General features: G+C 51.5%; 183 protein-coding genes, 2 tRNA genes and 1 riboswitch (2 of these 186 only partly in view). Of the genes, 132 read left to right on the top strand and 53 right to left on the bottom strand.

Annotated elements, in window-relative coordinates; genetic code table 11:
• On the bottom strand, positions 1–235 hold the start of the coding sequence (gene rdgC, locus TERTU_RS11290) for a recombination-associated protein RdgC (protein ID WP_015818472.1). It extends 695 nt beyond the left edge of the window; only the first 235 of its 930 coding nucleotides appear in the window; it begins with the start codon at positions 233–235; the stop codon falls past the left edge of the window.
• A complete protein-coding gene (locus TERTU_RS11285; RefSeq protein ID WP_015818127.1) occupies positions 235–861 on the bottom strand; it encodes a BamJ family beta-barrel-assembly machinery protein in 627 nt (208 codons plus the stop codon). Before TERTU_RS11285 ends, rdgC begins: the two co-directional genes overlap by 1 nt.
• A gap of 226 nt (positions 862–1,087) precedes the next feature.
• Between TERTU_RS11285 and TERTU_RS11280 the strand changes: the two genes are divergently transcribed.
• From TERTU_RS11280 to TERTU_RS11245, 8 genes are all read left to right on the top strand, one after another.
• Complete coding sequence (locus TERTU_RS11280) at positions 1,088–1,513, top strand: MAPEG family protein (protein ID WP_015817781.1); 426 nt, start codon at positions 1,088–1,090, stop codon at positions 1,511–1,513.
• Between the two features lie 172 nt (positions 1,514–1,685).
• The gene (locus TERTU_RS11275; protein WP_015820447.1) at positions 1,686–2,159 is read left to right on the top strand and encodes a DUF4234 domain-containing protein; all 474 of its coding nucleotides are present in this window, start codon (positions 1,686–1,688) and stop codon (positions 2,157–2,159) included.
• 141 nt (positions 2,160–2,300) lie between these two features.
• Positions 2,301–2,999 carry an RDD family protein gene (locus TERTU_RS11270; RefSeq protein ID WP_015818726.1) on the top strand — a complete coding sequence of 233 codons (699 nt, stop codon included), beginning with the start codon at positions 2,301–2,303 and terminating at the stop codon, positions 2,997–2,999.
• A complete protein-coding gene (locus tag TERTU_RS11265) occupies positions 2,996–3,940 on the top strand; it encodes a stage II sporulation protein M (RefSeq protein ID WP_015818008.1) in 945 nt (314 codons plus the stop codon). Before TERTU_RS11270 ends, TERTU_RS11265 begins: the two co-directional genes overlap by 4 nt.
• Before the next feature lie 2 nt (positions 3,941–3,942).
• Positions 3,943–5,535, top strand: coding sequence for a DUF4129 domain-containing protein (locus tag TERTU_RS11260; RefSeq protein ID WP_015819868.1), 1,593 nt, complete (start codon positions 3,943–3,945; stop codon positions 5,533–5,535).
• Entirely contained in the window at positions 5,528–6,877 is a 1,350-nt protein-coding gene (locus TERTU_RS11255) for a DUF4350 domain-containing protein (protein ID WP_015819163.1), read from the top strand. The genes TERTU_RS11260 and TERTU_RS11255 overlap by 8 nt, the downstream gene beginning before the upstream one ends.
• Complete coding sequence (locus TERTU_RS11250; RefSeq protein WP_015817223.1) at positions 6,874–7,857, top strand: AAA family ATPase; 984 nt, start codon at positions 6,874–6,876, stop codon at positions 7,855–7,857. The genes TERTU_RS11255 and TERTU_RS11250 overlap by 4 nt, the downstream gene beginning before the upstream one ends.
• Before the next feature lie 35 nt (positions 7,858–7,892).
• Positions 7,893–9,221, top strand: coding sequence for a DUF58 domain-containing protein (locus tag TERTU_RS11245; protein WP_041590211.1), 1,329 nt, complete (start codon positions 7,893–7,895; stop codon positions 9,219–9,221).
• Positions 9,222–9,322: 101 nt separating this feature from the next.
• Here TERTU_RS11245 and TERTU_RS11240 read toward each other — a convergent pair whose 3' ends face one another.
• The 5 genes from TERTU_RS11240 to gltA form a co-directional block, all read right to left on the bottom strand.
• Positions 9,323–11,137, bottom strand: a complete 1,815-nt coding sequence (locus TERTU_RS11240; protein WP_015817301.1) for a DEAD/DEAH box helicase — start codon at positions 11,135–11,137, stop codon at positions 9,323–9,325.
• Positions 11,138–11,401: 264 nt separating this feature from the next.
• Entirely contained in the window at positions 11,402–12,334 is a 933-nt protein-coding gene (locus tag TERTU_RS11235) for a DUF4340 domain-containing protein (RefSeq protein ID WP_015818969.1), read from the bottom strand.
• Positions 12,335–12,345: 11 nt separating this feature from the next.
• Positions 12,346–15,282, bottom strand: coding sequence for a Gldg family protein (locus TERTU_RS11230; protein ID WP_015819172.1), 2,937 nt, complete (start codon positions 15,280–15,282; stop codon positions 12,346–12,348).
• Complete coding sequence (locus tag TERTU_RS11225) at positions 15,272–16,219, bottom strand: ABC transporter ATP-binding protein (RefSeq protein WP_015819914.1); 948 nt, start codon at positions 16,217–16,219, stop codon at positions 15,272–15,274. Before TERTU_RS11225 ends, TERTU_RS11230 begins: the two co-directional genes overlap by 11 nt.
• A 227-nt stretch (positions 16,220–16,446) precedes the next feature.
• Positions 16,447–17,760 (bottom strand): citrate synthase, encoded by a 1,314-nt coding sequence (gene gltA, locus TERTU_RS11220; protein WP_015820504.1) that lies wholly within the window; start codon positions 17,758–17,760, stop codon positions 16,447–16,449.
• Positions 17,761–18,570: 810 nt separating this feature from the next.
• Here gltA and sdhC point away from each other — a divergent pair.
• From sdhC to TERTU_RS11135, 17 genes are all read left to right on the top strand, one after another.
• Positions 18,571–18,945: a succinate dehydrogenase, cytochrome b556 subunit gene (gene sdhC, locus TERTU_RS11215; RefSeq protein ID WP_015818673.1), complete on the top strand. Its 375-nt coding sequence runs from the start codon at positions 18,571–18,573 to the stop codon at positions 18,943–18,945.
• On the top strand, positions 18,939–19,310 hold the full coding sequence (gene sdhD, locus TERTU_RS11210) for a succinate dehydrogenase, hydrophobic membrane anchor protein (protein WP_015818241.1): 372 nt from the start codon (positions 18,939–18,941) through the stop codon (positions 19,308–19,310). The genes sdhC and sdhD overlap by 7 nt, the downstream gene beginning before the upstream one ends.
• Positions 19,310–21,082, top strand: a complete 1,773-nt coding sequence (gene sdhA / locus TERTU_RS11205) for a succinate dehydrogenase flavoprotein subunit (RefSeq protein ID WP_015819918.1) — start codon at positions 19,310–19,312, stop codon at positions 21,080–21,082. Before sdhD ends, sdhA begins: the two co-directional genes overlap by 1 nt.
• Positions 21,083–21,100: 18 nt before the next feature.
• Complete coding sequence (locus tag TERTU_RS11200; RefSeq protein ID WP_015819783.1) at positions 21,101–21,805, top strand: succinate dehydrogenase iron-sulfur subunit; 705 nt, start codon at positions 21,101–21,103, stop codon at positions 21,803–21,805.
• Positions 21,806–21,975: 170 nt separating this feature from the next.
• Positions 21,976–24,813 (top strand): 2-oxoglutarate dehydrogenase E1 component, encoded by a 2,838-nt coding sequence (locus TERTU_RS11195; RefSeq protein ID WP_015816901.1) that lies wholly within the window; start codon positions 21,976–21,978, stop codon positions 24,811–24,813.
• A 48-nt stretch (positions 24,814–24,861) separates the two neighbouring features.
• A complete protein-coding gene (gene odhB, locus TERTU_RS11190) occupies positions 24,862–26,100 on the top strand; it encodes a 2-oxoglutarate dehydrogenase complex dihydrolipoyllysine-residue succinyltransferase (RefSeq protein WP_015819291.1) in 1,239 nt (412 codons plus the stop codon).
• Between the two features lie 102 nt (positions 26,101–26,202).
• On the top strand, positions 26,203–27,654 hold the full coding sequence (gene lpdA, locus TERTU_RS11185; protein WP_015818710.1) for a dihydrolipoyl dehydrogenase: 1,452 nt from the start codon (positions 26,203–26,205) through the stop codon (positions 27,652–27,654).
• 175 nt (positions 27,655–27,829) lie between these two features.
• Positions 27,830–28,999: an ADP-forming succinate--CoA ligase subunit beta gene (gene sucC, locus TERTU_RS11180; RefSeq protein WP_015819599.1), complete on the top strand. Its 1,170-nt coding sequence runs from the start codon at positions 27,830–27,832 to the stop codon at positions 28,997–28,999.
• On the top strand, positions 28,999–29,871 hold the full coding sequence (sucD, locus tag TERTU_RS11175) for a succinate--CoA ligase subunit alpha (protein WP_015819000.1): 873 nt from the start codon (positions 28,999–29,001) through the stop codon (positions 29,869–29,871). Before sucC ends, sucD begins: the two co-directional genes overlap by 1 nt.
• A gap of 163 nt (positions 29,872–30,034) precedes the next feature.
• The gene (locus tag TERTU_RS11170) at positions 30,035–30,352 is read left to right on the top strand and encodes a DUF4156 domain-containing protein (RefSeq protein ID WP_041590210.1); all 318 of its coding nucleotides are present in this window, start codon (positions 30,035–30,037) and stop codon (positions 30,350–30,352) included.
• A 93-nt stretch (positions 30,353–30,445) separates the two neighbouring features.
• On the top strand, positions 30,446–32,344 hold the full coding sequence (gene htpG, locus TERTU_RS11165) for a molecular chaperone HtpG (protein ID WP_015820601.1): 1,899 nt from the start codon (positions 30,446–30,448) through the stop codon (positions 32,342–32,344).
• A gap of 169 nt (positions 32,345–32,513) precedes the next feature.
• A complete protein-coding gene (locus tag TERTU_RS11160; RefSeq protein ID WP_015818314.1) occupies positions 32,514–33,536 on the top strand; it encodes an NAD(P)H-dependent glycerol-3-phosphate dehydrogenase in 1,023 nt (340 codons plus the stop codon).
• Positions 33,533–33,907 carry a DUF4389 domain-containing protein gene (locus TERTU_RS11155; protein WP_015817756.1) on the top strand — a complete coding sequence of 125 codons (375 nt, stop codon included), beginning with the start codon at positions 33,533–33,535 and terminating at the stop codon, positions 33,905–33,907. Before TERTU_RS11160 ends, TERTU_RS11155 begins: the two co-directional genes overlap by 4 nt.
• The gene (sixA, locus tag TERTU_RS11150; protein WP_015818029.1) at positions 33,908–34,369 is read left to right on the top strand and encodes a phosphohistidine phosphatase SixA; all 462 of its coding nucleotides are present in this window, start codon (positions 33,908–33,910) and stop codon (positions 34,367–34,369) included.
• A complete protein-coding gene (locus TERTU_RS11145; protein ID WP_015818091.1) occupies positions 34,369–35,268 on the top strand; it encodes an alpha/beta fold hydrolase in 900 nt (299 codons plus the stop codon). Before sixA ends, TERTU_RS11145 begins: the two co-directional genes overlap by 1 nt.
• Entirely contained in the window at positions 35,265–36,125 is an 861-nt protein-coding gene (locus TERTU_RS11140; RefSeq protein WP_015817061.1) for a DUF4892 domain-containing protein, read from the top strand. The genes TERTU_RS11145 and TERTU_RS11140 overlap by 4 nt, the downstream gene beginning before the upstream one ends.
• Positions 36,126–36,214: 89 nt before the next feature.
• Positions 36,215–36,574 (top strand): hypothetical protein, encoded by a 360-nt coding sequence (locus tag TERTU_RS11135; protein WP_015817795.1) that lies wholly within the window; start codon positions 36,215–36,217, stop codon positions 36,572–36,574.
• Positions 36,575–36,593: 19 nt separating this feature from the next.
• On the opposite strand, the gene folE is transcribed toward TERTU_RS11135, so the two are convergent.
• Positions 36,594–37,148 carry a GTP cyclohydrolase I FolE gene (folE, locus tag TERTU_RS11130; RefSeq protein ID WP_015818252.1) on the bottom strand — a complete coding sequence of 185 codons (555 nt, stop codon included), beginning with the start codon at positions 37,146–37,148 and terminating at the stop codon, positions 36,594–36,596.
• Positions 37,149–37,340: 192 nt separating this feature from the next.
• On the opposite strand from folE, the gene prmB reads away from it, so the two are divergent.
• The 4 genes from prmB (at position 37,341) to TERTU_RS11110 (ending at position 41,913) form a co-directional block, all read left to right on the top strand.
• Positions 37,341–38,258 carry a 50S ribosomal protein L3 N(5)-glutamine methyltransferase gene (gene prmB, locus TERTU_RS11125; RefSeq protein WP_015817888.1) on the top strand — a complete coding sequence of 306 codons (918 nt, stop codon included), beginning with the start codon at positions 37,341–37,343 and terminating at the stop codon, positions 38,256–38,258.
• Between the two features lie 24 nt (positions 38,259–38,282).
• Positions 38,283–39,371: a chorismate synthase gene (gene aroC, locus TERTU_RS11120; protein WP_015820515.1), complete on the top strand. Its 1,089-nt coding sequence runs from the start codon at positions 38,283–38,285 to the stop codon at positions 39,369–39,371.
• Positions 39,372–39,529: 158 nt separating this feature from the next.
• Positions 39,530–40,690, top strand: coding sequence for an MFS transporter (locus TERTU_RS11115; protein ID WP_015819794.1), 1,161 nt, complete (start codon positions 39,530–39,532; stop codon positions 40,688–40,690).
• A 239-nt stretch (positions 40,691–40,929) separates the two neighbouring features.
• Entirely contained in the window at positions 40,930–41,913 is a 984-nt protein-coding gene (locus tag TERTU_RS11110) for a hypothetical protein (RefSeq protein WP_015820164.1), read from the top strand.
• A gap of 127 nt (positions 41,914–42,040) precedes the next feature.
• On the opposite strand, the gene TERTU_RS11105 is transcribed toward TERTU_RS11110, so the two are convergent.
• Both TERTU_RS11105 and TERTU_RS11100 read right to left on the bottom strand, forming a co-directional pair.
• Positions 42,041–42,817 (bottom strand): TIGR04219 family outer membrane beta-barrel protein, encoded by a 777-nt coding sequence (locus TERTU_RS11105; protein ID WP_015820757.1) that lies wholly within the window; start codon positions 42,815–42,817, stop codon positions 42,041–42,043.
• Between the two features lie 96 nt (positions 42,818–42,913).
• On the bottom strand, positions 42,914–43,801 hold the full coding sequence (locus TERTU_RS11100) for a LysR family transcriptional regulator (RefSeq protein WP_015816909.1): 888 nt from the start codon (positions 43,799–43,801) through the stop codon (positions 42,914–42,916).
• Positions 43,802–43,940: 139 nt separating this feature from the next.
• On the opposite strand from TERTU_RS11100, the gene leuC reads away from it, so the two are divergent.
• From leuC to TERTU_RS11040, 12 genes are all read left to right on the top strand, one after another.
• Positions 43,941–45,365 (top strand): 3-isopropylmalate dehydratase large subunit, encoded by a 1,425-nt coding sequence (gene leuC / locus TERTU_RS11095; RefSeq protein WP_015817359.1) that lies wholly within the window; start codon positions 43,941–43,943, stop codon positions 45,363–45,365.
• Positions 45,366–45,375: 10 nt separating this feature from the next.
• The gene (leuD, locus tag TERTU_RS11090; RefSeq protein WP_015817945.1) at positions 45,376–46,023 is read left to right on the top strand and encodes a 3-isopropylmalate dehydratase small subunit; all 648 of its coding nucleotides are present in this window, start codon (positions 45,376–45,378) and stop codon (positions 46,021–46,023) included.
• Between the two features lie 53 nt (positions 46,024–46,076).
• Entirely contained in the window at positions 46,077–47,150 is a 1,074-nt protein-coding gene (leuB, locus tag TERTU_RS11085; protein WP_015818168.1) for a 3-isopropylmalate dehydrogenase, read from the top strand.
• A 27-nt stretch (positions 47,151–47,177) separates the two neighbouring features.
• Entirely contained in the window at positions 47,178–48,284 is a 1,107-nt protein-coding gene (asd, locus tag TERTU_RS11080; protein ID WP_015818862.1) for an aspartate-semialdehyde dehydrogenase, read from the top strand.
• Positions 48,285–48,627: 343 nt separating this feature from the next.
• Complete coding sequence (locus TERTU_RS11075) at positions 48,628–52,104, top strand: FimV/HubP family polar landmark protein (RefSeq protein WP_015820957.1); 3,477 nt, start codon at positions 48,628–48,630, stop codon at positions 52,102–52,104.
• 68 nt (positions 52,105–52,172) lie between these two features.
• Complete coding sequence (gene truA, locus TERTU_RS11070) at positions 52,173–53,033, top strand: tRNA pseudouridine(38-40) synthase TruA (protein WP_015819057.1); 861 nt, start codon at positions 52,173–52,175, stop codon at positions 53,031–53,033.
• 93 nt (positions 53,034–53,126) lie between these two features.
• A complete protein-coding gene (locus TERTU_RS11065) occupies positions 53,127–53,753 on the top strand; it encodes a phosphoribosylanthranilate isomerase (RefSeq protein ID WP_015820480.1) in 627 nt (208 codons plus the stop codon).
• Positions 53,746–54,960, top strand: a complete 1,215-nt coding sequence (gene trpB, locus TERTU_RS11060) for a tryptophan synthase subunit beta (RefSeq protein WP_015819964.1) — start codon at positions 53,746–53,748, stop codon at positions 54,958–54,960. The genes TERTU_RS11065 and trpB overlap by 8 nt, the downstream gene beginning before the upstream one ends.
• A 16-nt stretch (positions 54,961–54,976) precedes the next feature.
• Entirely contained in the window at positions 54,977–55,792 is an 816-nt protein-coding gene (trpA, locus tag TERTU_RS11055; protein ID WP_015817683.1) for a tryptophan synthase subunit alpha, read from the top strand.
• 41 nt (positions 55,793–55,833) lie between these two features.
• Entirely contained in the window at positions 55,834–56,703 is an 870-nt protein-coding gene (accD, locus tag TERTU_RS11050) for an acetyl-CoA carboxylase, carboxyltransferase subunit beta (protein ID WP_015817218.1), read from the top strand.
• 48 nt (positions 56,704–56,751) lie between these two features.
• The gene (locus TERTU_RS11045) at positions 56,752–58,062 is read left to right on the top strand and encodes a bifunctional folylpolyglutamate synthase/dihydrofolate synthase (RefSeq protein ID WP_015818619.1); all 1,311 of its coding nucleotides are present in this window, start codon (positions 56,752–56,754) and stop codon (positions 58,060–58,062) included.
• 9 nt (positions 58,063–58,071) lie between these two features.
• Entirely contained in the window at positions 58,072–58,596 is a 525-nt protein-coding gene (locus TERTU_RS11040) for an SPOR domain-containing protein (protein ID WP_015816928.1), read from the top strand.
• A gap of 76 nt (positions 58,597–58,672) precedes the next feature.
• On the opposite strand, the gene TERTU_RS11035 is transcribed toward TERTU_RS11040, so the two are convergent.
• Both TERTU_RS11035 and TERTU_RS11030 read right to left on the bottom strand, forming a co-directional pair.
• Entirely contained in the window at positions 58,673–59,683 is a 1,011-nt protein-coding gene (locus tag TERTU_RS11035) for a sulfite exporter TauE/SafE family protein (protein WP_015818696.1), read from the bottom strand.
• Positions 59,684–59,716: 33 nt separating this feature from the next.
• Positions 59,717–61,375 (bottom strand): response regulator, encoded by a 1,659-nt coding sequence (locus tag TERTU_RS11030; protein WP_015820262.1) that lies wholly within the window; start codon positions 61,373–61,375, stop codon positions 59,717–59,719.
• Positions 61,376–61,591: 216 nt separating this feature from the next.
• On the opposite strand from TERTU_RS11030, the gene TERTU_RS11025 reads away from it, so the two are divergent.
• The 9 genes from TERTU_RS11025 (at position 61,592) to TERTU_RS10985 (ending at position 73,001) form a co-directional block, all read left to right on the top strand.
• Positions 61,592–62,089, top strand: a complete 498-nt coding sequence (locus TERTU_RS11025; RefSeq protein ID WP_015817456.1) for a CvpA family protein — start codon at positions 61,592–61,594, stop codon at positions 62,087–62,089.
• 21 nt (positions 62,090–62,110) lie between these two features.
• Positions 62,111–63,631, top strand: coding sequence for an amidophosphoribosyltransferase (gene purF / locus TERTU_RS11020; RefSeq protein ID WP_015817993.1), 1,521 nt, complete (start codon positions 62,111–62,113; stop codon positions 63,629–63,631).
• A 104-nt stretch (positions 63,632–63,735) separates the two neighbouring features.
• A complete protein-coding gene (locus TERTU_RS11015; protein ID WP_015819756.1) occupies positions 63,736–64,944 on the top strand; it encodes an O-succinylhomoserine sulfhydrylase in 1,209 nt (402 codons plus the stop codon).
• A 15-nt stretch (positions 64,945–64,959) separates the two neighbouring features.
• Entirely contained in the window at positions 64,960–65,937 is a 978-nt protein-coding gene (locus tag TERTU_RS11010; RefSeq protein ID WP_041590209.1) for a hypothetical protein, read from the top strand.
• A gap of 57 nt (positions 65,938–65,994) precedes the next feature.
• Entirely contained in the window at positions 65,995–66,927 is a 933-nt protein-coding gene (locus TERTU_RS11005; protein WP_041590208.1) for an AAA family ATPase, read from the top strand.
• A 13-nt stretch (positions 66,928–66,940) separates the two neighbouring features.
• Positions 66,941–67,918, top strand: coding sequence for a DUF58 domain-containing protein (locus TERTU_RS11000; RefSeq protein ID WP_015817667.1), 978 nt, complete (start codon positions 66,941–66,943; stop codon positions 67,916–67,918).
• 24 nt (positions 67,919–67,942) lie between these two features.
• Positions 67,943–70,033 carry a transglutaminase TgpA family protein gene (locus TERTU_RS10995; protein ID WP_015817361.1) on the top strand — a complete coding sequence of 697 codons (2,091 nt, stop codon included), beginning with the start codon at positions 67,943–67,945 and terminating at the stop codon, positions 70,031–70,033.
• Positions 70,034–70,270: 237 nt separating this feature from the next.
• Complete coding sequence (locus TERTU_RS10990) at positions 70,271–71,557, top strand: ammonium transporter (protein ID WP_015817516.1); 1,287 nt, start codon at positions 70,271–70,273, stop codon at positions 71,555–71,557.
• 196 nt (positions 71,558–71,753) lie between these two features.
• The gene (locus TERTU_RS10985; RefSeq protein WP_015818015.1) at positions 71,754–73,001 is read left to right on the top strand and encodes an MFS transporter; all 1,248 of its coding nucleotides are present in this window, start codon (positions 71,754–71,756) and stop codon (positions 72,999–73,001) included.
• A gap of 73 nt (positions 73,002–73,074) precedes the next feature.
• Here TERTU_RS10985 and TERTU_RS10980 read toward each other — a convergent pair whose 3' ends face one another.
• From TERTU_RS10980 to TERTU_RS10955, 6 genes are all read right to left on the bottom strand, one after another.
• On the bottom strand, positions 73,075–73,851 hold the full coding sequence (locus TERTU_RS10980) for a TrmH family RNA methyltransferase (protein ID WP_015819403.1): 777 nt from the start codon (positions 73,849–73,851) through the stop codon (positions 73,075–73,077).
• Between the two features lie 104 nt (positions 73,852–73,955).
• A complete protein-coding gene (locus tag TERTU_RS10975; protein WP_015816920.1) occupies positions 73,956–74,723 on the bottom strand; it encodes a pyridoxine 5'-phosphate synthase in 768 nt (255 codons plus the stop codon).
• Positions 74,724–74,726: 3 nt separating this feature from the next.
• Positions 74,727–75,329, bottom strand: a complete 603-nt coding sequence (locus TERTU_RS10970) for a peptidylprolyl isomerase (protein WP_015818702.1) — start codon at positions 75,327–75,329, stop codon at positions 74,727–74,729.
• Between the two features lie 33 nt (positions 75,330–75,362).
• Positions 75,363–76,064 carry a TIGR04211 family SH3 domain-containing protein gene (locus tag TERTU_RS10965; RefSeq protein ID WP_041590207.1) on the bottom strand — a complete coding sequence of 234 codons (702 nt, stop codon included), beginning with the start codon at positions 76,062–76,064 and terminating at the stop codon, positions 75,363–75,365.
• A gap of 22 nt (positions 76,065–76,086) precedes the next feature.
• Positions 76,087–76,386, bottom strand: a complete 300-nt coding sequence (locus tag TERTU_RS10960) for a YciI family protein (RefSeq protein WP_015817569.1) — start codon at positions 76,384–76,386, stop codon at positions 76,087–76,089.
• A 48-nt stretch (positions 76,387–76,434) separates the two neighbouring features.
• Complete coding sequence (locus TERTU_RS10955) at positions 76,435–77,163, bottom strand: VC0807 family protein (RefSeq protein WP_015820662.1); 729 nt, start codon at positions 77,161–77,163, stop codon at positions 76,435–76,437.
• 136 nt (positions 77,164–77,299) lie between these two features.
• Here TERTU_RS10955 and TERTU_RS10950 point away from each other — a divergent pair, with 136 nt between their 5' ends.
• The 5 genes from TERTU_RS10950 to rluB all read left to right on the top strand — a co-directional run bounded on the left by TERTU_RS10950 (position 77,300) and on the right by rluB (position 82,013).
• Positions 77,300–78,127: a PHP domain-containing protein gene (locus tag TERTU_RS10950; RefSeq protein WP_015820088.1), complete on the top strand. Its 828-nt coding sequence runs from the start codon at positions 77,300–77,302 to the stop codon at positions 78,125–78,127.
• Positions 78,128–78,165: 38 nt separating this feature from the next.
• A complete protein-coding gene (locus tag TERTU_RS10945; protein ID WP_037988023.1) occupies positions 78,166–78,786 on the top strand; it encodes an L-threonylcarbamoyladenylate synthase in 621 nt (206 codons plus the stop codon).
• Positions 78,787–78,944: 158 nt separating this feature from the next.
• Positions 78,945–79,823 (top strand): segregation and condensation protein A, encoded by an 879-nt coding sequence (locus TERTU_RS10940; protein WP_015820022.1) that lies wholly within the window; start codon positions 78,945–78,947, stop codon positions 79,821–79,823.
• Positions 79,824–79,828: 5 nt separating this feature from the next.
• The gene (gene scpB / locus TERTU_RS10935) at positions 79,829–81,145 is read left to right on the top strand and encodes an SMC-Scp complex subunit ScpB (RefSeq protein WP_015817547.1); all 1,317 of its coding nucleotides are present in this window, start codon (positions 79,829–79,831) and stop codon (positions 81,143–81,145) included.
• A gap of 10 nt (positions 81,146–81,155) precedes the next feature.
• Positions 81,156–82,013 carry a 23S rRNA pseudouridine(2605) synthase RluB gene (gene rluB, locus TERTU_RS10930; protein WP_015818281.1) on the top strand — a complete coding sequence of 286 codons (858 nt, stop codon included), beginning with the start codon at positions 81,156–81,158 and terminating at the stop codon, positions 82,011–82,013.
• Between the two features lie 27 nt (positions 82,014–82,040).
• Here rluB and TERTU_RS10925 read toward each other — a convergent pair whose 3' ends face one another.
• Positions 82,041–82,574, bottom strand: coding sequence for a DUF2062 domain-containing protein (locus tag TERTU_RS10925; protein ID WP_015820804.1), 534 nt, complete (start codon positions 82,572–82,574; stop codon positions 82,041–82,043).
• Positions 82,575–82,784: 210 nt separating this feature from the next.
• Here TERTU_RS10925 and TERTU_RS10920 point away from each other — a divergent pair, with 210 nt between their 5' ends.
• The 7 genes from TERTU_RS10920 to murB all read left to right on the top strand — a co-directional run bounded on the left by TERTU_RS10920 (position 82,785) and on the right by murB (position 89,681).
• Positions 82,785–85,187 (top strand): DNA internalization-related competence protein ComEC/Rec2, encoded by a 2,403-nt coding sequence (locus tag TERTU_RS10920; protein ID WP_228378138.1) that lies wholly within the window; start codon positions 82,785–82,787, stop codon positions 85,185–85,187.
• A 115-nt stretch (positions 85,188–85,302) separates the two neighbouring features.
• Entirely contained in the window at positions 85,303–85,929 is a 627-nt protein-coding gene (locus tag TERTU_RS10915; protein WP_015819071.1) for a MotA/TolQ/ExbB proton channel family protein, read from the top strand.
• Between the two features lie 2 nt (positions 85,930–85,931).
• Positions 85,932–86,372: an ExbD/TolR family protein gene (locus TERTU_RS10910; protein ID WP_015819514.1), complete on the top strand. Its 441-nt coding sequence runs from the start codon at positions 85,932–85,934 to the stop codon at positions 86,370–86,372.
• Positions 86,359–87,387, top strand: coding sequence for a tetraacyldisaccharide 4'-kinase (gene lpxK / locus TERTU_RS10905; protein WP_015818167.1), 1,029 nt, complete (start codon positions 86,359–86,361; stop codon positions 87,385–87,387). The genes TERTU_RS10910 and lpxK overlap by 14 nt, the downstream gene beginning before the upstream one ends.
• Before the next feature lie 18 nt (positions 87,388–87,405).
• The gene (kdsB, locus tag TERTU_RS10900) at positions 87,406–88,182 is read left to right on the top strand and encodes a 3-deoxy-manno-octulosonate cytidylyltransferase (protein WP_015819759.1); all 777 of its coding nucleotides are present in this window, start codon (positions 87,406–87,408) and stop codon (positions 88,180–88,182) included.
• Positions 88,183–88,662 (top strand): low molecular weight protein-tyrosine-phosphatase, encoded by a 480-nt coding sequence (locus tag TERTU_RS10895; RefSeq protein WP_015817082.1) that lies wholly within the window; start codon positions 88,183–88,185, stop codon positions 88,660–88,662.
• Positions 88,659–89,681: a UDP-N-acetylmuramate dehydrogenase gene (gene murB / locus TERTU_RS10890; RefSeq protein ID WP_015819429.1), complete on the top strand. Its 1,023-nt coding sequence runs from the start codon at positions 88,659–88,661 to the stop codon at positions 89,679–89,681. The genes TERTU_RS10895 and murB overlap by 4 nt, the downstream gene beginning before the upstream one ends.
• A gap of 92 nt (positions 89,682–89,773) precedes the next feature.
• Here the strand turns inward: murB and TERTU_RS10885 are convergent, their stop codons facing one another.
• From TERTU_RS10885 to TERTU_RS10875, 3 genes are read right to left on the bottom strand one after another with little or no spacing between them, the layout of a single operon-like run.
• Positions 89,774–90,994 (bottom strand): EAL and HDOD domain-containing protein, encoded by a 1,221-nt coding sequence (locus TERTU_RS10885; RefSeq protein WP_015818011.1) that lies wholly within the window; start codon positions 90,992–90,994, stop codon positions 89,774–89,776.
• Between the two features lie 39 nt (positions 90,995–91,033).
• Positions 91,034–91,615, bottom strand: coding sequence for a hypothetical protein (locus TERTU_RS10880; RefSeq protein WP_015818473.1), 582 nt, complete (start codon positions 91,613–91,615; stop codon positions 91,034–91,036).
• 55 nt (positions 91,616–91,670) lie between these two features.
• On the bottom strand, positions 91,671–93,671 hold the full coding sequence (locus tag TERTU_RS10875; protein WP_015818697.1) for a transglycosylase SLT domain-containing protein: 2,001 nt from the start codon (positions 93,669–93,671) through the stop codon (positions 91,671–91,673).
• A gap of 145 nt (positions 93,672–93,816) precedes the next feature.
• Between TERTU_RS10875 and TERTU_RS10870 the strand changes: the two genes are divergently transcribed.
• Positions 93,817–95,742 (top strand): ATP-binding cassette domain-containing protein, encoded by a 1,926-nt coding sequence (locus TERTU_RS10870; protein WP_015817007.1) that lies wholly within the window; start codon positions 93,817–93,819, stop codon positions 95,740–95,742.
• A 41-nt stretch (positions 95,743–95,783) separates the two neighbouring features.
• Here the strand turns inward: TERTU_RS10870 and TERTU_RS10865 are convergent, their stop codons facing one another.
• Complete coding sequence (locus TERTU_RS10865; protein ID WP_015817764.1) at positions 95,784–96,212, bottom strand: universal stress protein; 429 nt, start codon at positions 96,210–96,212, stop codon at positions 95,784–95,786.
• A gap of 144 nt (positions 96,213–96,356) precedes the next feature.
• Between TERTU_RS10865 and TERTU_RS10860 the strand changes: the two genes are divergently transcribed.
• Positions 96,357–96,869 carry a hypothetical protein gene (locus tag TERTU_RS10860; protein ID WP_015820317.1) on the top strand — a complete coding sequence of 171 codons (513 nt, stop codon included), beginning with the start codon at positions 96,357–96,359 and terminating at the stop codon, positions 96,867–96,869.
• A gap of 290 nt (positions 96,870–97,159) precedes the next feature.
• On the opposite strand, the gene TERTU_RS10855 is transcribed toward TERTU_RS10860, so the two are convergent.
• Positions 97,160–97,849, bottom strand: a complete 690-nt coding sequence (locus TERTU_RS10855; RefSeq protein ID WP_015816911.1) for a hypothetical protein — start codon at positions 97,847–97,849, stop codon at positions 97,160–97,162.
• Positions 97,850–98,242: 393 nt separating this feature from the next.
• Between TERTU_RS10855 and topA the strand changes: the two genes are divergently transcribed.
• The 7 genes from topA (at position 98,243) to TERTU_RS10825 (ending at position 105,736) form a co-directional block, all read left to right on the top strand.
• A complete protein-coding gene (topA, locus tag TERTU_RS10850; protein WP_015817498.1) occupies positions 98,243–100,933 on the top strand; it encodes a type I DNA topoisomerase in 2,691 nt (896 codons plus the stop codon).
• Between the two features lie 3 nt (positions 100,934–100,936).
• Entirely contained in the window at positions 100,937–101,446 is a 510-nt protein-coding gene (locus TERTU_RS10845) for a DUF6586 family protein (RefSeq protein ID WP_228378324.1), read from the top strand.
• A 116-nt stretch (positions 101,447–101,562) separates the two neighbouring features.
• A complete protein-coding gene (locus TERTU_RS10840) occupies positions 101,563–101,817 on the top strand; it encodes a hypothetical protein (RefSeq protein WP_015817081.1) in 255 nt (84 codons plus the stop codon).
• 118 nt (positions 101,818–101,935) lie between these two features.
• The gene (locus tag TERTU_RS22355; RefSeq protein WP_015820596.1) at positions 101,936–102,061 is read left to right on the top strand and encodes a hypothetical protein; all 126 of its coding nucleotides are present in this window, start codon (positions 101,936–101,938) and stop codon (positions 102,059–102,061) included.
• Between the two features lie 188 nt (positions 102,062–102,249).
• The gene (locus tag TERTU_RS10835; RefSeq protein ID WP_015820109.1) at positions 102,250–103,614 is read left to right on the top strand and encodes a sodium:proton antiporter; all 1,365 of its coding nucleotides are present in this window, start codon (positions 102,250–102,252) and stop codon (positions 103,612–103,614) included.
• On the top strand, positions 103,580–104,560 hold the full coding sequence (locus TERTU_RS10830; protein ID WP_041590203.1) for a 1-aminocyclopropane-1-carboxylate deaminase/D-cysteine desulfhydrase: 981 nt from the start codon (positions 103,580–103,582) through the stop codon (positions 104,558–104,560). The genes TERTU_RS10835 and TERTU_RS10830 overlap by 35 nt, the downstream gene beginning before the upstream one ends.
• Positions 104,561–104,572: 12 nt before the next feature.
• On the top strand, positions 104,573–105,736 hold the full coding sequence (locus tag TERTU_RS10825) for a cyclic nucleotide-binding domain-containing protein (protein ID WP_015820667.1): 1,164 nt from the start codon (positions 104,573–104,575) through the stop codon (positions 105,734–105,736).
• Here TERTU_RS10825 and TERTU_RS10820 read toward each other — a convergent pair.
• Entirely contained in the window at positions 105,715–106,620 is a 906-nt protein-coding gene (locus TERTU_RS10820) for a DUF1853 family protein (RefSeq protein WP_015818930.1), read from the bottom strand. The two genes, TERTU_RS10825 and TERTU_RS10820, sit on opposite strands and share 22 nt — an antisense overlap.
• A 45-nt stretch (positions 106,621–106,665) precedes the next feature.
• Here TERTU_RS10820 and TERTU_RS10815 point away from each other — a divergent pair, with 45 nt between their 5' ends.
• From TERTU_RS10815 to csrA, 8 genes are all read left to right on the top strand, one after another.
• Positions 106,666–107,547 carry an NAD(+) kinase gene (locus TERTU_RS10815; protein WP_015820120.1) on the top strand — a complete coding sequence of 294 codons (882 nt, stop codon included), beginning with the start codon at positions 106,666–106,668 and terminating at the stop codon, positions 107,545–107,547.
• A 2-nt stretch (positions 107,548–107,549) separates the two neighbouring features.
• Positions 107,550–108,539 (top strand): metallophosphoesterase, encoded by a 990-nt coding sequence (locus tag TERTU_RS10810; protein ID WP_015819409.1) that lies wholly within the window; start codon positions 107,550–107,552, stop codon positions 108,537–108,539.
• Complete coding sequence (locus TERTU_RS10805) at positions 108,540–109,409, top strand: rhomboid family intramembrane serine protease (protein WP_015818966.1); 870 nt, start codon at positions 108,540–108,542, stop codon at positions 109,407–109,409. It begins immediately after the preceding gene.
• The gene (locus TERTU_RS10800) at positions 109,406–109,666 is read left to right on the top strand and encodes a YeaC family protein (protein WP_015819486.1); all 261 of its coding nucleotides are present in this window, start codon (positions 109,406–109,408) and stop codon (positions 109,664–109,666) included. Before TERTU_RS10805 ends, TERTU_RS10800 begins: the two co-directional genes overlap by 4 nt.
• 2 nt (positions 109,667–109,668) lie before the next feature.
• Positions 109,669–112,338, top strand: coding sequence for an aminopeptidase N (pepN, locus tag TERTU_RS10795; RefSeq protein WP_015818923.1), 2,670 nt, complete (start codon positions 109,669–109,671; stop codon positions 112,336–112,338).
• 135 nt (positions 112,339–112,473) lie between these two features.
• Positions 112,474–113,007, top strand: a complete 534-nt coding sequence (locus TERTU_RS10790) for a cytochrome b (RefSeq protein ID WP_015818800.1) — start codon at positions 112,474–112,476, stop codon at positions 113,005–113,007.
• 113 nt (positions 113,008–113,120) lie between these two features.
• Positions 113,121–113,714, top strand: coding sequence for a YceI family protein (locus tag TERTU_RS10785; protein ID WP_015818263.1), 594 nt, complete (start codon positions 113,121–113,123; stop codon positions 113,712–113,714).
• 208 nt (positions 113,715–113,922) lie between these two features.
• Positions 113,923–114,117 (top strand): carbon storage regulator CsrA, encoded by a 195-nt coding sequence (gene csrA, locus TERTU_RS10775; protein WP_015819590.1) that lies wholly within the window; start codon positions 113,923–113,925, stop codon positions 114,115–114,117.
• 143 nt (positions 114,118–114,260) lie between these two features.
• Here csrA and TERTU_RS10770 read toward each other — a convergent pair whose 3' ends face one another.
• Genes TERTU_RS10770 through TERTU_RS10745 form a run of 6 tightly spaced genes read right to left on the bottom strand, consistent with a single transcriptional unit; the run spans position 114,261 to position 121,545 of the window.
• Positions 114,261–116,012 carry a BatD family protein gene (locus TERTU_RS10770; protein ID WP_041590202.1) on the bottom strand — a complete coding sequence of 584 codons (1,752 nt, stop codon included), beginning with the start codon at positions 116,010–116,012 and terminating at the stop codon, positions 114,261–114,263.
• 10 nt (positions 116,013–116,022) lie between these two features.
• On the bottom strand, positions 116,023–117,990 hold the full coding sequence (locus tag TERTU_RS10765) for a VWA domain-containing protein (protein ID WP_015818423.1): 1,968 nt from the start codon (positions 117,988–117,990) through the stop codon (positions 116,023–116,025).
• Positions 117,987–119,030, bottom strand: a complete 1,044-nt coding sequence (locus tag TERTU_RS10760; protein WP_015820609.1) for a vWA domain-containing protein — start codon at positions 119,028–119,030, stop codon at positions 117,987–117,989. Before TERTU_RS10760 ends, TERTU_RS10765 begins: the two co-directional genes overlap by 4 nt.
• Positions 119,017–119,601 (bottom strand): DUF4381 domain-containing protein, encoded by a 585-nt coding sequence (locus TERTU_RS10755; protein WP_012779319.1) that lies wholly within the window; start codon positions 119,599–119,601, stop codon positions 119,017–119,019. The genes TERTU_RS10760 and TERTU_RS10755 overlap by 14 nt, the downstream gene beginning before the upstream one ends.
• Positions 119,598–120,560 (bottom strand): DUF58 domain-containing protein, encoded by a 963-nt coding sequence (locus tag TERTU_RS10750; protein ID WP_015820128.1) that lies wholly within the window; start codon positions 120,558–120,560, stop codon positions 119,598–119,600. The genes TERTU_RS10755 and TERTU_RS10750 overlap by 4 nt, the downstream gene beginning before the upstream one ends.
• Before the next feature lie 19 nt (positions 120,561–120,579).
• Positions 120,580–121,545, bottom strand: a complete 966-nt coding sequence (locus TERTU_RS10745) for an AAA family ATPase (RefSeq protein WP_015820663.1) — start codon at positions 121,543–121,545, stop codon at positions 120,580–120,582.
• A 322-nt stretch (positions 121,546–121,867) separates the two neighbouring features.
• Between TERTU_RS10745 and TERTU_RS10740 the strand changes: the two genes are divergently transcribed.
• The 3 genes from TERTU_RS10740 to TERTU_RS10730 all read left to right on the top strand — a co-directional run bounded on the left by TERTU_RS10740 (position 121,868) and on the right by TERTU_RS10730 (position 128,033).
• Entirely contained in the window at positions 121,868–126,691 is a 4,824-nt protein-coding gene (locus TERTU_RS10740) for an NAD-glutamate dehydrogenase (RefSeq protein WP_015818944.1), read from the top strand.
• Positions 126,688–126,921, top strand: coding sequence for a DUF2835 domain-containing protein (locus TERTU_RS10735; RefSeq protein WP_018014650.1), 234 nt, complete (start codon positions 126,688–126,690; stop codon positions 126,919–126,921). The genes TERTU_RS10740 and TERTU_RS10735 overlap by 4 nt, the downstream gene beginning before the upstream one ends.
• A 92-nt stretch (positions 126,922–127,013) precedes the next feature.
• Complete coding sequence (locus TERTU_RS10730) at positions 127,014–128,033, top strand: quinone-dependent dihydroorotate dehydrogenase (RefSeq protein WP_015820123.1); 1,020 nt, start codon at positions 127,014–127,016, stop codon at positions 128,031–128,033.
• 169 nt (positions 128,034–128,202) lie between these two features.
• Here the strand turns inward: TERTU_RS10730 and rmf are convergent, their stop codons facing one another.
• Positions 128,203–128,409, bottom strand: a complete 207-nt coding sequence (gene rmf, locus TERTU_RS10725; RefSeq protein WP_015820668.1) for a ribosome modulation factor — start codon at positions 128,407–128,409, stop codon at positions 128,203–128,205.
• Positions 128,410–128,652: 243 nt separating this feature from the next.
• Between rmf and rlmKL the strand changes: the two genes are divergently transcribed.
• From rlmKL to TERTU_RS10695, 6 genes are all read left to right on the top strand, one after another.
• A complete protein-coding gene (gene rlmKL, locus TERTU_RS10720; RefSeq protein WP_015818607.1) occupies positions 128,653–130,863 on the top strand; it encodes a bifunctional 23S rRNA (guanine(2069)-N(7))-methyltransferase RlmK/23S rRNA (guanine(2445)-N(2))-methyltransferase RlmL in 2,211 nt (736 codons plus the stop codon).
• On the top strand, positions 130,860–132,875 hold the full coding sequence (gene uvrB, locus TERTU_RS10715; protein WP_015817573.1) for an excinuclease ABC subunit UvrB: 2,016 nt from the start codon (positions 130,860–130,862) through the stop codon (positions 132,873–132,875). Before rlmKL ends, uvrB begins: the two co-directional genes overlap by 4 nt.
• On the top strand, positions 132,872–133,288 hold the full coding sequence (locus TERTU_RS10710) for a gamma-glutamylcyclotransferase family protein (protein ID WP_015818199.1): 417 nt from the start codon (positions 132,872–132,874) through the stop codon (positions 133,286–133,288). Before uvrB ends, TERTU_RS10710 begins: the two co-directional genes overlap by 4 nt.
• A gap of 34 nt (positions 133,289–133,322) precedes the next feature.
• Positions 133,323–133,453, top strand: a riboswitch (cobalamin riboswitch).
• 159 nt (positions 133,454–133,612) lie between these two features.
• Positions 133,613–134,215 carry a cob(I)yrinic acid a,c-diamide adenosyltransferase gene (gene cobO / locus TERTU_RS10705; RefSeq protein ID WP_015818820.1) on the top strand — a complete coding sequence of 201 codons (603 nt, stop codon included), beginning with the start codon at positions 133,613–133,615 and terminating at the stop codon, positions 134,213–134,215.
• On the top strand, positions 134,215–135,249 hold the full coding sequence (locus TERTU_RS10700; protein ID WP_015818434.1) for a FecCD family ABC transporter permease: 1,035 nt from the start codon (positions 134,215–134,217) through the stop codon (positions 135,247–135,249). The genes cobO and TERTU_RS10700 overlap by 1 nt, the downstream gene beginning before the upstream one ends.
• A gap of 24 nt (positions 135,250–135,273) precedes the next feature.
• Entirely contained in the window at positions 135,274–136,080 is an 807-nt protein-coding gene (locus tag TERTU_RS10695) for a heme ABC transporter ATP-binding protein (RefSeq protein ID WP_015819330.1), read from the top strand.
• On the opposite strand, the gene TERTU_RS10690 is transcribed toward TERTU_RS10695, so the two are convergent.
• From TERTU_RS10690 to TERTU_RS10665, 6 genes are all read right to left on the bottom strand, one after another.
• The gene (locus tag TERTU_RS10690) at positions 136,077–136,757 is read right to left on the bottom strand and encodes a phosphatase PAP2 family protein (protein WP_015817704.1); all 681 of its coding nucleotides are present in this window, start codon (positions 136,755–136,757) and stop codon (positions 136,077–136,079) included. The genes TERTU_RS10695 and TERTU_RS10690 overlap by 4 nt on opposite strands.
• Complete coding sequence (locus tag TERTU_RS10685; protein WP_015818662.1) at positions 136,750–139,149, bottom strand: glycosyltransferase family 39 protein; 2,400 nt, start codon at positions 139,147–139,149, stop codon at positions 136,750–136,752. The genes TERTU_RS10690 and TERTU_RS10685 overlap by 8 nt, the downstream gene beginning before the upstream one ends.
• A 3-nt stretch (positions 139,150–139,152) precedes the next feature.
• Complete coding sequence (locus TERTU_RS10680; RefSeq protein ID WP_015820198.1) at positions 139,153–140,766, bottom strand: ArnT family glycosyltransferase; 1,614 nt, start codon at positions 140,764–140,766, stop codon at positions 139,153–139,155.
• Positions 140,767–140,774: 8 nt separating this feature from the next.
• On the bottom strand, positions 140,775–141,812 hold the full coding sequence (locus TERTU_RS10675) for a glycosyltransferase family 2 protein (RefSeq protein ID WP_015819885.1): 1,038 nt from the start codon (positions 141,810–141,812) through the stop codon (positions 140,775–140,777).
• Between the two features lie 18 nt (positions 141,813–141,830).
• Entirely contained in the window at positions 141,831–142,736 is a 906-nt protein-coding gene (locus tag TERTU_RS10670; protein ID WP_015817138.1) for a lysylphosphatidylglycerol synthase transmembrane domain-containing protein, read from the bottom strand.
• A 127-nt stretch (positions 142,737–142,863) separates the two neighbouring features.
• The gene (locus tag TERTU_RS10665; protein ID WP_015816827.1) at positions 142,864–143,637 is read right to left on the bottom strand and encodes a PP2C family protein-serine/threonine phosphatase; all 774 of its coding nucleotides are present in this window, start codon (positions 143,635–143,637) and stop codon (positions 142,864–142,866) included.
• Positions 143,638–144,376: 739 nt separating this feature from the next.
• Between TERTU_RS10665 and TERTU_RS10660 the strand changes: the two genes are divergently transcribed.
• The 9 genes from TERTU_RS10660 (at position 144,377) to TERTU_RS10620 (ending at position 151,814) form a co-directional block, all read left to right on the top strand.
• Positions 144,377–145,279, top strand: coding sequence for an FHA domain-containing protein (locus TERTU_RS10660; RefSeq protein ID WP_015817591.1), 903 nt, complete (start codon positions 144,377–144,379; stop codon positions 145,277–145,279).
• 81 nt (positions 145,280–145,360) lie between these two features.
• Entirely contained in the window at positions 145,361–146,752 is a 1,392-nt protein-coding gene (locus TERTU_RS10655; RefSeq protein ID WP_015818210.1) for a DUF5610 domain-containing protein, read from the top strand.
• A 158-nt stretch (positions 146,753–146,910) separates the two neighbouring features.
• Positions 146,911–147,153, top strand: coding sequence for a glutaredoxin family protein (locus TERTU_RS10650; protein WP_228378137.1), 243 nt, complete (start codon positions 146,911–146,913; stop codon positions 147,151–147,153).
• Positions 147,154–147,179: 26 nt separating this feature from the next.
• Positions 147,180–147,803 (top strand): alpha-ketoglutarate-dependent dioxygenase AlkB family protein, encoded by a 624-nt coding sequence (locus TERTU_RS10645; protein ID WP_015820692.1) that lies wholly within the window; start codon positions 147,180–147,182, stop codon positions 147,801–147,803.
• A 245-nt stretch (positions 147,804–148,048) separates the two neighbouring features.
• Entirely contained in the window at positions 148,049–148,702 is a 654-nt protein-coding gene (locus TERTU_RS10640) for a response regulator (protein ID WP_015819160.1), read from the top strand.
• A complete protein-coding gene (gene uvrC / locus TERTU_RS10635; RefSeq protein ID WP_015817364.1) occupies positions 148,702–150,561 on the top strand; it encodes an excinuclease ABC subunit UvrC in 1,860 nt (619 codons plus the stop codon). Before TERTU_RS10640 ends, uvrC begins: the two co-directional genes overlap by 1 nt.
• A gap of 87 nt (positions 150,562–150,648) precedes the next feature.
• Positions 150,649–151,206, top strand: a complete 558-nt coding sequence (gene pgsA / locus TERTU_RS10630) for a CDP-diacylglycerol--glycerol-3-phosphate 3-phosphatidyltransferase (protein WP_015820064.1) — start codon at positions 150,649–150,651, stop codon at positions 151,204–151,206.
• Between the two features lie 216 nt (positions 151,207–151,422).
• Positions 151,423–151,496, top strand: a tRNA-Cys gene (locus tag TERTU_RS10625).
• A 230-nt stretch (positions 151,497–151,726) separates the two neighbouring features.
• A tRNA-Leu gene (locus tag TERTU_RS10620) sits at positions 151,727–151,814 on the top strand.
• A 953-nt stretch (positions 151,815–152,767) separates the two neighbouring features.
• Here the strand turns inward: TERTU_RS10620 and TERTU_RS10615 are convergent.
• The 4 genes from TERTU_RS10615 to TERTU_RS10605 form a co-directional block, all read right to left on the bottom strand.
• A complete protein-coding gene (locus TERTU_RS10615) occupies positions 152,768–153,361 on the bottom strand; it encodes a putative adenosine monophosphate-protein transferase Fic (RefSeq protein WP_015819797.1) in 594 nt (197 codons plus the stop codon).
• A gap of 5 nt (positions 153,362–153,366) precedes the next feature.
• Positions 153,367–153,537 carry a YhfG family protein gene (locus tag TERTU_RS22470; RefSeq protein WP_086012132.1) on the bottom strand — a complete coding sequence of 57 codons (171 nt, stop codon included), beginning with the start codon at positions 153,535–153,537 and terminating at the stop codon, positions 153,367–153,369.
• 351 nt (positions 153,538–153,888) lie between these two features.
• Positions 153,889–154,203 (bottom strand): type II toxin-antitoxin system RelE/ParE family toxin, encoded by a 315-nt coding sequence (locus TERTU_RS10610; protein WP_015819119.1) that lies wholly within the window; start codon positions 154,201–154,203, stop codon positions 153,889–153,891.
• Complete coding sequence (locus tag TERTU_RS10605; RefSeq protein WP_015820318.1) at positions 154,196–154,447, bottom strand: type II toxin-antitoxin system ParD family antitoxin; 252 nt, start codon at positions 154,445–154,447, stop codon at positions 154,196–154,198. Before TERTU_RS10605 ends, TERTU_RS10610 begins: the two co-directional genes overlap by 8 nt.
• A gap of 254 nt (positions 154,448–154,701) precedes the next feature.
• On the opposite strand from TERTU_RS10605, the gene TERTU_RS22205 reads away from it, so the two are divergent.
• On the top strand, positions 154,702–155,136 hold the full coding sequence (locus tag TERTU_RS22205) for a DUF6088 family protein (RefSeq protein ID WP_015818940.1): 435 nt from the start codon (positions 154,702–154,704) through the stop codon (positions 155,134–155,136).
• Positions 155,137–155,327: 191 nt separating this feature from the next.
• Here the strand turns inward: TERTU_RS22205 and TERTU_RS22010 are convergent, their stop codons facing one another.
• Positions 155,328–155,504: a hypothetical protein gene (locus TERTU_RS22010; RefSeq protein WP_187148794.1), complete on the bottom strand. Its 177-nt coding sequence runs from the start codon at positions 155,502–155,504 to the stop codon at positions 155,328–155,330.
• A 403-nt stretch (positions 155,505–155,907) separates the two neighbouring features.
• A complete protein-coding gene (locus TERTU_RS10590) occupies positions 155,908–156,174 on the bottom strand; it encodes a hypothetical protein (RefSeq protein WP_041590201.1) in 267 nt (88 codons plus the stop codon).
• 495 nt (positions 156,175–156,669) lie between these two features.
• On the opposite strand from TERTU_RS10590, the gene mads1 reads away from it, so the two are divergent.
• From mads1 to TERTU_RS21785, 27 genes are all read left to right on the top strand, one after another.
• Positions 156,670–156,852: a methylation-associated defense system helix-turn-helix domain-containing protein MAD1 gene (gene mads1 / locus TERTU_RS10580; RefSeq protein WP_015818229.1), complete on the top strand. Its 183-nt coding sequence runs from the start codon at positions 156,670–156,672 to the stop codon at positions 156,850–156,852.
• Positions 156,849–157,760, top strand: coding sequence for a restriction endonuclease (locus tag TERTU_RS10575; protein ID WP_015817615.1), 912 nt, complete (start codon positions 156,849–156,851; stop codon positions 157,758–157,760). Before mads1 ends, TERTU_RS10575 begins: the two co-directional genes overlap by 4 nt.
• 11 nt (positions 157,761–157,771) lie before the next feature.
• On the top strand, positions 157,772–160,837 hold the full coding sequence (locus TERTU_RS10570) for a type I restriction endonuclease subunit R (protein ID WP_015818980.1): 3,066 nt from the start codon (positions 157,772–157,774) through the stop codon (positions 160,835–160,837).
• Positions 160,830–162,098 carry a restriction endonuclease subunit S gene (locus TERTU_RS10565; RefSeq protein ID WP_041590199.1) on the top strand — a complete coding sequence of 423 codons (1,269 nt, stop codon included), beginning with the start codon at positions 160,830–160,832 and terminating at the stop codon, positions 162,096–162,098. The genes TERTU_RS10570 and TERTU_RS10565 overlap by 8 nt, the downstream gene beginning before the upstream one ends.
• Complete coding sequence (locus tag TERTU_RS10560) at positions 162,098–163,231, top strand: AAA family ATPase (protein ID WP_015820153.1); 1,134 nt, start codon at positions 162,098–162,100, stop codon at positions 163,229–163,231. Before TERTU_RS10565 ends, TERTU_RS10560 begins: the two co-directional genes overlap by 1 nt.
• A 14-nt stretch (positions 163,232–163,245) precedes the next feature.
• Positions 163,246–164,853, top strand: coding sequence for a type I restriction-modification system subunit M (locus TERTU_RS10555; RefSeq protein WP_015819495.1), 1,608 nt, complete (start codon positions 163,246–163,248; stop codon positions 164,851–164,853).
• Positions 164,854–164,872: 19 nt separating this feature from the next.
• Positions 164,873–165,196 (top strand): hypothetical protein, encoded by a 324-nt coding sequence (locus tag TERTU_RS10550; protein WP_015817647.1) that lies wholly within the window; start codon positions 164,873–164,875, stop codon positions 165,194–165,196.
• Positions 165,189–165,788 carry a hypothetical protein gene (locus TERTU_RS10545; protein WP_228378136.1) on the top strand — a complete coding sequence of 200 codons (600 nt, stop codon included), beginning with the start codon at positions 165,189–165,191 and terminating at the stop codon, positions 165,786–165,788. The genes TERTU_RS10550 and TERTU_RS10545 overlap by 8 nt, the downstream gene beginning before the upstream one ends.
• Positions 165,785–166,891, top strand: coding sequence for a hypothetical protein (locus tag TERTU_RS10540; RefSeq protein WP_015819828.1), 1,107 nt, complete (start codon positions 165,785–165,787; stop codon positions 166,889–166,891). Before TERTU_RS10545 ends, TERTU_RS10540 begins: the two co-directional genes overlap by 4 nt.
• Before the next feature lie 95 nt (positions 166,892–166,986).
• On the top strand, positions 166,987–167,376 hold the full coding sequence (locus TERTU_RS10535; RefSeq protein WP_015820956.1) for a 3'-5' exonuclease family protein: 390 nt from the start codon (positions 166,987–166,989) through the stop codon (positions 167,374–167,376).
• Between the two features lie 2,760 nt (positions 167,377–170,136).
• A complete protein-coding gene (locus TERTU_RS10525) occupies positions 170,137–173,997 on the top strand; it encodes an AMP-binding protein (protein ID WP_015818306.1) in 3,861 nt (1,286 codons plus the stop codon).
• Positions 173,998–174,099: 102 nt separating this feature from the next.
• Positions 174,100–179,787, top strand: coding sequence for a type I polyketide synthase (locus tag TERTU_RS10520; RefSeq protein ID WP_015818738.1), 5,688 nt, complete (start codon positions 174,100–174,102; stop codon positions 179,785–179,787).
• Between the two features lie 2 nt (positions 179,788–179,789).
• Positions 179,790–185,480 carry a type I polyketide synthase gene (locus tag TERTU_RS10515; RefSeq protein ID WP_015816869.1) on the top strand — a complete coding sequence of 1,897 codons (5,691 nt, stop codon included), beginning with the start codon at positions 179,790–179,792 and terminating at the stop codon, positions 185,478–185,480.
• Positions 185,481–185,483: 3 nt separating this feature from the next.
• A complete protein-coding gene (locus TERTU_RS10510; RefSeq protein WP_015820955.1) occupies positions 185,484–190,373 on the top strand; it encodes a type I polyketide synthase in 4,890 nt (1,629 codons plus the stop codon).
• Positions 190,374–190,404: 31 nt separating this feature from the next.
• Entirely contained in the window at positions 190,405–196,011 is a 5,607-nt protein-coding gene (locus tag TERTU_RS10505) for a type I polyketide synthase (protein ID WP_015817539.1), read from the top strand.
• Positions 196,012–196,040: 29 nt separating this feature from the next.
• The gene (locus TERTU_RS10500; protein WP_015817075.1) at positions 196,041–199,118 is read left to right on the top strand and encodes a type I polyketide synthase; all 3,078 of its coding nucleotides are present in this window, start codon (positions 196,041–196,043) and stop codon (positions 199,116–199,118) included.
• A gap of 72 nt (positions 199,119–199,190) precedes the next feature.
• Positions 199,191–200,207 carry a 3-oxoacyl-ACP synthase III family protein gene (locus TERTU_RS10495; RefSeq protein ID WP_015818781.1) on the top strand — a complete coding sequence of 339 codons (1,017 nt, stop codon included), beginning with the start codon at positions 199,191–199,193 and terminating at the stop codon, positions 200,205–200,207.
• A gap of 50 nt (positions 200,208–200,257) precedes the next feature.
• Complete coding sequence (locus TERTU_RS10490) at positions 200,258–202,174, top strand: HAD-IIIC family phosphatase (RefSeq protein WP_015818332.1); 1,917 nt, start codon at positions 200,258–200,260, stop codon at positions 202,172–202,174.
• Positions 202,161–202,391, top strand: a complete 231-nt coding sequence (locus TERTU_RS10485; RefSeq protein ID WP_015819568.1) for an acyl carrier protein — start codon at positions 202,161–202,163, stop codon at positions 202,389–202,391. Before TERTU_RS10490 ends, TERTU_RS10485 begins: the two co-directional genes overlap by 14 nt.
• Before the next feature lie 4 nt (positions 202,392–202,395).
• Positions 202,396–203,154 (top strand): 2-oxo acid dehydrogenase subunit E2, encoded by a 759-nt coding sequence (locus tag TERTU_RS10480; protein WP_015818873.1) that lies wholly within the window; start codon positions 202,396–202,398, stop codon positions 203,152–203,154.
• Positions 203,155–203,257: 103 nt separating this feature from the next.
• On the top strand, positions 203,258–204,466 hold the full coding sequence (locus TERTU_RS10475; protein ID WP_015820581.1) for an FAD-dependent oxidoreductase: 1,209 nt from the start codon (positions 203,258–203,260) through the stop codon (positions 204,464–204,466).
• A 23-nt stretch (positions 204,467–204,489) separates the two neighbouring features.
• Positions 204,490–205,572, top strand: coding sequence for an alpha/beta fold hydrolase (locus TERTU_RS10470; protein ID WP_015817893.1), 1,083 nt, complete (start codon positions 204,490–204,492; stop codon positions 205,570–205,572).
• A 3-nt stretch (positions 205,573–205,575) separates the two neighbouring features.
• Positions 205,576–206,364 (top strand): thioesterase II family protein, encoded by a 789-nt coding sequence (locus TERTU_RS10465; protein WP_015819654.1) that lies wholly within the window; start codon positions 205,576–205,578, stop codon positions 206,362–206,364.
• Positions 206,365–206,482: 118 nt separating this feature from the next.
• Entirely contained in the window at positions 206,483–206,920 is a 438-nt protein-coding gene (locus tag TERTU_RS10460; RefSeq protein ID WP_015818251.1) for an SRPBCC domain-containing protein, read from the top strand.
• A gap of 1 nt (position 206,921) precedes the next feature.
• Entirely contained in the window at positions 206,922–207,350 is a 429-nt protein-coding gene (locus TERTU_RS10455; RefSeq protein WP_015818972.1) for a hypothetical protein, read from the top strand.
• Positions 207,325–207,594 (top strand): ABC transporter substrate-binding protein, encoded by a 270-nt coding sequence (locus tag TERTU_RS10450; RefSeq protein WP_228378135.1) that lies wholly within the window; start codon positions 207,325–207,327, stop codon positions 207,592–207,594. The genes TERTU_RS10455 and TERTU_RS10450 overlap by 26 nt, the downstream gene beginning before the upstream one ends.
• 369 nt (positions 207,595–207,963) lie before the next feature.
• Positions 207,964–208,155 carry a hypothetical protein gene (locus TERTU_RS21785; RefSeq protein ID WP_015820121.1) on the top strand — a complete coding sequence of 64 codons (192 nt, stop codon included), beginning with the start codon at positions 207,964–207,966 and terminating at the stop codon, positions 208,153–208,155.
• Between the two features lie 8 nt (positions 208,156–208,163).
• On the opposite strand, the gene TERTU_RS10445 is transcribed toward TERTU_RS21785, so the two are convergent.
• The 6 genes from TERTU_RS10445 to TERTU_RS10415 form a co-directional block, all read right to left on the bottom strand.
• Entirely contained in the window at positions 208,164–208,460 is a 297-nt protein-coding gene (locus TERTU_RS10445) for a type II toxin-antitoxin system RelE/ParE family toxin (protein ID WP_015820558.1), read from the bottom strand.
• Positions 208,457–208,732 carry a type II toxin-antitoxin system Phd/YefM family antitoxin gene (locus TERTU_RS10440; protein WP_015817090.1) on the bottom strand — a complete coding sequence of 92 codons (276 nt, stop codon included), beginning with the start codon at positions 208,730–208,732 and terminating at the stop codon, positions 208,457–208,459. Before TERTU_RS10440 ends, TERTU_RS10445 begins: the two co-directional genes overlap by 4 nt.
• 749 nt (positions 208,733–209,481) lie before the next feature.
• On the bottom strand, positions 209,482–210,822 hold the full coding sequence (astB, locus tag TERTU_RS10430) for an N-succinylarginine dihydrolase (RefSeq protein ID WP_015818390.1): 1,341 nt from the start codon (positions 210,820–210,822) through the stop codon (positions 209,482–209,484).
• 15 nt (positions 210,823–210,837) lie between these two features.
• Positions 210,838–212,280, bottom strand: a complete 1,443-nt coding sequence (gene astD / locus TERTU_RS10425; protein ID WP_015820919.1) for a succinylglutamate-semialdehyde dehydrogenase — start codon at positions 212,278–212,280, stop codon at positions 210,838–210,840.
• A complete protein-coding gene (locus TERTU_RS10420) occupies positions 212,280–213,296 on the bottom strand; it encodes an arginine N-succinyltransferase (RefSeq protein ID WP_015819887.1) in 1,017 nt (338 codons plus the stop codon). Before TERTU_RS10420 ends, astD begins: the two co-directional genes overlap by 1 nt.
• The gene (locus TERTU_RS10415; RefSeq protein ID WP_015819279.1) at positions 213,296–214,477 is read right to left on the bottom strand and encodes a hydrolase; all 1,182 of its coding nucleotides are present in this window, start codon (positions 214,475–214,477) and stop codon (positions 213,296–213,298) included. The genes TERTU_RS10420 and TERTU_RS10415 overlap by 1 nt, the downstream gene beginning before the upstream one ends.
• Positions 214,478–214,645: 168 nt before the next feature.
• Here TERTU_RS10415 and TERTU_RS10410 point away from each other — a divergent pair, with 168 nt between their 5' ends.
• Positions 214,646–216,019, top strand: a complete 1,374-nt coding sequence (locus TERTU_RS10410) for an aminotransferase (RefSeq protein WP_041590195.1) — start codon at positions 214,646–214,648, stop codon at positions 216,017–216,019.
• Between the two features lie 69 nt (positions 216,020–216,088).
• Here the strand turns inward: TERTU_RS10410 and TERTU_RS10405 are convergent, their stop codons facing one another.
• A complete protein-coding gene (locus TERTU_RS10405; protein ID WP_015819256.1) occupies positions 216,089–217,669 on the bottom strand; it encodes a tetratricopeptide repeat-containing sulfotransferase family protein in 1,581 nt (526 codons plus the stop codon).
• Between the two features lie 80 nt (positions 217,670–217,749).
• Here TERTU_RS10405 and TERTU_RS10400 point away from each other — a divergent pair, with 80 nt between their 5' ends.
• Positions 217,750–218,229, top strand: coding sequence for an Lrp/AsnC family transcriptional regulator (locus tag TERTU_RS10400; RefSeq protein ID WP_015817926.1), 480 nt, complete (start codon positions 217,750–217,752; stop codon positions 218,227–218,229).
• Positions 218,230–218,358: 129 nt separating this feature from the next.
• On the opposite strand, the gene TERTU_RS10395 is transcribed toward TERTU_RS10400, so the two are convergent.
• On the bottom strand, positions 218,359–220,848 hold the full coding sequence (locus TERTU_RS10395; RefSeq protein WP_015817290.1) for a TonB-dependent receptor: 2,490 nt from the start codon (positions 220,846–220,848) through the stop codon (positions 218,359–218,361).
• Positions 220,849–221,154: 306 nt separating this feature from the next.
• Between TERTU_RS10395 and nhaC the strand changes: the two genes are divergently transcribed.
• The 4 genes from nhaC (at position 221,155) to TERTU_RS10375 (ending at position 226,400) form a co-directional block, all read left to right on the top strand.
• Positions 221,155–222,624, top strand: coding sequence for a Na+/H+ antiporter NhaC (gene nhaC, locus TERTU_RS10390; protein WP_015820707.1), 1,470 nt, complete (start codon positions 221,155–221,157; stop codon positions 222,622–222,624).
• Between the two features lie 70 nt (positions 222,625–222,694).
• Positions 222,695–223,072, top strand: a complete 378-nt coding sequence (locus tag TERTU_RS10385) for a nuclear transport factor 2 family protein (protein ID WP_015820276.1) — start codon at positions 222,695–222,697, stop codon at positions 223,070–223,072.
• Between the two features lie 802 nt (positions 223,073–223,874).
• Positions 223,875–224,792: a sulfotransferase family protein gene (locus tag TERTU_RS10380; protein WP_015820556.1), complete on the top strand. Its 918-nt coding sequence runs from the start codon at positions 223,875–223,877 to the stop codon at positions 224,790–224,792.
• 690 nt (positions 224,793–225,482) lie between these two features.
• On the top strand, positions 225,483–226,400 hold the full coding sequence (locus tag TERTU_RS10375; RefSeq protein ID WP_015816799.1) for a hypothetical protein: 918 nt from the start codon (positions 225,483–225,485) through the stop codon (positions 226,398–226,400).
• A 147-nt stretch (positions 226,401–226,547) separates the two neighbouring features.
• Here the strand turns inward: TERTU_RS10375 and TERTU_RS10370 are convergent, their stop codons facing one another.
• Complete coding sequence (locus tag TERTU_RS10370) at positions 226,548–227,864, bottom strand: DUF2254 domain-containing protein (RefSeq protein WP_015820730.1); 1,317 nt, start codon at positions 227,862–227,864, stop codon at positions 226,548–226,550.
• Between the two features lie 1,701 nt (positions 227,865–229,565).
• Here TERTU_RS10370 and TERTU_RS10365 point away from each other — a divergent pair.
• Positions 229,566–230,686 carry the 5' end (the start) of an efflux RND transporter permease subunit gene (locus TERTU_RS10365; RefSeq protein WP_015817881.1) on the top strand. 1,468 nt of this gene lie beyond the right edge of the window, so 1,121 of the gene's 2,589 nt are visible here — the first part of the coding sequence; it begins with the start codon at positions 229,566–229,568; its stop codon lies off the right edge, out of view.

Below are 230,686 nucleotides of genomic sequence, written 5' to 3'. Positions count from 1 at the left end.
CCACGGCAGCGGGAAGAATTTTTTCTTGCCGCTTGGCGCACACCATAATATTGCCATTGGTGGCGTGTACCAGTGATGTGCCATGGCGACCTAGCGGGGGTACCCAGCCGTAGCGTACCGGATCGAGCTTGCCGCAGGGTTGGAACGCAAAGTTCTCCAGGGTTTCGGCAAGCGCTTCCGGGGAGGATTCAAAAGCGCGTGTTAAGCGATACACGCGCAGGTTTTTAAACCACATTAGCCAGTGATCTCCAGCAGTTCCACTTCAAATACCAGTGCTGCGTAAGGCCCGATTGCGCCACCGGCACCACGCTCGCCATACGCCAATTGATAGGGTACATACAATCGCCACTTAGAGCCGACGGGCATCATTTGCAGCGCTTCGGTCCAACCGGCTATCACACCATTTACCGGAAATTCGGCGGGCTGGCCACGGTTTACTGAACTATCGAACACAGTGCCGTCAACAAGGGTGCCGTGGTAGTGCGTTTTCACTTTGGAAGTGAGGGTTGGCTTGTCACCGTCGCCGACTGAGAGAATTTCGTACTGCAGGCCGGATTCGGTCACTACAATGCCTTCTTTTTTAGCGTTTTCCGCCAGGAAAGCTTCGCCTTCAGCCGCGAACTTTTTCGCTTTCTCGGCTTCTTCTGCTTGGATTCTGTTTTGCAAGGCTTGGAACGCCTTGTTGATCTCTTCGCCAGGTATTGCCAGTGCAGCACCTTTCAGCGAATCTACCAGCCCTTGTGCCACGGCTTCGGGAACAATACCACTGAACGCGTTGCTCGCAATTTGATCGCCAACCTGACGGCCGATGCCGTAGCTGGCGATTTCTTCGTTGCTGGTGAGGGTGGGTTTGTCGGTCATAACGCCTCCGTTTTAGGCAAAACGCGTAGTCTAACAGCTTGAGCCGGTTTATTTGGCGAATTCCCATCTATGTGGTTCATGGTTGGGGTCATCCAAAGTGACCGTGCTAACGTAAATAAACGAATATAGCGTGTACACTAAGATTTTCTCTACAGAAGAAGGTCAAACTTTCACGCTGGAATAACAACGCTGGAATAAAAACGCGCAAATAAGCCCGGAGAGCCATATGTCAACATCCCTTTACGCCAGTCTAGCCGCCGTGAGCCTGTGGTTCATTATTGTTACGGTCGTTGTTCAATCGGTGGTGGCAGCCACAGTGAAGGCGCGTCAGCCGGGCGCGGTTCCCGGGAAAATGCCGGAGAACCTCAGTCACGACTCCTTCGTGTTTCGCGCTCAGCGGACTTTCATGAATTCCTTGGAAAATACACCGCTTATGCTTGCGACTGGTCTTCTGGCGCTGGTGTTACAGATAGATGGCATGTGGACGGGCGTGCTCCTCGCGGTTTATGCGGTAGCGAGAATTTTGCACATGGCGCTTTATTACGGCATCGCTACAGAGCGTAACCCCAGCCCGCGCAGTTACTTCTTTCTGATTGGGTTGTTGGCAAATATCGTGTTGCTCGGCGTGATAGGTGTGGAGGTATTAAATTAGGCCCCAAGAGCCCTGCGAAATTAATAGGTATCAATTTTTCTGATGGTGAATAATACCGCGTTAATGTTCGCGCGGTTTTCATTCATCTGAAAACTCGACCTTTAAGTTGCCAGCCGTTTTAATAACAGGGTAGGATTGCGCTTACGTTACGATGACAACACGGAGCTCAATCATGACGGAAACAGCAAACCCTTACAGTGCGCCTCAATCGGAAGTTAACGCACCCTCAGCAGGAAAGCTGAGTGCGATATTTCCGCGCTTTACCGCTTGGGCGGTTTTTGGTCTTGGCGTAATTACACTGGGAATTTACAGCTTTTATTGGCTGTTTTCTCGAACTCGCCAGATTAACCCGGTTATTGAAAATCCCATAAGCCCGCTATTTATGGGGGCGACACTGGGGTTATACTTTATTGGCTTCGCCTCTAACATTCCGCTCGGCAATCCAACCGTTACTATGGTGCTCAGCCTCCTGAGTCTTGCTGGGTCGATAATGTTTGTTATTTGGGCCTTTCGCTTGCGAAGTCGCATTCATCAGGTTGCCAATATTTCTGCAAGCGACCCAAGCCGTATTGGCCCGATTCTTACCTTTTTCTTCAGCGTTATCTACCTTCAATACAAAATCAATCAGTACATTGATGCGGAGTAAATGCCTGATCAATTGTTGCGATGCAAATATTGGGTGTAACTGCGGTTGCGTCGTTGGGAGATACCTTTTCCAAACAACATTGGGCGTTTAGCCAAGGCCCCAGCAACTGGGTATGAGTTGAGACGTTATTGAGATAACCGCATGATTCAGGAAAAACTCGATACGGGTTATCTTGTTGAAACGCCTGAAGCCATTGAGCTTAGCGCCCGGCTGGCCGGGCCTGTGCCCCGCGTGTTGGCTTACGCGATGGATTTTGCTATTCGTACAATCGTACTGTTGGTGATTGGCTTAGCCTTCGCGTTTTTAGGTAACACCGGTTTAGCGGTTATTCTGCTCATTTCTTTTTTTATCGAGTGGTTATATCCGGTCGTTTTTGAAGTACTCCGCAACGGCCAAACACCTGGCAAGAAGGCGCTGGGCTTGGCGGTGGTCAACGATGATTTAACTCCAGTAACCTGGAGCACATCGCTGGTAAGAAACCTCTTGCGCGCCGCCGATTTTCTGCCGGTGGGCTACGCGTTTGGACTAGTTTGCATGATCTCAAACAGCCGGTTCCAACGTTTGGGTGATCTCGCAGCAGGCTCATTGGTCATCTATCGACAAGCCGCAGATAAGCGCGCAGCTGACCTGCCCGACGTCCCCTCGCAAACCCCACCTCTAATACTCGATTTAGAAGACCAGGTAGCGTTTACCGGCTTTGCCCAGCGGCATAAACAATTGAGCGAAAGCCGCAAGGAAGAGCTGGCGACAATCCTGCAACCTTTAACGCAAAAATCCGGTGGCGCGGCGGTGCGCTATGTTCAGGGTGTGGGCGCCTGGCTATTGGGGCGAAGACAGTGAAACAGGAACTCTTCGAAGTGCAACATGCCCCTTTGTGGGAAAAACTTGAATCGGAGCTGGCCGAAAAAAAACCGCGTGATACACAGTTTCCGCAGAATTTTCGTACAGTTTGTCACCACCTGGCGCTGGCTAAACATCGCCGATACAGCCCGCAGCTGGTCGACCGCTTGAACGCTTTGGTTATTGATGCGCATCACCGCTTTTATCAAAAGAATCGGCGTTTTCGCTACCAGTGGTTAGATTTTATTGTATTCGAGTTTCCTCTCGCCATTCGTCGGAATGCCCGTTTTGTGCTGCTGGCGCTGGCGTTGTTTACTCTGCCATTGCTGGTGATGGGTGTGGGTTGCTACAGCAATAGCGAGCTGATTTACAGTGTGGCGCCAGCCGAGCAGGTGCAAAGCTTTGAGTCAATGTACGATCCAGATGCAGAAAAAATCGGGCGTGAGCGCGACAGCGAAACCGATTTGGCGATGTTTGGGTTTTATATCAAAAACAATATCGGAGTGAGCTTCCGGACCTTTGCAGGCGGCATTTTATTTGGTGTGGGCTCGATATTTTTCCTGGTTTTTAACGGTTTATCTATTGGCTCGGTTGCAGGCCATTTGACGCAAATGGGTTACACCTCCACGTTTTATCCTTTTGTCGTCGGGCACGGCGCTTTTGAGCTAACCGCCATAGTGTTTAGCGGTGCTGCGGGCATGAAACTCGGCTATGCCCTGATCGCCCCAGGGCGGTTATCGCGCCTGGATGCCCTGCGAGTGGCGGGTAGAGAGGCCGTGATTATTGTGTACGGTTCAACTTTAATGCTCATTATTGCCGCATTCCTCGAGGCTTTTTGGTCATCGTCTGCCGCTTTACCGGTTGCCGTAAAATATAGTGTGGGCGGGTGTCTCTGGGCGTTGGTGGCAATCTATTTTTTATTCGCTGGGCGGGCACGCTGAGCATGGATCTGAGTAAACTTTGTGTACAAGCGCGACTGCGCTCCCCCTGGGAAGCGATAGACCTGGGCTTGGCAATGGCCCGGGTCTGGTGGGGGCCGTTGTTTTTAAGCTGGCTTATACCCAGCTTGTTTATTTTTATTCCCTGTTGGTTGTTGTGGGGCGAAACCATTTGGGCCGCAGTCCTGCCTGTTTGGCTGCTGCAACCACTATTTGATCGCGGCCCATTGTTTATCGCCAGTCGGCGCATTTTCGGCGAACCTGTCGGCGTTGCAGATTTTTTGCGGCAACTTAAAGCAGTATACAAAACAGATGCTTTTTTCAGTGTAGTGGTGCGGCGTTTTAGCCCGACGCGATCCTTCGATTTGCCGCTAACCGTACTCGAACAGCTTACAGGCCAACAGCGCTCAATGAGACAAGCGGCTTTACACCGGGTTTACGCAAGTGCTGCGAGCTCGTTAACCTTTGTGGCATTTTGTGTTCAGTGTCTGCTGATACTCGCGGTCGGCGTGTTGGTGAGCATGTTTATCCCGACAGAAGCGGCAGTGGACTCTTGGTCAGCGGTGTGGGAACCCAGCGTATTCGTATCCTACCTTGAGGCTTTGATCATCTACATCGTGATGGCCGTCATGGCGCCGCTCTACGCGACAGCGGGTTTTGCTCTGTACATTAACCGCCGGATTGAACTTGAAGCCTGGGATATCGAAATTCGCTTTCGCCATTTGGTTATGCGTGCGGCTCAAACTATTAAGCCCCTAGTGATTGTTACGGCGTTAACCTTGTGTTGTGGCAGCTTTCTATCTTTTATGTTACCGAGCGAAGCGCGGGCTTCTGAAGAAATTTCTGCCCCTGTAGACACAGGCACGGGCGTCGCAGAGTTCGACGATACGTCAAGTGACGGTGCCGCGATGGAGCCGGAGTCTGCGCCGAAACGACGGGTATTGGAGATACTGGAGGGGGATGATTTTAACCGCACAGAAACCGTTAAAGGTTGGCGCTTCAAGGAGTTGGATGATGATAAGGAAACCCAGCAAATTCCTGAATGGTTCGTGAGTTTTTTTAAATTCCTGGAACATCACGCGGGGTTTTTTAAGACTTTGGGTAAGGTGATCGCCTCGCCATTCGTGTTGCTCAAATATCTTGTAATCGCAGCACTTGTCATCCTCGCGATCTATGTTATTTATCGCTATCGCGCGCCGCTAAAACAGTGGGCATTTGCGGGTGCCGCCGAGAGCCCGATTCAAGATACGCCGAAAGTCATGTTTGGTTTGGATGTAACGCGGGAAAGTTTGCCGGATGACGTGCCCGCGCATGCGTGGCATCTCTGGGAATGTAAATCCTATCGGGCGTCTGTCAGTTTGCTGTACCGCGCTTTACTCGCGGAGCTGATTCATCGTCACGGATTTGAGTTCAGCGAAAGTGCCACCGAAGGCGAGTGTGTGTTTCTCGTGCGAGAGCGTGCGAATTCAAAGTTATCGCGTTACACCGTTCAGCTCACCTCGGTTTGGCAGGCGCTGGCATATGGTCATTTACAACCTGAGCCGCAGCAGGTACGCGCCTTGTGTGATCAGTGGGCCGAGGTATTTGCCGATGAGTAATCGCATCTATTACGCGATAATTGTTGTTGCTGCGGCCGTCGCCATTACATTGTTCGCGCTATCCATTGAGCGCTACGAGGAGGAGAAAAACTACGGCTGGAGCCAGCTGGCTTTGCAAAACCCCTATCTGGCAGCCGTGCGGTTGGCGGAGAAGGCGGGAATGGTCGTAGACACCTTTGATAGCTACTTAACACCTAAAGAAATGGAGAGCTTCGGCACGCTGTTTATTCCCGACAGCGGCCATTTGATTTCGTCGCGGCGTGCGGATGAGTTGGTCGATTGGGTGGATGCCGGTGGGCATCTTATCGTAGGGGCGCAAAACCCGTCGGCGTCTAACGTAGACTGGGTGCTGAATTACTTTGGAATTTCTGCGTCTTATGGCGAGTCGGATGACGGCACGAGTTTCGAATCCGAAAAGATCGGTTCAGAAAGTGCAGCGAGCGGCGATGACTCCGGCCCGGACAGCCAGGTTGAAGCGGACGAGCGCCCGTTCAGTGAACGCCTTGAAAAACACAATCAACAGATTCGATCCGGCGATCGTGAGTCGCGCACGAAAAGCCTGTCCGTACGCGAACGAATTCTAGAATTCGAGCGTAATGTCCCGCAAAACCGGATGACATCATTGGAGTTTACGGGGGTTGATGGCGAGCTTCGCGTGTATTTTCCATCCCAGGTGGTCGTGGACCATCCCGCTATTAGCGACCCATCGTTTTCGGAAGTCGCCGAATATGAAGTGATTTATGCGGGAGGGGACCAGTTTGGGACTCGTTTTATCCAGGTCGATATCGGCGCTGGGCTTGTAACGGTTCTCGCCAACCCCAGCATCTTTGGCTCCAACTACATTGGCTATTTTGATAACGCCTTTCTATGGGAAACCCTGGCTTTTAACGGGGAGCGGTTAGGGATATTACACGGCTCGAAAATGCCGTCGCTAGGGCAGCTTATGTGGACGTTTATGCCCGAGACCGTAGTGTCGTTTCTTGTTTTGTTAATGCTGTGGCTTTGGCGACAGCTTCCCCGGTTTGGAGCGACCCATAGGCTGCACTACCAGACCCGTCGTTCCATTCTCGAGCATATTACCGCTGCCGCGCAATACCGCTGGCGCGGTGGTTGGCAGACTGAGTTACTGGAACCGCTGCAGTTGGAAATTCAAAAACGCGCTGAACGTCAAATCCCGACATACAGCAGGGCCGAACCAAACGAAAAGCTGCGCATCCTGGCTGCGGCCGCATCGATTTCGCCAGAGTCTTTGGCCGCTGCATTGCAGGCTGGCAACGGGCTCAGTGAAGAAAAATTTCTGCAAACAGTGAAAGTGCTCCAGCGAATTAAGGATTCCATATGAGTGATCAACCTATAGAAACCGTAGACGTCGCTGCGGGGGCAGCAAAACTTGAACAATTACGTGACCGGATAAACAGCCAACTTATTGGCCAGCAGCTCGTTGTGGATCAGGTGTTGATTGCCTTGCTATCTAACGGCCATGTGCTTCTCGAGGGTGTGCCGGGTCTGGGCAAAACGCTGTTGGTGAGAATCCTGGCCGAGTGTTTTGACGGCGAGTTTAAGCGTATTCAATTTACGCCAGATCTGATGCCTGCCGACGTTACCGGCCACGTGCTCTTCGATATGAATGAAAGTCGGTTCCGGGTGCGCAAAGGGCCGGTGTTTACCAACCTATTGCTCGCCGACGAAATTAACCGCGCGCCGGCAAAAACCCAGGCGGCGTTGTTGGAAGTAATGCAAGAGCGTCAGGTCACTTTGGAAGGTACGGCCAAGCCGTTGCCCCGGCCGTTTATGGTGCTCGCGACACAAAACCCGGTGGAGCAGGAGGGCACCTATCCCTTGCCGGAAGCGGAGTTGGATCGCTTTCTCATCAAGGTGCTTATGGATTACCCCTCGCTCGAGGACGAGATTCGACTTACCCACGAAATGACTACCGGCAGCGTTGCGGATGAGGATGCGTTTGGCGAACAGCCTGCGTTGATAAACAGCGATGAGATTTTTGCGTTGCAGAAACTGGTCTCGACTATTGTGGTTGACGATCAGGTAACGGAATACGCGGTGCGACTGGTGCGCGCAACCCGTTCGAACACATCTTTGTTGCGCGGTGCAGGTACCCGGGCCTGTTTAGCGTTAATCCGCTGCGCTCGCGCTAATGCACTGCTGCGCGGTGCGAGCTTCGTGTTGCCCGATGATGTGAAAACTCTGGCCTATCCGGTATTACGTCATCGTGTGGCGCTGTCGGCGGAAATGGAAATTGATGGGTTCAGCGTTGACCAGGTACTCCAAAAGATTATTGATGCGGTAGAAGCTCCACGCTTATGAGGCCTAGCCGCTATCTATTGCTGTATGTACTGGCAATGTTGTTTGCCGGTTTGGTGTTGTTCGGCTTGCGCCTGATTCAGCCCGAAGCGATTGCGCAAGACAGCCTGCGTGCAGGAGGCTTCACTCTGTTGGGCACAACCGTTCAGCTATGGTTTATTGCTGCCGCTTATTTAATTGGTGCTGCGGTTTTCGATTTATTTCGCCATCGCCGATTCAAACACGTGGAAGTGGAGCGCGTATTGCCTCATAGCCTGGCTCTTGGAGTTCCGGCCTTTGTGCAATGGCGCGTGCACAATCACTACGTTTTTCCTCTCCATATCGAGTTAATGGATTATGTTCCGCCCCTGCTAAGTGCAGAGGATTTACCGGTTAGACTGGTGCTTAAACCAGGTGCGGAGCGCACTTTGCAATACCCGTTGATTCCGGAGCAGCGGGGTGAAGCGCGTTTTGGCCGTTCCGCAATCCGCGTGCTTACCCGCTGGAAGCTGTGGCAGCGCATCCAATTCCATGGCCGGCCAGACACAGTAAAGGTGTACCCCAACTTTGCACCTATTGCCAGCGCAGCAGCCATTGGGCTGGAGCAACAGATCGCACATTTGGGCATCCATATGCAGCAAAGGCGGGGCGAGGGCAGTGATTTCCGGCAGTTGCGGGAGTTTCGCGAAGGCGATGCTATGCGGCAAATCGACTGGAAGGCGACTGCTCGATATCGCAAGCCTGTATCGCGCGAATATCAAGACGAGCGTGATCAGGACATTGTATTTTTGCTGGATTGTGGGCGCCGTTTGCGCAATAAAGATGATCGTCTTAGTCATTTTGATCATGCGCTGAATGCGCTCTTACTGACCAGCTATGTGGCCTTGCGCCAGGGTGACGCGGTTGGCCTGATGAGCTTTGCGGGCGCAGATCGTTGGTTGAGCCCGCTGAAAGGCCCGGCGCGAATAAACTTGATTCTCAACCAGTTATTCGATTTACACAGCAGCACACATACCAGTGATTATCTGCGTGCGGCTGAGCAGTTTATGAGCAAAAATCAGAAACGTTCGCTGGTGGTTTTAATCTCCAATGTACGCGAAGAAGACCTGGAGGACCTCACCCGTGCGTGTCGTTTGATGGCTCGCAAACACTTGGTGATGGTGGCTAATTTACGCGATAGTTTTTTGGATAAGTACCAGCGCTATCCAGTAGCGACATTCGACGATGCGCTCACCTATTGCGGCTTGACTGAATTTAGCCAGCGGCGTCGAGAAGTCTTGGTCAGGCTGCAGGGTATGGGCGTGATTGTCACGGATTCGCTGCCGCACACGCTACATATGGATCTGGTTACCGAGTATTTGCGGTTGAAACGCAGTGGTCGCTTTTAAATGCTATGGATATTTAATGCTTTGGGTGTTGAATGGTTGTAGCAAAAACGGGGCTTGCGCCCCGTTTTGTGTCTTTACCTAGATACACTCGTCTGTGCGTATCAGCTTCTGTCTTTGCCTTTAAAATCGCGTTTTTTTCCAGCGGGCTTACGCGGTTTATTGGTGCGTGGTTTGTTATTGCGCGGCGGTTGCTTTTGCTGATTGGCTTCGGCCAGCTTTGCGCCGTTCTCATCCAGTCGCTTAAGGTTGATCGGACGCTGCATAACGCGGGTTTTTTTCAGCATTTGAAATAATTCATCCGGCATACCTGCAGGCAGGTCAACGGTGCTGAAATCGTCGAAAATCTTAATCTGCCCGATGTAGCAGCTATCAATGTCAGCTTCGTTGGCGATCGCGCCGACAATTTCCCGTGGCGAAACATTGTGGTTGCGGCCCACATCCAAACGAAAACGTTCCATGACGATTTCGGGGTAGTCGCGCAGCGACTGAGCGTTACCCAGGTTCGGCAGTTCGCCTTTTTTGGAACGCTCTGGCGTAAATTCACGTTCGCGCTTTTCTCGTTCCGGACGTTCTGAAGGCTCTTTGCCTTTGGGCGGCAGTAATGGGCGATCTTTCTGCAAGAGATACGCGAGTGCTGCGGCCACGTCCTCGGGGCTGATTTCCTGCTCGTGACACATCTCGGCAATGATTCGCTGGAAAAAGCTCTTGTTTTCCATATTGATGGAATCAGTTACTGCCGCTTTAAATTCCTGGGTACGACGGTGAATCAGGTCCTGCCGCGATGGCAACTGCATCTCGGTGATTTTTTGTCGCGTTGTTTTTTCGATGGAGCGCAACATGCGTCGTTCGCGCGGCGCAACAAATAATATTGCCTTGCCGGTACGACCGCCGCGACCCGTGCGGCCTATGCGGTGTACGTAGGCCTCGTCGTCGTAGGGGATATCGAAATTGAGAACGTGGCTGATACGCTCCACATCGAGGCCGCGAGCGGCGACGTCGGTAGCGATGATCATGTCCAGCTTGCCGCCCTTGAGCTGCTCAATAGTGCGCTCACGCAGCGCCTGATTCATATCGCCGTTGAGGGGCGCGGCAGAAAATCCACGGGCGTTCAGACGCTCGGCCAAATCTACCGTTGAATTTTTGGTGCGCACAAAAATAATCATGCCCTCGAAGTCTTCTACTTCGAGAATGCGCGTGAGTGCTTCGAGTTTGTTGGTGCCGCTCACCAGCCAGTAAAACTGCTCAATATTTTCGTTGGTGGTAACCGATGTTTCAATTTTTACTTCGACGGGGTTTTTAAGGTAGGTATCGGCAACCCGGCGAATGGGTGGCGGCATAGTGGCAGAAAACAGTGCGATCTGATGATTGCCCGGCGTTTTCTTGAGAATTGCCTCTACGTCTTCGTTAAAACCCATACGCAGCATTTCGTCTGCTTCGTCCAGTACAACAGTGTGGAGTTCGCTGAGATCGAGACTGCGACGATCCAGGTGATCTAACAATCGACCTGGTGTGCCGACAATTACCTGGACACCGCGTTGCAAGCCGCGCAATTGGGTGCGCATGTCCTGGCCACCGTATATCGGCAGGACGTGAAAATTAGGAATATTGGCCGCATAGGACTGGAAAGCTTCGGAAACCTGAATGGCCAGTTCGCGGGTTGGGCAGAGTACCAATGCTTGCGGATTTTTACTTCCGCTCTTAATTTTTGCCAGAATCGGCAGCGCAAACGCGGCGGTTTTACCGGTTCCGGTTTGTGCCATGCCGATAACATCTCGCCCTTCAATAAGTGCCGGGATGGTCGCTGCTTGAATAGGCGAAGGTCGCTCGTAACCGAGTTTTCGCACTGTATCTAACAGGCTGCTGGGGAGATTTAGGTCGGCGAAGCCAAGGCTTTCCGCCTGAGTGTCTTGTGTCATGATTTACCTTGAGAGTGTGATGGTGGCACTCAACTAGCTTAGCAGCTTAAATGCGGCATCACTGGATTTACAGCTGGGCCGCCCACCGGGGATGGTGGGTGGAAAAGGGCGCGGATAATAACAGACCTTTATAAGCAGAGATAGGGAAAAGAGTAAAAAATGCACAATATTTTCCCAGCGCATACATATCCGCGGTTTGGGTTATAACGACGAAGCCCCTCGGAGCGGGGGCTTCTAGCAGGCGCCGCGCACGCGCTCAATTGGCTATTGCGGCGGCTCCGCGTCAGACGTATTTAGCATAAATTTTTTCGCCTCGATCTCCACGATAGGTTTGGCCTGGTAGCTCGCAATCTCGTAGAGCGCGCTGCTGCCGAAACGTTTTACGTAGTACTTTTCATTTGCCGTGTAGAAGGCGTAGTCGGCATCGCCTTTGTCGCTGCTCAGATGTGCGGTGAGCGCTGGGTTTTGCACGATTATCGGCTCCACTTCTTGCGCGGGCACAAGGGCACTGACCACCAGCGAATTGAAACGTTTTACCCAAGTGTTGATGAGCGTGGGATCTGTCGAATCTGTCGCACTACCGGCAAGTTTCCACGATGTCTCATCGCCATTGGTATCTCGAGAAACCGCGATATCGCCTGCGTTTACGGAAAGGATGTCGCCTTCGAACTCCAGGACAGTTTTGTCCATCCAGCTTTCGGGGTTGGCAGGTATATCATGCTGTGCGAGTTCTACCTGATATATGTCATCGCTGCCGTTGGCGCGCACGTGGATGCGGCGGTAGCTAGGGCTGGTGCCCATAAAAAGGGAGTCTATAACTCTATCTCCGGTTTGGAAGGTCAGCGTTTTTTGCGCGCTTCCTTCTGCCACCTCGAACCGTTCGGCCGCTGCGGCAGAGGAAGCGACAGGCCAGCGGACTTCAATGTCGCTCAACTTCTGCAACAGCTCGGCGACCTTGTTCTGGTCGGCTGGCTGATTGCCATAGTTGGTTATTTGCCAACGGTCACCTTCCTTTCTCAAGGTAACTTGCCCACCGTCACTGTCGTCGATGCGCAAGGTATCCACGGTGTTCAGATTCACACTGATAAGCGGCTGCGCAGCCACTTGAGTTGTGCCTGGTTTGTTGGTCTGCAACGCCAGAATCACCAGCAGCTGGGCGACCAGCAATCCGGCGAGGACTTTAATCGCTTTGTTCATAGGGCTGCTCCTCACTGTTCTTGTGTTGATAACGAGGGGATAGTCGCCAGCAATTTTTGGTAGCGGGCGCTGCGCAGTTGTTTGCGCCAGAGCACGGCGAGATAAACCAGGATAAGGCCGAATATGGCGAGCACGTAATTGACCATTTCCCAGGTTTCTCGAGCGCCGTCTTCCATTGGCGGCAATGTTCGATTGAAATGACCGCGGGAGCGAATGCTCAGCAAACCCTCATCGTCGAGACTCCAGTCCGCGATGTTCACCATCATCTGTAGCGGGTTGACGTAGCTGGTACCGGTCATAGAGCCGAGCATGCGCAACACCGTTTCTTCGGCAAAACTATTAGAGCTAATGACCACCAGACGTGCCGACTCTGGCGAATGTTCGATGACACTGCCGATCACTTCCGTCTGCTTTTGATCTTTACTGGGTACAGATTCGTCGCCCTCCGGCGAAACTGGCTCTTTGAGCAGAGGTGATTCCTTGTCTGCGTAGTAGGAGTCGAAGCGACCGGTGATCGCAGCGGCCACCAGTTGCGCACCAGCAGCAGTGCCGGAGGCAAAGCCCTGGGTTCCATCCGGGTTGGCTTTGGGGCTGATGTCCATACTGCTGCTCAACCAGCTTCCCGGTGACGTTTCCACAAGTTTGAGTACTTCGCGCTTGGTATTTTTACTGTCGCTCAACGCGATGGGGGACGCCCAGGGTACCGTTAGCTGCACCAGGCCGCTGGTCACCGGGCTGTCCTGATTGAGCCCCTGTTCACGCACTTCGGCAAAAAAGGGATAGTCCACCAGCATCATTTCCTGCACGGTAAACATGCCTACCTGGCGAGGTACGGGTACCGGGAAGGCGGAGCTTTGCGGGTCCAGCACCAAGCTCTTCTGAATATCGACCCCTTGAAAGGACAGCCAGTCAGCCAGGCCGGAATTATAGTCGGCAGCATTGATACTGCTTTGGTTGAAGTTGGCTTTGAAGGGGGAGGTCGCCATTACCACCGTACCGCCCTTCATCAGGTATTGGTCCAGCGCAAATACACTTTTTTCGTCGAGGTTTTCTGGTGCCATCACCATCAGCAAATCGATATCCTCCGGTACCTTACCAGTGCTGAGGTCAGTCGTTTTCGTGGTGGCATTTTCGTTGAGGAATTGTTGCAACGAAGTAAATGTGGCCGGAGCGGGTTGCCCCATTTGCGCGGCGTAGGGGTTGGCCTGCGGTGCGACAAAGCCGATTGTCTTGGTGAACCCGCTGGCGAAACGTTTCAGGCCCGCATCCAGTGCCCGGTCGAAGGCGTCGGCGGTGAAATCCTCTGGGAGGGATAATTGAATGGCGAGATCATCTTCGCCCTTGAGGACAAGATAGTAGTAGAAGGTATTGTCATCGAACAGGCTGGACGCCATCGGCAGGAAACCGTAATTTTGCTCGATATCCTGCGCGACCTGGCCACCATTCGCGGTGGGGTCAATAAATTCAAACGTAAACTTGCCGCGGGATTCAGCTACGCGTTTGGCGAGTTCTTCACGGATAACGGTATTAAAATCTGCGAGAGCGTGTGGGAGCTGTGAGTCCGGTGAAATGTAGGCACTCAGCTTCACTGGTGTATTGATGCTGTCGAACAGGTTCCCGCCAGCCTGGTAGGCATAAAGCACTTTTTTAATGGCGTTGGTAATATCGTACTCAGGGTTGCGCAGGCGAACATCGATATCCGATTCGGAACGTGCTTTTACTTCGATCATGTCGTTGAAGCTCAGCACTTTATATTCGTCACCATACTCAATGAGAATATTAAAGTAGGAGTTAACCACAGCGGACTCATAGCGGTCTGCCACTCGGAATGGCACTGGCTTAATGCCGTATTTGCTGCCCGCTTCCTCTTCAATTTTGGGGTCGCTGGCAGGGTCGACAATTTCGACACGCACATTGCCGTGGCTTTCAGCAGCGTATTCCTGTAGCAGGTTTTTCACTTCGGGTACAAGGGGGGCCAGCAGCGGGTGGGTTTTTTCGCTGAAATACCCGCGAATAACCAGGGGTTCCTGTAGTTGTTGCAGGTATCCACGGGTGGCGTCGCTGATCGAATAAATCTGGCCTTGTGTGGTATCAATTCGCAGCATGGTCAACGGCGCCAGTACGAAATTGAAGGCGATAATATTGGCGAGAGCAAGGCCTGTAGCAAGTCGCCAGCGATTATGCGCGCTGCGCTCTGCATCATCTGCCCAGCGATTTTTCTCCAGGCTGTAGCGGTTGAGCAGCAGGAAAAATAGTGTGATGCTGATGTAGTAATAAAAATCCCGAATATCCAGCACACCACGTGTGATGGACTCAAAGCGAGATCCGGTACCTAGCATGTGAAGTAGAGACGCACCCGTACTGCCCAGGAGATTGGTAAATACACCGGAGCCAAGTAAATAAAAAATACCGCAGAGGAGCACGCTGATAATAAGACTGACGATTTGATTGTCGCTGCGGGCGGATACAAAGAGCCCGATGGCGATATAAGCGCAGCCCAGTAGCATGGTCGCGACATAACCGCTGATCACCGGACCCCAGTCCAAATTACCGATAAAACTCACGGTGATTGGAATGGGTAGCGTGAGCAACAGTGCGATTGCAAGTAGCGTTTTGCAGGCGGTGAATTTTCCCAACACAAATTGCCAGGTCGATACCGGCAGAGTGACCACATGTTCAAGGGTTCCACTACGGCGCTCTTCGCTCCACATCCGCATGGTAAGAGCAGCGCTGAGAAAAATTAACAGTATTGGCATCCATTCGAACATGGGGCGCACGTCTGATATGTTGCGCGCGAAAAAGGATTCCACCCAAAAGAAAACAAATAAGGTTGCGGCAATAAATACCGCGATAAATAAATAACCAATAGGCGATGCAAAAAAGAGCTTTAGCTCTTTGTTGGCAATATTCAGTGTGGTTTTGTATGAGGATGCTTTATCAGGCCGCATGGGTTTTATCCCCCTGATGGCGTTTTTGTTGATGAATGCCCCGGAATACTGTTTCCAGGTCGCGGAGTAGCGGATTTATCGCGTAAATTTTTTCGCCGGACTGAATGAGTTGTTCTGCGAGCCAGCTTGCGAACAGTCTATCGTCCAGCGTTTCTGGTAAAGGAATGCGATATTCGTCAGCCGTTATCTGCTGCGCAGTAAGCGCTCCGTATTTCTCACCGAGTATTGCGTTGAGTTTGTCGCCACTGATTGAGCTGCTTAACGCCAGGGTATCGCTTCGTCGCAAGCTGGCGAGTGTCTGATCGATTGCTAGTTGGCCGTTGTCGAGTATCAGCACGCGATCACACAGGGCGTCGACTTCCTGCATGATATGCGTGGAGATTATGACTGTGGCGTGCGTAGCCAGGCTGCGAACCAGGTTGCGCATTTGTTGTGTTTGATGGGGGTCCAATCCGTTGGTGGGTTCGTCGAGAATTAGAATTTTAGGATTGTGAATCAGGGCCTGGGCCACACCGACTCGCTGTTTGAAACCACGTGAAAGCGTGCTAATCGGATGCATAGCCTTTTCTGCCAGCTCAGTTTTTCGTACGGCTCCTGCGACAGCGTCTTGCTGCTTGTCGGCGGGTATATTTCGCACCTGCGCGCAGTAAAACAAGTAATCGAGAACATTGAGTTCGGGGTAAACAGGTAGGTTTTCCGGCAAATAGCCTATGTATTGCTGAATTTCTTTGGCGTGTTGGTTAATCGACAAGTTGTTAATTTCAATGGAGCCTTCGCTTGGCTCGAGAAATCCTGTGATCATTTTCATGATGGTGGTTTTGCCGGCGCCATTGTGGCCCAGTAAACCGACAATCTCGCCACTATTTATTGCAAAGGTTACCTTGTCGACGGCCGCGAAGTCTCCATACCGTCGACTCAGATTTTTAACGTGAATCATTGCTGACTCCCATCTGGTGTACAGTGTTATTGTAGGTTTTGTCTGCTCCCTAGGGGCGGGGAGACGACTGTAAGAGTGGTATTTGAAGGGATAGTTCCAGTGAAATGATGCAATATGGTGCGCGATATGTGGTCGCTGAAATGAGGGCTATTTTTATTGCTCTGTACCCATATTGAAGGCAAAAAAAAGCCGCTCTTAAAGAGCGGCTTTTGGGCGATAGGTGCTAATTAAAAAATGGAAGGGTTGGCATCTTTACGTGAATCTCGCTCTGGAAACTCGCGAATGGGCGCGCCAGTGTAAAGCTGACGCGGACGACCGATTTTGTAGCCATCGGTTATCATCTCATGCCAATGGGCGATCCAACCGACGGTGCGGCCGGTAGCAAAGATTACGGTGAACATATCCTTCGGAATTCCAATCGCCTTCATGATAATGCCGGAGTAGAAATCCACATTGGGATAGAGTTTCTTCTGAATAAAGTATTCATCTTCGAGCGCAATTTGTTCGAGTCGCTTGGCGATTCTCAGCAGTGGATCATCTTCCAGGCCCAGTTCGCTCAATACTTCGTCGCATACTTTTTTCATAACTTTCGAGCGAGGGTCGAAGTTTTTATAGACCCGGTGACCGAAGCCCATCAAGCGGAAAGGATCGTCTTTGTCTTTCGCGCGAGCGACAAACTTATCGATGTTTTTCTCATCGCCTATTTCTTCTAGCATGTTCAGCACCGCTTCGTTGGCACCGCCGTGAGCAGGCCCCCAAAGGGTAGCAATACCTGCAGCGATACAGGCGAACGGGTTAGCACCGGAAGAACCTGCGAGACGCACTGTGGAGGTAGAAGCATTTTGCTCGTGATCCGCGTGAAGCAGGAATATTTTGTCCATTGCATTGGCCAGTACCGGGCTTACATCTGGATCATTGCAAGGGGTACCGAACATCATGTGCAGGAAGTTTTCCGAATAACTCAGGCTGTTATTCGGGTACATGAACGGCTGACCTTGTGAATGCTTGTAGCACATGGCGGCCAGCGTAGGTACTTTGGCGATCAGGCGATGCGCCGAAATAATGCGATGGCGGGCGTTACTGATATCAAGCGAGTCGTGATAGAAAGCTGACAGCGCTCCCACAATACCGCACATCATTGCCATTGGGTGTGAATCGTAGTGGAATCCCCGGAAGAAGCGGGAAATCGACTCATGCACCATAGTGTGATTGGTAATGATTCCGACGAACTCCTCGTACTCACTCTGCGATGGTAATTCTCCGTGCAACAGGAGGTAGCAGGTTTCCAGGTAGTCGGATTTGTCTGCGAGCACTTCGATAGGATAACCGCGGTGGAGTAACACACCTTTTTCGCCATCGATGTAAGTTATTTTTGATTCGCATGACGCGGTGGAAACGAAGCCTGGATCGTAAGTGAAGTAGCCTTTGCCGGTGAGAGCGCGAACGTCAATTACATCTGGGCCGAGGGTGCCGGCGTAGACCGGCAGTTCAATTGAACCCTCTAGGCCATCAACCGTAAGCTTTGCCTTCTGATCAGTCATTGGTGGACTCCTATGTATCGTGCAGACTGCCCCTAGGGGAATCCGAGAAGCAATCGTGAACTTGTTGTGCGAATCCCAGTTGGGGCACAAAGCTGCAAAAAGGGGAGGGCACTATAAGAAGCACCGTCCGCAATTGTCAATGGGGCCGATTCTGCACGAATCGGACAAAAAGGTAACTACGCTAATTCTGTTAAGGGGTATAAACAGAAATGATCAGCGCTATTGGTAATAAAAATAATTGAGCCAGCGCGTCACTCGTGGCTCGATTATAGTGAATTTTGAACAGAAAGGCGCTGTTATGCTCTGAGCATAATCAAAAAAACCTGCTTTAATTACCGTTGCATGGATGCTTTTTTAAGCAATTTGGGTCAGGTTTTAACCATTATGGTCCATTTTGGTGTGTTGCGCGTACATCTGTTCAGATTGAGTGCATTGCTGTCGAGGGTGGGCGTGAGATATTGGTGCTAAGTGCTTATAAGCATTTGTAATTTTACTGTCTCATAACTATAATTCGGCGCGGTTTCTAAGCGCGCTCGCGCTAAATAAACCGGCGCCTGATACGTTATTTTGCCTTCCCTAACATATTCAGTGATGATTTCTGTCAAGTGCGCTCAGCTTGGTGTTGAGTTAACGCGTTCTTGCAGGTTTAAATTTTCGCATTGAAAGGTTTTAGCTGAATTGTGCGTGGGTTTTTTATCGCTAAAAGGCATTTTGCGCTCGATAACAGGAATAATCCCCGCGCTCTGAAAATCGCATCACTGGCTCTGCTGGTGTTACCCATGAAATTGGATAGTAAGGTGTGAGACTACCGTGAAAACCAATCGCCCCGTTAATCTGGATATTTCCACTATCAAGCTGCCGGTAACGGCTTATGTGTCAATTCTGCATCGGGTATCTGGTGTGGTTTTGCTTGCTGGTGTGCTTGTGTTGCTCTACATGCTCGACATGAGCCTTACGTCTGAAGAAAGTTTTGATGAGCTGAAAGAACTGCTCGCGTCGCCCCTGGCAAAAATAGTGTTGTGGGGCGTGTTGTCGGCGCTCGCTTATCACTTTGTTGCCGGTGTGCGCCATTTGATTATGGACGCTGGTGTGGGCGAAAGCCTTGAGGGTGGCAAGCGCGGCGCGAAGGTCGCCCTGGTGCTCGCTATTGTATTGATTATCGCAGCAGGAGTTTGGGTATGGTAACTGCCATTACAAGTTGGGGCCGCAGTGGTCTTTCCGATTGGTTGATTCAGCGTTTTAGCGCGTTGGTGCTAGCAACTTATACCCTGGTGGTTTTGGGTTTTCTTATTTTGCACCCTCAATTGACGTATGCGGAGTGGTCAGGGTTTTACTCCCAGTTGTGGATGCGTGTTTTTAGCTTGCTGGTGCTGGTCAGCACAGTAGCTCATGGATGGATTGGTCTGTGGGGCGTGCTGACTGACTATGTAACCTCTCGCATGATCGGTTCGTCTGCCTTGATGTTGCGCATGATTGCGCTTCTTATATATGCGCTCATTAGTGTCACGTTTTTGGTGTGGGGCGTGGAAATCTTGTGGGGGTTTAAATAATGGCTAATATTCGCACAATCACTTTTGACGGTATTGTTGTAGGTGGTGGTGGCGCCGGTATGCGCGCTGCGCTGCAAATGGCGCAATCCGGCTTTAAAACCGCAGTGGTTACTAAAGTTTTTCCTACGCGTTCTCACACCGTGTCTGCGCAGGGTGGAATTACCTGTGCGATTGCGAGCTCGGATCCGAATGATGACTGGCGCTGGCACATGTACGACACTGTGAAAGGTTCTGATTATATTGGTGATCAGGATGCTATTGAGTACATGTGTTCTGTGGGGCCAGAAGCGGTGTTTGAATTGGAACACATGGGCCTTCCATTCTCGCGTACCGAAAATGGACGTATTTATCAGCGTCCATTTGGTGGTCAATCTAAAGACTTCGGTCGCGGTGGGCAGGCTGCGCGAACCTGTGCAGCCGCTGACCGGACCGGTCACGCGTTGTTGCATGCGCTTTACCAGGGCAATATAAAGAACAACACTGTATTTCTTAACGAATGGTTTGCGGTCGATCTTGTTAAAAATCAGGACGGCGCTGTCTGCGGCGTTATCGCGATAAACATGGAAGACGGTGAAGTTGTTTACATCAAGTCGAAAGCAACCGTGCTTGCGACTGGTGGTGCCGGTCGTATTTTCGCCTCCACAACCAATGCGCACATTAATACCGGTGACGGCATTGGTATGGCATTGCGCGCGGGTTTCCCCGTGCAGGATATGGAAATGTGGCAGTTCCACCCAACGGGTATTCACGGTGCGGGTGTGCTGGTTACTGAGGGTTGTCGCGGAGAAGGCGGTTACCTGATTAACAAAGATGGCGAACGTTTTATGGAGCGTTACGCGCCCAACGCTAAAGATCTGGCTGGCCGGGACGTTGTTGCCCGTTCAATGGTGCTAGAAATCCTCGAGGGACGTGGCTGCGGGCCGAATGGTGATCATGTGTTTTTGAAGCTGGATCACCTTGGTGCAGATACACTTAACCAGCGCTTGCCGGGTATTCTCGAGCTTTCGCGCACTTTCGCGCATGTCGACCCAATCAAAGATCCAATTCCTGTTGTACCTACCTGTCACTATATGATGGGTGGTATTCCAACCAATATTCATGGCCAGGCGCTGACTCAGAACGCGCAGGGGCAGGACGAAATTGTCGATGGCTTCTTTGCCTGTGGTGAAGCGGCATGTGTGTCTGTACACGGCGCCAACCGACTCGGTGGTAACTCATTACTGGATCTGGTGGTGTTCGGTCGGGCATCTGGTTTGTTTATTGAGAAGTCGTTGCGTGAGGGTATTGAGCTGCGCGATCCATCCGAGAGTGACCTCGATGCTGCTATGGCGCGTTTAAATAAAGTGAACGATTCCAGCAGTGGTGAGTCTGCATCTGCATTGCGTACTGAATTGCAGGGAATTATGCAGAATCATTTCGGTGTATTCCGCAAGGGTGAGTTTATGCAGGAGGGCATTAAAAAATTGGCCGACCTGCGCGGGCGAGTAGAAAATATTACGCTGACGGACAAGAGCAAAGCATTTAATACTGCGCGTATTGAAGCACTTGAAGTTCAAAACCTGTTTGAAGTGGCTGAGGCTACTGCGATCGCTGCAGAAGTTCGCAAAGAGTCGCGCGGTGCTCACGCCCGTGAAGACTTCCAAGAGCGTGACGATGCGAACTGGTTGTGTCATTCCATGTACTTCCCTGGTGAGAAGCGTGTTGGTAAGCGCGATGTTAATTTTGCGCCAAAAACCATGGAAGCCTTCGAACCCAAAGTTCGAACCTACTAATACTGGGTGGATGAGAAGATGCTGAAAGTAGAAGTTTATCGTTACAATCCGGAAACTGACAAAGAACCTTACATGCAGACCTACGAGGTCGATACCGAAGGTAAGGATTTGATGGTGCTGGATGTGTTGGAGTTGCTCAAGGCTCAGGATGCTAGCCTGTCTTATCGTCGGTCATGCCGCGAGGGTGTGTGTGGTTCAGACGGGATGAACATCTCCGGTAAAAACGGTTTGGCCTGCGTAACGCCATTGTCTGAGTGTACAAAAAACAACAAGCTGATATTGCGGCCATTGCCCGGGCTGCCGGTTATTCGTGACCTGGTAATCGATATGAGCCAGTTTTACGCCCAGTTCCGCAAAGTAGATCCTTTTCTGCAAAACGATCAGCCAGCACCGGCGATCGAGCGTTTGCAGAGCCAGGAAGACCGTGAAAAACTGGATGGCCTTTACGAGTGTATTTTGTGCGCATGCTGTTCGACCAGTTGTCCATCATTCTGGTGGAACCCGGATAAATTTATCGGCCCCGCAGGGTTGCTGCAGGCATACCGCTTTTTAGCTGACAGTCGTGATACGGCCACTAATGAACGGCTGGCCAATCTTGATGATCCATTCAGCGTATTTCGCTGTCATGGCATTCAAAATTGTGTAGATGTTTGTCCGAAAGGTCTGAACCCTACACGTGCTATTGGCCATATTCGTAGTATGCTGTTGCACCGAGCGACATAAAGTCGTAAAACTCTGTGGAAAGTCCGCCTTCACGAGAGGCGATCGCATACCGGAGCACGTGTTAAAACGACTCCGGTTTCGCGCATAAAGCGCAGGCTTTTCTATACTCAGGATAAATTTGAAAGTCAAAAGAGGGTGCCGACCAGGCCCCGAGACGTGGTGAGCAAACAATGCAAGATAGTTTAATGGAGTTGCTTTGGAAAACTTCGCACATTTCTGGGGGCAACGCTGCCTATGTCGAAGAAGTGTATGAAGAGTATCTCCAGGATCCGGGTTCAGTACCCGAGCAATGGCGGGATTACTTTGATCAACTGCCTAAGGTCAATGGTGGCACCGGCGTTGACGTTCGCCACTCAGAAATTGTCGAATATTTTGAGCTGTTAGGTCGCAATCGCGCTCGCCCTATGGTGGCACCAGGCTCCGGTGCGGCTGATATTGCTCATGAAAGAAAGCAGGTTGAAGTTGTTCAGTTGGTGAATGCATATCGTTTGAGCGGCCACCAAAAAGCGGATCTCGATCCACTGCGTTTGCGCGAACGCAAAAGCCCCCAAGACCTCGATCTGAGTTTTCACAACCTGAACGTGGCGGATCTTGACTCTGTATTCCAGACTGGCGATTTGTCGTTCGGTTACAAAGAGGGCACCCTTAACCAGATTATCGGTGACCTTGAGCAAACCTATTGCGGCAAAATTGGTTCCGAGGTGATGCACATCACCAACTATGAAGAGCGTCGCTGGTTGTTACAGCGTCTCGAGAGCTCTCGTGCGCGCCCAGACTTAGGTCCCAAAGCGAAGCAATACTTGCTGAAAAGACTCACAGCCGCAGAAGGGCTGGAACGTCATCTGGATAGTAAGTACCCTGGCACCAAGCGTTTTGGCCTGGAAGGTGGCGAAAGTCTGATCCCAACGCTTGATACATTAATCAAGCGGTGCGGCACTTATGGCGCAAAAGAGATGGTCATCGGTATGGCCCATCGTGGCCGCTTGAACACACTTGTTAACGTGTTGGGCAAAAATCCATCTGATTTGTTTGATGAATTTGAAGGTAAGAAGCTGGTTGATACGTCGGGTGACGTAAAATACCACCAAGGCTTCTCCTCAAATGTCATGACACCTGGCGGCGAAATGCACTTGGCCCTTGCGTTCAACCCGTCTCATCTGGAAATCGTATCTCCCGTCGTACAGGGTTCTGTTCGTGCGCGGCAGGATCGTCGCGATGATCAGCGCGGTAATATGGTCGTTCCAGTGGTTATTCATGGCGATGCGGCTTTTGCTGGTCAGGGTGTCGTAATGGAAACCTTCCAGATGTCGCAGACCCGAGCGTATCGCACAGGCGGTACAGTTCATCTGGTCATCAATAACCAGGTTGGTTTCACTACCAGTCGCCAGGACGACTCTCGCTCTACAACCTACGCGACAGACGTGGCAAAAATGATCGAGGCGCCGATTTTCCATGTAAATGCGGATGACCCGGAAGCCGTTGTTTTCGTTACTAACTTGGCTGCTGATTACCGCAACGAGTTCCGCAAAGACGTGGTTATCGATCTGGTGTGCTACCGCCGTCGTGGTCACAATGAGACCGACGAGCCGTCAGCCACGCAGCCATTGATGTACAAAGCAATTCGTTCTCATAAAACTACGCGCACTCTCTACGCCGAGCAGTTGGTTAACGATGGGGTGATTACTCAGGATGAAGCCGAAGGCTATCTGAATGACTACCGCGCAAAACTGGATCGCGGGGAAGACGTAGCTGAGGGCTTGGTTAGTGAGCCGGATTCGTCTCTATTTGTTAATTGGTCGCCTTATATCGGACATGACTGGCAAACGCCTTACGAGAGTGGTTATCCGATAAAAGACCTGCAAGCGCTAGCAGAGCAGATAAGCAGTATTCCGGATGGCGTTCAGGTACAGCGTCAAGTCGCAAAAATTTATGACGACCGCCGCAAGATGGCGGGTGGCGCCTTGCCTATCAATTGGGGTATGGCAGAAACTCTCGCCTACGCAACCCTGCTCAAGCAAGGGTATCGTGTTCGGATTACTGGTCAGGACGTTGGTCGTGGTACCTTCTCGCATCGTCATGCGGTGGTGCACAATCAAAAGGACGGCAGTTGTTATTTGCCATTGGAGCACGTAGACGAGAACCAGGGGCCGCTGGATATTTACGACTCATACTTGTCTGAGGAAGCTGTTTTAGCGTTCGAGTATGGTTACGCAACTACCACACCCGGCGGGTTGACGATCTGGGAGGCACAGTTCGGCGATTTCGCCAACGGTGCGCAGGTGGTTATCGATCAGTTCATCACCAGTGGTGAGCACAAATGGCAGCGCCTGTGCGGGCTGACCATGCTGTTGCCACACGGTTACGAGGGGCAGGGGCCAGAACATTCGTCGGCGCGCCTCGAACGTTTTATGCAGCTGTGTGCAGAGCACAATATTCAGGTGTGCATTCCCACCACCCCTGCTCAGGTGTATCACATGCTGCGCCGCCAGGCGATTCGCTATATGCGTCGCCCTCTGGTGGTGATGAGCCCCAAATGGATTTTGCGACACAAACTCGCGACCTCGACGCTGGAAGAATTGGCGGACGGCCGCTTCGAAACCGTTATCGGTGATTGTGAAGCGGAAGCCAGCGAGGTTAAACGCGTCATCCTGTGCAGTGGTAAAGTGTACTACCACCTTTATGAAGCGCGTGAAGAACGCGAACAAAAAGATGTTGCACTGATCCGCATTGAACAGCTCTATCCATTCCCTGAGGAAGATTTGCGTATGACCTTGAAGCCATACGCGCACGTGACCGATGTTATTTGGTGTCAGGAAGAGCCGATGAATCAGGGAGCTTGGTTCTCCAGCCATCACCGCATGCGTCGTGTGGTGGAACGTGTAAATGAAGACGCGTACTTGCGGTATGTTGGGCGAGCATCATCGTCGGCCCCTGCTGCAGGCTACATGTCTACGCACCTGGATGAATTGAACAAATTTATTAATGCAGCACTGGACACCAGTGTTTGAGTTTAGTTAACAGTTTCTTAGCGAAAAAGCGATAAGGACACACCCGTAATGAGTAACGAAATAAAAGTCCCTACGTTTCCTGAATCTGTTCAGGAAGGCACTATTGCCACATGGCACAAACAACCAGGCGAAGCATTTGCTCGCGATGAAATTATTGTCGACATCGAAACTGACAAGGTTGTTCAGGAAGTTCCTGCTCCTGCCGCGGGTGTGATGAAGGAAATATTGAAGGGGGAAGGCGACACCGTCACCAGTAACGAAGTTATTGCTCTGTTTAACGAAGGCGAAGCTGCGGCGGATTCCAGTGAACCCGCGTCGCCCAGCGCTGAACCTGCAAGTGCTGGTGGCAGCGATAGTGGCGACAACTCCGACATTTTAGCTGCCCCCGCCGCGAAAAAGCTCGCTCAGGAGAAAGGAATCGACCTTGCCAAAGTTAAAGGTACTGGCAAGGGAGGTCGCATCACAAAAGAAGATGTCGCAGCACATAAAGACGAACCTGCAGCGGCGCCTGCGCCAGCGGCTAAACCAGCACCTGCTGCGGCAAAATCGTCAGCGCCGGCAGTTGCAGTAGAAGGTAGTGGGGAAAGGATCGAAAAACGTGTACCTATGACGCGCTTGCGTGCACGAATTGCAGAGCGTCTACTGGACGCGACGCAAACTACGGCCATGCTGACCACGTTTAACGAAGTGAACATGGAACCGATCATGAAATTGCGTTCGCAATATAAGGATATGTTCGAAAAGGTTCACAATGGAACCCGTCTGGGCTTTATGGGCTTTTTTGTTAAAGCCGCGGTTGAAGCCTTGCGCAGAATCCCAGCTGTTAACGCATCGATCGACGGTAACGACATCGTATATCACGGTTATCAAGATATAGGTGTTGCGGTTTCTACGCCTAAAGGTTTAGTTGTTCCCGTGTTGCGAAACACCGAAAACATGAGCCTGGCAGCTATCGAAAACGGTATTCGTGACTTTGGCCTGCGTGCGCGCGATGGCAAAATCGGTATCGAGGAAATGCAGGGTGGAACCTTCACCATCACCAACGGCGGTGTATTTGGTTCGTTGCTGTCTACGCCTATCCTCAATCCTCCACAGGCTGCAATTTTGGGTATGCACAAAATCCAGGAGCGCCCGATGGCAGTAAATGGCGAAGTTAAAATTTTGCCGATGATGTACCTCGCGCTCTCTTATGATCACCGCCTTATCGACGGTAAAGAAGCCGTATCCTTCCTGGTCGCCATTAAGGAAATGATCGAAGATCCAGCGCGCATCCTGCTGGAAATCTAACGGGTAAGTTTCCGTTCTTTTGGGGGCTATTGCATGCAATCAGCCCCTTAGCTTGCAGATTACAATTATTTAATCATCGACATTATTTTTGGGGTTAATCCTATGTCCAACAAATATGACGTTATCGTTATTGGTTCAGGTCCTGCTGGTTATGTGGCAGCGATCCGCGCCGCTCAGCTCGGTTTAAAAACAGCTTGTATTGAAAAATGGAAAGACAAGCAGGGTAACGGCGTTAATGGTGGAACCTGTTTGAATGTAGGTTGTATTCCTTCAAAGGCACTGCTGGATAGCTCGCACAAATATCACGAGGCGAAATCTGCCTACGCAGCACATGGTATAGGCGTAAATGACGTCTCTATTGACGTGCCGTCGATGATTGCGCGCAAAGAAAAAATTGTTAAGCAGATGTCTACCGGCATCACCGGTTTGTTTAAAGCCAACAAAGTGACCCCTCTGTTTGGTACAGGCAAACTGCTGGCGAACAGAAAAGTTCAGTTTGTGAGCAAAGACGGTAATGAAGAAATTTTGGAAGCAGAGAACGTGATTCTTGCTTCTGGTTCTCTGCCAGTAAATATTCCGGTTGCACCCGTTGATGGTGATGTCATTGTCGATTCTACCGGTGCACTGGAGTTTACTGAAGTGCCAGAGCGCCTCGGCGTTATCGGGGCCGGTGTTATCGGTTTGGAATTGGGCAGTGTTTGGAAGCGTTTGGGTTCCAATGTGATTTTGCTTGAGGCGATGGAATCATTCCTCGCAATGATGGATCAGCAAGTTGCTAAAGAAGCGCAAAAAATTTACAAGAAGCAGGGCTTGGATATCCGTCTCGGATGCCGCGTTACTGGTTCTGAAGTTGTTGAAAAAGATGGCAAGAAAGAAGTGATTGTCACCTATTCGGACAAAGACGGCAATGAAGCCACTGAAACTTTCGATAAGTTGATTGTGTGTGTTGGTCGTCGTCCTTTCACCGATGGCTTGCTCTCAGACGACAGCGGTGTGAAGTTGGACGAGCGTGGTTCAATCTATGTAAACGACCTGTGTTCGACCAGCGCGCCCGGCGTATGGGCAATTGGCGACGTTGTTCGCGGTCCAATGTTGGCGCATAAAGGTTCTGAAGAAGGTGTGATGGTCGCTGAGCGCATTGCCGGTCAAAAAACGGTTATGAATTACGACATTATTCCTAACGTCATTTACACACACCCGGAAATAGCCTCTGTTGGTCGTACTGAAGAGCAGATTAAAGCCGATGGTGAAGAGTACAACGTTGGTGTATTTCCATTCCTGGCGATTGGACGTGCGGTAGCCGCAGACGAGTCTGACGGTATCGTGAAAATGATCGCCGACGCAAAAACCGACCGCGTATTGGGTTGCCATATTGTTGGCCCAAGCGCTCCAGATTTGGTGCAACAAGTTGCTATCGCTATGGAATTCGGTTCCAGCGCAGAGGACATTGGCATGACGATATTTGGTCATCCAACATTCTCCGAAGCTGTGAAAGAAGCGGCTCTGGCGGTGAACGGTCACGCCATTCACATGCCGAATCGTAAAAAGAAATAGGCAGTTAGCAACATTACAAAGAGAAAGAAGGGTGATGAACAGTCTGGCGAACGCCAGATTGTTCGCTACGCTCTCATTGGGAACGGTGGAGATTTCCACTGCAAAATAACGTTATAAACCTTTCCAAGCTCCGTTGGTCAACGCCAATGTAGCGCGGATGTAACAGGATAAGACAATGAACTTACATGAGTATCAGGGTAAGCAGTTGTTTGCCGAATACGGTTTGCCCGTATCCAAGGGCGTCGCTGCGGAAACTCCTGCCGAAGCTGCAAGTGCAGCAGGTATTCTCGGTGGAGACACCTGGGTGGTAAAAGCTCAGGTACATGCGGGTGGTCGCGGTAAAGCTGGCGGTGTGAAGCTGGTAAAATCCAAGGCTGAAATCGAAGAGTTTGCCAAGCAATGGCTAGGCAAGAACCTCGTCACCTATCAAACCGACGAAAATGGCCAGCCTGTTAGTCGTATCCTGGTAGAAACCTGTACTGATATCGATCAGGAGTTGTACCTGGGCGCCGTGGTTGACCGTTCGACTCGTCGTATCGTTTTCATGGCTTCCACAGAAGGCGGCGTAGAAATCGAGAAAGTTGCTGAAGAGACCCCTGAAAAAATTCTGAAAGCGATTATTGATCCGCTGGCAGGTGCACAGCCCTACCAAGCTCGTGATCTCGCATTCAAACTCGGCTTGGAAGGCAAACAGATCAAGCAATTTACCCAGATATTCCTCGGCCTGGCCAAGATGTTTAAAGAGAAAGATTTGGCTCTGCTGGAGATCAATCCTCTGGTTATTACCAAAGAAGGTGATCTGCACTGTCTGGATGCCAAAATTAACATCGACGGCAATGCACTTTATCGCCAACCTGCGCTGAAAGAGATGCACGATCCTTCGCAAGAAGACGAGCGCGAAGCGCATGCGGCCAAGTGGGAGCTCAACTATGTCGCCCTTGATGGCAATATCGGCTGTATGGTCAATGGTGCCGGTCTTGCGATGGGTACCATGGATATCGTTAAGTTACACGGCGGTCAGCCCGCAAACTTCCTTGACGTTGGTGGTGGTGCGACCAAAGAGCGCGTAGTCGAAGCATTTAAAATTATTCTGTCAGACGAAAGCGTATCCGCTGTTCTGATCAATATCTTCGGCGGTATCGTGCGTTGTGATCTAATTGCTGAGGGTGTCATCGGCGCTGTCGAAGAAGTTGGAGTGAAGATTCCTGTCGTTTGCCGCCTTGAAGGTAACAATGCGGAACTTGGCGCTAAAGTTCTTGCTGACAGCGGCCTGAATATTATTGCTGCGACCAGCCTTACTGACGCAGCAGAGCAGGTGGTTAAAGCGGCGAAGGGGGATGCGTAATGAGCGTACTGATTAACAAAGAAACTAAAGTATTGTGTCAGGGTTTCACTGGTTCGCAAGGCACCTTCCATTCAGAGCAGGCGATTGCATACGGCACGAAAATGGTTGGTGGCGTTACTCCTGGTAAGGGTGGCCAAACGCACTTGGGCTTGCCTGTGTTCAATACCATGGCGGAAGCTGTAGCAGAGACAGGTGCCGATGCCTCTGTCATCTATGTGCCAGCACCTTTCTGTAAGGATTCTATCCTGGAAGCAGCGCACAGCGGCGTGAAACTGGTTGTGTGTATTACTGAAGGCATTCCCACAATGGATATGCTGGACTGTAAAGTGAAGTGTGATGAGTTAGGCGTTCGCCTGATTGGTCCTAACTGCCCAGGCGTGATCACGCCCGGTGAGTGTAAAATCGGAATTATGCCAGGTCACATTCATTTGCCCGGCAAGGTGGGTATTGTGTCTCGTTCTGGCACCCTGACTTACGAAGCGGTTAAGCAAACAACCGATTACGGTTTTGGTCAGTCCACTTGTGTCGGTATTGGCGGAGACCCGATTCCTGGTTCTAACTTCATCGATATCCTGGAAATGTTCCAAAACGACCCGCAAACCGAAGCGATTGTAATGATCGGTGAGATTGGCGGAACCGCGGAAGAAGAAGCTGCCGCCTACATTAAAGCGAATGTTACCAAGCCTGTGGTTTCGTACATCGCGGGTGTAACTGCGCCTCCTGGAAAGCGCATGGGGCACGCTGGTGCGATTATTTCCGGTGGTAAAGGTACTGCAGACGAGAAATTTGCGGCGCTGGAAGACGCTGGTGTGAAGACTGTTCGCAGCCTGGCGAACATCGGTGATGCGTTGAAAGAGGTTACCGGCTGGTAACTTTTACTCACGCGTCAGGTCATAGAAAAGGTCGACTTTCAGTCGGCCTTTTTTTTGATTCATACGCCAGCTCTGTGGACGCAGATTGTTCGTTTGGTTGTTAATGACTGGAAATTTACGGATATTAGGTTGGTTGAAAAGCGAGATTATCTTGGGAGGAATTATGCAAAGAACGTTGATGTTGTCGATTGTGGTAGTTGCAATTGCTGGCGGCTGTACTTGGGTTAAACCCATTGAGCAGGCTGAACATGTACAGGTACTTCAAACTGTGTCTGCCCCAGAGTCGTGTCAGCGCCTGGGAAGCACGAGCGTAAGTGTTAAAGATAAAGTGGGTTTTGTGAAGCGCGGTGAAGACAAAGTAGCTCGTGAGCTTGAAACCCTGGCAAGAAATGAGGCCGCCAAAATGGGCGGGAATGCGGTTATGGCAAAATCCGATTCCGCTACTGGGGCGCAGGAGTTTTTTATATATCGGTGTCCCTAAGCGAACTGTTTCCCCATTCGGCAGCCTTGAATTCGCTATCGGCAACTCCATATAGGATTCCATCGTATAAACCGGTAGAGGATAGACACTACAATGACCGTTGAAGCAAGCACAGAAACTCGTGGATTTGAGACAGAAGCCAAGCAGCTTCTGCACTTGATGATTCACTCGTTGTACTCAAACAAGGAAATATTTCTGCGGGAGCTCGTCTCCAACGCCTCGGATGCAGCCGATAAACTGCGTTTCGAAGCCTTGAACAATGGTGCTTTGTACGAAAACGATAGCGAGTTACGGATTCGCATTAGTTTCGACAAAGAGGCCAATACCGTAACCATAAGTGACAACGGTATCGGTATGACGCGTGATGAAGTGATTGAGAACTTGGGTACCATTGCTAAATCCGGTACCGCGCAATTTTTATCCAACCTTACTGGGGACCAAAAGAAAGACTCCCATTTGATAGGCCAGTTTGGGGTTGGCTTCTACTCCGCATTCATTGTTGCCGATAAAGTCGTAGTTCAGACTCGCAAAGCGGGTGCGTCTGCAGCTGACGCCGTGCAGTGGGAAAGCGAAGGGGAAGCAGAGTACAACGTTTCTACCATTGAAAAAACTGACCGTGGTACGACGATAATTCTGCATTTGAAAAAGGGTCAGGAGGAGTTCGCGGACGGTTGGCGATTGCGCTCGATTATCAAAAAATACTCTGACCACATCTCTCTGCCGATTGTTATGCAAAAGGAACAGCACGGTGAAGACGCAGACGACCAAGCGCCAGAAGATGAGACAATTAATACCGCAACAGCGCTATGGACTCGTCCAAGAAGTGAAATTACCGACGACGAATACAAAGAATTCTACAAGCACATTTCTCATGACTTCGCCGAGCCTCTAAAGTGGAGTCACAATCGAGTTGAGGGTAAGCTGGATTACACTAGCCTGCTGTATATTCCGTCCAATGCGCCTTACGATCTGTACAATCGCGATACTCCGCGCGGCCTCAAACTTTACGTTCAGCGCACTTTTATTATGGACGAGGCAGAACAATTTCTGCCGCTGTATATGCGCTTTATTAAAGGCGTCGTTGACTCCAATGACCTGTCTCTGAACGTCTCTCGTGAGATCCTGCAGAAAGACCCAAACATCGACAGCATGCGCTCTGCATTGACTAAACGTGTTCTCGATATGTTGGACAAAATACGTAAAAATGACGCCGATAAGTACGCGGAATTTTGGAAAAATTTCGGCCAGGTAATGAAAGAGGGGCCAGCCGAGGATTACGCAAATAAAGACAAAATTGCAAGCCTGCTCCTGTTTGCTACTACGCACAATGATACGGATGTACAGGATCAGTCTCTTGACGACTACATCGCTAGGATGAAAGAAGGTCAGGACAAAATTTATTATGTCGTTGCAGAGAATTTTAATACGGCTAAACACAGTCCTCACCTGGAAGTTTTCCGCAAGAAAGGTATCGAAGTGCTGTTGTTGTCTGATCGCGTAGACGATTGGCTGATGGGCCATTTAATGGAGTATGACGGTAAGCAGCTCCAGGATGTCGGCAAAGGCGCACTTGACCTTGGCAACCTTGATAGCGAAGAAGAGAAAAAAGAACAGGAGCAGGTGGAAGAGCAGTTCAAAGATTTTGTTGAGCGCTTGAAGACCGTATTAACCGATGAGGTTGAGGAAGTACGTGTTACCCATCGCCTTACTGAATCGCCGGCGTGTCTGGTAGTTGGTGAACATGATATGGGCGCTCAAATGCGCCGCATGCTCGAGGCCGCAGGTCAGCAGGTGCCATCGTCGAAGCCGGTTATCGAAATTAATCCCGAGCATCCACTGGTACAGAAAATGGATAAGGAAGCCGATGAAGATCGCTTTGCCGATTTTGCCCATGTTCTGTTCGATCAAGCCAGCCTGGCCGAGGGTGGAAGTTTGAATGACCCTGCGGAGTATGTTCGACGCATGAACAAGCTGCTGATGGACATCGCATAGTCACAGCAGTCCGCTATTATTCAGGTGTGCCTCTATCGCGCCTGAATAATAGCCAAATTTAGTGCATGTAGAGCTTGCCGGGGTGCTTCTCTTAGCTTAGCGAGAGTGCTATGGACCAGTGCCAGACTTCAGTAAACCCGACATGCCGTTGTAAATCACAGGAATTACAATGACCAACTCTCTGAGGGTAGCCGTTTTGGGCGGAGGCAGTTTCGGTACCGCAATTGCCAATATCATCGCCGCAAATGGGCACCACACCTACTTATGGATGAGGGATGAGGATCGAGCAGAAAAGTGCCAATTCGAGCGCGAAAATCCGGAGTACTTGCCGGGCTACAAGCTTAACGACAATTTGGAGATAACGTCCGATTTAGTCGCATCTGTCGCTGATGCCGATGTCGTGACGCTCTCTGTGCCTAGCCAGTCTTTCCGCGAAGTCGCTCGTCGAGTCGCGCCGCATATTCCAGAAAATGCCATAGTACTGAGTACAACCAAAGGAATAGAGGGTGAAAGCTTCCTGTTGATGAGCCAGATTCTCGAGCAGGAGCTGGGGAATGTACGCATTGGCGTTCTGAGCGGTCCCAATTTCGCTAAAGAAATCATCCAGAACCAGTTCACAGGGAGCGTGATCGCCAGTGAGCACGATTCTGTTATCCAATGTATACAGCAGGTTTTCGCGTCTAAGACGTTTCGAATTTATGCTAATACCGATCGTTATGGCGTTGAGCTGGGTGGTGCACTCAAAAATATTTATGCAATAGTGACCGGAATGGCTGCGGCCCTTGGTTGTGGCAGCAACACCCAAGCAATGCTGTTGACCCGCAGTTTGGCAGAGATGACCCGGTTGGCAACTGCGCTGGGAGCCAACGGCATGACATTCCTAGGTCTCGCTGGTGTTGGCGATTTAATCCTGACCTGTACGTCGGATTTAAGCCGCAACTACCGAGTAGGTTATGCTATTGGCAAAGGTGAATCGCTGGCGCAGGTGTTAGACAATATCGGGCAGGTGGCGGAAGGGGTTAACACCGTTAAAATTGTTAAGGACAAGGCGGATGAAATGGGCATATACATGCCGTTGGTTACCGGCTTGCATGAAGTGTTGTTCGAGGGCAAGGACATATTGGAGGTGGTTACCGGCCTGATGACCGGAGCCATGGCGAGTGATGTGGATATGCAAGGGGGCGTGCAATGAACGAGGATATCAAGTCAAATTTAACATCCAGCAAGCACTGGCTGCGGCTGGTGTTTATGGTGCTGTTCGCGGTGTTTTTCCAGGTCGCACTGGCAGTTCTGTGGGTTCTGGTTTGTGTGCAGTTTTTGTTTGCCCTGGTGACAGGGAGCGATAATCCCAAGCTTCGTTATTTCGCAGCATCGTTAGCCATTTATATTCATGGGACGATCAACTTTCTGACATACAACAGCGAAGAGAAGCCGTTTCCCTTTGCTGATTGGCCCGAAACGCCTTCAGCTTCTGCGGAACAAACAGTTGCAGAGCATGCACCGGAAGCAGCTACAGCACCGGTAACTTCGGAGGGCGACGGCGCTGCCGAGGAACGCGCCTAAATGGACGCCTTCATCCTGCGCCATGGAGCCGCTGAATTGTCTGCCAGGACAGACTTTGAACGTGCACTGAATTCTCGAGGTCGGGCTCAGGTTGCGCAGGCGGTTCAGGAGCGATCGGCCGAGCTGGCTGGCGTAAAGTGTATGTTTGTCAGTCCGCTATTGCGCGCTCAGCAGACTGCCGAGATTGTGTTAGAACAACTCGGCAAGCGACCGGCGCAAACCTGCGACTGGCTAGTGCCAGAGGCGCGTTTGGATCGCGCACTTACTGAGCTGAGTAATCTCTCTGAAGAGTCCTCTATTCTGTTGATTTCACATTTGCCGTTGGTGGCTGAACTCACTGAAGCGCTTTGCGGTAAACCACGTGGCTTCGCACAATTCGATACCGCCTCTCTCGCGGCACTCTCTGGTGATATTCTCGCCGCTGGTTGCGCGGAATTGCGGTGGATCAGGCATGTGAACTGATGAATCATTTTCGCGGCGAGGAAGTGGTCTTCAAGTTGCCTGGTATCACCTTGCGTGGTGAGCGTTGGGGGGACCCGGATGGTCTGCCAGTCATTGCGCTGCACGGGTGGCTCGACAACGCCGGGTCATTCGATTTTCTGGCGCCGGAGCTCAAATCAATTAACCTGGTCGCCCTCGACTTGGCGGGGCATGGCAAGAGTGATCACAGGCCTTTGGTTGCTGCGTACAACGTCTGGCTCGACGTCGCTGAAGTACTGGCTGTCGCTGAGCAGTTAGGCTGGACAACCTTTGGCTTACTTGGGCACTCCCGAGGGGCGATGATTTCGACGATTCTCGCCGGTTCGTTTCCAGAAAAGGTGACGCATCTTGCGCTTATTGAAGCTATAGTCCCACAACCCATTCCTCCTGAAGAAGCCCCGGCCCAATTGGCCTCCTCAATTAATATAACCCGCACCCTTGCGCGCAAGCCGCTACGGGAACACCCGAACTATGAGTCGGCAGTCGTAGCGCGTACTCACGGCATGACTGAGCTGACACTCGAGGATGCGCGAGCACTTGCCCGGCGAGGTGTGGTAAAGCGCGGAAATGGTTATAGCTGGGCTAACGACTACAAGGTCATGGCGCCTTCCGAGGTCAAGTTTACTCGCGAACAAGTGGAAGCCTTTATTTCCTGTCTGTCACTTGAGGTACTTATATTTGCTGGTAAGCAGGGAATTATAAATAGTTTTCATCAACTCGATGAGTGGCTCGAGAAGTACCCCAACCTTAGGCGAATAGAGCTGGAAGGGGATCACCACCTTCACATGTCAACGAACTATAGGGCTGTCGCGACCTACTGCAATACCTACTTTAAAACTGACCCTAAAGATCTTTTAAAACAAAAAGCCGGCAGGCAATGAAATTATTACTACTTATTTTTATAGGGTGTTTTTCCATATTTGCCCGCGCAGAGCCCGTGTTCCAATTTGAGGGTCTGTTTAGCGGTAGTCGGCAGATGTACGCGGGAACCTCAAATGAACCGCGCTACAGGTTCATTCTCTCTGCACCAAAGAAAATTGACGGACGGTGGCAATTTGATCGAGAAGAGCAGGTTAGCGCAGCGGTTGCGTCGAGGACCTATGAACTTGCGCAGAGTATACGTCTGCGGGATGCCGTCGCTGCTCTGGATGATTACGTTCGGTCGTTAAATGCTCGGCTGCTATTTCTGTGCGATGGCCTGGATTGCGGAAGCAGTAATGTCTGGGCAAATGAAGTATTTGAAGTAAAGCAATTGTATGGCCTCGACCAGACGCAGGCCTATCGCGCATGGGAGCTGAAAGTGGAGCGGGGGGCTGCCTTCCTGGTAGCTTATTTGGCTCAGCGGGGCAACGGTCGCCTCTATGCGCAGGTCGAGCTGCTTACAATCGCTGGGGTTGACAGGCTGCACCTGCATGCGAGTAGGGCCTCCATACTTAACACCCTTAACGCCGCCGGATATTACGCGTTGGCAGACGTGCCGGAGGATATATCTGCGCTTGCCGATGCACTAATTTCCCGCCCCACACTAACCGTTTACCTGGTTGGGCATGCCTACGGGCGGGAACCTTTGCTGGTATTGGTGTCGCGGTCGCAACAGCTTGCAAGACAATTGAAGGAGAAGCTCGAGGCACAGGGCGTGCGTGCGACCCAGCTTATAGCCGAAGGCGTCGGGCCACTGGCCCCCCGTGAGGGCGGGGGCAGAGTGGCGCATGATCGAGTCGAGGTTGTTTTGCGCTAGCTGTCTGTAAATTGTACAGTTTTGGCTACACTCATACGGTAGGGTGTGAGAGATACAGTGAGCTCGCATCCATCGTAAGAGGATTCCGCATGAACAATCGCCTTGCTCCGCCCCACTTTTCGGTCCGTTACAGTGCTCGGGTAATGACGCCAGACCGCCGCATAACTGATGCCCGTGTTACGGGCATCGCCAAGCAGGGGTTTATTGTTGCTTATAATCAGGCACTTCCCGTTGGTTCACTGGCGAATATTGAAGTGAACGCGCCTTACAGGGGTGGCAAATGCCGCCTACGGGCTAAAACGCAAGTGGTTTACTGCCGTTTGTTGTCGGGTGATCGCGGTGCTGAGCTTGAACTTGCGATGATCTTCATCTCAGCTGGCGACATGCACACTTATAACAACATATTGCAATCTTTTGCTGAAGCCGGTGAGCGAAACGCCACCGGCTGACTCCCGCAATTTGCGCGCTTTAATTGTTCAGCAGTGCTAGAAACTCACTGCGCGTACTTAGATTCGCTCGAAAACTACCAAGCATGGCAGACGTTTTCATTACTGAGTTCTGCTTTTCAACACCGCGCATCATCATACAAAGGTGTTTGGCCTCGATAATAACTCCCACACCTGCGGCGCCAGTTACCTCGGCAATGGTGCTGGCCACTTGGTGCGTTAGTTGCTCCTGGATTTGTAAACGACGTGCGTACATATCAATAATTCTTGCGACTTTAGATAACCCCAGCACTTTGCCAGTCGGGATATACCCCACATGCGCCTTGCCTATAAACGGCAACATATGATGCTCGCACAGGGAGAAGAGCTCGATATCGCGCACAACCACCATATCGTTTGAATCGGAAGGGAACAGGGCATCGTTTACAACTTCCTGTACTGACTGCTTATAGCCGCTAGTGAGGTACTCGAATGCCGTGGCTGCGCGTGCAGGTGTTCCCTGGAGGCCGGGTCTTTGAAGGTCTTCTCCTGTAGAGCTTATTAAGTTGGCGTACAGCTCAGCCGGTGTCGGTTTCATGCTATTTCCTCAAACTACACTCGGCCCTGTGGCCGAAAAAAAAGCGGTATATTACAGCAAGGTTACCGTTAATACCGCAACAGGTTGAACGATAAGTTTACGAGCCGAGCGTTTCTTCGGGCCTAAAAATCGCTGTGATCTAACGGCGCATTCAGGCTAAAATACTCGGCTTTTGTATCTGCGCGCCATTACATGTTGGAAGAACTTAATTCAGAGCTCATTACCGTAAAAGACTGGATCCGTTGGGGATCGAGTCGGTTTGTACGTGCCAAACTGTATTTTGGTCACGGCACTGACAACGCCTGGGACGAGTGTGCTGTTCTCGTACTTTGGGCGCTGGCCCAACCTTGGGAGCGGTTGGAACTTATATACGACACTCGTCTGACGGTAGATGAGAAGAAGCGTGTCTTCCATGCAATTGGCCGTCGAATCAAAGAAAAAGTGCCTGCGGCCTATATCACGGGTGAAGCGATTTTTGGCGGACTGCGTTTCGAGGTCAACGAGAACGTCCTTGTGCCGCGCTCGCCGATAGCCGAATTGCTGCTAAACGGCATGCACCCCTGGTTTCAGGAAGACCCGGCCAGCGTGCTTGATTTGTGCACTGGCAGTGGCTGCATCGGGATTTTGGCGGCCTCTGTTTTTCAGGGAAGTGAAGTCGATATTTCGGATATATCGGCATCTGCGCTGGCAGTGGCGGCGCGTAATATCCGCAACCACGAACTCGTCGATCGGGTTACCGCCATTGAGTCCGATCTTTTTAATGCCCCACATTTTATCGGTCGTAAATACGACTTGATCCTGTCGAATCCACCTTATGTGGACGCCCATGATCTGTCCTCCATGCCAGCGGAATATCATGCTGAGCCCGTTTTGGGTTTGGCCGCAGGTAACGACGGCCTCTCTCTCGCGCGACGCATTTTACGCGATGCCAGTAAACACCTTACGCGCAATGGCTTGCTGGTGGTTGAGGTGGGCAACAGCTGGGCGGCATTAGAAGAGGCCTATCCAGAAGTGCCATTCGTCTGGTTGGAGTTTGAGCACGGAGGCCACGGTGTGTTTATGCTTAGCGCCGAACAACTTCACGAGTTTGCTGAGTTTTTTCAACAATAACTAAATATGAGCCTTGGTTGAAATATGTCTGGGAATACCTTCGGTAAGCTGTTTACCGTTACCACGTTTGGTGAGAGCCACGGTTTGGCATTAGGTTGCATTGTAGACGGTTGCCCACCGGGGATCGCGTTGGATGAAGCGCTGATCCAGGAGGACCTCGACCGCCGCAAGCCAGGCCAATCTCGCTACACAACCCAGCGGCGCGAAGCAGATAAAGTTAAAGTGCTTTCGGGTGTGTTTGAAGGTAAGTCTACAGGTACGCCAATTGGCATGCTCATCGAAAACACAGATCAGCGCTCAAAGGATTACGGCAATATCAAAGATCAGTTTCGGCCGGCACACGCGGATTACACTTACTTTAAAAAGTATGGAATTCGGGACTATCGAGGGGGAGGCAGGTCTTCAGCGCGGGAAACGGCTATGCGTGTCGCGGCTGGAGCGGTTGCGAAACAGGTGCTGAAAACCCTCTGGGGAATCGAAATTAAGGGGTATTTGTCCCAGCTGGGTCCGATTGCGATTGAGAAAGTCGACTGGGAGCAGATTCACCAAAATCCGTTTTTTTGCCCTGATGCGGATAAGGTTCCCGAGATGGAAGCCTATATGCAGGCGCTCAATAAAGAGGGGAATTCTGTTGGGGCAAAAATTACTGTAATTGCCAGCAGGATGATACCGGGCCTTGGCGAGCCAATATTCGATCGATTGGACGCCGATTTGGCGCACGCCCTGATGGGCATAAATGCGGTGAAGGGCGTAGAAATCGGTGCTGGATTCGACGCTGTTGCTCAAAAGGGTACGGAGCATCGGGACGAAATCACCACGGAGGGCTTTTTGTCTAATCATGCCGGCGGCGTCCTCGGGGGGATTTCTACCGGGCAGGATCTTATTGCCCATATCGCCCTAAAACCAACCTCCAGCCTGCACCTGCCGGGGCGAAGTGTCGATATTCACGGCAACCCGATAGAAGTGGTGACTAAAGGGCGGCATGACCCATGTGTAGGTATTCGCGCCACCCCGATCGCCGAAGCAATGATGGCGCTGGTGGTGCTGGACCACGCGTTGAGACATCGTGGTCAGAATGGCCATGTCGAAACAGAATTTACGATTCCAGGCTGAGGTGGGCTGAGGCCCTTCTTGGCTTGTCAAAAAGCCAGATCGGGACGGAGCTAACTGTTGCTGCCTTATTTGTGTGGAGCAGTACAACCCGCACTCTTCATCCATTGTAGATAAGCTACGCGGCTACAAACAACTCTGCTGTCAACGGACAAAGCTTCATGCCTTATTGGCGACTATCTTCGGTTTATTTCTTTTATTTCGCCGTCGTTGGCGCCATTTCGCCGTTTTGGGGGCTCTATCTGGAGAGTCTTGAGTTCTCACCTGCGGATATTGGACTGCTAAGTGCGATACCCATGGTTACCAAGATAGCGGCCCCCAATATTTGGGGGTTTCTCGCTGATTACAGTGGTCGGCGTTTATTAGTTGCACAGTTGGGCGCCATTGGAGCCTGCGTTTTTTTTGTGGGCGTGTTTTTTACCCGTGATCTTTTCTGGCTTGCGCTCTACTTGACCGTTTTCAGTTTTTTTTGGAACGCGATACTGGCGCAGTTCGAGGTGATAACCCTTGGGCATTTGCGCGGCCATACCGAGCAGTACAGTCGAATCCGAGTATGGGGCTCTATCGGGTTTATGGTGGCCGTGGTTGGCTTGGGAGTAATGTTCGATTATGTGTCTATCGCCCACTTACCGAGCGTGATTTTTGTCTGCTTAATTGGTATTTATTTGTCCAGCCTAGCGTTGCCGGCGGAGCCAGAGCGTCTTTCCGAGTACTCACAAAAGGACTTCTTCAACGTGCTGCGAGCCCCCGTAATATGGTGGTTTTTTGCTGTTGTTACACTATTACATATCAGTCACGGGGTCTATTATACCTTCTACAGCATATATCTCTCGTCACTTGAATACTCCCGAAGTTTTATCGGGGTCATGTGGGCAATTGGGGTGGTGGCAGAGATAGTTTTATTTATCAAAATGCCATTTTTGATGAGGGTATTTTCATTTCAGCAGTTGCTTTTATTTACCCTCGCCATAACCGGGTTGCGCTGGTTATTGATTGGTTGGTTGGCCGACAATCTCGTTGTTTTGTTATTGGCCCAGCTCATTCATGCATTCTCTTTTGGCGCGGCGCATGCATTAGCAATAGAATTTGTGCGCCAGCATTTTGGTAAGGTTGCGCAAGGGCAGGGGCAGGCGCTGTACAGTGCCATCTGCTTTGGTGGAGGCAACGCGTTAGGCGCTTATTTTAGTGGAATCTTTTGGCAGTCCTCCCCGCAACAGGCGTTCTTGCTGTCGTTCGTTTCAACTTTATTGGGGCTGGCGATTGCAGTCTACATAGGTTACCGTGGCAAACTTGATGGTGGTTGGGGGGCTTCAAAAGCTTAGTGCTAAAGTGTTATCAAAAAATATTGATGCGTCTCACAAAGTATGAAGATGTTACCGGTTTCGCTTGTTGAAAAGTGCGAAATCTCTACAATAATACGTGCCAACTGGATCGGGAATTAGGTGCCAATCGGAATGGCTCGCACGAAAAAACGGGTTGCGATAATTTATTGGGGGGCCAGCGAGGTGTTGGCTTTAGATTTAGGACCATGCGGGCATCTTGTGTGCCGCATTATGCAAACATGACTATGAAAAACATCACGATTTATGTATCTGTACTCGGGATGCTGCTCTTTATTTCCAAAGCAATCGCTGTAGAGGCAAATAGCTGCCCAGCGGTCGATTGCGATTGTACTAGTTTGCCGAGGGAAGCATGGCAGGATTACTGCTACACCTATGAGTTGAAGCTCAAACAAAGCTGTACTGCAAATAATAATGTCCCCACAGACTACTGCTCGCTTCATGGGCCCGCCGCAACGCCGCTACCTCTTGCTTTGTCGACGGAGTCGCCAGCAAAGCTTCCGGCGAGTGAAATGGATGCAAGCGTAAGTCGTGTAAAAAACACGTTCAGAGGAATGGACAGTGATATTTCTACATTACGCAATAAGGTGTCGAGCCTTTGGTTTGCCGATGCTATTGCCTTGCTCAAAAAGATCGATGCTGATTTAGATACAGTCTACGGTTTGGAGCGCCAAGTGAGTGCGCAATGGATTGCGACAGGTCAAGCCAGTTCTGCGGAGTCTCACTGGGCAGATTTTGCCAAGTCCTCGGAGGGCTTTGCTGAAGGTTGGCGCGAGTATGGCGATCAACTTTGGGAAATGTATTTGGCTGAAAGCAGCCCACAGGCAAAAGCCGCATATCGGGTGATTGCCTTTCGGGTGATGCGTTTGTCAGGCAAAAGTTACGAAATGGCAGCGGATGGCTTTGGTCGCACGGGTAAATACAAAAGATCGGCAAAACTATGGACTGAGGCTGCTGCGGGCTCTAAATTGGTTATGGCTCGCAAAGAGTCGTCCGGGGCAAAGAAATCCCATGTGGGCTTTTACCGGCTGCAGGCAAGTTCGCGCATGAACAGGGCGACCTATTATTGGGCCCTGGACAACAACGAGGATGGCGTTGTTGAAGCTCTCGCGCAGGCGCAAGCCTTGAGCGGTCAGGCTGAGATGCAAACCTTACTGGCCGATCAGGAAGAAGATCCAACCATTTCAAACCAGCAGGCGAATTAAGTAGCAGGTCGATCAAGTACTAAGCTCATCAAGAACTAAAAAGCACTGCAACCATTGCGTGAAACACACATTCAAAAAGCCCCTTTTACGTTAAGGGGCTTTTTTGTGCGTGATATACAAATACAGATTAGAAGTGAATGGCCAGGTTAAGGTAAGGGCCATCGTAAGTCAGGTTGGCTGTTGCATCTTCAAAGTCTTGTAAGTCGAGCTTGAATTGGCGGTATCCCAATTCTGCGCCGACATCCAGAACAGACTCCAAGCGGTAGCCAATGTGGAAGTCGGCATCGCTAACGGTACTGTCGTCATAGCCAATGTAATTAGCTTTTGCTGCCACATACAGCCCGGTCAGAGGCAGGTCGAACCTTGCCATCGCGTATAGCAGTGGCAGGCCGCCGGAGAGCTCGATCGTTTCGGAACGGTTGTAAGCTGGCTGACGTACAATCGCTTCGCCGTCGAGCACCTTGCCTGTTACTCCGATATCCAGGCTCACCCAGTTATCCAGAATTTCGTAGTAAAGAGTGACATCTGTCATGGTGAAATCGAGCGTTGTCGCAGTGGCGGCCTCGCCGGAGAAAGTTTGGTTGTCCCAGGTGAACTCGCGGCTGACAGTTGCGGCGCCCTCGTGCTTTAAGGCCGTTTGAGAAAGTCGGATGTTCGGTAGCACAGGTACCGGATGCTCCAATGCCAAATAAAAATAATTATTGTTTTCGCTGTCCAGGCCCAGCTCTTCGGTGGTGATAGGGTCGCTGTCGGTGCCGATTGCACCATCGATGTCTGCTTGCCAGACGCCTGCACCTGCGTAAATCCCCAGTAGGGTGTCAGCATGTGCGGTGATGGGTGCTGCCAAAAGTACAGCGATGGCAACCTGTGTTTTTACGGTTTTTAACGGTGTTTTCGTCGACATAAGAAGCCTTTGGTAAATGAATGAAGCACGGGCGCGATGGGCTCGCTCTGCGTCCCGCCAGTGCATGCTTTATAGCAAATTCTTTTAGTGTTTATGTTAAATAGCACCAGTCTTTTGCGTTGTATCGCAGAGTAGGCGATAGAAGGCGCGTGCAGCGTTGCTAAGGGAGCGTTTTTTATGGTTGATAACCCCTAGGTTTCGATGCAGAGATACTTCGCGAACCGGCAAAGCGTGCAGATTTCCGTCGATCATGGAGCGAGGAAGCAGACTCCAGCCCAGGCCGACAGATACCATAACTTTCACTGTCTCCAGGTAGTTGGTGGTCATGCTGAGTGTGAGTTCGAGTTCCTGCTGAGCGAAATACTCCTTCACTATCCGGCCGGTATATGTCGTCAAGTCGGGCAAAATTGCGTCCACGCGGCTCAGCTGCTGCAAATTTACCGTTTCGTGTGCGGCCAGCTCATGGGTTTTTGCGATAACGAAATCCAGCGGATCGGGCCAAATAATGCGGCTTTCCAACTGTGCGACCGGTTCCGGTGCCAGAGTGACAACGGCAATTTCGCACTCACCGCGCAATACCTTTTCGTGGGCTCTCTCCGAATCCAAAAACTCGAACTGAAGGTTGACTTCTGGGTGGGATAAAACAAATTGCCGCAGTAGGGGCGGTAGATGATGCAGGCCGATATGATGGCTGGTTGCTACCCGCAGGACACCGGAAATCTCACCGGTCAGCTCGCGAATATTGCGTTCAGTGTCAGCCACAGCCTGCAAAATTGTTTCGGCCTGCGGCAATAATAATTTTCCGGCTTCGGTCAGGCGAACCTCGCGCCCGATGCGATCGAATAGCGTGTGGTTCAGGTGAGCTTCGAGTGCAGCGATGCGTTTGCTCACCGCTGGCTGGGTGAGGTGGAGACGGGAGGCGGCTAGCGAGAAGGACTGGCACTGGGCGACCGCGATAAACGATTTTAGTGAATCCGTATCCATGAGAAGCATCTCTGCCAAGAAAGATTCATCTATTCTAGTTTGGAATCCAAACGATGAAAATAATGAATTTGAGTTATCGCAACAGCTTATTTAAAATTTGCAGCCTGTTTAACTGCTAATGACGAAAGGGGCAGCGCTCATGGCGGGACGCACACTCTATGACAAATTGTGGGATGACCATGTGGTCAGCCAGCGCGATGATGGATCATCGCTGATTTATATTGATAGGCACATCGTTCACGAAGTAACGTCGCCGCAGGCCTTCGAAGGTTTGCGCATCGCTGGCCGTAAACCTTGGAGAACGGACAGCGTTATCGCAACGCCAGACCACAACGTGCCAACTACATTTAACGAGCGCGCGTCGGGTGTCGATGGTATCGCTGACCCGATTTCCAAAATCCAGGTCAAAACTCTGGATGACAACTGCGACGAGCTGGGTATTGTCGAATTTAAAATTAACGACAATCGCCAGGGTATCGTCCATGTGGTTGGTCCTGAAACCGGCGGCTGCTTGCCGGGTATGACCATTGTGTGTGGCGATTCTCACACCTCGACCAACGGTGCCTTGGGCGCACTGTCATTTGGCATCGGTACCAGCGAGGTCGAGCATGTGCTTGCAACTCAATGTCTGGTTGCGAAGAAGATGAAGAACATGTTGATCAAAGTCGATGGCCAGCTCGGCCAGGGCGTAACGGCGAAAGACGTGGTTCTCGCGATCATCGCAAAAATTGGTACCGCAGGTGGCACTGGCTTTGCGATTGAATTTGGTGGTGATGTGTTTCGCGCCATGTCGATGGAAGGGCGCTTAACGGTGTGTAATATGGCCATTGAAGCTGGTGCCAGAGCGGGCATGGTCGCCGTGGATGAGATCACCCTCGACTATGTTAAAGGGCGCGCATTCGCCCCGAAAGGCGATCATTGGGCGATGGCCGAAGCCCGTTGGCGCGAGCTGCACAGCGATGCCGATGCGGTATTTGATGAGGTCGTAGAGCTGGATGGCGCTCAGATAAAGCCGCAGGTCAGCTGGGGTACATCACCGGAAATGGTACTGCCTGTCGACGGAGTTATTCCCGATCCCGCACAAGAAAGTGACGGCGTAAAAGCCGCGGGTGTCGCGCGTGCACTGGAATACATGGGGTTAACCCCAGGCCAGAAGATTACGGATATAGCGGTGGATCGCGTGTTTATCGGTTCCTGCACCAACTCCCGTATCGAAGACATCCGCGCCGCGGCGAAAGTTGTGGCAGGCAAAACCAAAGCCGCCTCAGTGAAGGAGGCGATTGTGGTTCCGGGCTCTGGCGCAGTAAAAGCCGAGGCAGAAGCCGAAGGGCTGGATAAAATATTCACTGCTGCAAACATCGAGTGGCGTGAGCCCGGTTGTTCCATGTGTCTGGCGATGAACGCTGATCGGTTGGGTGAAGGGGAGCACTGCGCGTCTACCTCCAATCGAAACTTTGAAGGTCGGCAGGGGTACGGCGGTCGTACCCACCTGGTGAGCCCGGCCATGGCTGCCGCCGCGGCTATTAGCGGTCACTTCGTTGATATTCGCGATTGGCAATCTTGAGGGTAGAACTATGCGAGCTTTTACAACACACACCGGCCTTGTTGCGCCAATGGACCGGGCCAATGTGGATACGGATTTAATTATTCCGAAACAGTTTCTAAAATCGATTAAACGCACAGGCTTTGGCCCCAATGCGTTCGATGAATTGCGTTATCTCGACAAGGGTGAGCCGGGGCAGGACAACAGCTCGCGTCCGCTCAACCCGGAATTCCCTTTGAATCATGCCCGCTACCAGGGCGCGAGCGTTTTATTGGCGCGTAAGAACTTCGGTTGTGGTTCCAGTCGGGAGCACGCACCATGGGCGCTCGAAGAGTTCGGTTTTCGCGCGATAATAGCACCCAGCTTTGCAGATATTTTTTACAACAACTGTTTTAAGAACGGGTTGCTGCCTATTGTTCTCGACGAAGCCGTTGTCGACAGTCTGTTTGCGGCAATGTACAGCGAAGAAGGCTTTCAGATCGAGATAGACTTGCAAGCGCAAACCGTAACATCGGCGGGCCAGACTTATACGTTCGACGTGGATGAATTCCGCAAACATTGTTTGCTGAACGGCTTTGATGACATCAGTCTCACGCTTTTGGATGCAGAAAAAATCCAAACTTACGAAGCGCAACGGCGTCAAAGTCAGCCGTGGTTGTTTAATGCTGTGCATCAATAGTCCGCTTGGCGCACACGTTAAAATTGCAGTTCTCTAACAACGAGGGAAGATCTTTGAGTAAGAAAATAGTTTTGTTGCCGGGTGACGGCATTGGTCCGGAGATTGTTGCCGAGGCCGTTAAGGTGCTGGAAGTCGTCGATAAAAAGCACAAGCTGGGGTTGAAGTTTGAGGAAGAACTCATCGGTGGCAGTGCGATTGATGTTCATGGCGTGCCACTGGCCAGCTCTACCTTGGAGAAGTGTCAGGCGGCTGATGCCGTGTTGATGGGCTCGGTGGGTGGGCCCAAGTGGGACACTCTGGACTCCAGTATTCGGCCTGAAAAAGGTCTGCTGAAAATACGCTATGAGATGGGATTGTTTGGCAATTTACGCCCGGCGATTCTATACCCTCAGCTCGCGGATGCTTCGTCGTTAAAGCCCGAACTGGTTGCGGGCCTCGATATCCTCATTGTTCGCGAGCTGACCGGCGGCATTTATTTTGGCGAGCCGCGAGGCATTCGCCTGCTGGATAACGGCGAACGGCAAGGGTACAACACCTATGTTTACGCTGAGCACGAAATCGAGCGTATCGGGCGGATGGCGTTCGAGATGGCGATGAAGCGCAACAAAAAAGTCTGTTCGGTTGATAAGGCCAATGTATTGGAGGCAACTGTACTGTGGCGCGAGGTGGTCCAAAGCCTGTCACGCGAGTACCCCGAGGTTGAGCTTTCGCACATGTATGTCGATAACGCAGCCATGCAGTTGGTGCGTCAGCCGAAGCAGTTTGATGTGATTGTAACCGGCAATATGTTCGGCGATATCTTGTCGGATACAGCAGCAATGTTGACCGGCTCTATTGGCATGTTGCCCTCAGCCTCACTCAATAAAGACAAGCGCGGGCTTTATGAGCCAGTGCATGGCTCCGCGCCCGACATTGCAGGGCAGGGCATTGCCAATCCGTTGGCGACCATATTGTCTGCGGCAATGATGTTGCGTTATTCATTGGATCAGGGAGAAGCTGCCGACGCCATCGAAGCGGCGGTGGGCAAAGTACTGGATGACGGCTATCGAAGCGCAGATATCTTTTCTGAGGGTTGCACCAAGGTGTCTACCAAAGAAATGGGCGATGCGGTCGTCGCAGCAATTTAGTAAACGTATTAACCGAGAGAATTCACGATGAAAGTAGGTTTTGTTGGCTGGCGCGGAATGGTGGGTTCCGTGCTTATGGGGCGGATGCTGGAAGAAAACGATTTTGCTGGTATCGAGCCTGTATTTTTCACCACCTCTAATGTCGGTGGCACCGCGCCTGATGTGGGCGTCGAAGCCCCTGCGTTGAAGGACGCTTACAGCATTGACGAACTTAAACAGCTGGATGCCATTATCTCTTGTCAAGGCGGTGACTACACCGGCGAAGTATTTGGCAAGCTGCGCGCGGCAGGTTGGCAGGGCTATTGGATCGACGCAGCCTCGTCTTTACGGATGGATAAAGATGCGCTGATCGTTCTCGATCCTGTCAACGACAACGTTATCCGCGACGGTCTGGCAAAAGGCATCAAGAATTATATTGGCGGCAATTGTACGGTCAGTCTGATGTTGATGGGGCTGGGCGGCCTGTTCCGCGAAAATCTGGTGGAGTGGACTTCCGCCATGACCTATCAGGCAGCAAGCGGTGCCGGCGCACAAAACATGCGTGAGCTTATCACTCAGATGGGGCAGATACGCGATAGTGTGGCCACCGAGCTGGCCGATCCTGCGTCCGCGATCCTGGATATTGACCGCAAAGTTGTTGAGGCGATGCGCAGCGATTTAACCGTTGACCGTTTCGGCGCGCCGCTGGCAGGCTCTCTGCTGCCCTACATCGACAAGCAGTTGGAGAACTTCCAGAGCAAAGAAGAGTGGAAGGGCGGAGTTGAAACGAACAAAATTCTTGGCACCTCCGACAGTCCGATTCCCATCGACGGGATTTGTGTGCGTATTGGAGCAATGCGCTGTCACAGTCAGGCGTTGACTATCAAGCTGAAAAAAGATGTTCCTCTCGCTGACGTGGAGTCGTTGATCGCCAATGCGAACTCCTGGGTAAAAGTGATCCCTAATGATCGGGATGCGACGCTTGAGGAACTGACGCCTACCAAAGTAACCGGCACCCTCTCTGTTCCGGTCGGCCGATTGCGCAAAATGGCCATGGGGCCCGAGTATCTTTCCGCGTTTACTGTTGGCGATCAGCTGCTTTGGGGGGCTGCAGAGCCGTTGCGTCGAATGCTACGTATTTTGCGCGAAAGTTAAGCGATAAAGGGCGGCACACATGCCGCCCTTTTTGGTTGCCGTTCTACCTCAGAGAGCATTTCTCACTCCTTTTGCCATCCGGTTCTCACTAATCCAAGAGTATTGATTAAAATATGCTCTGAAATTCTGTGATATTTCTTTCAACTCTCCTCATAACGGCCGATTTACAGAGCCTATAAGTTGAAAAAAACCTATTTATAATGAATACTTACGACCAATACTGAAAGATTATTCGAGGTTTTCTACCTCGGCGTTGAGCAAGGTTTGGTCTGGCGTAGTGATTCCCGCAGGTTTTAATTAGTCAATTCGCGCCATTCTAAATAAGCAAAAAAGGATTAACCTTATGGGTCGTCGAATTCTGTTGGTTTTGTTAGGCGCGTTTGCGGGCTCGATTTCGCAGTTGGGCTACGCGCTTGGGTTGGGCGAAATCACGCTCAAGTCCGCGCTCAATCAACCGCTGAATGCTGAAATTCAATTGCTGGAAGTTCGGGATCTCACCGAAAGCGAGATTCTCATTGGGCTGGCTTCAGCAGCAGACTTCGAGCGGGTTGGCGTCGACCGACCCTATTTTCTTACCGACCTGAAATTTAAGGTGGACCTGAAAAGCGCAAGTGGCCCTGTCATTCATGTAACCTCGCGTAAGCTGGTTCGCGAACCTTACTTGAACTTTGTTCTGCAGGCGCAGTGGCCGAGCGGTCGATTGTTGCGCGAGTATACGGTGCTGATGGATCTGCCGTTGTTTAGCGATACTCCAGCACGCCCTGTCGCACCGGCGAAAACGTCCCCAGCGAAACCAGTCCCTGCCCAACAAACCAGTGGCTCTTCGAACTACAATCCTCGCTCCAGCTACGATCAGGCGCCTGGCCGCAGCCAGACTGGTGCGGGCGACGCGCAACAGGTAGCGGCGACTTATCAGGAAGGTGACTCCTACAAAGTGCAAGCTAACCACTTTATGGGAAATAGCCAAGCAGGTGAGACCGGATCGCAGCGTCAGTATTCAGCAAACCATGCTGGCAATGCAGCAAGCGAATCCCCAGGCCTTTACAACAACAACATTAATCTGCTCAAGAAGGGGCAGATTCTGCGCATTCCCTCCCGCGAGCAAATTGTTGACTACAAACAGTCCCAAGCCGTGCGCGAAGTGGCCGCACAGAATGCGCGCTGGTCAGGCGCACCCTCCGATGCCCTGGCGGGTACCGGTTCGGAGCAGCTGGACGCGAGTCGTAACTATCAATCTCAGTCACAAGGTACTGCCAGTACAGGCGGTCGAGTGAAGTTGTCCTCGCCAGAAGAATTCAGTGCGGCGAACGAAGGGCGTGGCTCTGGTGCTGGAGAGAGCAGCCAGGAAGCGCTGGAAAACGAGCTTGCCATAACCCTGGAACAGCTGGATAAAACAGAGCGTGAAAACTCAGATTTACGTTCACGCATTGCCTCCCTCGAGGATCAGATAACAACCATGGAGCGCATGGTTGAGCTAACCAACGACGAGTTGCGTGCACTGCAGCTTTCAGCAGCGAAAACTCGCGATGAGCAGAACGCCGCAGAAACTGCAGCAAATGACGACCAACTCGTTGGCGAGGGCGAAGAGGTTTTGGCGGACTCGGGCGAGTCGGCGGTTGAAGAAGATACTGTTGATGCTGCTGATGTGGCAGAAGTGCCGGTCAGCGCTGAGAATGAGGTTGTAGAACCCGAACCCACTCCAACCCCAGTGCCTACGCCGACAGTGTCGCCGACTAAAGTGGTTATTCCAGCAGCGCCGCAGAAAACGTTGTTGGATCACGTGATGGACAACATCCTCTACATCGCGCTGGGTCTTCTGGTCGTTATTGGTGGCGTAGTTGCGTTCCTGAAGTTCCGCAACAAGGAAGAGGAAAACGATTCCTTCGACGACGATTTTATCGAACAGCCCCTTTTTGCTGAAGCGCCTGAAGAGCCTGAGTCCACTGAAGACGAATTCGAATCTCTTGCAATGGACGATCTCTCAGAGAGTGAGGATGAGTTAGAGCGAGAAGACGAATTACGAGAGCCGGAAGAAGAGCTTTCCGAACCCGAGACTGAAGATGTTGTAGGTGAAGCGGATATCTATATCGCCTACGGAAAATATGACCAAGCGGAGGAGATGCTGAGCAAGGCGATTGCGCGCGAACCGTCAAATCCTCTTATTCGAGCAAAACTGCTGGAAGTTTATGCGGCTGAGCAAGATGCGGATCGATTTGACCCCCAATACACCGCGCTAATCGCCTTGGGTGATGCGGATGCTATCGAGCGGGCTGCTCAGTTACGTGAAACAATTCGTGGTGCATCGCCTTTTGATGCCAGCCTGTACTCCGCGGACTCCATAGCCATAGCCCAGGAGCCAGCTAACGAGTTATCTTCCTATGAGAATGACTTCTCGGATCTTTCCCTGGATTTGGATACTGACGAAGAACCATTATCACTGGATCTCCCGGAAGAGAGCATAGAAGACGACATCGATTCCGAAGAATTTACCCTGAACATCGCACCGGAACTCAACAGCGATGAAGATCTGGATGAAGACGAGTTTGAACTGTCACTGGATTTAAGCGACGGTGAAGACCTTGAAGCTGAAGGCTTGAGCGCTGAAAGTGATGTTGCGGAGAACGATCTGCTTGCGTTGGATGAGGACGCGTTTGATCTCTCTCTGGGGGACGAAGACGATGCCTCGGAGGAGGCAGAGCACGAAACCTTAGACTTTGGTGAAATCTCACTGGATGATGATGAAGAACCTGCTTCATTGGAATCGCTTGAAGATGAGTTCGAGCTGGAACTCGATCTTGGCGATGAGCTTGCTACTGACGATGATGATTTCAATGTTGAATTGGCAGAGGAGCCCGTCGAAGAAGAGGACGAAGATGTTCTTGCGCTAAATGTGCCTGACGAGTTTTCTATGGAGGCCGAAGGCGAAGCCGGTGATGATTTCGACCTGGATCTAGAGGAATTGGACAGCGTCCTGGATGTTGATGACGTCGCGGAAGGGGACACCGGTCAATTTGATCTGAGTGAGCTGGATGCCTTGTCAGTGGAGGATGAGCTTGATGACGTTGCCGCAAACGAAGACGCGTCAGCCTCCGAACCGGAGACAGATGATGATTTCGAGTCCGTACTTGCCCTTGACGATGAGCCTAAACAGACAGAAGCTCGCGATAGTGACAACGATGATCTCGACCTTGATCTGTCCGCGTTAGATGAGGAGCTTGATGCGCTCACATCGGACCTGAGCGTCGAGAGTGCAGATATAGACGATCTCGAATCGTTGGGCGGTGACGACTTTGACGAGTCTGACGACTCTGCAGTCGCAGCGGAAATGGAAGAGCCAATCACCGATTTTGATGATCTTGATGCAGATATCGGGATGAATCTGGGTGATGCAGCGGACGAGTTAGAGGCAGAGCTGGAATTGGGGCTCGATGAAGACGACGCTCTCCAGCCCGCAGAGTTGCCGCCTGAGCTGGAAGCCGAACTGGAATTTGATGTCGAGGACACTTCCGAGGTAGAGCCAGAGTTTGTGGAATCTGTTGAGCCCGCAGATGAAACCGATGAAAGTTTGTTCGATGCTGCGCTTGCCGATGTTCCCAGCTCATCCAATATGGATTTCGAGATTCCTGAAATTGACCCTGAAGGTGATGACGATCTCGGTTTCCTGAGTGATAGTGATGAAACTGCGACTAAGCTGGACTTGGCCCGCGCATATATCGATATGGGTGACGCTGAAGGGGCGAAAGATATTCTCGACGAAATTATGAAAGAAGGTACCGACCAACAGAAGCAAGAAGCTGAGGCGCTTTTGTCTAAAGTCTAGCTTCTGACGGACTTGGTTAACTAAAGCCCTGTTCTACTACAGGGCTTTTTTGTTTGTGGTATGAGTGTGTGAATCAAAAGCTATATAAACCTAACGGAGAAGTGCTTCCCGGTATGCTGGTGCCTGAGGGAATGCAGCGCGTTGCTCTGGGCGTTGAGTATCTGGGCGCCTCTTTTCGAGGGTTTCAAAAACAAGCGTCTACCCCGGACACGGTGCAAGCAAGGTTGGAGCGCGCGATAAGCGCGGTTGCGGCAGAAGAGGTGACCCTTGTGTGTGCCGGACGCACGGACGCTGGCGTGAGCGCATCGGGGCAGGTAATACACTTTGATACCTTGTCGAGTCGACCCCTCAAAGCGTGGCTCCAAGGTGTAAATACGCACCTGCCAGACGCTGTTCGGGTGACCTGGGCAATGCCTGTCAGTTTTCACTTTCATGCGCGCTTCAGCGCACTCTCCCGTACCTACCACTATTGGATACAAACGGAACCTGTGCGATCGGCGCTTTTTAGTCAGCAGCTGACCTGGACCGGGCACTCGTTGGATGTTGAGCGAATGCAGCTGGCCGCTGAAAGTCTCTTGGGTGAGCACGACTTCTCATCGTTTCGCGCTGCGCAGTGTCAGGCGCACAGTCCGGTTCGTGAGATTCAGGCAGTCTCTTTTGAACGCTACGGTAATCTGATTCTGTTTAGAGTGCGCGCAAACGCATTTTTACACCACATGGTTCGAAACCTTATTGGTAGTTTGATGTTAGTCGGCAGGGGACTGCAGTCACCCAGCTGGATTGAACAATTGTTAGCGGCGCGAGATAGAACGCTTGCAGCCCCCACCGCTGCGCCTTGGGGGTTGTCGCTGGTGGCGGTGGAATACCCCGCAGCATTTAAAATTCCAGCTGCGATGGACCGTGCGATGTTCAGTCAGTTCTGCGGTTAATGGTGTTAAACCGCAGACAATTACCACGAGCGGCCGCCAAATTAATCGTCGTTTCTGTTAACATTCGGCGTTTTTCCTGATTCGAGAATTCGAGTGCGCGTAAAAATTTGTGGCATTACCCAAGAGGACGATGCGAGAGTCGCTGCAGACGCTGGCGCAGATGCCATTGGCCTGGTGTTCTACGAACCGAGCCCGCGACATCTCTGCAGCCTTAAATTGGCGCGAAACATCGCGTTAAGTGTGGGTCCTTTTGTCTCGGTGGTTGGATTGTTTGTTAACCCGGAAAAGCAGTACCTGGAGCAAATTCTTAAATCCGTTCCGCTGCACCTCTTGCAGTTTCATGGTGAAGAAACCCCTGAATTCTGTGAGAGTTTTGAACGCCCTTATATGAAAGTGGTGCGAATGCAGCAAAATATTGATTTAGCGACTGAAATAAACCGTTACGCTGGCGCTAGCGGAATTTTGTTGGATACATATAAGAAGGGTGTTCCAGGCGGTACCGGCGAGAGTTTTAACTGGGAGCGGGTTCCTCATAACTCGGCGAAGCCGCTCGTATTGGCAGGCGGGCTCTCGCCATCCAATGTCGCTCAAGCGGTAAAAATTGCCCAGCCAAGTGCGGTCGATGTTAGTGGCGGTGTTGAGGCTGCGCCAGGCATAAAAGATAAACATAAAGTTCGCGCATTTATAACCAGCGCGAAATCGGAGTTGATAAGTGACTGAGAAGAAAATTGATTTCTCCGCGTTTCCCGACGAGCGCGGCCATTTCGGAATCTACGGTGGTCGGTTTGTCTCGGAAACCCTGATGCATGCGTTGGATGAGTTGCAAGAAATTTACGATCGTGTAAAAGACGACCCGGATTTCCAGGCCGAATTTGATCGCGATCTCGCGCACTATGTCGGCCGTCCCTCACCGTTGTATCACGCCGAGCGCCTGTCGCAGCAGATGGGCGGTGCGCAAATCTATCTCAAGCGCGAGGATCTTAATCACACCGGTGCGCACAAGGTCAATAACACCATTGGGCAAGCGCTCCTAGCAAAATTTACCGGTAAAAAGCGTGTAATTGCCGAAACCGGAGCTGGTCAACACGGTGTTGCTACAGCGACCGTTGCTGCACGCCTTGGGCTTGAGTGCGTTGTGTTTATGGGCGCTGAGGATGTTAAGCGTCAGGCGCTTAACGTATACCGTATGAAGCTTCTCGGTGCGACTGTCGTTCCAGTCACATCCGGATCGAAGACACTCAAAGATGCAATGAATGAGGCAATGCGGGATTGGGTTACCAATGTCGATGATACTTTCTACATCATTGGTACCGTCGCAGGCCCACATCCGTACCCGCAACTGGTTCGCGATTTTCAGTGTGTGATCGGGCGTGAAGCTCGGCGTCAGAGTCTGGAGATGACCGGCAAGCTGCCCGACGCGCTGGTGGCGTGTGTCGGTGGGGGCTCTAATGCTATTGGCTTGTTTCATCCGATGCTGGAAGACGAGAGCGTTGCCATGTACGGCGTCGAGGCTGGTGGTTACGGTGTCGAAACGGGCAAGCATGCGGCACCATTGAATGACGGCATTCCAGGTGTTTTACACGGCAATCGCACGTATCTTATGGAAGATGAGAATGGTCAAATTATTGAGACCCACTCGGTGTCCGCTGGTTTGGATTACCCGGGCGTAGGCCCAGAACATTCGTGGTTAAAAGACGTGGGCAGGGTTAACTATGTTGCCATCAACGACGATGAGGCCATGGATGCGTTCCGCAAATTGACACGTGTGGAAGGCATTATGCCCGCACTGGAATCGAGCCACGCAGTAGCATATGCGATGAAACTTGCACCCCAGATGGCGCAGGACCAGGTGATCGTGGTCAATCTATCCGGGCGCGGTGACAAAGATATTTTGACCGTTGCGCAAATCGACGGCATTGAAGTTTAGTGAGAGGCCAGTAAACGTGAATAGAATTTCAAAACGTCTGGCCGATATAAAAGCCAGCGGCAAAAAAGCCCTAGTAACCTACATCGTTCATGGCGATCCACGCACGGATGTAACGCTCCCCGCGTTGCATGCCTTGGTGGAGGCAGGTACCGATGTTATCGAACTGGGTGTGCCGTTTTCCGACCCGATGGCCGAAGGGCCAGTGATTCAACGCGGCCACGAGCGCGCCTTGGGTAATGGCGCGAGCTTGAGCAGCGCTATGGCGCTGGTCGCCGAATTTAGGAAGACCGATTCCGAAACGCCGGTGGTGCTCATGGGATATGCGAATCCTGTTGAGCGAATGGGTTATAAGACGCTTGCCGCGGTAGCAGCCGAGAGTGGCGTAGACGGCTTACTTACCGTTGATTTGCCGCCAGAAGAAGCAAAAGATCTGGATGCTGAACTGAAGGCACATGGCTTGCACAGTATCTTTCTGATCGCACCGACAACGGTAGATCAACGCATTGCTGATGTCACTCAGCTGGCAGCAGGGTTTGTTTACTATGTGTCCCTGAAGGGCGTAACGGGCGCAGGCCATTTAGATATTGGCTCGGTGGAGTCCAAGCTGGCCGATATTCGTAAACACACTGCGCTGCCAGTGCTGGTTGGCTTTGGCATTAAGGACAAGGCCTCTGCGCAAGCGGTGGGCGCGGTCTCTGATGGTGTAGTGGTTGGTAGTGTTCTTGTAAATGCCATGGGTGATAAGGCACAAGCCGGCATTGATGAAATTTGCGAGACGTTAAAACAATTAATTGAGCCCATCCGCGCAGGTTTGGACGAGCTTGCCCAATAGAATTGTGCGGCGCGCGTGGCGAACAACCGAAGAGAGATAATATGAGTTGGTTAGAAAAAATTGTTCCCAGTAGTATTCGTTCCAGTGGTCAGGCGGCCCGAGGTGCGAGCAAGGTCCCTGAAGGTTTGTGGAAAAAGTGCAGTAAATGTACTGCTGTACTTTACCGCCCTGAGCTGGAGAAAAATCTGGATGTTTGCCCCAAGTGCGAACACCACATGCGAATTGGTGCGCGCCGCCGACTGGATATTTTCCTGGACCCTGAAGGGCGTGAAGAAATAGCCGCAGATGTGTTACCTATCGATCGTCTGAAATTCAAAGACGTTAAAAAATACAAAGACCGCCTAACTACTGCTCAGAAAACAACCGGCGAAAAAGATGCGCTGGTTGCCATGCAAGGTACTTTGAAAGGCTTGCCTGTTGTTGCCAGTGCATTCGAATTCGCATTTCACGGCGGTTCAATGGGCTATGCGGTGGGTGAGCGTTTTACCCGAGCGGCCCAGGTTGCGCTAGAGAATAATATCCCGTACGTGTGTTTTTCCGCGACGGGCGGAGCACGTATGCAAGAGGCGCTGATCTCGCTCATGCAAATGGCAAAAACCAGTGCGGTCATCGAGCGCATGAAAATGCAGGGTACACCTTTTGTGTCGGTAATGACGGACCCAGTTTACGGTGGTGTATCGGCGAGCTTGGCGTTGCTTGGCGATATCAATGCTGCAGAGCCTGGAGTTCGCGCAGGCTTTGCCGGTCCGGCAATCATTGAGCAAACCATTCGCCAGAAATTACCGAAAGGTTTCCAGCGCAGCGAGTTTTTGCTGGAACACGGCGCTATCGATATGATTATACCTCGGGCACAAATGCGTGACCGTTTGGCCTCCATACTTGCCAAGTTAACCAATCAGCCCGCAGTTTAACTGCGGGCGTTTACTCATCTACAAGAGAAACACGCGAGTTTTTCCCCTTTGCCGCAACACAATACTTTGAATGAATGGCTCGCGTGGCTTGAAACACTTCATCCCACAGAGATCGAACTCGGGCTTTCCCGAATTTCCACCGTTGCTCGTACCCTGGGTTTTGCGCCTGTAATGCAGTCGCGGGATGATTCGGCTCCGGTCGCTTGTAAATTGATTACCGTTGCTGGTACCAATGGTAAGGGCAGCTTTGTGACCAGTTGCGAAGCCTTATTTGCCCACGCTGGTAAAACCACCGGGGCTTACACGTCACCTCACATTCTTGCCTACAATGAGCGAATCCGTATCAATGGTGCTCCGGTAAGTGATGCCACAATTATTCACGCGTTCGAACGAATTGACTTGGCGCGGGGCGATCTCACCTTAACCTATTTCGAATTCAGTACTTTGGCGGCGGCGCTGATTTTTCGTGATGCTGGTGTGGATTACTGGCTGCTGGAAGTTGGCCTTGGTGGTAGGCTCGATGCGGTCAATTGCTTTTTCCCAGATGTTGCGGTAATCACTTCCATTGATCTGGACCATCAGAACTGGCTGGGCGATACCCGTGAAGCTATAGCAGTGGAGAAGGCCGGTATAATCCGCCCTGGTATTCCCGTCGTTTGCGCGGAACCGAACCCTCCGAAAAATCTAACCCAGATTTTACCGCAAGAAACTTTCTATATTGACGTTGCATTCCATGTTTTGCAGGAAGCAGGGCGTGTCCGCTTTTTCTGGACAGATGCAGAAACGACGAATAGCACGTCCCAGGTGGAATGCGCACTGCCATTATCTAGCGTGGCTGCTGCGTTACAAGTTCTTAGTCTCGAAGGTTATGCGGTCCCCGGTGCTGCGTTGGACCAAACGATCTCAGGCTTAGCACTGGCGGGTCGTTTCCAGCGAAAGTTTCTCGCGGACGGTACCGAGGTTGTGCTCGACGTTGCTCACAATCCGGCGGCTACTCAATTGCTGGCCAAGAATCTGGCCGCGAATTATGAGGCGCAAAAATTCGACGCACTGGTGGCAATGATGGCCGACAAGGATATTGCGGCGGCGTTGCAGCCGATGCTGCAATGGGTTGATCACTGGTACCTGCTCGCACTTGCGGATATACCCCGAGCCGCAACCCCCGAGCAATTTCGCGCGCAGCTGCTGGAGTTGGGCGTTGCCCCGGAAAACATCTATGCTCTAGAGCATACCAGCGATTTTTTTTCGACCAGCGACGATAGTGGCGTGAAAACGAGTGCGCAAGCTTCGACGGCCAAGCGATTACTGGTATTTGGCTCCTTTTACACCGTAGCGAACGTGTTAAACGAAATCCAATAGAGGCAAGCTGTGGACGACGGGTTAAAACAACGGATTATCGGTGCATTTGTATTGGTGGCGATAGCCGTTGTGCTTGTGCCGCTGATATTCGACCGTGAACGTATTGAGCCAGTAAATAAGCAAACCCAAATTCCGGTGATGCCGAGCATCGAGCCGGTGGTGATTGCTGAGCCTGCGCCACCGGTGATCGAACCGGACGAGGAAGCCCCCGAGCCCGCGGCAATGTATATTCCCGACGATAAAAAAGATATCGCGAGTGCTGAGCCAGAACCTGTGCTCGACGCGCGCAACGTGCCGAACAGTTGGGTAATTCAGGTCGCCAGTTATCGGATCGACGGCCATGCGGAGCAGATGCAGCAAAAACTTATCGACGACGGCTATAGTGCTTACGTGCGCAAAGTGAAAACCGATCGGGGTACGCTGCAGCGTCTCTATATCGGTCCTAACCTGGACAAAGCAAAACTAAATGAGATCAAGGCCGAGGTCGAAAAAAAATATGGGTTGTCGACCATCCTGTTGAAGTTTAAGCCTTGAATTGTTGCGCTTTTCTTATATTTCTAGACTGATTTTATGATCGGTACTCACCTTTAAATTTTCTTCTCAATTGCAGCTATTCTGGTTTTGCCGGGTGCTGACTACGGTGATCCTTACGGTTACTTATCCGGTGAAGTGTGGTTAGCAGTAATCCAATAACAAGCGCGAACGCAAAGTAGCGCCACCATTTTGTTGGCTCCAGAGGAACCAGAGCCAATGTCGAAATCACTTCTGCGAATACGATGGAACACACAAATAGAAGCAGATTTCGCGGTTTTATGCGGCGGCAAAACTCCGCTCCAATAGGTGCTCCCAGAAGCACAACAGGGGCGGCAATCAGCCACAGGGGCGTGAGTTCCGCGGGCAGTGTTTGAAACACAGTGCCTTGCAGGAGAACGCCGACCAGTGACACGCTGGCCATAACAATAACAGAGCATTGAGTCGCGAGCTTTAAATCCAGGCGGAAGTAGAGCGCGAGCAAGCAGAAAGCGATTAAGTCTGCGCCGGAACCCAACAGACCTGCCAGTACACCGCCGAGAAATCCAGCTTTTAGGGTCAGCTGTATATCCAGCCGAGAGAGCGGCGGTATATCCACATAATGTGTTTTTCTATCCCGGTACACCCACAAATAAATTGCCAAAAACCCCAGCACAAAAAGGGTAAACATCACACGCAAATCTGTTGCGGCAATGTATGGCTCGATGATAGCGAGCGATAAGGCGATTCCTGCGAATGCTGGCGGGAGGAAAATACCGATAAAATTCCACGGGAGATTTCGTACTCGCAGCAAAATGTATAGCGAGGCGGACGTCATGCCGACGCTTTGAATTGCGAGTGAAAAAGATTTGGCCACCGAGGGGTCCGCGTGGAGTATTTTTGTGAGGGCCGGAAAAGCAACGGCGCCGCCACCGAGAAATGTGGCTCCGGCAACAAAAGAGCCCAACGCCATAATCGGCGCGATTAACCACTGCGGCGATTGCCATGCAGACGCAACAAACCTCCCGAAGAACAGGAAGTAACAGGTTAGTACTAGGGCAAGGCTCAACGCGAAGAGCGCAGCTTGAGACAGTTTTGAGGTGAGTCGCACAGGGTATCTCTATGGGCAGGGCGCGGTGTTCGGCTAGCTTTCGCCGTCGGCTTGCGACAACTTCTGGTAGTGACGCTTCAGATAGTCGTAACGGTCGTAATAACTGGAATTAACGTCGATATTGCCAATGCGCTGAAAGCTGCTGGTAATCACTGTCGCATCTTCGTCACTCAAGTCTCCGCCGCGGGATTTACTGACGATAGCCTGAATAAGGTTGAGGTTTAGACCAATGTGGTTTGGGAGTTCCCGCAGCACATCACGGAAGGCAATTACCGCTCCGACGTAGTCCTGCGCCTGATAATGCAAGATTCCCTGCTTGTTTAACTTGGTGGCGTACTGGATACCTTCTTGGGTCACCGGCTCCCGTAGTAGTTTGTCAATGCGAACCGCGATTGCAGGGTCTTTGTTTATACGGGCCAGTTCCTGTAGCAGCATCTCGCCTGCATCGTATTGCCCTTGTGCCATAAACGCGCGCGCACAATCGATACACAGTTCCACTGGCGTATTTTGTATGGCGCTGAACTTCATTTTGTGGAGGATGTCTAGAGCTTCGCTGGTGGTTGAGTCGGCACGCTCCGGTTGGTTTTGGCTGCGATAAATTTCCGATTCGACCAGCCTGCCGCGCATGGCAACAACCGGTTGGGTGCCATATTTTTTCTCTACTGCCTTTAGGGTTTCAAGTGCTTCGCTCGAAAATTTGTCTTGTGTTTCCGGTTGCGCGCGCGTCACATTGGTAAGGCTTTGCGCAAGGTACAAATAGTCTTCCGGGAGCTCGCGACAGCTGTTACGGCTGTGTTTTACTGCGTAGCGGTAGGCGTGAACTGCGGCGAGGTCGTCCCCGACACGCAGACTGATACGACCCATTTCGCGCTGTCGCTCGGTGGAGCGGGGCGATATAGCCACAGCATCCGTTAACACCTGCTGTGCCTGTTGGTACCGGTTTTGTTGTTCGTAGAGTTCGGCCAACAAATCGTGCGCCTCTACACAGCGGGCATTCTCGTCGATCAGCGCCTGCAAATGCTGTTCAGCCGTGGCGTAATCGAGTAGCCCGGTATGAGCGCGCGCGATGCCGAGTCGGCACCAGATGGGTTGGCGCCCTGCTGGGAAGTATTGGTAAACCTCGAGAGCCTGCTGAAAGCGTCGCTGAGAAATCAGTAACTCACCGAGCATTTTGCGAGCGTCGTTGCTGTAGCGGCTCTTACTGGTAATAACCTGCGTACATGCCTTAATTGCCAGGAGTGGATTCTGCTTGTCCAGCGCGCGTTTGGCATTTAGCAGGGCTTCGTTTTTTAACAGCGCTGCATCAAGGCGAGGGCGCAAACCATCGCGGCTGACCGGCTTAGCGAGATAATCGTCGGGCTGGTATTCCAAAGCGTGCAGTACGTATTGGCTGCCGCTTTCTGCGGTGACCATGACATAGAGCGCTGTGTTTTTCAGAAGCTTGTGAAACCGTAACTCTTCGAGTAATTGCTGGCCGTTTTTACCTGCGCCAAGGTTGTAATCGGCGAGAACGAGGTCATATTGGTGGCGGTGACATATGTCGATGGCTTCTTCAGCGTTGCCCGCTGTGTCAACGTCATTCGCACCGAAGTCGATGAGGATGCGTTTGAGTGATGTGCGGATGTCTGGCACATCATCTACGACCAGGCAGCGTTTTTGGCTGTAGGTTTTGATGATTTCGATCTGCTTCATGCCTGGCTGGCAGTGTCCTGGATTTTTGACGATTAGGGGTTGACCCGAACTGCGAGCTACAGCCTCGGTGCACATTGTTTATTGTAGAACATTACCATAGCGGGAAGGAGCGTGGGCTATAAAAACCTGTAATCTTATATCACTCGCACTTGGGGAAACTGGGCGCGCTCTGCTAGAATTGCGCCTTGTTTTTAGCACCTCGAGCAAGCATACCGAATGAACTGGGCAGACTGGGTTATTCTCGCAATACTGGTAGTGTCCAGTCTCATAAGTCTCAAACGCGGCTTTGTAAAAGAAGCCTTATCGATGGCAAATTGGGTCTTGGCGTTCTTCGTCGCCATGACATTCCGCGATCAGCTATCCTCTCTATTAATCGACCATATACAAACCCCTTCAGTGCGAGATATGGCTGCGTTTGCAGCGCTTTTCGCAGCAACGTTAATTGTAGGGGCGATGGTTAATTACCTGATTGGCGAGTTGGTGCGTATGACCGGGTTGTCGGGTACGGACAGACTGTTTGGCATGATGTTCGGGCTGGTGCGGGGCTTTGTTGTAGTGATGGCTATTATTCTGATTGTGCCCGGCATTTTGCCGATAGATCAGGATCCATGGTGGAAGGAATCGAAATTGATTCCTTCACTGATGCAATTTGAAGACTGGTGTCGGGCTGCCGCGAAAGAAATTTCTGCGGCGGCATCGAGCTTACTTAACTGAGGCGTACTTTAAGGTTTAACTATGTGCGGTATTGTTGGAATTGTCGGTAAATCCGATGTAAATCTGGCTCTTTACGATGCATTGACCATGCTCCAACACCGCGGCCAGGACGCCGCAGGTATCATGACTTGCCACGCGGGAAAGTTTGCGCAACAAAAAGCGGTAGGTCTGGTGAAGGACGTGTTTCGTACGCGTCATATGCAACGGTTAATCGGCAACATGGGGATAGGGCACGTGCGCTACCCCACCGCGGGCAGTACCGGCCCGGCGTTGGCGCAGCCATTCTATGTGAACTCCCCCTACGGGATTGCACTGGCTCACAACGGGAATCTGACCAATACAGAACAACTTTCCGAAGATCTGTTTAAGGGGGATTTACGTCATGTGAATACCGATTCGGATTCGGAAGTGTTGCTGAACGTGTTCGCCCATGAGCTTCAGTTGCAGGGCAAGATGCGCCCGGAAGCAGAGGACGTGTTTAAAGCGGTGAGCGGTGTACACTACCGCGCGCGCGGCGGTTACGCCGTGGTGGGCATGATCGCCAATTACGGTGTGTTTGCGTTTCGCGACCCCAACGGCATTCGCCCGCTGGTCTACGGCTACCGAGATACCGACCAGGGTCGTGCCTACATGATCGCCAGCGAGAGCGTCGCTCTGGACGTGCTCGGCTTTAAACTGGTACGCGATGTCGCCCCCGGCGAGTGCGTTTATATTGATGTGAATGGTGTTCTCACCACCCACCAGTGCGCTTTGAATCCGCGTTGCGCCCCCTGCATTTTCGAGCATGTGTACTTTGCGCGCCCAGACTCGATTATGGATGGCGTTTCCGTGTACAAGGCGCGCTTGCGTCAAGGCGAACGCCTGGCAGAGAAGATTCTGCGCGAACGCCCCGACCACGATATCGATGTGGTTATTCCGATCCCCGATAGTAGTCGAGTCGCTGGGCAAGCCGTCGCTCAGACGCTGGGTGTCAAATTCCGCGAAGGTCTGGTTAAAAACCGATACATCGGTCGTACCTTCATTATGCCGGGGCAGCAGTTGCGAAAAAAATCGGTGCGGCAGAAACTCAACGTGATCGATCTGGAGTTTCGCGACAAGAACGTGTTACTTGTGGATGACTCCATAGTGCGAGGCACCACATGCGAACAAATTATTCAGATGGCCCGGGACGCCGGTGCAGCAAAAGTGTACTTCGCGTCTGCGGCTCCCCCAGTTAAATACCCCAATGTCTACGGTATCGACATGCCGAGTGCAAAAGAGTTGATCGCCCACGGTCGTACGGAACAGGAAGTGCGCGAAGCCATCGGCGCAGACTGGCTTATTTATCAGGATCTCGACGACCTTGTTGCTGCTTCCGCAGAGGGCAACCCGGAAATCAATCAGTTTGATTGTTCCGTCTTTACCGGAGAATACGTTACCGGCGATGTGGACGAGACCTATTTCGGCCGTCTTGACGCTGCACGCAACGATAAAGTTAAGGCCGCGCGCGACCGTCAGTTACAAACCAGCGACAGCGCAATGGTAGGTATTCACAACGACTAGTTAGACGTCGCCCTGACGTCGACACCTCTACACTGCGCGGGCGCGTTCACGCTCGCGTAAATCAACCCGCATCCCAATGGATTCCCAGATCTTCGGAGTCAACAATGACCGATCACCACAGCGATAGTTTCGATTTTCTTGCCGGCGCAGAACTGGACACCCTGGCCGTGCGCGCTGGGCAGGTGAGGGGGCCGGAAGGTGAGCACAGCGAACCTATCTACACGACCTCCAGTTTTGTATTCGCCTCCGCCGGCCAGGCCGCCGCGCGATTTCGTGGAGACGACCCAGGCAATGTGTATTCCCGTTATACCAACCCTACAGTACGTACTTTTGAAGACCGCATTGCGGCGCTGGAAGGCGGCGAGGCAGGTGTTGCAACTGCGTCTGGCATGGCGGCCATCTTGAGCACCTGCATGGCATTGTTGTCTGCGGGGGACCACGTGGTTTGTTCGCGGAGCGTGTTTGGCACCACAACGGTACTGTTTACCAAATATCTGCAGAAATTCGGCGTGCAGGTGGATCTCGTTGGGTTGACGGATTTGGCGGCCTGGGAGCAATCCCTCAAACCCAACACGCGTCTGTTATTCCTGGAAACACCGTCCAACCCCATTTGCGATGTTGCCGATGTGCGCAAACTGGCCGATCTTGCCCACAGTAACGGTTGCCTGCTGGTAGTCGATAACTGCTTTTGTACGCCTGCACTGCAGAAACCCCTGGCGCTAGGTGCCGACATAGTCGTGCACTCGGCAACCAAGTTCCTTGATGGACAAGGGCGTTGCATGGGAGGCGCGGTCGTCGGACGGGCAGACCAGATGGCTGAAGTTACCGCATTTCTGCGCACATGTGGCCCGACGATGAGCCCATTCAATGCATGGGTGTTCGTGAAAGGGCTCGAAACGCTGCGCCTGCGTATGGAAGCTCATTCGGCGAGCGCGTTGGCGTTAGCACAGTGGTTGGACGAACACCCCAAAGTAGGCAAAGTTAACTATGCGGGCTTACCAGAGCATCCGGGGCACTCGTTGGCTGTACAGCAGCAGTCCGCATTTGGCGGAGTGCTGTCATTCGAAGTGCTGCCTAATACTCGGGAAGCCGCCTGGACGGTTGTGGATGCGGCGCGCATCATGTCTTTGACTGCCAATCTAGGCGATGCTAAAACCACCATCGTTCACCCAGCAACCACAACTCATGGCCGCTTGAGCGATGAGGAGAGGTCTGCAGCGGGCATTTCCGAGGGCCTAATTCGGGTTGCCGTCGGTCTGGAAAGTATTAACGACTTGAAAAAAGATCTCGACCGCGGTCTCTCCTTGCTGTAGCGCTGAACGCGTTTCATGGTGCGGTACCGACTACTCCTGCCCCATCTGGGTCAGCCTCGGGAAAAACGCCGGCTGGGCTATTTCGTTCTCGCTCTGCTGGCGGTTTTTAATTCGTGGTTACTCTTTGTTTATCATCTCCCTGGCCACACCTTGTTCTGGTACACGCTTCAGGATGCCGGTCACGGGCTCATCTTTCTAACGCTCTCACTGGCACTGTGCGTTTGTCTCCACCTCTTGTTTTCAATTCCTCCCACACGAGTCGTACCCTGGGTGTTCGGTCTCTGCCTGGCTTTCGGCGGCGGCGCTGAATTGGTTCAGGCCCTGGTCGGGCGAAGCCCCAGTTGGGGCGACTTCTGGCTCGATGTGCTCGGTACCTCTGCGGGGCTTTCGCTCTATCTGAGCAGCCTTTCGAACGGGCCCTTACGGTGGATTTGCCTGCTGCTGGCGTTTGCGTTGATGTGGATCGATTTATCGACGCCGTTACGGGTGCACTGGGCGGAAAACCAGCGTCAGAAGCAGTTTCCAGTGCTGGCTGATTTTGATAACCGTTGGCTCAACGGATTCGTACGCGCAGCAGACACCGCGCGCTGGCAGGCAGTGCCCCCACCGGTAGCATGGCGAGGGCATGACTCCAATGTTGCCCGGCTGGATCAATTCCCCGGTGACTGGCCCGGTTTGCACTTGTTCGAAGTGGAGCCCGACTGGTCGAACTACACGGTTTTCAGTTTTGATGTGTTCAACCCGTCGCAAACTGTCGCGCGAGTCACTGTGCGCATCAGCGATATTGCCCACAATCACATGTACCCTGACCGATTTAATCGAATGTACAAGTTCAAACCGGGCGCTCAGCACGTAGAAATTTCGTTGGACAAAGTCCGCAGTGCGCCGCGCACCCGCGAAATGGATTTGACCAGGATGAAGGCGGTGATTATTTATACGTATCGTCTAAACGAAGAGCGCACGCTCTATTTCGATAATATTCAACTTCGCTAGCTCCCCGGCCACAACATAGGCTCATAACCTCCAGTCAGCCTGCTAGACTTTGTTTATATGAAAAAAAATTTAGATAACTTGTTACACACTGTCGACAGTGTACTGCTCGGTAAACACCACCAAGTCAAACTTGCTGTCGCCTGCCTTCTGGCCCGCGGCCACCTTTTGATTGAGGATCTCCCAGGCATGGGGAAAACGACCCTGGCGCAATGCCTGGCTCGGGTATTGGGGTTGGACTACCAGCGCGTACAATTTACCTCCGATTTATTGCCTGCAGATATTCTTGGCGCGGCTATATTCGATCGCCAAAACAGCAATTTTCGTTTTTTGCCCGGGCCGGTGTTTACCCAGGTGCTTCTGGCAGATGAAGTGAACCGCTCTACGCCGAAGACCCAGAGTGCGCTGCTCGAAGCAATGGAAGAACAACAGGTCACCGTAGAGGGGGAAACCCGGCCACTGCCAACCCCGTTTTTCGTTATCGCGACACAAAATCCGCAAACTCAAGCGGGTACTTATCCGCTTCCTGAGTCGCAACTTGATCGGTTTCTTATGCGTGTTTCGCTGGGCTACCCGTCACGCGCCGCCGAGCAGCAACTGCTGAAAGGTGCTGATCCACGAGGTCGCTTGCAGGAAATCGAACCGGTAATGGATATGGAAGAGTTGCAGGGGTTACAAGCGCAGGTTGAAAGCATTAAGGCTACTGACCAGCTGTTGGATTATTTGCAGCGCCTGGTGGATTTCACGCGCCACGATGCTAGTTTTACTTACGGCATCTCACCCCGCGGCGCAATGGCCTGGTTGCGTGCGGCAAAGGCCTGGGCGCTAATCGACCAACGGGATTTTCTGCTGCCTGACGATATTCAAGCGGTGATGACACCCGTGGTGGGGCACCGGGTTCGCGGGTTGCCTTCCGGCTCCGCCGAACGTTCGGTTCGCAGTGGAGACGCGCTGGTCGAGCATTTGTTGAACAGTGTCGATGTGCTTGCCTGAGGCCATCCGTTAAATGTTTCGTGGCTGGATCGCAGATTTGCAGCAACACTATGAGGCGCGCTTTTTTCGTTTCATCGACAAGCGCGTGCAGTCGCAGAAGTTACACCGCCTGACCCGGGACAAACTGTATATATTCCCCTCTAAGCGCGGTCTCGCGTTCATCGGGCTCATTTTGCTGCTCTGGTTGATCGGTACAAACTACCAGAACAACCTCATTTTGGCGCTGGCGTTTCTACTGTCCAGCATCATGATCGTCACTATCCTGCAAACCCACGCGAATCTTAACGCCCTCGAATTGGAATTTGCCGGTGTCGCGCCGGTACATGCGGGTGAACTCGCTGAATTCACGTTTACTTTGCGCTCAACGCGATCGCGCTATGTGGAAAACATCGAAATTTGTTGGCAGGACGAAGATGAGGCGGTAGTGGGAGTCGATGTCGCGCCTGAAGAATCCGTGACGGTGACGGTGCCGTCGAGCACCTATGTTCGGGGTTGGCACAGTCCAGCGCGTATGAGAGTCCAAACCTTCTATCCGTTGGGGATTCTCCGCTGCTGGACCTGGTTGAACTGGGACGTACAGGTGCTGGTGTACCCCGCGCCAATTGAAATGAGTTATCGCTCGGCGGTGATAGGGGACAATGAGGGCGACGGCCAGCATCCGCTGCGTGGTGGGCAGGATTATCACGGTCTACGTCCTTACGTGCCTGGCGATGGTCTCAGGCGTGTTTCCTGGAAGCATCTGGCTCAGGAGAAGGGGCTGTTTGTCAAAGATTTCAGTCAAAGCGTGACCCAGGAACGGTGGCTGGATATTGCAGCGATGCCGGTCAGTGATCTGGAATCCCAATTGGCCGGGTTGTGCTATTGGGCGCTCAGATTCGCTGCAGATGACGACTATTACGGGCTGCGACTGGGTAATCAGGTGCTGGCGCCGGACAAGGGCGTTGAGCATACCCGCAGAGTACTCAACCATCTTGCGGTGTATGGCCTGTGAGGACCGAATTCTTATGAGGTCCGCATGAACGCTGCCCCATCAAGTGCCCAGGCAGGTGCGGGCGAAACCGGTATCCGGGCGGGTAGTTTCGCCCGTGAACATGTTTCGCGACAAACGTTGTGGTGGATGTTCGTCGCCCAGGGCGCGGCGATATTACCGCTGTTTCTGTATCTTCCCAAATGGCTCGTTGTGTACTGGTTGTGCGCGGTGGTGATTCGCTTGCAGGTACACCGCGGGGTATGGCCATTTCCTGGCTCATCGTCAAAGGCTGTGTTCGGTGTTGGTGGGATGATCGGCCTCGTTTTGAGCTTTTCCAGTATCGGGGTGGAGCCAATGATCGGGCTTCTGGTACTGGCGTTTGTGTTAAAACTGGTGGAAGTTCGAACTCGTTCGAGCGTGCTACTTGTGCTTTATATCGGTTTCGTCACGGCAGCAACCCAACTGTTATTGGCGCAGGGTTTTTTTCAAAGTGTCTATACCTTACTTTGCTGTGTGCTATTGATTGCCGCACTGCAATCGCTGCACCGGCAGCGGGAGGTGAGCTTCCTCGAACAACTTCGCGCTGCCTTCAACCTGTTATTGCAGAGTCTTCCTGTGATGCTGGTGCTGTTTTTGGTTATGCCCAGGCTGGGCCAGCTGTGGGCGGTCCCCACATTGAGCGGCACCGGTACTACCGGATTTAGTGAAAGTATGTCGCCGGGAGAGCTCAGCGGCCTGGTTAGCAGTCACGATATTGTATTTCGCGCTTCGTTCGAATCCGGCCGAATGCCGGCGCCGGTCGACAGGTATTGGCGGGGCCTGGTGCTTGATAAGTTCGATGGCTCCACCTGGTCTCGTCGTGGAGCACCCTGGCAACGCGTTACCCAAGGCGCGACTAAAGCCAGCAGGCCCCACCCGGAAAGTGAGATCAGGCTCGCTGACGGCAGCGAGTTCAATGGCAGCCGTTTGGCGGAGGTCGATACCTACAATTACTCAATACTGTTGGAGCCTCACCAGTACTCATGGCTGTTTGGCTTAATGGTACCTGTTTGGGCTGACGCGAGTAACACTGAAGTTTTGTTTTCAGAAAACTATAATATTATCAGCAATTTACCAATATTTTCTCGTGTGAAATATCAAGTAAGATCACTGCCAGTTTATACGGTGAATGCAAGTGGATTGACACCGTTTGAGCAGCGAATGAACCTGCTGCTGCCGGTTAAGGTGAATCCGCGAGCGCGTGAACTGGCCCAGCAGTGGCGAGATGCCGGGTTAGGCCCCGAGGCGATGATTGAGCAGGCGCTGGCGTTCTATCGGGCGAATCTTACCTATACGTTGCGTCCGCCCGTTCTCGACGATAACACCGTCGACCGCTTCCTGTTCGATTCACAGCGGGGCTTTTGCGAGCACTTTGCGTCGAGCTTTGTTTTTCTGATGCGTGCAGCGGGTATACCAGCGCGGGTTGTTGTGGGTTACCAGGGAGGTGAGTACCGCGCCGAAGGAGACTATCTAGTGGTGCGTCAGTCGGATGCTCACGCGTGGGCGGAGGTTTGGCTGGCCGGGAAGGGATGGCGGCGGGTAGACCCGACGGCGGCGGTCGCCCCCGAACGCATTGAAAGTTCTTTACTCGACGCACTCAGCTCTGATGAGTCATCGCTGGTTGGCGGGGCATTGCTGCGGTTGCGGGGGATGGCGATGGTGGCATTGCTGCAGGCCAAGATGGAAGAGTGGGATTACCTGTGGCAGATGCGGGTAATGGGCTACGATTCTGCCAATCAAGCTGGATTTTTATCGCGTTTACTCGGCGGTACTGACCCATGGCGGGTGGGGTTGTTTTTTAGCGGCACCATCGGAGGTTTGCTGGCTTTGTACTATTTGTTGAGCATATGGGTGTTCAAACGTGTGAGGCGGGCGCCGCATGATCAACTCATCGTTCGCGCCTTGGAGAAGATGGCGCGCAGCGGGTGCGAGCGACTCACCGGCGAAACTTTAACGCAGTATTCACACCGGGTCGCGATGCAATTGCCGTCACTCAGCGAACCCTGGCAAAAAGTGGCAACCATCTATTGCGCTATCGCTTACAGAGGTCAGACGGTCAGGCTCGACGAGCTGCGCCGCGCGGTTAAAGCCCTGTAGCGATTGTTGTGTATCAAACCCCTCGGTTTGGTTCCTGGTAATCTCGCGATTTAGTTTGGTGCAATATTAAAATAAAAAGAGACCTGTGGTATCTTTGCGCCCCTCCGTGGTGCATGCACTGTGGGGCAGTAAGAGATTGATAACAACAAAAACTCGGGATTTCCCGCCCGGTGCAATCTCGCTCAATAAAACTGGTGCCGTTCCTCTGCACACATAATTAAAATTCTGGAGCGATAAATGAAGACTTCACTGCGCGCGCTCGCGCTTATGGCAACGCCCAGCGTCGCCTTCGCGGACGAATTAAACGGCGGCAACACCGCTTGGATACTCACCTCGACCGCTCTGGTTTTATTTATGACCTTGCCGGGTCTGTCGCTGTTTTACGGTGGCTTGGTGCGCACCAAAAATGTACTGTCGGTTTTGATGCAGTGTTTCGCTATTGCGTGCCTCGCCTCTTTGCTTTGGTTTATTCTGGGTTATACCCTGTCGTTCGGAGAAGGTAATCTGCTGATTGGTGACCTGAGCAACCTACTATTCAGCGCCATGGGTAAAGATAACCTGGCGGGAGACATTCCGGAGTCACTGTTCGCGATGTTTCAGATGACGTTTGTCATCATCACGCCCGCGCTCATTGTGGGCGCTTTTGCCGAGCGAATGAAATTCTCTTCGGTCCTTATATTCAGCGCGTTTTGGATTTTGGCGGTGTACGCGCCTGTTTGTCACTGGGTATGGGGTGGCGGCTGGCTCGCGCAAATGGGATTGCTGGATTTCGCTGGCGGCACTGTGGTTCACGTCACCGCTGGGGTCGCTGCGCTGGTGTGCGCCCTGGTAATAGGCAATCGCCGTGGCTTCCCTGAAACTGCCATGCCGCCTCACAACATGACCATGACCGTTACCGGCGCCGGAATGCTTTGGGTCGGCTGGTTCGGGTTTAATGCGGGAAGTGCACTTGCGGCTAATGGTGACGCTGCCATGGCGATGATGGTTACGCATATTTCTGCTGCCGCAGGGTCTTTGGCCTGGATGACCATGGAGTGGTCTAAATTCGGCAAGCCGAGTGTATTGGGTATTGTCACCGGTATGGTTGCTGGTTTGGGTACAATCACCCCTGCGTCCGGCTATGTTGGCCCTGGAGGAGCGTTGGTTATTGGCTTGAGCGCTGGTGTTATCTGCTTTTACGCAACTCAATTTATTAAGCGTAAACTAGTGATAGACGATTCACTGGATGTTTTCCCTGTGCATGGCGTGGGCGGTATTCTTGGGACTTTGGCCGCAGGTATATTCTGTTCGCCAGCGCTGGGTGTTTTTTCTGGTTTCGGTTTTGGCGGCGAAAATGCGACAATCGGCGCTCAGTTGGGCGTGCAGGCTATAGGTGTACTGGCAACGGGTGCTTACACTGCGGTGGTGACATTCGTGCTGCTGAAACTTACTGGCTTTATTACCGGTGGTATCCGGGTCGATAAAGATGCTGAGACTCAGGGGCTGGATTTGGTACTTCACGAAGAGACTGGCTACAAGTACTGATAACTCAGGCATCGTATCCGATTTATCCTCCTTGGGCAGAGCAAGGCAAGCGAACGCGCAGAGTGTTTCCCAAAGATGCTCAACCTGCTTGAACAGTCCCTGGCTTGAGCCGGTGTGCAGGTAGGATGGGTACAGTAAGGTATAAAGTAAGAGCCACTTGATACAAGTGGCTCTTTTTTTTGGAGGTTTTATTTCGTTGTCTATATCCCGCGAACTTTTTACCGCGCTGCGCTTGTTTCTCACTGCGCATGGCGCGACGGCCTTTGCTTTGGGCGTGCACCAGGTTTTACTTGCGTGGTTGTCCATCGGCGTAGTTGGTTTAACGTCCAGCGAAGTAGGCTGGGTACAAGCTGCAGGACTGTTGCCAAATATCGCACTCATGCTGGTTGCCGGGGTCTGGGCAGACAGGGGTCGCCCAGCCTTAATTATGGCCGCAGCGCAAACCGGTTTGCTGCTTGCTTACGGTTGGCTGGCAGCCCTGGTTTGGCTGGATTCGCTCAGTTTCGCTGGGCTTGTGGTCTATGCCGTCGGCGTGGGGTGTGCCAACGCGTTTCTGCAGCCGGTACGAGAAAAAATAATTGGCGAGCTGTCCCGCCACAGCCTCCAGGTAAAAATCACTCGCGCCAGCATCGTTCAGTTCACATTACAAAGCCTGGGTGTGTTGTTCGCGTCATTGTCTGAGCAGGTGAGCCTGCTAATGGTTTGCGTCGCTCAATTGGGTTTTACTGCGCTCGCGCTGGTCAGTTTGCTGCAATTGCATCGCTCCCCGGCATTTGCGGGCATTGCCTTTGGCGGTATCGATAGCCATAACCCAATGGCCGACTTTCGTCTTGGTTTGCAGGCGGCCTTCAAAGATAAAGGCGTACGGCAATTGTTACTGTTGGTCGCGTTTAATGGCTTCATGCACATGGGCTTGTTTCTAGTGGCGATACCCGTAATGGCGCGCGACAGTTACGGGTTTAACGCTGTGCAGTATGGGTTTTTACAGCTGAGTTTTGTAGTTGGGATGCTGGTGGCCTATTTCACGCTACTGCGGCAACCTGTATTGCAGTATCCCGGCCGCGGGGCGCTATTTAGTCTTCTCTACACTGCCATCGCGGGCTATGGTCTGTCGCGCGAACCTACTTACGCGGGCTTGTACGTGTTAATTATTTTCTGGGGCTGGATTGCGGGTTATTCGTCGACGCATTGCAGGGTAACTTTGCAGTCTATGGCCAAGCCTGAGCAGAAAGGGCGTTTTATGTCGCTATACCAGGTAGCGCTTTTCGGTATGGCCCCTCTCGGCGCGCTGGTTACCGGCTATGCAATCACTGTGGTGCCACTGGCGAAGCTGTTTATTATTATGAGTGCCGCCAGTGTGGCAGTCAGTATATTGTTAATGCTCGGTGGTGCCTTGTGGAAACTGGAACAACCGGCGCCGAGCGAAACATCCAAACCCGGTTAGCCCCATTGATACAAGGGGCAGACCTGTTTTACCTGGCCCAAAATTTTCTGGCCCAACATTTTCTGGTGATGGGTTATTGTCTCAGCAGGGAGCGAAACGCAATTAAGCTTGCGGTGACTGCGACGTTCAGAGATTCCACGCCATTGCGCATTGGAATTTTCAGTTGTTCGTCGCACAGGCGCGACACGTCGGGGCTGATGCCGTCTGTTTCATTGCCCAGCACATAAATTCTTGTACCCGCAGACGATTCGTTTTCGAGGCTGGTTTTCGCATCTAGCGCTAACCCCACAACGCAGGCACCTTTCGTTTTGAAGGCTTGCAGGCAGCTCATGAGGGTGTCGCAACGAATTACCGGCGCTTTAAATAAAGTGCCGGCGCTGGCTTTAATGACCAGAGCGTCAAGCTTTGCGCAGCCTTTGCGAGGCAGAATAAGCGCAGTTGCCGGTGAGGCACATACAGAACGAATAATCATGCCGAGGTTTTGTGGGTTGGTAACGCTGTCCAACGCGATAAAGGTATGCTCCCCGGGAGTGAAGTCCGCGAGATAATCCTCGTGTTCGGTGAAACCCGCAAGTACAAGGTCCATTGCTATACCCTGGTCTTGCTTGCTGTTCTTCGAAATGTGCGACAGCTGGCGTTTATCGTGGTAGAGCACTTCAGCTCCGCGCGCTTTTGCCAGCGCAATAATTTCGTCGAGAATCGGTGCCGGTTTGTTGGATTCTGATAAATGGAGTCGGTAAACCTGGACGTGCTTGTCCTGAAGTGCTTCCAGGCAGGGCTTGCGGCCGTAGATGGTCAGCAGACGATTGAAAAACTTTTTTCGGGCGAGGTATTCGGGGGAGTCTTGCATCTGAGTGGCTGAGTTAGAGGTGTTTCCTGCAAAGTTTTGGGGCTGGCTGGCAATGAGTTAAGAGCAAAATATGATCTTCCGCCAACGCAGCCAGAGGAGTCAGGTCACGTGCGACACACCGCTAGGTATGCAGCGATCGTGTTATCAAAACCCATTAATAAAGCGTCTACCGTCAGCGCGTGACCGATAGACACTTCGAGTAGGCCTGGTAGCTGGTTGTACAACTGCATGTTGTCCAGATTGAGATCGTGGCCAGCGTTCACGCCCATACCGAGTTCCGTTGCTCGTATTGCCGCTTTACTGTGGGCTTCAAACACCGCCTGGCCTGCATCGCCACTTTCAGTAAAGGCATGTGCAAATGGCCCGGTGTATAGCTCTATGCGATCTGCGCCCAGTTTTGCTGCAAGCTCTATTTGAGCCAGGTCCGGGTCCATAAAAAGGCTCACGCGAATACCGGCGTTTTTAAGGCGGGTTATTAGCGGTTGAAGTTTGTCGCCACTCTCGTTGAGGTCGAAGCCGTGGTCAGAGGTTTTTTGCGCGTCGCTGTCGGGGACAAGCGTGCACTGATGCGGTTGTGTCTCAATTGCCAGCTCGACAAGACCAGGATAATCATCGCGGGCTGGGGCAAAAGGGTTGCCTTCGATGTTAAATTCCAGATGTTGCGCTGCGTGTTGCCGTACCAGATCCGCCAATTCCCGCACATCGTGCGGGCGAATATGCCGTTGATCCGGCCGAGGGTGCACCGTCAAGCCCTGTACCCCGGCAGCGATGCTGCGTTTGCCGAATTCGACGACCGAAGGAAAATCGCCGTCGCGTGAATTGCGCAGCAGTGCGATTTTGTTGAGGTTAACGCTGAGAGAAATCTGGCTCATGGTCTAGGGGTTAACCTTTTCGCTGGCCTTGAGGCGGTACGCGCGAAGTACTCGGACCGGGTAATTTGGCGCTTCTGGGTAGGCGCGGTATATGCCGCGGGGTTCCTTTTCAATTTTTTTCACATTTTCGAAGCCTTCGACCACTTTGCCAAACACTGTGTATCCCGCTTTATCGCCATCGGGGTCTAGGTGTGGGTTATTGGCCACATTGATAAAAAACTGCGATGTCGCGCTGTCCGGGTCAGACACCCGCGCCATGGAAAGTGTGCCTTCGAGATTTTTTAAACCGTTGGCAGACTCATTTACCACAGGATCTTTTGTTTCCTTGTGTTTAAAGTCGTAGGTCAGGCCGCCGCCCTGCACCACAAACCCGGGAATGACACGGTGAAAAATGGTTCCCACATAAAACTCACTATCAACATAGCTCAAAAAGTTCGCCACCGTTTTTGGTGCTTCGTCGGCAAACAGTTCGATAGTTATCTTGCCCAGGTCTGTTTCGAACACAACTTGCGGGTTATCTTTTGCTTCTTTTTTTGCGGCAGCTGCACTCCCGATAACGCAGAACGCAGCGAATACCAGCCCAATAAAACGCACATGTTTTAGCATGGATATAAAGTCTCTAATGGTAGGTCGTTAAAATTAGCGCCATTCGGAGTGGCGTTTTTTGACTGTGAGCGCAGGCACAATCAACGCGGTCAATATACCTATGATGATCAAACCTGCGCCATACAGCATGAACTTAACGCTGGTATCACCCTTGATATTTTCATTTTCGGCGATAAGCACATCATTTTGCGTTTGCAGTAATTGCTGGCGTTCGAGCAGCTCGGTGTAGCGTTTTTCCAGATCAATAGCGCCGGCAGAGAGGGTTTTTATGTTCTGCAGCTCTTCTGCCATTTCCCGCTCCGCGCTTTGTGCGCTATCGCTGGTTTGTTGCAGCGTTTGAGCTTGCTTTTTTAAATTGCTGACTTCCTGTTGCAGGCGCGCATTTTCTTCGTTGGCGCGCTTCAGTTGCGATTCCATTTTCGCGGCGACGCGGCTTGCCGTCTCATTCTCTTGTAAATACTGGCTGCGAATCCATCCTTCGACGCCTTGTGGCGTGCGTACCTTTACCCATTCTTCGGAACTGCCGGCCTCCAGAATAGTCAGGGGTGTACCACTGCGTATACCCTTGTTTATGATGCGATACTCGTTGCCTTCGCCGCTGCGCAGCGGCACGTGCAGAATATCGGTGACGTATTGTTGTTCGTCTTGTGCATGGGTAGAGATAGAAAGCAGCACACTACCTGAAACAAGGGTGGCTAAATATACGCAATTCCTTAAACGTTGTTTCAGACTCATGATCGATTCCCGTCGCGCTCGTTTATGGCAGTACTTTTTTGAATGGCTTAACCACCACTTTGGCATAGACACCTGCGTCTATGTAGGGGTCGGTGTCTGCCCAGGTTTGCGCGGCTGCGAGCGATTCAAACTCCGCGACAATTAAGCTACCGGAAAATCCGGCTTCGCCGGGGTTCTCGGCGTCTATTGCCGGGTGAGGGCCAGCCAGAACCAGGCGCCCCTCGTCGCGCAGTGCCTGAATGCGTTCAAGATGTTTGGGGCGGACGGATAGGCGCTTCGCGAGGCTGTCTTCAATATCTTCACTTATTATGGCGTATAGCATGGTGGTATCCCCTGTTTTTATTAGTTGCGATGGCTTATTGGCAGTCTATTACGCCGATGGTTCGGCGTTGTTATCTGTTTTTTCGCTGGGATCGACAAAAACGTCCTCCAGACTCAAGCCTGCCAGCGCCTTGATTTGGCGAAACAGATAGAAGAGTGCGCCGAACAAAACAAGCATCGATGGAATGGTAATTACCGGAAGGCTTAACGCCGTCATGGTGCCGAGCTCCGCGTTAAACTCTTCTGTGCCTGGTGTGCTGACCAATACAATTTTAGCCAATACGTAGTTCAACACCGAACTCAGCAAAAAAGAGCCTGCAATCATGTAGGAGGCGTACACCAATGTACGTTCAAATGCCGCCCGGTTACCGCGCTCTTCCAACGCGTGATGCACTTTATCGGTTTGCAAAATGGCGTCGTTAAACAAAAAAGTTTTTACTAAAGGGTAGGGGGTTTTGAGCGATATCAGGGTGGCGGCGCCAAACAGCAGCGGAATCGCGGCTTCTTTGATCGCAATATATTTTGGGTCCAGTTGGAGCAGGCTCATGCCGCCAGTCAGAATCACACTGAGCACACCAAAAGCGGAGAAAAAGTTGACCTTGCGGGTGCGGACGAAATCATAAATTCCGTAAACAATCGGAAACGCCAGTGCAACTATGAGCCCGAGTTTGGGGCCGAGGTAGTCTGCACCGCTGAACTTTACCAGTATCACAGTAGGGATAATGACGTTGATCAGCAGGTTAACAAAAGGGTTTTCTTTTTTATCGGTCTTCGCCATGGTTCAACAACTCCTACTTGGTAGGCGCGAATGCTAACAGGAATGGCATGCACTGTTAACTCGAAATCCGCCAGCACCTGGCCGACAGTTTCCGGTACACTCGAACTTTCAATAAGTTTAAGACAGGCATCATCTTTTGCAGGTTTATGATCTTCACAGCCACAGCAGCCACTCGGATGGTGTTCTCAGCCCAGTTGAGCTGGTGGTGCGGGCAAAATCCAAACAAGTGGATGTATTGGCGCTTACCGATCACGATACGGTGAGTGGCCTTGAAGCGGCAGCAAAACAAGCCACAATTGAAGGTATCGACCTTATCCCCGGTATTGAGTTCTCGAGCCAGTGGAATGGTTGCGGTGTTCATATTGTAGGCTTGTCACTGGACCTGGGTTTGCCAGACATTCATGCCGCGGTTGCAGATGTTCAGCATCGCCGTCAGCAGAGGGCTGAAGCCATCGCTGAAAAACTCGCTAAAGCGGGGATAGCTGGCGCACTTGCAGGGGCAACCGATCTAGCGTGTGGCGAGACGCTGGGGCGCCCACATTTCGCACGTTATCTGGTACGGGAAGGTCACGTGAGCAATGTGAACCAGGCGTTCAAGCGGTATCTGGGGGCAGGGAAGCCGTGCGATGTGAAGAACGTATGGCCGTCTGTTGAGGAGGTCGTCCACTGGGTGGTGTCAGCCGGGGGGATCCCGGTACTCGCGCACCCTGCAAAATACAAAATGACGCGAACCAAGCTTTGCCGCCTCGTCGATTGCTTTACCGCCAGCGGTGGATTGGCTTTGGAAGTCGTAAATGGCAGGCAGGCTGTCGGAATGGCAGATAATCTTGCTAAAATCGCAATCCAATATGGCTTGGCCGCTTCAATTGGAAGCGATTTCCATCTTCCAGACCAACCCTGGCAGGAGCTCGGCTGCAGCGGCAGCTTGCCTGCGCAGGTGAGGCCTGTATGGGAACTTTGGTAAGGCGCAAGCCCGAATACTTTGAGCAACAAGGAAAACGAATGGCGCAGTTTTTTTCAATCCATCCGGAAAACCCACAAGCGAGACTTATCAGCCAGGCTGTCGACATCCTGCGGCGAGGTGGTTTGATTGTGTATCCGACGGATTCAGCATACGCGCTGGGCTGCCATATTGGCGACAAGCTCGCGCTGGACCGGATTCGCGCGCTCCGTCAGCTGGATAAACATCATAACTTCACCTTGATGTGTAGGGATCTGTCCGAGCTGGCGAACTACGCTCGCGTAGACAACACGGCCTATCGGATTATTAAAAGCCATACGCCCGGGCCGTTTACATTTATTCTCAATGCCACCTCCGAGGTCCCCCGGCGGCTGCAACACCCAAAACGTAAAACGCTCGGTATGAGGGTGCCAGACAACGCTATTGCACTGGCTCTGCTGGAAGAGTTGGGTGAACCACTAATGAGCAGCTCGTTGATTTTGCCCGGTGACACATTGCCGCTCACCGACCCGTACGATATCCGCGATACCCTTGAGCATCAATGCGAGCTGGTTATCGACGGTGGCTTTTGCGGTCTTGAGCCCACCAGTGTGATTGATCTCACCGGCGATGAGCCGCAGGTTATGCGCGAAGGGTGCGGCGATATCAGCGACTTCCGCTGATTCTTCAACGGTCAGCGCTAGCCTGCCAGCCAAAATTGGGCATGGCGCGCGATCTACTGAGCAGCTGCTAGGTCTATCATTTTCTCTGGCGTAGCTATAGCGGCATGAGTGCCGCTATAATGCGCGGTCATTTTTTTAGTTACACTTGAGGATTACTCTTGTCGGGAGTTGAAACACACGAAATTGCCAGCGCGGAGCCCGTACCCGTTGCTGAGCACGAGCAACACCCGCCGCAGGGAGAGCCACACCCGGAACAGGAAGAAATGCCTTTTGCGATAGTGCAGGGCAAAGCGTTTACCCAGATTCCCAAAGACCTCTACATCCCACCTGATGCACTCGAAGTTTTTCTCGAGGCGTTCGAAGGTCCCCTCGACTTACTGTTGTATCTCATCCGAAGGCAGAATCTTGATATTCTGGAAATCGACGTTTCAGAGATAACGCAGCAATATGTGACTTACGTCGAAATGATGGAGGCGATGCAATTCGAATTGGCAGCGGAATATCTGGTGATGGCAGCGATGCTTGCGGAAATCAAATCACGCATGTTGTTGCCGCGCTCATCGGAGGGCGACGAGGAAGAGGAAGACGATCCGCGCGCAAATCTGATTCGGCGCTTGCAAGAGTACGAACGCTTTAAACAGGCGGCGGAGGACATCGATTCTCTGCCTCGCCTGCATCGCGACACGCATATTGCCAAGGCTCAGGGGCCCGATAGAAACCTTACCCGTCCGGACCCGGATGTGGACCTGAAAGAAATCCTGGTAGCGCTCGCCGAAGTCTTGCGCCGCGCAGATATGTTCGAAAGCCACCACGTGGAAAAAGAAAAACTGTCGACGCGCGAGCGGATGACCCAGGTGCTCGACAAGCTTTCCGGGCAACAATTCGTGCCTTTTGTGAGCTTGTTCAGTGTCTCTGAAGGGCGCCTGGGCGTGGTTGTGACATTCCTCGCTGTTATGGAATTGATCAAGGAATCGCTAGTGGAAATCGTACAGACTGAATCTTTCGGCCCAATTCACGTTAAGGCACGATCTGAATAAAAGCAATGAGTCACGAAATAGACCAATTAAAATTTATCGTTGAAGGCGCCGTTTTGGCGGCGGGTGAGCCAGTAACACTCGATCGCTTGCTCACCCTGTTCGATGAAAACGAAACCCCCACAAAAGACGCGCTGCGCGAGGCAATCGCTGCTATCCAAACCGACTGCGAAGGCCGAGGTTTTCAACTTATCGAAGTTGCGAGCGGCTACCGATTTCAAGTGAAAGAAGACTTGGCTGTATGGATAAATCGCTTGTGGGAAGAAAAGCCGCAAAAGTACTCGCGTGCACTGCTGGAAACTCTCGCACTGATTGCCTATCGCCAACCCATTACTCGTGGTGATATTGAAGAAGTGCGTGGGGTGGCGGTGAGTAGCCATATTATTAAAACGCTGGCAGAAAGAGATTGGGTAAAAGTGGTAGGCCATCGGGATGTCCCTGGCCGACCTGCGCTTTACGCTACAACCCGGCAATTTCTCGACTACTTTAATTTGAAGAGCCTCGACGAACTACCCACGCTTGGCGAGTTGCGTGATATAGACAGTCTCAACGAAACACTGGAATTCGATAGTCTTCCACCTGAAGTGCAGGAAAGTGTAATGGCGGCGGCTAATGCGGCTGAACATGCAGAGGGTACCGTGCCGGAGGGTGAGTCGGCCGATGGCACAGAAACTGCCGACGATACAGAAAGCACAGAAGGTGATAACGATACTGACGGCGCTGGTAAGGACGCATCTGGAGAGGAGCGGGTTTCGGATATTGACCTAGGCGAACCAACAACTGATACCGAAAATATGCCCTCTGCGGACGAAGATGATGCTCAGCATATCGAGCCAACTGCGCATGAGGACAGCGCCCCGAATGAACTAGATAACGATGCTGCCCGCAGCATAGGCGACGAAGGTGAAGACGATTCGTCTCTAGTGGGTGATTTCGATGAGCACGCTGAGATCGCCAATGTCCCGTTCGCATCGGAAGACGATGCTGAGCAGGAGTACGATCTTGGAGGGTTGTTCCCAGAGGACGGCGGCTCGCAGGACTATGAGGACCGCGATAAAGTCGAAGATGCATTTGACGATGAAGGTAACGCTAGTGACGTCGACGACCTTACTGTTGATGATATCGCTGAATCTGATGATTCTGATGACGCAAAAGCGGACGCTGACGGGCGAAATACCAGTAATCTCACGCTGTCCAGCACCCAGTATGACTCCTTGTTTGATAGCGTGAATGAGGCGCCAGAAGACGAAAATACTGAATCGGAAATGACTAATACTGCCGACGAGGCAGCAAACCAGAGCCGTAACAATCGGCCTGACGAGTAAAACAGGATATATGACAGAACAAGTGAACGAACCCCAAGGTGAAAAATTACAGAAAGTCCTCGCGCGCGCTGGTCTCGGATCGCGTCGTGAAATGGAACGTCTGATCAGTCTTGGAAAAGTAAGCGTGAACGGCGCGACCGCGCGTCTTGGCGATCGAGTTGGTGCAGAGGATAAAATCGAATACGACGGCAAGCGAATACAGGCCGCACCTGTGGTCAAGCAGCGTACCCGGGTGATTTTGTACAATAAACCCGAAGGACAGATTTGCTCGAGAAACGACCCGGAAGGGCGCCCAACGGTTTACGACAATCTGCCTAAGATTGCCCAAAGCCGCTGGATATCCGTGGGTCGGTTAGATTTCAACACAAGTGGGTTGTTGTTGTTTACCAACGATGGAGAATTGGCCAATAAGCTGATGCACCCATCCACCGGGATCGACCGGGAATACCTGGTACGCATTCAGGGTGAAGTAGACAACGATATGCTTCAGCGCCTGCGGGACGGTGTGCTACTCGAGGACGGAATTGCGCGTTTCACGGATATCGTCGAAGGCCAGAAAGAAAGTAAGAATCGCTGGTTTTATTGCGTTGTGATGGAAGGTCGCAATCGAGAAGTCCGACGTTTGTGGGAATCACAGGAGGTGCGGGTCAGCCGCTTAAAACGTGTGCGCTACGGTAATATATTCATTCCATCGCACGTGCGTGCTGGTCAGTGGGTCGAGCTTACCGAGAAAGATGTGGGTGAATTGTGCGATACAGCCGGCCTGGCGCCGCCGCCCAAACCAAAATACTCCCCTGAGCTGCGCCGCAGTCGCGAGCGTCACCAGCGAAAATTGCGCAAAGCCAATACATCTCGCACCCGGCGCTAAGCGTCGGTCCACTTTCCGCTGGCGAGATTAGTCTTTATTTTTCTGCGCCAGTCGTTGTGCACGCCTTTCCTGCCAGCGCTGGATAACATGCCAGCGCCACGTCCACTGAATAATCAGAAATCCGAGGCAGCCGAAAAACAGGCTGGCGATTAAGCTGCCCAGTAACAAAGGCTCCCAGATGGCGGCAAACTCAGTCGCGAACCACTGCCAGCTCATTTCGAAGTGAAACGGCTTGGGTTCAAGCTGCATTAACTTCACGCCGAGTTTGTAGGTGGCGAAATAGATGACAGGGAAGGTGAACGGATTGCTGATCCACACCAGCGCAACCGATATTGGCAGATTGCAACGGAAAAATAACGCACCCAGCGCAGCGAGTGGAATCTGTCCAAGTACGGGCAAAAATGCGCAAAAAAGACCCACAAAAAATGCGACTGATACAGAGTGCCTGTTCAAGTGAAACAAGTTAGGGTCGTGGAGCAGTGCGCCAAGAAAATTGAGCGCTTTAATATTTCGGATTTTTGCGGGGTCGGGACTCCAGCGTTTAAAGAGCTTGCGCGGCATAAGCAGGTTTGGTCCTACGGCGATCAATGGGCTGCATGAACGAGGCTAAATTAAGCGGGCTATATCTCTGCGAAATACACGTGTGATGATCACGCGGGATGGTCTCTAAAGGGGCTGGTATTATGCCGACAGCATGCTCGCTTGGCTACTGTTATCCGAAAAGCGGCGGTGTTTAACAATAATCGACAGCGTGATTGAAAAGGATTTTTCATGATCTTACCGAGCGCCAGGATGGCGATTCTCCAGTCACCTACAATGTTGCTGTTCAGTATTGCCGCTGGCTTACTGACACCCGCATTGTTACAGGTACACCTTTATACCCTCGAACGTGTTGTCCAAGCGGGTTCCATCGCTACCTTGTTGATGTTTTGTTGCTGGTGGATTCTTCGCTCTCAGTGGCGCAAATTACTGTTGCTGATCGGCATTTATCTAGCAGCCCTGAGCGTTCAGGGGGCGCTGCTGATTACACGGATTGATGAGCAAATTCCAACGGGCCTTGAAGGGCAAACCCTGGCGATTCGTTTTGTGGTGGAATCGTTGCCGGTGGTTAAAGCCCGCGGCGACAATCGCTTTGTAACCCAGTTTTACGGCCGCGTAACCCAGCTTGGCTCGGGTGAACAGAACGGCCGCCTGCTTGGCAAACGCTTGCGGTTAAGTTGGTATGCCACCGGTCAACCCGTGAATCTGTCACCTGGCGAAAACTGGCAGGCAAAGGTTCGATTGAGACGGCCCCGCGGCAGCGTTAATCCAGGCGGATTTGATTACCAGGCCTGGCTGCTCAGCCGTAAAATCAGTGCGACGGGTTATGTGTACTCCCAAGCTGGCGTTGTGCAGTTGGAGCAGAGGCACGAATGGCCGGGAAAATGGGGTGTGCAACGGGCTCGCCAGACACTTGCACGCGTATTATTCGACAACTGGGCGTCACCGCAAATAGGCCTGCTGCGCGCGTTACTCATCGGAGATCAGTCCGCAATCACTCAAGATCAGTGGGATGTTTTGCGGGCGACCGGCACAGTACACCTAATGGCGATCTCAGGGCTTCATATCGGCTTGATGGCTACAATCGGCTTTGCGATAGGTGCTGGATTCGCGCGGGTTCTTGCCGTCTATCGACCGGCCGGTGTGACCTGGCTAGCCCCAGTGTTTGCAAACGCATTCGCATTTTTCTATGCAGCGCTTGCGGGGTTTGAGATCCCCACCCAGCGCGCATGCATCATGGTGTTTTGTTTCAGTTTGGTCGCGTGGCGTGGTCGGCAAGTCAACTTTTGGCTGATTTACAGCTTCGCACTGATTGGCGTACTGGCAATCGATCCGTTTGCGCCAGTTAGCGGCGGTTTTTGGCTGAGCTTCGCAGCTGTCGCTGTGCTGGGGCTGGGTTTGCTTGGCCGCGCGCCCCGGGATGGTGCCGTGTTCTCACTGGTTAAGGTGCAGGCGCTTTTGCTGGTCGGTATGTCTATACCCCTCACTCTAATCGGTTTACCCGTGCCTGTACTCGGAGCGGTGGCTAACCTTGTCGCGGTACCAGTGGTTTCTTTCGTTGTTGTACCGGCACTGATGTTAGCAGGGCTGATGAGCATTACTGGTTTTTCCGGCGGCGATACACTGCTAAATCTGGCGCTACAGGTCATGCAGATACTGTGGTCAATACTTTCCTGGCTGCACGCTACGGGGTCACGGGTAAATGAATTACCTGTGACGCCTTTTCAGGGGGGAGGGATGCGTGTTGGTATTGGTGTTGTCGCGTTGATATTTATTCTTGCTCCGCGCGGTTCTCACCTCCGCTTGCCAGGTGGGGCGTTGTTGTTGCTGTTTTTGTTTCACCGGCCGCCGCCGTTACCGCTGTTGCGTGTAACTCATCTCGATGTGCAGCAAGGGCTGGCGGTGATCATCGAAGCGGGAGACTACACGCTTGTATACGATACCGGTGCCCGTTACTCGCCGGAGTTTGATATGGGCGACCGCGTAGTCGCACCTTACCTAGCCTATGTCGGTCGCCGACAGGTTGATCGCGTGGTGATCAGTCATCGCGATAACGACCACGCTGGCGGCTTTGCCGGGCTAAGCGGCGCTGTTTCGGTTGCTAGTGTGCTCGCCGGTGAGCCCGATCAATTACCGCGCACAAAACATACACCGTTTCCTTGCGAACAGGGCCAGCACTGGCAGGCGAACCGCGTAGAGTTTGAGGTGGTCTGGCCCCCCTCGCACTTTACCGACGCGAAGCCTAATAATCACTCATGTGTCTTGGTAGTGCGGTATGGGAGCACGGTAATACTTATTGCAGGCGACATTGAGCAGTCGGTCGAAGCTGACTTGCTAACGGCGGGAATACTCCCAAGTAAAATCAGTCTTCTTAGCGTGCCGCACCACGGTAGTAAAACTTCCTCTTCAGTCCAATTTGTATCACAACTGGACCCAGAATTTGCCGTAATCAGCGCAGGCTTTAACAACCGCTACGGCCACCCCCACAAAGACATTAGTCGCAGGTATTCACAGCAGGGCGCGCGAATATTCCGCACCGATCTCGACGGTGGAATTTCCTTTAGTTTACAAGCAGATGGCGTTTATCACATTGAAGGGGAGCGGCATCGTCTACCGCGGCCCTGGTTCGATTGAGCGATAGTTTTTAGCGTGAACAGGAGCTGCAAAACAGCGCAGAATTCATCTTATGGATCGGTTATCATAGCCGCCCTTCGGCGCAATGCCGTCGTTTCCAAAAAAGGAGTCACCTGTGTTAGAAATTTATAGCGCTGGCGGAATACTGATGTATCCGATTCTGCTGTGTTCGATTGCGGTAGTTGCGATTAGTATTGAACGGTTCTGGACCTTAAATTCGCAAAAAATAGCACCACGTCACCAGTTAGGCGAGGTTTGGAACTGGTTGCAAAAAAACCAGCTGGATGCAGAGAAACTTAAACAGCTTCGCCAGTCCTCCAAGCTCGGGCGAATTTTAGCCGCGGGATTGAGTAATTCTCGCCACGGTCGCGATGTGATGAAAGACAGCATTCAGGAAGCCGCCAACCAGGTTATTCACGATATGGAGCGCTACCTCGGCGCACTCGGTACCATTGCGGCAATCGCACCGCTACTGGGACTGCTCGGCACAGTGATCGGCATGATTAACGTTTTTACCGCGCTAAATCTGGAGGGGACTGGCAACGCTGGCGCGCTTGCCGGAGGCATTTCTGAAGCGTTAATTACGACTGCGGCAGGTTTGTGCGTTGCCATTCCGGCGATGATTGCGCACCGCTTTTTTGTTCGCCGCGTTGACACGCTGGTTGTCACCATGGAGCAGGAAGCGGTAAAACTGGTAGATGCACTGCACAATGATCGGCGCGTCGACGTGAAGGTTGCGTAATTATGCAGTTTAAGCGACAAGTTAAAACCGAAGACAGTATTAACCTGACGCCATTAATCGACGTCGTATTTCTACTGCTGATCTTCTTTATGGTGTCGACAACCTTTACCAAGGAGACCCACCTCAAAATCGATCTGCCCGAAGCCGTTGGCGAGCTGCAAACAGTCAAGGCGGACCAGATCGAAGTGGTAATCAATGCTCAAGGCGGTCTAGCCATTAACGGCCGCAGCCTGGTTAACTCGCGAACCAACACTCTGCGGGCAGCGATTGAAGAGGTGTCGCAGGGCGACTCCAGTATGCCAATGATTATCACTGGTGACGCAGCAACTCCCTATCAGGCGATTATTTCCGTGATGGATCTCGCGGGTCAGATGGGGTTTGCCAACTTGAGCCTTACCACTCAGCAACCGCAAGAGGGCGGCGATACCGGTGGCGCGCAATAAGTCTGCACTACAGGCGTTTGTTGAGCAGCGTTGGTACCATCGGCCAGGACTGCTGGGTTTGCTCACGCCGCTTGAGGGCTTGTTTATCGCAGCCTCCAGGCGCCGGCGCCAACAAGCAGCAGGTGTCGAATTCGGCGTTCCAGTGGTTGTGGTTGGCAATATCTCCGTGGGCGGTACCGGCAAAACGCCGGTGGTTAAAGCACTTGTAGCCCACTTGCGAGCGTTGGGCCGCCACCCTGGCGTTGTCTCTCGCGGTTACGGGCGTGCAACTACAGGCGTCCTGATGGTCGAAAGGGCCAGCACCGCATGCCAGGTTGGGGATGAGCCGCTCGAAATCCAGCGCAGTTGCGATGTTCCAACAGTGGTAGGCGAGGATAGGGTGGCGGCCGTGGAGTTTTTGCTCGCACAGGCAGCTTGTGATGTGGTGATTTCCGACGACGGGCTCCAGCATTATCGCTTGGCCCGTCAGTTCGAGATTGCTGTGATCGACGGCAGCAAAGGTTTGGGCAATGGTCATTGTTTACCGGTTGGGCCCTTGCGAGAACCGCCGCACAGGTTGGCTGAAGTAGATGCTGTACTTATAAGTGGCGCTAACAGCCCGGTTCCATATGTGCCCGCAGCGGCAACTGTTTTTAGGTATATCGTAAAGCCGGACAAGCTGGTTAATGTTAAGTCTGGCGAGGTCCGCCCGGTTAATTTGATCACCAGCTTTGAAAAATTTACAGCGGTTGCCGGGATTGGTAACCCGGAAAAGTTTTTTGCGACGTTAACAGACCTGCTTCCCCCTGAGTCCCCCGCCTTTGCGCGCAAACAATTTGCCGATCATCACCAGTTCACCGAGGCGGATTTCCGTGATTTAGACCGGGATACTGCGTTGGTGATGACCGAAAAAGACGCGGTCAAATGCGTTGAATTTGCGCGCGATAACTGGTGGTATCTCGCCGTCGATGCTGTGTTGGATACGTGCTTTTACACGCTTCTTGGCCGTGCTCTGAGCCAGCCCATTTCCGATTAGAAACTTTAAGGACTCGCAATGTCTTTCTCTGTAGTTATTCCTGCGCGTTACGCATCCCAGCGACTTCCAGGTAAGCCGCTGCAATTGATCAGTGGCAAGCCGATGATTGAGCATGTTTACAACTGTGCGCAGCGCAGTGCAGCATCTCGTGTGGTTGTTGCTACCGACGATCAACGCGTCTTTGATGCGGTGACTGGGTTTGGTGGCGATGTACTGATGACCTCTGCGGAACACCCGTCGGGCACAGACCGGCTACAGGAAGTCGTAAGCCAGCTAAAGCTTGGCGATGACGAAATCATAGTGAATGTGCAAGGGGACGAGCCATTAATTCCGGCGGAAGTGATAAATCAGGTCGCGCGCAATTTACAGTCCAATTCAGCGGCCAGTGCTGCGACCCTGTGCGAACCGATTACAGCTTTCGAAGACGTGATAAACCCCAATGTTGTGAAAGTGGTTTGCGATGATCAAAACTTCGCCCATTACTTTTCACGTGCCCCCATTCCCTGGGATAGAGATGTCTACGCTAAATTTGGCACGCATTCTGCCAATCAAATATCAACAGCTCATTCGGCAACCCGGCGCCACATTGGTATCTACGCCTACCGCGTGGCGCTCTTGCATCAGTTCGTACTCTGGCCGAGTGGTGTTTTGGAAAATATCGAGAAACTGGAGCAATTACGCATAATTGCTAATGGTCTCAAAATTCACGTCCAGGACGCTTGTGCTGAGGTGCCCGGAGGTGTCGACACCCCAGAAGATTTATCGCGAGTCAGAGTACGCTTTGGAGACATTTGATTGAAAAAAGTTAAAGTGTTGTTTGTTTGCCTGGGCAACATATGTCGTTCACCCACGGCCGAGGGCGTGTTCCGCAAAAAGGTATCGGACGCGGGTTTAGAGGAGACCATCGAGATAGATTCCGCCGGTACTTCCGGATGGCATATCGGTGAGCCGCCAGACCAACGTGCAGTCGCCGCAGCTAAGGCGCGGGGTTACGACTTGGCGCCATTGCGCGGCCGGCAATTGGTAGCCGACGATTTCCGGATTTACGATTACATTTTGGTCATGGATCGCGAAAATCTGGCCAATAGTAAAGCCATAGCGCCGCCTGAGTTTTCCGGATGTTTGCGCCTATTATTGGCGTTTTCCTCACAATCCCACTACAGCGAAGTACCGGACCCTTATTATGGCGGTGATCAGGGCTTTGAAACGGTACTCGATCTATTAGAAGACAGTTGTGATGGTTTGCTTAAGGAGATCGAACGCGACTCCTTATGAAGATTGAAGAACACGTTAATCTGCAGCCATTAAATACGCTTGCCGTACCAGCAAGCGCACGTTTTTTTGCACGGGCCACCAGTGAACAGGAATTGCGCCAGGCTCTGCGTTGGGCGCAAAAGCACGAGCGTGCGGTTGCTATTCTCGGGGGCGGGAGTAATTGTTTATTACCGGAGAAGATTTTGGGGTTGGTGGTTCAGCCTGCACTTCGCGGCATCAAAGTTATTGAAGAGGGCGACAGGTACACGATTGTGCGAGCGGCGGCCGGTGAGAACTGGCACCGGTTTGTGCTGTGGACGCTGAGCCAGTCGTTGTGCGGCATAGAAAACCTGGCTCTTATCCCCGGGTCGGTTGGCGCGGCGCCTATTCAAAACATCGGCGCTTATGGCGTCGAGTTAAAAGATGTATTTCTAGCACTGCGCGCGGTCAACCGCAAAACCTTGGAGATTGTTGAGTTCAATGCAGCCGCATGTGAATTTGGCTATCGCGAAAGTGTGTTCAAAAATCGACTTCGCGATCAGTACGTTATTGTCTCTGTGGATTTTCGCTTGCGCCGCTCACCGGAATTTCGTGTGGATTACCCAGCGTTAAAGGCTGCGCTAGCGGGTATTAGTCGGTCGCGATTAACCGCAGAGGTAATTGCACATACCGTTGCTACCATTCGTCGTGAAAAGTTGCCGGATCCATCCGTGCTTCCGAATTGCGGCAGCTTTTTTAAAAATCCGGTAGTAGCAAATGGCGTGGTAAATGAGCTGAAAGGGTTATACCCGGACATTGTGTATTTTCCGGCGGGAGAGGGGTACAGCAAAATTGCCGCCGGCTGGCTAATAGAAAAATCTGGGTGGAAAGGCAAGCAGGCGTTCGATGCGCGTGTTCACGACAAGCAAGCCCTGGTACTAACCAACCCGTTGCACAAATCGGCAAAGAATGTGATCAAGCTGGCTGGAGCCATTCAATCCAGTATTCGCCAGCGCTACGGTATCGAGCTGGAGGTAGAACCGCAATGGCTCGGGGCGTAATGGAGGTTTAAGAGCAGCGTGCGTGAACCGCAAAAGTTGCGGCTCATAACGCCGTTTTTTGGGTGCTTACCGATTCGTAACCTCGGTTAGATTCACACCTGCGACGATACCGTTTCTGTCGCCCACTGGATGCTGTTGCTATAGATCGCGGTGAGTTGTTCTTCGTCGATACTGTGTTGGGCGAACAATTTCCAATTCACCTGATGCCATTGCGCGCGCTCGAAGTACAGCACATTTTGGAGGATATCGCCGAGTAACCCGCGCTGATGAATAATGGCATCGCTCAGGTTCTCCGCCAGGCGCAACCGCTCCATAAGCTCTGCCATGGGCATGTCAAGGAAGGCATCAAGGTTGTAGAGCAAACCCACCGTAAAACCTGCATCTGCCAATGCCCGGCCATTAATCTTTGTTGCCAATTGCTCACAGAATTTCGCGCGAGACATGCTGATAACACACAGCTCGCGCGGTTTGTCTGAACTGTTTGCCATGAGCAGGTAGCTTGCCCAATTTTTAATTGCGCTCAAGCCAAGTAATGTTACCGCCTGGTTTAACGATTCCACATGACGAGGCAAACCAATTGCAGATGAGTTAACCAGCCTAAGTATTTTGTAGCTGAGGCTAGGGTCGGTGGCAATAGTTTTAACTATGGTGTCGAACTCGACCTCAGGGTCGTTCAGCACAGAGATCAGTTTAATAATGGCTTGTTTGCCTTCGCTGACAGAAATGCCCTGCACAATTTGTGGCTTGCACAAAAAATACCCCTGAAACAGCTTGAATCCCAGTTCAAGGCAGAACTGCATCGTCTGATGATCTTCTACCTTCTCGGCGAGCAGTATTTTATTGTATGGCCGCAAGTGTTCCACAATTGCGGCCAGGCCCTCTCGGCTATGTGCCAGCACATCGACCTTGACAATATCGGCATAGGCGAGAAGGGGCTGTGTTTTGGCGGTGAGCTCGAAATCGTCCAGCGCGATTTCATAGCCAGCGTGGCGCAGCTTTTTTAGCCCGGCGGCGACTTCGTTATCGAAAGGAATATCTTCAAGCAGCTCAACGACCAACTGTTTGGATGGCAAGGGCGGTGGCGTACAGACCAATTTTCGTGTGTAGTTGACGAACGCTTTGTGGTTGCCAATGACCTCCTGAATCTGGTTTTCACCAAACACTTTCAGCAGCACCTGAGCTGTGGCCATATCTCCGTCGGTAATTTCCGCGGCGTTGGTGCTGGAATGTCTGAATAATAATTCGTAAGCTACAACTTCGTAAGATCGATCGAATATGGGTTGTCGGGCAAATAACGGTACAACGTCTGGCATAAAGTTTATTTTTTGGTTTTTTTAAGGTCAGAGTAAGGGTCAGAACAGCTCTATCTCGTCGTTATCCTGATCGGGAGAGCCTTCTTCCGCATTGAAGTGGTGACGGTAAATTTCCAGGGCATCCACAACAGACCCGCCGCGCATAATATATTCGAACATGATGCGCTCGGCTTCCATGGTGTAGCTATCGCGAATTTTATTTTGTAAATCCCGCCAGGCGACCGGGTCTTTAATGCTCTCGCTTTCACTCATGAGCTGTGACACTTTTTCCAGGCTGCGAGCCACGTGGTCGAGTCGCTGACATACGCGGTCGTAGAACTGAAATGCCTGAATAGAAGAATTGATATTGACGTTGAGTGCGCTCGCGGTAGTCGTTAAATCGCTTTTGAATGACGCGAGCTCTTCCACCTTGGACAAATCCTGCACCTGCGCGACCACTGAGTTAGTGTGGGTCGCTAGCTTGGTGAACGAGTCAGTCAAGGTATCAACTGACTTGTTGGAATCTGTCATGGTTGCCTCTATCTGGCACACTGCCAAATAGAGCATGTTGATCGTCTCTTTAACATGGGACCAGCTTGCTTCATCAAGCGCCTGGCCGCCGTCCGCTTCAGGCTGCGTCATAATTACGTCCTGGTGGTGTGGGCATTCCCAGTAAATATAGTTGAGAATTTTCGAACTATAAGAAGCTTTTTGCTTCTGATTCATTCACCAGGTGGCGTGGCTGACCTAACCGGTATCCGTAGATAACGGAAAACGAGAGCACATTCTGTACATAGCCCCGAGTCTCTTTGAACGGTATGGTCTCAATCCAGATGTCGTAATCCAAATCGGGTTCTGCACTGCGCAGCCAGCGTGCCACTCGGTGCGGACCGGCGTTATAAGCGGCCGCAGCGAGGAAGCGGTTGCCGTTGTACATGCTCAATAGCTGATTGAGGTAGTGGCCACCGAGATTGATATTGTGTTGGGGGTCGTAAAGATCCTGAGTTTGGTGCTTGATCCCGTTTTTGGCGGCGGTGGCCTGAGCTGTGCCCGGCATCAACTGCATCAACCCCATGGCGCCTGCCGATGAACGGGCCTGTTCCGCAAAAGCGCTCTCCTGGCGGGCAACAGCGAAAATGAATTCCGGGTCAACTTTGGTTTGTGCCGAAACTTCCTGGACTTCTTCTTCGTACGCGAGCGGGAAACGAATGCTCAGGTGATCCCAAAGGTTGCCGGCTATCATGGCGTGAATGCCTTTGTTATACCAACCCCAGCGGCGGGCCAACTCGCCGGCGGCTACCAGGTCTTCGCTACTGAGGTCGCGGATGGTGAAAACCCACTCCGCTTGTGCTTCTCCAGCGTTGTCGCGCAGCCAAAGCTCTTTCGCGCGCCGCAATCCTGGTAACTGCTCTACCCGTAAAAGTGTCGATGGGCTTAGCTCAACCGGGACCTGTTCAAGCGAGTAACGGGTATTCACCCTGTCAGCGGCCAGAAAACCATGAAAACTGCGTGCTTGCGCCAAGGCATGGTATATCTGTTTGGGGGCGCCAAAACTGTCGTTTTCCAGACTCAGTTGTTCCATAGCACGAGCCCGCCAGTAGCGCCAACGATCAGATTCTTGAGCGTCTTTACTTAATTGAGCGATCCAGTGATAGACTTTTTCCCAGTTGCGAGCGCGTAGCGCATCGCGAATAAAAGCTTCGACAACCGGGTCTTGCTGGAGCGAAGGCGAATTGCTTATAAGCGCCTCTGCGGCCGCAGAATAGCCGTTGCTTATTAGGCGGCGAGCGATGCGGTGCTTGGTTTGTGTCGCTAAAAGCTCAGGAAACAATTGCTGAGCTTCATACTTCTCCCATTGCTTGAGTGCATCCCGCGAATTGTGACGAGCGTAGCGCTGGATGCCATAGGCAATTATCTGCTGCATCTTGAGTGAGTGTTCTGAAAAACGCTCAGTATTGCGCATGGTGTATGGGTAGCCATGCACCTGATAGTACAGCTCCGCATATTTTCGGTTTTCGGCATCCATGTAGCGCATTACGTAACGGGCGAGGCGGCGTTTACCGGCCCGCATGGCATTGTCGAACCGGTTCCACGCGACGTCTTGAGTTAGCCCGCCTGCTCGGCGCCATCGGTTAAATAACGGGTCGCAGGCTTTTGGGTGGGAACGACCCTGCTGCCATAGTTCTGCAATATCGCTCATCGCGCTGCTATCGTGCTCAAACAGGCGTGCATAAAGCCAGTAACAGTCGAGTTCACGTGTACTCTTGGCTTCATCATAAAAGGTGAGGAAGTCTTCCCACCGCTTATTTATTGCCAAGGTATAAAGCAACTGCTCCCGTAAACGGGTTTCTAAAAATGAGCCGCGATGGGTATCCAAAAATGCGACAATTGGGGTTAGCTCGAGCTTGTCGATATCGTGTTTGAGCCTGCCATACTCGAGATAGGCTACCAGCGGATAGTCGCCTAGCACTCCGAGATGTGTGTCGAGTGTTGCCCAGTCGCCTCGCTGCATGGCTTGTTTCGCCAGATCGTAGTGGTAGCGTTGCTCTGCGAGTGGCAGTTGTTTCGTTGACTCTTCGGGCGCGAGAGGAACCGCGAGCGTTTGCGCAGCAGCGCTCAGCAATAGAAGGCTGCTATATATAGCGGCTTTAAACTGACGTAGTTTTTGCCTGAGTGTGAGTACTGAGTTGAATGACATGTCAAACGGCGATTAAAACAAGAAATTTATCTAAGACATAGTAATAAACCCATTGTTGTAGATAATAGCCGCCTGCGCTACTGCGAAAATGGAATAAATTGCATTTTCTTATCCCAACTCTGAAATTCGAGGTTGTTTTTAACCCATGCCCCTGTTGAAAATCGATAACGCTCAGCTGCACTACGGCGAGCAAGTACTGTTTGATAATTTGGCGTTACAGCTCGATAAGGGTGATCGTATCTGTATTGTCGGCCGCAACGGGGTGGGTAAGTCCACCTTGCTGAAAACCATTCAGGGACAGGTGGACATGGATGGTGGCTCATGCTGGCGCGGGGACGGTGTCGTAATCGCGAGTCTGTCGCAGGAATTGCCAGTAGCCGATGATACCCGCGTCTATGATTTTGTGGCAGGCGGACTGCCGGTTGCGAAAGATCTGCAGGCCTACGAGCAATTAATTGCCGAAGGCGGGGATTTGAACGGACTTGAAGCGATACAGCAACGCATCGAGTCGGCGGATGGCTGGAACTTGCAAGCGCGTATCAGCCAAGTTCTTACGCGCCTGGATCTAAATGCGGATGACCGCCTGAATGCGCTGTCTGGCGGCTGGCGCAGGCGGGTTGCTCTCGCTCAGGCCCTGGTCTGTGAACCGGATATTCTACTGCTGGATGAACCGACTAACCATTTGGACATCGCTGCTATTCAGTGGTTGGAGCAGCACCTGCTGCAGTTTTCCGGCGCCCTGGTGTTTATCACCCACGACCGCACCTTTTTGCGTGCGGTGGCAAACAAAATTGGGGAGCTGGATCGGGGTAACCTGCATATCTGGGAGGGTGATTACGCCAGTTTTCTCAACTTTCGCGAACAACAACTTGCCGAAGAAGAAAAGCACAATGCGCTCTTCGACAAGCGACTTGCCCAGGAAGAGGTGTGGATCCGTCAGGGTATCAAAGCGCGACGCACCCGTAACGAAGGCCGCGTTCGCGCCTTAAAAGCCATGCGCGAAGAGCGTGCTCAGCGTCGCGATAGATTACAAACCGCGCGTCTGGAGCAGGGGGGCGACATAGCGTCTGGTAAATTAGTCGCTGAGTTGCTGGATGTCAGCTTTGCCTGGGGTGACAAGCCGATTCTCACGAACTTCAGCACGACAATTATCCGTGGCGATAAAATCGGCTTAATTGGCCCAAACGGCATTGGTAAAAGCACTCTGCTGAAAATCATTCTCGGCGATATCACGCCACAAAGTGGTCAGATCAAATTGGGCACAAAGGTTTCCGTAGCTTATTTTGACCAAATGCGGGATCAATTGGATTTGGAAAAAAGCGCGATGGACAACATCAGCGAGGGCCGCGATACCATCGAAATCAACGGTAAACCGCGACATATCATGTCGTATTTGCAGGACTTCCTGTTCACCGGCGAGCGCGCACGAACGCCCATTAAGACGTTATCCGGTGGTGAGCGAAACCGGATATTGCTGGCTAAGTTATTTAGTAAACCCGCTAATCTTCTGGTGCTGGACGAACCGACGAACGACCTTGATGCTGAAACACTGGAGCTTCTCGAGACCATTTTGGTCGATTACACCGGAACCTTACTGCTCGTAAGCCACGATCGGCAGTTCCTCAACAACGTGGTTAGCAGCACCATCGCTTTTGAAGGCGATGGACGCGTGCTGGATTATGTCGGGGGCTATGACGATTGGGTGCGTCAGGGCGGTATCTGGCCTGAGACATCCGGCAGTGTTGTCAGTCCGGCAACTCCTGTGACGGCGACAGTTTCCCCTCAAACTGAATCAGCGGCACCGGCCCAAGCTGCGCAAGTTAAGCCGTCCGGTAAGCCTGCAAAAAAGTTGAGTTACAAACTACAGCGGGAGCTGGATGCGCTTCCGGCTGAGCTCGAGTCCTTGGAAGCGAAGCTCGAAGAGGCGCAGGCCGCCACTGCAGTTCCGGAGTTCTACCAGCAGGATTCTGCCACCGTCAATGATGCGCTGCAGAAATTGTCTGCGCTTGAGGAGCAGCTTGCCGAGCGCTATGCGCGCTGGGAAGAGTTGGAGAACATGGCCACCGGGTAGGCCGCATCCATGCGGGTGCAGCCTGCCTGGGTATACGAAGCCTAGACTTTTAGTGCCATGACGTCACAGCAAGCGTTCTGAACCACGCCCTTGGTGATGCTGCCGAAAAGCAGGGCAAGGCCATGCCGGCTGTGGCTGCCAACGATGATCATATCCATGTTCTCTTCTTCTGCCAGGCGGTGCAGCTCTCCCGCCGCTTGGCCGATGCATACCCGGTGGCCTTCTACGGATACACCAACTTCCTTAATGATGCGCTCTAATCGTTCAGCAGCCTGATTTTCCATCACTCCCTGGGCTTCAGTTAGGTCGAGCGGCACGTCTCCCCCGTAGGCGAAAGCCAGTGGCTCTACCACATGAACAACATGAAGTTTTGCGTGAAATGAGCCGGCAATATCTGCCGCTTTGCGCAGAATCTGCGTGCAGTCTTCAGCCAGATCAAGGCCGACGAGAATGTTGTTATAGGTGGGCATAAATCCTCCGTTGAAGTGGCGCTTTACTATTCAGACGCGTAACAAGGCATTTAAATTCCCTTATTGGTAATATTATATCTCGCTTTCGGGCGACCAGTCGGGCTTGAGCCCATCAGTTATGTGTATCGTCCCGTGGAGCGAGCTATGTGGCAAATTATATTGGTGTTGGTATTCGTAGTTGCGATGGTGGTTGGCCCGGTAATGATGATGCAGCCTAACAAACAAGAGCGGCGGCTGGCGCGATTGCGCTCGCTTGCTGCTAAGCGCGGGCTGCGGGTGAACATCGGTCAGAATCCAGCCAACGGCGAGCCGCATCAGATTGCTGTTTATTCTCGGTTGTTGCCGCCACCACCGAAGTCGGTTGAGCGGCCGCAGTGGTGCGTTGCGCGGCAGTCACTGGAGCACGAAATCAATTTTAGTGCGGATTGGGACTGGGTCGCGGCGAACCGCCCTGATGCTGCCTTGCAGGCTGCACTGAAGCCCTGGTTGTTAGAGTTGCCTGCGGCCATTCGAGCGGTGGAAATGCGGGAGTCTGCAGTCAGTGTTTACTGGACCGAAAGTTGTTGGGAGCGACAAGCGCAGTGGCAGGACTCCATCGAGGGCTGTTTGGGCACTATTGCGAAGCAATTGGACTGGTTGGCTGCTAGGGCCTGTTAACACTAATTCGATTCATTCTGTTGCGGCTAAAATTTCGCTATCAAGGCGTTTGGAGCGTAGTTTGGTTGTTCCAAATGAGCGATAAACAACGCTGAGAGCGGGATTTTAGCCGCAACCCGCAGGGCTGGGCCTGTATTTCCAGGCTGATGCGTTATTTTTCGCTCGTTTAGCCCGCTAAACAACGCCAAAAATGCCTTTCATCCTGAAAATACAGGCTCCAGCAGAGCGAATTGAATTAGTTTTAACAGGCCCTAGGGCTTAGTGTTGGGTCATGGCGTAGTGTTAGGCCATTACAGTGGTGCCTCACTGGCGGCGTGATCGTTTTTCTCGCGCTCTGACGGTTGCGATTCTGGCATAAATCGGGGTGAAAGGTATTTTCCTTTGTTGTGCATCAGGTTGGTAATTTCTCTAACCAGGTCATTTTTGCGTTCGTCGTTCGATGAGGTTTGCACTGCGACCTGCTGCGCCCGTTTATAGTATGCATGCGCGCGCAAGTAGTCTCCGTTTGACTGCACTTTTTGCCCCTGTGCTACAGTACTTACCACGCCAACCAACATGTGTGCCCAGGCTAAATCTTTTAGATAAAACTCCATTTCCGCTAGATTCAGCTTTTCGGCCGCTTGGCGGCGGCGCAAGATGCGGCCTGCTTCATTGAGCATGTAGAGCGTGCGGGCAATGGCTGCGTCGCTCTCTCGCAGGCGATAGATCTCCCGTTCTCTATCTATGCTGGCGAAGCTGCTACGCTTGCTCAAGAGTGTCTGCTGAATCACGATCAGCCCCTGGTTTTCGCTGTCCAGTTTGAGCATGGCTTCCACCATGTCTATCGCCTCATCGTTAATGTGCCCGGCAATTTGAGGCGACTCCACCAGTGAATCCACGGTTGTTGCCAACTCATCGAGCTCGGTAACGCGTAATCGCAGCTGCTGTACCTTGCGAGCAACCATGCGTTTGCGCTCTTGAAATTGGTTGATGGCGCTCACAACTATCAGTGACGCCAGCGCGAGGACAAGGAATAGACTAAGGAAAAAGACCGGCCACATTCGCAATAACTCTGAAACAAATAACCAAAAAGTAAACAAAATTTATTTTAGCTGCTTTTTGGCATTTGAATTATTCAGTTACTACGCTTTATAAGTATCCGCCGATAGGTGATGTGCCATAAATGTTTTTTAAAACAAATAGATGGGATTGTTATTTAATGTTGGATGATAAATCGCTTTAAGGGTGCATACTGGTTCTTTTTTTTGCTCCGTCACTTTAGCGAGTGCTTGACCTTATAACCTTGAGGTCTTATATATGCGCACCTTCGGTGTTTCACACAACGTGGGATGTACATATTTTAAACAATGAAGAATTCTGTGTAGAAGGCTCTTATGGGGAAATCACTGGTTATTGTGGAATCGCCCGCGAAGGCGAAAACCATTAACAAGTATCTGGGCAACCAGTACATCGTAAAGTCGAGCGTTGGCCACATTCGCGACCTCCCCACCAGTGGTTCGGCTAAAACTACCACCGATCCAAAAGCCCGGGCTAAGCAGGCTGCACTCACCCGCAAAATGTCAGCGGAAGAAAAGGAAGTTTACAAGCAGAACAAAGCCCGCGAACAATTGATCAACCGCATGGGGATAGACCCCGATAACGATTGGCAGGCGCACTACGAGATTCTTCCCGGCAAAGAAAAAGTGGTCGCTGAGTTGCGCAAACTCGCAGACCAGGCGGACCATATCTTTCTCGCAACGGATCTCGACCGCGAAGGGGAAGCTATTGCCTGGCACCTGCAGGAGTCAATTGGCGGCGACCCAACCCGCTATCGTCGGGTGGTGTTTAACGAAATTACCAAGAATGCGATCCAGGAAGCCTTTAAGTCACCGGGCATGCTGGATATTAACCGGGTAAATGCGCAACAGGCTCGCCGTTTCCTCGATCGTGTTGTCGGCTATATGGTCTCGCCATTGTTGTGGGAAAAAATTGCCCGCGGGTTATCTGCCGGGCGGGTCCAGTCGGTCGCAGTGCGCCTGGTAAGCGAACGTGAAAGCGAAATTCGTGCGTTTATCCCGGAAGAGTACTGGGAAGTTAAAGCGCAGCTGGATACCTCAAAAGGCGAGCGCGCTAAGTACGAAGTGAAGCGCTTTAAAGACGAAGCGTTTAAACCTGTGAACGAAGCGCAGGCGATGGCGGCGAAATCTGCCCTTGAAGGGGCTGCGTACAAGGTTACAGAGCGCGAAGACAAGCCAACTAAATCCAACCCGTCTGCGCCGTTTATTACGTCAACATTGCAGCAGGCAGCCTCGACCCGTCTGGGTTACGGGGTGAAAAAAACCATGATGATGGCGCAGCGTCTCTACGAGGCGGGCTACATCACCTACATGCGTACCGACTCCACTAATCTCAGTAAAGAGGCTGTCGAAAACTGTCGCACATTTATTCAGCAAGAATATGGCGATCGTTATCTGCCGAAAGCGCCGAATGTGTATTCGAGCAAAGAAGGCGCTCAGGAAGCCCACGAAGCCCACGAAGCCATACGACCTTCCGATGTTACCACCCGACCAAATCAGTTAAGCGGTATGGAGCGGGACGCAGAGCGCCTTTACAACCTGATCTGGCAGCAGTTTGTGGCGTGTCAGATGACATCCGCAGAGTTTACTTCCAGCTCACTGAAAGTATCCGCAGGCGATTATGAGCTGCGCGCGCGCGGCCGCGTGATTCGCTTCGACGGTTTTATGAAGGTCATGCCGCCAGTGTCGCGCAAAGAGGAAGATACCCTCCTGCCGGATGTGAAAGTGGGGGACATGCTCGATCTGCATGAAATTCTGGCGTCACAGCACTTCACTAAGCCACCCGCGCGCTACACGGAAGCTGCACTGGTGAAAGAGCTGGAGAAGCGCGGTATCGGTCGTCCTTCCACCTATGCAAGCATTATTTCGACCATTCAAGATCGTGGTTATGTTCATGTTGAGAACAAGCGATTTTATGCGAATAAGATGGGTGACATCGTTACCGAACGATTGATTGAAAGTTTCAGCGATCTGATGGATTACGGGTTTACGGCCAATATGGAAGCCGCACTGGATACCGTAGCCGAAGGCGATAAAGACTGGCTCGACCTGCTCAACGAATTTTACGCCGATTTCACAGTGAAGCTGGAAATGGCGCAAAATAGCGCTGCTGGCATGCGTCGTAACGAGCCGGTTGAGACGGATATCGATTGCGGGAATTGCGGCCGCAAAATGCAGATCCGCACAGGTAGTACGGGTGTGTTCCTCGGGTGTTCAGGTTATGCGCTGCCGCCGAAAGAGCGTTGCAAGAACACCATGAATCTCGTGTCCGGTGACGAAGCTGTCAATATTGATGAAGACGAGGATGCGGAATCTCGCCAGCTGCGCCAGAAACGCCGCTGCAAAATCTGTAACACGGCGATGGACAGCTACCTGCTGGACGAGCAGCGCAAGCTTCACATCTGTGGTCGCAATCCGGATTGTGATGGCTACGAGGTGGAGCAGGGCGTATTTAAGATTAAAGGCTACGACGGGCCTTTGATTGAGTGCGACAAGTGCGGCAGCGATATGCAATTGAAATCAGGCCGATTTGGCAAGTACTTCGGTTGTACCAACGACGAATGCAAAAATACACGCAAACTCTTACGCAACGGTGAAGCTGCTCCGCCCAAAATGGATCCGGTGGATATGCCAGAGCTTGCCTGTGAAAAAGTGGAAGACCACTATGTGCTGCGCGACGGTGCCAGTGGCTTGTTTCTGGCTGCCAGCCAGTTTCCGAAGAACCGTGAAACGCGGGCACCGTACATAAAAGAGTTGTTGCCCCACAAAGACGAAATCGACCCCAAGTACGCCTTTTTGTTTAAGGCGCCTACGCAGGACGACAACGGAAATGACGCCTTGGTCCGCTACAGTCGCAAAACCAAAGAGCAGTACGTCCAGACCGAAGTCGACGGCAAGGCAACCGGTTGGAAAGCGTTTTATGACGGTGGTAAATGGCAGGTAAGCGGCAGCGCTAAGCCCACCAAAGCAGCGCCAAAAGCTAAAGCCACCCGTAAGAAAAAGTCGTAGGTGGTGCCATTGGCCGATAATATGGCAGTGCGCGTTGACGAACACTTGTTGTTCGCGCAGTTATTGCTGGCTGATGGAGCCCGTTCTGCTTGTCTCGACGGCACGCACCCGCAAACGCAGCGTGCCTATCTCCAGGCGGTGATTCTCCAGCTCGATCTGGCTTTGGTGTGCTACTGCGGAGAAATTTCGGGCGCTAAGCCATCTTCTGATGTTTTGGGTGCTTTAGCCGCAGATATCCCCGAGCCGGGAGAGGATTCTCGGCTGTCAGAGCTGCGCGAACTTCAACGGAATGAGTCATCGTGGCTTGCTCAATTGGGCCGTTTTACCAATCAAATCAGAAAGGGGCAGGCGCCACGCCCCTCGCCAGAACATGAGGCTTCCGCTAATTTTATTGCGGTAAGTGGTGCCACTGGTGATTTTTGGTCCGAAGCCAGCCTCGAGTCGATTGAGAATATCCGATCCTGCCTGGTCAGATGCATCGCCAACCAGCGGGATCTTGCCCAAGAGTACTAACATTACATGCGTGCTCTCACGTCATAAATCCCCAAATAGCGCGACTGCGTGTTATTCGTCGGCGTGAGGTGGTACACTGGAAACCGAACCAAACGCTATAGAATTTACGGTAACGCATGTCCTCACTTTACGAAATTGTCGAATTGGAAAATGGTGAAATCGCTCTCCAGCGTGTTGATGAGGGGGGGGAGCCACTGGTTTGCATTCGCTTTTCTGAAGAGTCTCTGTATTTCCTGAACGACGCTCGTTTTGAAATTGCCAAAGCGATGATCGAAGCTGGGCTGGACGCCGCCAGCGATATTCAGGAACAGCATGAGCAACCAGATTTCTCAGACGAAACCGACATGGAACATTCGTCAACTTTGCACTGAACGTCGCTCTTTTCTCTTTGTCTAATTATTTTGCTTGGGTGCGTAACGATAGTGTCACAGGAGTGTTGCTATAGTTACCTTAGTGCAAAAGAAGCAATGACAAAAAAAGGAGCTATATATGCACGATTATGTCGAAGACCTGCTCGGTGAGAGCGAATCCATGGAGCTGGATGATTATTACAGCGATGCCATGGAAGCTGATATCCACGAAGAAGATGAACTGGACGAGTGCGCTTGTTTTTAAACGCACTCTTGCCAGTCAACCCTACACTTATTTTTCTATTCAGTCCTCTCTAAATCCTTCCTGACGCTTCCCTCAACCCAGCACATCTCTATATATTTTTAATTGCGATAATGAAGGGCTTGTCACATCGCAATTACAATCCCTAGTCGATAATTGTGGAAGAACTCTACCACTTTGGGTGTCGGCCTTTGATTTGCGATCATGATGAGTTAGCACAAGCCGTAATGTTCTTTGGAGAAAACGGATTTATCGCCAAAGAAATGCTCTATACCGAATTCGAAGCACTGCTCGACGGTTACGTTTTGTCGCATGATTGGCAGAACCGTCAGGCGCGTGCCGTATTTGTCGAGATCGACGCACGCTATCGCATTAAAACGGCAATTTTTTTTCGCATTGATTTCAATGCAAAAGGGGAGGTCGATGCGAGCTGGAATGTGCCCCTGCGCCAACTCACAGACAATGCATTACGCGGCCCTGATCTTGGCGCTGGTCCGATTCGACTGGTGTGCGCCAGTCAGTGTCCGATTAAATATTTTCAGGCGGCGTTGTGGGACCCAACGCTAACTGCAGCAGCTAATCAATTGAACGCCTTGAAAAAAGCCGCAACGCGGAACCGTCTTGGTATTCAGTTTCGTGATGATCCCGATTTAGACTCTGCTGCTGGTGCAGGCGCACCAGCGAATGCGGAACAGCTTCACCGCCAGCTGAGTGACGAGATTCGCTCGGAATATGCGAAAGAGCTGCGCAATCAGATGGCGCTTATGCTTAAAGATCAGCGCCTTCGAAACTCAACATTGGCGCGTGAAAGTGAGGATTCCATTGCTACCTTGAAGCGGGCTCATAGCGAGCAGGTCGAAGAGTACCGCGCTATTATCGAGGAAAAAAATCGGGCGCTTTCTGAAGAGCAGGCACGTAATCTTGAGTTAAAAGACACCATCGACGGGCAGGCCAAAAAAATAGAAGGGCTGCGCGAGTACTTTGAACACAAGCTGGAAAAAGTAGAAGGCGAGGGTACCTCGCTGGTTAATACGCTGCGCGAGAATCATCAAGCGGAGATAGACGCAAAAATTTCTGCCGCTACGAGGGAATTAAGCGATCTGCTGCGAATGCGTGAAGTCGAGCTGGTGAATCGCGTTGAGGAAGAAAGTCTTCTGCGCGACGAAATAGCCCGTTTACGCACCCAAAATCAGCTGCTGGTAAGCCATGGCGGCGACGATATCCTAGGGCATATGGTCGGTGCAGGTATCAGCTTCGTCAGTTATCAGCCTGGTGCCGGTCATATCACTATTCCTGTTGCGGATATAACCCGTTATATGGAAAACGCTTCTGCTTATGCAGCGGAACAGTGTGGGGTTTCCGAAGAGCGCTACCTTGCTTGGCTTGAGCACTACCAGGCTCCCGTGTGTAGCGCGATTGACGAAAATGGTAGTATGTGCGGTGACAATATTCCGCGCATCGCCAATCCTGCCGATTTCCATTGTGGGGATCAGGACCGCTGCACCGCCCACAAAGATATCAATGGCAATCAAACCCTCAAGTACGCTGGCAGCTAACCTAAAGTCCGTTTTATTGGGCGATTCGTTATTACCTTTATTGCGCACCACACCTATTGAGCGTATTTCCACCCCGGCCAGTTCGGCTGCAATGCTGGACGTATCCATGGTACGGCTGGACGCGCTGTGTCCCACTCTCGGCGGCAACAAAATCTTTAAGCTCTGGGGGTACCTGCGACACTATCTTGCGAGTGGCGAAAAACGGCCTGTCGCAAGTTTTGGTGGCGCGTACTCCAATCACCTGCACGCACTCGCCTACGCGTGCCACTTCCTCGGCGTACCTCTGGTGGCTTATGTTCGCGGGGAGCGGTGTGATGATTTATCGCCAACACTGACAGATCTCGAGGCGTTGAATGTTGTGCTAAAGTTTGTCAGTCGCGCACAGTATCGCGCTAAAGAGGACGTCGAGTGGCGTCGCTCACAGGGTGACTACTATTGGGTGGAAGAGGGCGGCGGTGGCGAGCGAGGCACTGAAGGTGCGGTTGGGTTGGGGCGTTTCCTGGCTAGCGAGCCGAAATGTGCGCCAGACACTAAGTCGGTGGTAATGCTCGCATGTGGCACCGCGACAACGCTTGCCGGTGTTCTCAAAGGGATGTCCGGCGGTGCCCGCGAAGATGTTAGCGTAATCGGCGTGAGCGCATTAAAGAATGCAGAGATCGGGTTGACTAAGGCTGTGGAATCGTTGCTTGGCAACGATAAACCCCTGATCGATTGGCATATCGAAGGGGATTTCCACTGTGGTGGGTTTGGTCGTTTTCCTGGCTATTTAGCTGACTTTGTTCAAAATTTTGAGACGGAAAGCCGCATAAAGCTCGATCCCATCTATACCGCTAAGCTATTGTTCGCTCTGGATACGCTTGCAGCCCAGGGAGTCTGGCCAGGCGGAACTAAGATTACTGTTGTCCACTCCGGGGGATTGCAAGGCCGTCGGGGTTTCCAGTTGTAAGAGTTAACAATAATGATATTTACCAGCGGCGCCTCTGTACACGAACCTTACTATGCCTGTGAAACCAGCATCGATACATTGCATGAGCATGCGGTTGCCACTGCGCGCACGTTGGTGCCGCTTAACGCATTACAACCACGCTTCTTGACCGACCTCGCCCCTCATATTGCTGTACAGGCGCTGTCTGCAGGCGACCTGTTGTTTGCTGAAGGCAGTGTTGATCATCAGCATATCTACCTTTTGTTCGGCGAGGTGGAATTGTTCAATGGTGTTGGTCTTCCTGAGCGGGTGCGTGCGGAAGCGACGAGCGCACCCTTGGCCCACCAGCAGCCCCGGCCTTGTTCCGCTGTTGCAACATCAGACACGACCGTGGTACGAATTGACAGCGATCTGCTGGATCGATCCCTCAGCTGGAGCCAGATCTCACAATACTTGATGTCCGAACTTGCGCTGCAGCGGGACCTGGATGAAGACATCGAATGGATGCAAACGGTGGTCAATTCCAACTTGTTTTTGAAAGTTCCGCCTGTAAACGTTGAGCAGATTTTCGCCCGTCTCACGCCGATGGTCGTGCACGCGGGAGAGCGGATTCTGCGCCAGGGAGAGATAGGTGATTGCTGCTATTTCATCAAAGAAGGTGAGGCGGTTGTAGGCGTGTACAACGAAGTCACCGGAACCGTAGAAAATGTCGCTAAAATTGGGCCCGGCCGCTGTTTCGGGGAAGACGCTCTGGTGTATGAGAAGCCGAGGAACGCCAGCATTACGATGACTACCGACGGCGTGTTAATGCGATTGGAGCAAGCGGATTTTGATCTCCTGCTGCACGAAGCAAGCGTTGATGAGGTGGCAGCCAATGAGTTGGGAGGGCTACCGGAGTTTCCCACATTGATTGATGTGCGTACAGACGAAGAGTACGCGACTGGTCATTTGGCGTGTTCGGGCAATATTCCACTCAGTTTACTGAGTATGAAAAAACGTTTGCTGTCGCCGGGCAACCGCTATGTTTTTTACTGCAACAGCGGGCGTCGCAGCCGCGCGGCAGCCTATCTGCTGGGCAAAGAAGGCTATAACGTTATGTCGCTCGCCGGCGGAATAGACGGCGCCAATTTAGGCGACCAATTAGTTGCTGGCGAAAACTATGTACTGCGCGATGGTCATTTGGTCTCCGGCCAATGATCGTTTACAACCATGGTGAGTTGCGTGCTGTCGGTGCGAGTCCCGTATGGCACGCTTAGAAACAAGCGCGGAAAGCCTCGCTCAGTCTGCGCCATCAATGACGAAACCCTGGTGTGATCAAGCATAGCGTCAGGTTCAACTAGCCATCCGGGTTTAGTTGCAGCGAGCCACTCCAACTTGCTCAATGGGCGCCATAAGCGTTCGCCTTTCGCCAGCTCCCGCCAAAACTCCGATTCGTACATCCACTCGCCGGTTGTGGCTCCAGCATTGGCTTTGGCGGGAAGCTTGGGCGTGGTTTGCCAGTGGCTGAAGAAAACGCCTTTCATCAGGTAGAGAGATTGAATAACCGCACCGGCTTCTCTCTCTGCTGCCTCGGTTAACTCCGCCGTTACAGACGCGGCCATCGGCAATTGGTGACCAATCATGCGCTCAAGTTTTATATCCAGGCGGTCAGCTGCATTGGGGCCAACCCAGTTGGACCACGCTACTGGGGTGGCTGCGGTGGGTGTTAACAAATAAAATTTAATCGCCGCTTCCACATGGAGTAACGTTTTATCGGCAGCTTCAAGCAAGAAATCCAGCTCGCCCAGTGTGTGCTTGCCTGCGTATATGGGGTAATTTTTTAAACGAATACGCCAGTGCTCGGGCGCCAGGTTGAACGCTTTGGCAAGTTCCTGCTCAAAATAAATGCCGAGCGGAAGTCGGATGGGTGGGGGTGTTGCAGTTGGTACATTCTCCTGTTCACCCAAGGCGTGGATTTCCTGCGGATATTTTGAGCAAAAATCGTGATAGTCGCCCAGGGTGCTTTGCATCAGGTTCGGCGACTGCAATGCCCAAGCGCAAGGAAGCTCGGTGTACCGATTGGAGATAGGGTTGTTGCTCATATAGAATGGGCGCCACTTTTGATTAAACCCTGCAAGGGGATGTTCATGCAAAGTTTCAATACTATCGGGCTTATCGGGCGTCTTGCCAGTGCCAGCACTCAATATTCGCTTAAACGGCTAATCGCGTTTTTAACCGATCAGAAGCTCGAAGTATTACTGGATAAAGAAACTTCCACGATATTGCCCGATTGCGATCTGCCGGTAGCAACGCGTCCGGAACTCGCGCAGGCCTGCGATTTAATCATTGTGGTTGGCGGTGATGGCAGTTTGTTGTCGGCAGCGCGAGCGTTTGCCGGGCACGATGTGCAAATTCTTGGTATTAATCGCGGCAGATTGGGGTTCCTCACGGACATCAGCCCCGAAGACATTGAAAACAAGGTAGGCGAAGTTCTCTCTGGTCGATATCTCCTGGAACAGCGGTTTTTGTTGGAATCCACGCTGTTGCGCGATGACGAAGTGATGTCTACCGGGCTTGCACTCAATGATGTGGTGATTCACCCAGGCAAGCTGATTCGCATGATAGAGTTTGAGTTATATATCGACGACGAGTTTGTCTATCGCCAGCGTTCCGACGGTTTGATTATTTCATCGCCCACCGGTTCAACCGCCTACGCTTTAAGTGGTGGGGGGCCGATTATGCACCCCAATCTCGATGCTGTGGTACTAGTCCCGCTGTACCCACATACGTTAAGCAGCCGCCCGATAGTGGTTGGCGGCAACAGTGAGATCCGATTGATCGTCTGTGAAAATAATAATTTGAACCCGCTGGTAACCTGCGACGGGCAGAGTCAGACCATGACCCAGCCGGGCGATACTGTTTTTATCACGAAATCTGAAAAACGGTTGAAACTGATTCACCCTGAAGGGCACAACTTTTACGAAACCTGCCGCTCTAAGCTAGGGTGGGCGAGCCATACGGGCAATTAGGCATGAATAGTGGCTACGACATCATCGGCGATATTCACGGGTGTGCGAACACCTTGTGTCTGCTGTTGGAGCGCCTGGGGTACGAGGAGCGCATGTCAGCCGAAGGCTGGCCGCTCTTTAGCCACCCGCAGGGGCGCAAAGTCGTATTTCTAGGTGATATCGTGGATCGAGGGCCGCGCATCCGGGAATCGCTGCACGTGGTAAAAAATATGGTCGATGCCGGTTGCGCACACTGTGTAATGGGCAATCACGAATACGATGCCCTGGGCTACACCACGAAAGCACCCAAAATATCTGGCAAAACCTGGGTGCGTGAACACACGCCGCGCAATAACCGGTTAATCGCGGAAACGCTCAATCAGTTTGCGTCTTACCCCGAAGAGTGGCGTATGTTTCTGGACTGGTTCCAAACGCTGCCCGTATTTCTGGAACTCTCAGGCTTTCGCGCTGTGCACGCATGTTGGGATCAGCAGCTTATCGACGAATTTGTTACAACGTATGACGGCAACACGGTCGATGCCAGCTTCGTGCGCGACTCTGCTATTACCGGTACTTTTGCCGCGCGCTTTATGGATCGGGTGACCCGAGGTACAGATCTATCCCTACCGGACGGACGTAAAATCCTCGGTCGCGATGGTTTGGAGAGAGGCTTTTTTCGTACCAAATTTTGGGCCGATTCACCGGAAACACTTGAAGATGTAGTTTTTCAACCGGACCCTCTACCGGAAGACATCGGTGTACAAACACTTACGCGTGAGCAAAAACTCGCGTTGGTGTCATACAGCTCAGAGCAGATACCCGTTTTTATTGGGCACTACTGGCTTGATGGTGAACCCAGGCCTCTCAAAGACAACCTCGCGTGTCTCGATTATAGCGCCGTAAAATACGGCCGATTAACCTGCTATAGGTATGATGGCGAAACTGTTCTCAGCGCCGATAAGTTCGCGTGGGAGCAGGTTACCCAAGACCCTGTCCCCGGTCGGTTTGATTAAATGAATTGGATTAAAGCCGCAGAATTCCCCGCAGCTGAATCATTGCAGGGTTTAAATAATTATTTGGCCACCCATAAGGTCGCGCATCGGTTTACTGAAGAGCGAGGGTGTCAGGTGTTGTGGCTGGCGCATGCGGCCGATGCTGTGTGGGTGGAGCGCTATTTTAACGGTGACGCAAACGCTGAGTCAGCGACTGATAACGAAAAGATCGAGCAACAGCGATTCGCCGCCAATAATCAAACCAGGGATCAAATAGGCTTCGCGGATTCTTTACGCATTTTTCCATTTACTCTCGCGACTATTGTGTTAGGGCTGTGTGGCTATGGGTATATTACATATATCTGGCCTGCGGGATTGCCCGACTACTTTTTTATGCAGCCATTGGATGAGCTACGCCAGACACACCAGTGGTGGCGTCTCTTAACGCCAGCTTTTTTGCACTTTGGTGTTATGCACGCACTTTTTAACTGCCTGTGGATATGGGAGTTAGGGCGGCGTATCGAAGTGTTCACCGGCCGTAAAAGTACCCTCGTATTATTTTTGTTTAGTGCCATCGGCGCCAATCTCGTACAGTATTTTAGTGGTGGTGGGAGCGTCCAATTTGGTGGGCTTTCTGGCGTGGTATATGCCTACCTGGGCTACTTACTGGTGTGGAATCGGGTATCCGATCATCCGCTAATAAAAACTCCTCCTGGAATTTTCGTGTTTATGCTGGTGTGGCTCGCTTTGGGTTACCTGGGCATAATCGATTTGCTTTTTTCGGTCTCCGTAGCCAACGGCGCTCACCTTGGTGGCCTAGTTGCGGGAATTCTATTTGCGGCTGCGCAATACTTTTTTATCGTGCGACGGTCTCGCACAGGTGAGCCATGAATCCTGAAGATATTTTGAAAAATTTAACTCCTGAAATCGTTGCGCGTTTTCGATCTGCAATTGAAACCGGGCGTTGGCCAAATGGAGATAAGCTTACGGCCGAACAGCGAAACACATGCATGGAAGCCGTAATTGTGTACGAGCACCACACTCTGCCACCAGAGCAGCGCACAGGCTATGTGCCGCCAAAAGCGACACCTTGTAAAACCGACGATGAGCAACCCTTATCCTGGCAATCCAAATCGGAGCAAAAGTAACCATGAAAGACGCACAACCGAGCGCCATTTTTCTGCAAGACTATAAAGCCCCAAGCTTTATAATTTCACGCACAGAACTCAGTTTTGAACTGTTTGAAGATCACGCTCTGGTGCACTCCCAGTTACATATGCAGCGCGACGCTGGTGCCGCCGGGCCGCTCGTGTTGGATGGCCAGGATCTTGAATTAGTCTCGGTTGCGGTAAACGACGTGCCGCTGACGTCTGCGCAATACACAGTCGATGCTGAATCTCTGTCGATCGCCGAGTTGCCAGATACGTTTGTGCTCAGCTGTACCACGCGGATCAAGCCTCAGGAAAATACCGCCCTCGAAGGGCTCTACCGATCGCAAAAAATGTTTTGCACCCAGTGTGAAGCGGAGGGCTTTCGCCGCATCACGTATTACCTCGATCGACCGGACGTGATGAGTGAATTTTTCACTGAAATCGTCGCGGACAAAGGCAAGTATCCCGTGCTACTTTCCAACGGAAACCTGATCGAACAGAACGAACTGCCAGATAATCGACACCAGGTTAAGTGGCACGATCCTCACAAAAAGCCCTGTTACCTGTTCGCCTTGGTGGCCGGCGATTTGGTGAGTCTGGATGACACATTTACCACCGTTTCAGGCAGAAGTGTAGTACTGCGAATCTTTGTGGAACAAAAAGATATCCACAAGTGCGACTACGCTATGGCCGCACTGAAAAAATCCATGAAGTGGGATGAAGAGGTGTATGGTCGTGAATATGATCTAGATATATTCATGATTGTTGCTGTTGACGATTTCAATATGGGCGCGATGGAAAATAAAGGCCTGAACATTTTTAACAGCAGCTGTGTGCTCGCCAATCAGGTATCGACCACGGATGACAACTTCCTCTCGGTAGAGGCAATTGTCGCTCACGAATACTTTCACAACTGGAGTGGTAACCGGGTTACCTGTCGCGACTGGTTTCAATTGAGTTTGAAAGAAGGTTTTACAGTATTTCGCGATGCAGAATTTTCTGCCGACATGAATTCGCGTACGGTCAAGCGTATTGAAGACGTGAAGGTGATGCGTACCAATCAATTCGCGGAAGATTCCGGCCCGATGGCGCATCCGGTTCAGCCGCCGTCTTACATAGAAATCTCCAACTTCTACACCCTCACTGTCTATGAAAAAGGCGCCGAGGTTGTGCGCATGATCCACCAGCTGCTTGGTGCAGAGGCGTTTCGTAAGGGGAGTGATCTCTACTTTTCGCGGCACGATGGTCAGGCTGTAACCATCAAGGAATTCGTCTCTGCGATGGCCGAGGTCTCCGGTCGGGATTTTAGCCAGTTTATGAACTGGTATCAGCAGGCTGGCACACCAGAGGTGGCGCTTAAAGGGGAATACGACCCGTCAGCACAAACCTATAAGCTCACGGTTAAACAGCACTGCCGTCCAACACCCGAGTGCAAGGATAAAAAGCCATACCTGATCCCCTTGGCAATGGGGCTGCTGGGCGCGAATGGCGCATTGCCGTTGTACCTCGGTGACGATCTCGATGCCGAAAAGCCTACCCACCGCGTGTTGGAGGTAACGGAAGCAGAGCAGCAGTTTTTATTTACACAGGTAGCTGAAGAGCCAGTGCCGTCGCTGTTCCGCAATTTTTCTGCGCCGGTTAAATATCAGTACAACTACAGCCTCGACGATTTGCAGCGCATTATTACGCTGGATGAAGACGGCTTCTGCCGCTGGGATGCGAGCCAGCAAATGGCAATTAGCGTTATTCACCGGGTGCTTGCAGAAATGGCGGAGAGCCCTGCACCGACTGTCGACTCGCGTATTATTGATGCGCACAGTGCATTGCTTGACGAAGCCATTTCAGCCGTGACGGGTAACACGGAAGCAGATCTTCACCTATTGGCTTACATGTTAAGTTTGCCTAGCGAAGGTTATCTGGCAGAGCTCAAAACACCGATTGATGTAGAAGGTATTCATTTTGCCCGTAACCGGGTTAAGCGGAAGCTGGCCGCCGCGCTAAAAGAAAAATATCGTACGCTCTATGTGAAATTGGCCGACGCGACGACGGAGTTTTCTGTGGATGCCGCAGCTATTGCGCGTCGTTACCTGAAAAATCTGTGCCTGGACGCACTGGTGTTTGCCGCCGATGAAGCCGGTGTCGAACTGTGTAAAGCCCAATTGCATCATGCAAATAATATGACGGACGAACTGTCTGCATTACGTATTCTCGTGCATAACACAAACCCGTTTATTGGCGATGTGGCTCCTTACCTGGAAGCGTTTTACCAGAAGTGGAAAGCGGATAGTTTAGTAATGAATAAATGGCTGGCTGTGCAGGCAAGCCGCCCAGCAGCGGATGCGCTAGCTTCTGTTAGCTCACTTTTGAAACACCCTGCATTTGATAAAAACAACCCCAATAAGCTGCGCGCGGTTTTGGGAACATTCGCCAATGGCAATCCCATCGGCTTTCACGCACGCAGCGGTGCGGGTTACGAATTTTTCGCGGACCAGGTCATCGCGGTAGATGCACGTAATCCACAAATTGCCGCTCGTCTGGTAGCGCCGCTCACGCAGTGGAAAAAGCACGATGAACAACGTCAGGGCGTGATGCGCAACGCACTTGAAAAAATCAGCCGTGTGGAAAAACTTTCTAAGGACGTCTACGAAATCGTTAGTAAGAGTTTGTAGGCTATTCTCTCGGGCTTAGCCTGATCGTGTTACGCAGGTCCTAGGGGCTTGGAGATTGTTTTATCTGCACAAGAGCATAGTGCTCAAGCGTAGTTTTTTGGCGTTCTGCTAAAGGTAGGAGTGGGGTAAAAAACGATGACGGAAACAAGTTATAACGCAGCGCAGAGGGTATTTCACTGGTTGAGCGCTCTCACGGTAATTGGGTTGTTTGTGCTTGGGGTTTGGATGACAGGCCTGTCGTATTATGACCCGCTGTATCGCACTGCGCCTCTGTGGCATAAAACTATCGGTGTCGCGCTTATCGTACTGACCCTGGTTCGCCTTGGCTGGCGCTTCGCGACGGGAGTGCCCCGAGCTTTGCCAACGCACAAGCCGTGGGAGATTGGCATTGCGCACCTCGTACACTGGTTTCTTTATGCAGCAATTCTTTCGATGTTTTTCAGTGGATATCTTATTACCACCGCGAAAGGGCAGAGCCTTGACTTATTGGGCGGGATTTCAATTCCCGCAATGATTACCGGTGTGGATGGTCTCGAAGATATCGCTGAAGAAGTACATGAGTTGACGGCTTACTCAATTATTGGCGTTGCAGTACTGCACGCGCTGGCGGCGATCAAACACCATGTTATCGACAAGGATCGTACACTTAGGCGAATGATTGGCCGATAGCTTGAACAAACTGATCAAATAATTCGATCTGTCTCGACAAGAAATTGCTCCACGCGGGCTGCGTGCAGCCCTTAGAATGTGTACGACTAACCTCAAAGGAACAGGAGTTTTCCATGTTTAAATCTCTCGCTGTTAAGCTTGCTCCCGCTGTGTTGGCCTTCGGCCTGTCTGCGGCTCCAATGGTCCAGGCAGACGATTATGTAGTCGATACCAAAGGTGCGCATGCGTTTGTACAATTCCGTGTCAAGCATTTGGGCTACAGCTGGCTTTATGGGCGTTTCAACGATTTTTCTGGTGAATTCAGCTACGACCCGAAAAAGCCGGAAGCCAGCAGTATTTCAATGAAAGTTGATATGACCAGCCTGGATACGAATCACTCAGAACGCGACAACCATTTATCTGCAGAAAAATATTTAAACTTCGACAAATATAAAACCGCCACGTTTACTAGTACCAAGTACGAAAAAACCGGTGAAGACACTGCTAAGCTCACAGGCAATTTAACCTTTTTGGGTGTAACCAAGCCTATTACCATTGATGTAGAGCACATTGGTGGTGGTAAAGACCCTTGGGGCGGCTACCGCCAGGGCTTTGAGGGGCGAGCAGTCATTACACCTAAGGACTTCGGCCTGGACATGGCTTCCAAATTGGGCCCAGATTCTGCGCAAGTAGAATTGATGATTTCGGTTGAAGGTATTCGAAAATAGTCCGCTCACGAAATTTTACAATTTATGGCCCTGTTTAGGGCCATTTTTTGTTTAAAGCTTGCTATTTTATGGACTGGCAAAAAAGAAAAACCATTTGTGGTACTAATCAAGATTGGCAGGCGTGAAAACCGTGTTCTGCATAAGCAATTCGAGATAAACCAGGTTTTCCCTTTTTTTAAAGAGTTAATATCAAGAAAAGGAGTCAGCTATGTTGATTTTAACGCGTAAAAAAGATGAAACAATTAAAATTGGCGACGAAGTGACTGTAACAGTTCTCGCTGTTCGTGGTAATCAGGTTCGCCTCGGCATCAACGCGCCGAAACATGTTAGCGTGCACCGAGAGGAAATTTACAACCGTATAGCGCAGGAAGTACCTGCTGCGACTCTGGTTGAAGGTGAGTAAGGTTGAAGGTGAATAACTCGCGCGAATACATAATTATGATGTGAATCTTTGCGTATAAAACTCCATACTGAGCGCATCATTAAAAAAGCCGCTGTTGACCCCTTGGTGCAAACAGCGGCTTTTTTTGTGCCCGTTGGGAATGGCTATCCGTGGTAAAGTGGAGCGAGCTCGTCGGTGTTTTGCGACTTGTTTACACGGTAACTATCCCGCACCTGTTGCACTGCGCGATAAAACGCCGTGGGGTCGAATCCGCTGGCGTCATCCTTGCGGAACAGGCTCGCATCCAGCGCCAGACACTGTGTCTTTAAATCACTGTCTGTCCCTTTGCGGGCTATATCGCTCAGGCTTGTGATTGTGTGCTTACCCCAAAACGCTTGCGCCCAAGCCAAAGCCGAACGCCTTATTTTAGCTTCATCACCTTGCTCGCAGGCGTTTTTAAATGCGTTTAGAAGCGATTTTTCACTATCTGTACCAGCACGCTGGTTGTCTTTGCTGGTTACGGTATTAGTTTGCTGCCTGGAAGCTCGCAGCCACAACAATAAAGAGACTCCGTTCGTCAGTATTAACACCGCGACGAGCAGGTATAGCCACGAAGGCGCCCCGGAAACGCCGCTAGGCGTTTTACTCGGCGTTGACAGCTGTTGGGTGTTGTTTTGTTCAGCCGCAGCCGGTGGTGCTGGAACAATAGGCCGTTGCTTGCTTTTTTCTCCCGCTGCGACCCAGAATTTTCGGTCTGGAATTTCAGCGTACTCGAGTTCATCAGTAACCGTGTTCCACCATGGAATGCGCACTCCAGGCACGCCGATCTCACCACCTTCATTAACCACAACCGCCGAGGTTTCTATCCGCTGGGCAATCGCGCCGTCTGTATCGAGCTTATCGTTGAGCTTGGGCTGATCCGGGTAAATTTTTAAGCGAGGATCTCGCGCCTCGGTATTAATTTCAGGTAGCTGGGAAGATATGAGCCCGTTCGCCTGTAAATTCAGGGTACGGGTAATGGGCTCGCCCACTTTAAACTGTGATGGATCGCTGGCCCAGCTTTCTGCCAGAGTGAGTGCGCTTGAGGGTAGCCAGGTAGCACCTGCTGGAAAGCTGGCTGGCTTTTCTTTAATGTTGATCGTTTTAGCTGCGGTTTTAAGTCGTTTTAACTCGTAGCGACCACCATTAAAGTCAAACACGCTGCGCCTTGGCGAACGTGATATTCGCGCATTCCAGGTTTGTTCGGGAATTTCCAGCACGCCGCTGGCCTGGGGGAAAAGGGCGTAACCAAATTCCACGACCTGAAAGGGCTTGCCGTTGATCGTTTTGCCGTAGCGGGTTTCTTCGAGCGGTTCAATAAGCACATTGTCAAATGTGAGGTCTTCTTTCGCCAGTTCATCAATATTGACGGAATAGTAGAACTTGTACCGCAGAATAACCTGCTCCTGAACGTAAGCTGCCTCTTTATCGATACTGGTTTCGATAAATACTTCTTTAACATTTCCAGGTGCGACCGGTTGCGCGTCGGATACCGTTACTTTGATTGGAGTACTGCGTGCACCCTGAAATTCAAAAGCTGGAATGAGCAGACTGCCGGTTGTGCGCGGAGCTAGAATCATTTGCCACTCTGTGTAGGATTCTACCCGGCCGTTGTAGCTGTTCATTCGGTTACTTTGGCTCTGATTTAAAATTTCAAACTGGCTACTTAAATTGGCGAAGTCCGGTTGGCCGCGTGTGTTGCTGGAACCGTTGTAGCGCACCGATAGGTTCAGGGTTTCATCTTCACCAATTGTTGTGCGGTCTACAGATGCTGTAAGTGTTTGCGCGTGCGCAGATATTGCGCCGCAGGATAAGGCTGCAAGAGCCAATACAATAGCGACGGTTTTTTGAATAAGCATGGATCGATATAATTTCATAAGTGGAGTCTTACCAGCGTTCGTCTGCGTGGGAGCCGTCTGGCTGCCGCCAACCGTTTTCCCGCATTTCGCGTTTACGGGCGCGATATTCATAATTAAATTTGTTACGCATTAAACCGCTTGGGTCATCCGGAACTTTGCGCAGCCATTGCTCAAGCGCCTGCTGTTCTTCGGTTTGTTGTTCGGTCTGCCGCATCACTACAGAGTTCGCCGGACTGTCTTCATCATCCTGCGGCTGATTTTGCTCTTGCGGTTGCCCTGCCAGTTGTTGTTCCGCATCCAGTTTTTCAGCATCTTGGTTTTGTGCCTGCTGCTGCTCTTGCTTTTGCTGCTCGTCAGAAGCGTCTTTACCATAGGTATCTCGCAGCGCTTGTTGCTGCTCTTGCGAGAGTTCACTCTGTTGAGCGCTTGAGCTGCCTTGCTCCTCAGACGACTGCTGCTGAGTATCGCCGCCGTTCTGGGCGTTCTGTTGGCTCGATTTATCTTGATTTTGTTCCTGTTGACTCTGCTGGTCCTTGCCACCATCCTGGCTTTGTTGATCTTCGCTGTCGCTCTTATCCTGCTGTGAATCGTCGCTTTCGCCTTCGTTATTTTGCTGCTGCTGTTGTTGTTCCTGCAGGTCCTTCAGCTGTTTGGCGATTGCGAGATTCTGTGTGATGGCATCATTTTCTGGCTGCAGCTTTTGCGCCTGCTCAAAGCTTTTAATGGCTTCCTCGTATTTTCTGAGTTGTGCTAAGGCATTACCCCGGTTGTAGTAGTCGCTGGCGGAATCGCCGGAGAAATCTTTTAATGCGGCTTCGTAATCACCGGCTTTATAGTTGGCGATGCCACGCCACTTCTCGTCATTGAATGTCTGCGCTGCGGCAGCCGGGTCCTGGTTCACCATGGCCTGGGCTTGCTGATCTTTGGTTTGCCACAAGTCCTGCCATTCCAAGGCGTCGGCATTCGGGCTGAAGACAAAACACAGGGGAAGGCACAGCAGCAGGCCGCGTCGAAAGGCGAGGGCAGCTAAAGGCAACAGGAGCAACAGCAGGTAGGGACCGTGTTCGTACCATTGGTCGAAGAGTCGCTCCGTTTGCTGTGTCTCATCCTTGCGGTGATCGCCAAACGCGAACGCTGACAGGGTTTTGAGGTCTGCGTCGGTTGCGGAGAAGGGCACGTATAAGCCACCGACTTTGGCTGCCAGGTCACTCATCGCCTGTTCGTCAAGGCTGGCGATTACCATATTGCGGTCGCGATCGTAGGCGAAGCCGCCGCCAGCGAGGGGAATGGGTGCGCCCTGCGCCGTACCTATCCCCCAAAAGCTGATGGGGTGGGGCGCGGTATCGTGAATTTCAGCAAATGCGTCTTGTGCTGTGGGGGCGATGCCATCGGTGAGAAACACAATATCGCCGCGGCCGTTCGCGCCTTCTTTAAGGAGTTGATTGGCAAGGGTTAGCGCCATTTCAGCATTGCTGCCCTTGGCCGGCATGATTGCTGGGTCAAGCCCATAAAGAAGGCTGATGATTGTGTCGGTGTCGTCGGTGAGGGGAGTCACTACGTGGGCTTCACCACTGTAGGCGATTAACGCGGTAAGCCCTTCTTTACGCTGTTTCAGCAAATCAATCAGTTTAAGGCGCGCCCGCACCAGACGCGACGGCTTAACATCTTGCGCTGCCATAGACGGTGATAAATCCCATGCTATCACTAGCGCAGAAGACTCTTTAACAACCGGTTGTGGTAGCTTTTGCCAAGCAGGCCCGGCGGCGGCGAAAGTGGCCAGCAGCCAGGCTATGAGTAAGCCATACACCGGTAGGCGGCTCAATTTTACCGATTTGCCATCGACGAGAAACGGCAGCAGGTGCGGCGCAATATGCGACTGCCAGTGACTGGCGCTCGCCTGTCGCTGCAGTGCGACCAACGCCAGCATAACGAGTGGAATCAGCATTAACAGCCACAGCGGCCGTAAAAAATGAAATTGGGTCAGAAGGTCAGTCATCGGGTGCCCTCGAGTGATCCTGAGGTGCCAGAGGTGAAGCGGGTGCCTAGCGCGTAAAGCCGCCAAACCGCATAAACTGCGCTTAGTAAAATCGCGGCTAACAGCGGCCACATAAACAGGGCTGAGATCGGTCGCAAAATTTCACCGTCTTGTTCAATGGGCTCCAGTTTGTCCAACTCCTCATAGATCGCCTGCAACTCCTGTGGATTGCGCGCGCGGAAATACAGTCCGCCAGTGGTTTCTGCCATGTAGCGCAGGGTATCTTCGTCCAGGTCGCTGGACGGGTTGACTGTGCGGCTGAACCCGCCGAACAGCCCCATGCGTTGTTCCATCTGGTCGGCACCAACCCCAACTGTGTATATTTTTATCCCTGCCTGCTTGGCAAGGTCAGCGGCCTGGCGCGGAGCAACTTCGCCCGCGGTATTGGCGCCATCGGTTAGCAGAATCAATACCCGTTGCGATGCAGGCCGCTCGCGCAGGCGTTTTATTGCCAGGCCTACGGCATCGCCGATCGCGGTTTGCTCACCCGCGAAGCCCAGTTGTGCTTCGTCTAACAGGGTGCTTACGGTTTTGCGGTCAAAAGTTAATGGTGCTTGCAGGTACGCCTGGCTGCCGAACAAAATCAAGCCCAGACGGTCGCTCTCACGGCGTTCAATAAACTCGTTGACCACGTATTTCACAACTAAGATGCGCGCGATTTGTTTGTCCTGCACCACCATGTCTGGCGTTTTCATACTTCCGGAAATATCCACAGCGAGCAACAGGTCGCGACCGGTTGCGGGCAGGGTGACAGGTTCACCGACCCATTGAGGGCGCGCCGATGCGGCAACTAAAAGTACCCAGATTAAGGCGAGCCACCCGGCGCTGATTTTGTGCTGTTGTGCTGGAGTACCCGTCGCCTGGTGTTGTAGATTGCGAACCTGGCTGAAAAACGGCACTTTCAGGGCGGCTTCTTGGCGCTCGACTTGCGGCAACAGGAAATAGACCAGCAGCGGAAGCGGCAGAAATGCCCATGCCCAGAGCCATTCAAACTGAAACATGCGCGCTTGCCTCCCCGGTGGTCTGTTGTGCGGGCTTGCGCCGATGGTGGGCAATCCAGAATCGCGCTACGTGCGTTGCGCCGGAGACTACGTCAGCGTGCGGCGGCTCGTCCCGGTATATTTCGCCGCTAAAGCAGTAGGCGAACGCTTCTCGCTCGCTCGAACTCAGTTTGGTCAGCGCACAGTTTTGCTCTAATCGCTGAAGCCAGGCTAAACCGTGCAGGCTCGCAATCTCGTTGCGCTGCTGGGGGTAAGCGGTGAAACAGGTGCGCTTGAGCAGCGCCATCACAGCGAATAATTGCTCTCGCCCGGACAGCGATTGTTCAATGCGGGCAAGTTCGCGCAAGGCTGTGCGGCGATAGGCCGTTGCGCGACGGTGACGCACGGAAAACACAATGATGCCACTGATCAGCGCAATAACCAGCACTAACAATATCCACCAGCCAGGTGCCAGAGGCCAAATGCCAATTGGGTCCGGTAGTGCGGGCCCTTGGAGCTGGGCTAACAGTTGCTCGGCGGGGTTCGCTGCAGCGGGTTGTTGCGCTGCCGCGGGTAAGTTTGTTGGATTCACGCATGACCTCCCGGCGTAGACCGGCTGCGCCGACCAACGAAAATGTCGCGCATCAATATGTCTACCTGTGTACCTATATTCGCGCGAATAAACCGGGTGCCGCTATTGCGGCAGCTGGTTTGTACTAATTCTTGGTGTGCGTGAAATTGACTCGCAAACGCTTGCCGGAACTGGCTCGAGGGCGTGATTCCCAAGCGGTCTTCGCCATTGGACACTGTCAACTGGCTGGCGGTGGGCAGGGCGGTTTCCAGCGGATCAAACACCTGAAACAAGGTGACGTCTGTATGTCTGGCCAATTGCGCGAGCGGCTTCTCGCAGGATTCATCAAAATCATGACAATCGGAGATCACAAACACCGCGCTACCTGGTTTGGCGACGCGGCGTATGTCGGTGAAAATTTCGTACGATTGAGTTGTGCCCGCGCGAGGTTGTGGGCTGCTGAGGCGATGATTAAATTCCTGAAGCTGATTGAGCAACGCCAACACGGCGTGCTTGCCGCGACGAGCGCGCAGATCTTTTTGCTGGTCGTCGGCAAATAAAAGAGCGCCAATTCGATCATTATTCTGCATTGCCACCCATGCGATTACGCCCGCAATCTGCGCGGCGTATACAGATTTAAAGACATTCACCGAGCCGAAGAACATGGGCGAGCGCTGGTCGACCACGATAAAAACCGGCCGTTCGCGCTCCTCTTGAAACAGCTTGGTGAAGGTCTCCGTCGTGCGTGCAGTCACTCGCCAGTCGATGTTGCGGATGTCGTCGCCGGGCTGGTAGGGGCGAACTTCAGCGAACTCCATACCGCGCCCGCGAAAATGGGTGCGCGAATCGCCATCACCCGCCGCCGAACTTTTTTTGCGGTTCTCAAGCGTTAAGTCGCGACTTAAGTAGCGCAGCTGTAACAGATCGTCTACAGAGACGTAAGCACCGGCGCCCTGGCCGTTGGTATGTTGATTTGCCATGCTGGTTGCCTCGGGGTGGTTAAACCACGGCTACCCGTTGTACCAGCTCATCGATGATACCGTCCGGTGTTTGCCCACTGGCCTCCGCTTCAAACGTTAAAATCAGGCGGTGGCGAAAAACGTCGTGGACAACCGCTTGCACGTCGTCCGGGCTGACATAGTCTTTCCCCTGCATGAACGCGTGTGCACGTGAGCAACGATCCAGGCTGATGGTTGCTCGCGGACTTACGCCAAACTCCAGCCATTTGGCCAGATCGTCGCCATATTTTGCCGGGTTGCGCGTTGCATCAGTCAGCTGAACGATATATTCCTCAACCGGATCGGCCATGTGGGTCGCGAGGGCCTCTGCGCGCGCAGCGAATATTGCCTCCTGGGTGACCACGTCGGAAATCGCTGGTTTTTGCGCGACGGCGCTCGCCTCCAGGCGGCTCAAGCGCAGAATTTCTTTCTCGGCAGTTGCATCGGGGAAATCCACTCTTACATGCATCAAAAACCGGTCCAGCTGGGCTTCAGGCAGCGGGTAGGTGCCTTCCTGCTCAATGGGGTTCTGGGTCGCCATCACTAAAAACAGTGGCGGTAACTTGTAGGTGGAGCGGCCGACACTGATCTGGCGCTCTGCCATCGCTTCCAGCAGCGCGGACTGCACTTTGGCTGGCGCTCGGTTGATTTCGTCCGCCAAAACCAGATTGTGGAAAATGGGGCCGGCCTGAAATTCAAAGGTGCCGTTTTCCGGGCGGTAGATGTCGGTGCCGGTCACGTCGGAAGGCAGCAGGTCTGGGGTAAACTGAATGCGATGGAAATCACCTTCAATGCCCTCAGACAATGTTTTAATCGCTTTCGTTTTGGCCAGGCCCGGCGCCCCTTCTACAAGTAAATGGCCATCGGCGATGAGTGCGGTTAATAAACGATCGGTGAGATGCGGCTGCCCCACAATCTGAGAATCCAGCCAGTTTCGTAACCCCTGCAGAGCGGTTTTTGTAGACATAATTAACTACACCATATTCTTAAATAAGCGACAAAACTCATTGTTTTATAAGAGTTTTTAAACTATACGTTAATTGAGCTTTGAATTGAAACAACGCTTGTGGCCTGCTCGCACTATTATTGTGTGGGAGTCGCGTAAGCCCGCCTATTGACCGTGTCGAGCGCCCCAGGTTCCCCGCAACGATCACGCTGGTTCCATTCATTTTGCTGCAGCCAGCAACAGGCAGTTTATGTAGGGGCGCCGCCGGAGACTTCAACGAGCCGAACGCAATATTCGTGTTAGATGTCGCAGCGTAATGTCAGAAAAATAGAGGATTGTTGTCGTGGAAATTTCTCAGCCACATGTGAATGATCGTGAGCATTTTTTAACCGTTTTTGACAAATGGGTCGAGCAGAACAAGCAAAAAGAGACTGACCCGGGGTTTCTAAAATTTGCCCAGGTTTACCTCGCGCGTTTCCCGCTTGAGGATTGGGTGGGGCGCCAGATTGGCGACCTGTTTGGGCTGTGTTACGGCCTGTTTATGACCTTAAAAAACAGCGCCCGCAAGCCCGTGGTCGAGGTGTACAACCCCTCTCTTTCGGAACACGGGTGGCAGTCGGGGCGCACCATCGTCGTGATACTGCAGCGGGATATGCCGTTTTTAGTCGATTCCATCCGCGTGCTGTTCAACAAAAAAGAAATTCCTATCTACATCATCAAAAGCCGTGTTCTCAATGTTAAACGCGGGGGGGAGTTCAGTGTCGAGCAGGGCGGTGCTAAGCCAAGCAAGGAAAAAAATATCAGCCGCGAGGCACTTATTTATCTGGAGATCAGCCTTCATCCGGCCAGCGATGAGTTGGTGCGGATCAAGCGCGAGCTGCAAAAAGTACTGGCTGATGTGAGCGCAGTGGTGGATGACCACGATTCGATACTCGCGCGTCTGGATGAAGCGCAAGGCAGTATTAGCCAAATGGGCGAAAGCACGGCGGAAATTGTGGCCTTTTTGAGCTGGTTACGGCATCGCCACTTTGTGTTTCTCGGTTTTCGTGATTACAACCTGATCGACCAAGCCGACGGGCGTGTTCTTGAGGAAAATGCGGATGCGCGGATGGGGGTTTTCCGTGGCATCAAGGCCGAAAACACCCGTGTGCCGGAGGCGCAATTCAGCGACGGAATTCGCAATTTTTACGAGGGTTCGGATATCGTCTGTTTTTCCAAAGCGGCCACCCACAGTTCCGTGCATCGCGCGGTCTACCCGGATTACGTGGTGGTGAAAAAACTGGATGCGCAAGGTAATGCCCTGGGTGAAGTGCGCTTTTTGGGATTGTTCACCTATGAAGTATTCTCCCAATCGCCGTTCGATATACCCATTTTGCGCTTGAAAGTGAACAGCATAGTAGAAAATTCCGGATTGGACCCGAACAGTCACGATGGCAAAAACCTGTTCCGCACCATCGAAAACTATCCACGCACTGAGCTGATGCTCACCGATACTGCCACGCTGGAAAACAATATTCTGGCGATTGCCAATTTGAATGAACGCCACCTGGTGAAGCTGATTGCTCGCGCAGATCCGTTTGGCAATTTTGTCACTTGCAACGTGTTCGTGCCGCGCGATGTGTACACCTCGGCATCGCGTCAGCGCATTCAGGATATTCTCGGTGAAGCACTGGGTTCTAACGATTTCGATTTCAATACGTTTTTTTCGGAATCCAACCTGGTGCGTGCGCAATTCGTATTTCGTATCGACCCCAGTGTAAAGCGCGAATTGAACCTGGCTGAACTGGAAGACAGCATCGCTGAGGTCACCCGTAATTGGACGGATCACCTGCGTAGTTCGCTTTACGAAGAGTACGGCGAGGCGAAAGGAACAGCGTATTTCAATGCATTTAAAAACGGGTTTACGCCCAGTTACCAGGAATATTTTGATGCTCGCTTTGCCGTGCAGGACATCAAACTCATTGAAGAGCTAAAGAACGAACAGGATATAGCGATGAATTTTTATCGGCCGTTCGGCGCCGATGAAACTGCCATTCGCTTTCGTATTCTGCATTTAAATGAACCGCTGGTACTATCGGATGTGATTCCATTACTGGAAAATCTGGGGCTGCGGGTAATCGGTGAGCATCCTTATCAGATCTTCCAAAAAAACGGTAAAGGCGTGTGGCTGCACGATTTCCAACTGGTGCTCGGTTTGCCTGTGAACCCGGATATCAGCAGCGCCAAACTCCTGTTCGAAGACGCGTTCGAAGCTATTTGGAGAGGCCAGGCCGAGAGCGATCCCTTCAATAAGTTAGTGCTAGCGGCGCGTTTGAACTGGCGCGAAGTCTGTGTGTTGCGGGCTTACGCAGGCTATATGAAACAGGTCGGTTTTTCGTCTGATCAGGCATTTGTCGCCGACACCCTGCTGCGTTATCTCGATATCACCCGCGATCTCGTCGCTATTTTTAAATCGCGCTTTGATCCGCGCCTGAACCGCGATAATAAATCCAAGGAGCGGGGTGAGCGGTTGAAGAAAAAAGTGCTGGACGCGCTGGATGCTGTGCCTAATCTGAATGAGGACCTGGTGCTGCGCCACTACTTGCAGTTGATAGATGGCACCTTGCGCACCAACTATTTCCGCGCGAACCGCGATTATATTTCGTTCAAGTTTAGCCCGCGCACAATTCCGGATATTCCCGAGCCGCGCCCACTGTTCGAAATTTATGTGTATTCCCCACGTGTTGAAGGTGTGCATTTACGTGGTGGCAAAGTGGCACGCGGTGGCCTGCGCTGGTCGGACCGCTTACAGGATTATCGCACCGAAGTGTTGGGCCTGGTGAAAGCCCAGCAGGTAAAAAATGCGGTGATTGTCCCCACCGGAGCCAAAGGCGGTTTTGTGAGTAAAAATCCACCCAAAACCGGCGGGCGAAAGGCCGTTCTGGATGAGGGTATTGCCTGTTACAAAACTTTTATTCGCGGTTTGCTGGACTTAACCGATAACTTTGTTGCGGGGGAAGTTATTCCGCCACCGGAAGTCATACGCCACGATGAAGACGACCCCTACCTGGTGGTTGCCGCCGATAAAGGCACTGCGACCTTTTCCGATATTGCCAACGCGATTTCCATAGAATATAGCCATTGGCTGGGGGATGCTTTTGCGTCCGGCGGTAGCCAGGGTTATGACCATAAAGGCATGGGGATTACCGCGCGGGGTGCCTGGGTATCGGTGCAGCGTCATTTTCGCGAAAAAGGTATCGATATACAGAAGGAGGATTTCAGCGTAATCGGCATTGGCGATATGGCTGGCGATGTGTTTGGTAACGGCATGCTGCTATCGGAGCATATCTGCCTTACCGCGGCATTTAATCATATGCATATTTTTATCGATCCAACGCCAAATGCCGCAGCGACCTTTACTGAACGCCAGCGACTTTTTCAAACGCCGGGTATCACCTGGGAAGATTTCGATAAATCACTTATCTCAGCGGGCGGCGGGGTATTCTCCCGCGCAGACAAATACATTGCTATTTCGCCGCAAATGCGAGAAGTATTTGCGATTACCGCAGACAAGCTGACGCCCACCCAATTGATTAACGCGTTACTTAAAGCGCCGGTTGATCTGATTTGGAACGGTGGTATTGGAACCTATGTAAAGGCGAGCATCGAAACTCACACCGATGTGGGCGATAAAGCCAATGATGCCGTGCGCGTTAACGGATTGGAGTTGCGCTGCCAGGTGTTTGGCGAAGGTGGCAATCTGGGCATGACGCAATTGGGGCGGGTCGAATACGCACTTTCTGGCGGAGCCTGTAATACCGATTTTATCGACAATGCGGCCGGTGTGGATTGCTCGGACCACGAGGTCAATATCAAGATTCTGCTGGATGAAATGGTGGCGGCGGGAGACCTCACAGCCAAGCAACGCAATGCGTTATTGGTGGAAATGACAGACGATGTGGCTGAGCTGGTGTTGCAAAATAACTACCGTCAAACGCAGGCGCTGAGTATTGCGCAGTTTCATGCGGCTACCCGCGACAATGAATACCGCCGGTTTATTACCTTCCTGGAGAATCGCGGCCGGCTGGATCGCTCGCTCGAGTTTATTCCCACTGATGACCAAATCGCCGAACGCCAGGCGCACGGCAAGGTACTTACCCGTCCGGAATTGTCGGTGTTGATTTCCTATGCCAAAGTGATGCTGAAAGAGGAGTTGACCGATTCTGATCTTGCCGAAGACCCTTATATCGCCCGCGCCATAGAATCTGCGTTTCCGCAGACTATTGTCCATAAATTCCCGGAAGAGCTGTATCGTCACCGCCTGAAAAAGGAAATTGTAGGCACTCAACTGGCGAACGACTTGATCAATAACCTGGGTATTACCGTTGGTCATCGTTTGCTGGAAACTACTGGCGCGCGCAGTGATCAGATCGCACGGGCCTATGTGGTCTCACGGGATGTGTTCGAATTTGAAGAGTTTCAGGATTATATCAAGTCCCTGGATAACAAAGTTTCGGCGGAATTTCAGGCGGAGCTTACATCCAACATGATTCGCCGGGTAAGGCGTGGAACGCGCTGGTTTTTGCGCAACCGCCGGCAGGACCTCAGCCCCGAAGCGGATGTGGCCTTTTTTAAAGAGAGCCTGGATGCGGTCTACGCGGCCTCCGCAGAAGCGATTGAGGGAAGCGCTCGCGAGGAATGGCTTGCCCGCAGTAAGCGATTCGAAGAGTTGGCGCTACCAGGTGTTTGGGCGCTGCGCCTGGCAATGCCAGATAACCTGTTCTCCGGCCTCGGTGTGGTGGAATCGGCGCGGATGGCGGGTAAAGATATTCGCCCGGTTACCGATATGTTTTTCGACTTGCTCGACAAGCTCGATTTAAACTGGTTCGCATCGCAGCTTTCCGAAATTAAGGTGGATACCTACTGGCAGGCTATTGCGCGGGAAACCTATCTCGATGATCTCGAAACTGCGTTGCGCCGTTTAACGGTTGCTATGGTTAACGCCCAGGATAAGTCGGGAGCCGCAGGCTTATTTGAGCAATGGCTTGGCGATAATGCGTCGTTGATCGTGCGCTGGAAGCAAATGATTACCGAAGTGCAGGCGTCGCCGGGTACGGATTACGCCATGTTTGCGGTCGCGCTGCGCGAATTGGGTGATTTGGTAGACGTGACCGAACATTGGGTGTGATATTGGCAAATCAGGTAGAAATACAGCTCACCATTAATGCTGACGAATATCTGAAAATGTACCAGGGGAGGGCGAATGATGTTGTTGCTCGTGCAGTAGACGGGCGACGTATCCGGTTTCCCGCCCGTATTCTGCAGCGATTTGTAACCCGCGAAGGCGTCAGTGGCGCCTTCATAATAACGTTTGATGAGGCAAACCGATTCCGCAGCATCGAACGTAAATTGCGCTAAAAACAAGCCCTAAATCAACCTCAAACGCCAGTCGGCTTTATCGCTGACGGCGTTTTCTGTATGCTTCGCGAAAATTTAAGGAGCCTGCCACCATGTACGCATTTGCACGCAAACTGCTTTTCTCGCTCGACCCGGAAACCGCGCACGAGTTGTCACTGGATTGTCTGGGCGCCGCGGAGCGGTTGCAGTTGCTCAAGCCGTTTGTCGCGACGCCGGTTTCAGACCCTGTAGAAGTTATGGGGTTGCGGTTTCCCAACGCCGTGGGGCTTGCTGCCGGGCTGGATAAAAACGCGGATTACTTTAATGCGCTGGGCCAATTGGGTTTTGGTTCTGTTGAAGTGGGCACCGTTACCCCCTTGCCGCAACCTGGAAACCCGCAGCCGCGCTTGTTTCGCCTGATCGAAGAAGAGGGCATCATCAATCGCATGGGGTTTAATAATAAGGGTGTAGCGCATTTGGTGGCTGCCGTTGCCAGGCGTCGCTATCGTGGCGTGCTGGGGATAAACATCGGGAAAAATAAGGCCACACCAGAAGAGCAGGCGCTTAGCGATTACGAAAAATGCATGGACGCCGTTTATGAGAGCGCAGACTACATTGCCATCAATATTTCTTCCCCCAATACGCCCGGGCTACGGAATTTGCAGTTTGGTGAAAATCTTAGCCATTTATTGCAAGGCATAAAACGTCGTCAGGCGCTACTTCACGAAGCGACCGGCAAGCGGGTTCCCATTGCGGTTAAGATCGCACCGGATATGACGGATGACGAAATTAAAGGCGTGGCAGACGCGCTTGTTTCAAATCAGTATGAAGCAGTGATTGCAACCAATACAACTGTGTCCCGTGACGAAGTCCCGCACTCGCCCCACAAAGAGGAAATGGGAGGGCTGAGTGGCCGCCCAGTTGCTGAAAAATCCACCCACGTTATTCGTGTACTCGCTGAACACATGCAAGGTGCGATGCCGATAATCGGGGTAGGGGGTATTATGACGGGTGCAGACGCAGAAGAAAAAATCCGAGCTGGCGCGTCTCTCGTACAATTGTACTCTGGCTTTATTTACCGCGGCCCTGCGCTGGTGTCAGAGGCCGCAAGCGCAGTTGCTGCGCTTAGCTAGCGGCCTCTTTCGGGGTAGACCTGAGATACAGGTCGTTATTGGCCGGCACACAGGTTACCGGTAGGTTTTGCTGGTCCTTCAAAGGCTGCGGTTCGGTTGTTGCGCAGTGTCCTTGATTGTTGGTGGTACGGAAAGGGTTTTAGGCTTTATCCCGGCCACCTGTGCCGGGCTAAAAAAATGTTTGAATCTTCTGGGCTTGCGCCAGAGTATTGAAACCATTCCAATGGTCTTCTCGTCCTTCGCGCCAGCCGGTAAGCCAGTCATGCCTGGTATCACCGGTAACATGCGGGCAGAGACTGCGCGAGCGACCTGTAACACCTGCCTGGTAGCCTCGGGAAAATGCACGTTGGGAGGAATTTTTTTTCTGGCGTTTCATTCGGGAAGTACCTCTTTTTTGGTTATGAGCATATTCTTCATGAATTGCGTGAACTAAAGAGTCCGTTCCAATAAAATGGATCGTTTCCTGTCGCCGCCACACGTCAGTTAGCGTTGCGCTAAGCTGTAAAAATCGCGAGGCGGACAACCAGTGTCCCAAAGGCTAATTTAAATGTGAACGAATTTAAATTTATAGCCAGTTAATTCTATATCGCTCTTTTGCATAAAACCCCACACAAAAATTATGACCTCTCAATATTTTGCTACCTGCCCAAAAGGGCTGGAAAACCTTTTAAATCAAGAGATTACCGATCTCGGTGCCGATCAGGTTCGGGCCACTGTGGCCGGCGTCTACTTCTCTGGCGGACTGGAACTTGCTTACAAAGTTTGTTTGTGGTCCCGGCTCGCCAACAAGGTCCTTTTGCCTTTGGGAAAAGCGTCGGTGAACAGCGCAGAGGACCTCTATCGGGCGGCAAAAGCTATTCTGTGGGAGTCACATTTTCCTGAAGCCGCCACTTTAATTGTGGACTTTTTGGGTTCCAACAAAGCCATTCGCCACACACAGTTTGGTGCGCAGACGGTCAAAGATGCGATTGTCGATCGGATCAAAGAAGTGCGCGGTGAGCGACCGAACGTTGCAAAGCAAAATCCCGATTTGCGGATAAATGCGAGACTGGCGAAAAACGAAATCCACATTAGTCTCGACTTGTCCGGAGAAAGCCTGCACCGGCGTGGCTATCGCTTGGGTCAGGGCGGTGCGCCCCTTAAAGAAAATCTGGCCGCCGCCATTTTAATGCGTGCGGGCTGGTTGCAAATGGCAAGTGAGAGACTGGCGCTACTCGACCCTATGTGTGGCTCAGGCACATTTCTGATTGAAGGGGCGATGATCGCGACAGGTATGGCGCCGGGCCTTTTGCGAGCCAGACGAGGTGGGCTGGGGTTTGGTTTTTTGCGCTGGGCGCAGCACGACCAAAGCCTTTGGCAGCCATTGGTTGACGATGCCGAGCAGCAACTCGCCAGCGGACTGGCCGCGGGAACCGGCGAAATTCGCGGTTATGATCAGGACCCTCGGGTACTGGGCAATGCGCGCAAAAATATTTGCGCAGCCGGTTTGGATGATTTTATCCGCGTCAGCGAAAAATCCGTTGCTGATTTCAAAAAGCCGACCCATGCGGAGTTGAGCAATGGCCTGATGCTGTGTAATCCGCCCTATGGCGAGCGTTTGGGTGAAATAGAAGCACTGAAATACACCTACCAAACACTTGGCGCCGTAGCAAAACAGGAGCTGCCGGGATGGACTCTCGCCGTGTTCACCGGCAACAGGGAGCTGGGTAAAGCCGTGGGGTTGTGGGCAGCGAAAAAGTATCAGTTGTTTAACGGCGCAATCGCCAGCGAGCTTTTACTGTACGAATTGCGCAGTGAGGGTGAGCAGGTAAAAGTTGATGCGGCCACCCCTGCGACAAATAAAACTGTGTTGAACTTGCGTGAATGCCCGCTGAGTGCGGGCGCGGAAATGGTATTTAACCGGCTGCTGAAAAACCGCAAAAAACTGGACAAATGGGTCATGCGAGAAAATATTCAGTGTTATCGCGTCTATGATGCGGACATGCCGGAATATTCAGCCGCCATTGATGTCTATCAGTTTACGGACGGCAGGTTAAAGTTGCACGTTCAGGAATATGCAGCCCCAAAAACCGTGGACGCCGAAAAAGCCCAGGCCCGCTTTGAAGAAATTTTGCTTGCCTGTGCGCACGCCTATGAGCTGGACGACGAGCACTTGATTACCAAGCAGCGGGTGCGGAATCGCGGCAAGCAGCAATACGAAAAACTGGGTGGAAATCGCTCTGAGCAGGGCGTGGTGCGGGAGGGGAATGCCGATTTACAGGTTAATCTTACCGATTATCTCGATTCCGGGTTGTTTCTCGATCATCGTCCGTTGCGTTTACGCATTGCTGAACAAGCTAAGGGCAAGCAATTTTTAAATTTGTTTTGCTACACCGCAACGGCAACAGTACATGCTGCGCTTGCTGGTGCGAAATCCTCGGTGAGTGTGGATATGTCCAACACCTATTTGGATTGGGCGAAAGATAATTTCGCCCTCAACAATATTCATCAGTCGCAGCATATGCTGGTGCGGGCCAACTGCATGGATTGGCTGAAAAACTGCAGGCAGGGCTTCGACCTGATCATGCTGGACCCACCCAGCTTTTCCAATTCTAAAAAAATGGAAGGCGTATTGGATGTACAGAGGGATCACGCGGCGCTGATTGAGCGCTGTATGGACTTGCTCAACCCGGGTGGTTGTTTGTATTTTTCGAATAATTTACGCAGTTTCAAATTGGATGAAAATGCGTTGAGCCGCTACCGGGTGACCAACATTAGCGCGCAAACCCTAGACCCGGATTTTCAACACAACCCCAAAATTCATCAATGCTGGGAGATACGCCAAGCATGAGTTTAACCAAGTTGGCAAAACCCTTTAAAGTCAATTCAAAGTTCAAGCCAGCAGGCGATCAACCCGCGGCGATTGAAAAACTGTATCAAGGTGTGGAAGCCGGCTTGGCCCACCAGACGCTACTTGGGGTAACCGGCTCGGGTAAAACCTTTACGATTGCGAATCTGGTAGAAAAACTGCAGCGGCCAACCATGATTATGGCCCACAACAAAACGTTGGCAGCGCAGCTTTATGGCGAGTTTAAAGAGTTCTTCCCGGATAACGCTGTCGAGTATTTCGTATCCTATTACGATTACTATCAGCCGGAAGCCTATGTGCCATCTTCCGATACCTTTATTGATAAGGACGCATCGGTCAACGAACACATTGAACAAATGCGCCTGTCGGCGACCAAAGCGCTGATGGAGCGTGACGATGCGCTTATCGTCGCGACGGTGTCTGCCATATATGGTTTGGGTGATCCTGATGCCTATTTGAAAATGATGCTGCACTTATCGCGTGGCGATCAGATAGATCAGCGCGCAATATTGCGGCGCTTGGCGGAGTTGCAGTACACCCGCAACGACATTGATTTTGGCCGCGGAACCTATCGGGTGCGCGGTGAAATTATTGACGTGTTTCCTGCAGACTCAGAAATAGAAGCCGTGCGTATTGAATTGTTTGACGATGAAGTGGAACAGATCTCGTCGTTCGACCCGTTAACAGGGGAAATTCTTGCCCGCCTGCCGCGCTGCACTATCTATCCAAAATCTCACTATGTCACGCCGCGACAGACTATTTTGAATGCAGTGGATTTTATCGAAGAGGAAATGCAGGAACGGCTCGAGCAGTTTCGCGGTATGGATAAACTGGTGGAAGCGCAACGCCTTGAGCAACGCACCAAATACGATATGGAGATGATGCGCGAGCTGGGTTATTGCAACGGTATCGAAAACTACTCGCGCTATCTCTCTGGCCGCGCTGCCGGAATGCCGCCTCCCACGCTGTTTGACTATTTACCCAAAAACTCGCTGCTGGTGATTGATGAATCGCACGTAACTGTGCCGCAGATTGGAGGTATGTACAAAGGCGACCGGTCGCGGAAAGAAACATTGGTGGAGTACGGTTTCCGTTTGCCGTCGGCATTGGATAATCGCCCTATGCGGTTCGATGAATGGGAACAGCTAGCGCCGCAAATGGTTTTTGTATCGGCGACACCCGGCAACTATGAAGCCGAGCACCAGGGGCAAATCGTGGAGCAGGTCGTGCGCCCAACCGGATTGGTGGACCCGGAAATCGAAGTTCGTCCGGCGGGCACTCAGGTGGATGATTGTCTGTCAGAAATCCGCAAGCGTGTTAAAGCCAAAGATCGCGTGCTGATTACCGTGCTGACCAAGCGCATGGCAGAAGACCTCACTGAATTTTTGATGGAGCACGGTGTGCGGGTGCGCTATCTGCACTCGGATATCGATACCGTTGAACGGGTGGAAATTATCCGCGATCTGCGACTGGGTGAGTTTGACGTACTGGTCGGTATTAACCTTCTGCGGGAAGGCCTGGATATGCCGGAGGTCTCCTTGGTCGCGATTTTCGACGCAGACAAGGAAGGCTTCCTGCGGTCAGACCGCTCTCTGATCCAGACCATTGGCCGCGCCGCGCGAAATGTGAAAGGCCGTGCTATTCTCTACGCAGATAACATCACGGGTTCCATGCAGCGTGCCATGGACGAAACCAACCGTCGGCGCGAGAAACAAATCGCCTTTAACGAAGCGAATGGCATCACCCCGAAAGGTATCGTTAAAAGCATTGCCGATATCATGGAAGGTGCACGGGCACCGGGCGCGCGCCCTGGCAGCAAGCGGAAAGTTGCCGAGAAGGCCGCCAGCTACGCAACTGACGTACCGGCAGGGAAAGATGTGTGGCATCACATCGCCGATCTTGAAAAAGACATGCTTGAAGCCGCGAAAAATCTGGAATTCGAAAAAGCAGCAGCGATACGCGACAAAATCCACGAACTCAAGGAGGGCGCATGAACGTTTTCACCTATGGCTCATTAATGTATCCCCCAGTGTGGCAGCGAATTGTTCAATATCACTACGAACATAACGCAGCAACAATTTACGGCTATGAGCGTGTTGGTGTGCGCGACGAACCCTATCCTATGCTGGTGCCAGCGGGCACCTCGTCGGTGGTTGAGGGCGTGCTCTATCGCAATATCACCCCGGATGACCTGGCGCGACTTGACGCCTTTGAAGGCGACTTTTACGACCGCATCAGCGTGGATGTTGTTCTCACCGATGGCAGCGTGGTGCAAGGCATGGTCTATTTGGCCAATGCCTACGGTCGCCAGTATGCCCTCGAAACGCCTTGGGATATGGCGTTGTTCGAAGCCGAGGGCATGCAGCGTTTTAATAACCTCTACGACGGGTATGAACGCATCCGCTAGTCGCAACCGTTGACTTTTGCGTTACTGGTGCCTACAGTCCCCCAGGATTTCAGGTCACTCCGGTGATAAATGGGAAGCTGGAAAGCCAGCGCTGCCCCCGCAACGGTAAAGTGTTACGCCCGTCGTCACACTAAGCCCGATACCAGCCTGAAACCGCTTCGATACTCCCACATGAGTTCAGTAAAGGCGCGGAGGGCTGCCTTTCAGGAATGTTTTAGGGCCATCCTGCAAATTTCCTTTTCTCCTCCCGCTAACCAGGCTGTGTGCCTGTGCTGTTCCCATCGGATTTTTCTCCGGCCCCAGATTTGTGAGCACCCAGTTAATATGAGTACAAAAGACGAACGTCACGCAGAGGCGATGGCAAAACAAAAAGCTAAAGTCGATGCGAATATCGCGCGTGCGGATGAAGAGCGCGGTGTTGCGGTGCTGCTGACCGGTAATGGCAAGGGCAAATCCAGTTCCGCCTTCGGGATGGTGATGCGTGCGTTGGGCTATGGTCAGAGCGTGGGCGTGGTGCAGTTTATTAAAGGCAAACAGCTTTCTGGTGAAGAAATCTATTTGCGCGAAAAGTGTCCGCAGGTGGATTTCTATCAGATGGGCACCGGGTTTACCTGGAACACGCAAGATCGAAGCGGGGATATAGCGGCGGCCGAAAAAACCTGGGCCGAAGCCGCGCGTATGTTGGCGGATGAACGCCTGGACCTGGTCGTGCTGGATGAACTCACGTATATGCTTGCCTACGACTATCTTGATGAGTCTACCGTATTAAGTGCTATCACTGCGCGACCCGTTGCGCAAAGCGTCGTGGTTACCGGGCGCGGTGGCGGCAGCGCTCTGCGCGATGTGATGGATACGGTATCTGAAGTCAAAGATATTAAGCACGCCTTCAAAGCAGGCATTAAAGCCCGTAAAGGTGTCGATTTTTAGTGCTGTTCTCGGCGCAATTTCTACAGCGGTATTGGTGGCGCCTGCTGGCTGTTTCACTATTACTGGTGGTGCTTGTTGCGATTCTGGCGCTGACCATCGGCGCGGTGGATATACCGCTGTCTGCGTTAGTGCACTGGCCTCAGGGCAATTTGGCCTTTCAACATCAGCTTATTCTTGAGCAGTTGCGGCTGCCGCGCATTTTACTGGCACTGGGCGTCGGCGCGTTGCTGGCGATTTCCGGCACCGTTACGCAGGGCTTGTTTCGCAACCCCCTGGCCGACCCATCGCTAATCGGTATCAGTTCCGGTGCCGCCGCCGGAGCCAGTATTGCAATTGTGTTGTTCAGCCAGTCGGCGTTTAATTTGATGGGAATTTCGGTGGTAACCGCCGGTGCATTCTGCGGCAGCCTGCTGGTGGTGGGGTTTGTATACCGAATGTCGACCTCGGCGGCCGGGACCAGTGTGTCTACCATGCTGTTGGTGGGGATTGCGTTGACCTTTCTGGCTGGAAGTATCACCAGCCTGCTGGAATTCTTTGCCGACAACGACATGCTGCGCCGCATTAGTTTGTGGCGTATGGGCGGGCTCGAGGGCGCAAACTATTTGAGTGCCTGCACCGTGCTTGTGATATTCCTGATTATCTTTACGGTGCTGTACCGGCAACAAAATGCGCTCAATGTGTTTTTGCTGGGCGAATCCGAGGCCCGGCATTTAGGTATTGACGCAACCCGCCTTAAAAAGCTGGTGGTGGTGTGCGTGGCTGCGGGTGTTGGGCTGTCGGTTGCCCTCGCAGGTACCATAGCGTTTATAGGTTTGGTGGTACCGCATCTCGTGCGCATTATGGTTGGCCCAAACCACCGCTATATGATTCCGCTCACGGCTTGTGTCGGCGCCATGCTATTGGTACTGGCTGATGCGCTGGCGCGCTGGTTAATTGCTCCCACCGAACTGCCTGTTGGCCTGGTAACGGCGTTTATCGGCGCACCGGTGTTTATCTCTATGCTGTATCAGCGCAGACGGCTGGCTCTGTTATGAGCGGTTGGTTATGAGAGGTTGGCTATGAGCAGTTTGCGTATCGAACAGTTGCAAGTCTCGCTGGCGAATGTGCCGCTGTTGCGGGACATCAATCTCAGCTTGCGTGCGGGTTGTGTTTATTCCATTGTCGGTGCCAACGGGGCTGGCAAATCCACCTTGTTGAAAAGTATTGTGCGAGAAGTTCCGCGTACTTGCGGCAATGTTTATTTAGGTGAGAAGCTGCTCGATCAGGTTGCGCCGCTACAGATTGCTCGTTCGCTGGCAGTATTGCCGCAAAACAGTCAGCTCAACTTTCCGTTTACAGTTGCTGAGGTGGTGGGATTGAGCCGTACGCCGCATGAAACTGGTCGGGTACTGGATTCCACAATAGTTAACGAAGCAATCAGCGCACTGGACATCACTTACCTCAAGCATCGTCTCTATACCGCGTTGTCTGGCGGTGAAAAGCAGCGGGTACAGATCGCTCGAGTGCTGGCGCAAATTTGGCGGCAGGAAGATACTGCGTTGCCCCGCGTGCTACTGTTGGACGAACCTACCGCATTTTTGGATCTGGGCCACCAGCAACAACTGATGCATCTGGTTCAGTCGTTTGCAGCCCAGGGGGTCACCGTTTTAATGGTAATGCACGACATAAACTTAGCGGCGAATTTTTCCGATGACATTATCGCCATGCAGTGTGGTGAAATTGTCGCTCAGGGCGCACCTCACAGTGTGCTTACCGCTGAGTTAATCGAGCAGTTGTTTCAGGCGAGGGTGCATTTGCTAAAAGAGCAGGGCGATGCCTGGTTCTATGCGTTGCAACAAGGCTCCGGCATTCCAGGGCAGCGCTAGCTTTCCGGGTTGCCTGTGTTGGATTCGGTTTGTGGCGGGGCGAGTGGGAGCTTAAACGCGTAGGCACACACTACGCAGGTAAAATAGGTTACCCAGCCTGCAAATATCACGTCACTTAAAAAATGCCCGCCCTGCAGTATACGCACAAAGCCGACGAGTGCGCCCAGTGCTGCGCCGTACACCAACCAGACTCGCTTTTGTCTGACCCAGGCCAAGGCCATTAAATAAAACGCAATGGCGGCGTGGCCGCTCACGAACGAACAGTTTTTTGCGCACTCACCGGAGTAGTGAAAAGTGGGGGCGAAGGTCATTTCTCCACCGAATTGCACGACGTGCTGGGGGCGAGGGCGGCCGACCGTATTATCTTTTAATAGCAGATTAACCAGTATGCCGGGGCCAATAAGCAAAGTGAGTAACAAAAATAAGGCTTTGCGGCGTGAAACCCACCATTGTTTGCGGCTGGTAATGACAATTGCGGCAATGATCGCCAGTAAATAGACCACCTGAATTTTCGCGAACACCAGGTACACAACACGTACAAAGCCATTGTTCGCATAGGTGAAGTCGTTGGCGAAATAGAACATACCTGCGACTTTCAGGTCTATATTCGGCCACAGCAGAAACACCACCGCGCAGGCGACACAAGCGGCCAGATCCCAGCGCAGCAATTTACTCATAGCCTTTAAATCCTCGCAACAAGCTGACGTAAAGCGACATGGTATCGCCCTCGTAAGGCGAGGTGGAAACTTTGCCTAAGGGTGTGCTGGCTTCGAAACGGCCCAGCACGGATTCTTCCAGCGGTTCCTTGCTCACAAACACGTAGGTCTGATTGCTATTTCCCGCAAAGTCCCGCAGATTGACTTTTAAATCGTAGTAGTCGCGAATGTTGTCTGCTTGCGGATTCCAGCGGGCGAAATCGAAGCTGCCGGGACGTGCGTAGAACCCGATATAGGCGAGAATATCCCGTGAATCGCTGGTGAGCTTTGCATCTGGAAACGCCGCAATCAAGGGGCGAATTTCTTTCCCCAGTTCTGGCCAGCCAATCAGGCGGTGGTAGGGATCATTTTTGGCAGTGGGCTCGATATCCAGCCAGCGAAGCATCTGCGGCCAGTGATACACCATTGATAACAACACCAGATTGAACGCGATGCCATAACCCAGTCTGCGGTAAAACGTGCGTGCGGTATACGCGTTTTGCCAGCCTAAAGCCAGCAGCAGGGAAGCCGCCACCATCCAGGGACCAGCCCAGTTGGGGAACGCATGGGATGCAAGTGCCTGAACGCCTATTGCTGCCAGAATAACGCCGCTCACCCAGAGAAGCAGCCGATAGAAACCGCTAAAAGGCTGCGGAAACTGGGATTGAGTTACCGCTGCGCGCTTGCCAAAACTTTTACGAATCACATGAATTAACAGCCACGAAAAGACCGGTCCGAAAATCAGGAACTGGACGGCGATAAACTCAGCAAAGGGGCCTATGTTAATTGCAGGGCCACTTGCGTGAGAAATTTCCTGCGTGTGTTGCGCGGCAATCCATTGGTGGGCGAAATTCCAGTAGATATTTAACCCGAAAATTGCGCCCGCCACTATCGCAGCAAGCCAGGGGCCAAGGGTCAACAGTTTTACCCGGTGCTCTTTTTCCACCAGTAAAAACAGGAATACTGCAAGGGGAAACGCCCCCATGGTGTACTTGCTAAGCATGCCAAGGCCGGTAAATACCCCGAGCAATATCCAGTGGCTCAGATTCGCTGTCTCGAGCGCGCGCAAAGTAAAGTAGAGCGCAAGTGACCAGAACAACAGTAGCGGCGCGTCGGTGGTAATAAATTCGCTGTTGAACCCGATCATCGGAATGCAGACAAACACAACCCCGGCAATCAGGCCGTTAGTGGTGTTGCTATAGCGTGTTGCGCTGGCGAACAACACGGCCGCAGTCGCACTATACGCCAGGCACGCCATCATTTTGATCGCAAATACCGTGTCACCCAGTAGCGACGTGGCCAGCATAATAAGCCAGGCGACCATTGGCGGTTTGGAGTAATACCCGAGATCGGGGTTGAGTGACCAGTGGTAATAATAGGCTTCGTCGTAAAACAGACTAAACTGCGGCTGCAGCAGTACCAACAAACGATACACCGTGACGACGAACAAAAAGCCCCAGAATAAAGGTGCAGGCTTGGCCCAGGTATTTGAAAAGGGAAAGCGGGCGCTGGTTGGTGTTAACGGTGGGTGTTCGTCTTTGATAACAGGCAGCAGATAGTTGCGTATCGTCCGCCACAAGCCCAGCAGTGCAACGACGTACAACATTGGCAGCGCATACTGGTAGTCATTTTTGTCCAGCAGGCACAAGAGCGCGGCAACCACCAGCAAAAACACGATAAAACCGTGCATTACAGGGTTGATCCCGGAGCGCCACCTCCAACCGATAACCACCGCTGCACTGCCACAAAATATACCGAGTGCGCCACCGACCAAGGTATCCATCGGCCAGTGGACACCGAGCCATATGCGGCTTAAACCGACCATAACACCCAAAGCGATAAAACCCACTTTTTGCCAGGCGCGCGAGGCAAAGTAATAACCGACCGTGGCGATTAAAAATGCGGTGAGTGTGTGGCCGGAAGGGAAACTGTACTGTTTATATATTTTGCCAAATTGCAGAAATTCTCCCGCGACTAAAACTGCGGGAGGGCGTGGTGCATCAAAATAACCTTTGAGGGTGTTGGATACGATTGCGCCAATAACCGCTGCCCAGAACACTACCCAGTGCAGTTGCACGTTGCGGTTCGCGAGCGCAAGCACCAGCGATAAAATCAAAGTGCCATCGCCGAATACCGTCATGTTGTGCAGCACCCACTCGGGGATATGCGATGCCAGTGAATTAATTTCCGGGAAGGCGAAATGGTAACCCTGCAGTTGATAACCAATGAATGCGATCACAAGCAGGGCAAGCGCGAAAAACATCAGCTGTGCCAACGTTTTGGTGTTCAGTTCAGTCGCATTTGCGCGGGCTTCGGCGACCAATGCAGCGTGATCCTGCCGCCGTTTTTGCAGATAAGTAAACAGTGTTTGCATAATTTAGTTTTGTTGCGTCGGTATAGGATCGACTTGCACCAGCATCAACCCGCCGAAGTGCCAGATAATATGATTGCGGTATTCCGGGAGGGTCTGCGCGAGGAGCTCCTGCAGTGCTTTAACCCGATCTACACGCACCAGTGCTATTTCGCCGGGCCGTGGCGCACGCAGTGGCGTGATTTGCTGGCGATAAACACTAAAGCTTGGCATATGCATACGCCAGGCAACCACCTGTGGTGTCTCGCCGGTTTGTTGCGCGCGGGCCTCTAAAGTCGCTATAGCTTCGTGCACTGGCCGCTGCTGAAATTCTGATGCGACTTGCACGAATTGAGTAAATACAAACGCATTGATCGCAAGCCCCGACAGCACCAATCGCTGCCAGGTACGCATGCGGGGCGCAAAAGTAAGTGCTAGAACAGCAACCAGCAGAGCAATACTGATTGCGCCGTAGAGCGGCGGGAAGAACGTTCCGTGCCGGGCGAGATTGGCTCCGTCGTAACCGCGAGTGGTTTCTGCGGCGATTGCCAGCACCTGCGGCAGGAACACCATAAGCAGCGCGAGTACTATCGGAAACACCAATACCCAGCGATTGCGCCGAAACAGGCTGGTTTGGCGTGCGAGCAATAAAAATAACGGAACACAGCCATTCAGAATGTAGTGGGGCAACTGGGTTTTGGAGAACGAAAATATCACAAAGACCACCGCAAACCAGATCAGCAGAAAGCGGTTTAGCTTATCGCGCCAAAGACGTTTGGCATTGGCGATAGCCACGAACAACAGGCCGCTCAGTGGCAATAGGATGAGCGGCAGTGCGCCGAAATAGTACAATAGTGAACCGCCGTGGCTTTCACGGGTCGCGGAAAAGCGCTTCAAATTGTGTTCGACAATAAAGCCTTGAAAAAACCCCGCTCCTTGCTCGTGATAAACCGCCACCAGCCAGGGAGCCAGCACAGCGAGAAACAGTATCCAACCAGGGAAGTACCAATACGCCTGATACTGATTGCGTTCGCCCCGGTTGGTCACTAAATAAATCAGCGAGACTAACAATGGTACCACCACGCCAATCGGCCCTTTGGTCAACATTGCCAGACTCATCCACAAATACACACGTAGAGCATGTTGTTTGCGCTGGCTTTCGAAGAACCGCCAGATATCGAACAGCGCCAGGCTGAGAAAAAGGTTGAGTGTGGCGTCAGCGATGGCCGAGCGTGCAATTAAGGCGACCCACACCGAGTTCACCATAAACAGTGCTGCAATAAGCCCGCGCTGGCGGCCGATGTATTGGCGTGCGAAGCTCATAAGTGCCAGAGCCCACAGGCAGGCCATCAATGCAGATGGCAGCCTGAAAGCCCACTCGTTAAACCCAAAAGTGGAGATGCTCGCCGCTTGCAACCAATAAAAGAAGATGGGTTTGTCGTAGCGGGGTTCGCCGTCCAGATAGGTGGCCGAGTAGACTCCCGTGTCCAGCATTTCCCGGGTGGCCTCGGTAAAGGCGCCTTCGTCGAGGTCGAACAGTGCGACCGATCCCAATCCAAGAAACAGGCTGATCGCAAAAGACAGATAGAGCGCCTTTTGCGAAAAAAGAAGGCGCTTTAGCGCAATGCTTACGTTATTCACAATAAGAATCAGGCGTTGTCGGTTGCGTTGGTCTGTGGTGCGCTGTCCTGCGCTTTTTCCGTTTCCTTGGGTGCATCAGAGAGGTCGCACACCAGCGGTTTGCGCACTTTGTAGCTGCGCACATTGGTGGTTTGGAAAAATATTCGGCTGAGGATTTCGGACAATACACCGGTGGTTAAAAATTGCAGAGACGCAATAATCATGATGCTCGCGAATAAGAGCAGAGGTCTGTCGCCAATGTCGGCACCTAAAAAGAGCTTGATGAATACCAGGTAGCTCATTAAAGCGCCGCCGATCATCCCAACCCACAGGCCAATTGAACCGAAAAAATGGCCCGGGCGTGCGCGGAATTTGAGGAAGAAAAAAACCGTTACCAGGTCGATTACCACGCGGAAGGTGCGGCTGATGCCGTACTTGGATTCGCCGGCCATTCGGGCGCGATGGTTCACATCAGTTTGGCCAATCCGGTGCGGCGGGCACACGGTTGCCATCCATACAGGAATGAAACGGTGCATCTCGCCATAAAGGCGAATCTGCTTGACCACATCAGCGCGATATACCTTAAGGCTGCAGCCGTAGTCGTCCAACTTTACGCCGCTCACGCGCTGGATCAATTTATTGGCAATACGGGACGGCAGCTTGCGCGAAACCATGGCGTCCTGGCGGTGTTTGCGCCAGCCCTGCAGCAGGTCCAGATCGCGCTCTAAAAGCTCGCGTACCAGGCGCGGAATATCTGCGGGATCGTTTTGTAAATCACCATCCATGGTGGCGATTAGTTCAGTTTGTGCCGCGTCTATACCTGCTTGCATGGCCGCAGTCTGGCCAAAATTGCGTTGCAGCTCGATGTGTTGAAAGCGCTCGCCGTATTCGTCCACGCAGGCGTTCAATCTCGCGGAGGTGCCATCGCGACTGCCGTCGTTCACAATAATCACGAACCAGTCGCCAGCATAATTTTCCAGTGCTGACTGCAGGGCTTCGAAAAGGGGTTTTACATTGTCTTCTTCGTTGTAAACGGGAATAACGACGGTGAGACTGGGTAACAGCATAGCTCGAGCTTACCTGTATTAATCAATTAAGCGAGAAGAAGATCGGGTGCGGAGCAGGGTGAAGCCCACAATGCCGATCATGATGTTCGTAACAAAAATAAAAATATGCACATTGACAGCAACCCGCACCAGAGATTCCAGCGCGTAGCCCAGCGGCACCAGGGGCATGGCAAACGCCAGCTCAAACGTGCCTGCATTGGCAAACCCCGTAACTGGCGAGAGCGCGCTGCCATCTGCAAGTATGGTGGCGATCCAGCTGTGCGCCAGTGGAATCTGGCCAAGTAATGCAGCGAGATAGGCTAGCGCGAATAGTTTCACGGTCCAAATTGCAACAGTAAAAAGGTAAAGCGTTATCCAGTCGCGCGGGGTGGCGACCAGGCGGGATGCGAATGCGAGTTTTGGTAATCGACTGCAAGCGATATTCAGGATTTTCATTCCGACTGGCAGCCCCGCGATAAGGGCGACTGGCGCTATCAGCGCGTAGTCGTCGAGCCACAGGTCGCCGGCAAAAAACACTAGCAGACAAAGCAAAACGTGGGCGTCGAACAGGCGCATAATCACCAATACAGCGGTGGAGTAACGGTAGTCTATCGCTAACTGATGCTTGCTCAACGCAGGCAATACCAGCTCACCAAGGCGCATTGGCAACAAAAAGCTTACGGTGTTGTGAACAAAGCTGACCGCGGCTACGCGCCCAAAGGCGACGGGCTGCTGCAAACGGTACGCAAAATAGACGCGTACAACGCGCAGTACATGGCTAACTAAAACAGCGCAGGCCAAGAGTGCGACAGCGTACAGCGATAGCGCTCTCCATGCAGCGAGGGTGTCGAGCCAGCCATAATTAACCTGCACCCAATACACCACGGCAAATAGCATGGCCGAGGCAAGGAGTATTTTCAGGGTGTTCGTCAGATATTTGGGCATGTACAAAGTAAAGAGGGTGAGCCGTCGGATTAGCGGGCGCTTTATACCATAGATGGGCCGTCAAACACTAACTAAGCCGCCACAGCCGCAACGGGATCGGGTTTGTTTGGTCGCCGCACCGATAACGCTAGCGCAGGTTGCGGCTTATTGAGCCGGCCAATTGCTGGAACCGTTGTTGAAGTTTATTAGGGGCCTGAATGAGCTGAATAGTGATGTTATCGCGCCCGCCGTTTTTCAGCGCAGCTTCCAGAAGTGCGGCGGTTGCCGCTGCAACCGAGTTCGCCTGTTTGAGCGAGGCGGCGATATCGTCATCTGATACCGCGTCAGTCAAACCATCACTGCACAGCAGCAGCCAATCGCCGGGCTGCCATTGCGCGTCAAATAGGCCGACATTCACTTCCGGGAGATCGAGCGCCCCCAAGCATTGGGTGATAATATTTTTTTCGGGATGGGTGGTAAATTCCTCCGGAGTTATAGCGCCGGAATCCAGCAACATTTGCACGTAAGAGTGGTCTTTAGTGAGTTGGCGGAAAGGCGTTTCCGAGGAGGTGGTGAAAAGATAGGCGCGGCTGTCGCCTACCCACGCGAGTTGAAACCGATCCTGGCTGGAGGCAAGGGCAACAACCGTTGAGCCCATTCCAGCGCCACCAACGCCAGCATCAGCTGCATCCAATATGGCTTTGTGGCTGGTTTGCACCGCATCCGCAAGCGAAGCCCCACCAAGGAAAGCTTCGCGCAGCGTATTGCAGGCAATTGAGCTGGCAACTTCCCCGGCCGCGTGGCCTCCCATCCCATCGGCCACCACCCACAGGCCCTGCAGGGGCAGTGAAATATGACAATCTTCGTTGTTGTTTCTTTGCAATCCTACGTCAGTTACTGCGCAGTATTCAGTCAGGAACATGAACCATCCAAAAAAGCTCAAGGATTTTGTCGGAGACTAAACCAAAACCGTAATAGTGTCTTCACAAACCCGACGATAATGTTTTGTTTTACGCCATCAGTCACAATCACCCGCCGAAGCGCGAATGACATGAAACAATCAATTGCGAGTATAGAGCAGTGTGGCCGCCTAGAGTGGTTTACCCAAATGGCAAAACATGCAGAATATTCGCGCGAGTATTCATCGAGTTATTGAGCTTTAGACCGGCTTGATCGGTTGAAAATTCCCCAGTTAAGCGAAGAGAGTCTCAACGGTCGGTGAAGAGAGTCTCAACGGCCGGTGAAGAGAGTCTCAACGGTCGGTGAAGAGTGTCTCGAATGGCGGTAAAGAAAGTCTCAACTGCCTGCGAAGAACGTGCGGACGTTAACATTCCCAACCCAGCATTCTCGTTTTGAGTGATTAAGTATTGAGCGAATCCCGCAGTCTTTAAGTGCGCTGTTTCACCTGAGCGGCGGGAATAATGACATTTTGACCCGGTCACTGGGTTTGCTTAACCAATTATGGTTTACTTGGCGTGCTTATACAGCACTAGGGCCTGTTAGTGTTCCAAGTGACTGTTTTTTGTGCGGAAGCCGCGCAGGGAAGCTGAGATTTACCTGGGTCGCTCTTTGTGTGTTTTTGCTCCCATTCCCTATTTGGACGAAGCGCGCAGCTTGTGGCCCGCCTACTTATTCAACGAATTATCTAACTACGACACCCGATGCTCCAATTACAATTCAAAGATGCCAGTCGCAAAACCCTGTGGCTGGTGGAACAGAGCTATACCATAGGTTCGTCCGCTCAGTGCACCCTGACGATCGCCGATGTGCGCTTAAAGCCTCACCATGCTGACCTGCTGTTGGATGGCGACGTTGGGCAGATTCGCAATCTCCATGGCGACAACCAAATTCGCGTCAATGGGATTCCCGTTTCCGATTCGCACCCCATAGCGCATGGGGACCGCCTTATCCTCGGCATGACTGAACTGGCGGTAATTGACCCGAAGCGCCACACCATGGAAACCGAGGCTGCAGAGCGCGCTGCGAAGGCAGAAGGACATTGGGTACTTAAACCAATGAGCCGGGCGCTGGGCGAACGCCAGTATGTTGTCAACGAAACCGCTGTCATCGGGCGTGCGCGCGAGTGCGATATCAGCCTGGGCGTGGCTCATCTATCGCGCCGACACGCTCGTCTGACGGTTACCGAGCGTGGCTTGAGAGTCGACGACCTGGACTCAGCCAACGGGACATTTGTGAACGGTCAACGGATAAAAACTGCGGTGCTTAAGCCTGGTGATCAACTAAGTTTCGATGCTATTCAATTTCAAATCAACGGCCCACAAGTCGATCTGGATGTCACCACAGTGCGCCCAGTTATTAGCATTCAACAAGCGAAAAGCCAGCCCGCAAGCGGATCTCAACGGCCGGCACGTGCTGCACCACGCGATATTTCCCGCCCAGGACAGATGGGGCATCAGGAAATTGCCGCCGCAACTGCGCGCAGCCTAACCGCTACCCATCGTTCGACAGGTAATGCGGGCCGCTGGATGATAATTCTGGCGTCTTTAGGCTTGTGTGCCGTCGTAGGCCTGCTTGTAGCGAAGTATTTTGGAGCCTTTGGTTAGAACCAAACTGTATTTAAGTTAGTGCCTTGGCTGCCGAAACCCCTGTTAACACACGTATGGGACGACGCACCGGAGCAACTGATGATGCATTCACTTAGCCCTTCACAACGACATTCACAAAGTTACGCTCAGACCCAAACCACGACTGTCCGCTGGCAGTCGTCTTACCAGAGCAGCCAGACGCAAAGCGACGGTTCGCAGGTAACGGTGTCAGCGCAACTGTCGACGTCATACAGCTCCGAGACTCGCTACATCCCTGGCTCCAATCGCCCTCCAGTCACCTATGAGCCACCAGACCGCTGGCAGCGAGCGGCCGGCAATGGCGCAAATAGTACAAACCAAGCAGAAACAGCGAACACAGCCGATGTTCCGCCCGTAACCCAGCCGAAAGAGCGCAACAGTGCGGCGACTACTATCCTGGCGTTTATCGAGCAGCGGCTCGCGACTGATCTGGAAGAGGGGGCTTCGCCAGAACAATTGCAGAGTCGTTTGCAAGCCGGCATGGATGGGTTTCTTCAGGGGTACAACGAAGCGCTCGAGCAACTCAAAGCGATGGGCTTCTATGAGGGCAGTGTAAAAACAGCGGTGGACGAAACCTATGAACAAATGATGTCCGGCTTTAAAGAGCTGGCAGACCAATATGGTCTTGAAATGCCAAATGTGGCGGAACAAAGCAGCGATAGCAGTAAACTCACCCAGCCGGTCCAGGACGCTCCCCAAGTGATCAGCAGTAGCCCGGCAGACGCTTTCGCCGGCTTCTTGGCCAAAATCTACGAAAAAATAGAAGCGACCTCGCTGGCCACCCTAATGGCGCCTACGTCGGATTTTTATAGTTTTCTGGATGCCGAGGCGTCCGAGAGCCGGTCTTTTAGCTTTAACTTGCGCACCCGGGACGGTGATCAGGTGACAATTGAAACCTACGCCGATCGGGGTGTGCGTGCCCAAGGCGATGGCAACTCAGTGCGACTGGATGTGGCTGGAATGGAGAATCTAAGCTTCCGTGTCAAAGGCGAGCTGGATGCGGACGAACTTAATGCTATTTCTGATTTATTGTCCCAAGTTAATGATATTGCAGATGTTTTCTTTTCTGGTGATGTTGAGCAGGCGTTTAACAAGGCTTTGGAAATTGGGTTCGATTCAGACGAAATCGCCCGTTTCTCGGTAAACCTGACCCATGTGCAATACCGTCGGCTGGATGAGGCCTACGGCAGCGTAGCTCAGGGCAGCGTGCGTGGTCCACAGAGCAATAGCGACGCGCACCAGCCTCTGGTAGACAATAAGTTTGAAAAACTGAGTGCGTTTATTCAGCAGCTTAATGAGCTGCGCGAACGCAGCGGTAATCTTGGCATTCAGAGCGACGCACTCAAAGAGTTGGTGCGTTTCGGTAGCGAGGCCCGCTTCGGGAATCATCCACAATTCGATCGATTTATTCCCTTTGTGAGCGGCCTCATGGAGGACCTGGCGCAGGCGTAACTGCTATGATTCAGTCTCGGATTTTTCTGGCGTAGCCAGGAAATATCTCGCAATGTGTGCGGCAGAAAGCGACGTCTTCTCCTCGCCGCGCACGGGCGCTCGGGTGATTGAAGCCCGATTCTTTTTTCAACCGTCAAATTCTCTTCTTGATTAAAGCCGTGCACATTTATTTATATTCCACTCTTGGTTGCCATCTCTGCGAGCAGGCGAAAGCCGTGATCGAACACGTATTGGCGGATAAATCATTTAAATTGTCTGAAATCGACATTGCCGAAAAGGATCAACTGCTGGAACAATACGGACTGGTCATTCCAGTTGTGCAGTTCGGCGATGATGAAAAGCGGCAGCTCGGTTGGCCATTTGACGAACAGCAGTTTTCGGATTGGCTGCAAACTTTTTAATTGTCTTAAGGTGATAACCGCGCAACGTGCAGCAGGATATTTTTGCAGATACAAGCCGCAGTGAAATTGTTGATCTTGGCGATAACGCCTGGCTGGATATTTTTCCGCAATGGATTGCAACGGCCCAAACTCGCGTACTGTTTAATTTATTGTTGCAAGAGTGCGAATGGGAACAGCCGGCGATTCGTATTGCTGGGCGAGAACTTCCCATTCCGCGGTTGCAATGCTGGTACGGCGATAAAGGCGCGGTGCTACGATATTCAGGCAAATCTTTTCCTCCGCACCCTTGGCTAAAAGCTCTCGCTGAGTTGAATTTGCAGCTTGCAACCGTTTGCAAGCGACGTTTTAACAGTGTGTTAGTCAATTGTTATCGCGACGGTTCTGATAGTGTCGGTTGGCATGCTGACGATGAGCCAGAATTAGGTGCAAAGCCCGTGATTGCATCAATTAGCTTGGGGGCTACCCGGCGTTTTTCGTTAAAACATAAATTCGATCAGCAGCAAAAATCGTCACGGCACATTCAATTGCGCGATGGCGATTTACTGATAATGCGGGGAAATACGCAGGCAAACTGGGTTCACGCAATTCAAAAAACCACTTCATCGGTGGGGCCGCGAATAAACCTCACCTTTCGTAACATTCAATGCTGAAATTGCTGTTAGGACGCCGCAGTGTTTCCCGCAAGTTGCGTGCAGGGCAAAACCGGGCCTAGTTGGCATAGCGCAAAAAAAACACGATTCTCAGCGGCGGCGGGAATCAGCCCTAGGCAGAAAAGAGCACCAATGGTAAATTGGGCTGGCGCTGAATGTATGGACAAAAATTCAGTTCTATCCTTCAAAAAGAAGCGGTCATGTATACAAGTCATGACTAAAAAAGACGAATACGGGGAATACGAGTGACAAGAATTTTGGTCGCCGACGATCACGACCTGGTTCGCATGGGTATTGTACGCATGCTTCAGGACGTCGAAGGTTTCGAAGTTGTAGGCGAAGCAAAAACCGGCGAGCAAGCGATAGCCCTCTCTCGAGAGTTGCAGCCGCAAGTTGTGCTTATGGATGTAAAAATGCCAGGCATCGGTGGCTTGGAAGCAACCCGTAAAATCCTGGCATCCTGCTCCCATACCCGTGTGGTTGCGGTTACCGCAGTGTCCGACGATCTGTTCCCGGAGCGGTTGATGAAAGCCGGTGCGTCTGGTTATGTCACCAAAGGCGCCGGATTCGACGAAATTATCGATGCTGTTCACTCCGTAATGAATGGCAACTTATATATGAGTTCCACTATTGCCCAGCAGTTGGCGCTTCGTACGTTTTCTGGAGCCAAAGGTGATGCTTCCCCGTTCGAGGCGTTGTCGGAGCGCGAGCTGCAAACGGCGATTATGATTGCCAACGGATCTCGGGTTCACGAAATTGCAGAGTCGTTTTGCGTCAGCCCGAAAACAGTCAATACCTATCGATACCGTATTTTTGATAAACTCAGCATCAATAGCGACGTAGAGCTGGCTCTGCTCGCGGTAAAGCACAAATTACTTGATGTCGATAGCTTGTCTTAATGTCCAATGAATCCGGCGGAAACGCCAGCGGCACCCACGCGGATAGCTTCGATTCCGCGTCTTTCCTAAAAAATCTGACCACCAAGCCCGGGGTTTACCAAATGTACGATGCCGAAGGCGGCATTCTGTACGTTGGCAAAGCAAAGAACCTGAAAAACCGGGTGTCTAGCTACTTCCGCAATAGTGGGCTGACGATTAAAACTCAGGCGCTGGTGTCGCGGATTCGCAACATCGAGATCACCGTAACGCCCAGCGAAGCGGAAGCTTTGGTGCTCGAGCACAACCTGATTAAATCGCAAAAGCCGCCCTTTAACATTTTGCTGCGCGACGATAAGTCCTTCCCCTACATATTCCTTTCCAGTGGTGAGCCACACCCGCGCCTGGCGCTGCACCGCGGAGCAAAAAAGAAAGTCGGCCGCTATTTTGGCCCGTTCCCTAACGTCAGTGCAGTGCGTGAAAGTCTCAACTTCCTGCAAAAAACTTTCGGTGTGCGACAGTGCGAAGACAGCGTGTATCGCAATCGCACGCGTCCGTGCCTGCTCTATCAAATTGAACGTTGTTCCGGCCCCTGTGTCGAAGCCGTGAGCGAAAGAGAATATGCGGCAGATGTAGAGCAAACCGTGCTATTTCTGGAAGGCAAGAACGATAGCCTGCAAAAGAATCTGGCCGGTGCGATGGAGCAGGCGTCTGCAAATCTCGCGTTTGAACAGGCTGCGCTTTATCGGGACAGAATTACTGCGTTGCGCCAGGTTCAGGCGCAGCAGGTGATTGAATCCGGCCAGATGAATATGGATGTCGTTGCTTGTGCAGCGGAGGCGGGCGCGGCCTGCGTGCATATTTTGTATGTGCGGCAGGGAAGGGTGGTGGGGAGCAAAAATTATTACCCCAAAGATCGTCTGGAAAACGATGAAGCGACAGTGCTCAGCGCGTTTATCAGTCATCATTATCTTGGCGGAACATCTATGGATATACCGCCCTCAGTTATCGTTAGTCACGCACTGGACGACGAAAAAGCCATTGGTGACGCCGTAGCGCTGAACAGCAACAAGCAGGTGCAGATTACATCCAATGTGCGAACTTACCGTGCTAAGTGGGTTGCCATGGCGCTGCAGGCCGCAAGGCTTAATCTGCGATCAAAGCTTAATAGTGCGCAATCCCTGTTACAGCGATTCGAGCAGCTGCAAAAAATTATGGGGTTTGATGAAGCGCCTGAACGTATCGAATGTTTTGATATAAGCCACTCGAGCGGCGAAAAAACAGTCGCATCCTGCGTGGTATTCGATCAAAACGGACCACGAAAATCAGATTATCGTCGCTTCAACATCGAAGGCATTACAGCGGGTGATGATTACGCAGCTATGGAGCAGGCACTTAATCGCCGCTACTCGCGCTTGCAAAAAGAGGGGAAAAAGTTGCCAGACCTGTTGCTGATTGACGGTGGCAAGGGGCAGCTTGGCAAAGCTATAGAAGTGTTGGCGGAACTAGGGATCCAGGAAGTTACCTTGTTAGGTGTCGCCAAGGGCACCACCCGCAAGGCTGGATTTGAAACCCTGGTGAAACCTGACGGCACAGAGCAAGTAATGGCTGCGGACAGCCCAGCGCTGCATTTAATACAGCAAGTGCGTGATGAAGCCCATCGCTTCGCCATAACGGGGCACAAACAGCGCCGCGACCAGGCGCGTAGAACGTCTACGCTGGAAAATATTCCGGGCATTGGACCCAAGCGCAGACGGGAAATGCTGCACTATTTTGGCGGGCTTCAAGAAGTAATGCGCGCCAGTATCGACGATCTGGCAAAAGTCCCGGGAATCAGCAAAAAAATGGCTGAAGAGGTTTACAGCGCATTGCACAGTGAGTAACGTGCACACTAATAGCCCACTTTGCGGCGTGTAGTATCGCTGTGTGTGGCAAACCCCCGACGTTTAACAGGCTAAAGCAGTACCTTCATGTTCAATATCGCCAATCAACTCACCCTAGTTAGAATCGCATTTATACCCCTACTAGTGGTGGTGTACTACTCCCCGTTTGAATGGCGATTTCTTACCTCCGCAGCGCTGTTCGGTCTGGCAGGTATTACCGACTGGCTGGACGGATATATTGCACGCAAATACAACCTCACCACACCGTTTGGTGCTTTCCTGGACCCCGTAGCAGACAAGCTCATGGTCGCGGTTGCACTAGCGGTGCTTATTCAAAGCCACTCATCCGTGTGGTTCACCCTGCCTGCCACCGTCATCATCTGCCGGGAGATTGTGATTTCCGCATTGAGAGAATGGATGGCCGAGTTGGGCAAACGGGCGAAAGTCGCAGTCTCTATTGTTGGCAAAGTTAAAACCACACTGCAGATTATCGCCATTGTGGTGTTGCTGATGGTCGACCCAAAAGGCCATTACTGGATCAATGTTGTGGGATATATCACCCTTTATGCTGCCGCGATGCTGACGCTGTGGTCGATGTTCGTATACTTACGCGCAGCCTGGCCCAGCCTGAGAGGGCACGAGTAGGGCTGCCAACCTGGAAAGTCCCGTTTAAAAAGTAGCCAACCTACTGAATTAAAAGAAATTTTAGTTTTGCGCTAGGATTTCAGAATGGAATCCTATACAATTCGCGTCCCTTACGACGAGGAGTAGATAAAACCCGTCGAAAGAAGGAATAAGACGGTTGCTCGAACCGGTGTACACCGAGACCCCGTTACACGAATCGAGAGTAAAAGTTTATGAGGCGCGGTGGCAGAGTGGTCATGCAGCGGACTGCAACTCCGTGTACGCCGGTTCGATTCCGACCCGCGCCTCCATTATAAAAGCAGCGTGCATTGCAGACCGCACGCCGCCGGATGGCCGGCCCGTACGATTCCGTACCCGCGCCTCCATTACAAAAGCAGCGTGCATTGTAGGCCTCTTGCCGACGGAAGGTCGTTTTAGCACTTCCGATAGATCTAGCTTGCTAATCAAGCAAGCTAACAAAGAAAGCCCAACGGGCTGAACTTACAAACCCGTAAGCCAGAATCTTTAATGGCTTTATCTAGCCCGGGTGGTGAAATTGGTAGACACAGGAGACTTAAAATCTCCCGACCGTTTAGGTCGTGCCGGTTCAAGTCCGGCCCCGGGCACCACCTCCTCAACTTTTGTTAGGTCCCTTCAACTCGGCGGTTAAATGTTACTTCGTAGCAACCAAGCCGGACTAATCCCGTCTGCTCTTTTTGCACGCTTCGCTTTTTTTAGTGCTGCAGCCGCTTGAGCCCAGCCCCGGGCACCACCATCCCCAACTTCTGTTAGCAACCTTCAGCATAACTCCAAAATTTTACTCCGTAGCAACCAAGCCGGACTAATCCAGTCTGCTTTTTTTATACGCTTCGCTTTTTAGTGCTGCAGCCGCTCAAGCTTGCGCTTGAGCCCAGCCCCGGGCACCACCGCTCCTAGCGTCACAAGTAAGCATCTCCTCACAAAATCTTAAAAAATCTCCCTAAATTGCATATTGCACACCGGCTGCTCACCATTTGGATGCCACCGCTCAAGATTTCCGTTTGAATTGCATAAATCCGCAAGTTTTTACCTGTAGCCCCATTGCTGGCCCGCTAAGGAATCGGTTGATATAACTACGAAAGATCTAGGGCAAATGAGATGGTATGGTTTTGATTCTCAAGGTAATCCAAGGTTTGCGTCGGCACAAGGCTACCCCTGGAACAAATTTCACAATGTAGTCCGTTAAAATATTTCTGAAGTCCGTGGGTTTTATGCAGTGGCCAGGCTGCCGTGGAAGCCTATTACGATTGGGAAAAGCGGCCAGGGTCGAAGCTAGAATTCTCAATTTTGCAGCCCTATCACCGCATTAAGGCGCTGTTCAAGCGGACCAGATAGAGCCTTGGCAGCTGAGAAATGATGAAAAAATTGCGTGGAGAGGGCGTTCTGATCAGGCCGTTACATGGGTGAGCGCCGAGAGCTGATGCAGTGGTGGGCAGATCTTTTTTTGATGCTTCAAAGGCGCAAGGAAAGCTGGTGCCGATCAAGTGGCGAAGAGAAGAAGCCTCGTGAAGTGAAATCAACAAATTATTTGTCAATCAGGCTGTTAAATTTCGCCGCCTATACAACGATCAAATATCGCTTGAAGGGGCGCGTAATCGCAGTGAACAGAGGCGATATTCGCATTAACCCATTCCTCTCTGTCGACATGGTTCCAGGAGATTTCAAAGCCAGTATTAATGACAATATGCTCAAAAAGAATACGTTGAGCTCGCCCATTGCCGTCACGAAAAGGGTGGATCATATTTATATCGCCATATAACTCGGCGACATTACTTATCAGGTCTTCGCGGTTCAGTTCGGTAAAATTATTGAGGGCGTTTAGATGAGAAAAAAGCTTTTCAGCTTCAGGCACAACTCTGATTACTGAACAAAAACGTGTTTCACCCTTACTGATATCAACACTTCTTATTGCGCCTGCCCAGCTGTAAATATCTGCAAATAGGGTGCGGTGTATTTCTTGTAGATAAGCCAGATCGTATGGAGGGGGAGAGAATTCAATTTCAGAGGCAGTGATCGAGCTGATTTCTTTTTCAGCCTCTTCGAGTAGGTCCTCATCTTCAATATTTAATAAATTTCTGAGTGCGGATGTCCCCGGGTAACAAGCAGGGTCATCGCCAGTACCATACTTATCAACCATTAAGTTTAAGCTTTCGCTGTTTTTGCGTATTTTGCGAGGACTTTAGCTTTAGAAGATGTCGTTTTAGAGGGAGAGCTAGAGACTGTAAAACCTTCAAGCTTGAGGCTTGCACGGTAGTTACTGGATCGGCTTTTTCTCGCATAAGCCTTTTTGGCCTCGAGGGATACTGTTCTCATGTCTGACTCGCTATATTGAACCCAGCATTTCGTATAATCTTAGCATATTGCCCAATACATGACATTCTTTTCTGATTTGATTGATATAACTTAACGTGTTGATTTTTAAGGGTATTTTGCTTGTCGGATAAGCGTGGTGTAAGCGGGCGAGCTACGGAAAATAGGCCCGTGTCTGTCCGCTAGCCCGAAGGCAGCTGGCATGTGTTCAATGATAGCTGCGGTGACAGTCGTCAGAATGACTTGGGTCAGCGCCGCGAGATGATGCAGTGGCGGGCGGATTTTTTGGATGGTTCTAAGGTGCAGGGAAAGTTGCTGCCGATAAGTGGGAAAATAATGGGTCGTAAAAGCAGGCTATGACAAATCCCCGGTAAGATGGCGACTTGGAAGCATTCGCTCATGTAAGATCCGGAATACCTCGATACCGTTTTCGCAAACACCGTAATAGATGAAATGGGATTCAACCCGCTTGAGTAGGTAGTGAGGTCGATGTGGGTCGAATGATTTTCCACTGCCGGGATTGGAAGCCAACTCGTTGAACATCGCCTCTATAGCCCGAACATAGTTAACTGCACGACTGAAGCCAAAGCGCTCCACACTATAATCAAATATCACCTCCAGATCAGAATCGGCCTTTTCGTGGACGAAAAATGAAGGTGTATCAGGCATCGTGCTTTTTCTTCATCCTTTCAATGAATTCATCGGCGCTCCAATTTTCAACAACTGGGCTGTCTTCTCCTTCTTGAAGCAGCTTTCTTAGCTCTGCAAGCTTTGAAGAGGCTTGTTGCTCTTGCAATAACCGAATACCAGCACGTATCACCTCGCTCTGGCTGGCAAAGTCACCAGATTTAATAAGCCCTTCAATGAAACCGCCTTGTTCGTCGGTTGGTCTGAATGTAATGGTGTCAGCCATAGGTTACCTCTATAGAGCGTAAGAATATGTCTTACCGAACTTTAGCTAATCCGAAGGCAGTTGGCAAGCGACCATTAGCAGCTGTGGTTGTAGTTGGTAGAATTGATAAGCTGATATTATCAGGCGCGGCAGGTCATCTCAGTCAATTAATCTAATCGCTCTAACACATTGAAATAAAAGGAGATACTAAAATATTATCTTCGAGCGACTGCCGTATATCTGCAATCCATTCACTCATTCTCCTTAAAAAAAGCATGGCAGCTAAGTCACTGAAAGGTAAGGTTAAATACTGGAACAACCGGTCGAAGTGCTCGGTATTTACGCCGAAAGATTTTCTGGATCTTTCGGGCAGAGATCAGGTTGGCCGCGCTTTGCGCCAATTGGTTCTAGCGGGCGAGCTAATTAAGTTCGGGCGAGGTTTGTACGCAAAAGAGAAGCGGTCCAAGCTCACAGGCAAGATCATTCCAGTAAAGCCCATACCAGAATTGGCTAAAGAAGCCCTCACCGAAAAGCTAAAAGTGACAGTGGTCCCCACCATAGAAACAGAAGCTTACAATGCCGGTGAATCAACTCAAGTTCCTACTGGTCGAGTAATTGCAGTTAAGGCGCGGGTTTCGCGCAAGATGGCTTTTGACGGTAAGTCTATAAGATATCGATATGTTGGAACGAATGATAAGCCTGCTAACTAGCCTTAAACTTAGTTTAAATGTTAGCGGCGGTTTAAAATAATCTACATTTCGGTACTCAGGGCACCCAAAATAAAGAAAAAATAAACCGCTTTGCATGCTTCAGGGCTATGTGGCCAAAAACAGGAGCCGCGAAAACCTCACACAATCCAAAGAAAAACGTTTAGCTGGCTACCGGCATCAACTTGAGAAAATTAAAGAATATTTTGCTGCTTAATCCTGATGCTATGTTCAAACAAGGCCTGCTTTAAAAGAGAGTACCGCTCATTATCTTCAGGCCATTGTTCGGTCTCCCGCGAAAGCAACTCCAAAAATAAGGCGACGCCTTTTTCTTGTCTATAAATAGTCGTCGTGCGTTTTGATTGAATCAAGGCGAACTCCCGCTGGTGAAAAGTATTCAGACAACTCGGATTTTACTTCGTCAGTAAAGGCAATTGTTCCAGTAGTACTTTTTAGAAATAGCATGATGACCTCCGTCAGATTGGGTTGCATATATTCTTGTTTGGTTAACACACTCCAGAACGAAATTTGGAGATACAGTCTCCGAGATCATAATGCTCGCCTACCACCAAATCCACAAATGCAAGTAGCTAGACCTCACATAAGGCCAATACTAAGAACTCAAAAAATCCCCTTACTATTGGCCTTATTCTATTTTTACACGTTTTGATACAAACAAAGCGCAGAATTTTGCCACTAACACCTTGTTTCAAAAGAACAAAAACCCAGCAACCAAAAACGCCTCTCTTTTAAAACGCGGATTAAAACAAAAATTTATTTGCGAAATTTTTCAATCGAAACGACATTCCCGGCACCATTACAAGGTGCCTTAACATCAGTATCGGCATCATTACTATCAACCTTGGAATTCTTAGCAAGCTCGTCCAACAAAGCAAACATCGCCTTAGGCGGCCAGATGCAATCTTTCACACCCTTCACCGTGCAAGTTCGGTCTGCCAGCCAGGCCCCGGTTCGGTAAGCACTAATATCCTTGAGGGAGGCATTGTCGTACCAGAGCATATGTTCAATATCCCCTGCCATGTGGTTATCTCAAGGGAAGGAGTGTATGCCGGAGTTTGAAGGGATCAAACCCGGCGCATGGTGCCCTGTACAGATCTGTTACCCCCAGGATGGGGCGTATGCCGAAATCTGGTAAGCAAGTTTGCATGCCAGCTACCCAAAGGCGAATCACCAGTTGCACGAGCATCGGCATTTACCAGTTTATTGGTCAGTATGCCGCTCTCATCAAGGGGCAACTTTGCGAGCAGCTTTTTGGTTGAGTGAATTTTAATCATTTGTTTCAGTACGCCATAAATACCAGTGTATTTTAAGGTTTTAAGCTGCCGCCACCTACGTAAACAACGCAAATGGAGTAGACTAATTATTGATCGCTTTGGCGCAAAAAAATCGCATTTCGTGCCCAAACTTCACCCAATCAACTCTGAGCCGCCCAAACCCCGCCAAAAGTACCACATAAATCCTTGAGGCCTGCCCAATATTTCCCTATTGTCTCACTATTCACAGAGTACCCAAACCATGATTGATGAAATATTAACCATCGACGAGGTGGCCGCCTACCTCAAGCTGGCCAAGAAAACTGCCTACCGCCTGGCGTCAGAGGGCAAATTGCCTGGCTTCAAGGTTGGGGGGAGTTGGCGGTTTAAGCGTGCTGATGTAGAAAAATGGATAGAACAAGCAAAACGGAAGGAAGCAAAATGATTCCAGACTTTCAAAGCTGCATGCGCCCTTTGTTGGCCTCCGTAAGCGATGGGCAAATACATCGATTTAACGAATCTTTCGAACAGGTGTGTATGCACTTCCAGCTCACCGAAGATGAGCAAGCGGAAAAGCTCCCTTCCGGTAAACAAACGATTATTCGTAACCGTATCGCCTGGGCACGAACTTACCTAAATAAAGCGGGGTTATTGACGGCGCCAGGGCGAAGCCAATTACAAATAACGGATAGAGGCCAAGCTGCGCTTCAACAAGAACCCGAGCGCATAGATGTTCGTTTTTTAAAGCAGTTTCCAGAATTCGTTGAGTTCCACACTGCCAAGCCAAAAGCGAATAAAACTGTCGTCGTCGATGACAACGACACTGAAGATACTGACCCAACCGAGCGCCTTGAAGAAGCCTACAGCGAAATTCGGCAAGAGCTTATTGACGAAGTTCTTCGAGCCGTTAAACAGCAATCCCCACAGTTTCTAGAAAAGCTGGTGGTCGAACTAATGCAAGCAATGGGATACGGTGGCTGGAGTAAAGAATCCGGACAAGCAACCCAATACACCGCAGACGGCGGCATCGATGGCTTAATCAATGAAGATCCTCTAGGGCTCGACACCATCTACCTCCAAGCAAAACGCTATGAAGATAGCACCATCGGACGCGAAGCTATCCAGGCTTTTTCTGGCGCGCTGGATATGCAACGCGCTCACAAAGGTGTCTTCATTACCACGTCTAAATTCAGTAAAGGTGCGCTGGAATACGTGAGCATGATTCAGAAAAAAATTATTTTAATTGACGGCGCAAAACTCGCGACACTGATGATTAAACATAACCTAGGTGTGTCGGTAAAAGAAACTTACGAAATCAAAGCGCTGGATACAGACTTCTTCAGCGAAGACTAAAGCGAATAAAAATGACAAAAGAGCATCAGATAGAAGAGAAACTAATTTCGAAACTGGAAGAACTTAAATACAGCGTTCGTCCAGAAATCCGGGACAAAGATAGCCTTAAGCAGAACTTCCGCAAAAAGTTTGAAGCATTAAATCGTGTCAACTTGTCCGATGCTGAATTCAATCGCCTCCATGATGAGATCATCACAGCGGATGTCTTCCAAGCCTCTCAGGCACTACGTGAAAAGGGTAAATTCACCCGTGAAGACGGTACGCCGCTGGAATATACCCTCGTTAACATCCGTGAGTGGTGCAAGAACGACTTTGAAGTGATTAACCAGCTGCGTATCAACACGGATAACAGCCACCATCGGTACGACGTCATCCTGCTGATCAACGGTCTGCCACTGGTGCAGATTGAGCTTAAGACTCTCCAAATCAGCCCACGCAGGGCTATGGAACAAATCGTTGAGTATAAAAACGATACTGGTAACGGCTATACCAATACACTGCTGTGCTTCATGCAGTTGTTTATCGTCAGTAATGGTAACGATACGCGCTATTTCGCCAATAACCGCAAAGAGCACTTCAGCTTTAATGCCGATGAGCGCTTTCTGCCTATTTATCAGCACGCTGACAAGAGCAATAAGAAAATCGCTCATTTGCACGACTTTGCTGATGACTTCCTAGCCAAATGCACCTTGGGTCAGCTGATCAGCCGCTATATGGTGTTGGTACAAAGCGAGCAGAAAATGCTCATTATGCGCCCCTACCAAATCTATGCCGTAAAGGCCATTGTAGATGCCATTCACCAGAACCGTGGTAATGGCTATATCTGGCATACCACTGGCTCGGGTAAAACACTCACGTCGTTCAAAGCTTCCACGCTACTGAAAGATAACCCTGAGATTGAAAAGTGCCTGTTCGTGGTCGATCGTAAAGACCTCGACCGCCAGACACGCGAAGAATTCAATAAGTTTCAGGAAGGTTGTGTTGAGCAAAACACCAATACCGAAGCGCTGGTGCGCCGCATGCTATCGGAAGACTATGCCGACAAGGTGATTGTCACCACCATTCAAAAGCTCGGTTTGGCGCTGGATGAAAACAGCAAGCGCAACAAAGCGCAGCAGAAAAACGGCAAGCAAACTTACAAAGAGCGCTTGGAGCCACTGCGCGATAAACGCGTGGTATTCATCTTTGACGAATGCCACCGCTCACAATTTGGTGAAAACCATAAGGCTATTAAAGAATTCTTCCCGAAAGCACAGCTATTTGGTTTTACTGGTACGCCCATTTTTGATGAAAACTCTAGCTATCAGCAAGTCGATGGCAACCTGGCCTCATTCAAAACCACGGAAGACATTTTCGAGAAAGAGCTGCACGCCTATACCATCACCCACGCCATTGAAGACAAAAACGTACTGAGCTTTCACATTGACTATTATGGGAAGGACGATGGCAAAGGTGGTCAAACCAAGCCCAAGAAAAAAGAGCTGCCACCACCTGAAGCAGTGGTAAAAGCCATCCTCGATAAACACGACAGCGCCACGAATCAGCACCGCTTTAATGCTGTGTTAGCGACAGCATCAATCAATCACGCCATCGAGTACTTTGAGCTATTTAAAACGCTACAGGTACAAAAGCAGGCGGAAGATGAGAAAGCTGGTAATAGTTTCGAGCCATTAAATATCGCCTGTGTATTCTCGCCTCCAGCCCAAATTGCTAAAGAGAACGATGGTAACGGCACTGGCAGTGTAAACGGCAACAAGAATGCAGCGGATATCAAGCAGCTTCAGGAAGACCTGCCCCAAGAAAGTGCCGACAACCAGGTTGAGCCCGAAAAGAAAAAGGCAGCCTTGATGGCGATTATTGCCGACTACAATGCGCAATACGGCACCAATCACACCATTAACGAATTCGATCTTTACTATCAGGATGTGCAGCAGCGTATTAAAGACCAAAAGTACAGCAATGCCGATTACCCGCGTAAAAACAAAATCGACGTTACCATCGTGGTGGACATGCTGTTAACAGGTTTTGATTCCAAATACCTCAATACCCTGTATGTGGATAAAAACCTAAAACATCACGGCCTTATTCAGGCCTTCTCGCGCACCAATCGTGTTCTGAACGACACCAAGCCTTGGGGCAACGTACTGGATTTCCGCTATCAGGAAAACGAAGTCAACGCAGCAATTGAGTTGTTTTCTGGCGGTGCGAAAGATAAAGCTCGTGAAATCTGGTTGGTCGATCCGGCCCCTAAAGTCGTTGAAGCTTTCCAGAAAAAGGTTGATGAATTACAAACCTTTATGGAGTCCAAAGGCTTAACCTGCGAGCCATCCGAGGTGCACAACCTAAAGGGCGATACGGCCAAGGCAGAGTTTATCAACCATTTCAAAGAAGTGCAGAAGCTCAAAACCCAGCTAGAGCAATACACCGATCTGGATGAAGCAAGCAAAGCCACTATCGAGCAAAAGCTGCCAACAGATACCCTGCGTGGCTTTAAAGCAATTTACCTCGACACGGCTATGGAGCTAAAGCGCAAGCAAGGTAAAAGTGACGATAACGAAGAGGCGGTGGAGCAACTGGAATTTGATTTGGTGTTGTTTGCCTCCAGCATTATCGATTACGACTACATTATGGGGCTGATTGCCAAGTCCACTCAAAGAACTGGCAAGCAGAAAATGACGCGCCAGCAACTGATCGACTTGATCAGCGCTAATGCCAACCTGATGGAAGAACGCGAAGACATTATTGCCTACATCAATAGCCTGAAGGCAGGTGAAGCGCTAAATGAAAAGCAAATCCGCGAAGGCTACCAATCCTTTAAAGCGCAGAAAGCCGCGCAGGTATTAACGCAAATAGCAGAAAAGCACGGGCTCAAAACTCAAGCGCTGCAAGCTTTTGTAGGCGGCATTTTGGATCGCATGATCTTTGATGGCGAGCAGCTGACAGATCTGCTCGCACCCTTGGAGCTCGGTTGGAAAGCGCGTCGCGTGGCAGAGCTAGCTTTAATGGAAGATTTGGTGCCTTACCTGCAAAAACAGGCCGAGGGGCGAGAGATTTCGGGATTGGATGCGTATGAGTAAGCAAAATAAAAGTTTGGTTCCAGAGTTTCGGTTTCCTGAATTTGAAAATGAAGGTGGTTGGGAACGCAAGCCAATTGGAGATGGTTTTAAAAGAGTTACCAATAAAAACACAGAAAACAATCAAAACGCGCTGACCATATCAGCGCAACAGGGTTTGGTCAGTCAGTTGGATTACTTCAATAAGAAAGTGGCAGCTAAAGATTTAGCTGGCTACTACCTTATGCACAAAGGCGATTTCGCTTATAACAAAAGTTACTCCCAAGGTTATCCAATGGGAGCAATAAAACCTTTAAAACTATATGAGAAAGGCGTCGTATCAACTCTTTACATATGCTTTCGGGCCAACAGAGGCTTCTGTAATGAGTTTTATGAGCAATATTTTGAAGCAGGGATGCTAAACCAACAAATTGAGAGTATTGCTCAAGAGGGTGGCAGAGCCCATGGATTGCTAAATGTAAGTGTTAAAGAATTCTTTAAAGATGTAGATATACTGGTTCCAACGATTGAAGAGCAACAAAAAATCGCCGATTGCCTTACCTCCATTGATGAGCTGATCACGCTGCACACCCAAAAACTCGATGCCCTCAAAGCCCATAAAAAAGGCCTGATGCAACAACTCTTTCCCATCGAAGGTAAAAAAGTACCTAAGATGCGATTTCCTGAGTTTCGAAAGGCTGGGGAGTGGGAAAAATGTGCGTTAAGCGACGTCGCTACTATAAGATCAGGGTCTACCCCTTCGAGATCCAATCCAGAATTTTATGAAGGTGGTGACATACCTTGGGTAAAGACAACAGATTTAAATAACTCATTCATTACTGTTACCGAAGAGTGCGTAACGTCTAAGGCAAAGGTTAAAATCAACGCCATTGGCTCAGTATTGGTCGCAATGTATGGGGGCTTCAAACAAATCGGCCGCACTGGAATGCTGAAGGTCCCTGCAGCTACTAATCAAGCACTCTCTGTATTGAATGTTGATCGCAAGCAGGTTGCTCCAGAATATGTGCTCGTGTGGTTAAACGCTAAAGTTGGATTATGGCGAAAAATAGCTAGCAGTAGTCGGAAAGACCCTAATATAACGGGTTCTGATGTATCTAAGTTTCCTATTTCCTTTCCTGAAATCGGTGAGCAACGCAAAATCGTAGACTGTATTTTCTCTGTCGAAGAAATGATTTCTGAGCAAAGCGAGAAGATTTCTAGTCTCATTGCCCATAAAAATGGCCTAGTGCAAAAGCTCTTCCCTGTCATGGATGATGTTGTTTAATGAGTGATAAGCCAAAAGTATACAATTACAAAACTCTTCGAAATGTCGCTACGCGAATAAGAGACGATTTGCGTCAAAATGATAATGGTGGCGTCGATTTCGTGCAGCTGTATGCCTATAACGGCACAGGAAAGACTCGCTTATCGATGGAGTTTAAGGAAGCAGGAAAACGTAAGCGAGGGCAAGACAGAGATACTCTTTATTTCAATGCGTTTACCGAAGATTTGTTTCATTGGGATAACGACCTTGTGGGCGATGCGAACAGGGTGTTGCAGATCAATTCAGACTCCAAGTTTTTTGAAGGCTTCAAAGAGCTATCCCTTGAAGAAAAGATTTTTGACTACCTGAAGCGCTATAGTAATTTCGATTTTAAGATTGATTATAACAACTGGAATGTCACTTTCAGCAAGTTGGTAAAGAACCCGCGCTTTCGTCCAGATTCCGAAGAGCCAGAGACGATCGTGCAAGACAACATAAAGATTTCGCGCGGTGAGGAAAATATATTTATCTGGTGTGTGTTTCTGGCGATTTGTGAACTGGTTATAGATGGGTCAGAAGCCTACAGTTGGGTGAAGTATTTTTATATAGACGACCCTATTTCATCATTGGATGACAACAATGCCATTGCCGTAGGCTCTGACCTAGCGAAGCTATTAAGGCGTTCAATTGGCAAGGTGAAAACGGTTATATCGTCGCACCACAGCTTGTTTTTTAACGTCATGTGTAATGAGTTAAAGAAGCAGTCGCATAAATCCTATTTTATCTACAGCCGTAATGGTGATGGCTATAGCCTTCAATCCACGACAGACACGCCGTTTTTTCATCATGTGGCCATGCTCAGCGAACTAAAGAAAGCCGCTGATGCCGGTAGGCTGTATGCAAACCACTTTAATGTGTTACGCGGGGTGTTAGAAAAAACTTCCGCATTCTTCGGTTTTAAGGATTTTTCAGGCTGTATTCACGGTATTGAGGATGAGGTGCTTTTCTCCCGCGCCTTAAACCTGTTAAGCCATGGGGATTATTCATTGTTTGAACCTAAAGAGCTTACCGAAGACAACAAACAACTTTTCAACAGCATTCTGAATGGGTTTCTGGAGCGATACACCTTCGATTTGCCCAGTATCCATGCCTAAAGTAGATAATTAACATGACCAAAGAACAACTCAATCAGCTTGGTAAAACCCTTTGGGATATCGCTGACCAATTACGCGGCGCGATGAACGCCGATGACTTTCGCGATTACATGCTGTCTTTTCTATTCCTGCGTTATCTTTCTGATAACTACGAGCAGGCAGCCAAAAAGGAATTGGGGCGGGACTACCCGAAACCAGAGAAAGATGACCGTCGCGCACCTCTAGCAATCTGGTATCAGAACAACCCAGCTGATATTGCCGACTTTGAAAAGCAGATGCGGCTTAAAACTCATTATGTAATTGAGCCAGCGTTTCTGTGGAGTAGTGTGGCCGAAATGGCACGTACTCAACATACTGATCTGCTGGACACCTTATGGAAGGGCTTTAAGTATATTGAAGAGAAGTCCTTTAACAGCACGTTTCAGGGTTTGTTCTCGGAAATTAATCTGCACTCTGAAAAGCTCGGCAAAAAGCCTGCTGATCGCAATGCCAAGCTTTGCGCCATTATTCAAAAGATCGCAGAAGGTATTTCTCAATTCAGCACCGACACCGACATTTTGGGTGATGCTTACGAATACTTGATCGGCCAGTTCGCCGCAGGCTCGGGCAAAAAGGCGGGAGAGTTCTACACGCCTCAGCCGATCTCCCAGATTCTGTCTGAGATTGTCACACTCGATAGCCAGGAACCTGCAACGGGTAAGAAGAAAAAGATCAAACAGGTACTGGATTTTGCCTGTGGCTCAGGTTCATTGCTGTTGAATGTGCGCAAGCAGCTTGGCCCTCATGGAATTGGCAAGATCTACGGGCAAGAAAAAAATATCACCACCTATAACCTTGCCCGCATGAACATGCTGTTGCATGGGGTAAAGGATACTGAATTTGAAATTCACCACGGTGATACCTTAGAGAATGATTGGGACATTCTCAACGAGATGAACCCTGCTAAAAAGATGCAGTTCGACGCCGTCGTCGCCAATCCGCCTTTCAGTTTGCGCTGGTCGCCAACAGAGGCGTTAGGTGAGGATTTCCGCTTCAAGAACTACGGTCTTGCTCCCAAATCAGCGGCTGATTTTGCCTTCTTACTGCACGGATTCCATTTCCTAAGTGATGATGGGGTTATGGCGATTATTCTACCGCACGGTGTGTTGTTCCGTGGCGGTGCAGAAGAACGTATTCGTACCAAGCTGTTAAAGGATGGTCATATCGATACCGTCATTGGCCTACCTGCTAATCTGTTCTTTTCGACAGGCATACCCGTTTGTATTCTGGTGCTCAAACGTTGCAAGAAGTCTGATGACGTACTGTTTATTAACGCCGCAGAACATTTCGAGAAAGGCAAACGCCAGAACTATCTGGAAGATGAACACATCGCTAAAATCATCGATTGCTATCAGTTCCGCAAAGAAGAAGAACGATATGCCCGTCGAGTGCCGATGGATGAGATTAAAAAGAACGATTACAACCTGAATATTTCTCGTTATGTAAGCACAGCTAAACCTGAGGAGAAAATTGATTTAGCAAAGGTGCATAATAGTCTCGTTGATCTTGAGGGTGAGATTAAGTTGGCCACCAAAAAGCACAACAAGTTTTTAAAGGAACTGGGGTTACCCGTTCTGCCTTAAAGACAGGCGTTTCTACCCTATGAGCGTAAACCACATTCCAGACAAGCGTACCTACGCCTTCCACCAAAAAGCGGCAGAGATTCTGCGTGCTTCACCCGACCGGCTTGTTGAGGTGAACGATGTTTTAAGTCACTGGAGAACCATGTCTGGAACCCAGGCCGAAGGCTGGGCTGAAAAGTGGCAAGAATTAATCAAGGATTTAAGTGCAGCAGAGATTGCAGATTTAATTTGCAAACAAGGAGAAGAAATGGATTTTTATCGCAAAAGCAGTCCATTTGCTTGTTTGCTATCAGATGAACAGCGTATGAAGATAATACGGAGGTTTAAATACGATCATGAATGATGGTGATAAGGCGAGGGGAACTATGAATTACCGGCTGTTTTTTGCGGTTTGTTTGCTTTTTTTTACATGCCTTATGTCATGTGGAAAGCAGACATCACCCAAAGTTGACGGCGGCCCTGAGATTTATTCGGTTAGTGTTGATACTTATACAAACAAAGGCTTAGAAGTAGCGCACCCGGCTGATTGGGCTTTACTACACGATGAACCGGGTATTATCGCAGACCGTACGGTTGCATTTGAAACGCCAGAGGCCTCTCGCATTACAGTGTTCTTCTATAAAAGTGAACGCCGCACGTATTCTGATTTGGCGAATGAGCTGGAGAAACAGCTTCGATTGCCAAATGGTAAAGATGTGAAAAGCTTTAAAAGAGAAACAATAGAGCTGGGAGACTATAAGGGCCTAAGACTTAGCTGGATAAGTACCGGGCTGAGTGAAACAAAGAACGAAGCCACCATTCTACGCCTACAGGCAAAGCCTTACCCGGTATTGGTGCAGTTTCATCTATTCGATGAGGATATAGAAACGCAAAAAAATAACCTTGTCCCATTTATGCAGGGAATGTCATTTAATTCACAGGGAGTAAACCAATGAACAATCAAGATTCAGGCTACGATGGCGCTTTAATTAGCGAGCTGGGTGTAAAGCGCTATTTGAAAGGGGTTAAATCTCTAGGGGTTTCCAATATCAATTTTTTTCTTAGAGGTGCTGCGCTGGAAAAGGCTTGGCAGGAGTGCAACTTTGGCTGCCACGGGCCAAGTTATCGTAGCTTGAGGCGGCCCTCCACTAAAAGCGAGCTGTTGCTGCCACTGGATAATATTTCTCCCGCACTGGCAGGACTAGTAGACGGTGTGCAGCACCAAACTTTCGGCCAAGTTGATCGATTGGCTGGCGGTGTTCAGCGTACAGCAGAAGGCCTACATGCAACAGGCGCAGACAATTTCGCCAAAGTCGGTGATGAAAATTATGCAGCTTATTCCTTTGCCAAAACAGCTTTAGAGAAATTAATAACCTTTGAAATTAACATATTGGATAACCCAATATCTCAGATTGCGATGGCGGTTGTGTCCGAATATGTAAGTGTGCTCCCTGAGTGGCTGCTGGAAGATAGCTTAAAGCAAGGGGCTTTAAAGTTTCCAGAAAAAATAGATACGCTTTGGCTTATTAAAGCGCTCTCAATAGGAATTATAGAGAATACTTCCCAGGAAGATCTTGCTCAGGCGGTAAAGCTGCTTAATGACCCGACTCAACGTTTTTTAGGAAAACAGTTGGGTAAAAAGCTGGCAGTTGCTATGAGTTATGCCATTGCCTCGATGGTCACCAAAAAGCTAATCGCACAAAGTGCAGAAGTACCAGGCATAAAAAGAGATTTAGTGAAGATTCGCAAAGCGGTAAAACCCTTAAAAGGCGGTTTGGGCGGCACGTTGCTAACATTACTGGGAACACAGGGCCACTTGGATAAGGCCGCGCAAGCAAGTCGGCGCTTAAAGAACTCCAGCCCGAGACTATGGAATATTCTTCGGTTCAAGCTTAATGGCGCAAATATGGTGTATTTTCTGGTTGAAAATATGCTGAGTGAGTATGTTGATCGTTTATCGCTGTTAGAGCGCAATCCAAAAGAGTTTGCAAAAGTTATGGCTGCGCTAGTGAAAGACAAACAAACACCCGCAATTTTCTTTCCGGGTATTCATGCGTAGTCGTTTGTACTACAAAGAGATCGGCGTCATCGATATAGAAGCCAGCGGCTTGTATTTCGACTCTTAGCCAATCGAAATCGCGGTTAGGTTAAGAGGTGAGTGTAAGTCTTGGTTGGTTAAGCCAGAGCCAAGTTGGCAATACTGCTGAGAGCATACACGGTATTACTCGTGCAGAATTGTTGCGGGACGGTTTGCCTGCTATAGAGGTTGTAAAGCAACTAAATACTTTTTTAACAGAATCTGATGTTGTTCTCTACAGTGATGCTCACCGATGGGATGGTGATTGGGTGGATACGCTTTATTACACGGTAAAAGTAGATAAGCTGTTTTACTTAGTCTCCATTTATGACCTCATTGGTAATGACAAAGCTGACCAATTCGACAAGCATTTTTCACGAGTCGCTGAATCTGGAAAATACCGACACCATAGAGCGGCAGATGATGTGGAAATGATTTATAAGGCGTACTATCAGATTATGGGGTAGTCTTACAAAGCCAATACGCATTTATTTTCTATCGGCGTATAATGGTGACCAATGTCGCAAAACGGCAGATTCGTGCTCCAACCCGTCTGAAATGCTGGTATCAGTGTTGGTATCTAGCGAAAAACGAAACCCACCAAACCCAGCTAAATCAAAGCCTTAACCCACTAATTCAAGTCCGGCCCCGGCACCATCATAATGAATTTCCATTAGCTAACACCTTGCTAAACCAATAGGTCTGTACTCCGTCGTAACCAAGCCGGACTAATCCGGTCTGCTCTTTTTTTACGCTCCGCTTTTTTAATGCTGCAGCCGCTCAAGCTGGCGCTTGAGCCCAGCCCCGGCGCCACCATCCCCAACTTTTGTTAGCAACCTTCAACATAGTTCCAAAATCTTACCTCGTAGCGACCAAGCCGGACTAATCCGGTCTGCTCTTTTTGTACACTTCGCTTTTTTAGTGCTGCAGCCGCTCAAGCTTGCGCTTGAGCCCAGCCCCGGGCGCCACCATCCCCAACATCTGTTAGCACCTTCCAACATAGCGACAAGATTTCACTCCGTAGCAACAAAGCCGGACTAATCCGGTCTGCTCTTTTTGTACGCTTCGCTTTTTAGTGCTGCAGCCGCTCAAGCTTGCTCTTGAGCCCAGCCCCGGGCACCACCATCCTTAACTTCTGTTAGCAACCTTCAGCATAACTCCAAAATTTTGCTGCGTAGCAACCAGGCCGGACTAATCCAGTTTGTTCTTTTTATACGCTTCGCTTTTTTAGTGCTGCAGCCGCTCAAGCTTGCGCTTGAGCCCAGCCCCGGGCACCACCATCCCCAACTTCTGTTAGCACCCTCCAACATAGCGACAAGATTTCACTCCGTAGCAACCAAGCCGGACTAATCCAGTTTGTTCTTTATATACGCTTCGCTTTTTTGGTGCTGCAGCCGCTCAAGCTTACTCTTGAGCCCAGCCCCAGGCACCACGCGCGAAAGCTTGTGAGAAGGTCGCTCTCCCGGCGGAGAGAATCTGTTTGAGAAAATTCAAGCCTCACCGCTTTAGTGTAAAAGCTACGTGTGTACGTAAGCGTGTTGAACTTGGCAGATCGCTATCGAAGGATAATTGACGCATATAAGGCTTAACAAAAGGATCAGATGAGGCTTGTAGTGCTTACGATTAAATGTTGATCGTGTTGCATTTTTTCTTTCACAGCGGTACAGATTTTTGATCGGAGTAAAGCATGAATATTACGGTTGTAGTTGCAGCAAACACCTTCCAACTGTCGAAATTATTTTCGAACTAAAGACCGAAAAAACACACCTCGTATGTTTAAATTGATTCATTTTGGCTGTACAGAATTTGGTTGCTTTTGATTCATCTGCAGCTGGGAGTAGGGGTGCGATGTTAGTCATATTTCCTTCCGCGTAAGCTGATCGAAGTTTTGATAATGATCGCGCCTTAAGTCAGATTCAGTTCGGCAGGCTTTTCCAAACCAATTCAATGTAATGAATACCCTATTTTTAATGGTCGGACAGGAGTTCGATGAATATGTTGTTAATTCAAAATTACTCTCGTTAATGTGTCGGTAAGCGGATAGACAGGCGCCGAGCTGGCCGCCGAATCCAGGCAGGCTGGTGGAGGATTGAGAAAGTAAGCCTCGTATTTTCAATATTAAATTTAAAAATGGGAGAGGGCATGCTTACGGCATGATAAGTGCACAGGCGCCGGGAAGCTTGGTATTGACATGATCTCATAATACAAATTTGATCCTTTTCAGGAAACAAGGTCTAACTATTTATCGCTAGCTCGTTGTTTCAGAAAAATAAATAGCGCCGTAGAAAAAGCGTAACTTTTTAAAAACGGATATCGATAAACTCTTGCTCTGCTGGTTTTATATCGAAAAGCGAATGGCAACAACTCTCTCCGTTATTGTCTGCGGTTGGTGTCGCCATGCGTACATTAGATTAATTCATCCCATTGCCGGGTGTTTTGGTGGAAGTAAATTGTCGAACAATTTTACGCTTATCGAGAGGGTTAGATCATTCGATTAAAACTATTTAATTTCTTCGAGATCATGGAGAGTGGTTTTATGGAAATGATTTATTCTTTCGAGATGGAAAAGTCAGGCGGCTCGTTTTTGTTTTCGTGATTAAAGTGGAGTTTATTGTTTGGCTGTTTTAGAGTCAATCAACAGATGCTCAATCTGGTGCAGTAGGCTTGCGCGGTTCCCCACAATAGTGCTGTAAAGTTCATTTTTATTGGCGAAAAAGGTAGCCACAAAAAAGGCGACGCTTTTATTAAATGGGGCTGCATGTATTTTTGCTTGTGTGAGGTAACTGCTTCGGTTTGACTTATGCAATTTATTTATGGTGTGATGAATAAGTATTTTCGACCCTGTTGGTAGTTAACATGTAATGTAAATATACTTCGCTGATAACGATTTTTAGCTTCATTTGGTTGCAGTGATTGGTGTGTTTGCTTTTTTTAAATAAAAATATTCTGTATTTTTTGATGGTAGGCGCGCAGTACATTGTTGTTATTAGCGCCAATCTTTTTTTTTGAATCCGTTCAGCAGGCTTTTTGGGTTTACGCATTTTATTTTTTAAAATCTTTTTTTGTTAACTTGGTCAATAATGGGCGCGTAATGTGCTTGTAATGAGGCGAAACTATATTTGTGTGCCAGATGTCTGGTTCACTTTTCTGAATTGGGTGTTGAGGTGGCAACTCTTTTTGTCGGGACGCTGTCATTTTCTAAGTTGCAAAGTGGAAGGTAACGAGCAATGGGGTACGAAGTAACTTTTTCAGACCGTTTTCAAGAATTTGATAGCTTGGTAGGTTTAGGCCGTATTCGCGCCTCACAACAAAAAGACAAAATTGCATACTCCATTCTTAAGTATGGCTCTGGGGTCGATGATCAACTGACATATGAGCAGCTGGATATACGGGCTCGCGCATTGGCGGCTAATTTACAGGCAATGAAAATATCGGGTCGTAACGCCCTGTTGCTTTTTCCAGCGGGTCTCGATTTTGTTGTTGCTTTTATGGGCTGTTTGTACGCGGGTGTTGCGGCAGTTCCTACCCCAATGCCAGGTAGAAAAGATAAGGACTGGATTAAAACAGGTGTAATCGCGCAGGACGCTGATGTTGCGGCGGTATTAACGGTTGCCGCGCAAGCGGATTATGTGCGTGAATCTATGAACCAGGACAGCTTCCTAAAAGACGTTCCTTGTGTTGAAGCTGATGTGGTCGATGAGGCGCTATCGGAGCAATGGGTTGATCCTGGCTTGGCTCAGGATGATTTGGCATTTTTGCAATACACGTCTGGCTCGACGGGTACACCAAAGGGTGTGATGGTTACGCACGGCAATTTGCTTCACAACGAAGAAATGATGCGTAAGGCCTACCGGCACACGGAAGATACGGTTTACGTTTCGTGGTTGCCACTGTTCCATGATATGGGCCTGATCGGCAATGTTCTACACACGCTGTATTTGGGGGGGCGGTGTTATTTAATGACTCCCGTCGCTTTTTTACAGCAACCTTTGCGTTGGTTGCAGGCTATTTCGGACTATCGGGCAAGTACCAGTTTTGCGCCGAATTTTGCGTATGAACTTTGCCTGCGCAGGATTACTGAAGAACAGCGCGATCAACTGGATTTAAGTTGCTGGACATTGGCGCTCAATGGTGCTGAACCCGTTCGTGCAGATACTCTCGAACGTTTTGCTGAATTTTTTGGGCCCTGCGGTTTTAAATGGGAAAGCCATTACCCGGCTTACGGTCTGGCAGAGGCAACGCTGTTCGTATCGGGTACCGGGCGCGATGAGGAACCCTTTATTTCTCAGGTTGATAGTCAGCAGTTACAGAATCATAAAATCGTGTATTCGGATGACTCTAAGGGTTCGCAGCGGCTTGTCAGTTCTGGTTTAACCAATACCGTTCAGGATGTTGTAATTGTCAACCCCGACAATTTCCAACGCTGCTCAGCCGATGAAGTAGGCGAGGTGTGGATAAAAGGCGGCAGTGTCGCCAAGGGGTACTGGAAAAAAGCAGAGCAAACCGAAGAAACGTTTAATGCGCGCATCGCTGAGGATGGCGACGGACCCTATTTAAGAACAGGTGATTTGGGTTTTGTCTCTGATGGGCGCCTGTTCATAACCGGGCGATTAAAAGACGTTGTGATTGTTAATGGGGCAAACTTTTATCCTCAGGATATTGAGCTCGCCGTGCAGGATAATCAGAGCGTTCTTCGCCACGGCTATGGTGCCGTCTTTGGTATTGACCAGGATGGCAGTGAACAGGTTGTGGTCGTTCAGGAAGTAGAACGCACCCAGATTAAGAAGATCGACCACGAACAGGTGTTCCGCAATATTCAGCAAACTGTCGTTCAGGAATTTCAAATACAAGTTGCGGCGATAGTCCTGATCAAACCTATGACACTACCGTTAACCTCCAGTGGAAAGATTCAGCGTCGAGGTACGCGCAAGCAGTTTTACGAAAATGATCTGGCAGAAATAGCCTGCTGGTTTGGCTCCGAAAGTTTGCGCCGAGAAGTTAAGGGTGAAGCCGTAGTTGAGACCGCCAAGCCGACTGACTTGTTGGGTAGCGCAGCGGAAAGCTCGGTGAAAACGGAAGCAAAGATACACTGGTTACGCCAGTATGCCGAAACACGTATTAATTCGGCGTTAATCGATGAGCGACGGTGTGTACCACCATATATTGTGATGGATTTCGCCAGCCAGGGGCTACTGGGGATGTGTGTGCCCGAACAATACGCAGGGCAGGCCATGACGGTAAGTGACTCATTGCGGGTGATCGAGCAGCTGGCTGCTATCGACGCCAACCTTGCAGCGATGGTGTCGGTACATCACGTACTGGGTACCCGACCAATTTTGAATTACGGTTCTCAGTTAACGAAAGACGTTTTCCTACCGAAAATTGCCGAAGGCCGAATCCTGGGAGCCTTAGCGATTACTGAGCCGGGCGCGGGTTCTAATCCCCATGCGATTTCAGCCACAGCGCGACCTGCACCTCAAGGCGGTTGGCTGATAACCGGCGAAAAATGTTGGATTGGAAACGGCAGTTGGTCGGGGGTCATAAACACGTTTGTTCAAGTTAAGGACGAGCAGGGCAACCCAAAAGGCCTGACCGCTTTTGCCATCGAACAGGGTCGCAGCGGCATGTGGATGGGCGAAGAAGCGCCAACTATGGGTATGCGCGGAATGGTGCAGAACCGCATTCACTTTAAGGATGTCCACGTTACTGAGAGTGACATGTTGGGTCGCGTGGGACAGGGTATGGAGATTGCCCAGGACGCGATGATGCATGGTCGTTTGGTAATTGCTGCGATGAGTTTGGGGGGCTTAAAGCGCGCTGCGCAATTAATGACTCGCTACGCTCAACGTCGTGATGTCGCATCGGGAAAATTATTCGAAAGTTCAGTTAGCATCCAGCGGTTGTCTGAGATGCACGCGACTATTGCAGCGATCCAGGCAATGGTGCGCTCGCTTGGTGAACTGATTGATCAGGGTGTAGAGATTCCTTCAGAAATTTACGCAGCGTGTAAAACTTCAGCCCCTGAATTTTTATGGAAAGGTGTTGATCAGCTGATGCAGATGCTCGGCGGTCGCGGTTATACCGAAAATAACGCTGTACCGCAATTGATGCGCGACCTGCGTCTGTTCCGAATTTTTGAGGGCCCGACCGAAGCGTTGAATGTTTTTATTGGTGCTCGTGTTATTAATGGTGGCGAGCAGATTCTGTCCTTTATAAAAAACACCCTCCAGTCTTCTGATGTAGCGACCGATGTTGCGAGCATGGCCTCAGAAATGTTGCATTTGGCAACGGCTAGCGGTGAGCGAATTGGTTTGAATTCTTTTCAGGTGAATCAACGCGCGCATACCTTTGTAGGAGATTTGACAACGTTGCACATCGTTAAGGCGTTTGTTGAATTCCAAAATCAGCGATGCCCCGATAAATCCCTTCAACAAGCGATAGCCTGGTTGAATAAATGCCTGGAAATTAAACATGCCGAAGTCGTTGCAAGCACTGGTGGATCACAAGTGTGGATGAGCGCTGCGCAACTAGAGCAAGCCGCAGACGATCTTCTGCACGATATCGGTGATATACAACAGCACGCAGCAGGTATGGAGCGCGCCACGGATACCTTGTTACTGCGCGAGGGGGAACCTGTTAAAGCGCCTGCGGCGGTAACGCCTCCAGATTTACCCGCGACACCTCAGGAGCCATGTGCTGCTCCCGAAGCTGAAACTGTCGTTATTGCCAATATCGCGACCAGTGAGGAAGAGGAATTGGAAGCCTGGATGATTAACTGGTTAAGCAAGCGAATTCGGGTGAGTAGCAGCGAACTAAGCGCACAAAGCACGTTTGTTGATGTCGGTCTGGATTCTGTCAGTTCTGTTGAATTCTCGTTTGAATTAGAACGCTGGCTCGGTTTTGAAGTGGATTCCACAGTGGTGTGGCAGTACCCGAGTATTAGTGTTCTCACCCAATTTTTGCTAAACGAAAAGCGCACTAAAGAAGCTGAACAACAAGAAGCAGAAATTCACAGCAATCAACCCGAAAATTTGAGCACCTTGTCCGATGATCAAGTGGCCGCCGCTTTGGCCTGTGAGCTTGAATAATACTGATGTTCGGTAGCAGAAGGTTCCACAAAAACTAACCGATAGTAATTAATAACCACAAGCTCTCTGACAGTAAAGTCGAGGTTGAATCAGGCCGTGAGTATGGAAGCATCGAAGCAGGACATGCGCGTATTATTAGAGAATGCGCTGGTAAAAATTCGTGGGCTAAAACAGGAGCTGGAAGAAACCAAAAAGCAGCGTAATGAACCAATTGCATTGGTGGGAATTGGTTGTCGCTTTCCTGGCGATGCTGATGATAGTGCGGCCTTTTGGGATTTATTGCGCAATGGATCTTGCGCTATTGAACCGCTGCCGAAGTCGCGGTGGAACCTCGACCATTATCTTGATAGCGATCCCGAAGCACCTGGCCGCATGTACACGGCAGCAGGTGCGTTCATTCAGGATTACGATAAATTTGATCCCGCTTTTTTTGGCTTAACTCCCCGTGAAGCCCAGGCTATGGACCCGCAGCATCGGCTGATGTTGGAGGTGTGTTACCAGGGCCTTGAAGACGCGGGTATTGATGTACATAGCCTCGCTGAATCCAAGACTGCTGTCATCATGGGAATGGGCTCCGACGACTATTCCCGTTTTTCAACAAGCTCCATGGATGAGGAGACCATTGATGCGTACACCTCTCTGGGGTCGGCTCGCAGTATTGGTGTTGGTCGAATCGCTTACGTTCTGGGTTTGCAGGGGCCAGCATTTCAGTTAGATACTTCTTGTTCCTCATCATTACTCGCTGTGCATCTGGCTTGTCAGTCCCTTCGCAATGGTGAAGCGGATTTGGTGTTGGCTGGCGGTGTTAATCTGATGTTAACTCCAGAGTTGAGTATCAGTTTTTCAAAGTTGCGAGCCTTGTCGCCAACCGGTTCCTGCCGCACGTTTGATGAAAAAGCGGATGGATATGTACGTGGGGAGGGATGTGGTGTTGTTGTACTGAAACGCTTGAGCGATGCGCAAGTCGATGGTGACAACATTATTGCGGTGATTCGCGGGTCAGCAGCTAACCACGACGGCAAGAGTAACGGTATGACCGCGCCGAACGGTGCCGCACAGGAAAAAGTAATAAATGCGGCCTTGGAAAATGCTGGTGTTGATGCCAGCCAGGTGCAATATGTCGAGGCTCACGGTACTGGTACTCCCCTGGGAGACCCCATAGAGGTGTTGTCGCTCGGGCGTGTCTACGGTGCTGCGCACAGCCAGGACAATCCGCTCTATATTGGTTCGGTAAAGGCTAGCGTCGGTCACCTTGAGGCCGGAGCGGGTGTGGCCGCCTTAATTAAAACGGCATTGGCGATACGCAATGCTACGATTCCTCCACATGTGAATTTTGATACACCAAATCCACATATCCCCTGGCAGCGCTTACCGATAAAAGTGCCTACCCAAGCGCGGGAGTGGCCGGCTGACTCGGATGTACGACGCGCAGCTATTAGCGCTTTCGGGATGAGCGGCACCAATGTGCATGTTGTTATTGAAAGTGCACCCCCGGTCGACGCGAATACCCAGGATGCCATTCGAGGTGAAAAACCACACCGCGACCGACAGCATCACATGTTGTTGCTATCGGCCAAGTCTCCTCAGTCTTTGCGAGACCTCACCCGCCGCTATCAGCAATGGTTTGACAAGACGAACGCCGATTTTGCCGACCTTTGCTACAGCGCCAATACTGGCCGTGCCAAATATCCCTATCGTGCGGCGCTAATTGCAAAAGACTGTACCGATGCGCGGATGCAGAATGCAGCTATGCTCGACTCCAATTCGGAACCTGCACGGCAAAATGGGGGCCGTAAAAAAGTCGCTTTTCTGTTTTCAGGGCAGGGCGCTCAATACGTCGGTATGGGGCGTGAACTCTACGCGAGCTCAGCGGTATTTCGTGATCATTTCGACCGCTGCGCTGCGCTTATCGATGCGCAACTGGGGTGTGACCTAAAAGCCATTATGTGGCCTACGGAAGCAGAGGAAGATAGATCCTCAGCCATGCTGAACCAAACGCTTTACACCCAGCCCGCATTGTTTGCGCTCGAGGTATCACTGGCTCGGTTGTGGCTCTCCTGGGATGTGAGCCCCACATTATTGATCGGCCACAGTGTTGGTGAGTTTGCGGCGGCCTGTATTGCGGGAGTCTACTCTCTCGCTGATGGCATAAAGCTTATTTGTGCGCGCGCTCGGCTAATGTCCTCGCTAGCTGGCGGTGGCAAGATGGCCGCGGTTGAAATAAGTGGCGATGATATTCAGCCTTACTTATCAACTTACTCAGGTCGTATTTCAATCGCAGCGGTTAATTCACCGCGCCAGGTTGTTATTTCCGGTGAAGGTCCGGCCATAGACGAACTGACCGGGCGACTAGTGGAAGAGGGGCGAACGGTGACGGCGTTGGATGTTTCCCACGCGTTCCATTCGGATTTAATGCAGCCTATGCTCGCCGGCTTTCGCGAAGTCGCAGAGCAGGTCAGCTACAAGGCTCCAGCTATTGCGGTGCTTTCTAATGTGAGTGGTACCTCGGCCGGTGCCGCTATGGCGAGCGCCGACTATTGGGTTTCCCACGTTTGCGCCAGTGTCTTGTTTTATCGCGGTATCGAGCAGGCTCAGCAGATGGGCTGTCAGTACTATATAGAGATTGGGCCGAAGCCGGTGTTGTTGGGCATGGCGCAGGACTCTCTCTCGGGCGACGCGGTATTGCTTCCTAGCTTGCGGTATCGCCACAGCGAGTGGCAGACGTTGTTGCGCAGTGTTGGTGACGCATTTGTTCATGGCCTCGACTTTAACTTTGCCGCTCTGGACAACGACTTTTCTCGCAGTCGCGTTCCGCTGCCAGGCTATCCCTTTGAGCGCACGGCATACTGGCTCAGCGGGCCAACCGTATCTCGCTACCAGGAGCCAAGCCGCGATACTCAACCCCTGGCGGAAAGCGTGCCGACAAACGGGCACCCGCTCATCGGTACGAAACTCGTATTGCCTTTCCAAAACAGTCAGCGATACCAACAAACACTTCGTGTAAATCAGCCTCCCTACATGGCCGATCACAAATTGTTTGATGGTGTTTTGGTGGCGGCTGCATCCCACTTGTCTGCGTTATTGTCCGCTGCAAAAGACCACGGCAACGGCAGCACTAGTTGTTTAACCGACGTGGTGTTTATGAAACCCATGGTGCTGCGGGAGCATGCGCCTCTGCGCATGCAGTTGATTGTGAATCCAATTGACGGTCAGAGCGCGTCCGCAGAGCTGGTGAGTTTTCAAACAGAAGACCTGGATGGCGACAATATTGCGCGTAACGTGGTGGCTAAGTTTCGCGCTGCGGGAACAGCTGAATCGTCTGCAGAGACCAGCGTACTTAAGCAGTCATTGCAGCAGCGTTTTCCCAAACCGACCCTTGGCGAAGAATTCTATCGCACCGTTGGCACCGGCTTTAGTTTTGGTGATCGCTTTAAGTGTATGAAAGCTGCCTGGCAGGGCGAAAACGAAGCGTTGTGTGAGATTAAACCGGCGCGGGAACTCCAGGCCCTGGACGCAGCTGTCGCTGAGTACGAAATCTACCCCGGCATGCTGGATGCCTGTTTCCAATTACTGGGAGGTCTGATGAATCGCCGTATTAACACGGCGGATCAGACTTATGTGCCTTTCAGCGTTGCTGAACTCAACTTTAATCATGCACTTGCCCAGGATGAGCCGCTCTGGTGCTACGTCAAGCTGCATGACGAGGGTGCTGAGGAAGACGCGGCCAGCCTGCGCGGCGATTTAGTGTTGTGGCAGGGTGAATCCCGCGTCATCGCCCGTATTTCGAATTTCGAATTTAAGATGATCCACAATGAGGCCATGCGTGCCTCGATGGGGGTTGCAGCCCCCCGTGATTATTACTGTATCGATTGGGAGCCCAAATCGAGAGCGCCATCGGTGTCGGCAACCGTCACCAGCGAAGAGGTCTGGCTGATATTTTCCGACGGGGATGCAGTAGCCGAGGATGTCAGCCGCCGCGCAAGAGATGCAGGTGTTCGCTGTATCACGGTAAATCACAGCGAGAACTTCCTGGCCCAGGGAGATCGCTATTGGGTTAATTCCCTGAGTAAATCCGATTTCTTGGCCCTTGCTCAGGCGATCAAAGACGAGCCGGGTGTAGACGCAGTTGATCGGGTTATCTACTTGTGGCCTCTAGGCACAGACGCCCAGGAACAACCTCTACAACCATTGCTTTATGGTGCCTGCGGCGGGTTAATACACTGGCTTCAGGTTCAGGATGAAAGCGGACTTAATAGTGACCGTAAACCGACCAAAGTCACGCTTGTTTCTCGCAATGCGCAGTCCGAAAGCGCGAGCACGCCAGTAGAGTCGCTGGTCGGCGGGGCCATGTGGGGCTTTGGCAATGCATTGCGGTTGGAGCGCTCGGATCTCGAGTGCGTCAATATTGATCTGGCCGTCGAGGAGGTTGAACCCGCAGCAGATCTGCTTGACGCCCTGTGGCGGGAACTGGCTGCTGACGATAACGAACAGCGTGTACAACTGGCTGGTGAGCTGCGAAGCGTCGCCCGACTGCAAAGCTGTAAGCTGGACGCGGCCCCTGCCAAGGCACCTGCAATTCATGGCAGTTGCGCTTATCTGGTTACTGGTGCAATGGGTGGTTTAGGGCGGGCACTGCTGCCCTGGTTGGTGGCTGCGGGAGCCGAGCAACTGATCATCCCAATGCATCGCGCACTCAAGCCCGAAGAATCCAACTGGCTGGCAGAACTCGGCGCAGAGATAACGATAATCCCGGCTGATATTGCCAGCAGTCACGGTGCGGATGCTATCTCCGCAGTGCTTCGTCAATTGCGGCTCCCACTGGCTGGGGTGTTTCACCTCGCGGGGCGGGTACACGATCAGGCCATGAACCAAATGGAATGGTCGAGTTTTCAACACGTGCTCGAAGCCAAGGCCATAGGCGGTTGGCAACTGTTGAATGTGCTCCGCAATCTGCCCGACCGCAAGGCGCTGGAGTTTGTCCTGTTATTTTCTTCGGCATCAGCCACTTTGGGTTCGGCCGGGCAACTGAATTACGCCAGTGCCAACGCCTTTCTCGATCGTCTTGCTAGCGTTGGTCGCGCTGAGGGAATGCCGTTTAGCAGCATCGCCTGGAGCCTTTGGTCGGGCGAGGGTATGGGCAGTGATGATGGCCTGGTACAGCGACTCAAGCGGTCCGGCCTATCGCCTATCGCTACCGCCGATGGCCTGGAGATATTGACCGAAGTTATTGCATCGAGGCCGCCTCAAGTGAGCGTCATTCCAGCCCACTGGCAGGACTACGTGCGCAGTTACTGCAACAATCAGATTCCCACCTTTTTATCTCGCCTGGTGAGCCCGAACCAAAAGCTCGCAGCGACGAATAGTGGTGCGGCCGATGAGCGCGCCTTCGTACAAGAGATAGCGGCGTTGCCCGAAGCTGCACGCCCGAAGGCAGTGCTAGATGCGGTATTGAAGGAGATTGCGCGGGTGATGTCCTTCAATACCAGCGCCGGTTTCGACGTGGAGCGCCCACTGCAGGAAGTGGGTATGGACTCGTTAATGGCGGTTGAAATTCGAAATGGCCTGGGTCGGTTACTCGCTACCACGCTGCCTACCGCAACGCTATTTAAATACCCCACAGCCAAGGCGCTGGCGGAGTTTCTACTTCAGGATTATTTCCAGAATGACCAGGAAACTGCGGAGGCACAGCCCGAGGATAAAGACCCACAAGCCGAAGCATTGTTGAACCTGGATAGGCTCGGAGAGCTTTCCGACAGTGAAATTGATGCTCTCCTGGACAATGTTTCCTAGCCATGAAAGATTTTCTCGAAAAAATTAAAACGCTCTCGGCGAAACAGGTCATGTTGCTGGCAGTTCAGCAGCAAAAACAGTTGACTGCACTTAACGACATGCGGACTGAGCCCATCGCAATTATCGGCGCGTCCTGCCGAATGCCAGGAGGGGTTAATGACCTGGACAGCTACTGGCAGTTGCTTGTCGAAGGACGGGAAAGCGTTCGTGAAATGGTTGACGAGCGTTGGGATATGGCCCGTTTTTACGATGCTGACCCCACCGCAGCGGGGAAAATGTATACCAAGCGGCTGGGCCTGCTGGACGACGTGGAGAGTTTCGATGCGGAGTTCTTTGGTATAGCGCCCCGCGAGGCAGAGCGACTCGATCCGCAGCAACGACTGTTGCTGGAAACCAGCTGGCACGCGCTGGAGAATGCCGGGCAGGCACCGAGGGATCTTGTCGGCTCTAATACCGGCGTTTTTCTCGGCATCTGCAACCCGGACTACACTAACCTGCGCACTGCGCTGGCGAATACCGAGGGCTACGACACCATCACGGCCTACGACGGTACCGGCACCACTTTTAGCGTGGCCGCTGGCCGTATTGCTTACGCGTTGGGCTTGCAAGGCCCATGTTTCTCGATAGATACCGCCTGTTCGTCATCGTTGATTGCCATCCACCAGGCCGCGCAGTGCTTGCGCAATCAAGAGTGTGGCCTCGCGTTGGTGGGCGGGGTGAACCTGATACTCGACCCGGTCACATCCATTATTTTCTCCAAAGCCAATATGCTCGCCCCGGATGGCCGTTGTAAAACCTTCGATGCCGCTGCCGATGGCTATGTGCGTGGTGAGGGCTGCGGGGTGCTGGTTCTCAAACGATTGCGCGATGCCCAGAGCGATGGCGACCGCATTCTCGCCGTGGTGCGCGGTTCGGCGCTAAACCAGGATGGCCACAGCCAGGGCTTGACTGCCCCTAACGAGAAAGCGCAAGTCGAGGTATTAAAAAGCGCGCTCAAAGCGGCGCAACTGGCGCCGGCCGACATCGACTACATTGAAGCCCACGGTACCGGTACTTCCCTCGGTGACCCTATAGAAATGGGTGCTATTGCCACGGTATTTGGCAAGGATGAACGCCAAAAGCCGCTGTACGTTGGCTCGGTTAAGACCAATATTGGCCATACCGAGGCTGCAGCAGGTATTGCAGGGGTGCTCAAAGTGGTCGCATCACTTCAACACGAGACCATACCTCCGCACCTGAATTTTAACGACCCAAGCCCAATGGTGCCGTGGGACACTATGTCAGTTGAGGTCCCGCGCGAGTCGGCCTCCTGGCAGCGCAACGGCAAGCCGCGTTACGCCGGTGTCAGCTCGTTTGGTTTTGGCGGCTCCAACGCCCATGTCATTCTCGAAGAAGCACCGCAGGAAACTGTGGTTGCCGCTAAACCTGAACGTGCAAATCATTTATTAACGATTTCCGCCAAGACAGAGCAGGCATTCAAGGCACAGCTAACGCAATTTGCCGCCAGCGCCGGTTCGCTGCGTGATAATGACTTGGCCTCACTTTGTTATTCCGCCAACACCGGACGCAACCATTTTCTTTATCGTCAGGCCTTTGTTTGCCGCGACCTGCAGGAACTGCAGGCACAGTTGGATGAGGCCTGCACAGCACCAGCCCCTTTGCTGGCTACGCATGGTATGGAGCCTGGTTTTCTCTTTAGCGGCCAAGGTTCGCAGTACCGGGGCATGGGTAAGGGGCTGTACCAGAGCCAGCCGGTGTTTCGCGGGGTAATAGACGAGTGTGACGCCCTGTTTAAAGGCACACTTGAGTCTTCACTTATCTATGTACTCTGGGGTGACGACGAAACGCTTATTAATGAAACCCAGTACACCCAACCGGCGCTGTTCGCGCTGGAAATGGCCCTGGCCCGCCTGTGGGAAAGCTGGGGGATAGTGCCGGGGGCGGTCATTGGCCACAGCGTTGGCGAATACGCGGCCGCCTGTTTTAGCGGCGTGTTCAGTCTCGCCGATGGTCTGAAATTGATTGCTGCGCGTGGCCGGTTAATGGCTGAGTGCTGTGAGCGCGGCGCCATGAGTGCAGTGTTTGCCCCGGTGGATACCGTGGAAACCCTGTTGGTGAACTACGGCGGTCAACTGGCAGTAGCGGCCATCAATGGCCCGCAAAGCACGGTGGTGTCCGGCGAGCAAAGCGCGCTGAACGACTTTCTGGCCGAACTGGAAAGCAAGAGCATCAGTTATCAAGCGTTGAGTGTCTCTCACGCCTTCCACTCGCCGATGATGGCGCCCATGCTGGACGCCTTTGCCGAAGTGGCCCGCAGCATAGACTATCAGCGCCCGCGGCTGAGCATTATTTCCAACCTCACTGGTCGGGCAGAAACTGATGTTCTGGCGACGGCAGACTACTGGATAGAGCACGTGAGCGCGCCGGTTAAATTCGGCCAGGGTTTTGACGTGTTGGTGGAGCAGGGCATGCAAACCCTGCTGGAAATTGGCCCAGGTGCGACGCTTTTGGGGCTCGGAAGGCGGGCGCTGGAATCGCGGGATGACACCTTGCAAGGCTATGCCTGGCTAAACTCGCTCCGCCCCGGTCACGACGACGAAGCGGTGATGCTGCAAAGCCTAGCGCAGTTGTACAGCCGGGGTTGCACCGTGGATTGGCAGGCCTTTGATGCACCGTTTAACCGCAATCGCATCACTTTGCCCGGTTATCCTTTTCAGCGTGAGCGTTATTGGTTACCGCAGCCCCAGTTAGGCGGCCTTAAAGGGGTTGGCGGTTTAGTTGCCAAATCCCCAGTGACCGCGGCCAGCCACCCACTACTGGGTGAGCGGCTGGCGGCAGCTTTCTCTCGCGAAATCTACTTTCAAAACGCGCTCGATGTTGCCCACCCTGATTATATGGAGCAGCATCGTCTGTTCGGTTTGCCTGTGGTGGCGGGTGCTTCCCACATCGCCACGTTTCTGGAGGCGGCGCAACAGTATTTTAAAAATTCCGCACTGAGCCTTAGCCAAATCGAGTTTCGGCAACCGCTGGTGTTGCCTGAAGACAAAGCGGTAAGCGTACAAGTGATGTTAACGCCACACCGCGATTGCGACACCTCGGTCGACGCGCAACTCATGAGCCTGATTGACGGCGGCGATCCCGCAGACCCTTCAGCCTGGAAGGTGCACGTAGTTGCCACGATTGCGGCCTTGCAGGCGGGCGAAAAAACGCCGGTTGCGCCGCTGATGCTCAAGTCGGCCATGGCCAGTTGGTCCACCGATGAAACTCCCAGCGATTTCTACCAGCGCTTTTGGGATAAAGGCTATACCGTTGGCGATAAATTCCGTTGGTTGGGTGAAGGCTGGCGGTGTGAGCGTCAGGCACTGCGGCGTCTCGACACTAACAATCGCGAAGAGCTTGCGGAAAGCTATCTCTTCTATCCCGGTTTGCTCGATGCCTGTTTCCAGGTGATCGACTGTAGCCGAACCCGCGGTGATTTTGAGGAAGAACAAAACAGCCTTTACATTCCTGCGTTGATTCAGGGACTTACTCTCTACCGAACGCCGCGAGCAGGAGAGACATTCTACTGCTACGCGCAACTGAGCAACGATAATCATGAAGGCGAGGGCGGTAAAATTGTCGGCGACCTCTGGCTGGTAAACGAAGCTGATGAGTTAATAGCCAGCATAAACGGCTTCGAAGGTCGCCGTTCAACCAAGTTGGCACTGGAGAATGCCCTGAGCGCCCTGCGCCCGAGCGCAAACACAGCCGAGTTAAGCTACGGCCTCAATTGGCAGAAAATCACTCAACCGCAGACTGCTGAGCTAGCCATTGTTGGGCCGGTGGCGGTGTTTGCCGATGACCAGCCAACCTGCAAAAACATCTTGTCAGAGTTACAGGCTGCCGGGGTAGAGCACTGCATTATTCGTGTAGGTGAGGAATTTAAAGAACAGCACAACAGCCTGGAGCTAAACCCTGGTGCCGCTGAGCAAATGGAGCAACTGTTTGTGGCGCTAGAGCGGCGGCAGTCACAGCCATGGCATATTCTCTATCTCTGGGGTATGGACGCAACGATTGAACCAGACATGTCTTCCGCCACTGTGCAGCAGCTGGAGAAGCCAGTATGGCGAAATCTTCTTCAGCTCCTGCAACGGGCCTCCGGTCTTCCGATTAAGGGGCTGCACGTCGTTACCCAGGGAGCCTTTGCGGTTTCAGACACAGGCTTGTCTTCAGCCAAAAACAAGGCTGAAGACAAGCACAGAGTGCAACCGTTGCAGCAGTTGCTTTGGGGGATGGTGCGAAGTGCCCAGGTTGAGTTGTCTACGCTGCCACTCGCGCTTATCGACCTCGCAAATTCTACGCAGAATGTCCTGCCAGCTGTACTTCACGCCCTGACCGAGCCAACAGAAAATCAGTTGCGAGTCGCTGACGGCGAGTTATTGGCGCCTCGTTTACAGCCTGCTTCTCTATCTGTAGCTGCCACTGGTGAGGTGATTGACCCAGCTAAATGCTACCTCATTACTGGCGGGCTGGGCGGTCTCGGTCTCCAGCTTGCCCATTGGCTGGTGGAGCAGGGCGCAGTTCAACTCGTGTTACTGGGCCGCTCCGCACCCAAAGCCGAAGCGCAGGTTCAGCTAGACCAGCTGGCAGCACGCGCCGAGATTCTCTGCTTGCAGGCGGATGTAGCCTCTTGCGATCAGCTGCAAGGCGTTTTCGAGCGTATAGCTTGCGACTGTCTGCCGCTGGGCGGAATTTTTCATGCGGCTGGTGTGCTGGATGACAGTTTTATCGATCAGATGAACGAAGCACGCTTTGCCAAAGTGACAGCACCCAAGATACTCGGTGCCTGGAATCTGCACCTGCTGAGTTCCCATTTGCCACTCGACCACTTTGTCGGTTTTTCCTCGATCACCTCAGTTCTGGGGTCACAAGGGCAGACGAACTATGCCGCTGCGAACGCGTTTCTGGATGGCCTTATGGCCATGCGCCGTGCTGAAGGGCTAGCCGGGCTCAGCATCAACTGGGGCCCTTGGGCAGAAGGCGGAATGGCGGCACAACTGGATGAGCGCTATCAGCAGCGGTTGAAAGATATTGGCCTATCCCCCTTGAGTCAGGCGCAGGGCATGGGTGCACTGGGGCAATGGATGCAGTCGGACGGCGCTTCGCAGGTCATGGTGGCCAATATCCGGTGGCCGGAATTCCTCACGCAGTTTAACGGCACGGTGCCAGGCATTTTTGCCCAAATGGGGAGTACTGCGCACAACACTGTTGCGCAACCCCGCTTTCACACCGAATTAATGGCGCTGCCGGCAGTGGAACAGCCTCAGGCGCTGGCAAACCACGTACATCAGACTCTGGCTAAGGTCTTGGGTTTTGATAATCCCAAAAAGATCGGTGCACGCGACCGCTTCTTTGACCTGGGGCTGGATTCACTGCTGGCCCTTGAGATGAAGTCCCGCCTGGAGAAAGACCTCAATACCAAGCTGAGCGCCACTTTGATCTTTGACTACCCCAATTTCGAAGCGCTGAACAGCTATCTACAGGCACACATTCTTGGTGCTGCGGCAACCGATGAGGGCGATGAGACCGGGGCTTCCATGGAGGAGATGCTGCAAAGTTCCGAGTCACAAAATTTGAATGACATGGACAGCGATGAGCTGAACGCCTTGTTGGGCAACAAGCTGGACCGCCTCAGTTCGTTACTGGATGAGTAGATAATGAGTACAGAAAAGACCAACGCCCCTGCTAACGAGCAAATGATGCAACGCCTCAAGCAGGCAATACAGGTGATCGATCAGCTCGAAGGGCGGTTAAAGAAAGAGCTGGATGCCAAACATGAACCCATTGCGATCATCGGTATGGGCTGCCGTTTTCCCGGCGGTGTTTACACCCCGGAACAGTTTTGGGCGTTGCTGGTTGATGGTACCGATGCCATCAGCGAAGTACCATCGCAGCGTTGGAACATCGACGAATATTACGACGCCGATGCTGACGCACGAGGCAAAATTAGCAGCCGTTTCGGTGGTTTTCTCGACGAAATCCAGCAGTTCGACGCCGGGTTTTTCGAGGTGTCGCCGCGCGAAGCTGAGTCTCTAGACCCTCAGCAGAGAATGATGCTGGAGGTGACTTGGGAGGCGTTGGAAAACGGTAATGTGCTACCTGCAAGCCTGTACGGTAGCAACACCGGGGTATTCGTGGCCATGAGTGGTTCGGACTACATGATGGCCGAAGCCAAATATGTCGGAGAGGAAGGTATATCGGCCTACTTTGGAACCGGGAATGCCCATGCCACCGCGTGTGGCAGATTGTCCTACACGCTGGGGTGCCAGGGGCCCAGTTTTTCAGTTGATACCGCCTGCTCCTCTTCTCTGGTTGCTTTGCATACTGCGTGTATGAGCCTGCGAACCGGGGACTGTGACGGAGCCATCGTTGCCGCCTCAAACCTCATGCTCACACCGGATATCAGCATTACCTTTTCCAAGGCTCACATGCTGGCGCCGGATGGTCGTTGTAAAACCTTCGATGCCGCCGCCGATGGCTATGTGCGCGGCGAAGGTGTTGCGGCTGTTTATGTGAAACGACTGAGCGACGCCCTGCGCGATGGAGATTCTGTACGTGCGGTCGTGCTCGGCTCGGCCATCAATCAGGATGGCGCCAGCGGCGGCCTTACCGTACCCAACGGGGTAGCGCAGCAAAGTGTTATCAAGCAAGCGCTGAAAAACGCTAGCCTGGAAGCGGGTGCGGTGGATTATGTTGAAGCTCATGGTACGGGTACGTCGCTGGGTGATCCCATTGAGATTGGCGCACTGGGGGCGGTCTATGGACGCGCCCGCTCGAGCGACAATCCATTGTTGGTGGGGTCGGTAAAAACCAATATTGGTCACGTAGAAGCAGCGGCGGGTCTTGCGGGGTTGATGAAACTGGTGCTGTCACTGGAACACGGCGAGATACCCCGTCATTTACACTGTTCCAACCCAAGCGCGCTTATCCCCTGGTCAGAGCTAAATGTCGCTGTCGCCGACAGCCACCGAATCTGGCGCAGTGTTGCGGCAGACGGTCAAAAGCACGCGGGTCTGAGCGCGTTCGGCTTTGGCGGTACCAACGGTCATGTCATTCTCGCATCTGCGCCTTCCAAGCCAGCCGCTGGTAAGTTCTCTGTCACTGAAAAAGCGGGTGTCGAGCCGGTGGCACGGGCTTGGCACCCGATCAAACTGGCTGCCAAGTCGCCACGAGCGCTCGCCGATCAGGCGCTCAGCTACGCTCACGCGCTCGATACTCTCATCGAAGCCGGTGATGCGGACGCTCTCGAAAACCTCGCTAATTTCGCTTACACAGCTAACACATCACGTTCCGACTTTTTATTTCGGGATTGCGCTGTTGCAGGCGATCGCCAGAGCATGGTGCAGGCACTGACCAAAATCGCCGCCGCCGATGCGAACCGCTTTGAAGATTCGATCGAGCAGATGGCTGAGCCAGGTTTTCTCTTTAGCGGCCAAGGTTCGCAGTACCGGGGCATGGGTAAGGGGCTGTACCAGAGCCAGCCGGTGTTTCGCGGGGTAATAGATGAATGTGACGCCCTGTTTAAAGGCACCCTCGAGTCTTCACTTATCGATGTACTCTGGGGTGACGACGAAACGCTTATTAATGAAACCCAGTATACCCAACCGGCGCTGTTTGCTCTGGAAATGGCCCTGGCCCGCCTGTGGGAAAGCTGGGGGATAGTGCCGGGGGCGGTCATTGGCCACAGCGTTGGCGAATACGCGGCCGCCTGTTTTAGCGGCGTGTTCAGTCTCGCCGACGGTCTGAAATTGATTGCCGCGCGTGGCCGGTTAATGGCTGAGTGCTGTGAGCGCGGCGCCATGAGTGCAGTGTTCGCCCCGGTGGATACCGTGGAAACCCTGTTGGTGAACTACGGCGGTCGGCTGGCAGTTGCGGCCATCAATGGCCCACAAAGCACGGTGGTGTCCGGCGAGCAAAGCGCGCTGAACGACTTTATGGCCGAACTGGAAAGCAAGGGCATCAGTTATCAGACGTTGAGCGTCTCTCACGCCTTCCACTCGCCAATGATGGCGCCCATGCTGGACGCCTTTGCCGAAGTGGCCCGCAGCATAGACTATCAGCGCCCGCGGCTGAGTATAATCTCCAACCTCACTGGTCGGGCAGAAACCGATGTTCTGGCGACGGCAGACTACTGGATAGAGCACGTGAGCGCGCCGGTTAAATTCGGCCAGGGTTTTGACGTGTTGGTGGAGCAGGGCATGCAAACCCTGCTGGAAATTGGCCCAGGTGCGACGCTGTTGGGGCTCGGAAGGCGGGCGCTGGAATCGCGGGACGACACCTTGCAAGGCTATGCCTGGCTCAACTCGCTCCGCCCCGGGCACGACGACGAAGCGGTGATGCTGCAAAGCCTGGCGCAACTGTACAGCCGAGGTTGCACCGTGGATTGGCAGGCCTTTGATGCTCCGTTTAACCGCCGTCGAATCACTTTGCCATGCTATCCGTTTCAGCGTAAATCCTACTGGTACAAGGGCTCCAACAGCAACCAGCCCGGCAGATTGTCGCCGGTAGAATCTGCATGGCTCGACGCTTTGCGCCAGGGCGACCTAACGCCTCTACTCACCCAACTGCCGCAGCAAACCCTACCTGAAGCATCTCAGCAGGTGTTGGCGCAGATGCTCAGGCAGCTGCAGCCGCTGAGCCAGCATGGCTCGGAAGACCCATTAGCCCGCTTGGGTGCGCAGTTGCACTGGGATGCGGTGGAGCCTGTTACAACCGCTTCAACCTTGGCCGGTAAGACACTGCTGTTGGCCGATAACGAGCAGCAGGTAAGCAACCTGAAGGATGCGCTTAGCGCCCTCGGTTGCGAGGTCGTTGTAGTGACTTCCAGCCAGGGCAACGCCTTTGCAGAAACTGCAAGATCGGAAACTTTCTCTCGCGTTGTGTTTTGTCGTACCGATGCCGTCAACGATTCCGACCCTGCGGCCCTTTGTCATGCGTTGTTAACCAGCCTCGCTATTGGTGTCGATACAGCGGTGCGCCCCGACATGTGGGTGGTCACTCGAGGCGCTGTGCTCTGTAGCAAAGCGGATCGCCGTGTCGCCAGTGCCCAGTCCTGCGTTTGGGGTGTGTGCAATACGCTGGCCGCGGAATTGCCAGAGCAGTTTAAGGCGGTTTTAGACCTGTCTCTGCTTGAGCAGGATACAGAACCGTGTATCTCCGTGGCCGAGGCAACCCGCCTCGCGAGCCTGGTTGCCAATCTGGTCGATGCGGATCAATTAGCGGTTCGTGGTGAAGTTTGTTACGCCCCGCACTTGCATCCCTGGTGCGCCAGCGAATCATCGCCTGCCGCCAATCTGAAAGCCAATGCCTCTGTTAAAACCAATGCCACTTACCTCGTAAGCGGCGCATTCGGCGGCCTCGGATTGGTGGTGACAGACTGGCTTGTCACGCAAGGGGTTCGTCACTTGGTGCTGGTCAGTCGCGGTGGCCCAAGGAGCGACGCGGCAAAAGCTGCGCTCGAGCGCTGGCAGTCTCAACAGGTTGAAGTGGCATTGGTGAACGCGGATGTGGCGGATCGCAATGCGCTGCTGAGCGGTTACCAGGAGGTGAGTGGTGGGGTGCCAGAGCTCAAGGGTATTTTCCACCTTGCCGGAATCAGTGGCGATCCAACTGCAAGTGCTGAACTGGCCGAAGTGGCGCTGACTGAGGTCCTCAATCCCAAGGTTGCTGGAACACTAAACCTAGCGGCGTTAAGTGCTGAGAGCACCCTGGATTACTTTGTTTGTTTCTCCTCTATCTCGTCAGTCTGGGGCTCGGCGGGGCAGGCAGCTTACACGGCAGCCAATCAGTTTCTCGACAGCTTTGCTGGCCAGCGCACGCGCCAGGGTCTTCCCGTGCAGTCCATCAACTGGGGGCCATGGGCCGAGGTGGGAATGGGGCTAACTCTGGATAAAGACAATCAGATGGCGCGTGTTGGTATCCACGGTTTAACCAACGCGCAAGCATTACACGCACTGCGCGCGGTACTGGCGTTAGGCGCCGCCACTCAGCTGGTTATCGCTGATGTGGAGTGGCATAAATTCGCGGCACTTTACGCAAGCAAGCGTCACAACCATTTGTTCACCCACATGCTCGCCAATACCGATGAACATCCCAGCTCTTCCGCAGGCGCAACTCCGGCTAAAAATGAAGCGCGTGAAAAAATCGTTGCCCTGCCTGCGCACAAATGGAAAGCCGAATTGATGGGGCTGTTGCGCAGTTACGTCACTGATATCTGTCGTTTGGATAGTGAGCAGGTTATCTCTTCGAGCCAGGGTTTTACCGAATTGGGCATGGACTCACTGATGGCAGTGGAATTAAAGGAACGCCTGCAGCGCGATCTGGGCATCAAGCTGCAAGCCACCATTGCGTTTGATTACCCCACTATCGATGCCATGGCAAAACACCTGGCGGAAGAGTTGACGGCGTCGCTACCTGTGGCGGAAGCCGAGATTGAAGCGCCGGGTGAGCAGGAGGATGCAGTGGACATAGTGGAAGAGGACGAAATAGCAGAGCTTTCCGAAGAAGAGGCAGAAGCAATGCTGTTAGCCAAGTTACAAGCCCTGTGAGTAAACCGATTAGTGAACTGGAATCAAACTGATGGTAGAGAAAAGTAAGCCAGCATTGTCACCGCTGAAACAAGCCCTGGTTGCCATAGGCGATTTACAAAAAAAGTTAGCCAAAGCCGAAGCCAAAAAACACGAGCCAGTCGCCATCGTTGGTATGGCTTGCCGGCTGCCTGGCCAGGTGGAGACTCCCGCAGATTTTTGGCAGTTTCTCGAGCGTGGCGGCGATGGTATTAACCACAATCCGGTTGATCGCTGGCCCGTGCATGAACTGGTGGATACTGATCCCGCTGCCCCGGGGAAAACGGTAACCCTGAGTGCCGGGTTAATTGAGGATTACGACAAGATAGATGCGGGGTATTTTGGCCTGGCGCCTCGTGAGGTCGAAACCATGGACCCGCAACAGCGCCTCGCGCTTGAGCTGAGCTGGTCTGCCATTCAGGATGCCGGCTACAGCGCTGCGCAGATGATGGAGAGTAATACTGGCGTTTACCTGGGCGTAGGCGCGGCAGAATACTTCCGGCTATGTCTGGAATCCGGTAACCAGGATGCGGGTTTCTTCGTTACCGGTAACACCCAAAATGTGATCAGTGGCCGCGTAGCTTACTTGCTAGGCATTCATGGCCCCACTGTGGCGATCGATACCGCCTGCTCTTCATCACTGGTAGCCATCCACCACGCGGTTCAGGCGTTGCGCCGTGGTGAGTGCGAGGCTGCACTGGCGGGTGGCGTGAATCTGCTGGTTGATCCTCAGGTGTTTGTGTCTCTTTCTAAGGCGGGTATGTTGTCCACCGACGGCCAGTGCAAAACCTTCGATAAAGATGCCAACGGATATGTACGCGGTGAAGGTGGTGGAGTGTTGCTGCTCAAAACGCTCACTAAAGCCAGCGCCGATGGTGATCGCATTCACGCGGTGATTCGCGGATCAGCGGTTAACCAGGATGGCCGCAGCAGCAGCCTGACGGCACCGAACGGCCCGGCACAGCAAATGGTTATTAAAAAGGCATTGGATGATGCTGAGGTTAAGCCGGTTGAGGTTAACTACATTGAAACGCACGGCACCGGCACGCCACTGGGTGATCCGATTGAGGTGGGCGCGCTAACCGCCGTTTATGGCCAGCAGCGCAATGCCCCACTGGTGCTGGGAGCGCTTAAATCCAATATCGGCCACCTGGAGGCAGCCTCGGGTGTGGCAAGTATGATCAAAGCGGTGTTGTCGTTGCGGCACGGCAGGGTACCAACGAACCTTCACTTCAATACACTCAACCCACACATTGAGCTGGATACAGCCGGTGTGACCATAGCGCGTGAGCCAACCTTGCTGGCAAGTGCGGATGCTGGCGCTTTGCTCAAGGCCGGGGTGAGTTCTTTTGGGTTTAGCGGCACCAATGCGCACATTATTCTCGAACAGGCGCCTTGCGATGCGGTTGAGCCGATCGATGACGCGTGCGAGGCTGTTTGCACTCTCTCGGCCAAGTCCGAAAAGGCGCTGAGTTCTCTGGCGCAGAGTTACGCCGACTTTGTGCAAGAGCACTCGCCACGCCTGCGGGATTTTTGCGCCAGTGTTAACGCTGGGCGCGATCACTACGGCTTTCGAAAGGCATTTATTGCCAAAAGTGGCGATGAACTGTTAGCCAAGTTGCAGGCTGTGGCGAAAGGGGAGACAGCGGCCATTAGTCTCACCAAGGAAACCCTCAGTAACCCTCCCAGGATTGGTTTCATGTTTACCGGTCAGGGGGCGCAATTTGCCGGAATGGCACACGACCTTTATCAAAATGAGCCGGTGTTCAAAGCGGTATTGGATGAGTGCGCAGAGATACTCAGTCAGTGGCTGGAATACCCTTTGTTGTCGGTGTTATGGGGCGACAATTCCAACCTTATCAATGAGACCAGTTACACCCAGCCAGCGCTGTTTAGCGTTGAATATTCTCTAGCTCAACTGTGGAGCGCATGGGGTGTGCAGCCAACGGTGGTCATGGGGCACAGCGTCGGTGAGTATGTGGCCGCCTGCGTGGCGGGTATTTTCTCGCTGGAAGAGGGGCTGTGGTTGATTGCCCAGCGGGGCCAACTGATCCAAAGCCTGCCAGCGGGTGGCGGTATGTTGGTGGTGTTGACCGATTCTGAATCGGTTGCCAGCTTCATCAAAGGCCAGGAGGACAGGCTCAGTATTGCGGCAATAAATGCGCCGCAGCAGACTGTGGTTTCCGGTGCGCTGGGTGCACTTGAAACGCTTAAGCAGGTGCTGAATGAGAATGGCGTGCGCAGCATTGCACTGGCGGTTTCACACGCGTTTCACTCGCCTTTAATGCACCCCATTGTCGAGTCTTTCCGCCAGGTTGCCAGCGAAGTGGCATTCAAACAGCCAGAGTTGACGGTTATCTCAAACCTTACTGGTGCCGAAGCCGATGAGGGAATTGCCTCTGCCAATTATTGGGCTGAACATATCGCAGCGCCAGTGCGGTTTGCCGACGGTGTGCAAGAGATTTGTCAGCACGTAGACGTGGTGCTGGAGATAGGCCCAAAAACGACGTTAATCGGCCTCGCCCGGCAGTGCGTGGATGATTATGCTGGAAAATGGCTGGTCAGCCTGCATGAGCGGATCAAGGATACAACTGCCCTCAATCGCGCGCTGGTGGAGCTTTATGAATGCGGCGCTGTTATTGATTGGCGGGCTGTGCATGCCAGTGCCCCATGGCACAAGCTTTCTGCGCCCTTGTATCCCTATCAGAGGCAGCGCTATTGGGTAACGGGCGCGGATACGAAACCGGCCTTGCCCTATCAGCCCACTGCTGTACCGCAAGCCAAGGTTAATGCCCTTTTAGGGCAGCGCCTGGCATTGCCTTTAATGAAAGAGACCTGCTATCAGTCGGTGCTCAGTGCCCAGTCTCCCGCCTACCTGGAACATCATCGCCTGTTCGGCATTGTTATTGTGCCTGGGGCGTCCCACGTATCTATGGTGCTCACCGCAGTGCGAGACCGTTTTGATATGCAGGATTGCGTGCTGAGCGATGTCGTCTTTTACCAGCCAATCGCCATCGCTGATGGTGCCGAGAAACCCGTACAACTGCTGCTGACTCCGCAGGAAGACGGACAATACGAATTCAAGATTATTTCCCTCAACCGCGACGACGACCCCTACCGCGAGAGCGGCTGGACTGTGCATGCCACAGGTAACTTTGTGCTCGGTGGCGAGCAGCACAGCGAACTGCCTGTGGATCGCGATACCGCCACCTCAAGCTGGCCGCTGCAGGAGACCGGCGAGGACTTTTACCAGCGTATCTGGGAGGGGGGTTACACGTTGGGCAGTGCGTTCCAATGGGTTGGTGATCGCTGGGCGCAGGCAGGCGAAACCCTGCACCGCATGGTGTTACCAGAGTTGCCGGATGGCGCCCTGGACTACCAGATTCATCCGGGCTTACTCGACTCCTGCTTTCAGGCTTTTGGTAGTTCGGCTGGTTTACAGGTGGAAGAGGACGATATCTATATTCCCTTCAGCGTTGGCCGCATGCGTTTTTACCAGCAGCCAGCCGCTGGCGGCTTGTGGTGCTACTCGCGGCCGAGGAGCGAGCAGGGCCCCGGTACGTCGCAACGCTACCTGGGCGATCTGACCCTGTTTGATGATCAGGGTCGACTGGTTTTCGAGATTGAAGGCCTCGAATTACGCAAATCGAGTCAGGCATTACTGAAAAAAGGACTGCTGGATGTTCAGGACGACAGCCGCGCCGGAGGACACTTCTACCAGGCGCACTGGGAACTGGCCCAAGATGAGGCGACGCAAGCCAAAACTGATGGCCAGTGGCTGGTGTTCACGGCTCCCAATCAGGAGGAGACCGCTCTCTACGAGGCATTAGCGGCGGCTGGTAAGCCATTTGTTACGGTAACTAGCGCTCAGGCATACGCGAAGCTGGCGGAAGGGCGATACACGCTGCGCAGCGACAGCGTCGACGATTATCTGCAGCTGCTGCAAGCGTTCGAAGGGCAGACCATAGCTGGCATTCTCGATCTGCGCGTCTACGCCATGGCGTTTGATCCTGTCGCTGACAGCCGCTCCCTGCAAGAGCAAGTTCTGCACACCTGTGCCGGGGAACTGGCACTGCTGAAAGCGCTGTCACGTCACTTTAGCGAAGCGTTTCCTCGCCTTGTAGTCCCCACCCGGGGGGCTCAGGCGTTAGCGCAGGAAGACATCAATGTTGCGCAACATGCGGTGTGGGCATTGGGCCGGGTGATGGCTTTAGAACTGCCGCATATCGCCAGTGTATTTGTCGACCTGCCCGATACCGGAAACGCTATTGCGATGACAAGTGAAAACGCCGCGCGGCTGGTTGGGGAACTCGATATCACCGCCCGCGATAACCAGCGGCTGTTGCGTGGCGCGCAGCGTTATGTCCAGCGTCTGGGTCGGGCCGAGCGCCAGGAGGCGCCCGTTGAGAACTTGGTCACCGCTGATAAAAGTTACCTTATCACCGGCGCCATGGGCGGCCTTGGGCGTCAGGTCACGGAATGGTTAGTGGCCCAGGGAGCGCGCCATCTGGCGTTACTTGTTCGCCGCGAACCCGACGAAGAAGTATTGCACCAACTGCATACGCTGTCGCAAACAAGTGGTGCCGATATTCGGTTGCTGCGAGCAGATATCGCCGATCAAGCGCAGGTTTTCGCCGCCGTTGCCGAGGTCGAAAGCAGCATGCCCGCGCTGGGCGGCGTGATGCACCTGGCCGGAGTCGTGGAGGATCAAGCTATCGATCAGACCACCATCGGTGCTTTTGCAAAAGTACTCTCGCCCAAAGTCGCTGGTGGCTGGAACTTACACCTGGCCACGCGTGAGCAGCCGCTCGACTTTTTCGTTAGCTACTCATCTATTGCGTCGCTGTTTGGCACGCCGGGGCAGGTCAATTACGCCGTTGGTAACAGCTTCCTGGATGGTTTGATGCAACACCGGCAGGCCTCGGGTTTAGCCGGTCTCTCCATCAACTGGGGCCCCTGGGGCGAAGTGGGGATGGCAGCACGCCTGGCCGCCGATACTGGTAACAAGATGGCCGCAGCGGGGCTTCGCACCTTTGATGTCGCCGAGGGTATGGAGGCTATGTGCGCGCTAATGCAACAGCCACCGGTGAGTAACGGCATGAGCGTTGGCGCGGTTAAAGTCGATTGGCCCGTGTTTTTGCAGAAATTTCCCGGTGCGGCGACCGCGCCACTATTTCATGCCTACCGGCAAGAACACCTGGGAGATAAGCACACACGCGGCGGCATGCTGGCGCAATTGCAGACAGTACCAGTGGGCGAGCGCAGAGAATTGTTGATCAGTCAGGTGGTGTCGATTCTCGTGGACATTCTGCGTTTGCCATCCACTGAAAAAGTGAGTCTGGACCAGGGTTTCTTCGACTCCGGCATGGATTCGCTTATGTCGTTGGAATTCAGGCAGCGCCTGGAACGCGAGTTTGATATCACCCTGGCGCCCACAGTGGCTTTCAATTACCCAACCGTGGGCGAGCTTATCGGTTACCTCTGCTCTGAGGTGCTCGAGCTGTCTTTCGACGAGTCGGATGACGAAGCCGTTGAAGAAGAGCACGACGAGTTGGCGCTGGCAGACGATCTGTCGGAAGACGATCTGGCCGCGCTGTTGGAACAACAACTGGCGACATAAGTGTTGGCGTAAAGGAATTAAAGCAGACGATGCAAAAGGCAACAGAGAAAACAGATAACCGTGCAGTGCTGGCAAAAGCGCTAACAGAGCTGAAACGATTGCAGGCGCGGGTTAAAGAGTTGGAGGCGGCTCAAACCCGTGAACCCATCGCGATAATCGGCATGAGCTGCCGATTTCCAGGTGGTGTGACCACCCCTGAGCGGCTGTGGGAGTACCTGCGCGGCGGTAACAACGCTGTACAGGAGGTGCCGTCAGACCGTTGGGATCTGGATGCTTTTTACGATCCCATACCCGGTAAACCCGGCAAGATGTACACCCGTCGTGGTTACTTTATTGATGAAATCGCAGGGTTTGACCGCGATTTTTTCAACGTCGGCCCCGCTGAAGCCAATGCCATGGACCCGCAGCACCGCTTGCTGTTGGAAACCTGTTGGGAGGCGCTGGAATACGCCGGGCTGTCGCCGACCGCGTTGCGCGGCAGTAACACTGGTATGTTCCTGGGCGCAATGAACAGCGACTACGCCCATTACAGCGTGCAGGATCTGAATGCGATTAGTATGTACACCGCCATTACCAACGGCAACGGCATCGCCGCTGGGCGCCTGGCGCACAACTTCGGCTTTCAAGGTCCGGCTATCGCTGTGGATACGCTCTGTTCGTCTTCGCTGGTCAGTGTTCATCTTGCGATGCGTAGCCTCCAGAATCAGGAGTGCGACCTGGCGCTTGCGGGCGGCATCAACCTGCTGGTCACTCCAAGTATGTTCGTCGCCACCTGCGCCGCGAGCATGCTGTCAACAGATGGCCTGTGCAAAACGTTCGACGAATCCGCCGATGGCTATGCCCGGGGCGAAGGGGTGGGCGTGATCGCCCTCAAGCGGCTTTCCGATGCGCAGCGCGATAACGACTCGATTCTCGCCGTATTGCGCGGCGGTGCGGTTAATCAGGACGGCCCCAGCAGTGCGTTGCCGGTACCCAATGGCAAGGCGCAGGAAAAGGTGATTCGCGCGGCGCTGAAAGATGCCGGGGTAAATCCCGCAGATATTGGTTACATCGAAGCCCATGGCACTGGAACGGCCCTCGGTGACCCACTTGAAATTGAGGCATTGAATCAGGTTTTTGGCGCCGACCGTACCGCCGGGCAACCGTTGTGGTTGGGCTCGATCAAGACCAACTATGGGCACACTGAGGGTGCCGCCGGAATCGCCGGGTTGCTCAAAGTGATTTTGGCGTTAAAACACGGCGAGATTCCCCCCCACCTTAATTTTTCGTCGCCCAGCACGAAAGTCGCCTGGGATTCACTGCCGATTAAGGTGGTGACCGAGCCGACACGCTGGTCGGAAGATACACCGCGCATCGCCGGTGTCAGTGCATTTGGTATTGGCGGCACAAACGCTCACATGGTGGTGGAAGCTCCGGCCAGTATCGATCCCGACGCAACCCAGCCTTGCGTGTCTGCATTAACGCTGTCTGCCAAGAGCCCGGAAGCGCTAAAAGCGATGGTTGATTCTTATGCCGACTACCTCGCCAGCGACGCGGTGGACATCGCAAACGCCTGTTACACCAGCAACATTAGCCGGGCTTCACTGGCCTCACGCTTGAGCGTTTACGGGGAAAATCCCGCCGAGTTGCTGGCTAAGTTACAGGCAATAAGCGTCGGAGATTTGCCCTTTGTTGCGCACGACAGTACCGCGAGCAACAGTCGACTGGCGTATCTGTTCAGTGGTCAGGGTTCGCAGTACCCCGGCATGGGCCGAACGCTATACGAGAGTCAGCCCGTGTTCCGTTCGGCCATCGACCGTTGTGAAGAACTGTTGCGCGAGCAGCTCGAAGTCTCGCTCACAGCGGTTTTATGGGGTGAACACAGCGACAAATTAAACCAGACGCAATACACCCAGCCGGCACTGTTTGCGCTGGAATATGCCCTTGCGGAAATGTGGAGTGCCTGGGGTATCAAACCAACGCTCGTTATGGGTCATAGTGTGGGCGAATATGTGGCGGCGTGTTATGCCGGGCTCTTTTCGCTGGCAGACGGTCTGCGGTTAATTGCTGCGCGCGGCCGTTTGATGGCCGAGCTATGCGCGCCTGGAGTCATGTCGGTGTGGTTCTGCGATGCTGCACAGGTGAAAGCCTTAGTGAAAGAATTGGGGCTTGAGCAACAATTGGCTATTGCGGCGTTTAATTCGCCGGAGAACACGGCGCTTTCCGGGGAACCCGACGCCATGGGAACCATCCTGGCGGTGGCCGAGGAGCGTGATATTGCCTGTCGTTCACTGGATGTTTCGCATGCCTTTCACTCCAAAATGCTGGAGCCAATGCTGGACGCGTTTCAGGCCGTTGCCGAGAGCGTGACTTACAAAAAACCGCGGCTGCGTATTATCTCCAACGTTACCGGACAACCCGCCGGAGAGGAACTGGGCAACGCCCTCTACTGGGTGCGTCACACGCGCAGTGCCGTGAAGTTCGAAAAGGGATTGCGTGCGTTGCAGGCCAACAATGTTAACGTGTTTCTGGAAGTGGGGCCTGGAACTGGGCTGCTCTCCATCGGCAAGTCCTGCCTCACAGAGGCATCGCTTAATTGGCTTTCATCGTTGCACAGTAAACAGCCCGATAAGCCCCAATACATTGAGACTGCCAGCCGAGCGTGGGAGCTTGGTCTACCGGTCGATTGGGCGGCCTTGCATCAGGGGCGTCGCTATCACAAAACAGTCTTGCCTTTTTATCCCTTCCAACGACATCACCACTGGCTTGAAAACGCCGTGCTCCATTCAACACCTGCTGTGCTAGAAACAACTGCGCAAGGTGAGTCAGTAAATACGAATTCGTCAGCAATCAAAGCCAGCACAACGACAGAGCGGCCAACGGCCCAGCCATTATCGGATGTCGTGGTTTCTATTGTTTCTGCAGTACGTGGTATTCCTCCACAACAAATTAAACCAGAGCACCATTTTCAAATGGATTTGGGTTACGACTCGATGATGATTATGGAGCTGAAATCCAAGCTGGAAGTCGCGCTGAACAGCGAGGAAAAAATTCCTATAAAGGAAATCATGATGGTCACCACAGTAGACAAGCTAATCGAATTTGCCCAAGCCCGAGTGGCGACATAATCGCCTGGGGTTTTCGAGGGCCTTTGTTGAAAGGCCATTTTTAGAAAAGGATTATTTTTAGCGGATTGTTATATGAAAAACGTGAAATTGGTGAGCGTAGGAACTTTTTTACCTGGACAGCCTATCGGCAACGACAAAATTCAGGAGCGCTTTTCGGTAAATGCCGAATGGATCGAATTGGCCATTGGCAATCGCAGCCGACACTTGGTTATGGATCTGGATACAGGGGAGATCAATTACACCCTGGCGGATATCTGCAATATGGCAGCCTTCAATGCCATTAATAAGGCCGGGGTGGATGTGGACGATATCGATTTTATCGTTATGGGTACCGCAACGCCGGACAGCCTCATGCCGGCCACCGTTAACATGGTCGCTGAAAAACTGGGTATTAATAACGTCGCTACCTATCAGGTGCAATCGGGTTGCGCTGGCGCCATGCAAGCCATTGATATGGCGACCAAATTTTTGCGTCTGGGTGAGTACAACACCGGGTTGGTAATTGGTGGTGATGTGTGCGCGAAGTATATCGATATAGAGCGGGATTTCAGTCAGCTGAGTTCATCTGAGTTGATCAACTACGCACTGTTTGGCGATGGGGCTGGGGCTGCCGTACTGAGCAGTGACGAGCAAGTGAGCGGCGCCAATATTGTGGCGACATTGAATCGCTGCGAAGGGCTCTATCGTCAGCCGGGCCAGGAGCTTAACTGGCTGGGATCGCGTCTGCGTGATGTCGAAAATGTACAGCCATTGAAAGAAGACTATAAAGCGATTGAAGAACAAGTGCCGGTAATGGCCAAAGAAGTCATGATGGAAATTATCACCAACGCCGGTTGGAATATGGAACATGTAAACCATTTTATGACGCCGCAGTTAGCAGGGCATATGACTGACAAAATTATTCAGCTGATGGAAGTGGATCCAGCGAAAGCAGTGAATTGTGTGGCGGATACAGGGAATAACGGCAACGCCTTACCTTTCCTACAACTGGAAATGCTGATGGATAGAATCACCGACGGCGAAAAGGCGATTGGCGTGGCCATTGAGTCTTCCAAGTGGATCAAGGGCGGTATTGCCCTCCAGGCTTGATCCTGGGTTATTAACTCGCTTGAGTATCTTTTGCCAATGAGAAATAGTTGATGGAAAACCTGCAACGCTTGCGTGAAATACGCAGCCTTAAAAAAAATCTGACTGACCCCGCAAATGCCGAGGCGATTGTTAAACACCTGCGCGAAATCGATGAAGTGGCAAGCATGGCCAAAGCGGGGTTTTCCTTGCAATCGGTTAGCCTGGATCAGTGGAATGCCAATGGACGAAATTTTGTAAAGCCTGTGCGTATTGGCATCGTCAGCAATTTTATGTGCGGCGAAATTGAAAATTATCTGCGTTTTAATCTTACGCGAGAGTGTATCTGCCCGGAGTTTTATCTGGGTGATTTCGATCAATATATATTTGAGCTGATGAACGAAAACAGTGAGTTGCAGCAGTTTAATCCAGCGCTCACTGTATGCCTGTTGGATGAGCATGTTGTAACTGACCGGCTGAGTGACGAATGGTTTATCGACGAAATGGAGGCAAAGCTCACCGAGGTTAGCACATCTCTGTGCGAGTTGTTTTCGCGCTATGCGTCCCGCAGTTCTAGCGTATTGGTATTAAACACGATTCCTTTAGCCGCGCTGACTTACCAGGGCATTATCGACTATCGCTCCAAAGCGCGGCTCAGCCGCGCCTGGCGTGAATTTAACAACCAATTACTGGATCTGGCTGCGGCACATAAAAATATTGTCGTTCTCGATACCGAGCTTTTTCAACAAAACAGCAGCGTAAAATTGCGCGATGTACGTATGGCATCTTACGCAAAAATGTATATGGATGAGACCTTGCTGGCAGAAATCGCCGCTGAAATTCGCAAGGTGGTTCAATCTATTGTTGGAAAGACCAAAAAATGCCTCGTGCTCGACTGCGATAACACGCTGTGGGGCGGGGTGATTGGCGATGATGGCCTGGAAGGTATTGTATTGGGCGACTCGCCCGAAGGTGAAGCGTTTGTTGCTTTTCACCGGACGATTAAGCGCCTGGCGAAACAGGGCGTAATTCTGGCAATTAACAGTAAAAACGACAAGGTCAATACTGACAAAGTCTTTGACAGCCATCCAGATTCTGTTTTACGGCAGGACGATTTTGTTACGCAAAGTGTTAACTGGGACCCAAAGCACGAAAACCTCAAAACCATCGCTGCACAAATCAACATCGGTACCGATCACCTGGTATTTGTCGATGACAGTGAATTCGAGTGCAATCTGGTGAAGGGTATGCTGCCCGAAGTACACGTGATCAATCTGGCTGGCGAAGCGTCAGAATTTGTCGAAGCCCTGCTGGCCGGAGGCTGGTTCAACACCCTGGAACTCACCAGCGAGGATTTTCAGCGGGCCAGCCAATACAAATCACAAGTCGCGCGCGAGGATTTTCGCGCGGCCTATGATTCCTACGAGGATTACTTGCGGGAGCTGGAAATTTCCGTTGAGTTGTTTGTGCCGGATGAGATCGCGCTGCCCCGTATTGCTCAGCTTACTCAGCGCACCAATCAATTTAATCTGACCACTTGGCGGCTCTCCGAATCCGAGGTGCAAGTCATGATGGCCGATCACAATTGGCTGGTGTTAGGGATTCGCGCGGCAGATCGCTTCGGCGACAACGGTATTGTTGGCGCGATGTTTATTCAACGCAGTCAACAGGCAGACGGCAGCCTGGCCTTTATCGTGAAAAATGTGCTGTTGAGTTGTCGCGTATTTTCCCGCGGTATAGAAACAAGTGCCCTGCGTGAAGTTTTGCTGCTGGCAAGGGAAGAGGGCGCCAGCAAAGTCTACGGGGAATACATTCCCTCAGCAAAAAACGGCAAGTTCGAACATTTTTTTGAGACACATGGGTTTGAGGCCGTCGACAAAAATACTAATGATACGACCACCTATGTCCATCCATTGCGGGACCTGCCGGAAGCGGTAAGTTGGATCGCCATAAAATCACACACTACGGAGACAGAAAATGTCTATGCATGACCAGTTGGCGGCTCTGATTGAGTCTTTGTTGGATATCGATATGGAGGAGTTGACGGCTGATTCTCATTTTAAGGATCTACCGGGTTGGGATTCTGTCAATGCCATGCGCCTGATTGCGCACATAGAGACGGAATTTGCTATCAAGCTACCAATCAAGGAATACCTTAAAGCCGAAACTCTGGCGGATGTTCAAACACTGATCGCAAGAGCGGCGTAATTATATGAGTCGTGTTGCTGCTTTCCCTCGTCATCGACGACATACCTATTATTTTTTAGAAAAAGCGCGTGAAAATGCCCCGGTATTACTTGATACCGACGTTGATATGTCTGCAATTCGCGAGCAGCGGGAACACGCCAAAAGGGATGGACTAAATACCAGTTATATCAGCTACATAATTAAAGTGATTTCTGCGGTGTTGGTTAAATATCCACAGGCAAATGCCTCGGTAAAACCTTCCTTTATTCCCACAATCATGCAGTACGATCGAGTGGTGGCCAAATTTACGTTGGACAAAAGTTACGGTAACCAGGCTATGGTACTTTCGGCTTTGGTCAATGATAGCGACAAAAAATCTATCGCCGAGATTCAACAGGATATTGATCACTACAAAAGCGCAGATTATGAAGAATCTGAAGCGTTCGCAACTGTACGCAAGCTCAACGGTTTTCCCTTTTGGTTAGGGCGCCGTTTATATGGATTTGTGTTAAATAAACTGGCCAAGCGCCAGCAAATACAGGGCTCGTTTACTGTAACCTCGCTGGGGCACAGTCGCGTTAATGGGTTCTTTCCCATTAGTTCTACCACGCTGGCGTTCGGCGTGGGTGCAATCAATGATTCCGCAGTGGTTGTAAACGGGGAAGTCGTTATTCGTCCGATGCTGCGTTTAAATATGGTGTTCGATCATCGTGTAATAGATGGTGCGATGGCTGCGGCTATTCTTAGTGATGTTAGCGCGGGTATCGAGCACTACGGAGAGTAGTCTGTCGCAGTTGGTGGGCGATTAACAATACGTCGGAAGGCTTTAGCAACCGCGCGATAAGCGACCGGCCTCGAATATAAATGTGCTTTTGAGGAAGACGAGAATGAATGAAGTAATGGAGAAATCTGTTTGTATCGCCGGTGCAGGCCCTGGCGGAGCGCTATTGGGGTTGCTGCTCGCCCGTGCGGGTATTGATGTTGTTGTGTTGGAAAAGTCCAAAGATTTTGAGCGGGAATTTCGCGGCGAGTCCCTGTCGCCCGATGCGCGTAAATTATTGGAAGAGATCGGGCTTAAGGATTACATGGAAGAGCACGGCTATTTGGAATCTCGCTACCTGGGGCTCTATGAGAACAACGAACGCCTGATGCGCATGGATCTTGGCGAGGTGGACAAGGATAATCACGCAATTATTGAGTTTCCCCAGCCGGTGTTATTGAGCGCACTCATTAACGAGGCAAAGAAATTCCCCAACTATGACATTCGAATGGGAGTTTCCGCCAAAGAGTTAATAAAAGAAGATGGCAAAATTGTTGGTGTCGAAGTGGGTAACACCGAACAGAGCTATACCATTCGCACAAAGCTAGTTGTTGCCGCAGACGGGCGCTATTCCCGATTACGTAAAATGTCGGGGCTTAGCGCAAACATCGAGCCGGTATCCCGCGATGTATCCTGGTTTATGATTCCCCGTCCGGCGAACTGGGACCCGGAAATAAAGGTGAAGCTCAAAGGGGATCGTCACATGATTCTGCTGCCTACCTATCCGGACAAGATTCGTGCAGGCATTAATATTCCAAAAGGCAAGTACAAGGAATTCCGCAACCAGGGAATTGAGAATCTCTATAATTTTGTTGAAGAACTCGAACCCGCGCTGGGCAGTGTGGTGCGCGAATCAGTTAAAGACTGGAGCGAATTGGCACTGCTGGATATTTTCACCGCTGAAGTTCCCCAGTGGTCACTTGACGGTTTTGTGCTGATGGGTGACTCCGCCCATACCATTACACCGATTATGGGGCAGGGCATAAAACACGCCCTTTTTGATGCGCGCAAACTCAGTGGTGTGGTTATTGAGTGTCTGAAGAATAACCCCGACACGGTAATCGATCACCATCACTTCCTGGAGTATCAGACCGAACGCAAAAAATCGGTTACCGAAACGCTGCGTTTCCAAAAACGCCAGGAGCGCATGTTTTTGCTGAGTGGTCGTGCGAAAGCGCTTGGGCGCCGCACTTTTTACCGAATCCTCAATTCTCTCTCATTTGCCAAACAGCGGATAATGAAAAAAATCTACTATGGCGGTATTGAAGCGATCTAGCGTGTTTTAAGTGAGGCGTATTTGTGAATTATTTACAAGAACTGCAGGAACTGGTGGCGCTACACGCTCGAGCGCAAAATATGGATATGGGGCGCTGCCGCAAAATTCTGGCAAGGATTAACAGCGTTGATCAGCTGGGTGCAGGCGGTTGGGGGAGCGAGTGGCAGTGCGAAGGCGATAGTGACGTTGCGGCGGGAAAATTCGAAAGCGCGTTCCAGTATTATAATTTAGCCCGTTTCCCATACCCGGTTAACGAAGATATGTACGCCTCACACGAAAAGTGTGTAACCACGTTTATGTCCTGGGCAACAAAGAAGGGCCTAGAGCTAAAGCGTTTAAGCATACGTATCGACAGCGTCGACATACCGTTTTACTTCAGCTCAGCCGGAAAAAATAAGCCGCTTCTCTTAGTTATGGGCGGCATTGTATCTATCAAAGAACAATGGCAGGCGTTTTTATGGGCGGCAAAAAAACTAGGCGTATCGGTTTTGGTTGCGGAGATGCCTGGCGTTGGTGAAAACAAACTGGTCTACGACCGCAGCGCCTACGATTTTATTTCCGAGCTGATCGATGCCGTGCAGGACGAAGCCGACGTTTCACATACGCATATTGTTGCCATGAGTTTCAGCGGTAATCTGGCATTGCGACAAGCCATGGACGATAGCCGCATTCGTGCCATCACCACCGTAGGCGCACCGGTGCATCAGTTTTTTACCGATGCACAATGGTGGCAACAGGTTCCGCTCACCACAAAGCGTACCCTGGCACACCTTTGCAAGGTGGATGAAAGTGAAGTATTTGCGTATATCTCGCGTTTCGCGATAGAGGGCGAAGAACTCGCGGCATTAAAAATTCCGGTTTATTACGTGCGCAGTGTGAAAGACGAAATTATTCCACCGGGCGAAAAGGCAATGCTTGTTAACAATCTTGCCTCACTGAGCTTGCGCGAGTATCAGGATGTACATGGTTCCCCGAATCACATGAGTGATTTGCAAAAATATGTCCCGTTTACCGTGCTCAAAGAGGCGGGTACAAACAAAGTCGCGCAAACAATGCTGAATGTCTTGCTCGCGCTGGGTGGCATGAAACGCGCGGTAGGAGTGTGACGGATGAGTGCTGAAGTTAAGCCCAGTAACAGCCAGCGCTGGTTGCCCCGTGTGGGGTCGAACCCAGACGCTGAGTTACGTCTGTTTTGTCTTTCCTACGCTGGTGGTGGTGCCTCCGTATATTACCCTTGGAGACACGTCGTCCCGGATCTGGTGGAAGTGTGCCCGGTACAACTGCCTGGGCGCGAGGAGCGGGTAGACGAGCCGTGCATCAGTGAGTTTGATCAGGTCATTGAAATACTCGCACCGGTAATGGGCGAACATCTCGACATACCCTATATGATTTACGGTCACAGTATGGGCGCAGGGTTGGCATTTGAGCTGTCTCACCGTTTGTTAAACGACTATGACAAACCGCCAAGTCACCTGTTTGTTGGCGCCCATCGTAGTCCTACTCAACCCTATGGGTATCCGTCGGTGAAATCCACCTCTGAGGACGTTGTATTGGATGTTCTGTCGGGCTTCGAGGGTATGCCCGAAGCCATACTTAAAAACCGGGAATTGCTGGATCTGTTTCTGCCTATTCTACGCTCAGATTTACTTGTGTGTGAAACCTACCGCTATCGAGAACGCACGCCACTTGCGTGCCCTATTACTTTGTTTACGGGAAGGGACGACAAAAATGTCACGTCACAAGAACTGGTGGGCTGGGGTGATCAAACAACCGGTCCTTTTGTTCATCAGGAGTTAGAGGCCGGTCATTTCTTTTTGAAGAGCCATCAGAAGGAATTACTTGAATTGGTGGGTGTAAACCTGGCGGGCGCGTTGGAAAACAGCGTTGAACACGCGTAATAGCGTTCTCAGAGCCCGGATAAACATTTACCGTATTATTTTCGCAATGCGAATAAAGTAACTTAAGGAATCACTGGGTTAATCACAGATTCCTTAACAACAATGGGGAAGTACAAGCATGGCGAAAGAAGTCGCTAGTGAGATCGATATAGAGGCATCGGCAGAAAGCGTTTGGCAGGAGTTAATCAATTTTTCTGCGTATCCTTCCTGGAATCCCTTCGTAAAATCTATTGAAGGAACACCTGGCAAAGGCAACAAATTGTCAATATTGGTGTGCCCGCCGAATAACAAGGGAATGCGTTTTAAACCGGTGGTGCGCGAGTATGAAGAAAATCGAAAATTAGCCTGGCTGGGTCATGTGTTATTTCCGGGTATTTTCGACGGCGCGCACAGTTTTGAATTGGTGCCTCTTAGCGAAAATAAAACGCGTTTTGTGCAAAGAGAAACATTTTCGGGTGTGTTGCTGCCTATGTTCTGGTCAAAATTAAGCACTGATACTCATCAGGGGTTTGTACAAATGAATCAGGCACTTAAGTCCCGTTGCGAAAGTAAATAATATGTCAACTTCTACGATTCAGCAGCAGCGCTCCGGCAAAAAAACTGCTGCACGCGCACTACTTTCGGCGACGGTGATCGGCACACTGTTTTTGTGCTGGGCCACATTTGTAAACTGGCAACACGGAACGCACGCGGCAATCCTTGCAGGAATGGGGCAGGGCGGCGTTTCATTTGTAATGAGTATGAGCATGGCATTCATGCTGGAGTTCCTCTTCTTTCTACCTTCCAACAAACTGGTCCGAATACCATTTGCTGTAGTAGTAACCATGCTTGTTGTAACGGCTCTTACAACACTGGTTCACCTCATAATCGGTACGCCAGAAATTATTAAAACCATGGTCCTGCCAATTTTGATGGGCATTGGCTACACAACACTCTATTGTCTCCGCCTTAGCCGCATGTATGCGGGCACTTCAACGGCTGATTAATTTGTCGGTTGGCGGTTCGAATTTACGAAATTTTTTCACTGTCATGGGCGTACGCACCTTTGTTGATATGCTGGCTTCGGCCTTGGCTCAAGGGATAAAGCTACGAGATACAGCCAATAAATTTGTAAATTTTTTTATTCAGGAAGTGATGCGCATCCTCGGTATTCCAGAGCGCGTTGCCAGCGACAATCCAAACCAAGTTTTTTCGTTTTTTGCTCAATACCTTGTTGCAGCGTTTGAATGAGTGGGCTTAGAGTGCTGTGCGTGGCATTGAGAGCTAAACTTGATGGCAAGCAAATGATTATTTGGCGATAGCGATAGGTATCAAGAACTCTTTCAGATTTCTTTCAAACAACGCCAGTCCGGCTGGATATTCCTCTAGCATGTCTTTAATTAAGAAATAGAATGGATTGGCCCTACGCAGATCAAACTAGAGTCTATACCGTATGCGCGGGGCGTCTAGCTCTCCTCGTTCCCACGTTCTAGCGTGGGAATGCATACCCAACCCAACAACACTACAAAGGAAGTAAAAACAATGCGCAGAAGCCTCTACACAACAAACTCCCCGCAGCAAGCCTAGGTCGTAACCCTAACGGTGCTGAACGAGTCCCCTGTGTTCACAAACCCAGAAACCGTCAGCAATCTGCTGGAACTTTATATTCCCTCGCGGGAACGAGTGAATTACATCTACCCTGGTTGCCAGTCACCGCTGCTCTCCAGTCAGCTTAAAGAAAACCGCACTCATTTCACCCGCATCCCCAAACGCCCTGAGGCTAAATCCGACGTTGAATGCTCATTCAGTTAGATCTGAAATTAGATCTTTCTATCATGCCGACCATGTCTAACATGCAATACGCTTACTGTTTCACCCTCAATCACGTATAAAACACGATAATCCCCAATGACTAAGTGGCGAATACCTTTCTGAATATCGAGATCTTCAGGAGCTGTTGGGCAGCGCTCAGCCAATTCATCCAGCTTTTCGATTGCCTCAATGATTCTCAAATACCAGCTAACAGCATTTTGTGGCGACTCCTGCTCGATCTGCGCGTAGCGTCTGGCAAGGTCTTTTTCAGCCGTTGGCTTGATGTCTATGCGGTATTTTTTCAACGGTTAATCCCGTTTTTTGCCTCAAATTCTTTGGTGAATTGATCGAGCGGTCTCCCTTCTTCAGTCAATGCTTGCCTGATGTTCTGGATGCTTTCCGCGTATTCAGCTAGGGCAGCCATACGCTCATAGGTCTCCGCATCCTGTACCACAACAGCAGCTTTGCCATTAACGGTGAGGATTTCGGGGCGCTTACTCTCCATGAGTCGCTTGATGTGTTCTGCGGGTTTCCGGCTAAAATCGGTGACGGTGTGTATATCTGAGCTATTAAACACTGCGATGCCTCCAAAACAGAGAATAAACATATTATTATCTGTTTACACTGGTTCAGTTTTTTTTTCAAGAGGAAGTTTGCTAGCGCCACCGGAAGTTGCGAACTTTGTGAATATTGAGAAGTGCTGGGTGAGGAGGATAGTCATGCGATGTTGACTGAAAGGAACTAAATGCTGGTATCGATGCTGGCATCCTATAAAAGCCAAAAATAAAAAACTCATTTAAATCAAAATTATAGCCAGCTTATTTAAGGTAAATCCTAGACCTGCCATCCTAAACTTTGATAGCAATCCCCAGCACGGCCCTAAAATTCTATTTCGTGGTAATCCAGCCGGACTCATCCAGACTGCTCCTTTGGACGCGTCTCTTTTTTTGGTAATGAAGCCGCCAAAGTTTGCGCATGAGCCCAGCCCAACCCTCGGAAAGGGCATCGACCCGGCTGTAGGCGGCGCGTTGTATACACTTACGGGCAGTTACACGCAAATGGCAAACTCTGCAATTATGCTCTGGATTCTGGCTGGCGTAATTTACCTGGTGGTGATCTCAACCATTAATGCAGACCGTACCCGTTTGCTAAATCTTATGAAGGATAGAGGTGGTCTCTGAGCTTACTCGGCCTTTATGCATTGTGTTCAGGCGTTGATGCGATTTAGTCCGAACCAGGAGTTCAATCCGTGAACTGAATTTTAACTGCGGTTACTTCCCAGGTTATGGCTTTGTTAACAACAGATGCAACAACCAAAACAGCCGGTTAACGCTGGAAGTGATAGTAACTCCCCAACCCCAGCATAGCGGTAAGTGCTTCCAATGCGGTGTAGGATTCGTCCAGCAGTTGTGGGTCTGCGAGGTCGTCTGGGCATAGACGGTCGCGGTAGTAGGTGGTTACCCATTGTCGTAGCTGTTCGATTTTGGCCGGATCCAATAAAAAGGCCGGGTGGCAAGCTGCTCGTTCGGCGGAGTTCATCACCACGCGTAGTCGCAGGCATGCGGGGCCGCCGCCATTGCGCATACTCTGTTTTAAATTAAAAAAGCTTACATCTGCAATGGGGTTGCTGGTGTCCTGCACAAGCGTCTTCAGGTAGCTATTAACACGTGGGTTTAGTTCGCACTCTTGAGGGGCAATTAACAGCATCTCTGTGCTATTTGGCCTGGTGAGTAGCTGGCAGTTAAACAAGTAGGATTGTACGGCGTCGTTTAGGCTTACATCGGCGTTGGCAACCTGAATGTCGCACAGTGTTATGTCTTGCCGGGCTGCGGCTTCATGGAGCTGTTCCAGACCACACGCAAATGCATCCTGGTGGTAGAAGAGCACTGATTCGTTCGCCACTGCGACCACATCATTATGAAAGGCCCCCGCATTGATTGCAGTTGCGGATTGCGGCAAAAATACTGCGTTCTTGGCCAGACCGTGTTGACGAGCTACAGCCTCACTTGCCAGTCGCGTTTGTCGAGCGGGAAATTGTAGATTTGCGGGTGCCCCCGATTCGCGACCATAAACATAAACATACAACCCTTCGCCACCGTGCGTTTGGCAAAGGCGATTGTGGTTGGCTGCACCTTCATCACCGAAAACTGCGATAGACGGCAACGTCGGATGCACACAGAAATGGGCTTCGTCTGCAAACAGGGTGCGCAGGCAGTGGGTTGTTTCTTCGTGTTCTATCGCACGGTGCGGCGTTGTGAGCAGGTTGGCGGGCGTAAAATGTACGCGGCCGTCTTTCGTATCTTTGCTGGCGGTTACCGTTGCCGCATTCGCGGCCCACATACTCGACGCTGAATACACCAGCGACAACAAAGACGGTTGCGTCCGTGCCACTCCGTTGAGTATTTTTTTGTCGCTGCCGCTAAAGCCCAGTTTGCGTAACAGGTCTAAACGCGGCCGCTGCTGTGGAGGAAAAAAACCCTGTACAAAACCGCGATCCAGCAGGGCTGTCATTTTATCCAGCCCTTGCAAGGCGGCATCCCGCGGGTTCGCCACCTGTAGCGCATTGTTTTGTGATGCCAGGTTACCTTTTGATAAGCCGCTGTAGTTGTGCGTGGGCCCAATCAAGCCATCGAAGTTAACTTCGCAAGTATCGTGATCGCTATGCATGAAGATATGTAACCTTTAAATATTTGCGCTAAAGCCTTGCGGTGGATTGGGTTCTTGTGCTGCAGTGTCGCCGCCGAGCATTTGCGATTGTGGCCAGGCGGAATAGTCGGCAGCGTAAAGTGCACTTGGACGATGGTTACCACTGTGTCCTGTGCCACCAAATGGCAGCTTTGACGAAGCGCCGGCCGTCGGCTGGTTGATGCTGATTACGCCAGCGTTACTCTCGTTAAGAAAAATGTGCTGGTGCGCTTTGTTATCACTGAGCAGGCCGGCCGCCAAGCCAAAGCGGGTATCGTTAGCGAGAGCAACGGCTTGTGTGAAGTTCTCAGCCCGATACACCTGCAGCAATGGGCCAAATACTTCGTCATCAAACACGGTTTTATTGCCGTTAATGCGAACAATACCCGGCGAAATAAATGCATGCTCACCAGGTTGCGCAAATAAAATCGCTTCGCCGCCTGCGGCAATCAATTTATCCTGAATTTTCAGTACCTGTTGCACCGCCATGGTATCGATCAGCGGGCCGAAAAATGGATTGTCCTGCCAGTGGCCGATGGCCAGCTTGGGCACCCACTGGATTACGCGCTCAAGCACTCGCTCACCGGTGTTACCAATGAGAACTAAGCGGCGCGCACAAGTGCATCGTTGCCCGGTGCTGATAAACGCGCTGCGGATGACATGCCAGGCTGCGACATCAATATTATCCACCTCGTCAACAATCAGCGGATTGTTGCCGCCCAGCTCCAGTGCCAGCAAAATTTCCGGGTGGCCCGCGAGCGCGCGATGAATTTTTACCCCAGTCGCGTGCGACCCTGTAAACAGAACACCGTTAATATCGCTGTCTATCAGGGTTTTACCCACTGAAGCACCGCCTTGAATAAGGTTGATAACCCCCGCCGGCAAACCGGCCTGGGCCCAAATTTCCAGGGTTCTTTGTGCGGTATAGGGGGTTTTTTCGCTCGGTTTGAACACCACAGTGTTACCTGCCAGCAGAGCGGGGACTATGTGCCCGTTGGGTAAATGGCCTGGGAAATTGTAAGGCCCAAATACGGCCATTACGCCGTGGGGGCGGTGGGTGAGTGCGAGCTGTGCGTCCCGCGTGGTGCCGGCGCGTTGTTGTTGTGCGCTAATACTGATGTCCACCTTGTTTATCATCGCAGTCACTTCCTGCAGTGATTCCCAGTGTGGCTTACCGGTTTCCCGGCTAATAATTTCTGCCAGCTCCTGCTGTCTGCTGAGAAGACATTCAGCAAAGTGTTTTACAACGGACGTTCGCTCAGTTAGTGGCATATTTCGCCAAGGTTTAAACGCAACCTGCGCTGATTCTACGGCTTGAAAAACGTCCGCGGTGCTCGCGGAATGTCCTTCCCAAAGCGTTTTACCGGTCGCTGGTTCAATTGAACGTATCGGCTCGCCGCAGCCTTCACGCCACAAACCGTCGATAAACACACTGTGCATTATTTTTCCTCCAGGCGCATGTATTGCACCGCATCACCGGGTGTTACATTTAGCGCGCTTATGGTTTCGGGCTCCAGTAACACGGCGCCGTGCTCACTGATCTGTCCCATCGCTTTTACCGCTCGGTAGCCGCCGAGCTGGGTGTTGGTTATCAGCAGGTTTTCTGTATGAATAAGGTTAGTCGCCTCGCTCACTTCAGAGATATGCGCGCGCTGAATGGATGCAATAGCCTCAATCGGTGCGCGCAACATGGGGCCACCATCAAAAATATCGATAAGATTTTCGTATTGAAATCCTTCCTGTTCGAGCAGAGCGCGGGCCCGCGCTGCAGCCGGGTGTGCCGTGCCGATGGCCTCTCTGGCAGTTTCGGGCAGCAGGTGCGTGTAGATGGGGTGTCGCGGCATAAGCTCGGTAATAAACTGATTGGAACCGGTACCGCACAAACGGTCCGCCTCGTTGTAGTCCATTTCAAAAAAATGTTGTCCTATTGCATCCCAAAACGGACTTCGATTGTCGGCATCCAGCCAGCCGCGTATTTGGGCGATAACATTTTCGCAAAACCGATCTCGAAATTGCGCCATCAACAAATACCGGCTGCGCGCAAGCCAGCTGCCGTTGCCCTTGTAGTCGCCATTAATAAACAGCGTGCCTATTTCTGAACAGTCGGTATAGTCGTTTGTGAGATGCAGCAACTCCGCGCGCACATCGCGTTTTAGTGAGTGGGAGTAGTGGTTTGCAGGGGTTACGCGGTACGCATAAAAAGCCTGATCACTGCCGGTACACGCATAAATACCGGCAGTTCCGATGACTTTTTTATTCTGTGTGTCTTCCAAGACCAGCAAAAAATAATCTTCCCGTTGGAACGCGTTATGGGTAAAGCTGGCTAGGGAACGCTGGATTTTTTTGAGTAAAATTTCCCGTTCTGGTGGTAGTGATGTCATGCCGCTACCGGCGATGTGGGAGAGTTCGAGTAGATCATCGATATCTGCGATGCGAGCGGGTCTAACCAACAGCATTAGGGTTTCTCCATCACACGTGGTAGTTGTGTTATAAAAAATGCGGTGAGCAGGGCGCGTTCGACCAGGCTGTCGATAAGCAGAAATTCGTTTTCGCTGTGGATGCCGCCGCCCAACACGCCTAAGGTGTCGATATTGGGCAGCCCTGCAGCGGCAAGATTGTTGCCGTCACAGCAGCCGCCAGTAGCGCGAAACTTCACGGTTTGATTGAGTGCATCGCCACAGGCTTCCAATAAACTGAAGAGTTTTTGGTGCGCACCATCAATCACCTTCGGCGGACGGTGAAAATCGCCTTCTAGCGTAAAACTACAGGGACCTTGGCTATTAAATTGTTCGAGAAGCGCAAGGATTGCGCGCTCCATATCTGCCATTCTCTGGTGGTCTTCAACACGTACGTTGAAATGCATAGTCGCGGTATCGGGTACAACGTTAATAGCAGAACCGCCGGTAATTTTCGCGATATTAACGCTGGTATTCGACTGAACATCACTGAGAGAGGCGAGGGCACCAGCCAGAGAGGCTGCGCCGGTTACCGCGTTTATGCCGTTAAAAAATTCGCGCCCGGCATGGGCGGAACGTCCCTTCACAGAAATTTGAAAATTACCGCTGCCTTTGCGGGCGCCTGCCAGTGTGCCATCTTCCAGTGCGGGTTCGAATACCAGTCCGCAATCATGTTGTTGGGCCATCGAGCGGAGCAAATCGCGGCTGCGCGGGGAGCCGATTTCTTCATCCGGAGTGAGTACTACGGTTAACCCCAAATCCGGCAGGAGTTCGCATTTGAGCAGCGCTTTTAGCGCCATCAGCATAACCACAATGCCACCTTTCATGTCCGCGACACCGGGTCCTCGCAGTCGGTTGCCCTGTCGCCAGCAAGTATTAAAGTGGTGGTCAGATGGGAATACGGTATCCAGATGACCAAGCATTAACACCCGTCGTGTGGCGTTAGGGTTTATCTCAAAGATCTCGGCACAATCATTTGCTGGCGATTCAGATCGCAGTGGCAGCGAACGTGAAACAGCGGTAAGCGAAGAAAATTCCCTTTGGAAAAGTGTGGTTACTTCCGCGATACCCGAGGCATTGTCACTGCCGGAATTGATATTGGCCGCGGCGATAATCAGTTCCAACATGGGTTCGGTTTTGTCCGCAAGAAACGCTTTTAGTTGTTGCTTAGGCTCGAGCAAGTGGCACTCCCAGTGTGTATTTTTTGCGGGTCAATTATCAGGGTTAATGTGCCGAATATGATTTCGTAATCAGCGAAAATTACTCACATAATTTGGTTTTTGCTCGGGCGAACCGAATCGTTGATGGTAGTGGAACTATATACTGCAGTTATTCATTGAACTAAAAGGGTGAACGCTGTGACAACACCAGAACACGATCTGGAAACCATCGATAAAATGAGTCTTTTACACCCGGCGTCTTCGGTCACCGATCTGCGCGATAATGGGCCGAGCATTATAAAAAAAGGGCAGGGTAATTTTATTTTTGATACTAATAATGTGCGATACCTGGACGCAGTTGCCGGCTTATGGTGCGTTAACGTGGGATACGGGCGACAGGAACTTGCTGATGCGATGTCAAGTAGCGCACAAAATTTAGGCTACTATCACAGTTTTAGTAATGCCAGTAATGCGGATCAAATCCTGTTAGGGCAGGAGCTGCTGAGAGTGGCTCCACAGAATCTATCGAAAGTATTTTTTGGTTCAGGTGGAAGCGACGCGAACGACACCTTGCTAAAGATTGCATGGCACTATCACGCAATTCGCGGCAATTCGAAAAAGGTTAAAATTATCGCGCGAGATCAAGCGTATCACGGTACATCTATCAGTACCGCCAGCTTGACCGGGCTACCGAGTTTTCATAAAGATTATCCTCTACCGTTGGACTTCGTACTTCACACGGGCTGCCCTCACTATTACCGCTTTGCGCAAGACGGAGAAACCGAAACGGAATTTTGTGACCGGTTAGTCAGTGAAGTTGCACGCTTAATCGAGCAGGAGGGCGCGGATAATATTGCAGCGTTTATTGCAGAGCCTATCCAGGCTGCAGGCGGAATTATTGTTCCTCCAAAAGGGTATTTCGAAAAATTACACCCCTTGCTTAAAACCAACAATATTCTTTTGATCGCAGACGAGGTGGTGTGCGGCATGGGGCGCCTGGGGCACTGGTTCGCGTCCCCTGAGTTTGGTATGCAACCGGATATGATTGCACTGGCGAAAGGGCTTACCAGTGGTTATTTCCCGCTTTCTGCTGCAATGATAAGCGATGATGTATACCAGGTTCTGCTCGAAGGTTCCGCAAAACACGGTGCGTTTTATCACGGCTACACCTATAGCGGCCATCCCGTCGGTGCTGCGGTGGCGCGCGCCAATCTGGCATTAATGCATCAGGAAAACCTGCTGGCAAAAACACGGGAAAATGGTGAATACCTCCATGAGAAGCTCCGGAGTGAGGTATTGCCGCATCCGCTTGTTGGCGAAATTCGCGGGCGAGGGTTGCTGGCGGGCATTCAACTGGTGACCAATAAGCAGACTCGAGAATTACCCGCACCTGCGCAGAAATGGCCGCAGATGCTGGCTGCGGCCATTCGTGCGGAGGGTGTCATTGTTCGCCCGTTACCCAGTGTTGCCACCCTGGCGATGTCGCCGCCTTTCACTATTACCCGGGAAGAAATCGATATAGTGATTACTGCTATACTCAAGGCCCTGGCCGCGTTTAAATAGCGTATTGTCCAAGCCACCAGCGAATCTTACGCACTTCAACAGCCGTGAATGATTGCTGATGAAGTGCGCCTAATATTTAATGCCCGCCCGATCAAACAAATCTTTAACGCCAGCTAACTGTTCTTCGTAATGTTTCCAGCGTCCGACGGCACGCTGGTAGAGCTTTTCGCGCACCTGGGATGCACTGGGCGTTGCCACAGCAGCGGTGTTTTCGTGAAAATTAAGGCATGCGTTTTCCCATTCGAGCCCACAAAAACTCAATAGTTCTTGTATATGCTGCGCTGGCTCTTCCGTTAACGTCTCATAATTAACCGTATGAATACAGCCGGGTAATTGTGTCTGCCAGAAAGACATCAGCTGATGAAAGGCGATAAAGTAGCGAGCGGTGTCTTCTATATCGTAATGGTAGTTGTAGTAAGAAAAGTTGAGTGCGAAGAGCTGGCGGAAATTGCTGAGGCAAACATCCATAGGGTTGCGCTCTACGCAAATGATTTTTGCCTTCGGCAGGCAGCGGGCGATAAAACCAATATACAAAAAATTTAACGGCATTTTATCGATAAAAAACGGGGCTTGGCTGCGACGCTGCTGAACGGACGCCAAATAGCTATCACCGATTTTATGTGCGTCGACCGCGAGCGCCAGCTTGACTATTTCGCTGTTCAGCATCAGTCGCGAATTTGTGTCGACCGAACGCCGTACTGCCAGGCCAAAATTTTGTAGCTCACCGAGAGACTCTACAGCGCTGTGTGCAGAAATAATGCGTTCTGTAAGCGTGGTGCCAGAGCGCGGCATGCCGACAATAAAAATACAGGATTCGCCTAGATTATTATCGCCTGAGGCGAGCAGATCGAGCTTGGCAAAAGCTTGCTGTAGTTGTTGAAATATTGCGATGTCTTGATCGAGACTGTAGCCAAGTTCTTGGCGCCGGCGTGTTTTTGCTTGCTGTAAGCATTTGAAGGATTTTGTGTAGTGTCCGCGCTGTTCGTATTCGCGAGATAGGGCATGGGACAAGTAAAGCCCATCTTCTGTGCTCAAGCTCTTTTGCTCCAGGAGACGCTCCATCGCATCTACCCGGCTGCCATCAAGATTTTCTTTGTTGAGTTCTGACAGCGCCCAATAGGCCCGAGCGTAGTTGGGCTTTATTTCTATTGCTTTTAGATAGTGCGCTTTTGCCACAATGAGATTGCCGAGAAACTGTTCTGCCGTGGCCAGATTAAACCGGAATTGCAGATGCTCGGGCTTTAGTGCAACAGCTTTGTTCAGCAGCTCTCTCGCTCGTGCATAGTCCCCCAGGTTGATGTACACAACGCCCAGGGTATCCAGTAAGAGAGCGCCTTGCGGGTTCAAAGCCACGGCTTTGTCAGCGCAGGTGCGTGCGGCTTTGTCATGCCGCAACATGGTCAACAGCTTGGCTTTTTGCGCGAGATAGTCCGCTACCTGGGGTGTGATTGACAACGCCTTGTCGATAAGCTCAAGCGCCTGTTGCAGTTTCCCAGTATTCGCAGCCACCATCGCCAATAAAAACCAAGCATCCGCGTGGGCTGGATTAGCCCCGAGTATGCTTTCACAATAATTGTGAACGGCGCGGAGATCGCCCCTGTTAAGTGCTGCGATAGCCGATTTATGTAATTGTTCTAGGTTTGTATTCATCACCGGTTACATGTTGTAAGGCCATCGAATATACTCGATATACACTAGCCCTTTATTCCAACTCAATTCCGATTTTACCCATGGTCAGTTTAGATAAAACCGATTTAAAAATACTTCAGGTGCTTCAGGCGGAAGCCCGCATTACCAATCAGGATCTTTCTGAGCGCGTCAATTTGTCGGCCAGTTCATGCTTGCAACGGGTGCGCAGGCTCGAGCAGGCTGGCGTGCTTATGTCTTACCACTCACGCATTAACCTCCCGTTAATTTGCCGACATATCGTTTGTATTGCAACCGTTAGTCTTAAGAATCACAGCCAGCAGGATTTTCGTGAATTTGAGCAGTTGGTGAAAAGTACGCCTGAAGTGGTGGAATGTTATACCGTAAGTGGTGAATTTGATTTTTTCCTCAAAATCATTTGCCCGGATATGAATCAATACTTAAAAGTAAACGATGCGTTAGTAAGCTCTGCCAATCGATCCATCACCATAAATACGCATGTGGTTATGAACCAAAATAAATATTTCGAAGGTCTGGATCTGGGTAAGCTGACGAGCGAATAGTGGGCTGCTAACACGCATGTTATAAAAAAACCAGGGCTTAACTGCCCTGGTGTTCCACCATTAAAGAACTAACAACATTAGCTGTTAAATTCGCCATCGTTAGCGAGAGTCAGGAGGAGAGGAGGAAATCTAAAAATTGAAGGAAAGTTTAAGCCCTATTGTTCGGGGTTTGCCTACATAATTGCCGTAACTTCTGCGGGTAAACTCACCATAGATGGTACCAGGGCCATTTTGCTCATCTTGTAACATCTCGGCACGACGAGTAGTACGTGTGCCGAGGCTGTAGTATTTATCCCAGAGGTTGTCGATATAGGCCTGCACTTTCCAACTGTTGCGAGAGTAAGTGGCCGACAAGTGGTGAACGTCCCAGGCGTCAATTGCTTCACCGCCGTAGTCCCCATCGACGTAGCCGATGATTTGCTCATCCTCATCCAGTACGGGCTCGAGTAATGGGTCGTCCGGGCCGCCAACAACGTTGTAAATTTCGCCGGTATAGACCACGCCGTAATTAATATCGAGCGCGCCTTCCGCAATTTCGGTGCTATAAGTGAGGTTGATTGCGCCCTGGTGTTCGGCGTGACCTGGCAGTCGAGAGTCGCCAAGCGCGTCGTCATCCCCAACCAGGCCGACAGCGTAATCTGTAAGTTTGGCTTTGGTATAGGCGTAGCTGAATGCCATAGTCCAGTGTTCGGCGAACAGGTACTCACCGGAAAGCTCTAGCCCTTTACTCTCTGCAGCACTGCCATTACCTATGATTGGCAAACTGCCGAATTCTGTGGTGGTTGCAACTTGAAGGTCCTGCCAATCGATATAGTAGAGTGCAGAGTTAATGGAGAGGGCGCCGTCCAGCAGAATACCTTTATAGCCAAGTTCATAGTTCGCGATGGTGTCTGGATCAATTAACACTTCATCGGGCTGAGCGCAGAGTTTTTGATCGTCGTTGTCATCCCTCAGCTCATCCTCGGTACATTCCGGAACGATGTTCACGCCACCTTTTCGATATCCTTCGGAATAGGTTGCGTAGATCATGTTATCGTCGTCAATATCGTACGCCAGGTTAAGCTTGTAGAGGTCGCCAGAGTCGTCACCCGAGTTAGGCGCTGTCTCAACATTCACGGCGTAGGGGTCTGCTCCGTCAAACACTGTGTCATACAGCGGGAGGCCGAAGCCACCCTCATTATTCACGCTGTATTCGTAGCTCCGGTAACCGAGGGTTGCGGTCAGGCTGGGAAGAATGTCGTAAGACACTTCTCCGTAGAGCGCTTTTTCGGTTTCATCAATATAGGTGAGCTGGATGTATTCCAGGCTGTCTGGGCGAAGTGCTACGCCGCCAAAGTTGTCGATAGCGAACTGATCAAACCCCGGCGTAAACTCTTCACTGATAGCGTCAGATTCGGTGCTGTAATCGAAGTAGCCAACCACCCACTGAAATGGGCCATCACTCTGCGAAACCAGGCGCGCCTCAATGGTGTCCGATTCCGATTCCACTTCTTCACGGGTGTATGCGGAGAAGCTTGGGAAAGCTTCGTACCCGTACTCAAAGCCGATCAGCAGGTCTGTCTGGTCCCGCTGGCCTAACTCTTCGTAAGTGGATCTTCCCCAGGTAAGGGTGGCCGAAGCAAAGCCGAGATCGGCTTCAATGTCGAGACTGAGAAGGTCGTTGGTGTAATGGTTGGGCTCCTCATATCGCGCTGCGGATTCGAATGGCCCTGTTCCAAACGTTAGCTGATTGGCGACCTGACGACCTTCGGCTTTGGTGTCTTGATAGTAATACCAGAGGTTGACGTCCCACATGTCGCTGGGTACCCAGCGCAAATTTGCACGGCCGGAAAGGGTGCTCTCGCCGTTAGCATCTTCTACTTGTTTAAGGTTCGCTGCCACCGCGTCCGGGTCTGTGAAATCGGGCTCCGGGTCTGATACGCCCGGTTCCCGCACAACATAGTTGTAGTCGATAAAGCCTGGGTCCTCGAGCTTGTCGGCGCTAGCGCGAAACGCGAGCGTATCTTGCAGCAGAGGAATGTTCAGTGTGAACCCAAAATCACGTCCAATGCCACTGCTTTCTGCATTGCTGCTGATGTCCCCACGAATTTCACCGCTCAGCTCACTCAAATTGGCAGCTTTGGGAATATAGCGAATCGCACCACCCATCGTACCCTGGCCGTAAAGCGTGCCCTGAGGGCCGATAAGGACTTCTACACGCTCGAGATCATTGGGTTTGAGGTTTACATCGACAGGAATGTTGCCGAGGTAGGTTGCCACGGTACTGGCCTCGAAGCCAGGCCCGAGACTGGTGGTGTTTAACCCGCGTACAAAGATATCGGCAGATTCGTTGCGCGGGCCGCGGTCGATAACAGTTAGACCCGGTACGTAGCGAGAAATGTCGGCAATGTTGTTTAAGCGTAATTCTTCGATTTTCTCGGCGCCCACCGCCGAAATATTCAATGGGATCTCTTGTACGGTTTGTTCGCGGCGTGCGGATGTCACGACCATTTCTTCCAGCTTGCCACTAGCAAGTTGCTGGGTTTCCTGTTGAGCTGATGCAAACTGACTCAGCGCTGGCAGTGTTGTGATGGATATTGCGAGCGCAAGTCTCTTTTTAACAAAACAGGAATTGACCATATACAGTCCTCGTTAGGTTGATGGCGTTGGCAATCGTTGTGCATTAAAACCTTTGTTTTATTGCATGCCTCTGAGCAAAGGCCGCGCCAGCGTGATAATTAAACTGAATTTTTGCGACCAGGGTTGCAGTGGCGCAGAAAATATTATTTATGTTGAAAAAACCGAATTTTATTCGGTGGCCTAAGCCTGCACTCCTGGCTTTTTGCACCAAATAGGGAGGGTATGCACTAAAACGCGCTATTTTTGTGTGCTGTTTAAGTTCAGTGCGCCTTACGATTCAATCGATACACAGATATAGGACTACTAATGAGAAAAACGCCTTCCACTGCGCTTTGCTTTTTACCGCTGATATCCCTTATTGGCCTGCTGGCACTGAATGTTTATATTTTTGGTGACAATGCATTGGGCGGGGCGAACCAGTTGATTTTGCTCACTGTTGCTGTCATCACCGCGCTTATCGCGTGGCGGCTTGGTTACAACTGGAAGGACCTGGAAGGAGGTATTGTTAACTCGATCACAGTCGCAGCACCAGCCATTTTGATTTTGCTGATGGTAGGTGCGTTGTCCGGCACCTGGTTATTGAGCGGCGTAGTGCCAGCGATGATTTATTACGGTCTTTACGTGCTCGACCCAAGTATATTTTTGTTTGCCTGCTGCATTATCAGTGTAGTTGTGTCGCTATCGACGGGGAGCTCGTGGACGACATCCGCCACGGTCGGTATTGCATTGATGGGAATCGGAAGCGCGCTGGGCTTTAACCCCGCAATGGTGGCGGGGGCAATTCTGTCCGGCGCTTATTTCGGCGATAAAATGTCGCCCCTGTCCGATACCACCAACCTGGCATCGGCAATTGCTGGAACGGACCTGTTCACCCACATTCGTTATATGACGATAACCACCGGCCCCTCGATACTAATCGCGCTTATTGTATTTATCGTGCTCGGACTTGGTGCCCATGGGGAAAGCAGTAATGCGGGCGCGATACGACAAGCGCTGGCAGACACATTCAATCTATCGCCAGTGCTGCTGTTGGCGCCGGTGGTAGTGATCGCCATGATCTTAAAGCGCGTTCCCGCGTTACCTGCACTGGTTGCTGGGGCAATTTTAGGGGCGGCATTGGCCGTGGTGTTTCAACGCGAGTTGCTGGCAACGCTGGCGGAGCAGGGGCAACTAGCGCGGTTACCGGGCTATGCTGTGGTGCTCACCGCTTTTTTTGGCGATACCACTATAACAACAGGAAACGAAGTCGCTGATGAGCTGCTGAGTTCAGGCGGTATGGCGGGGATGCTAAACACCGTCTGGTTGATTTTATGTGCAATGATACTTGGCGGCGTGCTTGAAGCTGCAGGGTTCCTTCGAGCGATTACTGCAGCCATTACGAAAAAAGTGCATAGCGCAGCGCAGCTGATTGCAGCAACTACCGGCACATCACTGTTTACCAACATCACTGCATCCGACCAATATCTGGCGATAATTGTGCCGGGGCAAATGTACCGTCAAGCTTATCAGCGTCAGGGATTGCAGCCGCAAAACCTCAGCCGAACCCTGGAGGATTCAGCCACCGTTACCTCAGTGTTGATTCCCTGGAATACCTGCGGCGCGTTTCACGCAAGTGTTTTAGGCGTTGCGACACTCAGCTATTTGCCATTTGCCGTGTTTTGCTACTTGAGCCCTCTAATGACGCTTGCCTGCGCATTCACGGGGTTTAAACTGGCTCGTTGTGAACCAGTGGGTGCGAAGTCAGGGGTGGAGCAATCGGCTTCAGCCGTGCGCTAAGTCGCTGTATTAGTTGGGTTACAAATCCAAACGCTCCAGCCCGAGGCGCAAGACTAGCCAGGAAATACGAATGCAAGAGGTGATTGAGTTGGAAAAACGGCTTCTCGAGCCTGCGATTAGGCGTTCGAGGCCACTGCATGAAAGCTTGCTCCATCCAGAGTTTGTCGAAATCGGTTATTCGGGGACTGAATACACTCGAGAAGACGTGATCGTGAGCCTGGTTTCCTGCTCTGGAATTGAAGACAAATTTTTTACTCGAGATTTCAGTTTAGGGCCTGTTACCGAAAGTTTGTGTTTATTGACCTACAAGTCAGCCTCCGTTCAAGAGCTTGGCGAGATGCATCGCTTTGCAATACGGTCGTCCATCTGGAAATTTGAAGGGGGGCGCTGGCAGCTCAGATTTCATCAGGCTACGCCCGTTGTGGAGGGGTTTTCTACAATTACTTAAAAAGCCCGGAATATGGATTATACCGATTGACGTGTTATCGAATACAGGATGAGCACATCACCTTTGGGAGGATGTTTATGTATCGCACACTGCACAGTCGCGGTAGTGCGTCTCTTTAGAAAATGCTATTAATGGAATTACTTCTAATTTCGAAGCGATATAAAACTATAAATAGCTATGGTTCCGTTGAGCAAATTGATCATGCCCACGGTGATATTTGGGCACCGGAAGCACACTTCAAATAATCTGGTTATTAACAACGACTATGCCTTTTGTTCCAGGGAAGTAGCATGGTGCGCTCGAAAAAATAATAAATGATTGGCGCGATGGACCGGTCAGCCAAAGGCTAGGTTATGGAATCTGGCCGTAGTTAACTGAAACTGCCCCATTTACTACTAAGCATGGTAACGGTTTAACAAAAACAGTTCGTATCCTCATGATTTTTGCGATCTATTAATGATCACATGTGCAGTGATTGAGCCTTATCTAGCAGTTGAAAGCAACTGCATTTCTCCAATAGGCAGATGAGATGTACCTTTTTATGTGTACGCGCCTCTGCTAGCTAACAATCTCCATTTTCGATCAATACCGACTCCTCGCTTTTTGCTGACCCTGAACTATTCTTAATGAAGGCAGGTGGGCGACGTTGATGGCCAATCCGTGTGCTTCGTAAATCGCCGAGTCTCTCACTTGTTGTCGGCAGGTTCGGATGGCGGACAATATTGTTTTTGACAAGGACGTCGTCGAACTGGCTGATTTATATCGACTACCGGTACAAAATCTCAATCAAAGGAACTGATTCATGACGCATCCATCTATGATGCTGCATAGCGTGTCCGCGCGCTTAAAGTGGCGGAACGAGCGCAAAAAAGACCAGCGTTTACAGGATGCTGGATGGTATGACTTGGCTGCGCGTTCGCAGTTGGCGCCAGTCTTTATTGGAGGTTGCGGACGATCCGGCACAACGCTGTTCAAAGAGCTGCTAAACAGGCACTCGCTATGTGCGTGTGGTCCCGAAACCTCCCTGTACGGGCTTCCGCACAATCTACAGAATATCTCCGTGCCTTGGGATATCGATTACGATCACCTCAAAGCTATGCAACAGAAATCGCGCAATTTAATCGAGTTCGCAGATGCCTTTGCTATGGAGTTTTTACGTTCAGAGGGTAAACAAATTTGGGTGGAGAAAACACCTAATAACGTTCGTGCGATCGAGAAAATCCTGACTTGGTATCCGAAAGGTAAATTTATTCATCTAATACGCGACGGCAGGGATGTAGTGTGCTCTCTGCGGCACCATCCGAAAGAGCGAGTTAAAGATGGTAAGATCGTACCGATTAAAACAACCAATTCAATTAGTAAATGTGCCACCCGTTGGCTAAACGATACAATGAGAGGCCTTGCGTTTAAATCGCATCCCCGTTGTCTAGAGGTTCGCTATGAGGCTTTAACCGAAACACCAGAGGAAAGCCTGCAAAGAATATGTCGCTTTATCGGTATTGATTTTGAGCCCGTAATGCTTAGTGGGTCTGGAGAAAAAAGCTGTCGAAGTGGACAGAATATGAACAACCACAATGCCTCAGATAACATTTCCGCAAAGAGCGTCGCTCGTTGGAAAACGGATTTAACTGCAACGGAGCGTGAGGATTTCATCAACATTGCCGGTGAGTTGTTGATCACACTAGGTTACGCGCAAGACCACTCATGGGCTGAAAGTTAAACGTGCAGATTTACTGCCGTTAACCGTCTTTGAATACGCTGTTAGCCGACACATGAGGTGGACGGCGTCTTTTTGTGTAGATCATTTTTGAAGTCGCGCGTTTGCCCGCATCCAATGCACGCTTGTTCGGTGCTCCTACTGTCTAAATCGTTGATAAAATTCGCACGCACGCCTTTAATTTTCTGACCTCGCATCACGCGAATATTTTTATGCGTTCCAGCTCAACATTTTATGTGTTTCTGTTGCCGCATACGCCAAACCATCAATTCTTTGGTTAGTGTTAACGGCCCACTGACCCATTTAAAGTCGCACCAATTTTTCAGTGTATTTTTAGGTATATTAAACACGATTTTAAATTCGGTCAGGGCTGTTCTTTGGGCGTTCTCTGATGGGCGCGTCGAAATAGGTGTTTTCCTGAATTTAATATTTTTTAACGTAAGACTGGTGTCGCGGGTTGCGTATTGACGAAGGTGCTATCTAACGAACGTTTTTGTGAGATAAATTTGAATAAATTGTTAAACCAGTTTGGGTGCGACATTTATTGGGAGATGCGTGACGTTTTTTTATTGTGAGAATTTGACCTCAATTTGGTGTGTTTGATTTGAGCTAGACTCGCCCCGCTTCAGAGAGGTCTGAGCTGAGGTGATAAGTATTGAATCAATCCAACAAATACTATTTGAGGAATATACGATGTTACCAAAAACATATTTGATCGGTGTTGCATTTGGCTTGCTCGCCGTAACGGCAGAAAGTGCAACGGTCTGTGATACAGTCGATAATGATGGCGACCCATTCGATGTCGGAACTTACGGTGCGTGCGGCGCTTCCAGCAGTGATCTGTCCGGAGTCTGGATGATCGTATCCGATTACAACCTGGAGACCAGTTATTTCGGCATGACGTGGAATGAAAGTCGGAGGCAGCGTCAAACGGTTCAGATACTCGATAATCAGGACGGTACCATTACCGTATCTGACTGCGGCTTTCTCGGTTATGGGTACGAATATACCTTATCCACAAGTGCGAATGAATTGACGCTAGTTGGGGATCAAGTTGTCGATTTTTCCCTCCAAATTGTTAACAACACTCAGCTTTCCGGTAGCGTTGTTTCCAGGGCATCTGTGTGGGGCACCTCTATTGATGTGATATCAAACTATGCAGAAGCGACTAAACTCCGTGATCTTACCGCGCCGGTGGTCACGCTCGGTGATCTAAGTAGCGAATATGGTCCTGTCGACAAAAAGAAAATGTTAAATAACTGGCAGATCGCCTGTTTTAAAAACACAGCCTACGACATCGAGTACACGTATCTTGATGGTTCCACGGAACGTCGGGTATACGAGAACACCGACCTATACGCAGCTGAAAGTGTTGAAAACGGTATTGCTGGCGATGCATTAGTACTATTTTCAATTAGTGAGCCCACTCTGAACGAGGAATTGCGTGCAGAGTTCAATCTGGCTGAGCGCAATGATGTGAATGGAGAAGCTGATAACGTGAATATCGATTATGTAGCAGATTCAAATAGCCATCTCTCAGGAATCGCATCAATTCAGGATGAAGATCGAGCGTTAGTAAGCGCAGATATCAAATTCAATTTCTCGCTCTAAATCTATACGGCATCACTGTAAGTCGGCGAAGGCCATGCGCTTTTTAAAGCGAGCGCATGGCCAGAAAAATCGATCGTTGTTGAAAGTATGGCCATGAGCCCTGAATTTTCGGGGCTTTATTGCCAGCAAGGTATAGAAACCAGGCGCTTAAGCGGTTTGTAGAAATCGTTTATTCGCTTGATCCAGCTCGTCCTGTTCTTTATCGCTAAATGTTTGTTTGCTGGCAAGGTACATTGTCGCCTTTGCATGGCTTTTGAGCAATGGATGGTATTTCGTGTCCAGATGATTTTTAAGTGTTTTGTAACAGTGCATAAGATGAAGATTGATTGCCATATGGCTTTCGCCTGCCTGACGAACCTGGTCGAAGGCTGTATTTATTACGCTGGCCAATGCGAACGTGCGTCGTAACAACCAAATATTGGTTGACGTGTTTACAACGCAATTAGCGGGGAATTCTCTGTCGTGCATAATAACGCAAGCGGAGGTAAGTCGGTCCAAACAGGTTATGGCAGTGTAGGGGTCATTTATACCGGGAGAGAGCGCACGTAAAGCGATCTCAACTAGTTGGCTCACTGCAAATTCCGGGTCCTGAACCGGTGTACGTTGTCTTCCGAAGACAAGGCATTTTCTATATTTATTGACCATTTCTTTTGAAATTTCGCCGCGCCCATAGAAGGTAATCAACGGATCGCCCACCGCGACGTAGTCCCCACTACGCACAAATACTTCAAGACCAGCAATGATGTCGGGATTTCTATTAATTAGTTCACGGTAATTAATCGTTTGCACGTAGTTGTTGCATTCTGAAAATAAAGTAATAGAAAATGAGGTTCTGACAGCAAGCTCTTCAGTAAGGGGGCGTTCGTCGGGCTGATCTTCTGGTCTGGGTAGTAGGGAGTCAATATCTCCAAGGAAGTCCGAGAAGCAGCGGTAAATAATTTCATCAGCCTGAATAAACTTTGCCAAGTGGTGAATAAAATAAATTATGCAAACCACATCAAGAATTGTAAGTATAGCCGATGACGCCGAAATAATAGATAGCGCGTCTTCATTCTGTGTTATCGAACTCAGGTGATGCAGTGAAATCAAGCAGTACAAAAATGTGGCCACCAACACACCAAGCACAACTTGTGTACCTTTATCCAGCATAAAGGTGCGAAGTAATCTGGGGCCAAACTGCGAAGATGCCATAACCAAGGCAACAAGTGTCATAGAAAACGCGATACTGGTTGCAGTAATAATAGATGTTGCCAAAGTAGAGAGTAGCTGCTGCGCACCACTTTGCGTAACAATCGGGAAAAATGCGAGGAGCCATCCGGGGATGCTGGCACGTTGCACTAATGCCAGGCAAAGTGAACACAGTACGACTGAAACCGCCATTAAGCACGCCGGGATAAACCAGTAACTGGTACTTATGGTTTCCCAGTAGGCTCGAATTTTTGTTGTTATTGGGTAGAGCTCCATCTAAAACAACCCATCCCGTTCATACAGAATTTCACCTTTTTGGCGTGAAATCAGAATGCAACACGAAATCTTGCGCATAACACCTGCCAATCTGTTTGTTGAGCTGAATATCGAAATCCAATGCGCAAAGTATGCCAACCAAATGAAATAGGGGTCCTTAGCGCTTTTTATGGTCGATCGCCACATCAATAGTCTATTTCTTATGAAAAATTTACTTGCTGTTGTAAAAACGCCCCTAGACACTGCGCTCGTGCATGCAGCGATACGGCCTTAAGGTATATCTGTTGATTAAGGCCGATGGTGAGCTTTTGATACATCAACCCGCTTTCGTGGGATGAACAGTCGCCTCAAACTTAAACGATCTGGATTCGAATTCTGGGCATTCTTTTTAGGGAAACATATTCTTGGGGCTGCGGGCTTAGCAAATTGTTGCCCTTAGTTCGATTTAACCATCGTACAAATTACGCTCTAGTAAATAATTTTTCCCTCCGAAACGCTTTCATGAGAGATTAATAGAAACCTTCGCCAGGTACTTACCAATGTTCTTATGAATGTTCTTATGAAGTGTCTTCAATAGCTGAGGATAGTGTTTTAGTACGGTTTGAGCTTCTAGCTAGGCACCTATCTCGTCAAAATTGGCTTGACTGAAAAGTGTGTTGTTGGCATTCAAATTTGTCCTGTGTAGCGATTGTGGTTACCGGTTTAGAACATCTGCAACATAAGTGAGGGCGAAAAGATTATCGAGTCTCGCGGTAAGAGATTTAATATCTAATAATATGTTTAATACGCCACCATTTGATCTGGATCTAATGGTGGCTGTATTTCGCGTCTTGAATTTTGTTCGGTAGTCGCAGTTGTGGATCCTCTGTTTTGCTGATCCAACCCAAACGATCCTGGCGTGTGAAAAAAGACCGTTTTGCTTGCAATATGTTTGGTAAAAAATGGCGCCCATCTTTATTCTCTATTGCTATGTCACGCAAATTTAATATTTAAAATATTTTCTCTGGTTGTGTTGCTTGTTGAAACTGGCGACGAACATAAAGAGTCCGAGCATAAGCATTATATATTTGGTGAATGCATGTCGTGTCAAATTAGGAGTTTTATTCTCAAATTCAATAATTGAGGCGCCATACTTTTTGTGTTTTATCTTGAGTTTTTTATTTGTACAGATCTGTATTATCTATTTTGTGGAAATGCTTAACGGTATAACTTTTTTCGTACGGATATTTATTTTTCGCCTAAAACGTCTTGAGGGCTTTAGAATAAAAAATTGTTGACGTAGAATTGCTGCCGCATGTGGTAGCGCCAAATATTAGTTGGTGCTTTATGTGAAATTCGTTATGCGGCGAAGCGTGCCTGCCATTTAATCGCATTGCTGGTGCAATATGAATGTTCGCTCTTGTGTCGATCAATTTAATCATCGTGGCTTGGTCTGGTTTGATCGATCAAAAAACCGTAATTGTTAATTAATATATTAATAATAAGTTTCCATTTGAGCCGGTTCTGTACGGTGATCGCACCCTGATTTCGCGTCAATATTGAGTCGGCAGTACTGCGGGAAACGTCCTGATCTTTTGGTGCACAGTGAGAGTGCTTTCTGCATTTGCGTTCGGGCGCAAGGTTGTTTCCGCTATTTTTTCGCTTGGGGTGGTGTGAAGAGGTAGAAACTCGTTCTCAGTTTTCAACTGTTTGGGGCAAAAAATGAAAAGCTTTTTTTACACGCTGCCGGGCACAATAAGTGGCAACCGCATAAAATTTTATGCTGTTCTTTTGATTGTTTTAGCTGTTTGTTTTCAGGGGATGGGAAAGCTTACTCGCGATGATAGTATTGAGTCCTGGCTTGGTGAGGATTCGCCGGTTATCAAGCAGCAGCGGGAACTGGAGAGTGTGTTCGGCAACAACGAAGATATGGCGATACTCGTTGAAGCGAAGGATGGCGACGTATTCTCGGAAGAGTCACTTGCTGCGCTATTGCGTTTACAGGCAACGCTCGAAGACTATAGGTTGAGAGTGCAGGACGATGGTGAGACCCCACTAAATCATATTCAGGAAATTATTTCTCTTGTGAATGTCCCTGTAACAGATGTTTCAGGAGACAACCTTTATACGCATCCGTTTATTGGTACATCTATTGGGGCTTCTGCGAGTTCAGCATATTCAAAAAATATCGACTTGCGAAAGAAGCTGAAACGTCGTGCGCTCGCCGATGTGGATCTTTTGAAACGCTTCGTATCCACAGATGGCCGAATAGCTGCGTTCCACCTCAAGACGGATTTTGGCCGCCTTGAAGGAGTCCGTCAGGCAGAGCAGACGGCTGATTCAAATGCGCTCGATACTCAGCTTTTGGAATTGGACCTATCAAGTTTGGACGCGCCGGAAGCGGATGCCGCCCTTGATGAGCCCACGGCAACAGTTAAAAAGCAAAACATTAGCTACAAGGAATATTCCTTGTTCTCAAACGCCGTTAAGTCACTGGTCGCCGAAGCAGGTGTAGAGGAGCAGTTCCGTATTCACTATGCTGGGCTTCCTGAGTTGATTGCGTTTCATGTGGCAATTGGGGCGGAAAACAAGGTTATTTTTTCCGGACTATTTCTTCTTATGATGGGTGTGCTATTGGCCCTTTTCCGACATCCATCCATCGTGCTCTGGTGTATGTGCATCCCGGTTTTAACTGTTATTTTGACATTCGGTATTCAGGGTTGGAGCGGGCAACCTTCGTCAGATTTGGCCGCGGCAATGTCACTTTTGTTAATTATTATTGGCGTGGCTGATGCAGTGCACATAATGGCCGAGTACCGGCACTACCGTCTTGTTGGTCAGCC

It is taken from the genome of Teredinibacter turnerae T7901 (assembly GCF_000023025.1).
GTDB lineage: Bacteria > Pseudomonadota > Gammaproteobacteria > Pseudomonadales > Cellvibrionaceae > Teredinibacter > Teredinibacter turnerae_B.
Note: the sequence above shows the minus strand (reverse complement) of the source record. Positions and strands in the feature narration are given on the sequence as shown.

Excerpts from the sequence above, each read along its gene's own strand:
- TERTU_RS11285 (WP_015818127.1), bottom strand. The coding sequence starts at position 861 with ATGACCGACAAACCCACCCTCACCAGCAACGAAGAAATCGCCAGCTAC.
- TERTU_RS11280 (WP_015817781.1), top strand. The coding sequence starts at position 1,088 with ATGTCAACATCCCTTTACGCCAGTCTAGCCGCCGTGAGCCTGTGGTTC.
- TERTU_RS11275 (WP_015820447.1), top strand. The coding sequence starts at position 1,686 with ATGACGGAAACAGCAAACCCTTACAGTGCGCCTCAATCGGAAGTTAAC.
- TERTU_RS11270 (WP_015818726.1), top strand. The coding sequence starts at position 2,301 with ATGATTCAGGAAAAACTCGATACGGGTTATCTTGTTGAAACGCCTGAA.
- TERTU_RS11260 (WP_015819868.1), top strand. The coding sequence starts at position 3,943 with ATGGATCTGAGTAAACTTTGTGTACAAGCGCGACTGCGCTCCCCCTGG.
- TERTU_RS11255 (WP_015819163.1), top strand. The coding sequence starts at position 5,528 with ATGAGTAATCGCATCTATTACGCGATAATTGTTGTTGCTGCGGCCGTC.
- TERTU_RS11250 (WP_015817223.1), top strand. The coding sequence starts at position 6,874 with ATGAGTGATCAACCTATAGAAACCGTAGACGTCGCTGCGGGGGCAGCA.
- TERTU_RS11245 (WP_041590211.1), top strand. The coding sequence starts at position 7,893 with ATGTTGTTTGCCGGTTTGGTGTTGTTCGGCTTGCGCCTGATTCAGCCC.
- TERTU_RS11240 (WP_015817301.1), bottom strand. The coding sequence starts at position 11,137 with ATGACACAAGACACTCAGGCGGAAAGCCTTGGCTTCGCCGACCTAAAT.
- TERTU_RS11235 (WP_015818969.1), bottom strand. The coding sequence starts at position 12,334 with ATGAACAAAGCGATTAAAGTCCTCGCCGGATTGCTGGTCGCCCAGCTG.
- TERTU_RS11230 (WP_015819172.1), bottom strand. The coding sequence starts at position 15,282 with ATGCGGCCTGATAAAGCATCCTCATACAAAACCACACTGAATATTGCC.
- TERTU_RS11225 (WP_015819914.1), bottom strand. The coding sequence starts at position 16,219 with ATGATTCACGTTAAAAATCTGAGTCGACGGTATGGAGACTTCGCGGCC.
- gltA (WP_015820504.1), bottom strand. The coding sequence starts at position 17,760 with ATGACTGATCAGAAGGCAAAGCTTACGGTTGATGGCCTAGAGGGTTCA.
- sdhD (WP_015818241.1), top strand. The coding sequence starts at position 18,939 with ATGGTAACTGCCATTACAAGTTGGGGCCGCAGTGGTCTTTCCGATTGG.
- sdhA (WP_015819918.1), top strand. The coding sequence starts at position 19,310 with ATGGCTAATATTCGCACAATCACTTTTGACGGTATTGTTGTAGGTGGT.
- TERTU_RS11200 (WP_015819783.1), top strand. The coding sequence starts at position 21,101 with ATGCTGAAAGTAGAAGTTTATCGTTACAATCCGGAAACTGACAAAGAA.
- TERTU_RS11195 (WP_015816901.1), top strand. The coding sequence starts at position 21,976 with ATGCAAGATAGTTTAATGGAGTTGCTTTGGAAAACTTCGCACATTTCT.
- odhB (WP_015819291.1), top strand. The coding sequence starts at position 24,862 with ATGAGTAACGAAATAAAAGTCCCTACGTTTCCTGAATCTGTTCAGGAA.
- lpdA (WP_015818710.1), top strand. The coding sequence starts at position 26,203 with ATGTCCAACAAATATGACGTTATCGTTATTGGTTCAGGTCCTGCTGGT.
- sucC (WP_015819599.1), top strand. The coding sequence starts at position 27,830 with ATGAACTTACATGAGTATCAGGGTAAGCAGTTGTTTGCCGAATACGGT.
- sucD (WP_015819000.1), top strand. The coding sequence starts at position 28,999 with ATGAGCGTACTGATTAACAAAGAAACTAAAGTATTGTGTCAGGGTTTC.
- TERTU_RS11170 (WP_041590210.1), top strand. The coding sequence starts at position 30,035 with ATGCAAAGAACGTTGATGTTGTCGATTGTGGTAGTTGCAATTGCTGGC.
- htpG (WP_015820601.1), top strand. The coding sequence starts at position 30,446 with ATGACCGTTGAAGCAAGCACAGAAACTCGTGGATTTGAGACAGAAGCC.
- TERTU_RS11160 (WP_015818314.1), top strand. The coding sequence starts at position 32,514 with ATGACCAACTCTCTGAGGGTAGCCGTTTTGGGCGGAGGCAGTTTCGGT.
- TERTU_RS11155 (WP_015817756.1), top strand. The coding sequence starts at position 33,533 with ATGAACGAGGATATCAAGTCAAATTTAACATCCAGCAAGCACTGGCTG.
- sixA (WP_015818029.1), top strand. The coding sequence starts at position 33,908 with ATGGACGCCTTCATCCTGCGCCATGGAGCCGCTGAATTGTCTGCCAGG.
- TERTU_RS11145 (WP_015818091.1), top strand. The coding sequence starts at position 34,369 with ATGAATCATTTTCGCGGCGAGGAAGTGGTCTTCAAGTTGCCTGGTATC.
- TERTU_RS11140 (WP_015817061.1), top strand. The coding sequence starts at position 35,265 with ATGAAATTATTACTACTTATTTTTATAGGGTGTTTTTCCATATTTGCC.
- TERTU_RS11135 (WP_015817795.1), top strand. The coding sequence starts at position 36,215 with ATGAACAATCGCCTTGCTCCGCCCCACTTTTCGGTCCGTTACAGTGCT.
- folE (WP_015818252.1), bottom strand. The coding sequence starts at position 37,148 with ATGAAACCGACACCGGCTGAGCTGTACGCCAACTTAATAAGCTCTACA.
- prmB (WP_015817888.1), top strand. The coding sequence starts at position 37,341 with ATGTTGGAAGAACTTAATTCAGAGCTCATTACCGTAAAAGACTGGATC.
- aroC (WP_015820515.1), top strand. The coding sequence starts at position 38,283 with ATGTCTGGGAATACCTTCGGTAAGCTGTTTACCGTTACCACGTTTGGT.
- TERTU_RS11115 (WP_015819794.1), top strand. The coding sequence starts at position 39,530 with ATGCCTTATTGGCGACTATCTTCGGTTTATTTCTTTTATTTCGCCGTC.
- TERTU_RS11110 (WP_015820164.1), top strand. The coding sequence starts at position 40,930 with ATGACTATGAAAAACATCACGATTTATGTATCTGTACTCGGGATGCTG.
- TERTU_RS11105 (WP_015820757.1), bottom strand. The coding sequence starts at position 42,817 with ATGTCGACGAAAACACCGTTAAAAACCGTAAAAACACAGGTTGCCATC.
- TERTU_RS11100 (WP_015816909.1), bottom strand. The coding sequence starts at position 43,801 with ATGGATACGGATTCACTAAAATCGTTTATCGCGGTCGCCCAGTGCCAG.
- leuC (WP_015817359.1), top strand. The coding sequence starts at position 43,941 with ATGGCGGGACGCACACTCTATGACAAATTGTGGGATGACCATGTGGTC.
- leuD (WP_015817945.1), top strand. The coding sequence starts at position 45,376 with ATGCGAGCTTTTACAACACACACCGGCCTTGTTGCGCCAATGGACCGG.
- asd (WP_015818862.1), top strand. The coding sequence starts at position 47,178 with ATGAAAGTAGGTTTTGTTGGCTGGCGCGGAATGGTGGGTTCCGTGCTT.
- TERTU_RS11075 (WP_015820957.1), top strand. The coding sequence starts at position 48,628 with ATGGGTCGTCGAATTCTGTTGGTTTTGTTAGGCGCGTTTGCGGGCTCG.
- accD (WP_015817218.1), top strand. The coding sequence starts at position 55,834 with ATGAGTTGGTTAGAAAAAATTGTTCCCAGTAGTATTCGTTCCAGTGGT.
- TERTU_RS11030 (WP_015820262.1), bottom strand. The coding sequence starts at position 61,375 with ATGAAGCAGATCGAAATCATCAAAACCTACAGCCAAAAACGCTGCCTG.
- TERTU_RS11025 (WP_015817456.1), top strand. The coding sequence starts at position 61,592 with ATGAACTGGGCAGACTGGGTTATTCTCGCAATACTGGTAGTGTCCAGT.
- purF (WP_015817993.1), top strand. The coding sequence starts at position 62,111 with ATGTGCGGTATTGTTGGAATTGTCGGTAAATCCGATGTAAATCTGGCT.
- TERTU_RS11015 (WP_015819756.1), top strand. The coding sequence starts at position 63,736 with ATGACCGATCACCACAGCGATAGTTTCGATTTTCTTGCCGGCGCAGAA.
- TERTU_RS11010 (WP_041590209.1), top strand. The coding sequence starts at position 64,960 with ATGGTGCGGTACCGACTACTCCTGCCCCATCTGGGTCAGCCTCGGGAA.
- TERTU_RS11005 (WP_041590208.1), top strand. The coding sequence starts at position 65,995 with ATGAAAAAAAATTTAGATAACTTGTTACACACTGTCGACAGTGTACTG.
- TERTU_RS11000 (WP_015817667.1), top strand. The coding sequence starts at position 66,941 with ATGTTTCGTGGCTGGATCGCAGATTTGCAGCAACACTATGAGGCGCGC.
- TERTU_RS10995 (WP_015817361.1), top strand. The coding sequence starts at position 67,943 with ATGAACGCTGCCCCATCAAGTGCCCAGGCAGGTGCGGGCGAAACCGGT.
- TERTU_RS10990 (WP_015817516.1), top strand. The coding sequence starts at position 70,271 with ATGAAGACTTCACTGCGCGCGCTCGCGCTTATGGCAACGCCCAGCGTC.
- TERTU_RS10980 (WP_015819403.1), bottom strand. The coding sequence starts at position 73,851 with ATGCAAGACTCCCCCGAATACCTCGCCCGAAAAAAGTTTTTCAATCGT.
- TERTU_RS10975 (WP_015816920.1), bottom strand. The coding sequence starts at position 74,723 with ATGAGCCAGATTTCTCTCAGCGTTAACCTCAACAAAATCGCACTGCTG.
- TERTU_RS10970 (WP_015818702.1), bottom strand. The coding sequence starts at position 75,329 with ATGCTAAAACATGTGCGTTTTATTGGGCTGGTATTCGCTGCGTTCTGC.
- TERTU_RS10965 (WP_041590207.1), bottom strand. The coding sequence starts at position 76,064 with ATGAGTCTGAAACAACGTTTAAGGAATTGCGTATATTTAGCCACCCTT.
- TERTU_RS10960 (WP_015817569.1), bottom strand. The coding sequence starts at position 76,386 with ATGCTATACGCCATAATAAGTGAAGATATTGAAGACAGCCTCGCGAAG.
- TERTU_RS10955 (WP_015820662.1), bottom strand. The coding sequence starts at position 77,163 with ATGGCGAAGACCGATAAAAAAGAAAACCCTTTTGTTAACCTGCTGATC.
- TERTU_RS10945 (WP_037988023.1), top strand. The coding sequence starts at position 78,166 with ATGGCGCAGTTTTTTTCAATCCATCCGGAAAACCCACAAGCGAGACTT.
- scpB (WP_015817547.1), top strand. The coding sequence starts at position 79,829 with ATGAGTCACGAAATAGACCAATTAAAATTTATCGTTGAAGGCGCCGTT.
- rluB (WP_015818281.1), top strand. The coding sequence starts at position 81,156 with ATGACAGAACAAGTGAACGAACCCCAAGGTGAAAAATTACAGAAAGTC.
- TERTU_RS10925 (WP_015820804.1), bottom strand. The coding sequence starts at position 82,574 with ATGCCGCGCAAGCTCTTTAAACGCTGGAGTCCCGACCCCGCAAAAATC.
- TERTU_RS10920 (WP_228378138.1), top strand. The coding sequence starts at position 82,785 with ATGATCTTACCGAGCGCCAGGATGGCGATTCTCCAGTCACCTACAATG.
- TERTU_RS10910 (WP_015819514.1), top strand. The coding sequence starts at position 85,932 with ATGCAGTTTAAGCGACAAGTTAAAACCGAAGACAGTATTAACCTGACG.
- kdsB (WP_015819759.1), top strand. The coding sequence starts at position 87,406 with ATGTCTTTCTCTGTAGTTATTCCTGCGCGTTACGCATCCCAGCGACTT.
- murB (WP_015819429.1), top strand. The coding sequence starts at position 88,659 with ATGAAGATTGAAGAACACGTTAATCTGCAGCCATTAAATACGCTTGCC.
- TERTU_RS10885 (WP_015818011.1), bottom strand. The coding sequence starts at position 90,994 with ATGCCAGACGTTGTACCGTTATTTGCCCGACAACCCATATTCGATCGA.
- TERTU_RS10880 (WP_015818473.1), bottom strand. The coding sequence starts at position 91,615 with ATGACGCAGCCTGAAGCGGACGGCGGCCAGGCGCTTGATGAAGCAAGC.
- TERTU_RS10875 (WP_015818697.1), bottom strand. The coding sequence starts at position 93,671 with ATGTCATTCAACTCAGTACTCACACTCAGGCAAAAACTACGTCAGTTT.
- TERTU_RS10870 (WP_015817007.1), top strand. The coding sequence starts at position 93,817 with ATGCCCCTGTTGAAAATCGATAACGCTCAGCTGCACTACGGCGAGCAA.
- TERTU_RS10865 (WP_015817764.1), bottom strand. The coding sequence starts at position 96,212 with ATGCCCACCTATAACAACATTCTCGTCGGCCTTGATCTGGCTGAAGAC.
- TERTU_RS10860 (WP_015820317.1), top strand. The coding sequence starts at position 96,357 with ATGTGGCAAATTATATTGGTGTTGGTATTCGTAGTTGCGATGGTGGTT.
- topA (WP_015817498.1), top strand. The coding sequence starts at position 98,243 with ATGGGGAAATCACTGGTTATTGTGGAATCGCCCGCGAAGGCGAAAACC.
- TERTU_RS10840 (WP_015817081.1), top strand. The coding sequence starts at position 101,563 with ATGTCCTCACTTTACGAAATTGTCGAATTGGAAAATGGTGAAATCGCT.
- TERTU_RS22355 (WP_015820596.1), top strand. The coding sequence starts at position 101,936 with ATGCACGATTATGTCGAAGACCTGCTCGGTGAGAGCGAATCCATGGAG.
- TERTU_RS10830 (WP_041590203.1), top strand. The coding sequence starts at position 103,580 with ATGGCAATCAAACCCTCAAGTACGCTGGCAGCTAACCTAAAGTCCGTT.
- TERTU_RS10825 (WP_015820667.1), top strand. The coding sequence starts at position 104,573 with ATGATATTTACCAGCGGCGCCTCTGTACACGAACCTTACTATGCCTGT.
- TERTU_RS10820 (WP_015818930.1), bottom strand. The coding sequence starts at position 106,620 with ATGAGCAACAACCCTATCTCCAATCGGTACACCGAGCTTCCTTGCGCT.
- TERTU_RS10815 (WP_015820120.1), top strand. The coding sequence starts at position 106,666 with ATGCAAAGTTTCAATACTATCGGGCTTATCGGGCGTCTTGCCAGTGCC.
- TERTU_RS10810 (WP_015819409.1), top strand. The coding sequence starts at position 107,550 with ATGAATAGTGGCTACGACATCATCGGCGATATTCACGGGTGTGCGAAC.
- TERTU_RS10805 (WP_015818966.1), top strand. The coding sequence starts at position 108,540 with ATGAATTGGATTAAAGCCGCAGAATTCCCCGCAGCTGAATCATTGCAG.
- TERTU_RS10800 (WP_015819486.1), top strand. The coding sequence starts at position 109,406 with ATGAATCCTGAAGATATTTTGAAAAATTTAACTCCTGAAATCGTTGCG.
- pepN (WP_015818923.1), top strand. The coding sequence starts at position 109,669 with ATGAAAGACGCACAACCGAGCGCCATTTTTCTGCAAGACTATAAAGCC.
- TERTU_RS10790 (WP_015818800.1), top strand. The coding sequence starts at position 112,474 with ATGACGGAAACAAGTTATAACGCAGCGCAGAGGGTATTTCACTGGTTG.
- TERTU_RS10785 (WP_015818263.1), top strand. The coding sequence starts at position 113,121 with ATGTTTAAATCTCTCGCTGTTAAGCTTGCTCCCGCTGTGTTGGCCTTC.
- csrA (WP_015819590.1), top strand. The coding sequence starts at position 113,923 with ATGTTGATTTTAACGCGTAAAAAAGATGAAACAATTAAAATTGGCGAC.
- TERTU_RS10770 (WP_041590202.1), bottom strand. The coding sequence starts at position 116,012 with ATGAAATTATATCGATCCATGCTTATTCAAAAAACCGTCGCTATTGTA.
- TERTU_RS10765 (WP_015818423.1), bottom strand. The coding sequence starts at position 117,990 with ATGACTGACCTTCTGACCCAATTTCATTTTTTACGGCCGCTGTGGCTG.
- TERTU_RS10760 (WP_015820609.1), bottom strand. The coding sequence starts at position 119,030 with ATGTTTCAGTTTGAATGGCTCTGGGCATGGGCATTTCTGCCGCTTCCG.
- TERTU_RS10750 (WP_015820128.1), bottom strand. The coding sequence starts at position 120,560 with ATGGCAAATCAACATACCAACGGCCAGGGCGCCGGTGCTTACGTCTCT.
- TERTU_RS10745 (WP_015820663.1), bottom strand. The coding sequence starts at position 121,545 with ATGTCTACAAAAACCGCTCTGCAGGGGTTACGAAACTGGCTGGATTCT.
- TERTU_RS10730 (WP_015820123.1), top strand. The coding sequence starts at position 127,014 with ATGTACGCATTTGCACGCAAACTGCTTTTCTCGCTCGACCCGGAAACC.
- rmf (WP_015820668.1), bottom strand. The coding sequence starts at position 128,409 with ATGAAACGCCAGAAAAAAAATTCCTCCCAACGTGCATTTTCCCGAGGC.
- rlmKL (WP_015818607.1), top strand. The coding sequence starts at position 128,653 with ATGACCTCTCAATATTTTGCTACCTGCCCAAAAGGGCTGGAAAACCTT.
- uvrB (WP_015817573.1), top strand. The coding sequence starts at position 130,860 with ATGAGTTTAACCAAGTTGGCAAAACCCTTTAAAGTCAATTCAAAGTTC.
- TERTU_RS10710 (WP_015818199.1), top strand. The coding sequence starts at position 132,872 with ATGAACGTTTTCACCTATGGCTCATTAATGTATCCCCCAGTGTGGCAG.
- cobO (WP_015818820.1), top strand. The coding sequence starts at position 133,613 with ATGAGTACAAAAGACGAACGTCACGCAGAGGCGATGGCAAAACAAAAA.
- TERTU_RS10695 (WP_015819330.1), top strand. The coding sequence starts at position 135,274 with ATGAGCAGTTTGCGTATCGAACAGTTGCAAGTCTCGCTGGCGAATGTG.
- TERTU_RS10690 (WP_015817704.1), bottom strand. The coding sequence starts at position 136,757 with ATGAGTAAATTGCTGCGCTGGGATCTGGCCGCTTGTGTCGCCTGCGCG.
- TERTU_RS10685 (WP_015818662.1), bottom strand. The coding sequence starts at position 139,149 with ATGCAAACACTGTTTACTTATCTGCAAAAACGGCGGCAGGATCACGCT.
- TERTU_RS10675 (WP_015819885.1), bottom strand. The coding sequence starts at position 141,812 with ATGCTGTTACCCAGTCTCACCGTCGTTATTCCCGTTTACAACGAAGAA.
- TERTU_RS10670 (WP_015817138.1), bottom strand. The coding sequence starts at position 142,736 with ATGCCCAAATATCTGACGAACACCCTGAAAATACTCCTTGCCTCGGCC.
- TERTU_RS10665 (WP_015816827.1), bottom strand. The coding sequence starts at position 143,637 with ATGTTCCTGACTGAATACTGCGCAGTAACTGACGTAGGATTGCAAAGA.
- TERTU_RS10660 (WP_015817591.1), top strand. The coding sequence starts at position 144,377 with ATGCTCCAATTACAATTCAAAGATGCCAGTCGCAAAACCCTGTGGCTG.
- TERTU_RS10655 (WP_015818210.1), top strand. The coding sequence starts at position 145,361 with ATGATGCATTCACTTAGCCCTTCACAACGACATTCACAAAGTTACGCT.
- uvrC (WP_015817364.1), top strand. The coding sequence starts at position 148,702 with ATGTCCAATGAATCCGGCGGAAACGCCAGCGGCACCCACGCGGATAGC.
- pgsA (WP_015820064.1), top strand. The coding sequence starts at position 150,649 with ATGTTCAATATCGCCAATCAACTCACCCTAGTTAGAATCGCATTTATA.
- TERTU_RS10615 (WP_015819797.1), bottom strand. The coding sequence starts at position 153,361 with ATGGTTGATAAGTATGGTACTGGCGATGACCCTGCTTGTTACCCGGGG.
- TERTU_RS22470 (WP_086012132.1), bottom strand. The coding sequence starts at position 153,537 with ATGAGAACAGTATCCCTCGAGGCCAAAAAGGCTTATGCGAGAAAAAGC.
- TERTU_RS10610 (WP_015819119.1), bottom strand. The coding sequence starts at position 154,203 with ATGCCTGATACACCTTCATTTTTCGTCCACGAAAAGGCCGATTCTGAT.
- TERTU_RS10605 (WP_015820318.1), bottom strand. The coding sequence starts at position 154,447 with ATGGCTGACACCATTACATTCAGACCAACCGACGAACAAGGCGGTTTC.
- TERTU_RS22205 (WP_015818940.1), top strand. The coding sequence starts at position 154,702 with ATGGCAGCTAAGTCACTGAAAGGTAAGGTTAAATACTGGAACAACCGG.
- TERTU_RS10590 (WP_041590201.1), bottom strand. The coding sequence starts at position 156,174 with ATGGCAGGGGATATTGAACATATGCTCTGGTACGACAATGCCTCCCTC.
- mads1 (WP_015818229.1), top strand. The coding sequence starts at position 156,670 with ATGATTGATGAAATATTAACCATCGACGAGGTGGCCGCCTACCTCAAG.
- TERTU_RS10575 (WP_015817615.1), top strand. The coding sequence starts at position 156,849 with ATGATTCCAGACTTTCAAAGCTGCATGCGCCCTTTGTTGGCCTCCGTA.
- TERTU_RS10570 (WP_015818980.1), top strand. The coding sequence starts at position 157,772 with ATGACAAAAGAGCATCAGATAGAAGAGAAACTAATTTCGAAACTGGAA.
- TERTU_RS10565 (WP_041590199.1), top strand. The coding sequence starts at position 160,830 with ATGAGTAAGCAAAATAAAAGTTTGGTTCCAGAGTTTCGGTTTCCTGAA.
- TERTU_RS10560 (WP_015820153.1), top strand. The coding sequence starts at position 162,098 with ATGAGTGATAAGCCAAAAGTATACAATTACAAAACTCTTCGAAATGTC.
- TERTU_RS10555 (WP_015819495.1), top strand. The coding sequence starts at position 163,246 with ATGACCAAAGAACAACTCAATCAGCTTGGTAAAACCCTTTGGGATATC.
- TERTU_RS10550 (WP_015817647.1), top strand. The coding sequence starts at position 164,873 with ATGAGCGTAAACCACATTCCAGACAAGCGTACCTACGCCTTCCACCAA.
- TERTU_RS10545 (WP_228378136.1), top strand. The coding sequence starts at position 165,189 with ATGAATGATGGTGATAAGGCGAGGGGAACTATGAATTACCGGCTGTTT.
- TERTU_RS10540 (WP_015819828.1), top strand. The coding sequence starts at position 165,785 with ATGAACAATCAAGATTCAGGCTACGATGGCGCTTTAATTAGCGAGCTG.
- TERTU_RS10525 (WP_015818306.1), top strand. The coding sequence starts at position 170,137 with ATGGGGTACGAAGTAACTTTTTCAGACCGTTTTCAAGAATTTGATAGC.
- TERTU_RS10520 (WP_015818738.1), top strand. The coding sequence starts at position 174,100 with ATGGAAGCATCGAAGCAGGACATGCGCGTATTATTAGAGAATGCGCTG.
- TERTU_RS10515 (WP_015816869.1), top strand. The coding sequence starts at position 179,790 with ATGAAAGATTTTCTCGAAAAAATTAAAACGCTCTCGGCGAAACAGGTC.
- TERTU_RS10510 (WP_015820955.1), top strand. The coding sequence starts at position 185,484 with ATGAGTACAGAAAAGACCAACGCCCCTGCTAACGAGCAAATGATGCAA.
- TERTU_RS10505 (WP_015817539.1), top strand. The coding sequence starts at position 190,405 with ATGGTAGAGAAAAGTAAGCCAGCATTGTCACCGCTGAAACAAGCCCTG.
- TERTU_RS10500 (WP_015817075.1), top strand. The coding sequence starts at position 196,041 with ATGCAAAAGGCAACAGAGAAAACAGATAACCGTGCAGTGCTGGCAAAA.
- TERTU_RS10495 (WP_015818781.1), top strand. The coding sequence starts at position 199,191 with ATGAAAAACGTGAAATTGGTGAGCGTAGGAACTTTTTTACCTGGACAG.
- TERTU_RS10490 (WP_015818332.1), top strand. The coding sequence starts at position 200,258 with ATGGAAAACCTGCAACGCTTGCGTGAAATACGCAGCCTTAAAAAAAAT.
- TERTU_RS10485 (WP_015819568.1), top strand. The coding sequence starts at position 202,161 with ATGTCTATGCATGACCAGTTGGCGGCTCTGATTGAGTCTTTGTTGGAT.
- TERTU_RS10480 (WP_015818873.1), top strand. The coding sequence starts at position 202,396 with ATGAGTCGTGTTGCTGCTTTCCCTCGTCATCGACGACATACCTATTAT.
- TERTU_RS10475 (WP_015820581.1), top strand. The coding sequence starts at position 203,258 with ATGAATGAAGTAATGGAGAAATCTGTTTGTATCGCCGGTGCAGGCCCT.
- TERTU_RS10465 (WP_015819654.1), top strand. The coding sequence starts at position 205,576 with ATGAGTGCTGAAGTTAAGCCCAGTAACAGCCAGCGCTGGTTGCCCCGT.
- TERTU_RS10460 (WP_015818251.1), top strand. The coding sequence starts at position 206,483 with ATGGCGAAAGAAGTCGCTAGTGAGATCGATATAGAGGCATCGGCAGAA.
- TERTU_RS10455 (WP_015818972.1), top strand. The coding sequence starts at position 206,922 with ATGTCAACTTCTACGATTCAGCAGCAGCGCTCCGGCAAAAAAACTGCT.
- TERTU_RS10450 (WP_228378135.1), top strand. The coding sequence starts at position 207,325 with ATGCGGGCACTTCAACGGCTGATTAATTTGTCGGTTGGCGGTTCGAAT.
- astB (WP_015818390.1), bottom strand. The coding sequence starts at position 210,822 with ATGCATAGCGATCACGATACTTGCGAAGTTAACTTCGATGGCTTGATT.
- astD (WP_015820919.1), bottom strand. The coding sequence starts at position 212,280 with ATGCACAGTGTGTTTATCGACGGTTTGTGGCGTGAAGGCTGCGGCGAG.
- TERTU_RS10420 (WP_015819887.1), bottom strand. The coding sequence starts at position 213,296 with ATGCTGTTGGTTAGACCCGCTCGCATCGCAGATATCGATGATCTACTC.
- TERTU_RS10405 (WP_015819256.1), bottom strand. The coding sequence starts at position 217,669 with ATGAATACAAACCTAGAACAATTACATAAATCGGCTATCGCAGCACTT.
- TERTU_RS10400 (WP_015817926.1), top strand. The coding sequence starts at position 217,750 with ATGGTCAGTTTAGATAAAACCGATTTAAAAATACTTCAGGTGCTTCAG.
- TERTU_RS10395 (WP_015817290.1), bottom strand. The coding sequence starts at position 220,848 with ATGGTCAATTCCTGTTTTGTTAAAAAGAGACTTGCGCTCGCAATATCC.
- nhaC (WP_015820707.1), top strand. The coding sequence starts at position 221,155 with ATGAGAAAAACGCCTTCCACTGCGCTTTGCTTTTTACCGCTGATATCC.
- TERTU_RS10385 (WP_015820276.1), top strand. The coding sequence starts at position 222,695 with ATGCAAGAGGTGATTGAGTTGGAAAAACGGCTTCTCGAGCCTGCGATT.
- TERTU_RS10380 (WP_015820556.1), top strand. The coding sequence starts at position 223,875 with ATGACGCATCCATCTATGATGCTGCATAGCGTGTCCGCGCGCTTAAAG.
- TERTU_RS10375 (WP_015816799.1), top strand. The coding sequence starts at position 225,483 with ATGTTACCAAAAACATATTTGATCGGTGTTGCATTTGGCTTGCTCGCC.
- TERTU_RS10370 (WP_015820730.1), bottom strand. The coding sequence starts at position 227,864 with ATGGAGCTCTACCCAATAACAACAAAAATTCGAGCCTACTGGGAAACC.